Source organism: Pseudonocardia kunmingensis, from assembly GCF_006716445.1.
In the GTDB taxonomy this organism is placed as follows: Bacteria; Actinomycetota; Actinomycetes; order Mycobacteriales; family Pseudonocardiaceae; genus Pseudonocardia; species Pseudonocardia kunmingensis.
The window spans coordinates 911,255-1,140,302 of record NZ_VFPA01000003.1 but is presented as its reverse complement, the minus strand read 5'-3'; the positions used below and the strand labels follow the sequence as shown (position 1 = coordinate 1,140,302).

The following is a 229,048-nucleotide window of genomic DNA, read 5'->3' as shown; positions in this document are numbered from 1 at the left end:
TGCAGGTCGAGGCAGAACGCACACGCGTTGAGCTGCGACGCGCGGACCTTGATCAGCTCGCCCTCCTGCGCCGAGAGGCCCCGTGCCGACGCCGCGTCCCGGATCGCCGCCGAGAACGCCTGCGCGGCCTGCCAGGCGTCGGGCATCACCTTGTCCAGCGCAGGTCTCATACCTCGCCCCGTGTCGCGCGCGCCACCACCGCGAGATCGTCGCGGATCGGGCGGCGGAACGCACCCCCGGCGGCGACGAACTCGTCGCCGTGGGCCTTCAGGTGCCGGGCGAACAGCGGGCACACGGGCACCACGGTGAGCTTCCTGCGGATGCTGTCCGCGAGCGCCTCCCGCAGCAGCAGGCCGGCCAGGCCGCGGCCGCCGTACTCCTCGTCGACCTCGGTGTGGAAGAAGATCCGCTCGCCTGCCGCGCCGGGTGGATCGACGAACTGGGCCCTGCCGACCGGCGGCCCGTCGCCGAGCCGGACGACGTAGGCGCCCACCGGGGTCGTCTCCTCGAGCCCGATCGTCACAGCGGCGCCGGTCCTGTCGGTCGCGTCCCGACTCACGAGCTCAACACCATGGACGGCGACGCTACGAAGGGTCGGGTCCGGGCGAATCGGACACCCAATCGGTCACCCGCGGAGGCGGAGCGCCGCACGTGATGGGCAGATCGGGCTATAGCCTCGGAATCGCCGCACCATTGCGGCCTCGCGAGACGTTCTGGGGTGGGGCATGGAGCTGTTCGGGCGGCGCGCCGAGACGGCGGCCCTCGACGGGCTGCTGGACCGGGCGGCACACGGCGCGGGTGCCGCGCTCGTGCTGTGGGGTGAGCCGGGCATCGGCAAGACCGCCCTGGTCGAACACGCCGTCGCGGCGGCGTCCGACGCGACCGTGCTGCGGTGCCGGGGCACCCGGATGGAGTCGGGGCTCGCCTTCGCGGCGCTGCACGAGCTGCTGTGGCCGGTGGTGGACCGGCTGGAGACGCTCGCCGCCCCGCAGGCCGCGGCGCTGCGCGGCGCGCTGGGGATCAGCCGTGACACGACCAACCGGTTCCTCATCGGCGCGGCCGTGCTGTCGCTGGTCAGCGGTCTCGCCCGGGAGCGACCGGTGCTCGTCGTGGTGGACGACGCGCAGTGGGTCGACGAGGCGACCGCGCACTGCCTGGGCTTCGTCGCGCGCCGGGTGGCGACGGAGCCGGTCGTGGTGCTGCTCACCGGACACGAGGATCCCACCTCGGGGCCGTGGGAGGGGTTGCCGGCGATGGAGGTCGTGGGCCTGGCCGACGACGACGCACGCCGGCTGGTCGACGCCGTCGTGCCGGATGCCGACGGGGCGCTGGTCGACCACGCGGTCCGGGCGGCGGGGGGCAACCCGTTGGCGCTGCACGAACTGCCGACCCTCGACCGCGAGACCGAGGGCGATGCGCCCCTCCTGCCGTCCGGGGGGCCGGTGCCGGTCGGGCCGCGGTTGCAGCGGGCGTTCTGCGCGCGGGTCGAGGCCCTGAAGCCGTCGGCCCGGGCGTTGCTGCTGCTGGCCGCCGCCGAGGACCGGGGCGACCGGCACGTCCTGCACCGTGCCGGGTCCGGATGGGGCGTCGACACGTCCGCCTGGGAAGAGGCCGCGCGCTCCGGCCTGGTCCGCGCCTCGGGGGCCCGGCTGGAGTTCCGGCACCCGCTGGTCCGCGCGGCGGTCTACGACGGTGCCCCCTTCCTGGAGAGGCAGGCCGCGCACCGCGCGCTGGCCGCTGCCCTGCCGGCGGACGCCACCGCGGAGCGGGCCTGGCACCTGGCCGCGGCGGCCGACGGCCCGGACGAGGGTGTCGCGGCCCTGCTGGAGCAGGCCGCCGAGCAGTGCCTGCAACGCAGCGCGGGGCCGATGGCGGCCCGCACGCTGCGGCGGGCGGCCGAGCTCTCGCCTGCGCCGGACGCGGCGGGGCGGCGACTGGCCGCGGCCGCCCGTGCCGCGTGGGACGCCGGCCAGGCCGAGGTGGCGCGGCACCTGCTCGACGACGCCGAGCGCCTGTGCGGCGAGCTTCCCGCCGCACGGATGAGCGGCGGCCTGCGCGGCATCCTCGAGTTCGCCCACGGCGTGCCCGAGCGGGCCCACCGCTACCTGGTCTGCGACATGACCGTGGTTCCCGAGACGTGGCGCGCGGTGGAGCTGGGCACGGTGGCGGTCCGCGCCGCGTGGTCGGCCGGCCGGTCCGATCTGCAGCAGGAGGCGCTGCAGCAGGTGCGGGCCGTGGACACCGACGGCGACCCGGCGCTGTCGGAGCTGGCGCCCGTGCTGCGCAACTGGTGGTCCTGCTACGACGAGACCGGCGAGGTCACCCCGGCCCCTCTGGACCTGGACAGCGGCACGGTCGCCCGGCTCGGTGCGGCCGCATGGGGGCTGCTCCCGCCCGTGCCGCTCGTCCAGGCCTGGGGCGTCGAGGGCGGGCTGCTCGACGTGCTGCGCGTGCAGGCAGTACAGCTGCGGCGGCGGCACGAGCTCACCGCGCTGGCGGTGGTGCTGGCCCAGGAGGCGATCCTCGACACGACCGCGGGCCGGTGGGATGCCGCGGTTGCGGCGGCGGCCGAGGGGCTGCGGCTGGCCGAGGAGATCGGGGCCGATCACGTGGCCACCCAGAGCCGCGGCTCCCTCGGGCTGCTGGCCGCCGCCCGCGGCGAGCACCGCAGCGTCGACGAGCACACCACCCGGATCCTGCAGGTCTCGGCCCCGCGCGGGGTGCGGGCGCTCAGCGCGTCGACGTACTGGATCCGCGGACGGGCGGCGCTGTTCGACGGTCGTCCCCAGGAGGCGCTGAGCGACCTGCTGTCTCTCACCCAGCCCGGCCACGAGGCCGCGCACCCCACGATCGCGTTGCTCGCCGCCGTGGACACCGCGGAGGCGGCGGTGCAGGTCGGCAGCATCGACGTCGTCGAGGCCCAGGTCGTCCTGGTGGAGGAGTGGGCGCAGCGCACGGGGGCGACCTGGGCCCGCACGGCGGGCCACCGCCTGCGCGCCCTTGTCCAGGACGGGGCGGCGGCCGAGACGTCGTTCCGGGCCGCGCTGGACGTCGCGGGGGCGGGGGCGAACCCGCTCGAGTACGCCCGCACCCGGCTGCTGTACGGAGAGTGGCTGCGGCGCGCGCGCCGCCGGGCCGACGCCCGGATCCAGCTCGCCGGGGCGGCCGAGGTCTTCGAGCGCCTCGGCGCGGAACCGCTGCGGGTGCGGGCGCTGCGCGAGCAGGCACTGACCGAGCGGCCGGCCGCCCCCCGCGTGTCCGATGCCGCGACCGCGGCCGGGCTGACCGCGCAGGAGCTGCGGGTCGCGCGGCTGGCTGCGGACCGCCTGACCAACCGGGAGATCGCGGCCCAGCTGTTGATCAGCCCTCGCACGGTCGGCCACCACCTGGCCAGCGTCTACCCCAAGCTGGGCATCACCTCCCGTGCCGAGCTGGCCCGGATCGACTTCGCAGGCGACCTGCGACTCGGCGCAGCCGGCGACTGAGCCGGCTGTGTGTCGCTGACCGATTGCGTGCCCGATCCGGACGGATGCGGATCCGCCTAGCGTTGCCGTATGAAGATCACCGTTGTTGGCCGCGGCAACGTCGGAGGTGGCCTCGCCGCGCTGTGGACCGCGGCCGGGCACACCGTCACCGTTCTGGGCCGCGACGGCGGCGACGGCACCGACGCCGACGTCCTCGTGGTCGCCGTCCCCGGCGACCGGGTCGCCGACGCCCTCGGCCGGGTCACCGGCATCGCCGGCAAGCCCGCGGTCGACGCCACCAACGTCTACGGCCTGCGCGCTCCCGGCCATGAGTCGAACGCGCACCTCGTCCGGTCCCTCACCGGCGGTCCGGTGGCGAAGTCGTTCAGCGCCAACTTCGCCTCGGAGTACAACAAGGTTGCGGGGCAGGCGACGCCCCCGGGCAACCTGGTGGCCGCGGAGCCGGAGATCCGCGAGCTCGTCGACCGGCTCAACCGGGACGCCGGGTTCGAACCGATCCACGTCGGCGGGCTGGAGATGGCACGCCAGGTCGAGGACCTCGCTCCGCTGCTGATCGGGATCGCCCAGAACGGTGCCGGCCCGTACTTCTACCGGGTGTCACCGACCGTCGCGTAGCCGCTCCACCGGATCAGCCGTCCGCCGGGGCAGCCGCTATGACGAACCGATGGAGCGCGCGGGGGCGTCGAGTCACCCCCCACCGTCGCCGGGGTCAGCGTTCCTCGCGCAGGTGAGCCGCAACGTGGCGTGGTCCACTCGCCGTGAATTTGTGCGCCCGCGTTCCGCGGAACGCAGCTGGAGTGCCGCCGTGTTCCTCGCATTTCCCACGCGTACCGGTCACGCTCGCTCAGATCAGCTGGAGACCTTCTCCGGCCCGGCCCGCGCGTTCCGCGGAACGCCACTCGGCAGGGTCAGGCTGCGGTTCGGGTTCTCCTGGGCAGCAGTGCGCCCAGGATGGGATCCACGTCGAGTCGTTCGCCGAACCACTGCGGCGACAGGGTTTTGCGGTCGATCCGCAACTGATCCCAGGTGTGCATTTCGATCAGGCTTTCCGCGCGGCCGCTCAACACCATCGGCTCGGGGATCGGGGTGCCGTCCGGGCGGAGGAACTCCCACCGTCCCGGCCGCCGGTGAATGCGATAGCCGTGGTCATGGATCGCGAGATGATGAAACGAGCAGATCAGAACCAGGTTGTCGATATCCGTAGGCCCACCGTGGAGCCAATGCCGCACATGATGCGCCTGAAGATAGCGGGTGTGAGTACACCCAGGGAATTGACACCGTTCGCCGTCCCGGGCCATGAGTGCGGTGATCTGGGCCGGGGTGGCCAGGCGCCGGGACCGGCCCAGGTACATCCGGTTTCCCTCGCGGTCGTCGAGTAGTAGTTGCACCCGGGCGTCGCAGGCGAGTCGTTCCGCGGTCGGGGCCGCGATCTCCGGGCCGCCGGCGATCCGGGCCGTCCCGGAGTTGACATCGAGGTGCACGACCACCTGGCTGTTGCCCCGCTCCACCACCGGCTCCACCACCGGCTCCGCCTCGCCGCCGCGGACGGCGCCGGTGCCGGCGGTCGTGGTGCTGGCAGTGCGGGTGACCAGGGCCAGGAGTGCGTCGGCGCGGTGGGCCGCCATCCGGTCCACCACCGGCCCGGGTTCCTGTTCCCGCGATCGCTCGTCCAGGTCTTCCGGTGCGGGGGCGTCCGAGTAGCGGGGCGGGATCTTGGGCGGGACCAAAGCTTCGATCGCGCCGATGAACGCGGCGCCCGCGTCGGGAGTGAACCGGACGAGGACCAGCAGGGATCCGTCGTCGTCGGTGCGCCAGGTCACCGACCGGCGGGCCGCGGTGTCCTGCGGTGGGGTGTGCAGGCGGCGGACCGCCGCGACCACGGTTTCGATGTGGCTGGCGGTGCCGCACAGGGCCACGTTCAGCAGGACCCGTTCCGCGGCTTCGGGGTCCGCGACCCGGGTGTGGCGCCATTTCGGGTCGCCGGCGGCGATGGCGGCGCCGATCTGGGTGAGGGTGTCGGTGTCGGTGCCGGTGACCCGGCTGATGGCCCGCACTTTGGAGTAGGAGATCTTCCCGGCGCCGAACGCCTCCCGGATCTTCGGTAGCTGTTGCAGGGCGTGGGCGACCCGGACGCGCTCGGTGGCGGTGCGCAGGTTCATCCCGGCTCGCCAGGACAGCCAGTGGGCACAGGAGCGGATCCCGTCGCCGCACCAGCCGCCGCGGTCGTCGAACTCGGCGAGCAGCTGGAGGAAGTGGCATTCGGCGGCGGCGATGTGCCCGGCCAAGGTCAACAGTTCCGACTCGAGATCATCGGTGCTCATGCGCTGCATCAGGCCTGCCACGGAGCCGGGCAACTCGGGAGGCGGCGATCCAGGCGGCGACCCGGGCAACCGGGTGGGCGCCGATGTGGGCAGCGCAGTGGGCCGGGGGTGGGTCGGGAAATCACGGCAGTGGGCATAGGAGGGCCTCCTGATAGCGGGCTGGTGTTCGCTTCCAGGATGGCAGTGGGGTCTGACATTTTCGGGGTGTTTCGGTGCGTTCCGCGGAACGCGGAACGCGGTGGTCCGCAGGTTTCCGTTGGCGGGTGTGAGGGGGTGGCGGATCGGGACAACCGGATAGTCGCGTAGGCACCCGGCGGTGACGGTCTCGTCGAAATACAGGCGTGCCCCCACGCCGGGAACGGCCGCCAACGCCACCACGGTATTCGGTAATGAACCCAACCCGACCACGCCGGCACGCAAGGGGCGTAGGCGAACGGAGCGACTGCACCCGACACCCCCAGCGGGGAGGCCGAGCGGCAGGCTACGAGGGTGACCAAGGCCCGCCCACGAGAGCCGAACTACGAGGCCGTACCCCCAGGAACAGGGCCACCGCGTTCCGCGGAACGCTCACGCGGAGCGGCGCCGACCAGTTCGGTGAGTTCGGCCACGATCCACCACCGGAGGCGTGACCCGTCGAAGGACGCGGTTCTACCGCAACGCAACGGGGACGCCCGCTCAGCGGGAGTATCGGCCACGGCCTCGCACCAGCGGGCGTCTGCCGTCGCCGAGGTCCGGATCGGGGAGGACGGTGTCGGGGTCGACGAGTGCGGTGGTGTGGCCGTCGAGCGTCAGGCGGCGCAGTGCTTCGAGGACCATGCGGCGGCCGACGTCGCTGAACCGGTCGACGCGTGTCAGGTCAAGGGTGACCGTGGGCGTGCTGATCGCATCGCCGGACAGGCGGTCGAGGATCGCCTCGGCACCGGGGAAGTGGATGACCCCCTGGATCTCGTAGACGGTGGTGCCGCCCTCGACCGATACCCCCCGGACGGCGGTGATCCCGTGGGGTTCGGCGTCCATCAGGTGCATCCCCATGTCGCGGGAGAGACGTTCGCAGATCGCGACCCCGCGCACGCTGTTCCCGTGCGTGTCCAGGCGGGGCGAGACCGTGCCGAGACCGAGCTCGCCCGGCAGTGCTCCCATCAGGCCCCCGGCCACGCCGCTCTTGGCGGGGATGCCGACCCGGACCAGCCAGTCGCCTGCGGCGTCGTACATGCCGCAGCCGGCCATCACCGCCAGCGTCCGGCGCGCGACGGCGGCGGGAACGACCCGGTTCCCGGTGACGGGCTGGACGCCGGCGTTGGCCAGTGTCGCGCCCATGACGGCGAGGTCCCGGACGGTGACCCGCACCGCGCACTGCCGCGTGTAGCCGTCCACGACGGCGTGTGCGCTGCCGGCGACGACCCCGTAGTTGCGCAGCATGTGCACGATCGCGAGGTTGCGGTCGGCGGTCTCGATCTCGGAGCGGTAGACGTCCTCGTCCACGGTCAGGACGCGGCCGGCGAGCTCGGAGAGGAACTCGACGATGCGGGTCACCCGGTCCTGGCTCGTGGCGTCGTCGCCGGCCAGGAGGTGGTGGACCGCGAGCGCACCCGCATTGATCATCGGGTTCTTCGGGCGGTGGGTGCCGCCTTCCAACGACAGCTCGTCGAACGCCTCACCGGAGGGCTCGACGCCCACGGTCGCGTCGACGGCGTCGGCGCCGCGGTCGATCAGCGCTGCCGCGTAGGCGAACGGTTTCGAGATCGACTGGATGGAGAACTCGACCCGGTCGTCGCCCACCGAGTAGGTCCGCCCGTTCGGGATCGCCAGCGCGACGCCCAGGACGTCCGGGTCGGCGTCGGCGAGCTGCGGGATGTAGTCGGCGACGGTGCCGGCCCGGTCGTCGCGCAGGCTGTCGAGGATCTCGTGCAGGTAGTCGGGAACGGGGTTGCGCACGCCTCGGTCAGCTCGCCAGCCGGCCGGCGACGGTCACGACGCGGGTGGCGAGGTGGTGCAGGGCGGCGATGTCGGCGTCGGCGAGCGGGGCGTTGTCCGCGCCGGTGACGTGCGAGGCGCCGTAGGGGTTGCCGTCGACGAACTTCAGCGGGTCGGTGTAGCCGGGTGCGACGACGATTCCGCCGAAGTGGTGGATCGTGTTGTACAGCGCGAGGAGCGTCGACTCCTGGCCGCCGTGCGACGTCTGGCTGGCGGTGAAGCCTGCGTAGACCTTGTCGGCGAGCAGGCCCTGGCCCCACTGCGGGCCGAGGGAGTCGATGAAGGTCTTGAGCTGCCCCGCGATGTTGCCGTAGCGGGTGGGGGAGCCGAACAGGACGGCGTCCGCCCACACGATGTCGTCGGGCTCGGCGGCCGGGGTCTGCGCCGCGGCCTCGGCGTGCGCGGCCTGGGCGTCGGTGGCCTCGCGCTCACCGGTGGTTGCCGGGCGGGCGACCCGGCGCAGCCGGACCTCGGCGCCGGCCTTCTCCGCGCCGTCGGCGGCGTGGTGCGCCATCGCGTCGAGGGTGCCGGTCGCGGAGTAGTAGACGATCGCGAGCTTGACGGTGCTCATGGGTTCCTCCTGGGGAGCGTTCTCGCGCTGGGGTGTGGTGCGGGTCCGTCGCCGTGGTGGTCACGCCCACCGGCGGGGGTCGTCCTCCAGCGCCGGGCGGTCCCACTTCCCGAGGTCGGCGGCGGCTGCGTAGGTGCTGTGGAGGAACTCGGCGACCGCGCGGTCGGGGTCGGGTGCGGCGCGGGCGACTTCGTAGGGCAGCAGGAACTGCTGGAGCTGGGTGCTGAAGTACGCGCCGTCGGGGCCGACCGGCTGGTCGGCGAACCCGTCGGGTGCGGGGTAGGCGTAGGAGTAGAAGGCGCCCTCCTCCCCACCGCCGGGCCAGAACCCGCAGCTGGACAGCTCCCGGGAGTAGCCCTCGACCATGACCCAGTCCCCGCAGTTGGGCACGCCGCCGGGGTGCGGCGGGGCCGGGCGCCCGGAGAAGCGGGTGCAGGCCAGGTCGAACGAGCCCCAGAAGAAGTGCACCGGGCTGACCTTGCCGACGAAGTGCGACCGGAACTCGCCGATCACCCGGTTCGCCTGCAGCAGTTGCCGCCAGAACAGGGCGGCCGCCTCGCCGTCGTAGGAGGCGTGCTCGTGGTCCTCGGTGAAGGGGATCGCCGGGTCGACCTCGTTGGGGTGCCGTCGGATCGGTGCCTCGATCCCGAGCCGGTCCAGCTCGGCCATGATCTGCGCGTAGAACTCGGCGACCGGCATCGGCTGCAGCGGGAAGCCCTGCGTGCCGCCGTCGCTGCTGCGGACCTCGAGCCGGTGGCCGAGGAAGTCGAACTCGATCTCGAAGGCTCCCGTGCGGTACGGGATGGCCGAGGTCGTCAGCCCGCGCGGGCTGACGTAGAGGGGCACCTGCCACCAGTGGTTGAGCAGCGGGGCGTGGGCCATGCGGATCTTGCCCACGATCTGGGTCCACATGTGCAGGGTGTCGCGGGTGTCGGTCCAGTCCGCGACCCGCAGGCTCGGCCAGCTCGTCGTCGACGGTGCTGTCATCGGTCTCATGTCCTTCGCGTGGGTGGGGAGCGCAGTCAGTCCGTGACCGTGCTGGCGGCCCGGTACTCGAGGTGGGCGAGTTCCGGGTGGCGCGCCAGCCAGCCGGCGATGAACGGGCACACCGCGAGCACTCGGAGCCCTTCCGCCTGCGCCGAGGCGATGCCTTCGCGGGCCAGCGACGAGCCGACGCCACGCCCTTCGAAGGCGGGATCGACTTCGGTGTGCACGAACGCGATGAGCTCCGACGTGCGTGCGTACTGGGCGAAACCGGCCACGGTCTCACCGTCGCGAGCCTCGAACCGGTTCGCAGAACGATTGTCGGTCACGGCGATCATGTGACGTCCTCCTCGTGGTCGGCTGTCACGCCCGGTCATCGGTACTCCGGGTTGGCGTGGTCGGGGTGCGTGCCGGCGTCCCAGGCCGTGCGCTGGTTGCCGTAGGCCGGGAACCCGCCCGCTCGGCGGATCATGGACGCGGTGTGGAGCAGGTTGTAGGTCATGAACGCGACGTTGCGGTTGGTGAAGTCGTTCTCCGGGCCGCCGGAGCCCTCGTCGAGGTAGGAGGGGCCGGGCCCGACCTCGCCGAGCCAGCCCGCGTCGGACTGCGGCGGGACGGTGAACCCGATGTGCTGCAGGATGAACAGGATGCTCGACGCGCAATGCTTGAGCCCGTCCTCGTTGCCGGTGAGCAGGCAGCCGCCGACGCGCCCGTAGTAGGCGTACTGGCCGTGGGAGTTGAGCACGCCGGAGTACCCGTAGAGCCGCTCGATCACCCGGCGGGTCACCGAGCTGTTGTCGCCGAGCCAGATCGGCCCGGCGATGACCAGGATGTCGGCGGCCAGGACCCGGGTCAGCAGCGCCGGCCATTCGTCGGTGTCCCACCCGTGCTCGGTCATGTCCGGGCGGACGCCGGTGGCGATGTCGTGATCGACCGCGCGGAACTGGTCCACGCCGACCCCGTTCGCCTCCATGATCGCGACGCTGCGGTCGATCACGCCCTGCGTGTGGCTGCGCTCGGGGAAACGGTTGAGGGTGCAGTTGATGTACGTCGCGTGCAGCCCGGTGAAGTCGGGCTTCTCCGAGACCTCGTCCGGTCCGGCGGATCCTCGACCTCGTGCGGAGTGGCTCACGCGCCGAGTCTGAGACGCCGCGGCCCCTGCCACATCGGCCGGTCAATCGGTCGGCCGGCGGAGGACTTCCTGCTGGACGCCGGTGAGGCCGCAGAGTTCGACACCCGCGTCCCGCACGCGAGCTGATCCCAGGGCAGCCTTTGCGGTTCGGCAAGTTTTGCATCAGGTCAGGCAGCGATCGGTTTGAGCTTCCACGAGCCCGGCGGACGTCCGGTGCCGCGAGGAGTGAGATCGACATGGTGCAACCGACTGCCCGCGCGACCGACCCGTCTGCGCTCGGCCCGCCGCGACGGCACTACGCATCGGTGCTGGTGCTGACCCTGATGCAGGTGACGCTGGTGATCGACAACAGCGTGGTGAACGTCGCCCTGCCCGTGATCCGGGACGAGCTCGGCTTCTCCGCGGCGGGCCTGTCGTGGGTGGTGACGTCCTACGCGCTGGCGTTCGGCGGGCTGGTCCTGCTGAGCGGCCGGGTGGGCGCGATCATCGGCTCCCGGCGGGCGCTGCTGGTCGGGATCTCCGTCTTCGTCGCCGCGTCCGCCCTCGGCGGGCTGGCCCTCACACCGGGGATGCTGATCGCGGCACGTGTCCTGCAGGGCGTCGGCGCGGCCCTCGCGGCACCCAGCACGCTGGTGCTGCTGATGGCGATCACGCAGCCGGGGGTGCAGCGGGCGAGGGCGATGTCGCTGTTCGTCCTGTCGATCGGGCTCGGTGCCGGTCTCGGGCTGTCCCTGGGCGGTGCGCTGACCTCCGGCCTCGGGTGGGAGTGGGTGATGTTCGTCAACGTTCCGATCGGAGCGTTGGTGTTCTTCGGCGTCCGCGCGCTGATCCCCGAGACCGACCGCCACCGGGGGCGACTCGACGTCGGTGGGGCGGTGTTCTCCACGATCGGCATGCTGGCGCTGGTCCACGGCCTGACGTCGGCCGCCGAACAGGGCTGGGCGAGCGCGCCGGTGATCGCGTCGTTCGTGGTGGCCGGAGCCGGCCTGGTGGCGCTGGTGCTGACCGAGCGGCGTCACGGGGCGCCGGTGGTGCCGCTGACGTTCTTCACGAGCATGTCCGGCGCCGCTCCGCTGCTGGCGATGATGCTGATCCCGGCGGGCCAGTTCGGGTTCCTCTACTTCGCCGCGCTCTACACCCAGGGCGTCCTGGGGTTCAGCCCGCTGCAGACCGGTCTGTCGGTGCTGCCGTTCACGGTAGGCCTGCTGACCACCAACCTGACGGTCAGCAGGTTGGTGACCCGCTACGGGGAACGCGTGGTCGGGGCCGCCGGCATGGTCGGTCTCCTGGCCGGCCTGGTGTGGATGTCGCGCCTGACGCCCGACAGCGGCTACCTCGACGGGTTGTTCGGCCCGTTCCTGCTGCTGGGTCTGGGCGCAGGTCTCACGATCGCCCCGCTCACCGCGGTGATCATGCACAGCGCGCCGCGCGAGCACGTCGGGGCCGCCTCCAGCCTGAACCAGGCGATGCAACAGCTGGGCGGGGCCGCGGGGCTCGCGGTCCTGTCGACCGTGTTCGCCGGCACCGCCGCCGGGTCCGGCACGGCGATCGGCATCTCCACCGCGCTCACCGTCGCCACCGCCTTCCCGCTGCTCGCACTGGTGCTGTTCGCGGTCTGGGCACGGCCGACCGCCGCCCGCTGAGCGCCACCTCGTCCGACCTCGCACGTCCGGGAATGGAGTACGGGAGCAGTGGCTCGCACAGCCCCACAACTGGCTGTCCGCCGTGGCCGTGAACTGGCTCGATGACACACCACGCCGGTTCGACGGAACGCCCGGCCTGTGGTGGCAGGACGGCGACCAGGTGGCATGACGGTACCCCCTACGAGCTGCAGGTCATCGTGTCCGCAGGACGGCACACCACCGTCGGCGCGAACAGACAGCGGCACCGGACTGATAGCAGTCCGGTGCCGCTGGTCAGACGGGGCTCACTTCTTCCCGGTGAGGCCCTTCGGGTTGAGGTGGCCGATGTTGCCGGACTCGGAGCCGTCCGCCGGGTCGATGATGCAGTCGATCAGAGCGGGCTTGCCCTCCGCGAGCGCCTTCCGCAGCATCTCGCTGACCTGGTCGGGGGTCGTGGCCTGGTAGCCCGTGCCGCCGAACGCCTGCATGAGGACGTCGTGCCGCGCACTCAGGTACGTCGGCGCCGGGTCGCCCGACGGGGACGCCTCGTCACCGCGGTACACGCCGCTGTTGTTGAGCACCAGTGTGATCACCGGCAGGTCGTAGCGGGCGATGACCTCGGCCTCCATGGCGGAGAAACCGAAGGCCGAGTCGCCCTCGATGGCGATCACCGGCTGCCCGGTCTCCACAGCGGCCGCGATGGCGTAACCCATGCCGATGCCCATCACGCCCCAGGTACCGGAGTCCAGCCGGTGCCGCGGTACGGACATCGGGATGGTGTTGCGCGTGAGGTCGAGGGCGTTGGCGCCCTCGTTCACGAGGTACACGTCCGGGTGCTCGGCGTACACGTCGCGGATGGCCTGGAGCGCGCCCAGGAACTTCATCGGCTCCGCGGTCTTCGCCGCCTCCAGCCGCTTGGCCATCTTCGCCACGTTCGCCGCGGACTTCTCGGCCAGCGCATCCCGCCACCCGGAGGGCGCCGCGATCTGCCCGGGCTTCGTCCGCTCCACCAGCGCGTCCATCACCGAGCCGATGTCGCCGACCAGCGGGGCGGCGATCGGCTGATTGGAGTCCATCTCGTTCGCCGCGATGTCGACCTGGATGAACTTCGCGTCCGGGTTCCACTGCGGCGCGTCCCCGTGCCCCAGCAGCCAGTTCAGTCGCGCCCCGACCAGCAGCACGACGTCGGCCTGCTTCAATGCCAGCGACCGCGCGGTGGCCACCGACTGCGGATGATCGTCCGGCAGCAGCCCCTTGGCCATCGACATGGGGACGTACGGGATCCCGCTCGACTCCACGAACTGGCGGACCGCGTCGTCGGCCCGCGCGTACGCCGCTCCCTTCCCGAGCACGATCAGCGGGCGCTGCGCCCCTGCCAGCAGCTCGATGGCCCGGTCGACGGCCGCGGCGTCGGGGATCTGCTTCGGCGCCGGGTCCACGACCTCCCAGAGGGACTTCGCGCCCTTGTCCTTGTCGATGACCTCACCCAGCACCGCCGCCGGGATGTCCAGGTACACCCCACCGGGCCGGCCGCTCACCGCCGTGCGGATCGCCCGCGCGATGCCCCGTCCGATGTCCTCGGCCCGCGATACCCGATACGCCGCCTTGCAGAGCTGCCTGGCGACCGAGAGCTGGTCCATCTCCTCGTAGTCACCGCGCTGCAGGTCCACGATGTGCCGCTCGCTGGAGCCGGAGATCTGCACCATCGGGAAGCAGTTGGTGGTGGCGTTCGCGAGACCGACCAGGCCATTGAGGAAGCCCGGCGCGGAGACGGTCAGGCAGATGCCCGCCCTCTGCGTCAGGAACCCGGCCGCCGCGGCGGCGTGCGCCGCGTCGCTCTCGTGCCGGAAGCCGATGTAGCGGATCCCGGACGCCTGGGCCAGGCGCGCCAGGTCCGTGATGGGGATGCCAACGACACCGTAGATCGTCTCGACCCTGTTCAGCTTCAGCGCGTCGACGACCAGGTGGATCCCGTCCGTCAGGGCGGGCTCGTCACCGCCTCGCGCTTCCGCGGCCTCCGCGACCGTGTCTGTCATGGTCGAGTCCTCCCAAGATGTGCCGTTGGCTTCGTTGCACTGCGACCTCAACTCGCTGTGATTGTATGCAGTACACCGTCTTCGCGGTGGGCGCCAGGGGGAGATGTCTGACACGCCGGGGAGCTGCGGCGATCCGCAGCCTGCCCGCGCCGCCCGTCTCCAGGGCGGCGACTGGTGGCACGGGCAGTCAGGTGAGCCGTGGCCCAGGACGTTCGGGCGACGTGGGCAGCAACGCCACGATCCTCGTGATGCTGGCGGACCTGCACGTCATCCACCCCGGCCGCTCTCGGCGCTCCTGACACGCCGCGGCGCCGCTTCGCTCGCGTTGCGTCTGCTTCGACTGTTGCGGATAATGCGAGTACGGGGCCGGCGCGTGGAGGTGGTGACAGTGACGATCGCACTTGATCAGATGCAGCCTGACCGAGACGATGTGAGGGCGGCGGTGGAGGTGTTGCCGCAGGTCAGGGACTACCTGGCTCGCCATCCAGATCAGGATGCGGTGCGTCTGGTTGTCGACGACGAGCACGGCGAAGAGGCGCTGACTGTGCCCCGGGCTGCGGTCGAGTTGCTGGCGCGGATCCTGGCGCACATGGCAGCAGGCCGGGGGGTGTCGGTGGTGCCCGCTCATGCTGAGCTGACCACCCAGCAGGCCGCCGACCTACTCAGTGTGTCCCGCCCGTTCCTGATCGGTCTGCTCGAAGCGGGGGAGATCACCTACCGCAGAGTCGGCAAGCATCGGCGAGTTCAGGCGGCGTCGCTACTGGAGTACCGACGCCGGGATGACCAGCAACGCCGCGAGGCCGCGGATGAGCTGACCGCCCTTACCCAGGACATGGGTCTGGGGTAGGCCAGTGGCGTTCGTCGTGGTCTACGACGCTAACGTGCTGTATCCGAACACGCTGCGTGATTTACTGATCCGAATCTCTCAGGCCGGGCTGGTCCAGGCTAAATGGACTAACCAGATCCTCGATGAGGTGTTCACTGACATCTACCAGAATCGACCCGACCTCGACCCTGCTGCCCTGGCGCGCACCCGGCAGCTGATGCTCCGGGCCGTGCGGGACTGTCTGGTGCTCGGCTACGAGCCGCTCATCGTTCTCGGCAGGCTCGACCGCGACGGCCTGGTCGAATCTGTCGCCGCCCTCCGGGCCTGACCTCGCATGCCAAGGGGTGTTCCGAAGCCTGTGATGCGCTTGACCGGTCGGTGGCGGATCGTGCAGATGAACGGGTGGGATCGCGACGCAATCGATCTGGTTGAACCCGGCTTCGTCGAGTTCGCCGCGGACGGGACCGGTGAGTTCGGTTTCATCGCCGTCCGCGGTTGGCTGGACTGCCGCCCGGTCGAGCGGGACGGCCGTATCGGTGTCGAGTTCACCTGGAGCGGAGTCGACGAGGGCGATCAGGTCGGCGGTCGTGGCTGGGCGGCTCTTGTCGATGACGGGGCGATCGAAGGGCACTTGTTCTTCCACATGGGAGACGACTCGAGTTTCCGGGCAGAACCCTTTACTTCCGCCGATTGAGTGGATGGGTAGTGAGTGAGTACCAGCACTACGATTTTCTGGCGATCGACCGGCCGCTGGGCGACGACGAGCAGGCCGAGGTGCGGTCGCTGTCGACCCGGGCGAGGATGACGACCACGAGCTTCGCGAACGACTACCACTGGGGCAACTTCCGCGGTGATCCGAACCGAGCACTGGGTGCATGGTCGGCCCGGGTATCGCTGCCCCCATGGTTTCAACAGTGCGATGTCACGTCCGGTGGATGCGGCCCGCAACCTCTACGTCCGTGAGGACGAGATGCTGGGCAGGCTCGCCACGCGCATCCCCTCGAGCGGCGTGGCGTCGAGGTGGGCGTTGTGCCGCCGCTGGAGCCCGTCGGCCATCTGCGGTCGAACGCCCTGGTGGTTGTCTACGGTCCAGATGGATGGAACCTCGCGGGACGCGGCTGAGGACGCATACTCCGGCCGGCGCTCCCGCGAAGACCTGGACTTCGTGGGGTACTTCTGTGTCCGAGGGGGACTCGAACACCTCTATGTTGCACCCTCGCGACTGGCGGGGGTTCATGGGGCATGACGTCAGCGCGAAGCGGCATGGCCACGGACTGCGGCGGGACGTTCTGTGGAAACGAGAGTGCTCGGGCGCCCTTGCGGTAGGGCGAGGTTTCACCTCGACTCCGTGGCGGCGTGAACGAGGCAGTGTGTGGACGACTCGCGCAACGTGGATCGTCAGGCGGCATCGGCCCCACTCCGAGAGCCGGAACCTACGGGAGTCCGTCCGCGGCGGCGCCGTTCAGCGTCCTCACAGCGCTGGGCGTGCACACTCGCTGGTCGACAAGGTGTGCTCAGCGACGGGAGCGAGGAGGCGAGGCGCATGGCCGATTCGTCTCGTGCTCCGCGCCGCGCCGGGATGCTCAGCGATTTCGACAGCCGGCTGTCGCTCGTGGTCGGTGCGACGGTGACGGTCGTCGTCGCGGTCCTGTTCGATGTGCTCGCCGGCGAGCACCCGACGCACACTCTCGTACTAGCGTTGGTGGTGCTCGTCGTGGCGGGCCTGCGCCTGTGGCTCGGCGGGCGCCGTGAGGGTCTTCTCTCGGTCGTGTCGGGCGCCGTCGTGGCGCAGCCGGCACTGCATGCGACGGCGAAGCTCGACTCGAGCGCGACGCACCACGTCTCGGGCGGGTTGCTCCACATCGTCGTGGCGGACGGCCCAGGGGCCGCGATGCAGCTCGCCGTGTCCGCCGCCGTCGTCATCGCGGTCGCGACCAGCGGACGCATCGCTCAGCTACTCCTGACGGCGTTGCGCCGGCCGGTGCGGTTGCTCGTCTCCGGACCCCCGCCGCCAGCGCTTGTGCGTTCACCGGCTTGCCTGTGCGTCCGGCCTCACGGATCGATGTTGCACTGGTGTGGATGGAGTATCCAGGCGGCGCGGCGAGGTCCGCCCCGCCCGTCGTTCGCCTGACACCTCCTCCTCGCTGAACGGCCGATGACGTCGCCGTGCGCACGTGCGCGGGGGAGTCCCCACTCGCCCTGCGCACGCCGTGCACCGCGTGCCCGCCACGTCGTGCTTCTTGCGTGCGTCCTGTTCACAGGGACGACGACAATGACTTTCCAGGGAACCACCGAGACCTGCGCCGACCCGTCAGCCGGCGCATCGGAGCTGTCATCCGATCATCGGCTGCGACGAGCCACCGTGCTGGTCACCGGTGCTCGCGGCTTCATCGGCCGGCATCTTGTCCGCCGCCTGCTCATGGAGGGTGCGTTGATCCACGCCACCACTCGCGCCGCACCAGTGGAGCAACGTGGCGTTCGGTGGTGGCAGCTGGACCTCTCCGATGCTGAACGGACCGCGGACGTCGTCCGCCAGGTCCGCCCCGATGTGATCATCCATCTCGCGAGCCGTGCTCAGGGTACTCGCAGTCTCGAGCTGGTGCTGCCGATGATCAACGACAATCTGCTCAGCGCAGTCAACGTGATGAACGCTGCGGCAACGGTTCCTGGCTGCCGGGTCGTCCTCGCCGGCTCCCTGGAGGAGCACGGGGACATCGGCGCCGATACCGCCGGAGGATCGCCCTACGCGGCCTCGAAGGTCGCCGCGTCCGCCTTCGCCGCCCTGTTCCGTGATCTCTCGGACCTCCCGGTGGTCGTGCTCCGGCTCGCGATGGTGTACGGGCCTGACGATCCCCACCGGCATCGGCTGGTGCCTTACGTCGTCGACAGCCTGCTGCGGGGCGTCGGCCCGCAGTTGAGCAGCGGATGTCGCCGGATCGATTGGGTCTACGTCGATGACGTTGTCGATGCCGTGCTGGCGGCGGCGACCGTTCCGGCGGCGCTCGGGCGGGTGCTGGACGTCGGGTCCGGTGTCTCGGTGTCGATCCGCTGGGCCGTATCGCTGATCGTCGAGGCGACCGGCACCAGCGCAGTGCCGGTCTTCGGTGCGTTGCCGGACCGGATCGGTGACCGCGATCTGGTCAGCGACCCCACGCCGGCATCCCGGCACCTCGGGTGGAAAGCCAAGACGGGGCTGCGGACCGGGATCGAGCACACCGTTGCCTGGCACGCCGAGCACCGTGCCTTCTCGTCGTCGGCCGGGTGAGCCGCGTGGCGAAGCGAACTACCTGGGTAGATGCCGTGCGAACGACAGCCTACGGAGGCGTGCTCCGAGCACTGCAGACCGTCGGTGTCCGTCGGTCGGACGCGGCGCTCGAGGAGGAGGCGCAGCGCTACTGGACGGAGTCCCACCAGGGACGTGGCTCGCACTGGCGAAGTACCAGCAGGTTCGCCGAAGGCGAGCTGTGGACGCAGATCGGCCTGCGCCATCTCGGCATGTTGCGCCGGGCGGCCAGGACGCTGGATGCCGGGCCGGACCTGGAGAGGGTCGTGGAATGGGGCTGCGGCGGTGGCGCGAACGCGGTGCAGATCGCGCCGCTGGCCCGGGAGTTCGTCGGCGTCGACGTGTCGGTCGACAGCCTGGAGGAATGCGCCCGCCAGGTCGCCGCTCGGTGCGATACGCCGTTCCGGCCGGTGCTCGTGGACGTGCGGGATCCCGAGTCGGCGCTGCGCCAGATCGAGGGTCGCTGCGATGTGTTCCTGTGCGTCTACGTCTTCGAGCTCATCCCGAACCCCGCCTATGGTGAGCGCCTCCTGCGCATCGCACACGACACCCTCGCCCCAGGTGGACTGGCGCTCGTCCAGATCAAGTACGACACCGGGTCGTGGCGGACCCGCCCGCGTCGGCTGTCCTACCGGTTCAGCCCGGGCAACACGACCACCTATCCCATCCACACCTTCTGGGAGCTGGCCGCGCGGTGCGGGTTCGAGCCGCGGTACGTCGAACTGGTTCCCCGGGACGAGCTGGACGAGCGCTACGCCTACTTCGTCCTGGTGAAGCCGGTCGCCCCGGCCGGCCCGTCATGACCATGGCCGGCGCGTTCAGCGTCCTGCCGACCGGGCTCACGGGCATGCGGAGCTGTGATGTCCGCAGCGCCGGACTTCGGCTGCCCCCGTGGGCAGCCGCGCGGGTGCGCGTTCGGTAGCGCGCACCAGCCGGCGACCGGTCCGCGGCCCCCTCCCGCGCGACCGGTCGCCGGCCCCTGGATGGACGTCAGTGAACGGGCTGGGTCATCGACGCCTGGCGTCGCCCGGGAATCAGCGCGCCGGCGATGAGCGCCGAGAGCACCGCGGCGACGGCGGCGACGATGAACGCGGTGACGTAGCCGCCCTCGGCCCGGGTGGCGAGGCTGGCCGCTGCGATGCTGGAGATCACCGCGGCGCCGATGGAGGCCCCGAACTCGTGAAAGGTGGAGATGATCCCTGAGGCGATACCGGCCTCGTGTGGGGCGACCTCCCCGAGTGCGGTGGCGGAAGCGACCACGAACAGGGTGCCGATCCCGGCCGACGCGACGCTGACGCCCAGGACCACGCCGACGGTGGTGGGCCAGACCGCAGGGATCGTGAGGCCTGCTGCGGCGATGACGAGGCCGATGATGGCCAGGCCCTGCCCGCCGGACCTGCCGATGACCCGACCGCCGAGCTGAGCGCCGATCATGGTGGCGATCGCCACCGGGAGGAACATGAGCCCGGTGACCAGAGGTCCGAGCCCAGCGTGGTTCTGCAGGTAGAACGAGCCGAGGAAGAACACCGCCACCATCAGCGCGGTCGCGATGGCGATCAGGAAGGTGCCCGCCACGATCGGGCGCCGGAACAGCAGCTCGAGGCTCATCAACGGCGCCGCCGCCACCCGCTGCCGCCAGGCGAACATCAGGTAGAGCCCGATGCCGATCCCGAAGGTGAGCAGCGTCTGCGGTGCGAGCCATCCGGCCTCCCCGGCGTCGATCATCGCGTAGATCACCGACCCGGTCGCCGCGGTCACCAGCAGGGCCCCGAGCACATCCGCGCCGCGCCGCTGATCGCGTCCAACCGGCCGGAGCGTCGGCAACAGGCGGGTCAGGACAATGAAAATGATCACGCCGACCGGCACGTTGATGTAGAAGACCCAAGGCCAGCCGGGACCGGCCGCGAGCAGGCCGCCGACGAGCACGCCGACTGCGGCGCCGCCGCCGCCGAGTGCGGACCAGATTCCGAGGGCCTTGTTCCTCTCGTCGCCGTCGAACATCCGCACCACGGCCGACAGCGCCGACGGTGACAGCATGGCCGCGCCGAGGCCCTGGCCGACCCGGCCGGCGAGCACCATGGCGCCGTCCTGGGCCGCTCCGGTGATCAGGGATGCGACGGTGAAGACGGCCAGGCCGAGCAGCACCATCGTCTTCGGACCGATCATGTCGGCGATCCGCCCGCCCAGCAGCATCAGGCCGCCGAAGGTGAGCGTGTAGGCGCTGACCACCCAGGTCACCGTCTGTCGGTCAAGGCCCAGGTCGGTGCCCATCAGTGGCAGCGAGATCGCCACCACGGTCACATCCAGGATCAACATGAACTGCGCGATCCCGAGCAACGCCAGCGTCTGCCAGCGTCTGGGGTAGCTGCTCACGGCTCCTCCTCCGGTGTAAGTCAAGCAGGTAGGTACGAGATGTAACCGCTACACTAACTCAAGCATTCCCGTACGAGTTGTGAGGTGTGGTGCAGCGATGAATGCCGGTGCGGCCAACGGCGGCGCTCGACGTCCTCCCGCAGGCGGGCGCAAGGCGGCGAACGTGCGGGCCGACGCGCAGCGGAACCGGGCGGCGATCCTGCTGGCCACCGTGGATGCGCTGCGGAAAGATCCCGACGCGTCGGTTGCGCAGATCGCCGCCGAGGCCGGAGTGGGCCGGATGACTCTCTACGGCCACTTCCGGACACGATCCGAGCTGATCGAGGCCGCACTCGTCGACCGCCTCGATCATGGCGAGGCCGTCTTGCAGGGTGTGGATTTGGACGGAGACGTGCGCCAGGCGTTCAGCCGCCTGGTCGCCTCGAGCTGGGTGCTCGTCGATCAGTCTCGTGCGCTGCTCGCCGCGGCGCAGGAGGAGCTACCCCGGGGCCGCATTCGCGAACTGCACCAGAAGGCCGAAGCCCGCGTCCGTGGTCTGCTGGAACGGGGGCAGCGAGAGGGCGTGTTCCGCACCGATCTCCCACTGAGCTGGCTGCTCGCCACGACCCACATGGTGATGCACGGCGCGGCGGACGAGATCGCGGCGGGCCGCCTGACGGCCGGTGACGCACCGTGCGTCATCGACGCGACCCTGCAAGCCGCGTTCACCGGTCCCACGCAGGGCTGACCGAGCTGGTGCGATCAGCAGGAGGGCAGGGTTGCGCTGCCGGTGCGGGCGTGGAACGAGACGTGGACGTGGCCCACATGATTCGCGGTGGCTGAGCCACGGTCCTCCATGGGCTCCCAGCCGTTGCCGTGGTTGATGCGTTGTCTCCAGATCACGTACTTGATCGAGTACGCCCTCATGTTGTCCACGGCGCACTGCGCGAGCGCGTCGCCGGTCGCGCGGTCGGTCTTGAAATCCACGGCGAGGCCCCGGGGATGGTCCGACGCGCTGGCGCGCTGGGCGACGCCGCCGACGGTGGCGATGTCGAACTCGCAGCGGAGGAGGCCGCCGGCTCGAGCCACCCAGGGCTTGACGGGGCCGAACTCCGCCACATCGGAGCGGCATCGTGCGGTCTCCCTGGCCGCTGCCTCCTGCTCGGCGCGGACCTCGGCCAGGCCGGCCGCTTTGATGAGGGCGGCGGCGTCGACGACATCCGGATCCGCGACGACCGGCTCGACGCTCGCCCGCAGCGCTTCGATCCCCGGTAGCGACTGCTCGTCGGCCGCACCGCCCACGGTCAGCCAGTTGTCAGGAGTGGTCGGCGTCGACTCGACCGGCGATTCGACGATGAGCGCGCCGACTGTAGCGACGGCGGTGGCCGCGGCGGCTCCGCTGAGCACGTGCAGGCGAGCGGATCGCTGCCGTTCGACGGGTTCGGCCGTGTGAGGGCGCGCCCGGTCCAACGGGTGCGGGCGGCGGCCACGGTGGGCATGGTGCCGTGCCACGGTCAACCTCTCGAGATGATGCCCGACGTCGGACGGGCCCGGGAACGGAAGGGCCCCGACGGCGAGCGTTGCGATGATGACGAGAAGTGCGGACACCGCACATGCGGGTGCCCCTCGTGGACGCGCCGGAACGGTCGGGGAAACGATCACCGCTCCCCGACCGCCGGCTCTGTCGACGCTCGGCTCAGGAGGCCGGCAGCAGCTGGCTCATCTGCACGATCTCGGCGGTCTGGGCATCGATGATCTGCGCCGCCAGTTCCTTCGCCTGCGGGTTGACGCCCTCGGCCAGCTCACGCTCGGCGTCCGTCACCGCGCCCTGGTGGTGGACGATCATCATCTCGAGGAACATCGTGTCGAAGTCGGCGCCGGTGGCGCTCCGCAGCTGGTCCATCTGTTCGGGCGTCATCATGCCGCTCATCCCGGACATCTCGCCCGTGCCGGAGTGGTCCATGCCGGAGTGGTCCATGCCGGTCATGCCGCCTTCGGCGGGAACCTCCGCACCCCATGTCTCCAGGAAGCCGGTCATGGTCTCGATCTCGGGGTCCTGCGCCGAGCGGATCTGCTCGGCGAGGGCCTTGACCTCCGGGTTGTCGGCGCGTTCGGCGGCGATCTGCGCCATCTCGATGGCCTGGCGGTGGTGCGGGATCATCATCTGGGCGAAGCGGATGTCGGCGTCGTTGTGTTCCTCGCTGGCGGCTGCCGGTGCTGAGGTGGTCGGTGCGCCTGCGGCGGAGGTCGTGGCGGCGGGCGGGGCGCTCTCGCCGCAAGCTGTCAGGGCCAGTGACAGGGACAGGGCGAGGGCGCCGCTGGTCAGGGCGGCACGGGTCGTCGTGCGGATGGTGGGCATGGGTGTTCCCCTCTGCGGGAGGATCGGTGATAGGCGCAGCTGCCCGGCCGGTGCCGGGCGCGCTTCTACAGCCGGAACACGCAGAGGGTGAGGAATACAGGTCTGGGCGGCGGCCGCGGGGGGCCTCGACCTTGCCGGTCGGATGCTTGCGCGACCGGTGTCGTTCTGCGGACGGGGATGCCGAGCGCGTACATCATCACGCCCGCGATGACGGTGAGCAGCACGAAGAGGCAGGCGGCCATGTCGTCGTGCTCGTGGCTGCCGTGCCCCGGCAGCGGTGCCGACGCGGTCGTCGCTGCAGCTCGGTCGTCGTGAGCGTGGGCCACCGCCGGCGCACCGTGAGACGCCGTCAGTGGCGCGTCCATCGGGCTGAGGTGTCCGGCGACGGGGTCAGTGGCCGCGATGCCGTGCATGGCCAGGAATCCGGCCGCGGCGAGGGTGAGCAGGACGAGTCGGACCACGCCGACGGCGGAGCCTTTCGTCACGATGGTCCGGATGTCCACTGCCCCCCATGATGCCGCAGCGACGCCGACCCGGTCAGCCGGGTCGGCGTCGCCTCCGTGGCTCACCGAGCTCAGCGGGCGGTTGCGAGTGACTCCCGCTGCGGGCGGTGCTCGGCCGTTGCGACAGCGGCAGGCTGCTCGTCGGCCCGGGACCGGAACCGGCGCAGGCGCAGGCTGTTGGCCACGACGAACACCGAGCTGAACGCCATCGCCGCGCCGGCGAGCATCGGGTTGAGCAGCCCGGTCGCGGCCAGGGGCAGTGCCGCGACGTTGTAGGCGAACGCCCAGAACAGGTTGCCCTTGATCGTGGCGAGCGTGCGGCGGGAGAGCCGGATGGCGTCGGCCGCCGCCCGCAGGTCGCCGCGGACCAGGGTGATGTCGCTGGCCTCGATCGCGACGTCGGTGCCGGTGCCCATGGCCAGACCGAGGTCGGCCTGGGCGAGCGCGGCGGCGTCGTTGACCCCGTCGCCCACCATCGCGACGATCTTCCCCTCGCCCTGGAGCCGCTTGACGACGTCGACCTTGTCGGCCGGCAGCACCTCCGCCACGACCTCGTGGATGCCCACCTCGGCGGCGACGGCGTGCGCTGCCGCGGTGTTGTCGCCCGTGAGCAGCACCGGGGTGAGCCCGAGCGCACGCAGCTGAGCGATGGCTCGGGCGGAGGTGGGCTTCACGGTGTCCGCGACCACGAGCACCGCTCGCGCCGCGCCGTCCCATGCGACGGCGATCGCGGTGCGGCCCTCGGCCTCGGCCCGCTCCTTGGCCCCGGCGAGGTCACCGGAGATCGGCTGGCTCCATTGCTCCAGCAGCGCCGAACGCCCGACGAGAACGGCGTGCCCGTCGACGACACCCTGCACGCCGAGCCCTTCGAGGTTGGAGAACTCCTCGACGGCGGGGAGAGACCCGAGGCGGGTGCGAGCTCCGCGGCTGATCGCCGCGGCGATCGGGTGCTCGGAGGCGTTCTCGAGGGCGCCGGCGAGCCGCAGGACCTCGTCCTCGTCGGTGCCGTCCGTCACGTGCACGCCGACGAGGCTCATCTGGCCGGTCGTAACGGTGCCGGTCTTGTCCAGCACGACCGTGTCGACGCGCCGGGTGGACTCCAGCACCTCCGGACCCTTGATCAGGATGCCCAGCTGGGCACCCCGCCCGGTGCCGACCAGCAGCGCCGTCGGCGTCGCGAGGCCCAGCGCGCAGGGGCAGGCGATGATCAGCACCGCGACCGCGGCGGTGAACGCTGCGGCGGCCCCGGCCCCGGTGCCCAGCCAGAACCCGAGCGTGCCGGCAGCGAGCGCGATGACGATCGGCACGAACACCCCGGAGATCCGGTCGGCGAGCCGCTGCACGGCGGCCTTGCCGGTCTGGGCGTCCTCGACGAGCTTGGCCATCTGCGCGAGCTGGGTGTCGGCACCGATCCGGGTGGCGCGCACGACCAGCCGGCCACCCGCGTTGACGGTGGCCCCGACCACCGCGTCCCCCGGCCCGACCTCGACCGGCACCGACTCGCCGGTCAGCATCGAGGCGTCCACGGCCGACGTGCCTTCGTCGACCACACCGTCCGTGGCGATCTTCTCGCCGGGGCGCACGACGAAGCGGTCGCCCACGGCGAGCTGATCGGTGGGGATGCGGACCTCGTCGCCGTCCCGTAGCACGGCGACGTCCTTCGCGCCCAGCTCCAGCAGGGCGCGCAGGGCCGCCCCGGCGCGGCGCTTGGACCGCGCCTCGAAGTAGCGACCGGCGAGGATGAAGGTGGTGACGCCGGCGGCGACCTCCAGGTAGATGTTCGCGGCGCCGTCGCTGGGTGCGATGGTCAGCTCGAAGGGGTGTGTCATGCCGGGCACTCCCGCCGTGCCGAACAGCAGCGCGTAGAGCGACCAGGCGAAGGCGGCGATCACGCCCATCGAGATGAGGGTGTCCATCGTGGCGGCGCCGTGGCGCAGGTTGGCCCACGCGGCCCGGTGGAACGGCCAGGCGGCCCAGGTGACCACGGGAGCGGCCAGGGTGAGGGAGATCCACTGCCAGTAGGTGAACTGCAGCGCCGGGATCATCGCGAGCGCGACGACCGGTACCGCGAGAACCGCGCTGGTGATCAGCCGGTTGCGCAGCGGCCGGGTGGCGTCGTCCTCGGTGTCCTCGACACCGCCGTCACCGCCGGCGTCGGGAGCGGCGGCGGGACGGGGCAGCGCCGCGGTGTAGCCGGCCGCCTCGACCTGGGCGATCAGGGTGGCCGGGTCGACACCCTCCGGTGCCTCGACCTTCGCCTTCTCGGTGGCGTAGTTGACGGTCGCGGTCACGCCGTCGAGCTTGTTGAGCTTGCGCTCGATCCGGTTGGCGCACGAGGCGCAGGTCATGCCGCCGATCGCCAGCTCGACCGCGGTGACGGGAGCGCCCGTGGGCGCGGTGGTGGTACTCATCGTCCAGCCTCCTTCGCGAGCAGCGGTGATCAGTGGCCGTGGCCGTCGTCGGCGTGCCCCGGCGCCACAGGGGCGTCGGCGACGGCCGGCCCGGTGGGCACGGTGAACTCCGCGGTGCGCACGACCCCGCCGTGCTGGAAGTCCAGGAACAGCCGGTAGCTGCCCGCGCTGGGCACCTCGGCGACGAACTCGATCTGCGGTCCGGCCGGGGTGATCCCGTCGCCGGGCGCCCCCTCGGGGTGCACGTGCAGGTAGGCGAGGTCGCCTTCGCGCAGCGCGACGAGGTGGCCGTAGGCGGCCAGGTAAGGCTGCAGGTCCGTGACCGGTTGGCCGTCCTTGCTCACCGTCAGGGTGACGGGGGAGCCCTGCCCGGGTACGAGGTCGCCCGCGAGCTCGACGGTGTAACCGCCGACCTGGGCGGTGCGGCTCGGCGCGTGCTCGACGGGTTCGAACGGGCCGGGTGCGGCGATGTCGACGCCGAGCGTGGTGCCGGTGCCGCCGGTCGGGGCGAAGTCGGCGAAGGCGCGGTACGAGCCGCCCGCCGGCAATGTCAGCGGGACGCTCCACGTGCCGTCGGGCGCCATCTCGGGGTGCACGTGCTGGAAGCCGGTGGTGTCGCGGCGCACGATGATGAGGTGCATCCGCTTGTCGTGCTCGACGTCGAAGGCCGTGACGGCCGCGCCGTCCGGACCGGTGATGCGGAAGGAGAAGGATCCGTCGGTGGGCGTCGGGTCGGTGGGCGTGAGGGTGTAGCCGCCCCTGCTCGACGCCAGCCCGCTCGGCTGGTCGGTTGCGGCCTCCGCGACGGTGCCGCTGTGTGTGCCCCCGTGACCGGCGGCCTCAGCGCCGGTCGCACCGTTGCCGCCCTCGGCGGCGGTGCTGGAGAGGGGACCGACAGCGGTGCCGACGGCGTACGCCCCTGTGACGAGCAGGGCGAGCGCCGCACCGTAGGCGGAGAGCTTCGCGCTCACGTTCATGTCACTTCCTTCTGGAAGATGTCGCCATCAGCCGGCGAGCTGGTACCCGGCTTCCTCGACCGCCTCGCGAACGTCCGCGGCGTCGAGCGGCTTGCTGCTGGTGACGGTGACGGCGCCGGTGGGCAGGTCCACTGCCACGCCGGTGACCCCGTCGATCTCGTTGATCTCCTCGGTGACCGATGCGACGCAGTGCCCGCAGGTCATGCCGGTGACGGTGTAGGTGGTCTCACTCATCGGTTGCTTCCTCCTGGACTCTCGGGCTTCTTCCAGTACGTGCTCAGGACTTGACGAGGCGGGCGATGGCGGCACTGGCCTCGGCGACCTTCTGGTCGGCCAGCGATCCGCCTTCGGCGGCGGCCTGGGCGACGCAGTGCCGCAGGTGCTCGTCGAGCAGGCCCAGCGCCACCGCTTCGAGGGCCTTGGTGGCGGCCGAGACCTGGGTGAGGACATCGATGCAGTACTTGTCGTCGTCGATCATCTTCGCGATGCCGCGGACCTGTCCCTCGATCCGGCGCATCCGCTTCAGGTAGGCGTCCTTGTCCTCGGCGTATCCGTTCATGTCTCCTCCTGTTGACCCGACCGAACATACCATAGGGGGGTACCCTAGGCGGTGCGAGGTGGATCACTCCATAAACATACCCCTTAGGCCTATAGGGTAGAAAGCTGCTCACGGGCCGAATGCAGTGAAGGAGTGAGCGCGTGGTCGAATGTCAGCGGGCCGTCGTGGTCGGAGTCGATGTCGCAGGCAGGGCGGCGTTCGTCCTCGACGCGGAGCGCCGCGTCGTCACCGCGGTCGGGGTCGCCGCTGCCGACCGGTCGTGGGCTCACGTCGCGCGACGCGCCGGTCTCACCGGGGTCGACCCGGCACCGCGGACCGCCGCGTGACCGCCGCGAGGATCCGCCTCACCGGCGAGCGGCGGATCGGACGGTGGCGCGTCGTGCTCGAGGTCCTCGTCGACGTCGCCCGGCGCTGTGCGCGGAAGGGATCGCGCTGATCCAGGGGTTCGTCAGGACTTGACGAGGCGGGCGATCGCCGCGCTGGCCTCGGTGAGCTTCTGGTCCGAGATCTGTCCGCCTTCGGCGGCGGCCTGCACGACGCAGTGCCGGAGGTGTTCGTCGAGCAATCCGAGTGCCACGGCTTCGAGGGCCTTGGTGGCGGCCGAGACCTGGGTGAGGACGTCGATGCAGTACTTGTCGTCGTCGATCATCTTGGCGATGCCCCGGACCTGACCCTCGACCCGTCGAAGGCGCTTGAGATAGGCGTCCTTGTCCTGGGTGTATCCGTGCATCCGTCCTCCTCGGTACGGGGCCGATACTATGCCCCCGTACCAGGGAAGCCTGCTGCCACCGGCGGGTCGGCCATGGGCGCGCCGGTCAGGTCGCCTGCGGGCCGGCATCGGCTAGAGCCTGTTTGATAAGTCGCGGAGCCATGTGTCGATGGTGGCGACGTGGACGGTGGCTTGGTAGCGGACGGCGAGTTTGTCGTAGCGGCTGGCCACAGCGCGGTGCTGTTTGTACTGGTTGATGCCGCACTCCACGGCGTGGCGCTGCTTGTAGGTCTCAGCACAGAACGTCGGTGGGCGGCCACCGGCGCGGCCACGTCGGCGCCGGTTGCGGATCTGGTCTGACGGTTCCGGGATGGTCGCGGCGATGCCACGTCGTCGCAGGTAAGCGCGGTTGGCGCGGGAGCTGTAAGCCTTGTCGGCCAGGACGCGATCTGGCCGGGTGCGAGGCCTGCCGGGGCCGGTGCGGGCGACGCGGATGGCGTCGAGCACGGCGGTGAACTGCGGGCTGTCCCCGGCTTGCCCGGCCGACAGCACCACCGACAGCGGTTTGCGGCCCTGCTCGCACGCAAGATGGAGCTTCGTGGACAGCCCGCCGCGGGAACGCCCCAGCCCGTGATCGGCCGGCTCCGGACCGGGCGGTTCGCATTGCCGGTCCGGCTCATGGCGGGCACCGGCGGCGTGCTGGTGGGCGCGCACCACGGTGGAGTCGACCGACACATCCCAGGTGATCAATCCGGCCGCGTCGCCGAGCTCCTGCAGCCTGGACCAGACCCGGGCCCAGGTGCCGTCGCGCTGCCAGCGCCGAAACAGCCCATAGATGGACTGCCAGGAGCCGTAGCGTTCGGGCACGTCGCGCCACGGGGCGCCGGTGCGGATCCGCCAGCGGATCCCGTTGATCAGTTGGCGTCGGGTCCAGATCGGGGGCCGGCCGAGCACGCTTGTCGCTGGCAGGAGTGGTTCCAGCAGCTGCCACTGCGCGTCGGTGAGGTCCTTGCGTCCGCCCGCGGGTAGGTTCCCCACGAGGTCTCCGGTGTGATGGTCGGCTTGGTCGTTGATCCATCTACCGGAGACCTCACTTGTCTCCGCTCACCGACACGCAGGCGAAGATCGACTTTCCAAACAGTCTCTAGGACTGCGGGTTCGAGTCCGGCGACGAGGTTGAACGCGCCGGTGAGCTGGTTGAGCGCGACGAGGGCGATGACCCGGTCCTTCCAGCCGTGCCGGCGCAGCTCGTCCACGTCGGCGTCGGTGAGCGAGCTCGGCTCGGTGAGCACGCGGACGGCGTAGGTGATGAGCGCCGCCTCGCGGGCGTCGCTGGCGGTGGCCTGGCGCGCCAGTGCGATGTCCGCATCGGAGACGCCGACGGTGCGTGCCGCGGCGGTGTGGGCGGCCAGGCAGAGCGCGCAGCCGATCCACTCCTGCAGGGCGAGGGAGATCTTCTCGCTGAGCGGGCGCGGGATGGCGGTGCGTCTCATCGCCCGGGAGAGTTCGAGGTAGCCCTGCAGCAAGGCGGGGGAGTGGGCCATCGTGCGCACCATGGGTCCGGCGTCGCCGTTGCGGTCGATGATGTCGGCGAGCAGGGTGCGGGCGACGGACGGTGCGTGGTCCGGATCGAGCGGTTGCATGCGGGGCATGGCGGGATCCTTCGGTCAGCGGATGGAAGAGCTCGCCGCGCCGGTGCCTGTGGCAACCGGCGCGGCGAGCCGTTCGGGGCGGCGCAGTCCTGGACGGGCTGCCGCTGGACGGGGCTGGGCTGGACGGGGCTGCGCCGGACGCGTCACCTGGCCGCGTCGGCAGGCTCCGTCCTCTCGGCTGCCGGCCGTGCACTGCGAAGGGTGACGGCGGCGAGCACCGCGCCGGCGAGTGCGATGACGGCGGCGCCGACGAACGCGGCCGAGTAGCCGCCGGTCAGCCGGACCGGGTCACCGAGTGCGTCGGCCCCCTGCATGGTGGCTAGTGCAGTGATGGCCGCCAGCCCGAGTGCGGATCCGACCTGGTAGCTGGTGTTGACGATGCCGGAGGCGAGCCCGCCCTCCTCGGGACGGGCCGCCGACAGCGCGGTGCCGAGGGTGGGGATGAAGGCCAGCGACATGCCCAGTGCCGCCACGATCGAGGCGGGCAGGACGTCCACCCAGAAGCTGCCGTCGGCCCGGACGAGCGCCAGCCACCCCATGCCGGCCGCCAGCAGGACCAGCCCGCTCACGGTGAGGGCCTTCGGTCCGAAGCGGCCGATCAACCGTGGGGCCAGGGCGATCATGCCGATCATGATCACGATGGTCATCGGCAGCAGCGCCGCGCCGCTGGGGAACGCGGTGTAGCCGAGCACCTGCTGCAGGTAGAGGTTGAGGAAGAACCACATCGGGATCCACGCGGCGCCCAGCAGCAGCTGCGCGATGTTGGCTGCGGCCAGGTTCGGGGTGCGGAAGATCCCCAGCCGCACGAGCGGCTCCCGGCGACGGGCCTGGATCGCCACGAACGCGGCGAGCAGCACGATCGCGGCGCCGAGGGCGAGCAGCGTCTCGGGGGCGGACCATCCGGCCTCCGGGGCGCGGACGATGCCGTAGACGGCCAGTGCGAGACCCGCGGTGACCGTGATCGCTCCGAGTGCGTCCACGGATCCGCGACGCTGACCGCCGGCGGGCATGACCGTCGGGATGACGGCGAGGATCAGCAGCGCGATCGGCACGTTGAGGTAGAACACCCACGGCCAGCTGAGGTACTCGGTGATCACGCCGCCGAGGAACACCCCGGCGGTGCCGCCTGCCGGCGCCGCGGCGCCGTACAGGGCGAGCGCCTTGGTGAGCTCCTTCGGGTCGGAGCCGAAGAGCATCATCAGCAGCGTCAGCGCGGCGGGGGCGATGAGCGCGGCGCCGGCACCCTGCACGGCGCGCCCCGCGAGCTCCCAGGCCGCAGTGCCCGCGGCCCCCGCGAGCACGGATCCGACCAGCAGGACGACCCAGCCGATGCCGAACAGGCGGCGGGCCCCGAACAGGTCGGCGAGCCGCCCGCCGAGTAGCAGCAGTCCGCCGAAGGCCACGACGTAGGCGTTGAAGACCCAGGACAGGCCTTCGGGGGAGAAGCCGAGGTCGGCCTGCATCTTCGGCAGGGCGACTCCGATGATCGATGTATCCATGATGACCATGAACTGGGCTGCGGCGATGACCAGCAGCCCGAGCCGGCGGCGCGAGGTCGCCGGTGCGGTGGTGGACATTGGAAACTCCTTACCCGTAGGGGGTATCGCGAAGCGGAAGGTAGGCCTCCCCGGCGCTCTCGCGCAAGTGTCACGACTGTGACCAATGCCCTACGGGGGTAGGGGATCTGAGGGGTGGCGGCGCGATCGGCTGACGGAGCGGTCGCTTCATCGGGCGCGGCCCCGGAGGGGCGGGCATCATCCCCTGGCGTGCGTCCGGGTCGTCGCACGTGAGACCGCTGGAGAAGGGCGGCTCGACCGAGCTGGCGGGCGACTCGTACGGTGTGGCAGTTCGTTGCTCCGGTCGCCCGTGCACGGTGGGGCTGCCGCGCGAGCTGTATCCGGCCGCACCCCGTACCCGTATCGAGGAGGTCAGGTTGACGGAGTTCGTCCCGCTGCTCGTGCTGCTCACCGTGGCCGTCGTCCTGGTGCTGGCCGGTTACGCGGCCTCCGCGCTGCTGGCGGTCCGGAGTGCGATGGATGCCGCACCGCCGTTCTCGGGCGGGTTGCCACCGCAGGAGCACGCGGTGTCCCGGTTCCACGTGCGCTGGTACCCGGTGACCATGGTCTTCCTGGCCTTCGACATGGAGATGCTGTTCATGTACCCGTGGACGCTGGTGGTCTCGCGGGTCGGGCCGGCGTCCGTCGTCGAGATGTTCCTGTTCCTCGGGATCCTGCTGGCGGGTGTGCTCTACGCGTGGCGCGAGGGGGCACTGCGATGGGCGTGACGGCGGTGGACCTGACGTCGGTGCTGCTCCGGGTCGCCGCCCGCCGCCCGCACGTGCTCGTGGTGGCCGTGCCCGGCGCGGTCGCCGTGCGGCTCGCGCTCGAGGCCGCGCTCGTCCGGAGAGGATGGCCCGCGGCCACCGGACCGGCGGACGCCGACGTGCTCGCCGTCGCCGGCTCGCCCGGGCCCGAGCTCGCCGCCGTCGTCGCGCAGGTCTGGCGGCAGATCCCGGCGCCGCGTGCCCGGGTCGACGTGCGGGAGCCGGCGGACGCGGACGCGCAGCTGGACGCTGTGGCTGCGGTGCTGAGCGATCGTGACCAGCAGCGCAGCGCGCCGCCGGACCTCGCGGCCGACCCCGGTGACCGACCCGGCAGCGGGCGGCAACCCCACGGAGAACACGCGGATCACCGCGAGCACAGCAACGACAGTGAGCACAGCGACCACGGCGAGCACAGCGACCACGGCGAGCACAGCGACCACACCGACCACGGGGCGCGCGGCGATCACGGGAGCGACGGCGGCCACGGGCACCAAGGCGAGCAGGCCGGGCACGGGGGCGACGCAGACCATGGCGAGCACGGGGAGCCGGGCGGGCACGGCGGTGGGCACCACGGGCACCACGGGCACGGCGGCGGAATGGAGATGCCGGGCGGGCTGCCGATGGCCGATCTGGGGGAGGACCGCGACGGGTTGACCCTGGACCGGCTGCACGTGCCGCTCGGCCCGGTGCTGCCGGACTGGCCCGCCGGGCTGGTGGTGCGGGTGACGCTGCAGGGCGACGTGATCCAGGAGGCTGCGGCGGAGGTGCTGGACCCCGCGACCGGCGATCTGCCGGCGTGGCGGAGCGAGGACGCCACGGCGCGCGAGCTGGACGGGTTGTCGAGGTTCCTCGGCGTCGCGGGATGGCCCGACGCCGCCGCGCGCGCCCGCGCCCAGCGCGACGCCCTGCTCGCCGGCGCGTCGGCTGAGCGGATCGACGGGCCGCTGGCCGCCCTGGTGCGCCGGGTCCGCCGCTCCCGCACGCTGCGCTGGTCGATCCGCCGGATCCCGGCCGGGACGACCGATGTCCTCGCACTGCTCGAGGCGAGGCTGTCGGCGATCGAGACCCGCGCCGGCGACGTGCCCCCGGCGCGGCGGCCCGCGGTCGACGAGCTCGCGAGCCTCCTGGTGGGCGCCGAGCTCGCCGCAGCGCGGCTGATCATCGCTGCGGTCGACCCGGACACCGACCGCGGCCCCGCCCACGAGGAGGCGCGACATGGGTGAGATGCCCGCAGCGGTGGTGACGCAGGCCCTTCCGTGGTGGTGGGCGCTGCTGCTGCCCGTGCTGCTCGGGGTCGCCCTGTGGGCGACGCTGGCCTGGGACGCGGCGCTGACCGCCCGCGCCGCCGGGGGACCGGCCGGTGTCGGGCAGGCGATCGGGATGCCGGGGCGCGCGGCGGCCCGGTTGCTCGTCGGGCAGCGCAGGCGCACGGTCGCGGCCGATGCGGTGCTGGGTCGCGTCGGCGGCGCCGCGCTCCCGGTGGCCGCACTGCTCGCAGCCGCGGTGCTGCCGCTGGGGGAACGGCCGGTGGCCGACCTGTCGGTGGGCGTCGTGTGGTTCAACGCCATGGAGGTGGTGGCGTGGGCCGCGGTGTGGATGGTCGGCTGGGGTTCGAACAGCGTGTTGGGCCTGGTCGGGGGGTACCGGTTCGTCGCGCAGGGTCTGGCCTACGAGCTGCCGCACATGTTCGCGATCATCACCGCCGCGCTGGGGGCGGAGAGCCTGCGGCTGACGACGATCGTCGACGCCCAGGCGGACCTGTGGTTCGTCGTGATCATGCCGGTGGCGTTCGTGGTGTATCTGATGTCGGCGGCGGCGATGGCGTTCTGGGGACCGTTCGACGCCCCGGTGGCGCGGGACGTGGCCGGGGGCGCGGCCGCCGAGCTGTCGGGGGTGGACCGGCTGGTCTTCGCCGGGGGGCGGTGGCTGCTGCTGGTGGTGGCGGCGGCCATGGCGGTGCCGTTGTTCCTCGGCGGGGGCCACGGGCCGCTGCTGCCGCCGTGGGCCTGGGTCGCGGTGAAGACGGTGGCGGTGCTCGGGCTGCTCGTGTGGTTGCGGCGCCGGTTCCCGACCGTGCGGATGGACCGCTACACGGAGTTCGCGTGGGTCGTGCTGATCCCGCTGACGATCGCGCAGGCGCTGGTCGTGGCGATCGTCGTGCTCCAGCGAGGGGGGATGTAGATGCTCTCGATCATCCTGTTCTGGGTGTTGGCCGCCGCCGCGCTGGTGTTCGGTCTGCTGGTGTTCCGGTTGGACTCGATGGCGCAGGTGACGTTCGCGCTGCTCGCGTCGTTCCTCGCGGTGGCCGGGCTGGTGCTGCTGCTCGGGTTGGGCTACCTCGGCCTGGTGATCGCGCTGATGATGGTCATCGAGATGGTGATCATGGCCGTGTTCATGATCATGTACATGATGAACCCGGCCGGGTTGATGCCGATGTCGATGTTCCACAACAAGGCCGGTTCCATGACGATCGCGGTGGGCACGTTCGTGGTGCTGGCGGCCGGGATCCTGCTCGTCGACTGGCCGGCGCGCGAGGGCGAGCCCCCGCCCGACCCGACGTTCGCGCTCGGCGAGGCGCTGATGGGCGGGCAGATGCTCACGATGATGACGCTGGGCGTGGGCCTGTTCGCCACCATCGTCGCCACGGTGGTGCTGTCCACCGACCGGGGCCGCTACGACCGCCTGGGTGACGACCTGCGGGCCGCGCGCGCCGACGACCCGGCCGGCGGGGGTGTCGGTCGATGAACCTGGAACTGTTCCTGCTGCTCGCGGCCGGGCTCTTCGCGATCGGGCTCTACGGCGCGCTCTCGCAGCAGTCGATCGTGATGCTGATGATGGGCCTGGAGCTGATGCTCAACGGGGTCATCGTCGCCACGGCCGCGTTCTGGTACTTCGTCGCGCCGGGCGGCACCGACGGTCAGGTGCTCATCGTCGTGATCATCACCGCGATGGCCGTCGAGATGGCGGCGGGGTTCGCCGTGGTCACCGCGATCTACCGGGCGCGGCAGGTCGACATGACCGACGACGCCGCGGATCTGAAGGGCTGAGGCCACCCCATGTCGTTGTGGTTCCTGGTCGCGGTGCCGATCCTGGCCGGCGCGCTGCTCGCCGTCGCCGGGCGGCGCGCGGACGCGCTCGCCCCGGTGGCGGGCGTGCTCGTGGCGGTGGCCGTGCTGGTCATGGCTGCCGCGGCAGCCGTCGCGCGCCCGGCGGTCGACGCGCCGCTGGTGGCCGGGGTCCGGGCCGGGCTCGCCGTCGACGGGCTGTCGGCGCTGATGGTCGTCACGGTCGCGGTCGCCACCCTGGCGGTGCTGGTGTTCGCGGCGGGCGAGGCGGAGCTGCGCACCGCGCGGTTCGTCGGGTTCGTGCTGCTGTTCGCCGGCGCGATGCTGGTGACCGTCACCGCGACGACGCTGGCCGTGCTGCTGATGGCGTGGGAGGTGATGGGCGCGATGAGCTGGGCGCTCATCGCGTACCACTGGCGGGAGCCGGACTCGGTGCGCGCCGGGCACACCGCGTTCCTCACCACCCGGCTCGCCGACCTCGGGCTCTACGTCGCGGCCGGGGCCGCGCTGGCGGGCGGCGTCGGGTCGCTGGCCCTCGCCGACCTGCCCGCCGCGGGCGGGGCCTGGCTGCACGTCGCCACGGCCGGCCTCGTCCTCGCGGCGCTGGGCAAGTCGGCGCAGCTGCCGTTCAGCTTCTGGCTGTCGCAGGCGATGCGCGGGCCGAGCCCGGTGTCGGCGCTGCTGCACTCGGCGACGATGGTCGCGGCCGGCGCGTACCTGCTGCTGCGGCTGATCCCCTTGCTGGGGATCACCGGCTGGGCGGGACCGGTGGTGGCCTGGGCCGGGGCGGCGACGGCGGTGCTGCTGGGCCTGGTCGCGGTCGGGCAGTCCGACCTCAAGCAGCTGCTCGCCGCATCCACGTGCGCGCAGATCGGGTTCATGGTCCTGGCCGCGGGCGTCGGCGGTGTCGCGGGCGGGGCGTTGCAGCTGGTCGCGCACGCGGCGACCAAGAGCCTGCTGTTCCTCGCCGCCGGGGCGTGGTTGGTGGCGCTGGGCACCAAGCAGCTCGGTGAGCTGCGTGGAGCGGCGCGGCGGTTCCCGCTGGTCGGGGTCGCCTTCACCGTCGGGGCGGCGTCGCTGGCCGGGCTGCCGCCGCTGTCGTTGTGGGTGTCCAAGGACGCGGTGCTCGCCGCCGCGCTCGAACACGGCGGGGTGGCGTTGTACGCGGCCGGCCTGGTCGCAGCGGTGGTGTCGGCGGTCTACAGCGCGAAGGCCGTCTGGTACGTGTGGCAGCCCGCGCCGTCCGCCCCAGCGGCCGTCGAGGGCGAGCCGACCGGCCGGGTGAACGCCGCGATGCGGCTCCCGCTGGTGGTGCTCGCCGCGCTCGCCGCCGCCCTCGGGCTGCTCCCGCTGCTGACGACCGGGTCGCTCGCGGTGGCGCCCGGGCCGAAGGTGTGGGAGTTGGTGCTGTCCGCTCTGCTCGCCGTCGCGGCGGTCGCGGTGACGTGGCGGAGCGCCGCGCGGATCGGGGCGCCGCGCGCGCTGGGGTCGTGGCTCGGGGTGGAGAGCGCCGCGCACGCGGTGTTCGTCCGCCCGACCCTCGCGCTGGCCCACCTGCTCGCCCGCTTCGACGACCGCGTCCTGGACCGGTCGGTCGAGGGCGCCGCCCGTGCCACCGCAGCGGTGGCACGGGTCCTGGACCGCCGTGGCGAGCCGTCGGTCGACGGCGCCGTCCGCGCGGTCGCCACCGGTGCCGGCCGGCTGGGCCGGCTCGCCCGGAGGCCGCAGACCGGGCAGATCCACCAGTACTACGCCCAGGCCGCCGCGGTGCTGGCGGTGCTGGCCCTCTTCGTGATCGTCGTGAGGTGAACGTCGTGTTGTCGGTGATCGTGTTCCTGCCCGCGGTGGCGGCCGCGGTGCTGCTGCTGGTGCCGGCCACCGCTCCCCGGAAGGTGTTCACCGGCACCTGGGTCGCGGTCAGCGCGGTCGACCTGGCGCTGGTGGTGGCGGTGTGGCTCCGGCTGGCGCCCGGGGGCGGGTTCCAGTTCGAGGAGCGGGCCGCGTGGATGCCCACCGTCGGGATCTCCTACCACGTCGGTGTGGACGGCCTGTCGCTACCGCTGGTCGCGCTGACGGCGGTGCTCTTCCTCGCCTGTGCGGTGTTCGCGCTGCGGGAGACCCGCCGGGTCAAGGCCTACGTGGCGCTGTTCCTCGGCCTGCAGGCCGTCTGCCTCGGCCTGTTCGTGGCGCTCGACCTGATCCTGTTCTTCCTGTTCTTCGACCTGTCGATCGTGTTCATGTACTTCATCATCGCCGGCTGGGGGCACGGTGAACGGGCCCGCGCGGCCGCGTTGAAGTTCTTCCTCTACACGTTCCTCGGGTCGCTGGCGCTGCTGCTCGGGTTCATCCTGCTGTACCTCGCGGCGCAGCCGCACACGTTCGACATCGTCGAGCTGATCGCCGCGAACCCGCTGGCGGGCGGCGGGATGTACGCGGCGCTCGCGCTGCTCGCGATCGGTGTCGGCCTGGCCGTGAAGACGCCGACGGTGCCGTTCCACACCTGGCTGCCCCCGGCACACACCGAGGCTCCCGCGACGGGTTCGGCGATCCTCGCCGCGATCCTGCTGAAGATGGGCACCTACGGGTTCGTCCGGATCGCGATGCCGATCCTGCCCGACACCTGGCGCCAGTACGCGGTGGTCGCGGTCGTCGTCGGCGTCGTGTCGGTGCTCTACGGGGCGCTGGTGGCGCTGGCGCAGACCGACCTCAAGCGGATGATCGCCTACACCTCGGTGAACCACATGGGGTACGTGGTCCTCGGGGTGGGAGCGGCCGGGATCCTCGCCGGCACCGACGAGCAGGCGCGGCAGCTGGCCACGACCGGCGCGGTGACTCAGATGGTCGCCCACGGACTGATCACCGGTGCGCTGTTCCTGCTCAGCGGCGTGCTCTACGACCGGGGGCGCACCTACGAGATGGCCGCCTACTCCGGGCTCGCGGCGCGCACGCCCGTGTTCGCCGGGGTGTTCGCCGTGGCCGCGTTCGCCTCGCTGGGGCTGCCGGGGTTCGCCGGGTTCATCGCGGAGTTCCAGATCTTCACCGGCGCCCTGTCGGCCGCGCCGGTGCCCACCGCGCTCGCCGTGCTCGGCATCCTGATCACCGCCGGACTCTTCCTGCTGGCCCTGCAGCGGCTGTTCCTCGGCCCGCTGCGCGTCCCGGACGCGCCCGGCAGCCCACGCCCGTTCGCCGACCTGTACCGCAGTGAGCTCGCCGCGATCGTCCCGCTGCTGGCGCTGGCCACGGTGATCGGGGTGCTGCCCCGGTTCCTGCTCGACGTCATCGAGCCGGCCTCGCGCGCGCTCGTGGAGCTCGTCGCGCGATGACCGGAATGAACGAGAACCCCGGGGCACTGGTCCCGGAGCTGCTGCTGCTCGGCGCCGCGGTGTTCGGGCTGCTGCTCGGCGCGTGGCTGCCGCGGCACCGCCAGTGGCTGGTGCGGGCGCTGGCCGCCGCGGCAGCGCTCGCCGGGCTGGCCGCCACCGCCGCCGCGGCCACGCGCCCCGACGAGGTCGTGTTCGGCACCAGCTACGCCGTCGACACCCTCACCCACGCGACGCGCGCCATCGTGCTCGTCGCGGTGCTGGTGGCGCTCGCCCTGTCCGTCGACGCCACGGCCGGGCACCGCCGCGAGACCGAGTTCGTGGTCCTGCTGCAGCTCGGCGCCCTGGGCACGGTCCTGCTCGGCGGCGCGAACGACCTGTTGTTGCTGTTCGCCGCGTTCCTGCTCGCCAGCATCCCGTTCTACGCCCTCGCCGGCTGGGACAAGCGCGCGCTGAGCACCGAAGCGGCGATGAAGTACTACCTGTCCGGGGCGTTCCTCGGTGTCGCCATGCTCACCGGCACCGCGATCCTCTACGGCGTCGGCCGCTCCACCGCCTACGGCCCGCTGCGCGAGGGCCTCACCACCGCGCCGGTGGCCGCGGCCGGTGTGGGGCTGGTCGCCGTGCTCGCGGGGTTGCTGTTCAAGATCGGTGCCGTTCCGGGGCACTTCTGGGTGCCCGACGTCACCGACGGGACGCCGCCCGCGGTCGCCGCGATCGTCACGACGATCCCGAAGATCGGTGGCCTCGTCGCCGCGTACCGGTTGTTGCTCGTCGCGATCCCGGCCGACGCGCTCGACTGGCCGTTGCTCGTGGCGGTCCTCGCCGCCGTGTCGATGACGCTGGGCAACCTGGCGGCGTTCTTCCAGACCACGGTGCAGCGGCTGCTCGCGTACTCGACGATCAGCCAGGTCGGCTACCTGCTCATGGTCGTCGCCGTGGCGGGTCGCGCGGAGCTGGCCCAGCCGGCCCTGCTGTTCTACCTCGCCGGGTACGCCGTCACGAACCTCGGAGCGTTCGCCGTGGTCGCCGAGCTGCCGCGGGCCCGCGCCCTCGACGACTACCGCGGAATGGCAGGGCGCCGGCCCGCACTCGCGGCGGCGCTGGTCGTCTGCCTGCTCGGGCTGATCGGCACCCCGCCGACCGCGGTGTTCCTCGGCAAGCTCACCGTCTTCACCGCCGCCATCGACGGCGGGTTCGCGTGGCTCGCGGTCCTGGCCGTCGTCAACACGGTGGCCAGCGTCTTCTACTACCTGCGCTGGGTCGCCCCCGCCTTCCGCACCGCCCAGGACCAGGCGTCGCCCGCGGCTCTGCAGCCCGCGGGTGCGTGGCCGGCCGGGACCGCCTACGTCTGCGCGGCCGCCGCCGTGCTGCTCGGCATCGCCGGCGGGTCCATCCTGCCGCTGCTCTCGGGCGGCGCGGCCTCCTGATCATCCGGCCGACCCGGTGGGTCAGACGTCCAGGCCGCGGCGTCTGAGCCAGGTGGCGGGGTCCACCTTGGTTCCGGAGCGGTCCCAGATCTCGAGGTGCAGGTGCGGGCCGGTGGAGAAGCCGCGGTTGCCGACCTCGGCGATCTGTTCGCCGGCGGAGACGCGTTCCCCGACGCGGACGAAGGTCTGGTTGATGTGGCCGTAGACCAACTTCGTCCCGTCGTCGTGGCGGATGACGACCCACAGCCCGAAGCCCGACGCCGGCCCGGACTCCACCACGACGCCGTCGGTGACGGCGAAGACCGGCGTGCCGATCCTGTTGGCGATGTCGAGGCCGTTGTGGCTCCTGCCCCAGCGCGGTCCGACGGCCGAGGTCAGGCGACCCGCCACCGGGCGCACCACTGCGGTGTCGCCGACGAGCGCGGCCTGCGGAGCTCCGTCGGCGAGTGCGGCGTTGATGATCGCTGCGCGGCGGGCGAGCCGTTCCCCGATCTCGACCGCCTTGACGAGGTTCTGGACCTCGACCTGCATCCCGGGGTCCAGGTCGGCGCGGGCTGCGAACGCCGACGACGGGCGGCTTCCGTCGGCGTTCGCGGGGGCTTCCGAGGTCGTCGGCTGCGCGGTTGCCACTGGGAGGAGAGCACTGGTCAGGACCGGGGCTGCGGGCGCGTCCGGGCCGGGGAGGAGCGACTCTCCTGCTGCGATGGCGGCTCCGATCGCCACTGCCGCCACGGTCGCGCGGTTGCGTGCCATCGCGTCCGGGGAGGGCAGCGGCGGCGCCGTTGCGGGCCGGGAAGGTGGCGCGGGTTGCGGCCGTGCTGCTCCGCGTCCTGGGGGTGCCGGTCGGGATGCCGGGTCGCCGGCAACGGCGGGGCGCCGCGGCGCGGGCCGGGGTGCAGTGCGGGGGTGGGCGACGCGCGGGCTCTGCTCGTGGTGGAGCACGCGACCCGGACGAGCTGGAGGTGCCGGCTGCGGGGGCGGGTGGACGTGCGGGCGGTAGCCGCGGTGCGCCTGCGGGGTCGTCGCCTGCCGCGGTGGGCGGCGCCGCGTGCGGTGGGTCTCGACGGTGGCGGCGTGGCGGATGCCGGTCTCACCTCGGTGGTGCACGCCGACGGCTTCGGCGGAATGCCGCCCACGGCTCACCCGAGGAGCCCGGTCCAGTAGGGCCAGAAGCGGGCGGCGATCAGCGCGACGACCACGAGGAGCCACGACGTCACGAGCAGACCGTGGTACGTGGCGAGCCCGGATGTGGCGCGCCGCCACGCGGGGGGCACCGGCAGCCGGCCCGACCGCAGGTTGTGCAGGGTCGTGTAGCAGAACACCGCGATCGTGACCACCCAGACCGCCATGCAGTACGGGCACAAGGTGCCGATCACGTACAGGCTCTGGGCGATGAGCCAGTGCACGAACACGAGCCCGCCGAGGGTGCCGGCCTGCATGCCCAACCACACCCATCGAGGCACGGCGCCACCGGCGAGCGTGACCACGCCGATCGTCGTCACGACCGGGAACGCGACGAGCCCGATCAGCGGGTTGGGGAACCCGAACGCCTCGGCCTGGGGTGAGGTCATCACCGACCCGCACGACAGGAGCGGGCTGATGTTGCAGCTCGGGATGAACGCGGGATCCTCGAGCAGCGCGATGCGGTCGAGGATGAGCGCGAAGGCGGCTGCGGTGCCGACGCCGCCACCGACCGTCAGCACCCATCCGGTGACGCGGGTCAGGAACGTGGTGAACAGGTCGGCCGTCTCGCGTGGGCCGGGCGCAGGGGCGGCCCGAGTGCGGGTGCGTGTCACGGCTGCTCCTCGCCGTCTACCGGGCGAGGGCCGTGTCCAGCGCAGCCCTCAGGTCGTCCACGGAACGGGGCTGGAGGCGCTCGCCGTCGAGGAAGAACGTCGGCGTGCCCTGGACCCCGGCCGCCTGGCCGTCGCGCTGGTCGGAGCGGACCCGCTCGAGCGTGGCCGGGTCGGCGACGGCACGGTCGTAGGCGTCCATGTCGAGGCCGAGGTCGGCCGCGAACTGCCGGAACAGCGGTGCGTGGGACACCTGCTGCTCACCCCAGCCGGTCTGGGTCTCGAACATGCGCTGGTACATCTGCTCGAACTGCCCCTGCTGAGCGGCGGCCTCCACCGCCACCGCGGCGTTCTCCGCGTTGAAATGGCCGGCGACCGGGAAGTACCGCGCGACGAACGTGACGCGGCCCGCGTACTCGCTGCGCAGCTGCTCCACGGCGGGGTAGGCCGCCCGGCACGCCTCGCACTCGAAGTCGAGGAACTCGACGAACGTCACCCGGCCGTCGGGGGCGGTCGACAGGCGGTGGCTGTCGTCGCGGACGAGCAGCTCGGCCGGAACGGCTGCTGCGTCGACGGGCACTGCGCGGTCGGACGCTTCGGGTGCGTCCGGTCGGTTGAGGAACAGCAGGAGGATCAGCGTGGCGGCGGCGACGAGCACGGCGGTGATCGTGGCCTTGAGGTTCCTGGACATGATGCCTCTCGGGGGTTCTCGGGCAGCGGCAGCGTCGAGGGGCGTGCCGCGTCCTGGGGCAGGCGGACAGGACGGAGCCGGGCCGCGGGGCGGCCCGGGTGCCGGAGAACGATCAGATGCGGCTGACGCCGATGGCGACGAGCTGGTCCTGCCCGGTGACGAGTCGACGAGGGGCCCACGGCGGCGGCCCGATGCGCAGGGCGAACATCGCGGCCAACCGCAGCGTCACGAGGGTTCCCGCGGTGAGCGCCAAGGCGGCGAGGACGGGCCCGAGCACGTCGCGCAGGTCGTCGCAGCGCGCCTGGCGCACGCTCTGCGGAGCCGCCGCGGGGATGCCCTGTGCGCAGAGCACGTCGTGTCCCGGCTGCCCGTGGCAGGACGCTGCAGCGACGGGAGCCGGTTCGTGATGAGTGGCCGCTGATGTGGCCGCGGCGTGGCACGCGATGGCCGGCAGCGCGACGAGCAGCGCGAGGACGGTCCACACACCCCACCGCTGCGCCGCGAGGCGCACGCGGTGAGCAGCTGGGAGACGCCTCACGAGCCGGGACGATACAGCTGGAGTCCGAGCCCCCTGCACCTCGCCTCGGACCGCGGTCGCGCCCGACCGGGAGCAACGCAGCGGAGACGCGGCGCCCCGGCGTCACGCCGTCCACGGGAGTGCCGGGCTGGTCCGGTCGGTGCGACGTGTTGCCCGCTGCGGAACCCCGGTACCGAGGAGCCGGTCGAGGGCTGCGGGTGGGTGCAGCGGAGGCGTGTTCACGTGCACTTGAGCACTTGCACGTGGGAAGTAGCAGGGATGCTACGCGGTGGTGTCCGAGGGGGGATCGAACACCTCCGTGTAGCACCCTCGCGACTGGCGGGGGTTCATAGGGAAGGACGATAGCACGAAGCGGCAGGCCACGGACTACTACAGAGTGCTGATGTGGAAATCATGTCGCTGTCGCGGGAGAATGCCGACTTGGTGTCGCGGCTGAGCGATGCGCGTGCCCGTGGTCAGGAGATCGCGGTGGCTCGCGGCGGTGCGGAGGTCACGCCGACCGAGGCGGCCGCGTTGCTGGGCATGTCACGCCCCCGGTTCGGAAGTTGATGGTTCGGCATTTGTACCTGCCAGGTTCTCGAAGAGGTCACCCAGCATCTCATGGTGAACGTGCGAAGACCTCCTTCTACGGAGATCTTGCCGCGTTCGATCACAAACCCTCCTGCGCAGCATCGGTGACCTGCTGCAGCACGAGCAGCGGGTCAGGATGCGATGCCGCCGCGGTCGATCCAGCCTCTGCCTTCGGCAGCGATCGCCTCTAGGACATGCAGGGCATGGAAGAATCCAGCCGCATCGAGATCGAGTTCGGTGGAGTCGTCCGCGCCGTCTGATTCGTCCGCGGAGCCAGGGGATGGGTCGGCGATGCGAAAGGTGCGGGCGGGCCCGTTTGTCAAAGTGAGCTCCAAGACGTGGCGTGCCTGGCTGTCGATCGTGACCCGTACGGAGGAGACCGCGTCGAACCTGAAGTTGTTGCGATCCTGACCGTGGGTCGTCGCCTCCAGGAAGTTGAGCTCGGCACCGACCTCGCGGACCCCGTAACGTGTGATCAGGAACAGGTGAAAGTCGTACTTCGAATATCGCCACGGACCGTTGTTCTCCCGCGCCCGCCGGTACGGCCTCGCCGGACCCTCCAGCAACGCATGGGCGATGATGTCCCGCCAGGCCAGCTGGTACATGCCCAGTGCGGCATCGAGGAAGAGCTTCCGGTCGCAGTCGAGCCAGCGCTCCATCTCCTCCTCCGACGGGCGCGTCTGCTTCACCTTCTCCTGCCAGCGCCGGTGCTCCGCTCTGCGCGCCGCGAGGGCCTCGGTGTGTTCCTGATTGTTTTCCGCGAGGCGACGGCGTCGGTTGACGAGTTTCAGCACGGCTGCGCCGGCTGCCCACCCGCTTACCAGAGCAAGCGGCGCGGCGAGCGCCGAGAAAAACGGATCGACGTGTACCGCGGTGATCACGACGGTGATCCCGGCGGGGATAAGCGCGGCAGCCGAGACCAAGCAGGACGCGATGACCGAGCCGGACGTGCGGTACTGCTCGCGGTACTCGTGCAGCGTCCCGTTCTTCCACTTGTCGCGAATGTCCCTGATGAGATACCGGGTTAGCCAGTCGACCTCGGTGACCCGGTCAACTCCCTGATAGAGGTCGGCGATCTCGTCGCGCAGCGTGCTGCGTATGCCGGCGGTCTCGGTGAGCCAGCGCTCGAGATCGGGTTCCGGCGGTGCGTACTTGTGGGAGTAGTGCTGGAACCGGTGCTCGACCCGCCGCGCGAACCCTTGCTCCGGTGCACGCACGCTGCGCGCGTTCGCGTGCTCCCACTCCTTCTCGGCGAGCCGTGCGGAATGGTGGCACCACACTGAGCCGGCGTAAACGCCGATGACACCTGCCGCCACCACCAGCAGCAGGGAGAGCATCGGCAGCGGCGACGAGTCAGCGAGCACCACGTAGCCGAGCCGGCTGAACGCGACCGCGAACACCGCGACTGCGACGACGGCTCGACACCATTCGCCGAGCGTGAGCGGGTCGTCGTCGGGCACGCGCGCCCTCGGCGACGCCGGCGTCGGCTGGAAGTACGCCCACACCCGCCCGGAACGGTCGTGGTCCAGCCGGCTGTGCTCGGCCGCCCCGCGCGCTTCGACCCACAGGCGGTCCTTCAGGACGCCGGTGAGCATGAGATCGAGATGCCGGAGGATCTTCCCGTGCTGGACGGGCGGCAGCGCGGCGAGTTCTGCGAGCACCGGATCCGGATCGACCTGCGGGGCGCGCATGTGGTTCAGCAGGTCGCGGATCACTGCCAAGGCGTTCGCCCATTCGTCGACCTCGGCGTGCGATGGCCGATTCGACATCAGGGCAACCCGCTCGCGATCCTCGTCCGTGAGGTCGCGCTCCGAGCGCTTGCTGAGCAGGGCCAGCACCAGGTGGAACCGCACTTCGCTGGTGTCGTAGCCGCTCGCGATGGCTTCGTCGATCAATCGGCGGGCCTCTCCTGGCACCCCGCCGTTCAGGTAGTTGACGCCGACCACGTACTTGCGTTGTGGGGTGGCGTCCGGCGGCACGATGTAGATGTTCGAGTTGTGTACGTTCTCGGCCTGGATCCCGACCGTTGCCCCGCTCTCGGCGGTATTCGTCGTACTGGCCCCGCCTCGCGGCCCGGGCTCCGGATCCGCTTCGTTCACGTCAGTTCGTTCGCTGTCGTAATCAGGCCCGCGATGTTCGAGGCGAGACCGTTCAGGTCAGCGGTCAGGCCACTCAGCTTCTTCAGCGCCAGTACGAACCGACTCCGCCCCTCCTGCGTCCCGGCCTCCATCAGCGCCTCGTCGGCGTGATCGAGCTCGACCCGCGCCGCATGATAGGTCGGCTCGTCGAGAGCACCGGTCGATCGCTCGCGGGCGAGCTGCTCCCGGAGAGCGGCCAGCTCGATTGCCAGGTCGGCCGGCGCTGCGGAGGGCAGGGTGGCGCCCATCCAGACGTTGCTGTTGGCGACGTGCGCGGCCTGGATGCCGACGGTTCCGGAGGAGGTGTTGTGGGCGATCGCACTGGCGTGGCCCATTGTTACGTCGTCCGACACGCTGCGCTCCCGTTCGGTGATCAGTTGTTCGGCCAGTCGCGCGGCGAACGCCGCCGCATTCGCCGCCGCCTTCGGCTGCCAGTCGCGATCCGCGTCGCTGGTCTTGGTTCCGTCGGCCCGGTCGCTGATACCCCGCACGACGACGACGGGCGAGCCGCCCAGGTGGCCGGCCTGCGCCACTCCGGCGCCCTCCATCTCCACCGCCAGCGCGTCGTTGTACCCGTCTCTGAGTAGCCGTGCCTCGTAGGAAACTAGGGAGTTGTGCACCACCTCGCCGGCCGCGATGGGCCCGAAATGCACCCTCGGTGCATGGCCCGTGGGGGTCGGAGTGCCGGCCCACTCCACGTCGCGGGCCACGTGCGCGGCGATCTGAGCGACGCCGTGGTCGAGCTCCCACACCCGCGGGCGAGCCTTGAGCACATCGCCCTCGCTGGTGCCACCGTGATAGGCGTAGACGTGAGTGCCGACGACGACGTCGCCCAGCTCTGTGGCATCCCACAACGCGCCGGCCACGCCCACGAACAGCACCACTAGAGGGGAGTAGCGCCGGATCGCCCGCTCGGCGAGGATCCCGGCGGCATGGTTGCCCTTCCCAGTAAGGCCGAGCGCGACCCGGCACTGCGTGCCGCGCAGGTTGCCGACCTCGAACCGGGTACCCCGCTCGTGCTCCGCCCGCAGGTCGACCAGCCTCCGCCGGACCGCCTGGTACTCAGTGTTGAACGCGGTCAGCATTACCACCTGATCGCCAGTCATCGGCTCTCCTCGCTCGCCTGAGGTGGATCGGGACGGGTCAGCGGCGGGTTCAGCACGGTCGTAGGGCCGGCCCGGAACAGCCGCGCCGGGCGCCCGCCCGTGGTCCGGCGATCCGATCCGGCCGCGGCGATGAAGCCCCGCACTCCCTGCACCTTGCGGTAGAAGTTGCGGGGGTCCAGGCGCACGCCCCACACAGCCTCGTAAACCAGTTGCAGCTCAGAGATGCTGAACCTCTCGGCGCAGAACGCGGTCGCAAGTGCCGAACTTTCGAGCTTCGAGCGGGCCCGCTCGACCCCGTCGGCGACGATCGCCGCGTGATCGAAGGCTAACCTCGTCCGCCCGGCCAGGACCCCGTCAACCGGCATCCAACAGGCGCCGACCGCATCCGTACCGGCAACCGGCTCAGGCAGCCCGGGCGCGATCGCCAGATAGGCGACGGAAATGACCCGACCGCGTGAATCCCGATCTGGAGTCCCGTAGGCGCCCAGCTGCTCGAGGTGCAGGCGGGCGGCGTCCAGGTCGGCCTCCTCGCGCAACTCGCGCCGGGCGGCGGTCAACAGACCCTCTCCGGAATGTTGCAGGAAGCCCCCCGGCAGCGCGAGCTCTCCCTGATGCGGCTCTACGCCGCGTTGCACCAGCAGCACGTGCAGCGCTGATGCACGCAACGTGAGGATCACCAGGTCCACCGCCACCAGGACCGCTGGCGGCTCCCATGGCTCTTCGCGCATAGCACCGTACGGTAGGTTCTTGTCTGATCGACAACAAGGTGCGCGCTCGGACTGAACCCGGACGGCCGCAGTCCACTGGCCACCAGTACTGCGATCGGGCGCAGGGGGGAGTCGCATTCGGCGGGCCGTCGAGCTGGGCGGCCATCGAACTGGGCGCGTTCGCCATAGACGGATCCCAAGGGACGGTCGACGGTGTCCCGGGCAGCTCGCAGCTTGTGACGGTGCTGTTACTTGTCGCAGCTGAAGGGGTCATAGGGAGGATGGGAGACCTGGAGGCCCACGAGGCGGACGTCGCAGATGCGGTCCGACCGCTCAGCGCGTTGTTGCGCCCGCCGAGGTCAGCGCCAATCGGTCGCGCGGCCTACCAACGCTCTCGGACAGCAGCGTGCTGAAGGGGCTGTGGCTGGAAGCTGATCGGCGACGCCCAGCGGCTGCGGATCCAGGCCGGGCGATGCTCTGGCGACGGCGCTGCCTGCGGCTCCCCGCTGGGCGGCGACGGGTGGCTGTCTTCGAGCCGGTCACGGCCACATCTTGTTGATGCGGCCTCCTGGGTGGACGTGCCAGAACCCCACGTTCGTCCGGTGTGCGGCCCGGTGGATGGCCGGCATGGCTTCCAGGAAGCGCTGGGCGATGATGTCGAGGGTTGCGTTGCCGTCGGCGAGGCAGAACAGGTGGCCGTCGGTGAGGGCGGCGAGTTCGTCGGTGCGGTAGCGGATGCGGCGATCCTTCGTCAGCAGTGCCCAGCCGCGGCGGCAGCCCTCGGCGATCCATTCGGAATCACCGATCTGTTGGGCGTCGTCGGAATAGAAGTCGGCGATGAGGTGGACGGTGTGTCCCGCGTCGCGCAGTCGGTGTGCCGAGATCTTTCCCAGGCTGCGGTCGAAGAAGAACTCAAGCGGCCTGTCGGAGGACGTCCTCGACGACGTTCTCGGCAAGGTTGTACTCCTCGGCGACGGTGGTGATCGGCTCGCCGGTGCGCCAGAGGGCGACGACGTCTTCGACCTTCACCTTGTTCTCGGCCAGTACAGGGGTGCCCCAGCCGAATCGTGGGTCGATGATGACCTCGGCGCCGGCTGGGTAGTCGGGTAGCCGGAGCCGGATCGGGGTTCCGGTCTCGTCCCAGTCGACGTGGCGGAGGTAGTCCTCGAGGACTTCTTTGATCGCGTGCTGGTGGTCGCGGGCGCGGACCAAGCTCCTGTCGGCGAGGCGGACGAAGACTGCGACGCCGTCGGTGGCGATGCGTCGTGTAGCCAGGGCGTAGGGGTCGTTGAACTCGTTGCGGACGAGTGTTGCGGCGTCGCGGATGTCGTTCATCGGCATGCCCGATTCGCGCAGCGCACGCAGCATGTGGGCTTCGACGATGCCGACGAAGGGGACGCGTGGCCAGCCCCGTCGTTCGGGGTGAACGGCGTGTACGAGGGGTTCGTCGGCTGGTGAGCCGAGCCAGACATTGAGGGTGCTCTCGGGCATCCCGAGGTACCGCGCGGTCTCCCGCGCCGTCAACAGCGGTGTTCGGTACGGATCGATCGCCATGGTCCACCTCCTCCCGACGAGGTCCTGAGACTACCCCTGCACAAGATCGTGGTGGCGCATGACGCGGTGACGGTTCATGACTGTCTCCGAGCGCAACAGAGGCGACCTGGCCCATGACCACGACGAGTTCGCCCGCCGTGCTGACAACGTCGGTCGCCGGTTGGAGGCTCAGATGGCGCGGTGGATGCACTTTTCGAGATCGATGATCGGGATGTTCTTGGCGGATGGACCGGACGGTGGGGGCGTCGCCGCGCCGCCTCCCTGTCAGCCCCGACGACGCAAGGCCTCCGGTTCGGCTTCTACGGGCGGACGTCGACGGCGGAGTTTCAGGATCCGGTGACGTCGCGGGCATGGCAGCGGGAGATGGCCGAGGCAGTGATCGCCGAGCATGGGGTGATCAGGGCGGAGTTCTTCGACGTCGGCTGCTCGCGGCGGGTGCCGTGGGATCAGCGGAGGGAAGCAGCGGCGCTGCTGGAGCAGGCGCGGTCGGCTGACCGTCCGTTCGACGCGGTCGTGGTGGGGGGGGAGTTCGAACGGGCGTTCACCGATCGCCAGTTCGACCAGGTCGCCGGGATGCTGCGGCGGTTCGGGGTGCGAGTGTGGTTGCCGGAGGCGGGTGGTCCGGTCGAGCTGGACGATCCGGCGCATCGGGTGTTGATGAGGGTGTTGGCGGCGCAGTCGCAGCGGGAGGTGGTGCGGGCGCGGCATCGGACGTTGGCAGCGATGACGGCGCAGACCGTGGAGCAGGGCCGGTTCCTGGGCGGTCGTCCGCCGTACGGATACAGGTTGGCTGATGCTGGCCCGCATCCGAATCGGGCACATGCGCAGTGGGGTCGGCGATTGCATCGGCTGGATCCGGACCCGGTGGCGGCGCCGCATGTGCGGTGGATTTTCGCGCAGCGGCTGGCCGGGTGCAGTGTCGCGGGGATCGCGCGGGAGTTGAACGAGCGTGGTGTGCCGTGTCCGTCGGCTGCGGATCCGGGACGGAACCGGCATCGCAGCGGGGCTGGTTGGAACCTGCGGTCGGTGGCGGTGATCTTGGCCAATCCTCGCTACACGGGACGTCAGGTGTGGAGTCGGCAACGTAGCCGGCCCGACGGGGGCGGTCGACGGTCGCGGGTGAGTGGGTGGTGTCCCACGTCGTGTCCCACCTCGCGCTGGTGAGCGAGGAGGACTTCGTCGCGGTGCAGGGGCTTCGTGCGATGCGCGAGTGTGAGGACGGCGCGACCCGGAGCTACGTGCTGGCGGGTGTGGTCCAGTGCCGGTTGTGCGGGCGGCGGATGGACTCGCACTGGGTCAACGGCCGTGCCGGGTATCGGTGCCGCCACGGCTACAGCAGCTCCCGGCCCCGCCCGCCGGACGCTCTCCGCAACCTGTACGTGCGCGAGGACGTTCTCCTGTCCCGGCTCGTTCGACACTTCGCCCCGGACCAGTGTCGATCTCGGGCCGACGTCGAGCCAAGGGTGATGAAGGAGGTGGTTGATCGTCTACGGGCAGAGTCGAAGGTGATCATTTGCGGGAGGTCCGACTGGACGATCGCCTGACGGAGTAATCACGCGGCACTCCCAGCCGGTGTTCGCGCAGGAGGAGCCCGCCCCCTATGGGGTAATACTGTGTCCGAGGGGGGACTTGAACCCTTCCCCCACGCCGTCGCGCTGGTAAACGACCTCGTCGTGGGCGGACCGAGCTGATCAGCGTCGCCCGAAATCGCTCCGATCAGGGCCGCTTCGCCCTCATCCTGAGGCATCGCTGTCGTCCACCTGACGGTTGTCCTCCACGACAGGACCAACCCTGGTACCGCTGCCCGCAGGTCAACGTGCCCCGGACGTAATCGAGTGCCTCAGCCGGCGGAAACGCGATCATGGTCGCGCAGTTGCGGGCTCGCTGATGACGTGCCCGCCGCCGCGGCTGGTTCTATTACGTCGGGTCGCTACCCTCTTGAGCGCGAACGCTGCCCCTTCGCCTTGCATCCCGTTGCTGAAATAACTGACGTGGCCATCGATCGTCGAGTCCGGGCCACACTGGCAGGCGAGGTCATTCCGCGCGCAGAAGTCGCGCATCCGGTCTGCGTAGTCGGCAAGTGCGGCAGCTGGTCGAGGGTTGGCGCCTTCGAGGCCTGGGTCGAACAGGCCGATGTTGAAGGGCTGTTCTGCGGTGAATCGGGGATTGCCGTAGAGGACGACGGCTGCGATCCGGGAAGCCGCCGCCGGGCTGAGAGCGGGGGAGTCCCCGGCCGCGAGCCGGTGCGCGGGTTCGTCGAGTGCGTCGCCGATGACCTGAGCTCCCTGGGACCAGCCCAGCAGCACCACATCCTGTTCCGGGCGGTGCCGAGCGTTGTCTTCGAGCAGGGTCAGTAGTGCCGTGACGCCGAGGCGCGGGCTGTCGCCGAGGTTGAAGCGAGCGGGGTATCCGGCGTCGAAGTCGATGTAGGTGGCCGGGTAGTGCAGCTCGGTCCAGGCAACGGGTATGCGCGCCCGCGTCGCGATCGCCTGAGCGACGGGTTGGAGCAGCCGGCTGCCGCTCTGCGGCTCGGTGCTACCTCGTACCGAGACGACGTGTACGTGCGCGGTATGGAGGTCGACGAACACGTCGTGTGCCGGGCTGTCGATCACGGTTCCTCCAGGTAATTTCATCGAAATCGGGATGCCATCACCCGGCTTGTCCCGGTCGAGGACGAATGCGCAGCTCTAAGGGCGTTGAGGTGGCATGGCAGGCGCGTTTCGCGGTGCCGGGAATCCGCTCCTTGGCGGGAGGAAGAGTCAACTCAGGGGATCCGGCCGCGGTGAGGCACCGAGTTGGCGCTCAGAGGTCATCGTTGCGGCGGCGTTCGAGGAAGACGGTGTCGCGCCAGACTCCGTGGTGGCGCCCGATGCGTTCCCGCATGCCGAGGGTGCGGAAGCCGGCGGACTGGTGCAGGGCGATGCTCGCGCGGTTCTCCGGGAAGATCGAGGTCTGCAGGGTCCACAGTCCGGCGTCGTCGGCTGCGGTGACCTGGCGGTGGATCAGGGCTTTGCCCACGCCCCGCCCGCGGAACCCGTCGCCGACGTAGACCGAGGTCTCGGCCACACCCGCGTACACGGGCCGGTTCGAGGCGGCCTTCGCAGCCGCCCAGCCGACCACGCGGCCGTCGATCTCGGCGACCCACCGGTGTCCGGGTAGCCATGTGTGGTCCAGCGAGCGGCGGTCGGGGGCCTCGGTCTCGAAGGTCGCGTGTCCGGTCGCGATGCCATCGGCGTAGATCCGTCGCACGTCCGCCCAGTCGCCCGCCTCGAGAGCCCGGACAGTGACGTCGCCCGGCAGGTCCTGTGGGCAGCACGGGCGCGGGCCGAGCATGCCCATCACCGCGTCCGCGGCCTGCGGCAGCCCCGTGCAGCACGTCGGGTTCACCGACACCAGGGTGGCCGTGCCCTCCTTGCGCAGTCGCACGAAGCCGACATCGGCGAGCTTGCGCAGGTGGTGAAAGCAGGTCGACTGGCTGATCCCCAGCTGCTCGGTCGGCATCCCGACCGTCACATCACGCCCGGCGACCGCGACCGCGTGCAGGAGCCGGACCCGCATCGGCTCAGCCAGGCAGGCGAACCACTCCGCATACGTCGTGGCGTCCTGACCGGCCAGCTGGGCGGGCTGGTGCGACGGTACGACGGGCAGGGGCAGCGACGCGCTCATGGCGATGAGTATCGACAGGTATCGATGGTTGCGTCAATCGAGCCAGGTCGATACAGTCCGCCCCGGTGGATCGACTGGCATCGATGGAGGGTGTGTCGTGGTTGACGAGGGAGTGATCGGCTCGAGCGCGGAGCCGGTCGTCGTGGTGGGGGCGGGCCCGGCCGGGCTGGCCGCCGCGGCGCATCTGATCGAGCGTGGCCTGACCCCGCTGGTGCTGGAGGCGGGGTCGGCAGCCGGCGCGGCGGTGCGTGAGTGGCACCACGTGCGGTTGTTCTCGCGCTGGTCCGAGCTGGTCGACAGGGCGGCAGAGAAGCTGTTGGCTCCGACCGGCTGGCAGATGCCCGATCCGGACTCCTATCCGACCGGAGCGGACTGGGCGACTCAGTACCTGCAGCCGCTGGCCGACGTTCTCGGGGAACGAGTTCGCTACGGCGCTCGTGTCGTGGGGGTCGCCCGTCGTGGCTGGGACCGTGTCGTCGACGCCGCCCGCGGTTCCGAGCCGCTGACAGTGCGGGTGCAGACTGCGGATGGCGAGGAACGGATCGCAGCGCGAGCGGTGATCGACGCGTCCGGGACGTGGGGGCTGCCCAACCCGCTGGGTGGGGACGGGCTTCCTGCGCTGGGTGAGCAGGCCGCCGCGGACCGGATCAGCTACCGGGTGCCGAACCTGGCCGACCCTGCCGAGCGGGCCCGCTACGCGGGCAAGCGGATCGCGGTCGCCGGCAGCGGGCATTCCGCGTTGACCGCGCTGGTCGCGTTCGCCGAGTTGGCCGAGAGTGCGCCTGGCACCCGCGTGGAGTGGTTGCTGCGGCGCGGCGAGGTGGGCGACACCTTCGGCGGTGGCGACGCCGATCAGCTGCCCGCCCGCGGCGCCCTCGGGCAGCGTGCGGCGCAGGCCGTGGCCGCGGGTCACATCGCCACCGTGACCGGGTTCCGCACCAGCGCCGTGCAGCGCGCCGAGGGTGGCCAACTGCTCCTGGAGTCCTTCGGCGGAGCGCTGGTGGGGCCGGTCGACGAGGTCGTCGTGCTCACCGGGTTCCGTCCGGATCTGAGTTTCCTGTCCGAGGTTCGCCTCGACCTGGACCCGGTGCTGCAGGCGCCCCGGGCGCTGGCGCCGCTGATCGACCCCAACGTCCACTCCTGCGGCACCGTCTACCCGCATGGGGCCACCGAGCTCGCTCAGCCCGAACCCGAGGTCTATCTGGTGGGCATGAAGTCCTACGGCCGGGCGCCGACGTTCCTGTCGCTGACCGGTTACGAGCAGGTCCGGTCGGTGGTCGCGGCGATCGCCGGCGACCGGGAAGCCGCGGAGCGCGTCGAGCTCGTGCTGCCCGAGACCGGGGTCTGCAGCGGCGGCGGTCTGCTCGACGAGACAGACGGCCAGACCGAGGAGGTCGCGGGGACCGGCGGGCGCTGCGGGCCGGTTGCGCCGGCGGCGCTGACCCTGGCCGCTCCGGCTCACGCGCAGCGGTAGATCTGTGCAACATGACTCGATAAGTACGGCCGAGCCCGCCGCGTTGACTCGCGGCGGGCTCCGCCGTGTGCTTGCCGTCCTCTGCGTCACCGAGATCACCAGCTGGGGCGTGCTCTACTACGCCTTCCCGGTGCTCGCCCCGGCCATGGCCGCAGACACCGGCTGGTCGATCGGCACGATCACCGCCGCGTTCTCCCTCGGCCTCGTCGTCTCCGCGCTCGTCGGCATTCCGGCGGGGCGCTGGCTCGACCGGTACGGACCGCGACTGGTCATGACCATCGGCTCGGTGCTCGCGGTGCCGGCTGTGCTCGGCATCGCGTTCGCGCCTGGCCTGCCGTGGTTCTTCGCCTCCTGGGTGGTGGCCGGGGTGGCGATGGCCGGAGTGCTCTACCAGCCTGCGTTCGCCGCGCTGACCCGCTGGTGGGGTCCGCGGCGGGTCACTGCGCTCACGGCGGTCACGCTGCTGGCCGGGCTGGCCAGCACCGTCTTCGCCCCGCTGACCGCGGCCCTGAGCGAGAACCTGAGCTGGCGTCAGACCTATCTCGTCCTCGCCGCCGTCCTGGCCGTCGTCACGATCCCCGCGCACCTGTTCGGCTTGCGGGGGCACTGGCCGCAACCGGATCCGGCCGAGCACCCGGAGCACGCCCACCACGATCCGGGCACGGTGTCGCGCAGCCGCCCCTTCATCCTGCTGGTCGCCGCGATCGCCGTCGGGACATTCTCCGCATTCGCCGTGATCGTCAACCAGATCCCCCTCCTCATCGAACGCGGGTTGTCCCTCACCACCGCCGCCTGGGCGCTCGGCCTGGGCGGGCTCGGGCAGGTGCTCGGCCGGCTCGGCTACGCCACGCTCACCGCACACACCAGCGTGCGCATCCGCAGCGTGGTCATCCTCGCTGCATCCGCCGTTGCCACGGCGTTGCTGGCCGTATTGCCCGGCCCGGCTGTACTGCTCATCGGCGCGGCCATGCTCGCCGGCGCCGCCCGCGGGGTGTTCACCCTGCTGCAGGCCACCGCGATCAGCGACCGCTGGGGCGCGGCGCACTACGGGCGGCTCAACGGGTTGCTCTCCGCGCCCGCCATGATCGCCACTGCGCTCGCTCCGTGGGCAGGCGCCGCGCTCGCCACAGCCCTCGGTGGGTACTCCACCGTGTTCGCCGTGCTCGCCGGCCTGGCCGCCCTCGCCGCCGTACTCGCCATCGGTTCGGTTCCCGCCGACAGGGCCGAGGCCGAGCGGTAGCCGAGCCGGGTCATCAGTACCAGCGCTCTTGACCCCTCAAACTCACTCAGCCATAATTGACTCAATGAAAGCTGATGAGAACGCGCTGGGCCGGCGGGCGGCAGTGCACGCAGCGCTGGGGGACCCCGGTCGGTTGGCGATCGTCGACGCCCTGGTCCTCGGCGAGGCGTCGCCGTCGGAGCTGCAGAAGCTGCTCGGCATGCCCTCGAACCTGATGGCCCACCACGTTCGCGTACTGGAGAAGGTCGGCGTCCTCGAGCGGCACCGCTCCGAGGGCGACCGACGCCGGACCTACCTGGCGCTCGCACCGGGAGCGCTCACCACATTGCGGCCCACCGCCGTCCGCGGCGCGGTGCGGGTGGTGTTCGTGTGCACCCAGAACTCGGCCCGGTCGCAGCTCGCGGCGGCACTGTGGTCGAGGGAGAGTCCCGTTCCCGTGGCGTCGGCAGGCACGCACCCAGCCTCGGCGGTCCACCCCGGCGCGGTGGCCGCCGCACGCCGTCACCGGATTCCGCTGGATCCCACGGTTCCGCGCCACGTCGAGGACGTCCTCCGCCCCGACGATGTCGTGATCACCGTGTGCGACGCCGCCCACGAGGACCTCGGAACCGGCCCCGACCGGCTGCACTGGTCGGTTCCGGACCCCGCCCGCAGCGGCGAGGACGCCGCCTTCGACCACGCCGTCGACGAGCTCGCCGGCCGCATCACCCGGATCGCACCCGCGATCCGGCCTGCACTCTGAGGAGGTCCCATGCCGGTCACCGCCCGCCGCCCCGACCTGTCCATCGACCAGCAGCTCGCCTTGCGCACCGCCGCCTCGAACCTCGCCCGTGCGTTCGACGGCACCTACGGTTCCGAGACGATCGAGCGGTTCCTGCACACCTCCTACGACGAGTTCGCCGACCGCGCGGTCGTCATCAACTACCTGCCACTGCTCGCCGAACGCTTCGCCCGCCAGCGGCTGCGCGCCCTCGCCAAGGTCGAGGGCAAGAGCGTCACGGGGACGCCGGTGGCCCTGTTCCTCTGCACGCACAACGCCGGGCGGTCACAGATGGCGATGGGCCTGTTCACCCACCTCGCCGGCGACCGGGCGATCGCCTGGTCCGGCGGCTCCGAGCCGGACACGCGGATCAACTCCGCTGCGGTCGAGGCGATGGCAGAGCGCGGCATCGACATCTCCGGCGAGTACCCCAAGCCGTGGACCGACGAGGTCGTCCGCGCCGCGGATGTCGTCATCACCATGGGCTGCGGCGACGCCTGTCCGGTCTTCCCAGGTCGCCGGTACGAAAACTGGCCGGTGGCCGATCCTGCAGGCCTGGACGTGCCCGCCGTGCGGGTGATCCGCGACGACCTCGAACGTCGCGTCCGCGCCCTGCTCGCCGAGCTCGCCGTCCCGCACGACTAGCGCCACCCCCCTCCGCTGGGCCGATCAGCCGCACTCGCGCATCCACTGAATCGAACTTCGCCGATCCAGGGGTCCGAGTTCGATCCCTGTTTACCTGTCGTTTGGATTGAAAATGTTCGATCCAACCGTCTTCGTGGAGACGCGAGGTTTCAGACGCACCTCCGCACACCCCTTCAGGGAAGGATCTTCGTGAGCATTCGGTGGGTACGCCCTGCACGTGCTGGGCTCACCGTCGTCGCCGCCGGCCTGGTACTGGCGGCCTGCGGTGGCGGTGGCGATGCGAGCGGCGGGGCCGGGACCGGTGAGGACGCGGCCCTGTCCGGGCCGGTCGTGATCGACGGGTCGAGCACCGTCGAGCCGCTGTCCTCGGCTGCCGCCGAGCTGTTCCAGGGAGAGCAGCCCGACGTCAACGTCACGGTCGGTACTTCCGGGACCGGTGGTGGGTTCCAGAAGTTCTGCGCCGGCGAGACCGACATCTCGAACGCCTCGCGGCCGATCTCCGACGAGGAGCGGGCTCAGTGCGCGGCCAACGGCATCTCGTTCGAGGAGTTGCAGGTGGCCAACGACGCACTGACCGTCGTGGTGAACAAGGAGAACACCTGGGCGAACTGCCTCACCGTGGACCAGCTCAAGGCGATGTGGGAGCCCGGGTCCACGGTCAACAACTAGAACCAGGTGGACCCGAGCTTCCCGGACGAGCCGCTCACGCTGTTCGGTGCGGGCGCGGACTCGGGCACCTTCGACTACTTCACCGGTGAGATCGTCGGTGAGGAGGGCGAGTCCCGCACCGACTACAGCCCGACCGAGGACGACAACGTGACGGTGCAGGGCGTGCAGGGGTCGAAGGGTGCGCTCGGCTACTTCGGCTTCTCCTACTTCGAGGAGAACGCGGACAACCTCAAGGCCGTGCAGGTGGACGGCGGCCAGGGTTGCGTGTCGCCCTCGTCGCAGGCCGCGCAGGACGGCAGCTACACGCCGTTGGCGCGCCCGCTGTTCATCTACCCCTCCAACGCAGGCTTGGCGAAGGCGCAGGTCGAGGCCTTCGTCGAGTTCTACCTGCAGCAGAACGACTCGATCGTCGAGGCCGCGCGTTTCGTGCCCCTCACGCCGGAGCAGAAGCAGGAGTCGACGTCCGAGCTGGAAGCGCTGCGCCGAATCGCGGGTGGTTCCTGAGCATGGTGGTCTCCACCGCCCCTGCGGCCTCCCCGGGCTCCGGCCCGGGGAGGCCCGTCGGGGCCCTCACCAAGAGCTCTGCCAGGGTGGGCGAGCGCGTCATCGAGGGTCTGCTGGCCGCCGCCGGCGGCCTCTCGGTGGTGGTGACGATCGGCATCGTGCTGGCGCTCGTCGTGCCGCTGTTCACCTTCTTCGCCCACGTCTCGCCGATCGAGTTCCTCACCGGAACCACCTGGACCGCGTCGTTCGGTGACAAGTTCTCCTGGGACAAGGACTGGGGCGTGCTGCCGCTGGTCTCGGCGACGTTCACCGCCACCGCGATCGCGCTGCTCGTCGCGGTGCCGCTCGGCCTGGGCATCGCGATGTTCCTGGCCGAGTACGCCTCCCAGCGTGCACGCAAGGTCGTCAAGCCGGTCCTGGAGCTGCTGGCCGGGATCCCGACCGTGGTCTACGGGTTCCTCGCGCTGACCGCCATCACCCCGGTGCTGCAACCGCTGCTGGGCATCCCGAACATCTTCAGCATCCTGACCGCCGGCCTGGTCATGGGCTTCATGATCGTCCCCACGGTGGCGTCGTTATCCGAGGACGCGATGACCGCGGTCCCGCTGTCACTGCGGCAGGGCTCCTACGCGTTGGGGGCGAACAATCGGATCACCACCTTGCGGGTGGTGTTCCCCGCGGCGCTGTCGGGCATCATCGCCGCGATCGTGCTCGGCCTGTCCCGCGCGGTCGGCGAGACCATGATCCTAGCCGTGGCCGGTGGCAACATCGCGCAGCTCACCGGGGATCCCCGCGACCAGGCCCAGACGATGACGGCGTTCATCGCCCAGATCGCCAGCGGCGATGCCCCCCAAGGTAGCCCCGTCTACTACTCGCTGTTCGCGGTCGGCGCGCTGCTGTTCGCGATCACCCTGATCATCAACCTGATCAGCATCCGGCTGGTCCGCAGATTCCGGCAGGCCTACTGATGAGCATCACGAGTCCGGCAACGAGCAGTCCGGCCGGCGCCGCGGCTCCGCTGCGCGCGGGGCGTCGACGCGACACGATCTCCGCGGTGTTCCTCGGCGTGCTGTGGCTGTGCCTCGCGCTGGCGTCGCTGTTCCTGCTGTTCGTCATGATCGAGATCGTGCGTCGCGGCCTCGCCCGGCTCGACCTGCAACTGCTCACCGCGCCACCCTCGCGGATCCGGCCGGAAAACGGCGGCGTGCGCCCGGCCATCCTGGGCACCGTGCTGGTGGTCGGCACCACCGCGCTGCTCGCGCTGCCGACCGGTGTCGGCGCCGCCGTCTATCTCGAGGAGTACGCCGACCGCACGCGCTGGTGGAACCGGATGATCGAGCTCAACATCCAGAACCTGGCAGCGGTGCCCTCGGTGATCTTCGGCATCCTGGTGCTCGCGTTCGTCGTGCGGGCCCCGCTGAACATCGGCGCGGTGGCCCTGTCCGGATCCATCGCGCTCGCCCTGCTGATCCTCCCGGTCATCATCATCTCTACGCGGGAGGCCTTGCGCGCGGTGCCGGGGGAGATCCGGGACGGCTCCCTCGCGCTCGGCGCTACCCGATGGCAGACCGTGTGGCGCCAGCTGCTGCCCGCCGCGGTCCCCGGGATCGCGACCGGCTCGATCCTGGCGCTCTCGCGCGCCATCGGCGAGGCGGCCCCACTGATCCTGGTCGGCGCCACCACATTCGTCACCTTCAGCCCCGATGGGTGGCTGTCGCGCTACACGGTGATGCCGGTGCAGATCTACACCCTGGTGCCACAACCCGACCAGGCCTCAAAGGACCTCGCCTACGGCGCGATCCTGCTGCTCATCGTCATCCTCGTCGCGATGAACGCGCTCGCGATCTACCTGCGCAACCGGTTCCAGCGTCGCTGGTGACCCGTCCGCCCCGAGCACCGGAAGGAACGACCATCAGCATGAGCGACACGGAGCGGACCGCCGTGACCAGCACCGCCGCCGCCGATATCGGGCGCCACCGCAATGTCCACCTGGACGTGGGCGGTCACGCCGAACACAAGCCCGGCGGCGCCGACGCTGTCATGGCGGTACGGGATCTGCACGTCTACTACGGCGACTTCCTCGCCGTGCGCGATGTCGACCTGCAGTTCGGCGAGGGCGAGATCACCGCCATGATCGGACCGTCCGGCTGCGGCAAGTCGACCGTGCTGCGCTGCCTCAACCGGATGAACGACCTCATCCCGGGGGCCCGGGTGGCGGGCGAGGTCACCTACCACGGCACCGACATCTACGGACCCGACGTGGACGACATCGAGGTCCGCCGCCGCATCGGCATGGTGTTCCAGAAACCCAACCCCTTCCCCAAGTCGATCTACGACAACATCGCCTACGGCCCCAGGGTCACAGGTATGAAGGTCAACCTCGAGCAGACCGTCGAGAAGGCGCTGCGTAGCGCCGCGCTGTGGGACGAGGTGAAGGACAAGCTCAAGCAGAACGCCTACGGGCTGTCCGGCGGGCAGCAGCAGCGCCTGTGCATCGCCCGCGCGATCGCCACCCAGCCGGATGTGATCCTGATGGATGAGCCCTGCTCCGCTCTCGACCCGATCGCCACCGCGAAGATCGAAGACCTGATGGTCGAACTGGCCACGGACTACTCGATCATCATCGTCACCCACAACATGCAGCAGGCCGCCCGCGTCTCGCACCGCACCGCCTTCTTCACCGCGGAGGTCGACGAGGCCGGCAAGCGCGTCGGCGCCCTCGTCGAGTTCGACGACACCAAGGTCATCTTCGGTGGGCCGAACGACAAGCGCACCGAGGACTACATCTCCGGGAGGTTCGGCTGAGCCGAGCAGCCGTGTCGGTCACCGCATGGGAGAACGACAACTCCCAGTTCCACGCCCGCCGGCGGGCCTGCCTCACGGGCCGCGCGTCGGCGTCCGACCGCGCGGCCGTCCTGGTGATCGACACGGGGGAGTTCGCCGCCCAGCTGCGTGACGCCCTGGTCGGGCAACCGGTCGAGATCGCGGCCACCGACGACCCCGCCACCGGCCTGCTCCTGGTAGGCCGAACCTGCCCCGATGTCGTGCTGCTCGGCCCGGTGCGCGGACGGCTCACCGCTGCGGCATTCCTGGAGGCGATCAGGGAGGTGGAGCCGGAGTTGCCGATCGTGGTCGGGGTCAGCCCGGACGACCCCGCCCTCGCCGGTCACGCCGCGGTCCTCGGTGCCGCAGTCCTCGCCCACCCCTACAGGCCCGAACAGCTGTTGCGCCTGCTCTCCTCGCTCACCGCGAACCGCCACCCGCTCGAGATCCGGCCGCTGCGTCTGGAACTGGGGCGGCTGATCATCGACGGAGCAGCACCCCGGATGTGGCTCGACGGCACAGAGACGCGCTTGCCGATGCGTGAGTACCTGTTGCTGCGTTATCTCGCCGAGCGGGTGGGCGCCGTCGTCTCCCGCGGCGAGATCGTCCGGGCGATCTGGGGTGTCGAGGGTGTCCGCGGCAGCAACACGCTGTCCGTGCACGTCATGCGGCTCCGCAAGCGGCTGGGCGATGAGGACGACGGCCCGCAGTGGATCCAGGTGATACGCGGTGTCGGCTACCAGTTCACCGTTCCTTCACCTTCTCAGGGAGGCGGCGACACATAGGGTGGAGGTGTGCCGTCCCTGCCCGCGCCCGCCGACGACGTCGCTCACACCGACCCCGTCACCCCGGAGCGGGCCGCCACGGTGTTCAAGGCACTCTCCGACCCGCTGCGGATCGAACTCGTTGCCATGGCGCGTTCCGCGCCCGACGGCGCCGTGTGCTTCTGCGACATCGCCGCGCGCATCGACATGCCGCAGTCCTCCCTGAGTCACCACATGCGCGTGCTCGTCGACGCGGGGATCCTGCACCGGGAACGCCGTGGTACCTGGAGCTGGTACCGGCTACGCGACGAACCGTTCCAGATCTTGCAGGACGCCCTTCGTCCGGGCGGCGTCCTGCTCGCCCCGTCGAGCATCTGCAGCTCGGGGAATGCAGACGGGATGGGCGACGACGAGAGCCGCCACCGGCATTCCGCCTGACGAGGCCCGTCCCCGTCAGGGGCCGTGGTGGCCCTCACCTTGCAGACTGGTTCGATGTCCCTGAAGATAGACGTATGTCAAAGCAGGAGCTGCCGCTCGTCGACGCCTGCGAACCGACGTCACTCAGTCGTCCCGCGCTGAGCCCGGACGAGGCCACCGAGCTCGCGGCCCGGTTCAAGGCGGTCGCCGACCCCACCCGGCTGCGCCTGCTGAGCCTGATCACCGCGCACGCATCGGGTGAGGCCTGCGTCTGCGACCTGACCCCTGACTTCGACCTGTCGGGGCCCACGATCAGCCACCACCTCAAGGTGCTGCGCGAGGCCGGGCTGATCACGGGCGAGCGCCGCGGCACCTGGATCTACTACCGCGTGGTGCCCGGCACGCTGGCCGCCCTCGCGCAGGCGCTCTCGCCCACCCCACACGACCTGGAAGTGAACGCATGAGCACCACCCCTGAACTCGAGGCGCCGGTCGCCGCCCGGCTCTCGACGCTGGACCGGTTCCTCCCGGCGTGGATCCTCGCCGCAATGGCGCTGGGCCTGGTCGCGGGCCGACTGATCCCCGGGCTCGGCGCCGCGCTCGACACCATCGCGATCCAGAGCATCTCGCTCCCGATCGCGCTCGGTCTGCTGATCATGATGTACCCGGTGCTGGCGAAGGTGCGCTACGACCGCCTCGACACCGTGACCGGCGACCGTCGGCTGCTGGTGTCGTCGCTGGTGCTGAACTGGGTGTTCGGGCCTGCGCTGATGTTCGCCCTGGCCTGGCTGCTGCTGCCGGACCTGCCCGAGTACCGCACCGGGCTGATCATCGTCGGGCTCGCCCGGTGTATCGCCATGGTGATCATCTGGAACGACCTCGCCTGTGGCGACCGCGAGGCCGCCGCCGTCCTGGTCGCGCTGAACTCGGTGTTCCAGCTGATCGCCTTCGCCGCGCTCGGCTGGTTCTACCTCGACCTGCTGCCCGGGTGGCTCGGCCTGCCCCAGACCGCCCTCGACGTCTCCCCCTGGGAGATCGCCCTCAACGTCCTGATCTTCCTCGGTATCCCGCTGGCCGCCGGCTACCTGACCCGCCGCTTCGGCGAGCGCGCGAAGGGACGGGAGTGGTACGAGACCCGGCTCCTGCCCCGCATCGGGCCGTTCGCCCTCTACGGGCTCCTGTTCACCATCGTCATCCTGTTCGCCCTGCAGGGCGACGCGATCCTGGGGCAGCCGCTCGACGTCGCGCGCATCGCGTTGCCGCTGCTGGCCTACTTCGCAATCATGTGGGCCGGCTCCTACGCCCTCGGGCGCGCGATCGGCCTGAACTACGAGCGGACCACCACGCTGGCGTTCACGGCGGCGGGCAACAACTTCGAGCTCGCCATCGCCGTCGCGATCGCCACCTTCGGCGTCACCTCCGGCCAGGCGCTCGCCGGTGTGGTCGGCCCCCTGATCGAGGTTCCCGTGCTCGTCGCACTCGTCTACGTCTCGCTCGCCGCCCGCCGCCGCTGGCACGGCGGAACGCCGACGACGGCCACCCCGGCCGCCAAGGAGTCCTGATGACCGAGAACCCCGCACCGATCCCGACGGTCCTGTTCGTCTGCGTGCACAACGCGGGCCGCTCGCAGATGGCGGCTGCCCTGCTCGCTCACCACGCCCGCGGCGCCGTCGAGGTCCGCTCCGCGGGCTCCGAGCCCGCGGACGCGGTCAACCCGGCCGTCCGCGAGGTGATGGCCGAGCTGGGTATCGACCTGTCCGCGGAGAAGCCCAAGAAGCTCACCGTCGATGCCGTCGAGGCCTCCGACGTCGTCATCACCATGGGCTGCGGTGACGCCTGTCCGGTCTTCCCGGGCAAGCGCTACCTCGACTGGGAGCTGACCGATCCGGCCGGCAAGGCGGCCGGGGAGATCCGCCCGATCCGCGATGACATCGACGCCCGTGTGCGCGCGCTGCTCGCCGAGCTGGGGGTCACCCCGTCGACGGAGAGCGCAACCCGGTGACCCCGCAGGTGCTGTTCGTCTGCGTCCGCAACGGCGGCAAGTCCCAGATGGCCGCCGGGCTCATGCGCAAGGCCGCCGCGGGTCGGGTCGTCGCGCACTCGGCCGGCACGAACCCGGGCGCGTCGATCAACGCCATGTCGGCCGAGGTGCTCGCCGAGGTGGGCGCGGACATGTCCGGTGAGACGCCCAAGCCGATCGATCAGGATCTGCTCCGCAGCGTCGACCTCGTCGTCACCCTCGGCCGGGAAGCCCACGTCGAGGCCCCCGATGGGGTTGACCTGCGCAACTGGGACACCGACGAGCCGTCCGAGCGCGGCATCGAGGGCATCGAGCGGATGCGCCTGATCCGCGACGACATCGATGCCCGGGTGCACGGGCTGCTCCACGAGCTCTCACCGACGGCGTGACCGCCCTGCGGGACGCCGCTCGGCACAGCGCCGATGTGGTGGTGATCGGAGGCGGCCAGGCCGGCCTCGCCGCGGGCTACTTCCTGCGCCGAGCGAAGGCCGATTTCGCGATACTGGACGCTCAGACCGGGCCCGGAGGGGCCTGGCGGCACGGCTGGGAGTCGCTGCGGCTGTTCTCACCGGCCCGCTACAGCCCGCTCCCGGGCTGGTGGATGCCCGAGCAGGCGGGGGAACCCTTCCCCACGGCCGGGCACGTACGCGGCTACCTGGCCGACTACGAATCCCGCCACGACCTGCCGGTGCACCACAACGTCGCGGTCGAGCAGGTCGTCGCGCGAGGCGAGCAGTTCGAGGTCCGGGCGCCACAGCAGACGTGGCGTGCACGCGCGGTCATCAGCGCCACCGGTTCCTGGCGGTGCCCGCACCTGCCGCGTTACCCGGGTTGGGACCTCTTTGGTGGCCGCCAGCTCCACACCGTGTCCTACCGGGGGCCTGCGCCGTTCGCCGGCCAGCGGGTCGTGGTCGTCGGGGGCGGCAACTCCGCCGCCCAGATCCTGGCCGAGGTCTCCACCGTGGCCGACACGACCTGGGCGACGGCCCGGCCGCCGCGGTTCCTGCCCGACGACGTCGACGGCCGCGTGCTGTTCGATCTCGCCACGCAACGCGCCCTCGCCGCGCGCCACGGCGAGCCCTCTGCCGGGGTGGCCGGCCTCGGCGACATCGTCATGGTCCCGCCCGTGCTCGCGGCACGCGGGCGGGGCGTCCTGCGAGCCGAGCCGATGTTCCAGCGGCTCACGCCCGAGGGCATCGCCTGGAGCGACGGGCGGGTCCAGCGGGCCGACGCGATCATCTGGTGCACCGGCTTCCGGCCCGACCTGCGCCACCTCGACACGCTCCAGCTCAGCATCGCCGCCACCGGCGTTCCCCGCACCGAGGGCACCCGTTCCATCGACCACCCTCGGCTGCACCTGCTCAGCTACGGCGACTGGACCGGCACCGCGTCCGCAACGCTCATCGGCGCCGGCCGCACGGCCAAGGCAGCGATCACCCAGGTCCTCAGCGACCTCCACACCATGACCGACGCACGCTCAGCGAACTGATCCCGCGAGGAGCGAGACCGCGAGACATGTCGGAACAACGGAAGCTGATCGGCATCGAAGGACACCTGCGCCGGGAGGAACCGGCGCTCGCGCGCATGCTCGAGGAGTTCCGCTGCCCGGATCCGCTGCCGCGAGCCATCGCCCTGTCACTCGTCGCGGTCGCGGCGGCGATGCTGCTGGGGTCGTTGTTCACGACGGCAGACGGCTTGCTCACCGGCGCCGGACTCGTCCTCGCCTCGACCCCGGTCGCCTGGCTCGTCAAGGTGGCTCGACGCACCTCCGACCGATGACCGCCAGGCGCCCGAGCCGCCGGACACGACTGGCTCGGGGCCCGAGTGGCCGCGGTCAGGCGACGGCGGTGTAGGCGCCGCGGACGTGCGCGCTGAGCGGTCCCAGGACGTGCGCAGCGTCGCGGCTCACCCCGCGCAAGGTGTTGGAGGCGAACGAGCGCTGGAGCTCGAGCCCCGTGTAGGCGAGCCCCGGGTGCGTGGTGGAGATGCCGCCGACGTGCACCGGCATGCCGTTCTGCAACGCGCTGAGTGGTTCCAGATAATCCAGGTTGGGGCGGTAGCCGGTGGCGAAGACGACCGTGTCGACGTGCTCGCGCGACCCGTCCGGCCACACGACCGTGTCGGCGTCGAACGCGGTGAACATCGGGCGGCGGTCCATCACACCCGTGTTCAGCGCCGCGCCGTACTTCCCTGGATCGAGCACGAGAGTGCTGGTCAGCAGCGGCGCCAGCCATTCCAGGGGGAAGTCGTCGAAGCCGGCGGTGAGGCGGTGGTGGATGTCGCGGCCGTCGGGCTGCTGCGCGACGAGCTGCAGAGGGCTGCGGGACGCGATCGTCGTGGTCGCGACGGCAGCGAGGTCATAGGCGATCTGGACGGCCGAGTTGCCACCCCCGACCACGACCACGCGTTCGCCGACATGGGCTGCGGGGGAGCGGAAGTCGGCCGCATGCAGGATGCGGCCCTGGAACTGGTCCTGTCCGGCCAGCAACGGCAGGTAGGGGTTGTCGAACGACCCCGATGCGGCAACCACTCCCGCCGTCTCGATCTCGTCGCCCCCGACGGTGGAGACGAGGAAGCCGCCGCCCGGTCTCGCGCTCACCGCGGCCACCCGCACGGAGGTGCGGATCTCGACGTCGAGGCGGTCGGCGTAGCTGGTCAGGTACTCGGTGACCTCGTCGCGGCTGGGGTAGTGGTCGGGATCCCCCGGGAACGTGGCGTCGGGCATCGCGCTGAAACGGGCCGGCGAGAACAGCCGCAGGCTGTCGTAGTAGTCCGGCCAGGAGCCGCTGGGCCGGTCGCGAGCCTCCAGTACCAGCGGGCGGACGCCTCGCCGCTGGGCTTCGCGGGCGGCGGCCAGCCCCGACTGACCACCGCCGATGATCACCAAAGGGTGAGAGATCGTCGTCATGACCGCATCATATCGTCATTTCGCGAGATGACGAGAAGAATCTCTGGGACACTGGACACATGAGCGTGGATGGCGGCAGGAGCGAGGCGGCGCGCCGGCCGCGGGCAGAGGCGCTCGACCCGCTGCCGGTCGAGCTGAGCGCGACCACCCGGGAGTTCCTGAAGGCTCTGAGCAGCCCGAACCGGCAGCGGATCATGCTGCTGTTCGCCCGGGGTGCCGAGCTGTCGGTGGGTGAGGTGGCCGAGCAGATCGGCATCGGCCAGTCGACCGCATCGGAGCAGCTGTCGGTCCTGCGTCGCGCCGGCATCGTCACGTCCCGTCGCGACGGCAAGATCGTGCTGTACCAGTCGGACCGGGCCGGCGCCATGAGCGTCCTCGCCGACCTGCAGGCCTATCTGCAGACGTGCTGTTAGACGCCGGCGGATCCGCGCAAGCGGACGGGTTGCACGACGTGCACCGTGTGCACCACTCCGAGCTCCGCGGGGCCCGATCGTCCGGGCGCACCCGCCGGGAAAGGGTGATGGCGCCGGCGCTGAGCCGGTGTCTTGATGCCTGAGGCGAGTCGGCGTGGTGTCGGACCCGATCTTGGGCCCCTTGACCACTCCGGTCCGTAGCAGAGGCGTCTACGAGCGGAGGGCGCGACGGCGAATCCGGCCGTCGTGCTGACTTCATCGGAGGGAACGGTCAACCCTGCCCCTTCACCTTGCATGCCGTTGCTGAAGTAGCGGGCGGGGGAGCCCCTGGCAGCGAGCCGGTGGGCAGGGTCGTCGAGAGCGTCCTCAATGACCTGAGCTCCCTGAGGCCAGCCCACCAGCACCACATCCTGTTCCGGGCGGTGCCGCGCGTTGTTTCGAGCAGGGTCAGTAGTGCGGTGACGCCGAGGCGCGAGTCGCCGAGGTAGAAGCGAGCGGGGTACGTCGAAGTCGATGGGCTTGCTCGCTGGTGACGGTCGTTTCGCCCCTGTCGCGTTCGGGTGTACAGGCAGCACGACAGCGGGCCTCAAAGGTGTCGAAGCAGGGGGGTGTGGTCGGTGTCGGTGGCGATGATCGTCCACATGGACCTGCCGCGGGTGAGCGCGACGTAAAACAGGTTGCGGCCCTCTAGGTCCTCCGGGTAGGAGCGGTGTGTGGCGTCGGCGATGATGACGGCGTCGAACTCCTTGCCCTTGGACTGATGGGCGGTCATGACGTATAAGCCGTCCACTTCGCGAGGCGGACGTTGGGCCGCGGCTCGCAGCCGGCCCGAGGCTGCGACGATGTCGGTGTCGAGACAGCCGGTCGTAGTCGTGGCGGTGTCGCGGATGGCCCTGACCATGTCGGAGGGCGGGACATGATGCCCGGCCTTCTCGCACGCGTCGAGGACCTGTACGAAGACCGGGAAGTACACGGCGGTGCCGTCGCGGTAGAGCACATTAAGAGCGTTCAGAATGGGTTCCGCATCAGGGCTGCACCGCTTGAGGTCCACGCCGTCAGGCTTCAGTCGCTTCTCGATCTGCTTCGCCAGACCGTTCGGGAAATCCGGTACGATCTCGGCTACCGCGGTCGCGAGGTGGTGCGCCATGTCATGCGGGCCGCTCAGGGTGGCGAGGTCCTCGAGGTGGGCGCGCGCGTCCTCGAAGTCGGTCCCGCCGGTGCGAGCACGCGGGTGACACCCTTCCCGGGTCAGGTAGCTGCGGATGCGTCCGGCGTCGGCGTTGTTCCTGGTGAGGACGGCGACTCTCTTGTGGCCCGCGTTGAACGCGGCGCTGACGGCGTACTTGGTGGGTGCGAGCATGCCGGAGGTGCCGTACTTGGCGGGTCGTCGCGTGATCTGTGCGCCCCCCAGCCGTGCCGCTGGCGCGGCCCGGCCGTCGAGCCGTTCGCGGACGGCGAGTAGCCATTCCCCGGCGTGCTGATGGTCATGCCAGCGGTGCGGGGTGCACAAAGTGAACTGGGCGTCGCAGTCTTGGAGGTGGGCGTCGAGGCGCTCGGCGCGGGCTCCGCGGAAACCGTGGATGAGCTGCATGGGGTCGGCGAGTACAACGAGCGTGGCGGGGTTCAGGCGGCGGATGACGGCGTCCTGGAGGGCGGAGGCGTCCTGGTGCTCGTCGGCGACGATGATCGGGTATCTGGCGCGGTAGGCGGCCTCCAGCGCGGGGAAGTGGTCCAGAAGCTGCCAGAACAAGGCGCCGAAGTCGTCGAAGACGAGGCGCCCGGCCTTGTGCTCCGCCTCGACCGCAGCAAGTAGGCGCGCGGTGAGGCTGGCATCCGGGGTGCGGTCGTCGCGGAAGACGGGGAACCTCTGCTCGGCGAATGCGTCGAGCAGACCCGGCAGCTTGTTCAGTCGCTTGACCGCGGTGGGGTCGACGGCCGTGAGCGCCTGTAGCCGGCGCTTGGCGCTGACCACCTCCAGCTCAGGAGGGAGGCCGAGCGCGGTGCGATGCGCGCGGACTGCCGTCCAGAACAGGCTGTGGTAATTGCTGACGACGACCCGGCGGCGGACACCGCCGCTGAGCTGTTGTGCGGCTGCTCGCGCTAGCTGGGCGGTGGCCTGGTTGGAGAAGGTCAACAACAGCACTCGCGCCCCGACGGTGGTGTCCGGCACTGGTGGGGAGGGTAGGTGCGGGATGAGCGATCCGGCTAGGCGTGCCGCGAGGTGGGTCTTGCCGGTTCCGGGTGGTGCGACCACGACCCGGCGGGCGGCGCTGCTGGCACACACCGCGTCGTGGTCGGGATCGTGTCGGCTCACGCCGATCCCTGAGGGGGCGCCGCGGAGTTGGAGTGAGGGTCTGCGACAGGGACGGGGGCGGTGAGGGTGATCTCGTGGCCGTGCGGTTGGCACCCGGCGCGGATCCAGGCCTGGAGTTCCATGAACGCCGCTCTGAAGGCGTGTGGTACCCCGGCGGTCTTGACGAGCGCCTCGGCGAAGACCCGACCCTGGCGGGCGCCCTTCATCTCGAACGGCGTGATCGTCTTTTTGCCCTTCGGGGCGAGGGTCTTCGCGACGAGGGCGCGCGCCTGAGGCTCGGGCATCGCGGCGAGGAACTCCTCGATGGTCGTGGCAGCCTCGGTCGCAGCCTGGGCGTCCTCGGGAAGGCTGTTGCGGCGGGCCTTCAGATCGCCGTGCTGGGAGGTCCAGTCGTAGCCACGATCCTCGGCGAGCGCCTTGAGTGCGGCTGCCAGCGCCGTGAGCGGCGCGCCGGTGGCGAGGGACTCCTCGAGGTTCTGCCGCCCCTCATGCGGGTCGTGCACGATCAGGGCGGCGCAATAGCCCTCCGAGCGGTGGGTGGCCAGTTCGTCCGGGCGGTCCTGCTCGGCGAGCACGACAACCTGCTTGCCGCTCTCGTTCAAGACGCGGGCGATCTGTGGCTGGTTGCCCACGCCCTCACAGTTGATCAGGTCGATGCCGAGGGAGTTCATCGACTTCACTTCGCCGGTTTTGGCCATCGCGGCCCAGAAGGTCTGCAGCACCGGTACGTCGCTCGGGCCCTCCACCAGCAGCGGGATCGGCGCGAACAGGCCGCGCGCGGCGGGCCCGTCCAGCCGGCGTTCGTAGCCCTGCTTTGCCTGCGCGGACATGTCTCGCAGTGCCTTCGCCGGTCGTCGATCTTCGCTGAGGATGACGACGTCTTCGGGGGTGAAGCCGCGGATGATGTCGGGGGAGTGGGTGGTGAGGAACAGCTGCCCGCCGGTGTCCGGGATGTCGTGCAGCATCTCCACCAGCTGGGCTTGACGTAGCGGCTCGAGTGCCTGTTCGGGCTCGTCCAACGCGACGATCGGCTCCAGCCCTGCCTTGCGGGAAAGTCGGAGTAGCACGGTCACCAGCAGCAGCCGCTGGGCGCCCCGTCCTTGCCGGAGGAGCGGGATCGTCACCCCGTCCGCGCCCGGGATGGCAAGCCGCAGGGTCTGCAGGAGCTCGCGGTGCGACAGTGCGCCGATCTCGAAGAGGGGGTGGTCCTTGTCGTGGCCAAGGCCCCAGTCGCGCAGGTCGCCGCCGAGCTGCTGCAGGACGGGCTTGACGGCTCTGTGGGAGTTGAACGCGTCCGCGCCCCCGCGCAGAGCGGAGCGGAGCGTGTCGACGGGTTCGGTCAGCTCCGCTTTCTCGAACAGGCGATCCAGCGCTCCGCCCTGGTAGAAGGCCAGCTCGCGGGCGGGGTCGCGGCTGCGACCGTCGTAGAACCAGCCGACCCGGCGGCGCAACCCGATCCCGAACCGTGCGCCGTTGGACTCGGTCTTGGCGAAGGTGTGCTCGAGATCGAACTCTGAGGAGCCGGTGACCCGGACCCGGATGATCGGCTCCACGCCGTCACCGCCAGGTTCGGACACGACCGCCTTGTCGTGGTCGCGCCACCCCTCCAGATGATCGATCACATCGGCCGAGACATCTGCCGGCAGGTTGGCCAGCACGGCCTCGATCTCGAAACCGTCTTGGATGTCCCGGGCGTAGTAGTCCAGCTCGGACAACGGCTGACGGCCCCGGCCGACGCCGTCGTGCAGCAGAAGGTCGAGGGCCTCGAGCACGGTGGACTTGCCTGTGTTGCTCGGGCCGATCAGCACCGTGCATAGGCCGGGATGCAGCACCAGCTGCTCAAGGCCCCGGTACCGCGTGACGGTCAGCCGCCGGATCCGCATCAAAGATCAACTCTCGGGGGAGCGCGGCTCTCGTCCGGGTGTCGCTGCCGGTGACGCCACGGCCGCGGTGCGTGGACGCCGAGTGAGAGTAAAGCAGTATCGAAGTGGTCTCAGCACGTCACTAAACAACAGCGGTGTCGTTTACGCGCCCAGCGGACGGGACGGAAGAGACGAGCGGGCGATTCGTCGTCTGGTGCGGCATCAAGACCGCGGGCTGGACGGGGCAGGATGCCGAACGCGCACGGCGACAGGGTGCCGTACACCCGGTGGGCGGCCACCGTCGTCCCCGACGGCGTCTTGTTGCGTGGGCTCGGCCTGCCATATCGCGCCGTACGGTCCACGGCCCCTCCTGAAGCTGGGGCCTGAGGCCACAACCAGCGATCAGGTCGCGCATCAAGTCGAGCGCGCCTGAGTGCACGTGTGCAAGTGGCTGCGCCCGCCTTCCGTCCCCTAATATGTCGCACCTCCAACCAGCGCGCACGCCGCCGCCGACGAGATCAGCGCTGCGTCCGGCTCGACGGGAAGTTGCGCTCGACCTCTTCGTTGCCACCGCACAGTCGATCCCGTGTCTTCCGGTCCGAACGTCAAGGCCCTCTGCGTCAGTCGCTCAGCACGTCGCCCTCGCGGTTGCCGAAGACCTCGTTGTCGCCGGAGGGGTCCAGCGGCGAGCCCTTGAGCATGACCCCTGCGCGGCTACCGAAGATCGTGTTGTCGGCGATGTCGACACCGCCGTCCACGTCGACGTAGATGCCGTATCTCTCGTTCTCGCCGATGACGTTGTCGCGAACGGCCGTCCGCATCGACTCGCTGACCAGCCGGATGCCGTCTTGCTGGTTGCCTCGGATCTGGTTGCGCTCCACGACGTTGCCCTGCGCGGTCTGCCCGACCCCGATCCCGGACTCGTCGTTGTCGTAGACGCGGTTGCTGCGGACCGTGTTGTCGGAGGACTCGTTGATGTTGATTCCTTGTGCGGCGTTGCCGAGCGAATCGTTGTTCTCGATCAGGTTTCGATCCGATCGCAGGTAGAGCACGATCCCGTGGTGCTTGTTCGCGTAGACGACGTTGTTGCGGACCACGCTGTCCGTGACGTCCTCGGCGAGGATGATCCCATGCTTACCGTTGTTGTAGACGGTGTTGCGCTCGATGACCAGGTTGCGTGATCCGGTGTGGGGGTCGACGCCGTACAGCACGTTGTCGTGGAACTCGTTGTCCGCCACGACCAGGCCGCTGACCTCGTAGCTGTAGAGGCCGAAGTAGTTGTGAGACACGACGCTGTTGGCGATCGTTCCGCTGGTTCCGTCGGTGCGCCACGACAGCCCGTAGGATTCAACCTCTGCGCTACCGAGGAAGCGCAGCTCGGCGCGGTCGATCGTCATCTGCCCACCGTCGCGCGCGAGCAGGTAGCCCCGACCGTCGGTGTACTCGGTGTCGGCGCGGCTTTGTGCCATGTCCCAGGAGGTGATGCAGCTGCCGTTGATGTTGAGAGATCCACCGAGTGCTTTGAGGGATGCGGTACGACTACCCTCGCTAGACAACCTGAGCCATCTCACGGTCGGAGCGGTGATCAATAGGGTTGCTCCCGGCATGATGACGAGGTCGGCGTCGAGCAGCCACTCGCCCGGGGCGACCTCGCGGAGTGCGGCCGGGTCCCGTACGGCTTCGGCCACCGCCGGGAGCGTCGCATCATCCCCGGCGACGAGTTCGATGGTGTTTGTCGCGCGGTCGAATCGGGCGGCGACGCCGGAGGGTGCAGTATCTGCCGGCCCTTGCGCAGGCCCCTGCCGACTGCACGGCCGCGCTGGGTCGACGGGGTCGGCGGTAGCGACCTCGCGTCGGGCGAGTGGCTCTGGGGCGGGGGCCGAGCAGGCGGCGGCCGCGAGGGAGAGGGCGACTGCCAGAGCGATGAGGGTCGCCCCACGAAGCGCGCCGGGGACGGATGCGCCCGTATATCGAGATTTCATGATCTCCCGTTCGAATTGCTCGTTCACACGAGGACCGGAGGGCAGGGATTGGGGATGTCCGGCTGGATCCGGTTCTCGACGAAGATCCCGTGCCAGATCAGGAATACGAGCAGCGTCCAGATCCGACGGCTGTGATCGATGCGCCCCTCCTTGTGGAGGTCGAGCAGGCGCTGGACCTGACCGAGGTCGACGAGGTGGTCGGCCTGAGAGCTACGGACCAAGCCGCGCGCCCAGCCGTACATCTCGCCGCGCAGCCAGTGCCGGATGGGGACAGGGAAGCCGAGCTTCGGACGATGCAGCACGTGCGGCGGGACGATTCCGTCGAGCGCTTTGCGCAGGCCGTACTTGGTCGTCCCGTGGGCGAGCTTTAGGTCGGGCGGGAGCCCGGAGGCCACGGCGAACACCTCGGGGTCGAGGAACGGCACGCGCAGCTCAAGCGAGTTTGCCATCGTCATCTTGTCGGCCTTGACGAGGATGTCGCCTCGCAGCCAGGTGAAGAGGTCCACGTGCTGCATCCGCGCTACGGGATCCCAACCCGTCGACTCCTCGTAGTAGCCGCCAGTCACGTCGATGTGCGAAAGCCGTGAGTCGTGCTGGCGCAGCACGCCGCCGAGCTCGTCGTCACGGAAGATCCTTGCATTGCCGTAGTAGCGTTGCTCGATCGAAAGGGCGCCACGGCGGAGGAGATCCTTACCGCGCATCCCGTCCGGCAGGCGGGTGGCAGTGCGGCCGACCAACCTCCGCAGTGCCCCTGGGAGCCTCTCGAAGGGTGCGAGCGACCGGGGCTCGCGGTATATCGCGTAGCCGCCGAACAGCTCGTCCGCACCCTCCCCGGAGAGCACGACCTTGACGTGCTTGCGCGCTTCGCGGGCGAGGAACCACAGTGGCACGAGCGCCGGGTCGGCGAGCGGGTCGTCGAGGTACCAGACGATCCGCGGCAACTCGTTCATCACCTCGTCCGCAGTCACGGTGCGCACCACGTGCCTGACGCCGATCGCTGCCGCCGTCTCGGCGGCGACATCGACCTCCGAGTACCCCGTCTGCTCGAACCCCGTGGTGAACGTGATCAGGTCCGGGTTGTGCTGCTTGGCGAGCACGGCGATCACGGTGGAGTCGATGCCACCCGAGAGGAATGCACCCACGGTGACGTCGGCTCGCATGTGCTTGGCGACGGAGTCGCGCAATACATCGGCGATGCGAGTCGCAGCAGCTGCCGGCGTGCCGCTTTCGCGGCGGAACACCGGCCGGAAGTAGCGCTCGTGCTCGACCGGGCCGCCAGGGCGGACGGTGATGTGGGTTCCGGACTCAACCCGACGGATGGCGCGGTGCATCGTGGCCGGCTCGGGGACGTACTGGAGGAGCAGGTAGTGCTGCAGTGCCACCGGGTCGAGGTCGGTGATCGGGCCTGCCGTGCCCAGCGCGGACGCGATCTCGAGCAGGCTCTTCTTCTCGCTCGCGAACGCCACTCCCGCTTGACCAGTGGCGACGTACAGCGGCTTGATCCCGAACGGGTCGCGCGCCCCGAACAGGACGCGCTCCTGTGCGTCCCAGATCAGGAACGCGAACATGCCGCGCAGCCGGCCGACGGCCGCGGCGCCCCAGTAGTGGTAGGCAGCAACGACGGCCTCGGTGTCGCCGTCGGTGGTGAACGTGGCGCCGTCCCGTGCTGCTAGCTCGGCGCGCAACTCGAGGTAGTTGTAGATCTCGCCGTTGAAGACGATCGTGTAGCGGCCCGGTTGGTCAGGTGGACCGTACCGCAGCGGCTGGTGCGAGTGCTCGAGATCGATGATCGAGAGTCGATTGAACCCGAACGCAACATCGGCGTCGTGCCAGGTGCCGCTTTCGTCGGGCCCGCGGTGGTACGCACATCTCATCGCGTCGGAGATCGTTGATGCATGTGTCGCGGCATCTGCCGCGGCGGTAAGCAATCCGACTAGTCCACACATGGGACCAATCCCTTCGAGGGTGAATGCGGCCGCTCGGGTTGGTGGCGTCAGCGCATGGAGCCGGCTGGACGTGATCGCAGGCGTGCGTGATCGCGACCGCTCGACGGCCTGTTGAATCGCAGGGAAGCGGCGTGCCCGCCGGATGCAGCGCTCGGAGCGCTAGTTATCGCGGGCTACGCCGAGACGTGAGTCGAGGCCGAGGAGTCGAAGTAGGACCGTCGCGAAACTGCACAAGGTCAACTACGCTGGAGTGCCGCGTTGGCCACCCGCGGTCGGGTGGCGCTCGCCGTACTCCACGGCGGCGTCAAGACCTGCCGCGCTCGTCCCGGTTCAGCCGGCGACTCGTGAAGGGAACGGTGGTCCCCGCCGTAGAACTTGTGGTGCCGGAGACCAGCAGACGGCGAGGCCCTTCGGACACGTGGTTCCTACTCGGACCGGCGACGGAGGGTCGATCGACGACGTGAGTAGTCGGAGCCAGCGTGTGAACGGCTGCAGTGCGGCGAGCAGGAGGAACGCCTGCTCGGCTCCTACCAGTGCGGCAACGAGGAGCGCCGTGAGCAGTAGGTGGACGCCACTGATCGAGACATCGGTCGCCGCATGGCCCAGATCCGGGCCGTGTGCGGCGGATTCGGCGGGAAGGAGTCGGGAGACAGCGTGCAACGTGGGCTGAGCGACAACCGCACTGCTGAGGCAGGAGAGGACGAGTCCCTGCTGGCCCGCGGAACGCACGCGCACCACACCTATGAGGGCGACGACGATGGCGAGGGTTACGAATCGCACTGGGTCATCGCCGGTCACCAGGTGGGCGACAACGGCGACGGCACCTGTGGCACCGGCGGCGAAGGCTGCGGCCGCGTGCTCGGACCGTGCGGGGCTGGGCCGGTGGAGCATCCAGCACCTCCTCCCGCCGGACAGGCAACGGAAACCGACCCTACCGGACAGGATCTGCATGGGGTGTCCCCTGCGACAGGGGGTGGATGTGCCCCAGCGCTGCTGCATCCAGCTCCTTCCAGTTGGCCCACATCCACCGGCTGACGCTGCTCCCGAACGCGCACCTGGCGATCGCCGACGACGCAGGCTCGTCGCCGCCGAGCCGGACCAGGCATCTCGACCGGGGCTGCGGCGTCGGACAGCTGCCTCATCGCCGCGCGCTTCTTCTCAGCGCCGCTTCAACTACGTACCTGCATAGTAGGTCTACATCTCGGGCGGCTGGCGCTCTGAGACTCTGAGTACTGGGGGGGTATGAAGTCCGTGACTGAGTCCGCCGCCCCTTCCCACAGCGGTTCCCCCTTGCGACGGGCCTTCGGACTCTTCCGCGGCTGGCGGACCCCACAGCATCGGGACGGTCTGGCCCTCATCCTCAGCACTGGCCTCACGTCCGGCCTCGGCTTGGTGTTCTGGATCCTGGCTGCTCGGCTGTACGACCCGGCCACCGTCGGCCTGAACAGCACGCTCCTGTCGTCGATGACGCTGCTGGGCGCGGCTGCGCAGCTCAACCTGGGCAACGCAATGCTGCGCTTCGTCCCTGTGGCGGGCGGTCGCACCAGGGGATTGGTCGTCGCGTGTTACGCGGTTGCGATCGCGGCAGCCGCCGTCGCGGGTGCCGTGTTCGCTCTCGGTTCCTCGTGGTGGTCTCCGGTGCTGCACGCGGCGTTCGGAGAGTCCCACGGTGAGTCCCAGCTGCTCGCGTTCTTCGTGGTGAGCACACCGGTCTGGACGATGTTCGTGCTTCAGGACTACGTCCTGCCGGCGATCAAACGTGCCACCGTCGTGCCGCTGGAGAACCTCGTCTTCTCGGTGCTGAAGATCCTCTTCCTCGGTGGGGCGGCCGTACTGGGGATGAGGAGCGGGATCGTCGTCGCCTGGGTCGGCGCGACCGCGCTGATCGTCCTGGTCACCACCGCCTGGCTGGCGCGCGTCCTCCCGCGCCGTTCGGCGGCCGACCCCGTGCCGCCGCCCTTCGCGGTGCGAGACATCACCTCGTTCATCCGGGCCGACTACGCGGGCTCTGTGTTCCTTCAGGCCGCGGTGTTCGGTCTGCCGCTCGTCGTGCTGGCCCGGCTCGGGCCGGAGGCGGCCGCCGTGTACGGCATCACGTGGCAGATCGCGTACGCGTTCTACCTCGTCGTCGACGGCATGGGTCAGTCACTGGTCGCGCACATCGCCGCCGATCCGGACCGGTTGGAGGCGGCTCGCCGCAGCATGATCAGCAAGGCGATGCTGCTGCTCGTCCCGGGCGTGCTCGTGTGTGCGGTGGTGGCGTACCCGGTGCTGTCACTGTTCGGCCCGCTGTACGCAGACGAGGGCGGCCTGCTGCTCGTGCTGCTGGCGCTGTCGGCCATTCCCAACGTCATCACGTGGTCGACGGTGTGGGCCGCCCGTGTGCACCGCGACGGACGCATCCTGTTCTGGCTACCCGCCGCGATCACTACCGCGGTCTTCGGTGCTAGCTGGTTCCTCATGCCCGTGTTGGGCATCATCGGCACCGGGGTGGCGTGGCTCGGCGTGCAGAGCGTCGCTGCCGCCGGCGTCCTGGTTGTGTCCGCGTTTCGCTCACGAGGCCGGCGAGCGCTGTCTGCGTGATGCCGGCCCCCCGGACCAACGCGGCTCACGCCTGGGTCTGATCGCGCGTAGATCCCCACCGGCCGCTCCCACCGCGCTCAGTCGTACGCGTCGGCAGGGGGCCCTCGACCGCCGCGCCGCGCGGCGAGCCCGCCGACCGAGAGGGCGTCTCCTCAACGTCGCCGAGTTCGCGATCGCGATCGGCCTGCTGTTCGGGATCGCCACCCAGCTGGCCGCGCTGGGCGCGCTGGCGTTGATCGGCCCGATCTGGCTGATGCTGCTCGACGAGGGCCCGTATCTGTGGTCCTACCCGGTGGAGCTGGTCCCGTTGCTGATCCTGGCGATCGTGCCCGCCGGCCGCGTCCTCGGCGTGGATCGCCGTCTCGCCGTCCGCTTCGGTGGCCGCTGGCCGTTCTGACCCGCCGACGGCGAGGCAGGCTCGCGTGGTCAGCTGGCCGCCATGTCCGCCGACGTCGCCCGGCGCAACCTCGCCGCGCTGATCCCCGACGGCCCCTGGCTGGGGTGGGCAGCCCAGCTGATCCCGGCACTCACCATCGAAGCCGTCATCGCCTGGTTGGACGCCGGTCAACCCGACCCCGACCACGCCCCCGACAGGATCGGGCGGGCCGTCCACGGCGTCATCCAGGCCGCCCAGCCCGCCGCCTCAGCAGCGGCAAGACCGCCGGAGTAGCGCGAGAGAACCGCTGGAAGGTGTGAGCCAGACCGCACTGCATCCGTGATCGTCGGGGTCGGCCGTAGCGTCTGCCGGCGTGACCGACCTCCCGGTGCTCACCGCCGTTTCACTGCCGGCGCTCGTCGAGGACGGGGGCGGCCGGCTCGCGCGGTTGGTCGTCGCGTGGCTACTGGGCTATGGCTCGCCGCACACCCGCCGCGCCTACGCTCGCGACCTCACCGGCTGGGCGACGTGGTGCGCCCGTCTCGACGTCGACCCGCTCGTCGCCGACCGCGTCCACGTCGACACCTGGGTCCGGTACCTCGCCGAGGGCGTCGCCTTCGCGCCGGCCACCGTCGCCTGCCGGCTCGCCGCGGTGTCGGCGCGCACTTCAAGGTGGCTGTAGCCACCGAGACGGACCTGGCGGCGGTCCTGGCCCGCGGCCTGGAGGCCGAGGTGATCGTCGCTGACATATCCGGCAGGCAGAGGCGGCCGCCGTCGAGCGGGAGAACAATCGCCACCTCCGCGGCCCGCTCCAGGATCGCGCCGAACTGGGCCTGCTGGTCGGCCAGCACCCGCTGGGTCTGACCGGCGGTCTCCTCGAACCGCGCGAGCAGCGCCCCGAACGACGCCCGTCCGTCGGTCTGCAGGCGGCTGGCTTGCCTACGCAGACACTGACGCTGGGCGATCGCAGCGGCTACGCCTGGCCGCAGGTCGCGGTGACGCGGCGGTGCTCGGAGTCGTGCTGCTCGTGCCGACCCAGCCATCGCAGTGGCCGCTGCGGCCACGCTGTCGAGCGTGGGCTTACCTGGTCGTCCAGATCGGGGCGACTGTCTGCATCGCCCTGACCCAGTGCGGACGCACCGCGACTCTGATGGTGATGCACGCGCAAGAGCGTGCTCGTCGACGGCCTGGAGCGTGACGAGGGATCATATGCGGCGGGCGCTGGTGAACGTTCTGCTCGACACCTTCTGGTACTTCACCACGTCCCCGGTCTGTGGGGCGGCGAGCATCTTTCCGTCACCGACGTAGATCCCCACATGGCTGATCGGCTGGTAGGAGAAAACGAGGTCGCCAGGACGAAGATCGGCCATCGGCACAGAGCGGCCGACGTTGGCCTGCTGGCTACTCGAGCGCGGGAGAGTGATCCCCGCCCGTTTGAAGGCCCACGATGTGAGCCCGGAGCAGTCGAAGCTGTTCGGCCCCTCCGCCCCCCACTTGTAGGGCTTGCCGAGCTGGGTCTGGGCCGCCCGCAGCGCCTCGACGCCCGCCCCGCTACCCACGATCGGGCCGCTGGGCCCGGTCTCGACCGGACCGGTGCGCTCGCGCCGCTGCTGGGGCGTGAGCCTTTCGAGGAGCCGCTCTGCTTCGTCGATGCGAATCTCAGCGTCGCGTTTGCGCGCTGACACTTCCTGTTCGGCGCTCGCAGCCTGATCGGCTGCCGCTTGCGCACGGTGCGCTGCGACGTCGGCCGCCGCTTGCGCACGAGTCGTCTGGTCGACGACAACAACGAGCTGGTCGAGCACCTCACGGTAGTCGGAGGCGATGGTCTCCAGCGCCGACATCTGCTCGATGAACTCCTGCGGCGAGCCGCTGGAAAGGAGCGCGTTCAACTGGTCGAGCTTGCCGCTCTCAAAAGCCGACATGGTCACGGCGTCGACCTGTTGGCGGAACTGCTCCTCGTCCGCCTTTGCCGCATCCGCCGCAGCACGGGTCGGCGTGACGGCTTCCTGGAGCGCGGCCAGTTCGGACTGCCGTGCGTCGAGAGCGTCGGTGGCTGCGTGCCATTCCTCGGTGAGAGCCTCTGCCTCCCGCTGCACCTGTTTCAGCTGCTCGGCAGCCTCCGCGGCGTTACCAGGCGGTTGCGGCTGAGCTACGGCCGGGGCGAACCCGGCGAACAGTGCGAGGAGCACGGCGACAGCGGTCGCCATGGTGTAGCGCCCGACCAGCGTACCCCGGGTCACGTTTCGAACCGACCAGCTTCCGCAGATCGAGTCGTCGGGGGTGGGCGGGCCAGGCCGAGGTGGCTTCACGCGACCGGGTCTCCTCTCGCAATCTCGCGAACACTCTGACCGAGGGCGTGCGGGTCGGGCCGTACCGGTCGAAGCAATGCGCGGGGACCGAGCGTCGCCACTCGCGTCGAATGACTGAAATGTCGCAAGGTCTCGCAGAGATTAGGGCGCCGTGCCAGAGCGATCCAGCCCCCGTCGGTCGCTCATGGCGGCGGTGGACGGTCGCCCACGGGCCGCACGAGGCGTCCAGTAGCTCGGTCAAGTGAGCGATCTGACCCTATGTGCTTGCGCGTATGCTTACCGTCAGCGCTCGTGGCCGCTGGGCGCTTGTAACTGGCCGCCAGTCGTTCTTCCGACCTGGACGCTTGATCTGCGGGCCTGGCGTGGCGAGGGCTGGGCCTTGCGTCGAGTTGCGCGATCGCCGCGCTGGACGGCAGATGAGCTGTCTTCGCCGCCTTCGGTGTGGTCTCGAACTGCGACCAGCCGCGCCGACGGTGGGTCGGCGATCCCGTCGGGGAGCGACGATGCCAAGGACGGCCACGATATCGATCAAGAGTTCACCGAGGGCATGAGGCCTACCCGTGCGCCGCATTTCCGCTCGCCCGTGAAACGGAGGTGGCGGCAGATTCAGCCAGTCGAAGCATTCGCCTCGACGAGTTCGGTGAATAACTCGGAGGGCTTCTTCCAGTTGTGAATCTTACGGGGTCTGTCGTTGATGTCGGAAGCCACCATCGCCAAGTATGTCGGATCGGAGGTGATTGTCACACCTTTGGGGAAGTACTCGCGCACGATGCGGTTGAGGTTCTCGTTGCTGCCGCGCTCCCACGGGCTGTGCGGATGGGCGAAGTACACCGGCAGCCCGGTCGCGGTGATCGTGGCGTGTCGGGCCATCTCCGAGCCGCAGTCCCAGGTCAGCGAGCGACGGATCTGGTCGGGCAGGCCGTGGGTGGCGGCGATGACCGCGTCACCCACGGTCAACGAGTCACGCCCGGTTAAGGGCACCAGGATGAGGAACCGGGAGGTGCGCTCGACCAGCGTCGCGACCGCGGTCTTGCCGCCCTTGCCGATCACGAGGTCCCCCTCCCAATGCCCGGGCACCTGACGGCCCTCGACCTCGGCCGGGCGGTCGTCGATGTAAACCGGCTCCCGGATCCGCGGCGCCGGCTCGGGGCGCCGCCCGCCCTTGCGGGCCTTACGGCCGGTGCGCAGGCTGATCAGTTCGCTGGCCAGGGTGGACACCGGCTGGGCGTAGACCCACTGGTAGATCGCCTCGTGAGACACCCGGCAAGCCTGGTCGCTGGCGTACTCGACCGGCAACCGGCCCGCGATCGAGGCCGGGGACCACCCGTCGCGCAGCTGCTGACACACCACTGCCCGCAGCCGGGGTGAGCGCTCCACGGCGAACCGCTTCGGCCGCTCGCGCGCGGCGCACGCCGTGGTGTCCGCGACCACCGCCCGATACCCGCCACGGCCGCCGTGACGGGCCACCTCGCGCGAGATCACCGACGCATCGCGCCCGAGCCGCAACCCGATCTCGGTGAACTGCAGGCCCTCGGCCAGGCCACGGGAGATCTCCTCACGATCCGACAACATCAACATCACGCGCACGGCGGGCATCCTGTCCCACCGAACTCCCAAGATCAAATGCTACGACCGGCTGAGCCCAAGGGCTACTGCCGAAAACTGACGTGGAGGTGGTCGAAGTGCCCTCCGGTCGCTTCTTCGGGGTCGTAGACGCCGCCGCCCGTGTAGGGCCTGCCCCAACCGGTGGCCGTATCTGCGCTGCCTGCTGTCCAGATGCGTCCCTGCCAGATGACGTAGGAGACCTCCAGCGGGTCGGCATGGGTGCGGAACCAATCGGCTAGTTGCCAGCCCGCCTCCAGTTCGTCGCCTGCGGCGAAGCGCCCGGCTGTACCGGGGAAGAAGTCACAGGCCCGTCCCTTGGGGTGGTCGCTGCTGGGATTCCACTGGTGGGGGTCCCAGCAGCCGGTAGCTCGGATCAGAGATCCGCCGCGGTAGCCGCCGAACACGCGGTTGACTTCGTCGAGTGCGTGTCGGGTGGCCCCGGTGAGACATCCGCCGGAGGTGGGATCGTCGTTCACACAGCCTGAGGAGGGGCCACTGTACGGTGCGGGCGCAGGGCCGCGCGCACCACCGCGCGGCGCACAGACATCGGTCGTCGCGAGCGAGGCCTCGCCATCGACGTCGGCCAGCAGCTTGGCTGCGTGTTGCTCCCACTTGCTGTACGCGGTGGGGAATGCCGAACGTTGAACGGTCTGCGCAGCCCTCCAGAGCGGCATCTCGGTCCAGCCTGGTACGGCGAGTAGCCGACGGTAGAACTGCACCGCAGCGTACGTCGGGTCCGTGACCTGAGCGGGGGAGCCCCAGCCCTGTGACGGACGCTGCTGGAACAGTCCGAGCGAGTCCCGGTCCCCGTAGTTGATGTTCCGCAGCCCGGACTCTTGCATCGCCGTCGCAAGCGCGATCCACTGGCCGCGCACGGGAACTTGCATCTGCCGGCCGACCTTCACAATGATGGCAGCGTTCGTTCGCTGCTCGGCGGTCGCCTCCGACGCCGTGCCTCCGGTGAGAGGGGATATCTCGTCGGAGACGCCACAGCCGGCACGGTTGGCGAAGTGCCCGGCATTGCTGGAAATCCACAGAACGGTGTGGAAGGCGATCAAGCCGACCAGCCCGATGAGGGCGAGAACGAGCCCGACGACCGCGAGGCGGACTGCGCCTCGGCGCAGAGCAACGCCGGCGAACTCGAGGGAGTTCACTGACCACCTGCTGCTGTGACGACGAGCGGAGCGTCAGGAGGACGGGACCGGCGTGCCACGCCGGTGCACGCTAGCTCGGCGAGGTACCGCTCGTCATGCCGCCGAAGGAGGTACGGCGGCGGTGCAGCCCCCAGTCCGCTCTCGGCGCGATGCGCGCCATGTCGGCGTCACCTGTACGGCCTCGAACATGTGGGTCGGCGCATCGGCGTCACGTCAATGGTGGCGCTAAGCATCTTCAAGGCAGAACGCCTCCTCGTGCGAGGACACGAGGGCGGAGTCCTCCGGACGGATCTCGCCTGGCCGTGGCCCGTCGCGGCCTTCTGCGCGATGCTGCACGCCGCTGCCGACGAGGTCAGTGCCGCCGGCTCGACACCTCTGAAACATCTGACGTACTGGTCGCGACGTTGCTGTCGATGCTGCACCAGCATGCTGGACTCTGAGCGTCGAGTACGAAGTGCTGCTGGAGGCCGCTCACGCCGCAGTGATCCCTGCGGCGAGGGTCGCCGCTGCCTGCTCGAACCGAGCTGTGCCGGACCCGGTGAGCGCCCAGCGCCTCCTCGCCTGCGCCCGGGCGGCCGAAACCGAACTTGCCGGACACCGGTGGCGCGAGCTGGCCTGCCCTCAGCGGCAGCTGTTCCTTGCCCGTCTTGTGTCGTTCCGTAACTACTTCACCACGGCACGTCACCTACCAGGGTTCCCCGCCGTTGAAGTGTCGAGAGCACAGGAGGGAGATGCGGGTGGGTAGGCACGTCTGGCGGAGGCCTCGCAGTGAGCGGACGCGGCAGGCACGGTGGCCTGCGCGGGCCGTAGCGGGGCTGGTGGTTGCGGGACTCGCAACGGGCGGTGTGGCGGTCGCCGCGCCCGGCGACCCGAGCGCCACGCTCGTCGCCGACGACGCCGTGCCGGGCACACCCTGCTCGACCGCGGCCGAAGCCTGCGTGGACCTCGGGACCCACACCGCGTGGTTGATCCGAGACGGGAAGGTCATCCGTGGCCCAGTGCCGTTCGCCGACGGCGATGTCGAGGATCCCACACCGCGCGGCAGCTTCCGGGTGGAGTGGAAGGCGGAGCAATGGACCAGCCGGGAGTACCTCACCCCGATGCCGTGGTCAGTGTTCTTCGCCCCCGGCGGGATCGCCTTCCATGAAGGGAGCCAGGAGACGGCGTCGGCCGGCTGCGTGAAGCTTGGCCCGGAGGAGGCGCATGCGTGGTTCGACTACCTGCAGGTGGGTGACGACGTCGAGGTCCGCTGACAGCTGACGCCGAGCGGTAATTGAGCAGCCGGGGGGTCCCCACTGGGCGGGTCGGGCGGCTGCTGCGGCGCGGCGCATCTATCCCGGCGGGCTGCTCATGGGGCTCGGATTCGGCAGCCCACCCAGGTCGCCCTGCTGGTACTCGCTGCGGGCTCCGCGGCGTTCGCCCTGCCGCGGTACGCGATCCTGGTGCTGCTCGCCCCGGTCCGCAGGGTTCTACTACAACCTCACCGTCGCGGTCATGTCGGTCGTCGTGGCGCTCGTCATCGGTACCGTCGTGCGGGTCGGCTCCTGGCCGAGGAGTTGGGCGTCGAGTCCGGGCCTGCTCGCACGGGTCGGCTCGCTCAACATCGATTACATCGGCTTCACGATGGTCGGGCTCTTCGTCCTCACCTGGCTGATCGCAGTTGACACGTGGAGGTTCGGCCGGATCGAGGAAGAGCGCTGGACCCGGCGTACGGCTGATTCTGCGGAGGGCGAGAGGTAGCCGTAGCGCCCCGAACGCGCCAGGTGGAGTGCCAACGCATCCACTGTCTACGCCGCGATGCCGCTCAGCTCGGTTCTCGGCCTGTGACTCTCTGCTAGGGGCGTCTCACCTCGGTGTTGATGTCGTCGTCCAGTGCGGCAGCGATCTCGGCCACTCGGGAGTGGTCGTGCAGGCGCCGGGTGACGTAGGCGACCGCGTGCCCGTGGCGCAGCGACCACCAGGCGGCCGACCCGCCGAGTCCGCCGAGACCGATGATCGCATCGGTGCGCAGCGGGCCCAGTGTCCATGCCAGCGTGCGGCCTACGGTGTCGTCCGTGCCGCAAACCTGGGTGGTGAGGTATTCGTCATGGAGTTCGTGTCCGAGGAGTCGCCGAACCGGGCCGTCGGGGCTGGTCAGGCTGCCATAGAAGGCGGCAAGGGCTGACGCGGAGGCGTGGAGGTTGATCGCGCCGAACACTGCGCGACGCCAGCCGACGGAGTTGAGTCGACTGGGGTCGAGCGCGCCCGTCGGCGCTGCAAGGACTCGGCCATAGGACGGATAGACCTCAGCGAGGATCTGTTCGGCCGCGCCCGGGAGGGCGTGCTCGACGTCGGCGACGCGATCCAGGTCGCGTTCGGGCACGCCGAACCACGCGTCGATGTTCAACGCGGGTCGAACGACATCGGCGTACACCTCGCCCAGCGAGCGGCCGGTACCCGCACGCAGAACACCGTCGATCAGGTGACCGTAGGTCAGGGCGTGCTCGGCAACCCTCGAGCCCGGCTCCCACTTTGCGGGTGCCGCGGCCAGTGATCGAAGCAGGCCGTCCTGGTCGAGCAGGTCCAGCGTCGCAGCCGAAGGTGGGAACGCGGGGAGCCCGGCCCGGTGGGTGAGGATCTGTCGGAGCGTGGTGGCGTTCTTTCCCCCTGTGCCGTACTCGGCCCAGTACGCACTCACCGGCTCGTCCAGGCGCAGTGTCCCGTCCGCTACTGCCGTCAGCGCGGCGAGCGAGGCGAAGGGCTTCGAGACGGAGTAGGTGTGGACCAGGGTGTCGTGGCGCCATGGCCGGGAGCGCGCGCTGTCGGCCCACCCGCCCGTGAGTCCTACGACCTCCGTGCCGTCCGCCCACACCGACAGGGCGGCGCCGGTCTCCCGGCCGTCCGCGACGAGTCGCGTGAAGACGTCGCGCAGCTGCTCGTATCCCCTGGCGACGAACCCGCTGATGTGCATGGTGCCTCCTGATGGGTTGCGTGTTGAGAAAAACGGTACGGGGGTAGGGTAGTGAAGTGGGTATCGTCTCCGCGACCGCGATGCATCAGGAGGCGTAGGGGTCGTGTCAGGAGGAGCGATGTGGTGTTGGTCGTCAGCGGAGGTCCGATGAGCCAGGACCATGCTGAGCTGGGGCGCAGGGTGGTGCAGCGCCGTCTTCGAGTCGCCCTCGTCGTTGTCGGCGTTGTCTTCGTCTTCGGGGTCTACCCGTTGATCCACCTGTGGCCGTCGGGTTTCCGCTGGCAGCCGCAACAGGACGAGTACGAGCAGATGATCGCCGCCGTCTACGCGGTCCTGGGGGTCTTCCTGATCCGCGCCGCCCGCGACCCGCACGGACACCTCTCCCTGATCTGGTTCACCGTGTGGTCCAGCCTGGTGCACGCTGCAGTCATGGCGTTCCATGCGGTCGCCGACGCGGCCGAACGAGTGCATCTCGTAGGTGATGTGCCGGCGCTGCTGGTCGTGGCCGCCGTCCTTGCGGTGCTCACGCCGCGCCGCTCGGCCTCGTCGACACCGCCCTCTGCTCCTTCCGCAGGCCGATGATCTGCTGTCCTCTCTGGTGGTCGGGGCAGCGAATCCACGACGTCGCAACCAGGCCGCGGCCGCCCGTCGGCGAGAGCAGACGCAGCAACGAGCCCGCGGTGCGCTGCGCCGGCTCGCCTCCCGGCACGGGTGACGGCACGTCGTGAACCAGCCCGACAACGGTCGGGTCCGGCTGCGGGCAGTATTCGCCCAGCCGGGCTACCGGCGGCTGTGGTCGGCCCGGACCGCATCGCGATGGGGCGACGTCTTCGCGACAGTCGCGCTGAGCCTGCTCGTGCTCGACCTGACCGGCTCGGCGCTCGGGGTCAGCGCGGTCGTCGCAGTCGAGATCATTCCGGTGCTGCTGCTCGCACCGTTCGCAGGGACACTCGTCGACCGGCTGCCCCGGGTCCGGGTCATGGTCGCCGCCGACCTGCTCCGCGCGGTGCTCGCCGTCGCGCTGATCTTCGCCGGGGGGAACGTCGCGGTGGTCTACGCCGTCGCGTTCGGCCTGTCGGCCGGCGCGGTGCTGTTCAACCCCGCCGCGAACAGCACCCTGCCGGCTCTGGTCAAGGACAACGAGCTGGTCGCTGCGAACAGCGGCATCTGGACCGCGGCCGTGCTCGGCCAGATCGCGCTCGCCCCGCTGGCCGGCATCCTCTACACCGTCCTCGGTGCCGGCCCGGCGTTCGCGATCAACGCCGCGAGCTTCCTGGTCAGCGCCGCGGTCCTGGCCGGACTTCGTCTCCCCGCCGCACCCATGCCAACCCGGCGACCGGGGCTCTTCGCCGACGCGGGGCTGGGATGAAGCTGCTCGCCACCGACCGCCTCCTCGGTGCGCTCGCGGCGGGCAACTGCTCGCCGCGCTGTCCGCCGGGCCGACCAGCGCGCTGCTGGTCGTCCTCGCCCGCGACCACCTCGCGCTTCCGCCGGGTGGCTACGGGCTGCTGCTCGGCGCCATCGGGGTCGGTGCCGTGCTCGGCCCGTTCCTGCTCACCCGCCTGGTCAGCGACCCGAGACGCCCTGCGTTCGTTTTCGGCCCCTACGTGCTGCGCGGCCTGATCGACCTCGTCCTGGCCTCCTTCACCGCTCTGCCCGTCGCGTTGGCTGCCCTGGCCGTTTACGGCTTGGGCACCTCGAGCGGCGCGGTCACCTTTAACTCGCTCCTCCAAGCCCACACCCCGGAGCACGCCCGGGGCCGCGTCTTCGCCGGTTTCGACATGCTCTGGCAGCTCGGGCGCCTTGCCTCGCTGCTGGTCGGCGGCCTGCTCGCCGCGGCGATCGGCATCCAAGCCGTCTACTACCTCGGCGGAGCATTGCTCCTTCTCGCCGCCGCCGTTGGCCGGCACGGCCTACGCAATCGACGTGGGAACACCCCGCCGAGCTGACCACCCGGTTCTTGAGCCGCCCTCGTCACTGGACGATGTCTCGAGCGCAACCGCCTCTGCCGTGCCTCGGGCAGGCTGGTGAACGAACACCCCGACCGGGCTCACCGGCCTGGCGCCCGGCCGCACTCGCCGCCCGGTTCCGGCGGCGTGTAGGGGTTGTTGCGCAACGCCTGGACGAACTGCTCGAACCTCGGGTCCTCCGGAGTGTCGAGTGTCAGCCGGTGACCCCACGCCTGGAGGGAGAGCGGTGCGTCGAGCCCGGGGTAGGGCGACAGCAGCAGGTACGGATCCCCGGTGACGCGGGCGGTGGGGGCCCGGAGCACCACGGCCGGCGTGCGCGCAGGATCGTCGGTGATCCAGACCGCGCCGTGCTCGAGTGAGTGGACGGCCTCGGCATCGCTCACCGGGTCCAGGTACGCCGCGCCGGAGCAGGCCGCCCATCGGGTCCCGTGCGGCCCACCCACCGGGGGTCGCGTCTCGTAGCCGGGATCATCGGCCGTGTCGTGTTCACCACCGCGGAACTCCTGGACACGGACCCCGGAGATCGCGGTGGCGGGGTCCGGTCGCTCCGCCGACGGGGTGAAGGCCGCGAGTTCGCGCTCGGCGTCCGGCGGCAGGAGCGTGTCCAGGGCGACGCTGCCGTACGTCACGGCGGCGATCACGAGGACCAGGACACCGCTCACGGCTCCGAGACGTCCTCGGCGCCGCGGTTCTGGCTCGGGCGACGGCGGAGTGGGCGCCGTACTGTCGTCGTCACTGCTGGTCATCGCGCTCCGCCTGCGGCGCTCGCCGGCGCCGCACCTCGCCCGCGAGCGCCGGCGCCAGGAGGGCGAAGCCGGCGAGCGCGAGGAACGGCAGGTCGCCGAGCCGCGCGTAGGGGGTGAGCCCGGTGGACAGCGGCACGGTCCCGCGGAGCAGGCCGGGTGCGCCGAGCTCGGTCTGCGCCACCACCCGCCCGTCCGGGAGGACGACGGCGGAGTAGCCGGTGGGAGCCGACTGCAGGACGGTCCGTCCGAACTCGCGGGCGCGCAGGCGCGCCGCCGCGACCTCGATCGCCGGGACCTCCTCGGTGACGTAGGAGGCGGCGTTGGTCGGAACGAGGACGATCTGGCCACCGGCGAGGACGGCTTCGCGCACGCGGTCGGCGAAGAGCACCTCGTAGGAGATGACCACGCCGAGCGGGCCGACCGGGGAGTCGAGGAGTGCCTCGCCCTCGCCAACGATCGCATCGCAGGGGACGAGCGCGGTCAGGTCGGTGACGCGCTCGAGCAACGCGCGGCCGGGGATGTACTCGCCGAAGGGGACGCGGTGCTCCTTCTCGTACCGGTCGAGGAGCGCATAGTCGGGCCCGTACAGGACCGCGACGTTGCGGAATCCGGCGTCCTGCGACTCGGCGACTCCGACGACGACCGGGGCGTCGAGCGCGCGGGCCAGGTCGGCGACCCGCCGTTCGGCGGCGGAGCCGGCGATGGAGCCGGGAACGCTGATCACGGCCTCCGGGAACAGGACGAGGTCGGGGAATCCGGTGATCTGCTCCGCCACCGCGAACTGCCGGTCGGTGGTGTCCTGCGGGTTCGTGAAGACCGCGCGCACCCCGCGGGGGCCTCCGCCCTGCACGACGGCGGCGTCGAGGCTGCCAGTCGGTGTGGTCGTGACGGCCGCCCCGGCGGCGAGCGGGGCGCCGGCGACGACGACGGCGATCCCGACGGCCGGCAGTCGTTGCCTGCCGCGGGTGAGGTACAGGGCCGCGAGCCCGACACCTGCGGTCGCCGCGAGCGCGGTCACCAGCAGCGATCCGCCCAGCGGCGCGGCGAGGGCGAACGGCCCGTCGAGTTGGCTGAGCACGAGCGCGGGCAGCGGAAAGCCGCCGAAGGGGAACCGGGTCTGGGTGGCGTCGAGGAACACCAGAGCCACCGGCAGGCCCCACCAGCCGCCGGACCACCGCCCGGTGCGGGCGGTCGGGACCAGCGCGACGGCGACGGCGAGCATGACTGCCTCGAGCACTGCGACGGCGACGTAGCCCGGCACGGCGAACCCGGCCAACCACACCAGAGTGGAGGCGTACAGGACGAGGCCGGTGAGCCCGCCGAGCACCAGCCGGGTCCGCAGCCGTCTGCCGTGCAGCGCGATCGTCAGCGCGGCGACCCCGGCCGGCAGCAGCGGCCACCAGCCCCGCGGCGGTGCGGCGAGCGCCCACGCGGCACCTGCTGCCACCGCGAGAGCGAGTGCAGCGCGAAGCGGTGCGGCGGGCCCGGCGACGCGTCGGTCTGGTCTCTCCTGAGGTGCAGCGTCGCCGCCGGTCGCGACGTCGGTCACCGGTTATTCTCCCTGCTGTGGATGTCCGTCTCCGCACGCGTCCGGTGGTCGCCCCGTCCGTCGACCGTCGCTGATCGGCGCGCCTCCTCGGAGCTGGGTCTATTCGCGCTGGGCGCGGCACGGCTCGCTATCTCGAGAGGCGTGATCACGGGGCGGCCAGGTAGCGCTGCACCGTCTGTGCGACCTCGTCGGGACCGGCGAACACGACGGGCGGGTTCACCCGCCGGACCGACCCATCGGCTCGCACCACGTACGTGGTCGGGACGGCGAGGGGCACCTGCAGCGCCGCCCACAGCTCCCCGTCGGTGTCGACCACTGACGGGAAGGTCGCGCCGAGCTCGGCGAGCAGGGCCAGGGCGGCGGTGGCGTCGTCGCGGACGTCGATGCCGATCACGGGTACCGCGTCCGGCCGGGCGGCGTAGGCGTCGAGGACCGGGATCTCCTCGCGGCAGGGCTTGCACCAGGAGGCCCAGATGTTGAGCAGTGCGGGTCGGCCGGCCAGCGCCGCGGCGAGATCCACCTCGACGGGGGAGCCGAGGCAGGGGACCGTGATCCCGACCAGTGGCCCCGCGGCCGGGGGTGCGCCGGGCGCCGGCGCGGGGCAGGGGGCGAGCCCGGCCCGGGCCCGCAGCGGGGCCAGCTCCTCGTCCGACGGCATGGTCATGACCGCGCCGCCGGCGTCGACCGACCACGGGAGGACCCGTCCGCCCGGCTCCGCCTCCTGACCGCTCCGGGGCCAGAGCGCGAGCACACCGGCGACGGCGAGCACCGCGACGACCACCGTCCAACGCGCCTCCGACGAGCGCATCATGCTGCGCATCAGCTGCTCCCGACCAGGGGTGCGCCGGGCGCGGGTTGCACTCCGACATCCGTGCGGGACTCCGGCCGCTGACCGGCGAGCACGGCGTCGAGCGCACCGGCCAGGAGTGGGTAGGTCGACGGCCCCGTGATCTTGGCCACGACCGTGCCCGAGCGGTCCAGGACGAACGTCTCGGGCACTCCGAACAGGCCGAACTCGAGGGCGGCGCGGGAGCCGACGTCGCTGGCGTACAGGTAGTTGTCCCCGCCGCGACCCAGCTCGTCGAGGAACGCCGCCGCAGAGGCCGTGCCGTCCTGGTAGTCGATCCCGACGACGGTGACCTCGGCGTCGCGGTACTGCTTCGCGGCCGCGAGCAGCGCCGCGTGTTCCTCACGGCACGCGACGCACCACGACGCCCAGAAGTTGACCACGACGATCCGGCCGCGCAGGGCGGCGAGCGAGACCTCTTCCGGCCCCTCGAGCTCCGGGAGCACGACATCTGGGGCTGGTTGGCCGATCAGCGGACTGTCGACCAGCGTCGGGTCGGTCTCCAGCCGCATCCCGAACACCGCCCCGATCCCGATCGCGATGAACGCGACCACGACGGCGACCAGCTTCGCCGCCCGGCGTCTCCGCGGTGGACTGGGGTGCAATGAGTCGCTCATCCCGAACCTCCTGCGCGTTGCTCGGCGACGGTGGAGAGCTGGTCGACCTGCGTTCGGTCCTCCGGGGTCAGATCGCGCCGCGCCAGCTCCTGCAAGGTGGCGCGCGCACCCGTCGGGTCGTCGACGCCGTGGAGCTGGATGTTCGCCTTGGACCACAGCGCCCGGATGTGGGCGGGATCGATGGAGAGGGCCTCGTTCGCGGCCGTCAAGGCTTCCTGCGGCTGGCCGACCTGCAGGAGCAGCCAGCTCAGCCCGGCGAGCCCCTCGACGTTGCGGGGCTCGCGGCGCAGTGCCTCCAGGTAGTGGCGCACCGCGCGGTCGTACTCGCCCTGTCCGGCGTAGCGGTCGGCCAGCGCCAGGCGCATTCCGACCACTTCCGGGTTGGCGTCGACGACCTGTTCGAGTTGCTCGTCGGTGACGGCGGCCGAGGGATCGAGCGGCGGAGCGACCCCCTGGACGGCTTCGTTCCCGGTGACAAAGCCCCCGGCCGGGCGCTGCAGCACCGAGGTGGGCAGCAGGACCACCGCGGCCATCAGCGCGACGACCCCGGCCATCACATAGGCAAGGGTCCAGCCACGTGGGCGGGGGCGCGTCTCCGCCGCCGCATCGCCCTCGGGGCCGAGCGCGTCCACCGCCTGCAGCGCGCGGCCGGCCGTGGTCTCGTAGCGGTGCCGCAGGGGGCGGGCGCCGGCCTCGGTGATCTCGCCGGCGGCGACCTGTGCCTCAAGTTCGACGATGTCGCGAACGGCTTGGTCGGCCAGCTGGCGCAGCTGCGCCTGTCGGCCGGTCACGGTTCGTCCTCCTCGCCGGGCCCGGCCGCCCGAGCACGGGCCACGGCATCCTCGACCCGATTGCGCGCGCTCTCGGCGAGCTCGACCGCCGGCGCGTCGCGCCGGCGCACCCGGGCCAGCACCACGGCGACGCCGAGCGCGGTCGCCGCGAGCGGCACCAGCCAGAGCGGGAGGGTGCTGCCGCGTCTCGGCGGGTCGAGGAGCACCCAGTCGCCGTAGCGGCCGCGGAAGAAGTCGACGATCTCGCGGTCGGTGCGCCCGGCCACCACCTGTTCGGCGACGACCTGCCGCATCGCGGTTGCCATCTCGGACGGCGAATCGGCGATGGACACGCTCTTGCACACCGGGCAGCGCAGCCGCTCCGAAAGCTCCTGGGCGCGATCCGGTGCCGGCCGCGCCGCTGTCGCCAGCGTGACCACGGTGACCGCGAGCAGACCCAGGATCGCGAGCGCGACGGCGAGGGAACCGACCCGCCGCCGGCCGGCCTCACCCACCGGAACCCACCTCCACCAACGGCTCCTCCCGGGGCGGGGCCGCCTCCAGCCGCCGCCGGGGGGTGCCGAGCGCCCAGAACCCCCCGGCGGCGACGAGCGCTCCCGCGACCCACAGCCACATCATCAAGGGGTAGCGGAAGAGGTTGATCGTCACGCGCTCCGGGTCAAGGGCGGCCAGGGCGACGTAGACGTCCTGGCCTGGGGTCGACCACACGGACGGGTTGCCCACTGCCTGCGTCTGACCGGGGAAGGAGTTGAGCCCGGGCTCCGCCACCCAGACGACCTCGCTCCCGGAGCGCAGCACGATGTGGGCGTCGGTGACGAGCCGATCGGGCTGCTGGTGTTCCTCCGTGCGCTCGAACGTCACGGAGTAGCCGGCGAAGTCGGTGGACTCGCCGAGCTCGAGGGTGACCGTGGCGCGCTCGGCGAGGGCGCCGGAGACGGCGATGACCACGGCGGTGAGCGCTACCCCGAGGTGGGCCAGCTGCCCACCCCAGTAACCGCGGTGCCCGCGCAGCAACCGCCACACCCCGGCCGGCGTGCGAACGGGTGCTGTGACCAGCAGCTGGCGCACGGTGGACGCGGCCACGCCGGCCGCGATGCCGACGACCGCGACCACGCCCGGTGACAGCACACCGGCGGACACGACCGCAGCGGCGGCCGCACTGGCCACCAGCAACGGGATCCGCATCCGGGCCCACAGCACCGCCGCATTCGCCCGGCGGTAGGGGGTGACCGGTCCGACACCCATGGCGAGCAGCAGGGCGAAGCTCAGCGGCACGGCCATCCGATCGAAGAACGGGCGCCCGACCGAGACCTGCTGTCCCGTCAGGGCCTCGACGAAGATCGGGTAGGTCGTGCCCAGCAGCACCACGAACGCGAACAGGCTCAGCAGCAGGTTGTTGACCAGAAAAACGCCCTCCCGGCTGGCGAGCGACTCGGGCCGGGACAGCGAGGCGACCCGCTCGGCGCGCAGCACGATCAGGGTGAAGCCGGCGAGGACGACGAGGACGAAGAAAGTGAGCAGTGCCGGTCCGACCGCGGACTGGCTGAAGCTGTGCACCGAGACGACCACCGAGGAGCGTGTGAGGAACGTCCCGAGGATCGTCAGGGAGAAGGTGGCCAGCGCCAGCACGAAGTTCCAGGCCTGGAGCATCCCGCGGCGGACCTGCACGACCGCGGAGTGGATGAACGCCGTGGCGACCAGCCACGGGATGAGCGCGGCGTTCTCCACGGGGTCCCAGGCCCAGTACCCGCCCCAGCCGAGCACCTCGTAGGACCACCAGGCGCCGAGCACGAGACCGCCGGTGAGGAAGCTCCAGGCCACCAGGTTCGCCCGCCGGGTGCGGCGCAGCCACTCGACGCCGCCCTCGCGCAGCAGCAGCGCCGACATCGCGAACGCGAACGGCACGGTGAAACCGACGTAGCCCAGGTAGAGCATCGGCGGGTGGAACGCGACCATCAGGTGGTCGCGCAGGATCGGGTTCGCACCCGGCCCGTCCGCCGGGGGGTTGGCGAGGATCTCGAACGGGTTGGCGGCGAGCACGACCATCCCGAAGAAGAACGCGGCGACCAGCCCGAGCACGCCCAGCGCGCCGGTGCCCAGCCGGTCGGCGGTCCCGGGCACCTGCCGCATCACCACCGCGGTGAAACCGGCCAGTACCAGCACCCAGAGCACCATGCTGCCCTCGAGCGCCGCCCACGCGCTGGTGATCGTGAAGAACAGCGGCGTGGCCCGCGAGTGGGTCTCGGCGACGTAGGAGACCGCGAAGTTGTCGGTGAGCAGCGCCACCTCCAGCGCGGTCATCGCGAGCGCCGCGCCGCCGAGCATGCACCAGACCGCGGCCTGCAGCTGGCGGCGGCGCACGGCGTCGGGCCGTCGCTGGGCGTATAGGCCGAGCACGGCGAGCACGATCGAGCCGGCGAGGCCGAGCATCGCGCCCGACCAGCCGGCGGCCGGCACTGCGGTGATCACGGCGCCTCATCCTCGGGAGGGCGGTAGTTCTCGTCGTGCTTGACCTTCATCGTGTCCGAGACGAACTCGCTGCCGCGCCAGGAGCCCTCCAGCACGACCCCGATCCCGCCTCCGAACAGCTGGGCCGGGGCGCCGCGGTGCTCCACCGGGATCGTCGTGCCGCCGTGCCCGGATGCCGAGGTGACCACGAACCGCACCCCGTCCGCCGTCGGCGTGACGGTGCCCTCCTCGACGAGCCCGCCGAGCTGGAACCGGCGACCGTCGGCGTACTCGACGCGCTGCGTCACCGCCTCGGCCGGCTCGAGGTAGTAGACCAGGTTGCGGTTGAGGTTGCCGAACGTCAGCAGCCCGACGAGCACGGCCACCACACCCAGGACCGCGGCCGCGAGCATCCGGTACCGGGTGAGCGTCCGCGGGGTCGCCTGGCTCACTGCGACTCCTCCGCCCGCCGTCGCAGCACCGTCATCCGGTGCACCAGCACCGTGACGTAGCCGGCCAGCGCCGTGGCCGTCGTCGCGTAGCCGAGGATCACCCACGCCCACTCAGACATCCCATCCCTCCCGTCGCGGGGCGGTCACCGCAGCACCGGCCACCGGGCGGGGCAGGCGCTCGTCAGCTGCATCGAGCGCGTCCGCCGCGGCCTGCAGTCGGGCGCGGGCCCGCACGAGCATGGCGAACAGCAGCGTGAACGCCACGACACTGAGCAGCAGGACGGCGAGCATCGTGTGGTCGATGCTCGGATCGCCCGGCTTGAGCACGGTGGGTGGCTGGTGCAAGGTGCGCCACCACACCACCGAGAAGTGCACCAGCGGCACCTGCGCGAACGCCACCACCCCGAACACGGCCGAGCGGCGGGCACGCAACTGCGGGTCTGGTGTGGCTCGCCGCAGGGCCAGGTAGCCGAGGTAGACGAAGAACAACAGGGCGGTCGTGACGAGCCGCGCGTCCCATGTCCACCACACCCCCCAGGTGGGCTTGCCCCAGATCGAGCCGAGCGCGATCGCGAGGCCGGTGAAGAACACCCCGACCTCCGCGCTCGCCGCGGCGAGGCGGTCGAGGCCGGGTCTGCGCCGCCACAGCCAGCCGATGCTCGTGGCGAGCGTGACCGCGTACCCGAGGTAGGCCGTCCACGCCGCCGGGACGTGGACGTACATCAGCCGGACCAGCTCGCCCTGCAGGTAGTCGGGCGGTGAAAGCATCGCGGCCGCCAGGCCGACGGCGCCGGCCAGCCCGGCGACGACCGGGAGTCGGCGCCCGAATACGGTCCCGGGCGAGACCCGCACATCGGTCCCTCTCATGTCAGGTCCTCCAGGTAACGGACACACGACGCGGCGAGCAGCGCGGCGACGAGGACGACGGTGACGACGAGCACCAGCCACGGCCACGGCGCCTGCCCGTGCTGTGCGGCCCGCTGGACGCTCGTCGCGCCGATCAGGAGTGGAACCGCGACCGGCGCCACCAGCAGCGGTCCGAGCGTGGTGCGCCCGGCGAGCCCCACGGCGAGCGCGTCGACCAGGGCGCCGAGCACCGCCAACCCGGCGGCGACGAGCACGAACACCGGCAGCAGCCAGGGCCAGCCCGCCGGGTCCGGGTCGTAGAGCACCACCGCGACGGGGGCCAGCAGGAGCTGGAACCCGAGCAGAAGGACGCCGTTCGCCATCGCACGTCCGGCCAGCCGCACCCGTGGGCCGACCCCGGCCAGCCGCAGCACAGCCAGCTGCGCCGGGGTGTCCACGGCGCTCGCGCGAAGCGTCACCAGCACCCCGAACAACAGCACGACCAGCCAGTACAGCGCCGGCCCGAGCGCGCGGAGCAACGGCGTGTCGACCTCGACGGCGAGCGGGGCCAGCAACAGCGCGACCGCGCCGAACGGAGCGATCACCAGCAGCGCCTCTCCCGCCCGCAACTCCAATTGCAGGTCTTTGCGGGCGAGTGCGAAGGCCTGCGTGAGCGGCGGCGCCGCGGCGGCCGTCACGACGGCGCGCCCCTCTGGTTCGCTCCGGCCACGGGCTCCGCGCGTCCGTCGCTGATCCGCACCATGCCGTCGACGACGCGGGTCAGCCGGTCGGGTTCGTGGGAGACGAGCACGCACGCGCCGCCGCGGCCGCGGACCCCCGCCACGACGTGGTCCACCAGACCGACGGCGTCGCGGTCCAGGCCTGCGTGGATCTCGTCGAGCAGCAGCAGGGACGGTTGTGTCAGCAGCACCCGCGCCAGTTCCGCCCGCCGCTGCATGCCCTGTGAGCAGCGCTCTGCCCGCCGGTGGGCGGCGCCCCCGAGCCCGACGGCATTCAGCGCCCGGTCGGCCGCGCGGTTCTCGCGCCCGGTGAGCCGGGCGACGAACCGGAGGTTCTCGGCCAACGAGAGCTGCGGGTACAGCGCGGGCAGGTGACCGACCAAGCCGATCGCGGGCCGTGTCTCCCCGGCATCAGGGCTTCCGAGCTCCCGGCCCAGTACCTCGCCGCGCCCCGCCGCCGGTGTGACCAGCGTGGCCAGCAGGTGCAGAAGGGTGGTCTTCCCCGACCCGTTCGCCCCCAGCACCCCGAGCGCCTCGCCGGCACCGACCCGCAGGTCGAGATCGCGTAGCACCGGCGTGCGGCCCAGAGTCACCGCGACCCGGTCCAGGCGGACAAGGCACGCGCTGGATTCGCCGACGGCGCTGTCGAGGTCCGCGGCCCGACGGGTGGGCACCCCACTCTGCGGCATGTCGTTCCCCGCTCTTCGGTCGCGGCCACTCGCTCGTACTGCGTATCTAAGTACTGTCTAGCTCAGTACTATGCGCTGTAGAAGATCCCGGTCCGCACGCGGGGTCCCATCGACACCGAACGCCGGAAGGGCGGGTCGTGGAGCTGTTCGCCCTGATGTCGCTCGCCGTCGTGGCGGGTGCGGTGTCGTTCAGCTCTCCGTGCGTGCTGCCGCTGCTCCCCGGTTACGTGTGCTACGTCTCCGGCCTGGGCGACGCACGCCGTGCAGGCGGCGCTGTGGCCGCGCGGCGTCAGGTGGCGCTCGGGTCCGGGCTGTTCGTCGCCGGGTTCGCGGTCGTCTTCACCGCACTGGGCGCCACTGCGTCGGCCGTGGGCCTGCTGCTGCGCCGGCACATCGACGTCATCAACCTCGTCGGCGGCGCCGTCGTGATCGCGCTGGGCCTGACCCTGATCGGGCTGCTCCGGATCCCCGTGCTGCAGCGGCAGGTACGTGTCGACCTCTCCCGCATCGGGGCAGGCCCGGGCAGTGCGTTCCCCCTCGGGGTCGCGTTCGCGTTCGGCTGGACGCCGTGCGTGGGCCCGGTGCTGGCCTCCATCCTCACCACCGCGGCGAGTGCGGCGAACGTTGGGCGCGGTGCCCTGCTGCTACTGGCCTACGCCCTCGGCCTCGGGGCACCGTTCCTGGTTCTGGCCCGCGCCGTGGCCCGCGGACAGGATCGCCTCGGCTGGTTGCGGCGCAACGCCCGGCGGCTCGAGATCGCCGGGGGAGTGGCGTTGGTCGCCACCGGGGTGCTGATGATGACCGGAGGCTGGACCGTGCTGATGAGCGGGCTGCTCGCGTTCTACGCCCGGCTGGGGTGGCCGCCGATCTGACGGATGCGTTCGGCGATCCAGTCCCAGGCCCGCCTCCTTCGCGCGAAGGATCATCGCGATGCGGACGAGGGTGCCTCGGCCACCAGCCCGTGACGATCCGCCGGGGTGCGACACTCCGGACACCACCGGCAGGAGCACCGCAGTCATGTCCGATCCGTCATCCACAGCGCGCGTCTCGCCTCCGTCCGGGCGCAGCTTGCATTCGGTCCTGGTCCTCGCGCCCATCGGGTGCTGGTCGTCCGGCCTGGCTTTCGACGTCGCGTCGCTGTTCAGCGGCGACCCGGCCTTCCTGGTCCGCGTCGGGACCTGGCTGACCGGCGCCGGTCTGGTCGCCGCGGTCGTCGCCGGGATCGCCGGGATGGTCGCGGCAGGCCCGATCCCCGACGGCACCGCGGCCCAGCGCCGGATGCTCGCGCACATGGGCCTGGTCATGACCTTGCTCGTGCTCTACGCCTTCGGGCTGATCCTGAGGCTGGCGGTCCAGCTGGGTGGGCCTGCGGTGCCCTCGACATTGGCGATCTCTGCGACCGGCGTGCTGCTCGTAGGCATAACCGGCTGGACGGGGAGAGCGGTGCGGCGCAGCCGGCCGATCGGTGGGGGTGGGCGGCGTCTTGAGGCGGCGGGGATGGAATCCGGGGAAGGTTCTCAGCGTAGGGACAGCAACCGTCGGGCAGATTCGGACTCGTGAACGCGTCGTCCCGCACGGTCGCCGGCGGTTCCACTGCGCCGCGGAGGTCCCGGGCTCGCATAGTTGCCGCCGCAGGCGCGCTCGTCGTCCTCGCAGCGGTGATGTTGCCCGACCTGTTGTTCGGTCTTGGCGGTGTCGTCCCGTTCGTGCAGCTCGTGGCGTTCCGCCCACAGATCCTCGCGGTGGCGGCGGCCCTGGCCGTCGTGCTCCTGGCCGCGGCGGTGCGGCGACGGTACGCGCGGCCGTTCGCCGCGGGCCTGCTCGCGATCGTGCTGGTCGCCGGCTGGATGGTGCTGCCTCGCGCCGTCGCGGACCCGTCCCCTGCGGCGGCGGGCCGGCCCCTGACCGTGCTGACGCTCAACACCTATGAGGGCGACGCGGATGTGGCCGCGGTGGCCGCGGTGATCCGGTCGGAGCGTCCCGATCTCGTGTCGCTGGTCGAGGCGGGCGCCGCCTACCACTCGCGTCTCGCACCACTGGTCGAGCCACTCGGATACCGCCTCACCAGCACGACCGGGCCCGAACGCGCCGATGTGTGGGGCATCACCGTGGCCGTCACCGGCCGGCTCGGCGCGGTCGGGACCCGGGTCGACACGACGACGCCGTTCCCGATGATCGAGGTCAGCGGTGGTGGACTCGGCGCCCTGCGCTTCGTCGGGTTCCACTCGATGGCCCCCACGGAACCGCACGAGCTCCCCGAGTGGACCCGGGACCTCGAACAGGTCAAGCGCTGGTGCTCGGGTTCGACTCCCGCCGTTGTCACCGGCGACTTCAACGCCACGCTCGATCACTCCTTGCTGCGTTCGGTGATCGCGGGCTGCGATGACGCCACCGCGGCACGTGGGCAGGGGCTCGTCGCCACGTGGCCGGCATGGGTGCCCCGCTGGCTCGGAGCGCAGATCGATCACGTGTTCGTGACCGAGGGGATCGGTGTCGTGTCCGCCGCCGTGCGGGACGTGCCCGGCACCGACCACCGTGCGATCCTCACCCGGCTGGTACTCCCGGCTGCGGGGTGAGTGTCGGACGGAGACGGTGGTGACGACGGCTGCCGCCGGCGTCCGCAGCCATGTGCGAGGACGCGCGTTGATGGTGTCGCCAGTGATCGACCCGACGAGCGCGAGCGGCATCCCGAGGAACACGAGCAGGGCTTGGGTCGTGCTCATCCCGAGCGACCTGGCGGTACGGCCGGCTGCTCGGTCGGGGTGATCCCCAGGTGGAAGTGGTCCTGGTGGACGTCGTCGCTGAAGTAGCCCCGCCCGCTGGGCACGATCGGACCGCCTACCTCGGTCGCCCCGGCGCGTCCCGCCGCAATCATGAACTCGGAAAGCAGCGGATCATCCCGCGGGATGCTGCTGACCGGCCGGCCGTCGACCGCCCGAACATCGACGGCCCGGCCGACTGCGTGGTTGGACAGGTGTGTGCTCGGAAAGACGGTGCCGGGGTGGCCGGAGACGATCACCTGCACGTCCAGCGTGTAGGTGTCGGCGAGCCGGGCGAGAACTGCGAGGATCGGGTCGTTCGCACGACGGTCGGTGATGTCGGCACGACCCGGCTCGGGTATGAGGACGGCAGGGTCCTCCAGGATCGTGCGACCCAGCGGGCTCGGGCCTCCGGCACGTGGCGCCGCGATCTGCGGGCGGGCCGGATCGATGGTCGGAGTCACCTGCCATGTCCCGTCGGCCGTCCGCGCCATCCGCACGTCGAGCAGCACGTCCCGGACGCGGTCACGGCTGTCGATGTGCAGTTCCTGGCGGGCGAGCACCATGACGCTGGCGGCGCGGTCGGTGAGGCCGCCGTACTGGGGGTAGATGAGGGTGGTCGTGGCCTCGTGCGCCGCGGAGTCCAGCAGCGGCGCGGCCGTCGCCATCAGCTCGGCCGGGTATCCGGCGGCCGTCAGCCGGGCGGACGGGGCGTCCGGCTCGGAGGATCGCCAGGTTCCGACCCGCTCGACGAAGTCCGCGGCGGCCTGCTTGGCCTGGGCTTGGACGTCGTACCGGCCAGGTGTGAAGCTGCTGCTCGATGGGGTCAGGGCCGAACGGGCGGGGCCCATCGGCACCGGCTCACGGCTCGATGGCGCGGCTGAGCCGGCTGAAGCCGCCGCCGATTCGGGCCGGAGGGAACCGTGTCCGGGGGGCGAGCCCGAGGCCGCCGGCGCGGCGACCAGCGCGACGACCAGCGCGGCGAAGCCCGTGGCAACGGCGGCTATGGCGACCGCCAACCTGAGGACAGTGCGCATCAGTCTTCAGCCGTCTCGGCTGTCAGGCGGCGGAACCGCTGGACCTGAACGCCGTCGCGGGTGACGAGTCCTCCCATGTCCATCCAGCCGGTGCGGGCGTAGAAGCCTGCGGCACCAGAGGATCCGGACGCGGTCACGAGCTCGGCGGCCGACGCACCCGCAGCCGCACATCGGCGGAGGAACTCCGCCACGAGAGCGCTGCCGGCGCCGGAACCGCGCAGGGGCGGCACGATCACGATCGCGGCCAGATCGGCGATTCGGGCGCCCTGTTCCTGAGTCGAGCTCCTCTCTGCGTTCCGGAGCCGGCGCAAATAGGGGCGGATCCTCGTCCGCGCGAACCGGGCGAGCACGCCTGGCCGCAGCGCCAGTGCGAGTGCGCCGCGGACGAGCAGAGCGTTGCGGTGCCGGGTGACCAGCTCCCGCAGGAACGCCGCTCGATCGGTGGCGCCGATCAGGAAGCCGACAACCTCTTCGCCGCCGTCTCCGTCGCGCCGGACTGCCGACAGCGCTACGGCATCCGCGCTCTCCTGATACGCGCGATGCCAGCGTCCGACGAACCACGGGCCCAATCGGGGGAACAGGCCCATCTGCAGCTCGCCGATGTGGAGGCGGGCGGTGACCGGGAGGTCGCCGACCCGCGAGTCGCGGATGATGTACCGCGGCGGATTCGGGGGCGTCGGGATCGGTGGGGGTTGAGCGTGCCCGGTCGCTGAGCCGGTATCGGAAGGGACCGGGACGGTCGCGTGACCTCCAGCTGGATGGTCAGGTACGGGTGCGTGAGGTGAGGACATCGATGCCTCCGGAGGGGGCCCGGGAACGCGCGACTGGACGACGGATGAGACGACGGCAGGCTGCTGGAGCGACCCAGCCAGCCCCGAGTGGGCGTTGGCCGACATGCTCGATGGCGGGCAGCCATGGCCTGCGTCTGTATGTCGGATTAGACGAGGCTGGCTCGCGGCTCCACCGGAGGACCCCGCCGAGGAGCAGGCGTCAGGTGCGGCCGCCGGGTCGGCGGTGCAGGGTGCGGCTCCGCAAACGGAGCAGGCGGTTGCGGGCGGGCGCCCGACCACATGAGGCGCAGCCAGCGCGTGAACGGATGCGATGTGGCGACCGCGAGGAACAACCGCTCGGCTCCGGCTACCGCCGCGACGATCACTGCGGCGACCAGGACGTGCAGCGCAGTCGTCGACGACTCCGCGGTGACGTGACCGACCAGGCTCACGTCGGGGTCCGGTGGAACCGGTAGGAGCTTCGTTGCGGCGTGCAGCGCGGGCTGGGCGACGACGGCACCGCGGATCGTGGCGAACAGGCCGCCGTGCCGGCCGGCCAGCAGCAGCCGAAGCCCCGCGACCGCCAGCGCGACGAGACCAAGCGTCATCGTGTGCAGTGGGCGTCCGCCTGCGGCGACGTCGGAGACCACCGCGACCACGAAGGTGACGCACGCACCGAAGGTGGCGGCCCCGCGGAACGAGTAGGCACCAGGATCGCAGGTCATCCGGTACCTCCTCCCCGGTCATGCGGCTGGGCGCGAGCGACGCTTCCGCCGACGGTAGCGCCGATCGGCGTCAGCCTGCACGTCCTCCCATACGACCTAGGGTGCGTTCTCCGGTACCGGGTGATCGGGTTGTCCGTGCGGGTAGGTGGCGATGCTCATCGTGCCGGCTTCGACGCGGGAGCATCGATCAGAAGAGGGGGAACGGGCAGAGGTGCGGCAGGAGGGTCACCAGCCCCGCCACCGCGACAGGACCGACCAGCAACACGAGCGCCGAGGCCATGAGGGCGAACCGGACTGGGGTGGCCAGGCGGGGATCGGGTGGGGCCAGGAGTCGCTCCACCCGATCGATGAGCCCGACGCTGCTCGCACCGAGGGCGGCACCGGGAACCGGCTCGACGCCCGACAGGGTCAGCAGCGCCGAGACGAGGGTGGAGCCCGGGTGGCGGCGTACGGCCACATCGTCTGCTCGCATCTCGATGAGCCGTCCGATTGCCGCCGCGCCGGCCGGGAACACCCGCAGGTGGGGTAGCACTGTGGCGACAGCGCGGCTTGACGCGATCAATAGGTGGTGTCGGCCGGACAGGTGTGCGCGCTCATGCGCGAGCACCGCGGCGAGCTGGGCGTCGTCGAGCGCTTCCAGCGCTCCTCGGGTGATGACGATCGTCGGCGGGCGCCCCGCGACGCAGTAGACGGTCCGCTCGGCGGTGTCCAATACCACCGAACCCTCGGGTCCGCTGCCGCGGTCGGCCACCAGTCGTGCGGTGCGACAATGCTGGTGCGTACGCATCCTGGCCCGGCCCAACGCCACCGCGAGGCGACCGATCAGCACGGCGACCGCCGCGACGGACAGTGTCGCCAGCACGAGGAGAGCCATCTGGAGCACCGCGCCGTGGCTGCCCATTGCCATGCGTCCGATCGTGTCGAAGCAGTCGATCAGCACGTCGTGCATGTCGCGGTCGGTGAGCAGGACCGAGCGACCGATGAGGGCTGCGGCCAGTACCCAGGCGAGTAGCACACCGCCGGTTGCGCCGGCCCACGCGGTGATGGCCAGGCGGGGAGCGGTCCCCTCGCGGGTGATCCGGTCGAGCACTGGGGGTGCGAGTACGGCGACGGTCAGGCTGTAGAGCACCAGCAGGATCGCGAGCGTCACAGTTCTCGCCGGCCGTCCGCGGTGCGCTGCAGCACCGCCTGAAGCCGCTGCCGCTCGTCCTCCGAGAGCTGACCGACGAAGTGTGTGAGAACGGCTTCGTGATCGGTCTCGGTGCCGAGCGCCTGCTGCATCAGCTCCGCCCGGTATGCCGCTCGACTGTTCAGCGTCCGATACCGGTAGGCGCGGCCGTCCCGCTCGCGATCGAGGAAGCCCTTCCGGTACAGGTTGTCCATCGTGCTCATGACGGTCGTGTAAGCGATGTGTCGCTCCTGCTGGAGCTGCTCGAACACGTCGCGCACGGTCGCGCTGTCGTCGATCGCCCACAGCCGGTCCATGATGACCGCTTCGAGCTCACCCAAACGTCGCACCGCGCCTCCGCCTCCTGTGACCGCCCAGGGTAGAGCCTTGGGATCGCGGACGTTGCAGTTCGGCGACAGCCAGGAGGGCAAAGTGCGCTCCGACCTAGTACTGTGCACGTACGTAGATCGTGTTGAGGCGCATCGGTTCTCAAGCGGATGCTTGACGGCGTCGTCGCGAGAGCCGTCCCGAACTGGGGCCGCTGCAGCGAGAATCCCCCGCTCGCTGCAGCGGCCCCACCCGCCGCGGCGGCGGTCGGTGGCGCAGTCCTCTTGTCCATTTCCCTGGCCAGAATGAATCGTCAGTTCCCCACCTGTCGCGGCTCGGCGGCCGTCGCTTCCTCGTCGGCGTCTCCGGATGCGGACGAGTGACGCTGCACCGGGATTCGGGCCGCGGTTCCCCGTTGCCGGGGAAGGTGCTCGTCCAGCGGGAGAGCTCCCGCGGCGAGTGCTGCTGCGGTCGCCGCGACCTTCCGCGCTTGTTCCGGGCTGAGGCCCCACGACAGGGCGAGTTGCTCGATGCTGCCAGGACTGCGGTCATCGGTGCCGGACATGCTGATCATCCTCACGACGTGCTGCTTGGCGGATGCGGAGTCGGCGCGCCGGGCTGCTCAAGTCTTGGGGACGTACAGGTGCAGTTCGAACCCGGCGGTCTTCCCGCTATGTGCGCAGCACGCAGAGGATGTGTGGGCGGGGACCGCGGAGATGCGGGGAGTCGGCACGGACGAGTGTGGAGAACGTGTCGGCGTCGGGATTCAGCCCGCTCCCGAAGCCGGGCGTCTTTGCGACAGCGGGGGGAACCGGGACGTGCGGCGCCGCCGACGAGCGCTCGTGCTCGCAGGAGTGTTCACCACCGCCCTCGCCCTCGCCCTCGCCATTTGCGGTCGGAGCGCCCCAGCCGTCAGACGCACCGACCGACGCGGATGAGGAGGTGTGCGCGTTATGTCCGTCGTGCCCGGAGCCGCTCGGCACGCTCGCCCCGAGGGCGCATAGCGCCGAAAGGAGCAGGACGACGGCGAGAACCTGGCCGGTCCGAGGAGCGAACGACCGGATCAGCCCCGCGAGGGTCGACGGCGGCCGCATCAGGTCTCGTCTTTCCGGTAGGCGTGCCTCGACCTCCCGGCCCTGGCCGTCCCAGGCGCCCTCGCAGGCGAGCACCCTCGGCCTTCCGGCACCTCAGTGTGGTGTCGGAGGCGGGAAGGGACGAGCGGCATGAAAGAGACAGTACCGGCGATCGGCTGAAGGCCGCTGAGCTGGAGATCAGCAGGACGCCGGTCCGGTGCCACTGGGGCGGCTGTCGAACGAGATGTGGACATGACCCATGTGGTTGCCCGTGGGGGAGCCCCGGTCCTCCATGGGCTCCCAGCCTTCGCCGTAGTTGATCCGTTGCCGCCAGATGACGTACTTGACCGAGAGGGCTCGCATGTTGTCCAGCGCGCATTCGGCGAGCGCGTCCCCTGTTGCGCGATCGGCCCTGAAATCCATGGCCAGACCGCGGGGGTGATCAGATGCGCTGGCACGCTGGGCGACACCGCCGACCGTGGCGATGTCGAACTCGCAGCGCAGAAGCCCCCCGGCCTGCGCGACCCACGGCTTGACCGCTCCGAAACCGGCCCTGTCGGCCTGGCATCGGGCTCGTTCCGCAGCGGCCTCCCGCGCACGTGCCTCGCGCTCGGCTCGAGCGTGCTCGAAGCTGACCGCCTTGACCAGCGCAGCAGGGTCGAACGGCTCCGGATCCGGGGCTACCGGTTCGACACTCGCGCGCAGCCCCGAGAGCCCGAGTGCCGCGTCCTCGGGTGCTGAGCTCGCGGCCAACAGGTTCTCGTGGAAGGTGGGAATCACATCGCCGTGCACGACGGTGAGCGTGCCGGCGGTGGCGACGGTGGTCGCCACCGCCGCGTGGCCGAGCAGGAGGACGTGGACGGCCGACCGCCGCGCCGAGCGGATACCTGGCCCGCGCGGATGCGTGGACGGGAGCGGCTGCCGGTTGCGGTCACGGGGGGAGTGGTGCCGTGCCACGTCCTGCCTCTCGAGTGAGGGCCGCCGCGCAGACATCGGGGAACGCGTTCACGGCGCCGAGCCTCTACGGCCCGCCCGGACTGTAAGGGCAGAAGCTCGCCCTTCGTAGCCGCCGCCGTTCCGCCTGAGACCGATGTGCTGATCAGGGCGACGAGCGGGAGCCGAAGGAGGTGGCGGCGCCGGCCGGAACAAGGGCGCGACGCTGTACGACCTCAGTGGCTCCGTGGCCGGCTCGTGCCCGACAGGAGTGGGGGACGGCGGCTGAACAGCAGCGGTCCCGGCAGTCACGCGTGCAGGGCGGTCCCTGCGCCGCCGGCCGGGCGAGCGGTGCCGACCTCCCGCGCGCTTCGTCTCGGGCTCGGCAGGCAGTAGTCCCCGGCGCCGCAACGACCGGAGTGCGGCGGCGCAGATCAGGCCGAGGACGAGGAGAGCGAGCCACGGAACGGCCGGAAGGCCGCGGGCCGCCGCGAGATCCATCGCCCAGCCCGTGCCCAGGTTGCCGAGCATGATCCCCACGCCGCACACGGTGTTGTAGAGCCCGTAGTGCGTGGCGACCAACCGGTCGCCGGACAGCGAGACGATGGTGTCCATCTCGAAGGGGAAGACGATCGCGGTGCCCAGCGCGAGCACCGCCGAGGCCATGATCAACGCGACCAGCCCGACCACGACGGCTGCGGCGCCGGTCGGCTCGACGGGCACGAGCTCGGCGACCAGCAACGGGACGAAGGCCGCGCCCATCGTGGCGAGTCCGATGCCCATGGAGCGGCCTGGTCCGAGGCGCTGACGGCACCAGGCCGTCACGCGTAGCTGACCGAGAATCGTCACCAGGCCGGAGACGGCGAACACCGCTGCGACGGCCCCACTCGCCCCCAGCTCCGAGCGCATGATCAGGTTCGCCTGCAGGGGCAGGGCCAGGTACACCTGGAAGGAGAGCACGTAGGAGCCGATCATCGCCACGGCGAAGAGCACGAACGACCGGTTGCTCGCCACGGCACGCCAGGTCGACAGCATCGACTCCCTGGCGGTGTCCGCGGCGCCGGATCGTTGCGGCAGGGCTCGGATCTGCAACACGGTCAGCAGCGCGAACACCGCCGCAGCGACGGCGCAGGTGAGGGAGAACGCGACCCCGGTGAGGGCGAGCCCGATCAGCGGCCCGAGCAGGATGCCGGCCTGGTAGAACACGCTGAACAGGGCGAACGCCTCCACGCGGCGCTCCCCGGCGTCCTGTGCGAGATAGGCCCGCACGGCCGGGTTGAACAGGGCGCCTGCGAACCCGGTCGCCGCCGAGGCCGCGATCAGTGCAGGAACGGAGTCGACGACCCCGAGCAGTCCGAACCCGATCGTGCGCAGGGCGCAGCCCGCGACGATGAGTGGCTTGTACCCGAAGCGGTCCGCGAGACTGCCGCCCAGCAGGAACATCCCCTGCTGGGCGAAGTTGCGTACGCCCAGGACGAGCCCCACCAACCACGTCGCCAGACCCAGCTCGCCGGACAGGTGCGCGGCGAGGTAGGGCACGAGCATGTAGAACCCGACGTTGATGGTGAGCTGGTTGAGCAGCAACAGCTGCACCGGCCGCGGGAACGACCGGTACTGGGCGAATGCCCGCATCAGCCGAACCCCGGCGTGGCGCGGGGGTCGATCACACTGGCGCACCGCGTCCAGCGCTCCACGTTGCGGTGCGCCGGGTGCACCAGGAGCTCGGGTTCGCGGGCCGGTCGCACCCCCAGCAGGCCGTGCGTGTGGCAGTAGTCGTCGTTGTAGACGGTGTCGAAGTAGCGCTGGGGCCCGTCCGGGAAGATCGCCACGATCCGGGTGCCAGATGGAAGCGTCCGGGCCGCCCAGCCCGCCACGAGCCCGACTGCGCCGACACTCCATCCGCCGCTCGTGTAGCTGCTGGCTGCCAGCGCCCGGCACGCCCAGACGGCCTCGGCGGGGGCCACCCAGTGCACCTCGTCGAACGCGCCGTAGTCCACGTTCCGGGGGTAGATGCTCGAGCCGAGACCCCGCATGAGCCGAGGGCGGGCCTGCTGCCCGAAGATCGTCGAGCCTGTGGCGTCGACGCCCACGAGCCGCAGTTCGGACTGGTGCCGGCGGAGCTCCGCGGCGATGCCGGCGGAGTGTCCGCCGGTTCCGACCGAACAGACGAGGACGTCGATCCGCCCAACCTGGGACAGGAGCTCTCGGGCCAGGGGGCCGTACGCCGCCACGTTGTCCGGGTTGTTGTACTGGTCGGGGCAGTAGGCATCGGGGTCCCGGGCCAGCAGACCTCTCACGTGCTCGCGGCGCGCTTCCTGCCAGCCGCCGTGCGGGGAGGGCAGGTCGACGACGTCGACCTGCGCCCCGTAGGCGCGCAGCATCCGGACCATCATGGGCTCCATGCCCGGGTCGCTGACCAGGGTCACCGGGTGCCCGTAGGCGATGCCGGCCAGTGCCAGGCCGAGGCCCAGGGTGCCGCTGGTCGACTCCACGATGCGGGCCCCCGGTCGGAGGTCGCCGCGTTCACGGGCACGTCGGATCATGTGGAGGGCGGGGCGATCCTTGATGCCACCCGGGTTGGCGCCCTCGAGCTTCGCCCAGTACCCGCGGCCGCGCGGGGTGAACGGCTCGTCGATGAACATGACAGGGGTGTCGCCAACGGCGGCGCAGAGGCGAGTGGTGACGTCGACGGCCGGGGAGCGTTGTTCCAGGGTTGTTTCCACTGCGTGTCGTCCTCATCGGAATCGCGCGCACCAGATCAGCGCGCAGGGCGGGGAGCGGTCGCGGGGGCGGAAGCGGGGGCATGTTCCCCCGCAGTTCCGCGGCGGCTCCTCACGTCCTTGCGATCTCCAGCAGGAGCAACAGGCCCTGGCCGTGTGGCTGCCTGGGATGACCACGGACAGCACTGGGCAGGTACGAACGTGCCGGCGCCATCTCGGGAACGGACGGCACTCGGTTGACGACGTCCGCATCTCCGCGCGGCGCTTCGGCACTCCGGGCGCTCGTGGTGATGCTCTCGACGGCCGTTGTACAGGTGCCATCCTCTCCGCCGGTCGCAGCAGGGCCAACGGTGGCGGTCGTGACCGGCCCGGTCTTGGCTTCTGGCAGGTGCAGGCACGGTGCGGAGAAGATGACCAGGAGCAGGGCGGCGAGGACGAGGAGCGCAGCACAGGGCGTCAGGTGCCGTGCACCAGCATCCGCTCGTCTGCCGCTCACAGTGACGACAAGGTAACAGTGAGCGATGAGTGAGTGCCGCCCACCCGTGTGCACGATCGGGCGACACCGCGGGGATCGACGTTGGGTCCGCCTCTGTGCGTGACGTGCCCGGCACCGATCGCCGTGCCGTCCTCACGCGGCTGTTCCTGCCGATCGGCACGTGAAGTCGGGTTCGCAGCTCGCCCGAGTTTCGCGGGCGGTGACCGCGATCATGAGTGGCGGTTCCGGAGCAGTGTGGCGATGACAGCGGCACCGAGCGCCAGAAGGGCGGCAGCGACGGAGAGCGCGAACGAGAAACCCTCCGTCGCGGCGACCATCGGCCCGGTCGATCCGGCCAGGGAGTCGCTGCGGTGTGCGGCCAGCGTGACCAGTACCGCCACCCCCACGGCGCCGCCGACCTGCTGGACGCAGCTCAGGACGGCCGAGCCGAGACCGGCATTCTCCCCGGTGGTGTCCGTGACCGCCGCGACGGTCAGGGCGGGCAGGCTCAGGCCGCATCCGAGGCTCGTGACGAGCATGCCGGGAAGCACGCCGGACGCGTAGCCGTCGCCCGGCGCCGCGCCGGACAGCAGGAGCAACCCCGCCGAGCTGATCAGGAACGACACGACCAGGGCCCATCGCATCCCGAGTCTGATCACCGCGCGGGAGGACAGCCACATGCCGGCGAGGATTCCGGCGCCGTAGGGCAGGTAGGCGAGGCCCGCCTCGAGCGGGCCGTAGCCGAGCACGGTCTGCAGGTGGATCATCAGCAGGAAGGCCATCGCGTAGAAGGCGGCGGAGAACAGCAGGGTCGTGCTGGTGGCGACGGCGCGGGCCCGGTGGGCCAGGAACGACAGCGGCACCAGTGGCTCGGTTGTGCGCGACTCGACAGCGAGGAACGCGACGATCAGGACGATTGAGAGGAGCAGGGGCCCGACGACGGCGACGTCGTCCCCACCTGACTCCCCGGCACGGAGCAGGCCGTAGACCAGGGACAGGACTGCGCCGGTGCCCAGGACTGCACCGGGTACGTCCAGGCGCGCCTTGCGGGTGGCGCGGCTCTCGGCGACCAGGCGCGGCAGCAGGGCGACGGCCAGCACAGCCACGGGCAGGTTGATCAGGAAGATCCAGCGCCATGAGGCGAGGCCCGTCAGTGCCCCGGAGATCACCAGGCCCAGGGTGCCGCCGAGACCCGCGATGCCGCCCCAGATGCCGAGGGCCTTGGCACGCTCCTCGGTGCCGGGGTACAGGAGTGTGATCAGTGACAGCGCGGCCGGGCTGGCCATGGCTGCGCCCGCCCCCTGAGCGAACCGTCCGGCCACGAGTTGCCAGGGTTCCTGGGCGAGACCGCAGACGAGGCTCGCCGCACCGAACAGTGCCACGCCGCCGAGGAAGACGCGGCGGCGGCCCAGCAGGTCGGCCGCGCGACCGAACAGCAACAGCAGGCCTCCGAAGGCGAGGAAGTAGGCATTGACGACCCAGGCCAAGCCGGATGCGCCGAAGCCGAGATCGTCCCGGACGCTGGGAAGGGCGACGCTGACCACGGTGTCGTCCAGGACGAGCATGAACTGCACGAGGCAGAGCACGATCAGCGTCCATCGCCGGCGGCGGAACGTTGTGGCGACTGTTGCTGTCACGCCGGGCGACCTGGGGACGTGGCACGGCGGTAGCGCCGGTGGATCGGAGGGTTGATCGACATGCGACGACGGTAAGTACGCAGCGGGATGGCCTCAATCCGCGACCGGGCCACATCATGTCGTGTTGAGGACATACGCTCGGACCATGACCGAGGCCTTCGTCGGTGCCGTCCCACTCGGAGTGGGGGCGATCGTCGTGGGCAACTTCCCGTTGGCGTCGGGGCAGTGGATCCCGCCGCACAGCCACCCGCAGCACCAGTTGGCCTGGACTCGTCGGGGCGTGCTCGGCGTCGCCGTCGCCGACACGTACTGGGTCCTGCCGCCTACGCGGGCACTGTGGTTGCCCGCGGGGGTCGTTCACCGGACCGGTGCCACGCGGGACGCGGTGCTGTGCAGCCTCTACCTCGAGCCGGGCCGATGCGATCTGGACTGGGCGGAGCCCACGCCGGTCGGCGTCGACGGGCTGCTGGCCCACCTGATCGGCCATCTCGGTCGCGACGACCTCGCCGAGGACGCAAGGCTGCGGGCCGAGGCGGTCGTCCTGGACCTGCTGCACCCGTTGCCGACCCTGCCCATCGATGTGCCGCATCCTGCGGACGAACGCGTGTGCGCCGTGGCCGACGCGCTGCTCGCCGAGCCCGCTGACCGTCGGAGCCTCGAGGCGCACGCACGGGCCGTCGGAGTGAGTCGACGCACCCTGACCCGACTGTTCGTCCACGATACGGGTATGAGCTTCGATCGCTGGCGCACCCATGTGCGGCTGCGGGCCGCCCTGCCCCTCCTCGCAGAAGGCCAACCCGTGTCCCGGGTCGCACACGCCGTGGGATACGCAACGCCGAGCGCGTTCCTCGCCGCCTTCCGCCGAACCGTCGGCACCTCGCCGCGGCGCTACCTCGGTGGCGACGTCGTAGACGCGGCAGTCGACCCGTCGACCGGAGGCGTCAGCGACGTCGCAGTGCCACGAGGATCGCGCTGAGGCGGTCTCGCCCATGGCGACCCTCGGTCGACCCGGGATGAAGCGTGGGTCAACCTCCTCCTCGCCGCAGGTCGTGCATCCCGTGGCCACCGGCGGGGAGCGGCGGTGGCGCCCAGAAAAGGGCCCCTCCGGCGAAGCGCAGGAACGCCGAACTCGGCAGGAGCCCGGCGATGGTGTCGCGAACCCAGGCCAGTGCCGTGTTGCGGACCTGCAGGTTCTGACCGAGGGTGCCGGAGGTCCGGACCAGCCGCTCCGCTCGAGCGCGGCGGCGAGCACGACAGCGTCCTCGATCGACAGGCACGCGCCCTGCCCGACGTCGGGTGTGACAGCGTGGGCGGCATCGCCCAGCAGTACTGGTGGACCGACCTCAGCCGGTCGGGGCGATGATCCTGCTCCAGGTGCGGCCTGCGTCATCCGACGTGAATACGCCCTCGGTCGTGGCCGCGGCGTAGCGGCCGCCGGCGAGGACTGTGAACGCCTGCGGTGCACCGGAGAGGGTGCCGGTCTGGCTCCATCCCCGGTCGCTGAACTCCCAGACGCCTCCGGCCTCGTCGACTCCGGCGAGGATCGGCTCGGTCTCGGAGCCGTCCTCCTCGGTGTGGTCGACGACCGCGAGCAATCGTGGTGGTTGCTCGCTCGAGGCAATGAACGTCAACCCGCCGTCGGTGCTCTCCAACAGTCCGTCCGGTGCGGTCGCGAGCACTCGCAGGGGATCCTTCGGATCAGCCTCGAGGTATGCCATCCCGAGCTCGGCGCCGCGCTGCCAGTTCTCACCGTCATCGTCGCTGCGCATGACGAGCCCGTCGGTGGAGTTCAACCCGTAGATCGTCGCTCCGGTAACGGTGAGGGAGTGGAAGTCGGCCTCGCCGGCCAGAGAGACGCTCGTCCACGTCTGCGCCCGGTCGGTGCTCCGGATGAGTCCCAGGTGTGGGGGCCCCGGCTCGCGGAGGTCGGGGTGACCGCTGGCGAGGAACAGGTCCGGGCCGGCCACGACGAAGCCCATCGTGTCCTGATAGCGGTCGGCGATCCGCCTCGGACCGTCCGGACCCAGTCGGAAGACGCCGTTGTGGGCGGCGACGTAGATCAGTCCGTCCGCCGGGTTCAGATCGATGCCGTGGACGTGGCCGAACCCGGGGTCGGAACCGGCATCAGCGCGAGCGGCACCGGTGCCGGGCGAGGGTCCGGGAGCAGCGCAGCCCGCGACAGCGGCTGCTGCGACGAGGGGCAAGAGGATGCGAACGATGCGCACAGCGACTCCTCGGGAGGCGGAGACGGCCGGGGGAGCGCGCAGTGCTCCCCCGGCCGGAAGGTGAACCGGACTGCGTCAGCTCGCCTGCAGCATCTGCCGCATCTGGGCGATCTCCGCGTTCTGCGCCTCGATGATCTGCGCCGCGAGGTCCTTGGCCTGGGGGTTCACGCCCTCCGCCAGCTCACGCTCGGAGTCGCGGACGGCACTCTCGTGGTGGATGATCATCATCTCCAAGAACATCCTGTCGAACGCTGCACCGGTAGCGCCTTGCAGCTGTTCCATCTGCTCCGGCGTCGTCATTCCGTCCATGCCGGACATGCCCGGGTCTGTCATCCCCGGCATGTCCGAGTGGTCCATGCCGGCCATACCGCCGTCGTCGGGGACCTCGGCACCCCAGGTCTCGAGGAAGCCGGTCATGGTGGCGATCTCCGGGTCCTGAGCCGCCTGGATCTGCTCGGCGAGGGCCTTCACATCGGGGTTCTCCGCGCGCTCGACGGCCATCTCGGCCATCTCCACGGCCTGGCGGTGGTGCGGGATCATCATCTGGGCGAAGCGGATGTCTGCCTCGTTGTGCTCCGCGCTGACCCCTTCCGGGGCCGTAGCGCTCGGGGTCGCCTCGGCGGCCGTGCTCGGAGGGGCGCCGGCAGGCGTCGATGCACCGCCACAGGCGGACAGGGTCAGGGACAGCGCGAGTGCGCCGCCGGCCAGGCAGGCGCGCGTGGACATACGGACCTTGGACATGCGAAATCTCCTCTGCGGAGGGTGACTGTGCGGGACGAGTACCCCGGTCAGCGCCGGGTCGCTGTCTCTACAGCCGGAACACACAGAGGGACAGGAAGATCGGGTGTGGTGGTGCACGGGGACGCTGCCGCTCGTGCGCGGTGATCCGGAGGAGGGTCGGCGGCGTGCCGTCGACCCCGCCGAACAGCGCGCGGAGCGCGACGCCGGCGAGCGCGCTGATCAACACGAACACACACGCAGCCATCATCGCGTGTCCGTCCTCGCCGCCGCGAGGATCCGACGTGTGTGCGGCGGCGGTGGGAGCAGTGCGGTCGCCCCCGGCCATGTGCTCCATCGTGGCGGCCTCAGTCGTCGGCCCCGCCGTGGTGATCGGAGTGTGGTGCGCGCCGAGCGGGTCGGTCGCCGCCAGCCCGTGCATGGCCAGGAAACCGACAGCGGCGAGGAGGAGCAGGACGAGCCGGGCCACGCCAACGGCATGGCCGCGCGTCACGACTTCCTGCGGGTCCACTGGCTCCCATCATGCCGGAGACGCGGACGTGCACGGCTCTTGGGGGAAGAGCAGCGCAGTAGCCGGGACACACGGGACGTCGCCGACCCGGTGCCGGGCCGGCGACGCCTTCGCACAAGGATCAACTCGCGATCGCCGCGACCTCAGGCCGGCGGTGGTCCTCGGCGGTGAGTGCGCTGGGCTGCTCGTCGGCCCGCGAGGCGAACCGGCGTAGCCGCAGGCTGTTGGCCACCACGAACGCCGAGCTGAACGCCATCGCCGCACCGGCGATCATCGGGTTCAGCAGGCCGGAAGCGGCCAACGGCAGGGCGGCGACGTTGTAGGCGAACGCCCAGAACAGGTTGCCCTTGATCGTGGCGAGCGTGCGGCGGGAGAGCCGGATCGCGTCGCCGGCGGCTCGCAGGTCGCCGCGGACGAGGGTGATGTCGCTGGCCTCGATGGCGACGTCGGTGCCGGTGCCCATGGCCAGGCCCAGGTCGGCCTGAGCGAGGGCGGCGGCGTCGTTCACCCCGTCGCCGACCATCGCGACGACCTTCCCATCGGCCTGGAGACGCTTGACGACATCGACCTTGTCGGCCGGAAGCACCTCGGCGACGACCTCGTCGATCCCCACCTCGGCGGCGACCGCGTGCGCAACGGCGGTGTTGTCCCCGGTGAGCAACACCGGGGTGAGGCCGAGATCGCGGAGCTGGGCGATGGCCTGCGCCGACGTCTGCTTGATGGTGTCCGACACGACCAGCACCGCGCGGGCAGCGCCGTCCCAGGCGACGGCGATCGCCGTGCGGCCCTCGGCCTCGGCCGCTGCCTTCGCAGCGGCGAGAGCGGGCGTCAGCGGCTGGCTCCACTGCTCCAGCAGCGCCGTCCGCCCGACGAGCACCGCGTGTCCGTCGACCACGCCCTGCACCCCGAGCCCCTCGACGTTGGTGAACTCCTCGACCTCGGGGAGGGCGCCGAGCCGGTCCTGCGCTCCACGCGCGACCGCGGCCGCGATGGGGTGCTCAGAGGCGTTCTCCAGTGCCCCGGCCAGCCGCAGCACCTCGGACTCGTCGGCGCCGTCTGTGGTGTCGACGTGCACGCCCACCAGGCTCATCTGACCGGTGGTGACGGTTCCGGTCTTGTCGAGGACCACGGTGTCGACGCGGCGGGTGGACTCGAGCACCTCCGGCCCCTTGATCAGGATCCCCAGCTGCGCGCCGCGCCCGGTACCGACGAGCAGCGCGGTGGGCGTCGCCAGGCCCAATGCGCAGGGGCAGGCGATGATCAGCACCGCCACCGCGGCGGTGAAGGCGGCCGCGGCACCGGCGCCGGTGCCGAGCCAGAACCCGAGCGTGCCGGCAGCCAGGGCGATGACGATCGGCACGAACACGCCGGAGATGCGGTCGGCGAGCCGCTGCACAGCGGCCTTGCCGTTCTGGGCGTCCTCGACGAGCTTGGCCATCTGCGCGAGCTGTGTGTCGGAACCGACGCGGGTGGCGCGCACGACCAGTCGGCCACCCGCGTTGACCGTCGCGCCGACGACGGAATCGCCGGGTGCGACCTCCACGGGGACGGATTCGCCGGTGAGCATCGAGGCGTCGACTGCCGAGGACCCGTCCTCGACCACGCCGTCGGTGGCGATCTTCTCGCCCGGCCGGACCACGAACCGGTCTCCGACCGCGAGCTGGTCGATGGGGATCCGGACCTCGTTGGCCGTTCCGGCTGGGTCGTCACGCAGAACGGCGACCTCCTTCGCGCCGAGCTCGAGCAGCGCACGGAGGGCTGCGCCTGCCCGCCGCTTGGAGCGGGCCTCGAAGTACCGCCCGGCCAGGATGAACGTCGTGACGGCGGTCGCGACCTCCAGGTAAATGTTCCCCGCGCCGTCGCTCGGTGCGATGGTGAGCTCGAACGGGTGGGTCATCCCCGGCACGCCTGCGGTCCCGAGCAGCAGGGCGTAGAGCGACCATGCGAACGCCGCGAGCACGCCCATCGAGATCAGCGTGTCCATGGTCGCGGCGCCGTGGCGCAGGTTCGCCCAGGCTGCGCGGTGGAACGGCCACGCCGCCCAGACGACGACCGGCCCGGCGAGGGCAAGGGAGATCCACTGCCAGTAGGTGAACTGGAGCGCAGGGACCATTGCCACCGCGATCACAGGGACCGACAGGACGATGCTCGTGACCAGGCGGTTGCGCAGCGCGATCGTCGGGTCAGAATCCTCAGCCTGCTCTTCGCCGTCGTGCGAGGCCGGGGGCCGCGGCAGCGTGGCCGTGTAGCCGGCCGCCTCGACCTGCGCCACGAGAGTGGCGGGGTCCACCCCCTCCGGTGCGCTGACGCGCGCCTTCTCGGTGGCGTAGTTGACGGTGGCGGTGACGCCGTCGAGCTTGTTGAGCTTGCGCTCGATCCGGTTGGCGCAGGACGCGCACGTCATGCCGCCGATGGCCAGTTCGATGTCGGTGACAGCGGCACCCGAGGGTGCCGTCGTGGTGGTGCTCATGATCCGAGTCCTTTCCCGCTCAGTGGCCATCGCCGTGTTCACCGGAGGCGCCCGCATTCGCGGCAGGGGTCGACCCGCTCGCGGCGTCGGTGAACTCCGCCGTGCGGACGACGCCGTTGTGCTGGAAGTCCAGGAACAACCTGTAGCTGCCGGCGCTGGGCACCTCGGCGATGAACCGGATCTCCGGTCCGGCCGGGGTGCGGCCGTCGCCCGGCGTGCCCTCGGGGTGCACGTGCAGGTAAGCCAGGTCGCCCTCACGAAGCGCGACGAGGTGTCCGTAGGCGGCGAGGTAGGGCTGCAGGTCGGTCACCGGCTGCCCGTCCTTGCGGACGGTCAGGGTGAGTGGGGACGCCTGCCCGGCGACCAGTTCGCCGCTGAGCTGCACCTCGTAGCCGTCCACTACCGCGGTGCGGGTGGGCTGGTGGGTGACCGGCTCGAACGCGCCCGGAGCAGCCACGTCGACGCCGAGCGTGGTGCCCTCGCCACCGGTCGGTGTGAAGTCGGCGAACGCCCGGTAGGAGCCCGCGGCGGGCAGGGTGAGGGGGACCGCCCAGGTCCCGTCGGCGGCCATCTCGGGGTGGACGTGCTGGAAGCCGGTGGTGTCGCGGCGTACGACGATGAGGTGCATCCGCTTGTCGTGCTCGACGTCGAAGGCCGTGACCGGTGCGCCGTCCGGTCCGATGATGCGGAAGGTGAAGTCCTCTGAGGTTCCCGGGGTCAGCGTCGGGTCGGTGGGCGTGAGGGTGTAGCCGCCCCTGCTCGACGCCAGCCCGGCGGGCTGGTCGGCGGCCTCCGCGACGGTGCCGCTGTGGGTGTCCCCGTGCCCGGCGTCCCCATCACCCGAGGGTGCTGCGCCGGACATAGCGCCGTGTGCGCCGGAATCGGCGGTGGCGGTGTAGAGGGGACCGACAGCGGTGCCGGTGGCGTACGCACCCGTGACTACCAGGGCGAGCGCCGCACCGTAGGCGGAGAGCTTCGCTGCGGTGTTCATGTCCCGTTCTCTCTGTGTGTGTTCTCTCTACGTGACAGCCCTGCGGCTGATGGCCGGCGTCATCCGGCGAGCTGGTAGCCGGCTTCCTCGACGGCCGCGCGGATGCGCGCCTCGTCGACGGGCCGGGTGCTGGTGACGCGGACGGCCCCGGCGGCCAGATCCACCGCGACGTCGTTGACGCCGTCGATCTCGCTGATCTCCTCGGTGACCGAGGCGACGCAGTGCTCGCAGGTCATGCCCGTGACGGTGTAGGTGCTCTCGCTCATCTCTCGATTCCTTCTCGGCGGGGCGTTCAGCTCTTGACGAGCCGCGCGATCGCGGCGCTCGCCTCGGCGACCTTCTCGTCGGCCAACGTGCCGCCCTCGGCCGCAGCCTGGGTGACGCAGTGCTTGAGGTGCTCGTCCAGCAGCCCCAGGGCGACGGCCTCGAGGGCCTTGGTGGCCGCGGAGACCTGGGTGAGCACGTCGATGCAGTACTTGTCGTCCTCGATCATCTTGGCGATTCCGCGGACCTGGCCCTCGATGCGGCGCATCCGCTTGAGGTAGGCGTCCTTGTCCTGGGCGTAGCCGTTCATCTCTCCTCCTCCTCCGTACTCGGTCAACATACCATAGGGGGGTACCCTAGAGGGGGTAGGGAGGTGTGGCCCGTCACCTTGGAGGTGATCGTCAGGCGTCGGGAGTAATCGAGGCCCCGATCATCGATTGCGGTCGCGCAGGATCCGGCACAGCAGGTCCAGGTCCGCGTCGGCGTTGTAGTAGTGGACCGAGGCCCTCACCAGCTCCTCGAGTCCCCGAGCCTCCATGTCGAGACGGGTGGAGGGAGTGCGTGTGACGCTGACGTTGACGCCGTGTCCGGCCAGCAGCTCCTTCACCTGGAGCGGCGGCATGCCCGCGGCCGTGAAGGTGACGATGCCGCACCGTTCCCGGCCGATATCGTGGACGCGAATCCCTGGCAGGTCCGACAGCCGCTCGCGCAGATCCTCGCCGAGCTGGTAAACGCGGTCGCGGATCGCCGCCAGGCCCCAACCCATGGCGTAGTCCAGCGCGGCGCCGAGTCCGAGTCCTGCGGCGATGTTGCTCTCCCAGGTCTCGAACCGGCGCGCGTCCGGCCGCACCTCGTAGCGGTCGCGGGCGACCCACGTCGCCGAGTGCAGGTCCAGCATCGGCGGTGAAAGGTCGTCGAGGACCTCGCGGCGCACGTACAGCAGTCCCGTCCCCCGAGGTCCCCGCAGGTACTTGCGTCCGGTGATGGAGAGCAGATCGCAGCCGATCGCCTCGACGTCCAGTGGGAGCTGGCCGGCGGACTGGCATGCATCGAGCAGGTACAGCACCCCCGCTTCGCGTGCCACTTGGCCGACCTCGGCGGCGGGGTTGACCAGACCGCCGTTGGTCGGGATGTGGGTCAGGGAGATCAGCCGGACCCGATCGTCGATGAGCTCCCGCAGGGCGAGCACGGACAACTGCCCCGACTCGTCATTGGGTACGACCTCGACGCTCAGGTCGTAGCGCTGAGCCAACTGCAGGTAGGCGATGAAGTTGCTGGCGTACTCGGCGGAGCTCGTGAGGATCCGGTCGCCGGGTCGGAAAGGAATGGCGTAGAACGCCGTCATCCATGCCCGCGTCGCGCTGTCGACGAGAGCGATCTCGCCCGGGTCGCAGCCGAGCATCCGGGCGGCGGAGCTGTACACGGCTTCGATGGCGGCTGCTTCGCGGGCTGCTGCTTCGTAGCCACCGATCCGAGCCTCCAGGCGCAGATGGGAGACGACGCGGTCGAGCACGGGGGCCGGCATGAGCGCTGCACCGGCGTTGTTGAGGTGCACGACCTCGGCGCAGCCGGGGGTCTCGCGCCGGGCGCGTGCGGCGTCGATGGCGCTGATGCGCTCGGGTGCACTGGTGCTCATGCGCCCTCCGAGTGGTGGACGACCTCGGTGTGCACCGCCGCTGGTGGAGGTGGCTGGTGTTCGACGAGCCGGAGGAACGAGCGTGCGCGCACATTCGTGGGCCGGGTGAAGAAGACCTCGGGCGCGGACTGCTCGACGATGACCCCACCGTCCATGAAGACGACGCGGTCTGCCACGTCACGGGCGAACTGCGTCTCGTGGGTCACGATCACCATCGTCATGCCGTCGGCGGCCAGCTCGCGAATCACGCTGAGCACCTCGTCGTGCAGCTCGGGGTCGAGCGCTGAGGTGGGCTCGTCGAACAGGACGACTTCTGGTTCCATCGCGAGCGCGCGTGCGATCGCGACCCGCTGCTTCTGCCCGCCGGACAGGCGGGCAGGGTGCTCGTCGCGCTTCGCGGCCAACCCGACGCGGTCGAGCAGGCGTTCCCCCAGCGGGACGGCCTGGACGCGGGGCAGGCCACGCGCGTGGCAGGCGCCCTCGATGACGTTGTCGAGCGCGGTCAGGTGTGGAAACAAGTTGAACTGCTGGAACACCATCCCGGTGCGCTGGCGCGCGAGCTGCACCTGCTGGCGGTGCTTGCGCCCGCGAACGCGGCGGCCGCACTGCACCACGCAGCCGCAGATGCTCACCGTGCCCTCGTCGGGTTCCTCGAGGAGGTTCATGCAGCGCAGGAGGGTCGTCTTGCCCGAGCCGGACGAGCCCATGATGACGACGACCTCGCCGCGCTGGACACTCAGGTCCACGCCGGCCAGCACCTCCGTTCGACCGAACCTCTTGCGGATCCCCTCGACCTGCACCGGCGTGCTGTTCATGTTGCGTACGCCCTTCCCATTCGGCGTTCCAGCACACCCTGTCCGATCGAGAGCAGAGTGTTGATCAGCCAGTAGATGGCCCCGACGAGGAAGAACGCCTCCATGTAGCGGAAGGTCGAACTCCCGATGCTCTCGGCGACCCGGGTCAGCTCGACGACGGTGACGACCGACGCCAGCGACGTGTCCTTCATCAATGCGATGAAGCGGCTCCCGACGGCAGGTGTGGCCACTCTGATCGCCTGCGGGAACACGATGCGGCGGAACGTTCGCCAGTAGGGCATCCCCATCGAGTTCGCCGCTTCCCACTGCCCGATGTCGACGCCGAGGATCCCGCCGCGAAAATTCTCACTGAGGTAGGCCGCCGCGAACAACGTGAGTGCGAGGATGGCCGAGGGGATCGGTTCGAGCTGGATGCCGATCTGCGGCAGGCCGAAGTAGATGATGAGGATCTGGATCAGTAGCGGGGTTCCACGGAAGATCGAGACATAGCTGATCGCCAGTGCACGGAGAAACCGCACGTCGGATATCCGGGCAAGCGCGATCAGTGCTCCGAGAGCGGAGCCGAGCACGAAGGACACGACGCCGAGGGACAGGGTGATGGCCAGCCCCTGCAGTAGTTGGGGGAAGGAGTTGGTGAGCAGGTCCACGACGGTCTCCGTTCGCCTTCTGCGGCTCAGCGGTTCTGGTCGGCCGGCAGTTTCGCGAGCTCGGCCGCCATGTCCAGGCCGCCGAGCCAGCGCTCCGAGAGCCTGGTGAGCGTGCCGTCCTCGATCATCGCCGCCAGTGCTTCGTCGACGGCCTGCTTGAACCGTGGCGAGTCCTTCTGGAACGTCATGGCGTTGACCTCGCGCTCCAGCAGTTCACCCGCCGGCTCCACGGGCAGATCGTTCTGCTCGGCGAGGAACGTGCCCTGGAAGCGGGACACCAGCATGGCGTCCACGCCGCCCCGGCTCAGGTCCGTCAGTGCGAGGGTGGCGTTCTGGTAGGTCCGCACGTCGGCGTCGTCGATCTGCTCGCGAGCCATCTTCTCCTGTGTGGTGCCGGCCGAGACGCCTACGCTCCGTCCGGCGAGATCGGCCAGTGTGGCGATCGAGCTCTCGCCGGCCTGGACGAAGATCGAGACCCCGTTCACCTGGTACGGCCGCGAGAAGTCGACCTGCTCGCGGCGTTCGTCTGTGATCGTTTGGCCCGAGATGACCATGTCGAAGCGGTCCGCGCGGACGCCCTCGATGAAGCTCTGGAAGTTCGAAGGGATGAACTCCACCTCGGCCACGCCGAGCCGGCGCGCCAACTCGTTGGCGACGTCGACGTCGTAACCCACAGGTTGAGAGGCCTCGTCGAGAAAGTTCCACGGCGGGTTGGCCTGTGTGTTGGCCACCCGGAGCGTGCCCGACTCCCGCACCCGATCGAGCAGGTCGCCGGAGCCCTGTGCGCCGGTGGAGCAGGCAGTGGTGCCAGCCACCAGCGCGATGAGGCCAGAGAGTAGGGGTAGGAGTCGTCGGATCGAGCGGGACCGTTGGAACTTGGCCATGTCGCCTCCTCAGGCGCACACGCCCGGGTGCCGGTGCTGCGATGGATCACAGTCGCCGTGATCCGACGGAGCTGACTGCTGGTGACCCTGCGTGTGAATCGGCTGGAGCGTCCCCCGAACAGTGAGACGAACCCTATGCGGGGGTAGGGTATGTGTCAAACTTCGCGTGACACCGAGGTGTCCGACCGAGGACGTCATGTACTCGATCGGGTGTCTGCCTGCACGGGGGAGACACTGGTGAGAGGCCGCCGCTCTGGATGGCGGAGACGTAGAAGGTGGGCTACCGGTGCCACCGGTTTCACGCAGGTGCCGTAGGGGGGCGATCAGCGGGTTCAGTCCTGACGCCTGCCGGGACGTCGCCATCGGTGGCGGGAGCAAGCGGAACCCAGGACGCCTCGCGGGCGCGACGCATGACCGAAGAACAACAGCTCGAGCCCGGGAGAGGACGGGGGTAGCGTGGGGCGATCTCCATGGCGTGGAAGGAAACTGCCCCCGACAACGCGCCTCGACCCCGAGGTTGGCGCTATCCCTGCGCGGCGACGAGGAACATCGGTACCGCGACGAAGATTCGGTTCGTGCGGGCGCGCTCGGCCTGCTCGGCGAGCCAGCTCTGCTCGTCGGTGATCCTCTGCAGCATGGCGAGCGCGGTGTCGTCGGTGAACACGATGGTGTGCACCTCGACGACCGGGTCGGTGAATCCGGCGTCCAGCAGCAGGTTGCGGTACCTGCGGGCGACGCGCGGCGACGGGAGCGAGTCCGCCTTCGCGTGGACCAGCCGACGGGTGGTCTCCGGCTCGTCCGAGTCGATGGCGAGCGTGTCCCAGTCCTGGCCGAGCAGCACGGCCCGCCCACCCGGCGCGAGCACCCGGCGGGCCTCGGCCACAGCTCGGACCGGGTCGTCGAGCGTGTGCAGCACCTTGTCCGCGCGGTAGCCGGCAACCGACCCGGTCTCCAGCGGCAGCTCGTAGGCGTCGCCGACGTGGAACTCGCCTGCCGGCCAGCGCTCGCGGGCCACGGCGATCATCTCGGCGTCGCGGTCGACGCCGACCGCGCGGGCACCGCGCTCGGCCAACTCAGCGGCCGCGCGACCACCGCCGCAGCCGGCATCGACCACGGTCCGGTCGGTGAGGTCGCCGAGCAACTCGTAGGAGCGTGCACGCAGCGTGACGGCGGCGGGCTGTGCGTCGGCGGCATCGAGGATAGCAAGCAGGCTGGACATGCCCGCCATACTCGGACTTAATGCCGACATGAAGTCAAGCCCGATGACGATCGGCCAGGTGGCCGACCACTTCGGCCTGCCGGCACACGTGCTGCGCCACTGGGAGTCGGTGGGCCTGCTCTCCCCGGCCCGCGTCGAGGCCGGCCGCCGCCGCTACACCCGCGACGACCTGTTCCAGGTGGCGTCGATCATGATCATGAAGCAGGCCGGCCTTCCGTTGTCGGACATCCGGGACTTCCTCGCCTCGAGCCACACGCCCGCGCGCAAGGACATGCTGCGCCGCAACTACCGCGCGTTGCAGGTCAGGATGGCGACCCTGCGGTCAGCTCTCGATCTCCTCGAGGCCGGGCTGAACTGCCCACACGAGGACATCGCGACATGCCCGAACGCCCGGGCCCACCTCGCGAAGCTGGTGGACGTTCAGGGCTCGGTATAGACCGCCGCCGCGGCGTCCGCCTGCTTGACCACGCCGCAGTTCGCCATCCTCGCGTCAAGGAACCGCAACGAGTCCAGATCGACCCTTCCAGACCCACATCGGGACGTTGGGAAGGGCGCCCTAGCGGTGTCGCCACCCGGCCCTGCTGCCGGGTGGCGACACGGGTCACGCCGGAACGATCGTGTATCCGGCCTCCTCGACGGCCTCTTCGACGACGGAAGCCGGGACGGGCTCGTCGCTGACGATCGTGAGTCGGCCGGCCTTGACGTCGACCGAGATGTCGGTGACGCCGGGGATCTTCGTGACTTCGGAGCTCACGGAGCCTGCACAGTGGTCGCACGTCATGCCTTCGACGGTGTATGTACTGCTGGTCATCCTGTGCGTTCCTCTCGTCGCGGTGGAGCGCCCGTTGTGGGGCTCGGCCGAACATACCCCCTAGCCCTATGTGGTACAACAAGTACCCCAGGGCCGTATATCGACGAGGGGTGGACTGCATGGTCGGGCGGCAGCGGGTGGTCGTCGTTGGAGCTGGAGCGGCAGGTAGCGCCGCGGCCGCGGCACTGGTGCAGGTCCTTCCCCAGCTTGAGGTCGTCGTGACGGGGAGGGAGGACCGGTTGCCGTACAACCGCACGACGGTGAACAAGGGCTTGCTCACTGGGGCGGTGGATGACCAGGATGTCGTGCTGCCCGGTCTGCGGGGCCTCGCTGTCACATGGCAGCTCGGTCAGCCAGCCCGCTCGGTCGATGCGGCCGCCCGCATCGTCGAGCTCGCGAGTGGGTCTTCTATTGCGGCAGACGCGGTCGTCCTGGCGACAGGCGCGGACCCTTGCCCGCTTCCCGCTGCGATCGAACCTGCTGCAGCCTCGCGGGTCCTTGAGATGCGCACCGCTTCGGATTCCTTTCGCTTGCTTGAAGCACTTCGACACGGTGCCGGCCACATCCTGTTGGCCGACGCCGGCCTGCTGGGCGCCGAGACCGCCGGTTCCCTGCGCGCTCTGGGGGTGAACGTGACCCTCGTGGATCCCGCGGACCGCCCGCTCTCCACTCACCTCGGCGCAACTGCCGCGAGTTGGGTGCAGGATCAGCACGTGCGTGCGGGCGTCGATCTCCGCACCGGGACCGCCGTCGTTGCCGTGGAGACCGCTGGTGGTGGGGTGGCCGTCACACTGGACGACGGAAGCATGATGCGGGCGGATGCCGTTGTGGCGAGCCTCGGCGTCACGCCGGCCATCGACTGGCTGCGTGACAGCGGCATTTCCTTGTCGAACGGCGTGCCGGTCGGCTCCGGCATGCGGGTGCTCGATCACCCGGGGATCTACGCCGCAGGCGACCTCGCTGCCGTTCCAGGGCCAGGAGGTATCCTCCTGCGTACGGAGCATTGGGGAGTCGCGCTCACTCAGGGGCGCACCGCCGCGGCCAGCGTGCTCGCGGATCTCGGCCTCGCCGATGCTTCCGACGGTGCTGCGTCCGCCGAACCGCCGGGCTACAGCATGTACGTCCACGGAACAAAGCTGACGATCGTCGGCTGGACGCACGACGCGATCGACGAGGCAGTCGTGCACGGTGCGGTAGGGGAGCAGCGGTTCACGATGGCCTTGGTGGACCGCCAGGGGCGCATCAGCGCCGCCGTCGGGGTCGGTGGTGCACGGGTCGCCAACCGGTTGCGCGGGTTGATCGCGCGACGCGGCGAGATCGGCGAGATCGGCCAGGTGCTGGAGAAGACGGCATGAGCTGGGCGAAGATCAGCGTCACGGGGCAGCGGCGGATCGGTCCGTGGCGGATCGCGCTCAACGTCCTGGTCGACCTCGCCCGGTGCTGCGGGCGCTGCCGGCCGCGCTAAGGCCGGGCAACCGTCGGGCAGGCCGGCCCCAGCAATCTAGCTGCCAGCGCCCAGCACGTCCTGTAGTCGCCGCGCCCGGATCCTGGCCGCGATGGCGGTCTCCCGTGACCTGATCGGGCTCGGCCCATGACCTTGGCTTCTTCGCTGGTCAACCTGCACCTACCTCGGCACGTCGAGGGCCAGCGTGATCCCGCGCCGTACCGGCGTGTCCAGGTGCGGATGCTTCATACTTGCCAGACCATCAAGCGGTTCCCGTCGCACACCTTCGGCTCGAAGGCAGAGGCTCGAGAAACGGATTCCCCATCGACCGTCACCGGTGCCGCCCGCCGCGTCCGCGTCGTCCGGGCGACGAGTTCACCTGCGAATGCGGCACACGATTCGTGGCAGTGCGACAGCGCTGGTGGGTCGGGGTGCGCTGGCAGCAGTGCCTGTTCGAGCTACCGCCGGACGGTCCAGAGCGTTCCTCCTCTTGACGCTGGCCCGCTCCGCCAACCGCGTTGCCAGTCACTTTCTGCGGCCGCTTCGGCGTAACGGACGCCCGCACCTTCGCGACGAGTGCGATACGACCGCGACGCTCGGGGCGTGATCTCCAGAACTCGGGATCATGGCGTCGCAGGTCATAGCCGTCCGGAACGTTAGAGACCATCGATTCGCCGGTATGGGCCGCGGGATCTGAGGGGACTGCCGATGTGGTTGGACGTCGTCGCCGCGGGTGAGCACCTCGCCAGCTCACCGGCTGGCCGACTGGTCCTGGACGCACCCCCGGTCGAGAGCCGGCTATCCGTGATCGTCCCGACCTTCAACGAAGCGGGCAACATCGCCGAGCTGCTGCGGCAGGTGGCCGACGTACTGCCGCCGGACCTGCCCATCGAGGTGGTGTTCGTCGATGACAGCACCGACGACACGGCGGAGGTGATCGCCGCAGCGGCCGACGACTGCCCCTTCCGGGTCGTCCTCATGAAGCGCCCTCGGCCGATCGGTGGTTTGGGTGGCGCGGTTGTCGAGGGGCTGCGCGTGGCCCGGGCGCCGTGGGCCGTGGTGATGGACGCGGACCTGCAACACCCGCCCTCGCTGATCCCGACCCTGCTCGGCGTGGCCGAGACCTCCGAGGTCGACCTGGTGGTCGCCACCCGCTACGGCGAAGGCGGCAGCCGCACCGGGCTCGGCAGCGCCTACCGGCGGATCGTCTCGTCCGCGTCCACCGCGCTCTCCATCGCGGCGCTCGGCGAGCCAGCCGCGCAGCTCAGCGACCCCATGAGCGGCTACTTCGCGGTACGGAAGGCGGCGCTGCGCCTCGACGGGGCACGACCGATCGGCTACAAGGTGCTTCTGGAGCTCGTCCTCCGCTCGCGGCTCACTCGGGTCGCCCACGTCCCGTTCACCTTTCGCGCCCGGCACGCCGGCCGGTCGAAGTCCACGCCGCGCGAAGGCGTGCGGTTCCTGCGCCACCTGCTTGCCCTGCGGCAGCTCCAGCGCCGAGAGGCCGCCGCGTCCGACGCGACCGGCACCCGAAGCCCCATCGGACGGTTGCGCCCCGCACGCTCGGTGCCCCCGGGTGGGGGAAGAGCGCAGAGCGACAACCCGGGCCAGGACGTCCAGGAGAGCCTGAACATCCTGGTCCTCACCAGCGAGGCGCCGCCGATCGTCTCCGGGATCTCCCGCTGCGTGGACCGGCTCACGCACGGGTTGCGGGCGCGGGGGCACCGCGTGGACGTGCTGTCGTCGGTGCAGATCCCGCGCGTGGCGCTCGGCGAGTGGCGGTTCAGCGCGCTCGCGCTGTGGTGGCCTGCGCTCGCGCGCCGGCTCCGCGACTACGACGTGATCAACCTCCATGGCCCGGTGCCGACGATGAGCGACGTCTTCCTCGCCCTCGCCGGCACCCACCGCCGCGTGCCGATCGTCTACACCCACCACAGCGCCCTCGCCATCCGCGGCCTGGAGCGGCTGTGCGCGGTCTACAACCGGCTGCACCGCAGGCTCGCGACCCGCTCGGACCTCGTCCTGGCCACCTCGCAGCACTACGCCGCCAGCGAGCAGGTCCCGGGCGGCCCACCCACCCGGGTCGTGCCGTGGGGGGTCGACATCCGCCCGCTCGTCGAGCGCCCGGCGCGCCCCGGCCCGCTGCGCGTGCTGTTCGTCGGGCAGATGCGCACGTACAAGGGCCTGGAGTTCCTGCTGCCTGCGGTGGCCGGCTGCCCGGACCTGGTGCTCACCCTCGTCGGCGACGGGCCGCGGCGCCGCACCTACGAGGAGACGACCGCCCGCCTCGGCGCCGACAACGTGCGGTTCCTCGGTCGCGTGCCCGACGACGTCCTACATGCGGAGTACGACGCCAGTGACGTGGTCGTGCTGCCGTCCGTGACCCAGGCGGAGGCGTTCGGTCTGGTCGTGCTGGAGGGGATGGCGGCCGGTTGCGTGCCTGTCGTGTCGGACCTGCCGGGCGTCCGGGACGTGGTGGCCGATGCGGGCGTCGTGGTCGCTCCGCGCGACGCCGCCGCGCTGCGCGCCGCTCTCGTGGCGCTCGCAACCGATGGCGACCACCGCGAGCACCTCGGCCGGCTGGCCCGCAAGCGCGCCGAGTCCCTGAGCTGGGACGCCTGCGTGGACGCCTACGAAGACGCGCTGCTCGAGATCACCCGACACCAGACCCCGGCCCTGCAACGGCCGGGCAGGAAGGCGCATCGGCGTGGTTGACCTGCGGGTCGAGCGTTCGGCGACAACAGGCGGTTTCGTCCTCGTCGCAGCCGTCGGGGCGGCATCGGTTCTCAACTACGGGTTCGGGGTCGCCCTGGCCTGGCTGCTCCCCCAGGACGAGTTCGGCGTCGTCGGGGTGCTGTTCAACCTGTTGTCCCTGGCGGCGTTCGTGCTGACGGCCGGGTTCCCGTGGGCCGTCGCGCGCTCGGTGGCGCACGCAGGCGTGGCCGGCCGGAGCGCCGCCACCGACATTGCGGTCCGGGGAGGGGTGCTGGGCAACCTGGGGCTCGGCCTCACCCTCGCCACCGGGTTCGTCGTCGTCCAGTCGAGCACCGGCCGGCTGCTGCCGGGGGCCGGCTGGGGCTGGACCGCAGCGATCGCGGTGGCACTGGTCCTGTTGTCTCTCAGCAACGTGGTCTGCGGTGCGCTGCAGGGCGCGCGGCGGTTCGACGCCATCGCCATCACCAGCGTCGCCGAGATCCTGGTGAAGGTCGTCCTGGGGCTCGCGTTCGTCGCCCTCCTAGGCTGGGGCGTCTCCGGCGTGGTCGTGGCCGTGCTGCTCGGCGTCGTCGTCGCGGTGGTGGTCTCCTACCGCTCGGGTCAGGACAAGCTGCCTGGTCCTGGCCCGGTTGCCGGCGGCACAGCGCTGGCGCAGGGGCTGCCGATGGCGATCGGCACGGTCAGCTTCGGCATGCTCGCCACGCTGGACGTGCTGCTGCTCAACGCGCTCGGCCACGGCCACGGGGTCACCGTGGCGACGGTGGCGGTCTACCAGGCCGCGTCCATCCTGGCCCGGGCGCCGTACTTCCTCTCCGACGCGATCTCCGACGCGATGTTCCCGTTCGTCGCCGGCGGCCGCACAGCCCGCGACGCCCACAACGCGTTCATGACGGCGTTCCAGTGGGTGCCACTCGTCTTCGTTCCGCTGCTGCTCGTCCTCGTGATCACGCCGGGCTCGGTCGTCGACCTGGTCTTCCCCGGTGAGTACGGCGGCGCCGCCGACGTGGCCCGGGTCATCGCGCTCGGCACCATCGGCCTGATTGTGACCGACATGCTGCAGAAGGCGCTGTTCGCCCGCGGCTTCGCGCGCGCCGTCGCCATCCGGCTCCCGTGCGCGGCGGTCCTACAGGTGCTCACGCTGGTCGTGCTGGTGCCACGGCTGGGCGCGATCGGCGCGGCGGTCGGGTTCGCCGTGGGCACATGGGGCGCCGCGGCCCTGGTCGGGGTCCTGTACCTGCGCCACCACCGCCCCGGCCGACCGCGTCTCGACACGATCGCCCAGTGGGTCAGTAGCCTCGTGCTCCTCGGGCTCGTACTCGCGGGTGCTGCGCTGGCGTCTCGCCCGCTCGACCTCGCGCTCATCGCCGCCGGGCTCACCGGCTACGCGGCCCTCGCCGTGCGCCTCGGGTTGCTGCCCGATGCCGTGCTACGCCGCGTGAAGGTCCCTCGCCCGCCTGCCCCGCCACGGGCCGAGCCGCCGACAACGCCGATTCGGTCTGTGCGGCGCCGGCGCTGGTGGCGACTGGATCCCGCAACCGTCCCTGCGTTCTGTGCCGCGCTGGCGTTCGTTCCGTTCTGGTGGAATCTCGGGGCCGGCCCGGACACGATGTACGACGAGGTCTCCTACGTCATCGCGGCGCAGAACGTGGCACAGGGCTGGAGCCTGACGTGGACTGCGCAGCCGGTGTTCGTGCACCCGCCTCTGGCGTTCCTCGCCGAGGCCGGCTGGCTCGGCGCGCTCGGCTTCCGAGATGCGCCCGTCGAGGACGCCGTGCACGTTGCGCGGATCCTCGCGAGCACGATGTCAGTGCTCGCCGTCCTGCTCCTCGCCCTGATCACCACGCGGCTCGCAGCGGCGGCCGGCCAGCGCCGTCGCATCGTGCTGGCCGGCGTCGTCCTCGCGTTGGCGGCCACCGATCCGATCCTGCTGCGGTACCTGCGCCTGGTGCTCATCGAGCCGTTCGCGCTGTTCGCCTCCTTGCTCGCGCTTCTGCTGGCGATCTGGCTGCGCAACCAGCCGGCAGTGCTCTACGTTCCCGTGGTCGGGCTGGCCACCGGCATCGCGCTGCTGACCAAGGAGATGTCGGTCGTGCTGGTCGCCGTCCCGGTCCTTCACGCCGTGCTTGGCCGCAACGGTCGGGCGTTCGCTCGGTCGGCGGGTGCGCTGGGCGCCGGGGTGCTGCTCTGGCTGGCGTTCCCGCTGTGGGCGATGCAGCTCGGGCTCTGGCCGCAGTTCAGTGCCGAGAAGTTCCTGCTGGTCGAGCGGCTGTTCGGGCTCGTGCAGACCACGGGGTGGAACCGTCCGGGCTTCTCGTTCGCGTCGTTCCTCGATGCCGTGCTCGCGGCGGGCTCGGAGTACGCCAGCTCCTACGTCCTGCTCGCGGGCGGGTTGGGGGCGCTCGCGTGGCTGGTGCTGCACCGCGTGTCGGAGGTGTCGCGCTGGTTGCTCGCGTGGCTGCTGCTCAGTTACGCGTACGCCTGCTACACGGTCCTGCTCGGCAGTCTCAACGAGCACCTGTTCGTGTTCGTCCTGCCCGCGGCCATCGTCGGCACCGTCCTCGTCACCGACGCGGTCGTCTCGCGGCGGGTGGCAGCGTTCCGGGCGCTCGGGCGGGGCCGGGGGCGGCGGCTGCTGGTGGTGCCGGTGGTGGCGCTGGTGGGGATGCTCGCGTTCGCGTCGGCGAGCTGGGTGCGCTCCTACGTGCCCGACGGCGACGGCGTGATGCGCTCCGCGGCCTACGTCCGGGACGCCGAGGAGAGCTGTGCGGTCAACGCGATCGGTGACAGCGGGAAGTGGGCGCCCTTCATGCCCGATCAGCTCGTCACCGACTACGCCACCGGGTCGGCGGCACGCAGCCACGGCATACAGCTCTACTTCCTGAGCGGCAAGGACGCGGCCACCGGCAACGCGCTGCCCGAGCTGTCCGCGTGGGTCATGGCGAAGGGCACGCTGGAAGCGTCGTTCCCGAGCGTCACGTACCGGGGGATCGAGGTGTGGCGGGTTCCCCGCGACCCGTACGACCCGCTTGCCGACCTTGAGCCCGTGGAGAACGGGTTCTACGTGACGACCGAGGGGTCGCGGTGCGCCGGGTACTACGTCGCCGACACGCCCGTGGGTGCGCTGTCCTCGACGTGGCGTGACCTCGGTGGGAAGGCCGTCGTCGGCCCACCCGCCACGGGGCAGTGGACCGAGGGGACACGGGCCGTGCAGGTGTTCGACGGCGCGGTCCTCATTGCGGAGGGACCCCAGCTCGGGGCGGCGCGACCCATCGTCGCGGACCTCGCGAACCGGGCCCCCACCGCGTACCGCGCAGCGCAGCTCCCGCCGCTCACACAGGCCGCCCGCACCGACGACGACACGCTCGCGCTGCTCACCGATCCCACCATCACGGCGGCCTACGCGGGCGTGAACCCGACCCCCGAGGCGTTGGACGCGGCGCGCGTCCGGTTGGGGGTACCGCTGGGTCCGGTCAAGGAGATGCCCGATGGCGCCGTGCGGCAGGCATTTGCGGGCGGTGTGCTGGAGCGGGAAGCCGGCGCAACACACGCGCGGCTGGCCCCGGTCGGCAAGCTCGCGCTCGACGTCGGTCTCCTCCGACCGCCGGACGAGGCGCGTAGTGCAGAGCCGCCCCCACCTCTCCTGGCGGAGGAGGCAGAGGAGCCGGAGCCGACCTCGGTCGAGCCGTTCGTACAGACGCTGGGCGTGCTCGTCGCCGGGTTCCTCGCGCTGTCCGCGGTCGGCGGCGTTGTGCGGCTGCGACGGCGCCGGTTCCGCCCCGACCTGGTGGAGGTGACGCGGTGATCGCGTCCGGCCCCCGTCGCACTACCCGATTTCTCGCGGTGACGCCGGCGATCGGCCCGGTACCTCTGATCGATCGGCGCGCCGTGCTGGTTCGGATCACCGCTGTGGTGTGTCTGCTCGCGCTGTGCGTGCTCGTGCGCAACACCGGTGGCGTGCGCGCCGACGTCGAGGACAGCCGCGTGCCTCCGATGCCCGGCGCCGCCCTCGTCCTGCCTGCGGTTTTGCGTGGCGGTGCCCCGAGCGACACCGAGCTCGCGCAGCTGCACAGCACGTTCGACGTGCAGGCGATCGTCGCTATCGGCGGCGCGAGTGTCGAGGAGCGGGCGGTGGCGCGCGACCTGGACATGCAGTTGCTGGAGTTCGACCTAGGAGCCGAGGCGCCGCCCTCCCCCGCACAGCTGCGCGAGCTCATCGGGTTCGTCCGGGCCACAACAGAGACCCCCGGGCGGGCCGTCTACATGCACGACGCGACCGGTTCGGGGCCAGAGCTCGTCGTCACCGCGGTGATGCTCCAGGTCGTCGAGGACCCCTCTGGCCGGGTGGGCGTCCTGGACCGGCTCGACCCCGCCGACCGGGCCGTCCTCGGCGACGCGCACGTCACCGCTGTCGACGCCCTGGTGGACGTCGCGGAGCGCGGCGAGGTTCCCGACAACCCCTACTCGCCCCTGGAAGAGGTGGCCCGATGACGATGCGCCCGACGACGGTGTGGATGCCCACGGCGCGGTCGACGGTCACGGGCGGCGGGGTGCAGGTGGTCAGTCCCGCTCCCCGCGCTGCATGGGAGCGGCTTTACGCAGCCGACCCCGACGCCATCGCGACACAGAGCCCGGCGTGGTTCGACAGCGTCCGCGCGGCGCGCGGGTACGCCGACGCGAGCCGGCTGTACCGGATGCCTGACGGGCGTGAGCTGGTACTCCCGCTCGCAGCACAGAGGCTGGGAATAACGCTGATCGAGGAGTCGTGGCCGCACGGCTGGGGGTACGGCGGTCTGCTCGCCGAGGGCGGTACCACCGACCGCGACGCCGCGGTCGTGCTGGCCGACCTCGTCCGCCGGCCCACCGTCCGCACGGCTGTTACCCCCATGCCGCTACAGATCGCCGGCTGGGAAGCCGCGGCGCCGGCGCAGGCACTGCGGGTCCCCTTCACCTCGCGCGTGATCGACCTGCGGCCCGGGTTCGACGCCGTGTGGCGGGGCTACCGCAAGTCGGCGCGCAGAGGCGTACGCACGGCGGAGCGGCTCGGGGTCGAGGTCCAGCGTGCGAGCGGCGTCGACGCCGACGCCGTGCTGGTCACGTTCACGCGCCTGTACGGCGCCGCGATCAAGCGGTGGGCCGCGCAGCGAGGCCAGCCCCTCAGGGTCGCGCGGCTCCTGGCGCGGCTGCGGAACGTGCCCGCTCAGGCCGCCGCCGTGGCGTCTGCAATGGGCGAGGACTGCGTCATCTGGTCTGCGAGCATCGACGGCCGGCCCATCGCGGTCGACGTCATGCTCCAGAGCCCGGGCCACCACATGTCGTGGCTGGGCGCGATGGACGCGGACCTCGCCCGCGACACCGCCGGTACCTACCTGCTCCAGAGCCGCATCATCGAGGATGCCTGTAGGCGCGGCGTGCGGCACTTCCACCTCGGCGAGTCCGACCCCGGTTCGGGCGTCGACGCGTTCAAGGCGGGGTTCGGTGCCGCCGCGGTCTCGTCCATCGCGCTGCGGTTCGAGCGGCTACCGGTCACAGCCACCGAACGACGGCTGCGGGCGGGGTTCGCCATGGTCTCGGAGTGGAACAACCGCAGGGCGGGTCGGTGAATCGCCCGCAAGTCGTGCTCTCGATCTACGACCACGTCGCCAATCCGCACTACGGCGGTGGTGGAGCGGTGGTCGTACAGCAGATCGCCGAGCGGCTGGCGCGCCAGTTCACCGTCACCGTCTTCTGCGGCTCCTACCGCGGAAGCCGAAACCGCACCGAGGCTGGGGTCCGTTATGTGTTCCTTCCGGTCGGCTGGGCGGGGCCGCGCGCGGGCCAACTCCTGTTCACGCTGCTGCTTCCGCTCGTGGCGCTCGTCCGCCGCCCGGCGGTCTGGTTCGAGAGCCTCACCCCGCCGTTCTCGGTGAGCCTGCTGCCGTTGCTCTCACGCGCCCCGGTCGTCGCGCTCGTCCAGATGCTCTGCGGCGCGGACATGCGCCGTCGCTACGGCTTGCCGTTCGACGTCGTCGAACGCCACGGGTTGCGGTTCTATCGCCGCTTCGTGGTGCTCAACGAGGCCGACGAGGCAGCCGCGCGGAAGGCGAACCCTGCCGCGACGATCGAGCGGATCCCCAACGGTGTGGATTTGCCCCCGGACGCGGAGGCAGGCCCCGGGCGCGACGAGCACATCCTGTTCCTCGGACGGATCGACGTCTCGCAGAAGGGCCTCGACCTGCTCCTGGAGGCGGCAGGGTCTGCCCCACCGCTCCCGGTGCTCATCGCGGGTTCCGGCACTCGCCAGGAGGAGGAGCGGCTGCGCCGGCTCCTCCCGGCCGGGGACCGCGTGCGGTTCGTCGGCCGGGTGATTGGCGCCGAGAAGGCTCGAGTGCTGCGCGACTGCGCGTTCATGGTGGTGCCGTCGCGGTACGAGACCTTTTGCCTCAGCGCACTCGAGGCGATGGCGTATGGCAAGCCGGTAGTGCGGTTCGACCTCGAACGGCTGGGGTGGATCGACCGTGCCTGCGGGCCGGCCGTCGCGCCGTTCGACGTGGACGCTCTTCGCGCGGCGGTCGACACTCTCGCCGTCAATCCCGTGCGTCGCCATGAGATGGGTCGAGCGGCTCGGGCGTGCAGCACCGAGTTCGGCTGGGACGCGGCCGCCGAGCGATATGCCGCCGTCGTGCACTCCATCGCAGGTTCCGCCGACCCGGTGGGGAACGTCCGGATTCCGTGATCGATCGCGCTTCGCTGGTAGCGTGCTCACCGTCCGCGCGTCCAGATCGGGGTTCGATGACGGTGGCCCGGTTCCTCTCGCCCCGCCCGTTGGTCCTTCTCCTGACTGCGCTGTCGGTGGCGTGCTCGTCGACTGCCCCTGCGGCCCCGTCCACCACTCCTGCCACCGACATCGCCTTTGGCACCTTGATCTCCGACGTCGAGCGCACTGAGGTCGAAGCCCGCAACGGGGTCTCGGTGGCGATGGTCGAGCTGTCGTGGGAGCAGGGCGAACCGGCCCAGGACGAGTTCGACGAGGAGTACCTGAGCGCCGTGCGCGAGGACGTCGACGCGCACCGGGCCGCCGGCCGGTCCGTGACGCTCGGCCTGGGCCTGCACATGCCCCCGCCGTGGGTGTTCGACCTGCCCGACAGCCGCTTCGTCGACGAGACGGGCGAGGAGTCGGAGGCACCCAACCTCGTGTTCAACCAGCGCCTGCGCGAGCGGGCCGAGGCCTACCTCGCCGAGGTGGCCGCGGAGGTGGACCTGCAGCGGGTCGACACGGTGCGGTTGACGTCCGGCGGCATGGCGGAGGTCCTCTACCCCGACGGCGGGTACTGGGCGTTCGACCGCAACGCCCTGAACGGCCCGGACCTGCCGCCGACGATGGAGCCGAACCCGGCGCCCGGGCAGCGGCCGGGCGCGCCCTGGGACGACGAGGCGCAGGCGCTCGCGTGGGCGCAGTGGTACGTGGACGCCCTCGTCGACGTGGTCGAGTGGCAGCTCACCATCTTCGCCGATCTCGGTTTCCGCGGTCGCTACGAGGTGCTCACGCCGGGCGTCGGCGTGCAGCCGCGGGAGTTCGACGACGCAGTCGCGGACGGGTTACCGCCCGGCGTTCTCGGGGCCGGGGCAGCATGGGACCTGTTCTACAGCCGCCTCCCCGAGCGCGGGGACCTGGTGGCCTACGTCAGCTCGGTCGCCGACGGTTCCGGCGGCGACGACGGGTGCGCACCGAACGACGACGCGGTCGCGCTCGACTCGGACGAGGTCGAGGACTGGTCCGCCACGCGCTGGATCGCCCGCGTCGCCCGCGAGTACGGCCTCCCCCTCAGCGGCGAGAACGCCGGGTGGCAGCAGGACTACTCGCCCGACGCGTTCTACCGGGACGACAGCGACGAGGGGATGATGGCCGTGGCCCTGCGGCAGGCCCGCAGCTGTGGGTTCGACACCTTCTACTGGGCACACGACGCACAGCTGTGGGACGGCACGGTGTCGTTCGACTCCTACGCCGCCCGCATCGCCGCCGGCTCGTAGTAGAGCTCCGGCACCTCGGCGATCTCCCCGCTCGGGAACAGCGCGTCCACCTGCGTGCGGTAGCGGCGGATCAGCCCCTGCTTCGCCGCGATCCCCCGCTGCCACGTCCAGGGCCGCAGGTCATGCCGGTCGAGGAAGGCCTGGTCGGGACCGAGCGCGAGGTTGTAGGGGAAGTCCGAGTAGTAAACCGCGCCGATCGGTTGCCGCACGGCGACGGAGCGGGTGATCAGGTGATCGACGTGGCGCCCCACCCCCACCGGGGCGAAGACCACCCGTGCCGCCGTCCGCTCGATCAGCCCGCTCACCCGCGCCACGAGGGCATCGATCATCGCTCGGTCGCCGCGCGCGACGCGGCCCTTGGCGATGTCGTAGCGGTAGGTCGGGTACCTGTGCGCGAGTTCGGGCAGCAGCCGGCCCACCCGCGAGCCGAGCCGCGACCCGCTCCGGCGGCGGAACAGGGCGTCCGTCTCACCGAAGTGGACGTGTTCCGCCTCCATCTCCCGCAGCACGTCCTCGTCCTCGGCCTGCCGCGCGGCGAAGAGCACGGCCGCGTCGGCCGAACTGCACTGCCGCAGGAAAGACCGTGCGGCGAGGGTGTGCGGCGGACAGGTCGCCGCGGTGAACAGGGTCGCGACGGTGACCGGGCAGGTCGGCCGGAGCGCCTCGATCAGCGCGCCGCACGAGAGCACCGCGTCATCGAGGTGGGCGGAGAGGAACAGGACAGGGCTGCCGTCCGATCGTGCGTCGTCCAGCAACACCGAGCCCGTTCCGGTCACGCTGTTCCTCCAGCCTGGCTTGTCTGTCTCTGTCGAGTCGGCGTTCCGCGGAACGTCGTTACGGGTCGGGCAAGTCCGCTCGCCACTCGGGTATTCGTTCGCTGGCTCCACTTTCCCGCTGCGAGAATGCGGTAGCGGATCGAACCTGGCGCGCGGACTACCGCCTCGAGCCGGAAGCCTGCGCCGATGCGAAGGATTTCGCGACAACAGACTGCAACCTGCGCGGGTCGTCGACGCAGGTGTTCACCGGGCGCGGCGATGGGAAGCTCGAGGCCTGATGCGCCAGCTCTCGATCGCCTGCCTCGTCAGGACTTGACCAAGCGTGCGATCGCGGCGCTCGCTTCGGCGATCTTCTGGTCAGCGATCTGGCCTCCGTCAGCGGCGGCTTGCGCCACGCAGTGCTTGAGGTGCTCGTCGAGCAGTCCGAGCGCGACGGCCTCGAGGGCCTTGGTGGCGGCGGAGACCTGGGTGAGCACGTCGATGCAGTACTTGTCGTCCTCGATCATCTTGGCGATGCCGCGGACCTGGCCTTCGACACGCCGTAGGCGCTTGAGGTAGGCGTCCTTGTCCTGCGTGTAACCGTGCATCCGGACCTCCTCAACGGGTTCCCATACTATGCGGCCCCACTGTGACGGCGTCGCATGGCATGGTCCTCACCCAGCAGGGTGCAGGCACTGGCGGTGGACGAGCACAGGGGTCGCACATCGGGGTCGGAGCCAGCAAGCGGACTGCCGGCGAGGCGCCGCTGCCGCCGACCGTCCGGCTGCGGCTCGCCCTCGCGGTCCGATGCGCTGCGCGCGCCCGCGTTCGTCCCGCGCAAACGCCCGGGTTACGAGCGGGAAGGCGATCAGGACGAAGACACGACCGGCTCCAAGCCGGCGACCAGGTTGAACGCACCAGTGAGCTGGTTGAGCGCGACCAGGCCGACGACGTCGGCGAGGACGCGGTCGCTCCAGCCGTGCCTTCGGAGCTCGTCGACGTCGGCGGCGCTGATCGTGTTCGGTTCGGTGAGTATCCGCGCGGCGTAGGTGATCAGGGCGGCGTCTCGGGCGTCGGTGGCCGTGCCCCCGCGGGCCAGCGAGATGTCGGTGTCGGTGAGCCCGACGGAACGGCCGGCAGCGGTGTGCGCCTCGAGGCAGAGCGCGCAACCCAGCCACTCCTGCACGGCCAGGGAGATCTTCTCACTGAGCGGGCGGGGGATGGCGGCCCGCTTCATGGCCCGGGACAGCTCGAGGTAGCCCTGCAGCAGTGCAGGGGAGTGGGCCATCGTGCGCACCATCGGGCCGGCGTCGCCGTGCCGATCGATGATCCCGGCGAGTAGGGCGCTGGACGTCGAAGGGGTGTTGTCAGGGCCAAGGGCGGTGAGGCGTGGCATCGAGACTCCTTCAGGGGTGACGGGGGATGCCCACCGCGTCGGCGGCTCGGGAGGAGATCCGTAGCCGCCGACGGGGCGAGCGCGTTCATTCCGCTGGCCGTGCGCTCATGCTGCTGTGCCAGCTGCCTGCGTCTGCTGGTCGGCACCGCCTGGTGCGCGGCCGAGGGTGAAGGCGGCGAGCACGGCGGCGCTGAGGGCGACGACCGCGGCTCCGACGAACGCGGCCGAGTAGCCCGCGGTGAGCCGGACCGGATCCCCCAGTGCTCCCGCGCCCTGCACTGCGGCCAGCGCGGTGACCGCGGCGAGACCGAGGGCCGACCCCACCTGGTAGCTGGTGTTGACGATGCCGGAGGCCAGTCCGCCCTCCTCCGGCCGGGCGGCCGAGAGCGCCGTGCCGAGGGTGGGGATGAAGGCCAGCGACATGCCCAGCGCGGCCACGATCGAGGCGGGCAGGACGTCCACCCAGAAGCTGCCGTCGGCCCGGACGAGCGCCAGCCACCCCATGCCGGCCGCCAGCAGGGCCAGCCCGCTCACGGTGAGGGCCTTCGGCCCGAAGCGGCCGATCAGCCGTGGGGCCAGGGCGATCATGCCGATCATGATCACGATGGTCATCGGCAGGAGCGCCGCGCCGCTGGGGAACGCGGTGTAGCCGAGCACCTGCTGCAGGTAGAGGTTGAGGAAGAACCACATCGGGATCCATGCGGCGCCGAGCAGCAGTTGGGCGACGTTGGCCGCGGCGAGATCGGGCGCGCGGAAGATCCCGAGCCGCACCAGCGGATCGTGGCGACGGGCCTGGATCATCACGAATGCCGCGAGCAGCGCGATCGCGGCGCCGAGCGCGAGCAGCGTCTCGGCTGCGCGCCAGCCGGCCTCGGGGGCGCGGACGATGCCGTACACAGCGAGCGCCAGCCCGGCGGTCACGGTGATCGCTCCGAGCGTGTCCACCGCGCCGCGGCGTCGACCACCGGCGGGCATGACGGTCGGGATGGCCGCGAGGATCAGCAGCGCGATCGGCACGTTGAGGTAGAACACCCATGGCCAGCTGAGGTACTCGGTGATCACGCCACCGAGGAACACCCCGGCGGTGCCGCCCGCGGGCGCGGCGGCGCCGTAGAGCGCCAGTGCCTTGGTCAGCTCCCTGGGCTCGGATCCGAACAGCATCATCAGCAGTGTCAGTGCGGCGGGGGCGATGAGCGCAGCCCCGGCGCCTTGTACTGCGCGTCCGGTCAGTTCCCACACCGGGTTGCCGGCTGCACCGGCGAGCACGGATCCGGCGAGCAGGACGGTCCAGCCGATGCCGAACAGGCGGCGGGCGCCGAACAGGTCCGAGAGCCGGCCGCCGAGCAGCAGCAGCCCGCCGAAGGCGACGACGTAGGCGTTGAAGACCCAGGACAGGCCTTCGGGGGAGAAGCCGAGGTCGGCCTGCATCTTCGGTAGGGCGACTCCGATGATCGAGGTGTCCATGATGACCATGAACTGGGCAGCGGCGATGACCAGCAGTCCGAGCCGCCGTCGTGCGGCGCCTGGTGCCGTGACAGGCATTTTTACTCCTTACCCGTAGGGGGTATATGTGCAGTGGGGCGGAGGCTAGCACCGTCTCGCGCGAGTGGGCCGGAAGATCACTCGAGCGGCCTAATACCCCTCCAGGGTAGTGGGACCGGGCATCTGCTGATGCCGCCCTGGTGACACCCATGTCGAGCTTCTCGACCCCACCTCCTTCGGCTGATCAGTCGTCCGCCTACGGTGTGACTCCCCATGCGGACCGGCTCGTTCGCCTGGACAGGTAGCGCCGCCTCGGCGAGGATGCGACACCCCATACGGGTACGACAGGAGGTGGATCTCGTGGTGGAGTTCGTGCCGGTGCTCGCGGTGCTCGCAGTAGCCGTCGCCCTCGTGCTGGTGGGCTACGCGGCCTCCTCGCTGTTCGCGGTCGAGCGCCCGCGCATCGACGTCCCCACCTTCTCCGGAGGACTGCCGCCGACGGAGCACGCGGTGTCCCGCTTCCACGTGCGCTGGTATCCGGTGACGATGGTCTTCCTGGCCTTCGACATGGAGATGCTGTTCATGTACCCGTGGACGCTCGTCGTGTCCCGGGTCGGGGTGGCGTCCGTGATCGAGATGTTCCTGTTCCTCGGCATCCTGCTCGCCGGGGTGCTCTACGCGTGGCGCGAAGGAGCCCTCCGGTGGACGTGACGTCGTGGCTGCTCAGGGTTGCGAAGCGACGCCCTCACGTGCTTGTCGTTGCCGTGCCCGGCAACCCACCCACCCGACTCGCGCTCGAGGCCGCGATCGCCCGGCGCGGATGGCCGGAAGCCAATGCTCCGGCCGACGCCGACATCGTGGCCATTGCCGGCGCGGCCGGCCCCGAACTCGCCGCCGTTGTCGATCGGATCTGGACGCTGGTCCCGGCCCCGCGGGCCCGCATCGCCGTCATCGAGCCTGCTGCTGTGGATGTGGAGCTCGACCGAGCCGCCACCGAACTGGGCGACCGGCATCACCAGTGCCGCGAGGAACCCGCCACCCTCGACCGGCCGGGGGAGGCGAGTGCCCCGGCCCACGTTGACCACGAGAGCGTGGCGGACCACAGCGACGCCGAGCACCGGACCGAGCACGACGGTGGTGCCGGCCGTAGTGATCGAGCGGCGCACGGACACGACAAGCTCGGAGACCACGCCGCGGGCCACGGCCCGCAGGTGAGCGAGGATGGCCACGGGGAACACCTCGCCGAGGACCACGGCAGAGGTGTCAGAAAGTACGTCGACGGCGGGACCGACGGTGCGGATCACGCGGGCCACCGAGCTGAGGACGCGCATGGTGAGCACCGCGGCGGGCATGCGTGCGGCCAGGACGACGACAGTCACGAGGGGCGCCACGGCCAGGAACACCACGGAGCAGATGCCGGCGATGAAGACGAGGCCCACGCCGAGCACGGCGGGAGCCACGGCGGTCATGAAGGCCACGGGGGACATGCGGGTCACCACGGGCATGGCGGCGGAATGGAGATGCCGGGTGGCCTCCCGATGGCGGACCTGGGCGAGGACCGCGACGGGCTGACCCTGGACCGGCTGCACATCCCGCTCGGGCCGGTGCTGCCGGACTGGCCTGCGGGGTTGGTCGTGCGGGTGACCTTGCAGGGCGACGTGATCCAGGAGGCCACGGCTGCGGTCCTTGACGCCGGTCATGCCCGGCTGGTTCCGTGGCCGAGCGGTGGCGGAATTGCGCGGGAGCTGGACGGGCTCGGTCGCTTCCTCGCCGTCGCGGGCTGGACCGACGCAGCCGCTCGAGCGCGTGGGCTCCGCGACGCGCGGCTGGCCGACGGTGCCAGCGAGCAACCCGATGGGCCGGTGTTCGACCTGGTGCGGCGGGTTCGCCGCTCCCGGACACTGCGATGGCTGATCCGCGGGATCCCCACAGGCGGGTCCGATGTCGCGGCACTGCTCGAGACACGCCTCGGCGTGATCGAGGCGATGCTGACCGCTACGCACGCGTCCCCCGTGTCGCGGCCCGCCGTCGGCGAGCTGCCCGAGCTGCTGGTGGGGGCGGAGTTCGCCGCGGCTCGCCTGATCGTCGCCGCGGTCGATCCTGAGACCGACCGCTCTCCCGTTCCCCAGGAGGCGCCGCATGGATGAGATGCCCGCCGTAGCGATCCCGGCAATGCTGCCGTGGTGGTCGGCGCTGCTGCTGCCGGTGCTGCTCGGGGTGGCGACCTGGCTCGCGGTCGCCTGGGACGCTGCGTTGACCGGTCGCGCCTCGGGGAGCCCGGGCGGTCTCGGCTCTGCGTTGGCGATGCCGGGGTGGGAGAGCGCCCGCCTGCTCGTCGGGCAGCGGCGCCGGACGACCGCGGCTGACACCGTACTCGGACGGCTGGGTGGTGCCGCGCTGCCGGTGGCCGCGCTGCTCGCGGCCGCGGTGCTACCGCTGGGGGAGCGGCCGGTGGCCGACCTGTCGGTGGGCGTCGTGTGGTTCAACGCCATGGAGGTGGTGGCGTGGGCCGCGGTGTGGATGGTCGGCTGGGGCTCCAACAGCGCGCTGGGCCTGGTCGGCGGCTACCGGTTCGTCGCGCAGGGGCTGGCCTACGAGCTGCCGCACATGTTCGCCATCATCACCGCCGCGCTGGGCGCGGAGAGCCTGCGCCTCACCACGATCGTCGACGCCCAGGCGGACCTGTGGTTCGTCGTGATCATGCCGGCCGCGTTCGTCGTGTACCTGATGTCCGCGGCGGCCATGGCCTTCTGGGGACCGTTCGACGCACCGGTGGCGCGGGACGTGGCAGGCGGTGCCGCCGCGGAGCTGTCGGGTGTGGACCGGTTGGTGTTCGCCGGCGGCCGGTGGCTGCTGCTCGTGGTGGCCGCGGCGATGGCCGTGCCGCTGTTCCTCGGCGGCGGCGCCGGGCCGCTGCTCCCGGCCTGGGCGTGGGTGGCCGTGAAGACCGCGGGCGTGCTCGCTCTCCTGGTGTGGCTGCGCCACCGGTTCCCGGTGCTGCGGATGGACCGCTACACCGAGTTCGCCTGGGTCGTGCTGATCCCGCTGACGATCGCCCAGGCGCTCGTCGTCGCGATCGTCGTGCTCCAGCGAGGGGGGATGTAGATGGTGCCGATCATCCTGTTCTGGGTGCTGGCCGCCGCTGCGCTGGTGTTCGGGTTCCTGGTGTTCCGGCTGGACTCGATGGCGCAGGTGACCTTCGCGCTGCTCGCGTCGTTCCTCGCGGTGGCCGGGCTGGTGCTGCTGCTCGGGTTGGGCTACCTCGGCGTGGTGATCGCCCTGATGATGGTCATCGAGATGGTGATCATGGCTGTTTTCATGATCATGTACATGATGAACCCGGCCGGGTTGATGCCGATGTCGATGTTCCACAACAAGGCCGGGTCCATGACGATCGCGGTGGGCACGTTCGCGGTGCTGGCGGCCGGGATCCTGCTCGTCGACTGGCCGACGCGCGAGGGCGAGCCCCCGCCCGACCCGACGTTCGCGCTCGGCGAGGCGCTGATGGGCGGGCAGATGCTCACGATGATGACGCTGGGCGTGGGCCTGTTCGCCACCATCGTCGCCACGGTGGTGCTGTCCACCGACCGCGGCCGCTACGACCGCCTGGGCGACGACCTGCGGGCCGCGCGCGCCGACGACCCGGCCGGCGGGGGTATCGGTCGATGAACCTGGAACTGTTCCTGCTGCTCGCGGCCGGGCTCTTCGCGATCGGGCTCTACGGCGCGCTCTCGCAGCAGTCGATCGTGATGCTGATGATGGGCCTGGAGCTGATGCTCAACGGAGTCATCGTCGCCACGGCCGCGTTCTGGTACTACGTCGCGCCGGGCGGCACCGACGGTCAGGTGCTCATCGTCGTGATCATCACCGCGATGGCCGTCGAGATGGCGGCGGGGTTCGCCGTGGTCACCGCGATCTACCGGGCGCGGCAGGTCGACATGACCGACGACGCCGCCGATCTGAAGGGCTGAGCGGAGCGTGCGGAGCGAACAGGCAGCGGTGGCGCCGTTGCTGCTGTGGTCCCTGGTCGCGGTGCCGTTGCTCGCGGGCGGGCTGCTCGCGGCGACCGGGCGGCGCGCGGACCGGGCCGCTCCCGCCGTCGGTGTCCTCGTCGCCGCCGGCGTGCTGGCACTCGCGATCGCCGCGGCGTTCGCACGCCCGGTCGTCGAGGCGCCGCTGGTGGCCGGGATCCGTGCCGGGCTGGCCGTCGACGACCTGTCGGCGCTGATGGTCGTCACGGTCGCGGGCGCGACGCTGGCCGTACTCGTCTTCGCGGCGGGCGAGGCGGAGCTGCGCACCGCGCGGTTCGTCGGGTTCGTGCTGCTGTTCGCCGGCGCGATGCTGGTGACCGTCACCGCGACGACGCTGGCCGTGCTGCTCATGGCGTGGGAGGTGATGGGCGCGATGAGCTGGGCGCTCATCGCGTACCACTGGCGGGAGCCGGACTCGGTGCGTGCGGGGCACACCGCGTTCCTCACCACCCGGCTCGCCGACGTCGGGCTCTACGTCGCTGCCGGGGCCGCGCTCGCCGGAGGGGTCGGGTCGCTGGCGCTCGCCGAGCTGCCCGCTGCCGGTGGGCCGTGGCTGCACGTCGTCACGGCCGGGGTGGTGCTCGCGGCCCTGGGCAAGTCGGCGCAGCTGCCGTTCAGCTTCTGGCTGTCGCAGGCGATGCGCGGGCCGAGCCCGGTGTCGGCGCTGCTGCACTCGGCGACGATGGTGGCGGCCGGGGCGTACCTGCTGCTCCGCCTGGTACCGCTGCTGGAGGTGAGCGGCTGGGCCGGCCCGCTCGTGGCGTGGATCGGAGCAGCGACGGCGTTGCTGCTGGGTCTGGTCGCGGTCGCGCAGACCGACCTCAAGCAGCTGCTCGCCGCCTCGACCTGTGCCCAGATCGGGTTCATGGTGCTTGCCGCGGGTGTCGGTGGCGTCGCGGGCGGCGCGCTGCAGCTGGTCGCCCACGCGGCCACCAAGAGCCTGCTCTTCCTCGCCGCCGGAGCGTGGCTCGTGGCGCTCGGCACGAAACGGTTGGACGGGCTGCGGGGTGCCGCGCGGCGGTTCCCGCTGGTCGGGGTCGCGTTCACGGTCGGCGCGGCGTCGCTGGCCGGTCTGCCGCCGCTGAGCCTGTGGCTGACCAAGGACGCGGTGCTCGCCGCGGTGCTCGAGCACGGCGGGGTCGTCCTGTACGTGGCAGGGCTCGCCGGAGCGGTCGTGTCGGCGGTGTACAGCGCGAAGGCGGTGTGGTTCGTCTGGCGGCCGGTACCGACCGGCTCTCCGGCCGTCGAGTCGGAGCCGGCGGGCCGGGTGAGCCTCCCGATGCGGATCCCGCTCGTCGCGCTGGCGGCGCTCGCCGCCACTCTCGGGTTGCTCCCACTGCTGACGAGCGGGGCGATCGCGGTGACGCCGCCGGCGGTGTGGGAGCTCGCCCTTTCCGCGGTGCTCGCCGTCGCCGCCGTGGCGCTCACGTGGCGGCTGACCACGCGCATCGGGGCCCCGCCTGCGCTGGCGTCGTGGCTCGGCGTGGAGCGCGCCGCGCACGCGGTGCTCGTCCGCCCCACCCTCGCTCTGGCCCACCTCCTCGCCCGCTTCGACGACCGCGTTCTGGACCGCTCCGTCGAGGGGGCGGCACGAGCAACCGGGACGGTGGCCCGAGCACTGGACCGTCGCGGAGAGCCGTCGATCGACGGCACGGTCCGCGCGATCGCCGTCGGTGCCCGGTCCTTGGGCCGCCTCGCCCGGCGCCCGCAGACCGGGCAGATCCACCAGTACTACGCCCAGGCCGCCGCAGTGCTGGCAGTGCTGGCGCTGTTCCTGATCGTCGTGAGGTGAACGTCGTGTTGTCGGTGATCGTGTTCCTGCCCGCGGCGCTCGCCGCGGTGCTGCTGGTGGTGCCGGCCACAGCGCCGCGCCGGGTCTTCACCGGGGCGTGGGTCGCGGTCAGCGCGGTGGACCTGGCGCTGGTGCTCGCCGTCTGGCTGGGTCTCGACCCCGGCGGCGGAATGCAGTTCGCGCAGCAGGTGCCGTGGATCCCCAGTGCCGGGATCTCCTACCACGTCGGCGTCGACGGGCTGTCGCTCCCGCTGGTCGCGCTGACCGCGGTGCTCTTCATGGCGTGCGCGGTGTTCGCGTTGCGCGAGACCCGCCGGGTGAAGTCCTACGTCACGCTGTTCCTCGGGCTGCAGAGCGTCTGCCTCGGGCTGTTCGTCGCGCTGGACCTGATCCTGTTCTTCCTGTTCTTCGACCTGTCGATCGTGTTCATGTACTTCGTCATCGCCGGCTGGGGGCACGGGGAGCGGGCGCGGGCGGCGGCGCTCAAGTTCTTCCTCTACACGTTCCTCGGGTCGCTGGCGCTGTTGCTCGGGTTCATCCTGCTCTACCTCGCCGCCGAGCCGCACACGTTCGACATCGTCGAGCTCACGGCGGCGAACCCGCTGGCCGGCGGGGGCGTCTACGCGGCGCTGACGTTGCTCGCGATCGGCGTCGGGCTCGCGGTGAAGACACCCACGGTGCCGTTCCACACCTGGCTCCCCCCGGCGCACACCGAGGCGCCCGCCACCGGGTCGGCGATCCTCGCCGGGATCCTGCTGAAGATGGGCACGTACGGTTTCGTGCGGATCGCGATGCCGATCCTTCCTGAGACCTGGCGGCAGTACGCCATGGTCGCGGTGGTGGTCGGCGTGGTGTCCGTGGTGTACGGCGCGCTCGTCGCGCTGGCCCAGAGCGATCTCAAGCGCATGGTCGCCTACACCTCGGTCAATCACATGGGGTACGTGGTCCTCGGGGTGGGTGCGGCCGGGATCCTGGCCGGCACCGACGAGCAGGCCCGCCAGCTGGCCACCACGGGCGCGGTGACGCAGATGGTCGCCCACGGGCTGATCACCGGCGCGCTGTTCCTGCTCAGCGGCGTCCTCTACGACCGCGGCCGCACCTACGACATGAGCGCCTACTCCGGGCTCGCTGCTCGGACACCGGTGTTCGCGGCCGTGTTCGCGGTTGCCGCGTTCGCCTCACTGGGGCTGCCCGGGTTCGCCGGGTTCATCGCCGAGTTCCAGATCTTCACCGGAGCGCTGTCGTCCGCGCCGGTACCCACCGCGATCGCGGTGACCGGCATCCTGATCACCGCGGGGCTGTTCCTCCTGGCGCTGCAGCGGCTGTTCCTGGGCCCGCTGCGTACCCCCGACGCCCCCGGAACTCCCCGGCCGTTCGCGGACCTGCATGCGAGCGAGATCGTCGCGATCGTCCCGCTGCTCGCGCTCGCCACCGTCATCGGCGTGCTGCCCCGGTTCCTGCTCGACGTCATCGAACCGGCGTCCCGGGCGCTGGTGGAGCTCGTCGCGCGATGACCGGCATGCAGATGATGAACGAGAATCCCGGGGCGCTGGTCCCGGAGCTGCTGCTGCTCGGCGGTGCGGTGTTCGGGCTGCTGCTCGGCGCATGGCTGCCCCGGCACCGGCAGTGGCTCGTGCGTCTGCTGGCCGCCGTGGCGGCGCTCGCCGGACTCGCCGCCACCGCCGCCGCGGCGACCCGGCCCGACGAGATCGTGTTCGGCACCAGCTACGCCGTGGACACCCTCACCCACGCGACGCGGGCCATCGTGCTCGTCGCGGTGCTGGTGGCGCTCGCACTGTCGGTCGACGCCACGGCCGGGCACCGCCGCGAGACCGAGTTCGTGGTCCTGCTGCAGCTCGGCGCCCTGGGCACGGTCTTGCTCGGCGGCGCGAACGACCTGTTGCTGCTGTTCGCCGCGTTCCTGCTGGCCAGCATCCCGTTCTACGCCCTCGCCGGCTGGGACAAGCGCGCGCTGAGCACCGAAGCGGCGATGAAGTACTACCTGTCCGGGGCGTTCCTCGGCGTCGCCATGCTCACCGGCACCGCGATCCTCTACGGCGTCGGCCGCTCCACCGCCTACGGCCCCCTGCGCGAGGGCCTCGCGGTCGCCCCGGTGGCGGCAGCGGGCGTGGGCTTGGTCGCCGTGCTCGCCGGGCTGCTGTTCAAGGTCGGCGCCGTCCCGGGCCACTTCTGGGTACCGGACGTCACTGACGGCACCCCGGCACCCGTGGCCGCGATCGTCACCACGATCCCCAAGATCGGCGGACTCGTCGCGATCTACCGGCTGCTGCTCGTCGCCGTCCCCGCGGATGCGCTGGACTGGCCGCTGCTGGTCGCCGTCCTCGCCGCGGTGTCGATGACGCTGGGCAACCTCGCCGCGTTCTTCCAGACCACCGTGCAACGCCTGCTCGCCTACTCGACGATCAGCCAGGTCGGCTACCTGCTGGTGGTCGTCGCCGTCGCAGGTCGGGCCGAGCTCGCGCAACCGGCCCTGCTATTCTACCTCGCCGGCTACGCCATCACGAACCTCGGCGCGTTCGCCGTGGTCGCCGAGCTCCCCCACGCTCGCAGGCTCGAGGACTACCGGGGTATGGCCCGACGCCATCCCGGGCTCGCCGTCGCTCTCGCCGTCTGCCTCTTCGGGCTGATCGGGACACCGCCCACCGCGGTGTTCGTCGGCAAGCTGACGGCGTTCACCGCCGCGGTCGACGGTGGGTTCGCCTGGCTCGCGGTCCTCGCCATCGTCAACACGGTCGCCAGCGTCTTCTACTACCTGCGCTGGATCGCGCCGGTGTTCCGGCGAGCGGACGAGTCGGCACCGGCGTCGCTCCTGGAACCGGCCGGAATGTGGTCGGCCATCGGCGCCTACGTCTGCGCGGGCCTCACCGTGCTGCTCGGCGTACTGGCGGGTGTCGTTCTGCCGCTGCTGGAGGGACCGCCGACGTCGTGAACGTCGCACTGTCTACCGCGTCCATCCAGCAGCAGTCGACTCGCGGCGGTCCTCCATCCTGTGCTGGAGCGCGAGCGGGCCCCTCATGTCGCAGGCATCGGCGGTCGGACGACGAGATCCATGACCGGCGCCGCTGTGGGCGCGCTGGTGATCGCTCGAATCACAACGCGGCCGCAGTCTCGCCCTGATTGCGCGGCGAAGCCCGAGTACGAGCGCCGAGGCGGGCAACGGCGCGAACCCGGCGACACGCGGCGTACTCGATCGGTGCTTGATCAGCTAATAGCCCCGTTGGCGCGAACACGAGCTTCTCCCATGCCACCGGACAGCGTGGTGATGGCGCCGGGATCGAGCGCGGTGGGGTGGTGGGCGAGCACGGCGTGGGGGTCGAGGTCGCTGCTCGCGTGCGGGCTGACGTGGACCGTGGCGGCGACGAGTTTGGGTACCTCGTGGAGCAGCTTGTGCTGGGTGACCGTGGCGATGTCGTGGGCGGCGACGACGTCGAGCGCGGGGTCGACGGCGATGGCGACCTCGGCGCGCACGCGGTGCCCGGTCCAGCGCAGCCGCAGTGCCTCGACGGCGAGCACGCCGGGGACGGCGCGGACGCTCGCTTCGGCGGTGTCGACGAGGTCCGGGTCGACGGCGTCCATGAGGCGGCGGTAGATGTCGGTGGCCGCGCCGCGGAGGACCACGAGGATCGCCACGGTGATCAGCAGACCGACGATCGGGTCGGCCAGCGGGAACCCGGCCATGACCCCGATCGCGGCGGCGACCACGGCGAGGGAGGTGAACCCGTCGGTGCGGGCGTGCAGGCCGTCGGCGACGAGCGCGGCCGATCCGATCCGGCGCCCCACCCGGATGCGGTAGACCGCGACGAGCTCGTTGCCGGCGAACCCGATCAGGCCGGCGGCGAGTACGACGCCCGGGCTGCTGATCGGTTGCGGGTCGAGGAGGCGTCTGATCGACTCGTAGCCGGCGACGACCGCGGACAGGGCGATCATCGCGACGATGAACACGCCGGCCAGGTCCTCGGCGCGCCCGTAACCGTAGGTGTAGCGGCGGGTGGCCGCCCGGCGTCCGAGGACGAAGGCGATCCACAGCGGCACGGCGGTGAGCGCGTCGGAGAAGTTGTGGATGGTGTCGGCGAGCAGCGCCGTCGAGCCGGACAGGATCACCACGACCAGCTGGGCGAGTGCGGTCACCGCGAGCACGACGAGGCTGATCTTCAGTGCCCGGATGCCTTCCGTGCTGGCGGCCAGCTCCGGGTCCACCGAGTCGGCGGCGTCGTGGCTGTGCGGCCGCAGTACATGTCGGACCCGCCCCCAGAGGGACCGCTCCTGGTTATGGCCGTGGCCGTGGCGTGGCGGCGTCGTGGTCATGCGCGGTCTCCGCTCGGTCGTTGTCGCCGGCCCCGCTTCCGCGCGGGATCCACACCTGGCACCATACGTGCTTATGTACGCACGCGACGACAGTGCAAGTGCGCACCACTGGCAGGAGCTGCCGGGCGAGGATCACGTCGCGGTGGCCGCGCAGGCGTTCCGGCTGCTGGCCGACCCGACGCGGCTGAGGGTGCTGTGGTTGCTGTGCGGGGGCGACAGCGATGTCAGCACTCTCGCCCGGCGGGTCGAGGTCGCTCGGCCCGCGGTGTCCCAGCACCTGGCCAAGCTCCGCTTGGCAGGGCTGGTCGCGACCCGGCGCGACGGGCGGCGCGTGGTCTACCGGGCGCGGGGCGGACACGTGCGGCGGTTGCTCGGAGAGGCGATCGAGGCGGCCGACCACCATCTGACCGGGGTGCCCGATCACCACTGACCGGCAGGTGCGCGACTTGTCGGTTGCCCCTGCCAGGATCGGCCGCATGAGCGAGGCAGCTGTGATCTCCGCCTACTGGGACGCCGCCGCGCCCGGCTTCGACGACGAGCCGGACCACGGTCTGCGCGACCAGAAGACTCGCGAGGCGTGGTCGGCTCTGCTGGACGCATGGCTGCCGCCCGCTCCCGCGGCTGTGCTGGATGTGGGCTGCGGCACGGGGTCGCTGTCGGCGCTCCTGGCCGAGGCGGGGCATCGTGTCACCGGCGTCGACCTGTCCCCGCGAATGGTCGAGCAGGCCCGGGCGAAGCTCGCGGCCCGTGATCTTCCCGGCCGTTTCCTCGTCGGCGACGCCGCGGCGCCACCCACCGGGAACGAGCGGTTCGACGTCCTGCTCGCCCGCCACCTGCTGTGGACGCTGCCCGACCCGCCGGCCGCACTGCGCGAATGGGTCACCCGCGTCCGCCCGACCGGCACCCTCGTCCTGGTCGAGGGGCGCTGGCGCGAGGCCGGCCAGACCGGCGTGCCGTACGTCGCGGGCGCGGAGACGCTGCCCTGGCACCAGGGGATCGCCGCCGAGGACCTCGCGGCGGTCGTACGCCCCCTCGTCACCGAGCTGCGCACCGTTCCCCTCGACAACGCCGCCTTGTGGGGCAAGCATGTCACCGACGAACGCTTCGCCCTCCTCGCTCGGACCTGATACCCGAGATGCTCTCAGCCCTCTCACAGGGCCGCGGGCGCACCATCTCGCGGGTATGCGGCCCATCGATGGCGGAAGGAGGCCCCGTGCCAGGTAGCGCACCTCGGACGGTCGGGCTCCCGCTGCTGGCCGTCGCCGCGGCCGGCACGGTCGTCGCGGCTGTGGCGATGGACCTGCTCGCCGACGAGCACCCCTCGCACACCGCAGCGGTCGGGCTGGTCGCCGTCGTCGTGGCCGTCCTGCGGTTGACCCTCGCCGACCGCTACGAAGGCGTGTTCTCCGCGGTGAGTGGCGCACTGGTCGCGCAACCAGCGCTGCACGCGACGTCGAAGATCGGCAGCGGCGGCGGGGACCACCACCCCGCCGGGCTCCTCCACGTGATCGCCAGCGACGGCCCGGCCACCGCGATGCAGGTCCTCGTGCCGGCGCTCATCGTCATCGCAGTCACCTTCTCCACGCAGTTCCTGAAGCTGATCGGCGGTGCACTGCGCCGTCCGCTCCGACTGCTCCCCACCTCCCCTCCGGCTGATCAGCGCGCCGTCCGGATCAGCGTCCGAAGCCAGCCACGAGGTGTGGCGCTGAGATCGTGTGGATGGGCGATACGGGCGGCCCGGCGCGGGCCGCCGCCGCTGACGGCACCCGCACACGCGTAGCCGCGCGACCTTCCCGGTTCGCTGCGCCGCGAGTTCCGCGGGCGCCACTCCTGCACATCCCACCCCACCTGCCGCAGCTTCCGCCTCCGCTCGCACTCCGAGGCAGGGGCGGTCGGCAGCCAGTCGGCGCTCCGCACTGCGGATTCGCCGCATGAGGAGTTCAGCGTGTCCGTGAACGAAGTCGACACCCGTCCACTGGCGATGGTCACCGGCGCCTCTCGAGGCATCGGCCAGGCCATCGCCACCGAACTGTCCACCGATCACGACGTCCTGCTCGGCGGACGCGACCGCGAGGCCCTGTCGAGGACGGCCGCCGGCTGCGGCGGCCGCGCGTGGCCGGTCGATCTGACCGATCAACAAGCTCTGCGAGCCGCGACCCGCGACATCCACCGGCTGGACGTCCTGGTGCACAACGCGGCCATCTGGTCCGCGGGCCCGGTGGCCGACACGGCGACGAACGCCTGGCGGGAGATGTTCGAGGTGAACGTGTTCGCCGTGGTGGAACTGACTCGGCTCCTCCTTCCGGCACTGCGGGTCGCCCAGGGTCACGTGGTGCTCATCAACTCCACAGTGAATGCGAGCATGGCCGCGGGACAGGGCGCTTACGCGGCGTCGAAATCCGCGCTCCACGCCTTCGGGGACGTGTTGCGCAGCGAAGAGCAGCAGCACGGTCTGCGGGTCACATCGATCCAACTCGGGCGCACGGACACCGACCTGCAGCGCGCCGTGCGCGCCACCGAGACCGGCCCCTACGAGCCGCACCGGTACTTGCGGACCGCCGACGTCGCCGACGTCATCCGAGCGATCATCAATGCGCCGACGAGGGCGCCGATCTTCGATCTCGTCGTCCGACCGTCCATGCCTGCGACGTAGCGGACCACGACCGATCGACACGGGCACAGCGAGCACCTCGGACGTCTGCGACTTGTAGTGCGACGTCTTGTAGAAGTTGATGGAGGAGGTGGGTATGCGCGCTGTGCTGGCGCCGTGCGCTCCACCCCGTCGGATGCTGTTTCCTGAGGGGCCGAACCGGGACTGGCCGGGTCGGCCGGATGCGGCTCGACCACCCGCGCCCACACCGCCTCGTAGTGCGGCGGAAGGTTGACCGGCCGGCTCATCCGGCGGCCAGCTCGCGCACGGTGCGGACGCTCCAGTCGATCGGGTCGGCCGGGATCTGGGCGGCATGGGTGATGAAACTCGACCGTGCCGAGCGGGGCGGGCAGCGGCAGGTTGAGGCTGCCCCGGTGCGCGGACATTTTCTGCAGCGCCCGGGCGACCCGGGCTGGTCGTCCGCCAGAGCGACGGGCCGCTAGACCCGGCCCTGCTGCGGCGGGCGACGGCCGACGTCACCCGGCGGCACGACATCCTGCGGATCTCCGTCCGGACCGCCGGCTCGGACGCGGTGCTCAACGTCCATACCGACCTCGAGCCGGACGTCCGAGTCGCCGACCTGATTGGTTGCCCGCAGGCCGAGCAAGACGCGTACGTCTCCGGACTGGTGTCCGGCGAGCGGCGGCGAGCGTACCGGCGGGCCGAGCCGCCGCTGTGGAGCGCGCACCTGGTCCGGCTCTCACCGGTCCGCTACCTGCTTATCCTCGGCGTCTGCCACCTGCTGCTGACGGATGGTCGGCCAACGTGTTGTTCGAGGAGATGTTTCGGTGCGTACGCGGCCCGGTCCGGCGGCCCGTGCTGCCGACCGTGCCAATGGACCTGCCGGTGGTGACCGCGGCGCAGCGAGCCGACCTGCGCCGCTTCGCGCACCGGGTCGACCTTCGGCAGGCGGTACCGGGTCCATTTTCCGGTACCGAACCGGGTCTCGCACTCGCCGGGCTAGCCGTAGGCGGGGTCGGTCAGGTAGAGACGGTAGAGACAGCCGAACGACTGGCTGGCGATGTGCGGCGCTACGGCTCAAAGTGACATCATCACCCGCACCAACATCGCGTCGCCGCTGCTCAGGTCAGGTTCTGACTCGACGCTGAGAATTGCGCAGCAGGCCGTATCAAAATTCGCATCTGATCAATTACGCGCCACTTACAGCGAGATATGCCAGAAGCGATGCTTCTGGCGCCGCGCCGCTGGCGTCTTTGTGCGGAACGGGGGCGTTCCTTGGCAGCGCGTGAGTGGCGGGGGGCGGCTGAGATCGCCGATGCTTTCGATCACGGCAACGGTGAGCTGATCAAAGAGGGTAATCGTTGACCACGGATCGGCAGCGCGGGCGTGGTCGCATCTCGCACTGTGAAGCGTGGCGCGGAGGATCGACCGAGTCGCCGGCGCCGGGTACGGAGCGAAGTGCCTCGTCAGCGGCAAGTCGTGGTGCGGTTCTCCGAATCGGAGTTGCTGGTGGTTCGGGAGCGGGCGGCACTGGCGGGTCTCGCGGTGGGCGCGTGGATCGGAGAGACGGTGCTCGACGTCGCGCGGCGCGGCGAGGTCTCATCTGTCGAGCTTCCGGATTTGCTGCGGTTGCACGCGGACGCGGTCCTCGTGCAGCAGACCGCAACGGGGGATGTGCGTGCCGATGAGGAGGTTCGCCGTCTCCTTGCGCGGTTGGACGCGGTCGTCGATGTGGTGGTCGCGCAGTTCGAGCGAGGCCGCCTGTGATCACCAAAGTGGTGCACGGGTGGCGCGTCGGCGGGCTGGTCGCCTATCTGATGGGGCCGGGGCGGGCGCAGGAGCACGTGCGCCCGCGGATCGTGGCTAGTTGGGACGGGCGGGACTCGGGGTGGCAGCCGCAGCAGAACGGGGCCAGCGAGTTCGATCTGGAGCTGGGCCCGCTCATCCGGGCTCTGCGGGCGCCGGCTGTCGCCGCTGGGTTGCCCGAGAGCGACGGGGAAGGCAAACGCGGGTACGTGTGGCACTGCTCGGCGCGGGTGGCAGCGGGGGACCGGGAGCTGTCGGACGCGCAGTGGGCGTCGATCGCGCGTGAGCTGCTCGATGGAGCCGGGGTCGCGGCGCGCGGGGATGCGGGTGGGCCGCGGTGGGTGGCGATCCGACATGCCGATGCCCACATCCACATCGCGGTCGTGCTGGTGCGGCAGGACACGTGCCGCCGGTTCTGGCCGTCGCGGGACTATCCGCGGTTGCGGGAGGCGGCGCAGCGGATCGAGCGGCGGCTGGGGCTGACTCTGACGGCGTCGGCGGACGGGACGGCGGCGCGGGCGCCGGGGCGTGGGGAGCTGGAGAAGGCGCGCCGGCAGGGGCGAGAACCGGCGCGGGTCGAGCTGGCGCGCGTGGTCCGCAGCGCCGCGGTGGCATCCAATGGCGCCGAGGAGTTCATCTCGGCATTGCAGGAGGCCGGGTATCTGGTGGAGCTGCGGCGAGCGCCGTCGGGTGACCCGCTGGGTTACAAGGTCGCGCGCGGCGGAGATGTGACGGCGTCGGGCGCCCCGGTGTTCTACAGCGGGAGCAAGCTCGCGCCGGACCTGTCGTTGCCGCGGTTGATGCGGGCGTGGGACGAATCGGCGAAGGGGTCGGACTCGGCTGCGCCTGTGGAGGCCGCGCGGCGGCGAGTGGAGGGTGCCCGGGCTGCAGTAGGCGCGGCGCGACGGGGGCAGGGCGGCGAGGACGTCGACGGCATCGCGCATGCGACGCGAGACGTGCTGACCGCGATGACGGGCTGGTCGGGCGAGCTGGATGCAGCGGCGGAGGCGTTCGATCGGGCTGCGCGGCCGCCCCGGGGCAGCACGGCAGCGTCAGGTCCGTCGGCGGTGGGGCTGCGTCGAGTTGCGAGGCAGTTGGTGCGGCAGCGGCGGATGCTCGGGGTCTCGCACGAGCCGGGCGCGGCGGCGGTGGCTTTGGCGGTGGCGTTGACGGCGTTGCTGCGCGAGATCGCTGCCTGGCAGCGTGAACGCGGCCGTGAGCATCAGTCGTCGGCGGCTCGGACGGCCGCCGACACTCTCGGCCGATGGACGGCCATGGCGGCGCCCTCGACGAGTGGCTCGTTGCTCGACCACGGATTCGCAGCACCTCGACCACAGCTCGACCGTCCGGGCCGGCGACGCTCTGACCAGCCGCGCGGCTGACGGTCGCGCTCGGGCCGGTCGGAGGCGGAGAGGATGCAGCGAAATCGCCAGGCCGTCAGCGTGATCGTCTCGCTGGTGGGTCTGCAGGACACGAGGGTGGCCGCGCACCGGCCGGGTACCGACGGTGCCGCGGTCAGCGTGCGCGTCGGTGGGGCGCTGGTCTACATGCACGACGCTGCCACGGTGTCGCTCGTGGCCCGGACGTGGAACGACATGGACCGCCAGGCGCTTCTGCTGCCTCGCGAAGGCGACACCAGACGGGTCACGCCGGTCCGGGGCGTGGCCGAACCTGCAGTGATGGTCGAGATGGCCAGCTGTCCACCGGTGTTCGCCCGCCTGGAACGCCCGGTGGGGAAGAACAGCTATCTGCGCGTCTCGACGGGGCGGGTGCTGTTCGATGTGCGCGACCTGCCCGCCTTTCGGTCGACGCTGCTGGCGTTTCGCCGAGCCGAGGAGGTCGCGGCCACCACGTTCCTGCCCAGGCCGACCCAAACCGCTCGTGAGCGGGCCGCGAGCACGGCCGCGCGGGCGTTCACCGCACCGGCCGGGCCGCGGCGCCGCACAGCTTCGGCTGGCCGATCCGCGGGGGTGACGACTCCGGCGGGGCCCAGGACAGCGACATCTGCAGAAAGGGCCATGTGATGACCGCCCCTGACTACCCGCTGCTGACGATGGGCAGCTACGAGACTTACCAGCTGGCCCACATCGCCACCTACATCGCCGAGCGGCTCGCCCGGCACCGGGCAAGCCGCCGCGGGCGCGAGGGCCGCGCGACGCGGGCTAGCGCGGTGCGTGACCTGGCTGCGGCAGCCACAGCCCTGGACGCCGCGGTCGGTGCGACCGTCCCAACGGCAGTCGGCCAACTGCCCCGTCCGCTCGACATGGCCGCGTACTCGACGGCCCGCGGGCTGATCAGCTCCGGGCCGCGATCGGCTGACGTCGTGTCGATGGCCGGCGCTGGGGGAGAGAGCTGGGCAGTGGTCGGACAGGTGCCGGGGATCGGCCCGGTGGGTGCCGCGGTCGGGACCCGGGAGCTGGCCGACGCATTGCGCGTGCACATGCTGACGAGGCCGGCGGCGGAGCTCACGCCGTGGGCTGTGAACGAAGAGCGCGTCACGGTCCCGACGCTGCCCCGACAGGTCGACCTGGCCGCATTCGTGGAACATCTCGACCCCGACCAGGCCGACGACCGCGCGATCGCCCGGGCGTTGCGGGGCGTGAACCGCCGCACCGATGCCGCGATCCGAGGCCGCTTCCGCGGCATCGACCTCGATGCACCACCCATCGTTCAGCCTCCAGCGCCGGCCCAGCCGACGGCCTCGGCTCCGGTCCCCAGGCCGACCCGATCGGCGGCGCGGTCGGCGCCGCGCCGGTCGACACGCCTATGGGGCATTCAGAAGCCCGCGGCCGCGCCGACGGTGCCGAACACCAGCGCCGGACCGTAGGGAACGACCGCGCCTCGAGTACCGGTGCCGACGATGACGGCTGTGACACCTATCAGGAGCACCACCTGCGACAACCCGCCGAGGAGAGCGCCCTGGTGGCCGAGCACGATGGTGAGTGTGGGGATGAGCTTGATGTCGCCCCACCCGAGGGCGTTGCCGGCCACCACTATCACCGCCGCGGCGAGGCCGGCGGCTATGACTGCGATGGCGATGGCGCGCATACCGATGCCTCCTGACGCGGCCGCTGCCAACGCAGTCGCGCCCAGCAGCGGTCCAGTGAGGTGGTCGGGTAGCCGGCCCTCGTAGGCGTCGACGACGGCGGCGGACGGGCCGAGGACCAGGAGCGGTAGCAGGACCAGTGGCGGCGACTCGTGCAGGACGAGCGCGGCGAGGACGCCGATGGCGGTGGTGACCGCCGCGGTATCGCCGCAGCGGGGCCGCCACCGGGTGCGCATCGTGTGCGCGGCCAGAAGGAGTGTGAACGGGCCCATGACCGCGGCGATGGTCGCCGCAGTGATCGGGTCGCTCGTCATGGCCGGGGTCGTCTCGGTCCGGCGGGGAGCAACTCGTTGAGGACGGCGAAGCTGTCGGGCGCGAGTTCTTCGGGGACGTCGAAGCCGCGGGCATCGAGCAGGACGGCCGCGTACAGCTCGAGTTCGGACCGGTTGTCCTCGGCGTGGGCGATGCGCATCAGGTCGGTGAGTGGGCGGTCGAAGGCGACGTCGATGTCGAGCGTCCGCGCCTGCTCGGCGGCACGGCGGGCCAGACCGGTGTCGCCGGTGGCGAGGGCGATGTCGACGAGTTCGTGGGCGGTGTCGATGATGAAGCCGGGGATCTGCAGGTCGTGGCGCTGGTCGTGGTTGTTGAGCCAGGCGTATCCACCGGGTCGCAGGGCAGCGAGCACCGGGCCGCGGATCAGGCCGAGGGCCGCTTCGTAGTCGGCGACCGCGTCGGGGTGACCAGCCTCGTGGCGGGCCTGCCCGCGTTTGCGGAGTCGCCGGAACAGGTCCCAGTCCAACAGGTGCCCACGTAGCCGGTAGGTGCTGTCGTTCTGCATGTCGCTGACGAACGGGGTGTCCGGGTTTCCGCCGAGCCCGCGGCCGGCCCAACGGCGAGCGCCGTAGAAGGCGTGCCGGACGGTTGCTGGACTGATCCGATGCCCGTCGGGCCACAGGTCGGTGGCGGCCTTCGCGGCAGTGACTCCGGCAGGATGCAGGCTCAGGTAGACCAGCACTTCCGCGAACCAGCTCGGCCGTGCCCGCGGGACCGTGCCGGGTGCACGGACGGTGGGCTCGCCGAGGATCGCGATCATCGGTACGGCCGGTGGCTCCGTGTTGTGCCAGGCGGCGAGGTCGTCGTCGAGGCGCGGGTCCTGGTGATCGACGATGGCGAGCCGGCGAACTGCCTCCGCGTCCACCTGCTGCTCGCGACGATGCGGGTCCACGAGCTCGGGCAGGGCGTCGTCCTCGTCGTCACCCTCTATCTCGTCGTCGTGGGCACCAGCTGCCGCCTCCGGACCGAGCGAACCGTCCTCGTCCATCCCCACAGCCCACGACTCCGTGCCCGCGGCCGGGCCGGCGGGGACGGGCGGGTCGGTGGTTGCGCCGAGCACGGCGGCCAGATGAGTGCCGGCGTTCTCGGTGAGCTGCACGGCCTGCCAAGGGCCATCGTTGACATCGGGGAGCTCGAGCAGACCGTCGTCACCGATGCGCAACTCCGAGTTGAGCGTGTCGAGGACGACGACGGCGACAGCGGCAACGCCGGGCTCCGCGTCGGCGAGGGCCTCGAGGCGTCTCCGGTCCTGTTCGGTGGGTTCGTGCCCGACCAGCAGCACGGTGGGAAGCCAGGAGTCCGCGGCGACGTTGCGCAGCCTCCCCTCGACGGCCGAGGCGACTTCCAGCCGCTCCAGTGCGGCGCGGGTGCTTGCGATGTGGTGCTCCATCTCGATGAGCGCGGTGTCCAGGTCGGGCAGCACGCGCAGTTGTTCCGGGTTGAGTGCAGGCAGCTCCTCGCCGAGCCCGACGAGCAGGACCTCGGTGTCCTCAGCGGTGCGGCTGGTGGCCAGCTCCGCAGCGATGTGGCGCAGCAATGCGACACAGCGTCCGCGGTGCCCGTTGATGCGCAGGACACCGCGCTGCTCGAGGTCGATCATCAGGGTGCGGTCGTCGTCCGTCGCCACCGACACCAGCGTCGGGAACGGCGCACAGCAGCCCTTCGCCTCCTCGGCGGGAACGGGGAGAGGGTCGTCGGCGTCCAGACCCCATTCGCCAGGTGCGCCGACGGCCACGAACGGGGCGGGGAGCGATGTCGAGCCCAGGAGCGTGACAAGCGCATCGGTGGACGTCAGACGCACCGAACGCAAGGCAGGAACGGTCATGCCCTCCCGTTCGGGATGGGTGAGCGATCGCAGCGCGAGGTCGAGGTGATGGGTCGTCGTAGTCGGCTCGGCCCGGGCTGCGGACCATTCGACGCGGCCGGATTCGTCGGCGGGGACGGCGATGCGGTGGCGGAATGGCCTGTGGCGCAGCTGGCGGCGTCGCCGCACAGCAAGCGCCGCGAGCACCCCGCCGAGGACCAAGGAAGACACAGCCATCGCAGCGATCGTCAGCTCTGGCCCGGCCTCACTCGCGTCGTCGGACCCAACAGGTGCTGCCGAGCCGGGCATGGGCGGTGGTGTGCTGGGGCTCGCCGTCGGGGCGGTGCCCGGTCGATCACCATTGGCGCCCGGCGTTACCGATGCCGGAAGTGGCGGTGCGCTCGTGCCTGCGGCCGGAGGCGGAGGCGTAGTTGGCGGGGAGGGTGGGGCAGCGTGCGCCGGAGGCTCGGGGAGAGCAAGAGCCCAGCCTGGGCGGAGAAGGTCGGGGTCGGTGAGCGCCTCACCGCCCGGTTGCCGGAGCGTGGCGTTGGCCTCGAAGAGCTCATGGGCACGGGCTGGGTCGCCGAGGTGCTCGGCGGCAAGCCCAGTCAGGGTGTCGTCCGGTTCAACCCGAACGACCTCGCGGGCATCGGCGGGCATGAGGAGCCGCCACCCGACGCCGAGCAATGACGCCTCGCTGAGGCGGTTGCCATCCGGCTGCACACGGCCGACGTTGAGGTCGTAGATCTCTCGCCATCGGAGTGGATCGCCCAGGGCTGTCTCGGCAATTCGCCACAGCGTGTCACGGGGTGCGACGACGTACTCCGGGCCGGACGGCTGCGAATCGACCGTGACCGGCGCGACCGCGGGGAGACCCGTCGGGACGTGATCGGATGCGACCGGATGAGGCGCAACGGTCGCGAGGGCTGCGCTCGGGGCGGCGATGGCCGTGCCGGATCCGAGCAACGCGGCGACAAGGGCGGCCGCGATGCTGCGGCCGAGGCGAAAGCCGGGAAGGTTGATCCGCGGTACCGGCCGATGGGTGATCGCGGTGGCCAGCTCCCCGATGATCGACACGGCCAGAACGAGCCACGCACAGGCGGCCACCAGCGCCAGGAAGCCCATGAGCAGGGTGCCATCATCCGGACGCAGGAGGAGGTCGGCGAGAGACGGATCCGCCGCCAGCACATGAGCGACCACCGGCTCGGTGAGCATCCAGAGTGCGATGGGAAGACCGACCAGGATTGCGGCCATGGCCGCTGCCGCGGCGATCGCGGACGTGACCCGGAAGAAAATTCTCATGTTGGCTCCCCGGCTGGTGGCACCGCGATCAGCACAGCTTCCGCAGCTCCTGTACTGGTGATCTCGGTGAGCCCGACGAGCCCGAGCAGAACCGTCGGGCGAGTGATCCGTGCCTCTACTCGGATCCGTTGGGCTGCCAGAACGGTCACCTGACCGGCTGCCCCGGCCGCGGCGAGGTGATCCTGAGCTGCGACGACAGCCGCACCACGGTCGACCATCGCCGTGCCACGCCGCAGCTGCCCTCTGTCCAGGGCCTGCCCAGCCGCCCGGGCCGCTTCTTCTGCGACGGCGTCGGCGGTCGCGAGGCCCTGCGCGGCCCGTACCCCGTCGACGCCCAGCCCGACGGCGACGAGCATCGCGATCAGTGCAACGGCCATCGGTGCGCTGATCGCTCCGCCACCCTGCTCGCCTGCGTATGGCCGGGTCATGGCCGCTCCCGCCACTGATCGATGGGGCTGACAGAGGTCGCCTCCACGACGCGGGTGCCAGGTGCACCCGGGAGGCCGAGATCGGCCCACCTGACCTCGCACCGCACGGTGGCCGTCACGGATGCGGACGCGCCGAGCGGGCGGGCGAACCCGCTGGTGTCGATCACGATGTCGAGTGCGGCGCAGCGGACGCCCTGCTGCGTCAGGCCGAGCTGGGCGGAGTCGTGGGCGGCCCTGTCCGCGGAGGCTGCGTCGCGCTGGAGGGACGCCGCACGTGCTGCCGATCGAGCGCTGTGGTCGGCAGCGGCTTCTGCGGCGACGAGCCGTCCGCCGGCGAGGGCGAACGCGATGAGCAGGCCGACGACGACGGCCAGCACGGCGGCCTCGACAGACGGGCTGCCGCCACGCTCGTCGGCGTTGATCGCAATCACGGTGTGATCCGTTCCAGCCGACCGACCGCATCCCGGGAGATCGCCAGCGGGACGCCGGGGATGAGCGAGAGCGCGGTTCCGGTGACGCGGACCCGCAGCACGCCGTCGTCGACGGTGGCGGTGACGGCGACATCGGTCAGGGTGCTGCCGCCGGCGCGGGCGAGGAACTCCTCCGCGTCGCGCCGAGCGGCATCGATCACTGGTTCGGCGGCGTAGTAGCGACCCGACCGCAGGCCGTCCTGCGCGGCGGTCAGGGCGAGCTGGCCGGCATAGAACAGTAGGGCGATCTGTACGACTGCAAGAATCAGCACCGTCAGGACGGTCCACAGCAACGCCATCTCGACGCTCGTGGCGCCACCCCGCTCGTCCACGGTCGGCTTCCTATTCCAGGGCGCCGAGCTTCTTGGCGATGTACGCCGTCACGCCGGCGGCGATCGTGCCGGCGATCACCGCGCCGGCCGAAATGTGGAAGCCCTCGTCGGTGTTGCGGCCGCCGCCGCGCTCGTCAACGGCATCAAGCCGGAGGCGGACCGCCCAAGCGCAGCGGTGCAGCCGGTAGCGCGCGCCGGTCGTGAATTCCTGGAGCATGTTCATTCCTCCGGTGTCAGACGCTGGCGAGCAGCGCGGTTCCTGCGGGAAACAGCACCCACGCGGCGATGAGGAAGACCTGCAGCGCCCCGGGGGTACTCATCTGGCCGCTCGCCCGGTGGGCGTCGGCGTGCTCGTCGGACAGCAGCTCGTCGCTCAGGCTCTCCGCACGCGCAAGCAGGGTGCCGACCACGGCGGCACCGTCCTGGCCCGCGGTGGCGGCGATGGCCGACAGGTCGGCCAGCTCGTCGATCTCGATCCGCTCGCCGAAGCGGCGTAGGCCCTCCCACGGCATCTCCCCGGCGCGTTGGGCGAGCTCGAGCTCGTCCCGCAGGCGGCGCATCGCCCAGCTGTCGGTGAGCAACTGCGCCGGAAGTGTGAGAGCGGTCGAGACCCCCGCGCCGCCGCGGCGCAGCAGGCTGACCTGCTGCAGATAGGTCACCAGCGCCATCCGCAGCTGGTCGCGGGCGTGGTCGGCGCGTTCGCGGATCTGGCGGGCGTGGCCGCTCCAGCCCACGAGCAGCCCGGCTGCGGAGATGCCAGTGGGTACGACGACAGGCAGGCTGGAGTCGAGCACGGCGAGCAGGCCGGCAAGTACTGGCCCGGCGCCGGCGAGGGCCGCGGCAGACGAGGCAGCGCCGATGAGGAAGCGGTCGCGTCCGAGGCCGAGGAGCTCCAGATCGCTGTCGGGGACGGCAACCGGCAGGCGGCGCAGGATCGGGAGCAGCAACCGCGCCCGCGACTTCTGCGTCCCGAGCGCGGCGGAGCGGGCTGTGCGCTCGTCGAGGGCGGCTAGCGCGTCGGCGAGCACCGGGTGGCGTCGGCTGCTCGCGGCGAGGACCAGAGCCACCGCGACTCCGAGCAGCGCCCCGGCGAGCAGAACGATTTCCAGCCCGCCCGTCACGGTGCACCCGCCCGATTGCCGTCCACCGCTCCGAAGAACCGGGCGGTCGGTCGTCCGAGGGACAGACGGCGCATCCAGACCAGCAGCGCACCGGTGCCGGTGAGCAGGACCGCCATCACCACCTGCCCGACCGGGGTGCCGTAGGGCGCGGCGAACGTCGGGACCACCGCGAGAAGGACGAGCAACCCTGCCTGGATGATCAGCAGGATGCGGATCGACTGCCGGGACTCCGCGCGGGCCGCCTCGATCTCGCGGCGGGCGCGGACGTCTCGGGCAACGCCGTCGGCGAGCTGCCGCAGGACGTGCGCGATTCCGGTGCTCTGCTGGTGCAGGGCGAGCAGCAGCGCGGCGGCGACCGCGTCTCCGGTGCGGGCGTTGACGGTGTCGGCGAACTCGCGCAACGCCGTCGTCGGATGTCGTTGCTCGGTTTGCACGCGGCGGGCGAGGGTCTGCACAGCGACGGAGATCGGCTCGTCGACGCGCGGGGCCGTCGTCGCGATCGCCTGAGCGAGTCCGATCGCACCGCCGCCGGCGAGCGTGTCGGCCATTCGGCGACACCAGCTCTCCAGTGCCTCCAGCGTGGCGATCCGTTCGCGCACCACTCGCGCTGAGCCCAGCAGCCAGGGCAGCCACAGCCCGACCGCGATCGTTGCGAGGCCCGCCACCGGCCACCCGGAAACGACCCACACGACGATCCCGGTCGCCACGCAGCCCAAAGCCCGGCGTCGTCGTCCGGCTGCGGACGATGTCTCACGGCCCACCGCGGTCCAGGCGCGTCGGGTCGCTCGCAGCCAGGGCGGCGCAGGAGTTGCGGCCAGTCGTGGGTCCTCGGGTCGTGGGCGGAGTCCGACGACGATTAGCAGCAGCGCGAGCGCCAGGCACCCGCCTGCCGTCATGGCCGCAAGTCCTGGGATCGTCACCTGACCCACCCGCCCGAATCCTGGAGGAAGCCGAGGTCGACACCGGCCTCCCGGAAGGGCCGCCGGTTCTGGGGGAGCAACTGGAACACCGCACGTGGGTCGTCGTCCGACGTCGGCCCGAAGACGCGGTTCATCGCCACGCTGCCGTTCTCACCGACTGAGGCCACCTCGGCGACCTCCGACACGAACCGCGCCTGCAGCCCGCTGGGCAGAGTGGTGTGGCGCAGTTGCACCACGTAGTCGATGCCCTGCGCCGCGAGCCGGGTGACGAACGCGTCGGACCACCCGGATCCAGCGCCTTTCATCGTCGCTGTGATCAGTCGCTCGATCGCCTCGGCCGCGGACCCGGCGTGCAGCGTGCACATCGAGCCGGGCATGCCAGCGTTCATTGCCTCCAGCATCGGCAGCGCCTCGGCGCCTCGGACCTCCCCGACGATCACCCGCGTCACAGACATCCGCAGGGTCTGGTGCAGCAGGTCCGACAAAGTCATCTCGCCAGCCGGCCGGCCGGTCGCCGGATCTCGCTCCGTCGAGCCAGCTCGGCACTCCGCGGCGTACAGCAGCGGGGGGCTGTTCGGCAGGCGGTGCAGGTTGAGCTCGAACTCGGTCTCCAGGGTGGCGAAGCGCTCGCGCGGGTTGATCTCGCGGGCCAGGGCGCGCAGCAGGGTCGTCTTCCCACAGGCAGGCATGCCGGTGACGAGGATGTTCTGGCGTGCGGTCACCAGGCCGGCGAGGAACCGTGCAAGCTGTGGCGAGACGGTGCCGAGGCGGACCATGTCGCGCAACTGGACGTCGACCAGCCTGTGCTTGCGGATCGTCACGACCGGGCGCGGCACGACCTCGCGCATCGCGGCGAGCCGGGAGCCGTCGGGCAGCTGCATGTTCAGGCAGGGTTGGGCGGGGGAGAAGGCTCGTTCCGAGCTGCCGTGGTGGGCGGCGATGTATTGCAGCTGCTGGACCAGGTCAGCATCGGTGTCGGCGATCGGACCGCCCGCCCTGCGGATCGAACCATCGGTCATCCGGAGGACGGGAGCCTCGCAACCCGTGATGTGGATGTCCTCGACGTCGGGGACGTCGAGCAGCGCCTGGATACGGCCCAACCCCCACAGCGCGTTCTCCACGGCGCGGACGACAGAGCGCTCAACGCCCTGGTCGAGCTGCGGCGCGCCGTCGGCGATGCGCCGCCGCGCTTCGAGGTCGAGCTCAGCCTGGATCCAGGCCAGCACGAGCTGTCGCTGATCGGCCGGACTGAGCCGATCGCGTCCGGACTCGTCGGCGAGTCGCGCAAGTACGGCGGAATGGACTCTGCGTGCCAGATCGTCGTCCGTGCCCACGCTCACCGCGCCGGGGCGGAGGGACCCGTTGACAGAACGTGTCATGCCGATCTCCGACCGCGCGTGCCGAGGCTTGCGAGCTTCGTGGCAAGCCGGCGCGCCTCTCGTTGGAGAGGGCTGCGCGGGAAGGCCCTCCACGTCGGGTCTCCATCACTCCACACCCCGGCAGCTCGCCGATCGTCCGGCAGTTCACCGAGCGGTGGCAGCCGGCACCCCTGTGCGATCTCGGCGACCGAGTAAGGACAGTCCGCGCCGATCACGAGCACCATCACGTGTGGGTCGTCCGGTGCGACGGCCAGCTCGGCCTGAAGTTGGGGTGCGATCCGTGCCGCGGCACGTACCGCTCGCAACGACGAATTCGTGACGAGGACCAGCGCGTCGCAGACCTGCAGCAGTGGCGCGACACCGTCGGCGGGGGTGAACCGACCGCAGTCCGCGACCACATCGGCGCCCGCTAACCGGGCCAGCTCCGCGCCCAGGCGTGACCACGGCACGCTCGGGGCCTGCCCGACGCAGCCCAGACCGGCGAGCACCGGCGGGGCGTAGGGAGCCGGCCGGTGCACTCGCTGGTTCAACGCCTCGTGGATGTCAATCGACCGCAGGTCGACGACCACCTCCGCCAACCCGGCGGACAACGGCCACTCGCCTCGCCCCAGGCCCGCGCGAACGTCCCCACCGAACGGATCTGCTTCCAGCAGCAGCGCCGTTCGCGGCCAGGAGGACGCCAGCGCGAGCGCGGCCGTCGTGACGCCCGGGCTGCCCTTCGCCGACACCAGACCGACGAGCACGCGTCACCCCCGACCCACGAGAACGATCGCCACGCGGTTCTCCATCGAGGCCAGTGCTAGCTCCTCGGCGTCCGCCTGCGGCACCAGGACGTCGATGCTGCGGCGGCCACTGACATCGACTTCGCCGGCATGCACGACCGACGCGCGCCGCGGCGGGCTCCCGCTTCCAACGATCACGAGCACGTCGTCCCGCGGGGCGAGCGGCGTCGCTGGCACCTGGCCGGCATCGACGGACAAACCAACCACCGCCTGGCCGGGAGCGGGGCTCCGCTGGCTGGTCACCGACTCGGGCGTCAGGGTCTGCCCGACGTGCAGGTCGGTCGCTGTGAACGAGCCGATGACGGAGTTAACGTCCCGCCATGCCACCGTGGCGAGCCCGGTGTCCGGCGGGAGCTGCACCTCGCGAAGGTCGGTGAGCTGGATGACGGCGCCGAACGGCAGCGGGCGCGCCACCGCCACCACGCCCTCTCGGCTGACCGCGCCACGGTAGGCGTAGACACCCAGCAGCGCGCCGACCACGGCGAGCACCACGGCCAGCAGGAGTAGGCGGGAGGAGCGCCGGCGGCGCAGGGGACGCGGTCCTGCGTCCGTGCGGTCGACGGGGCGAGGCAGAGTTGCAGTCATCGGCCGCCACCGCCGACCAGGACTTGAACCTCACCGACGGCCAGTGATGTCCCGGCCGACAAGCGCACGGTCTGTTGCCCGCCGACCGGGGCGCCGCCGCTCATCCCCGACCACGTCACCGTCCACACGCTCGTCGCGGTGACCGTCCATCGACCCGTTCCCTCGGTGCGTTCGGGAAGGGAGCGCTGCTCGTAGACGTACCCGCAGTCGGGCGACTGTCCGTCCTGGCCTGTCCATGGTGTGCCTGGTCCCGAGCACCGGACCGTGTCCCCTGGCGGCCCCATCGACCATTCGACGGCGGAGAGAACGCCGGTCGCGGTGACGCTCGCCGTTCCAGCCGTCGCGGTGGCCGACACCGGGCCGGCCGAGGCGGCGCCGTCGTCGTCGATCCACAGCCAGATCGGAACCCCGACGAACCCGCTTTCTCCGGTCGACATCCGCGGGACCGGCGGGGCCAGAGTCAGCTGCTCGAACGCCTGCCGAGCCAGCACCTGCGCCAACACGGCCGGATCGAGCGCCGCGGGTTCGGCGCCGCGCAGGATATCGAAGTAGTCGCCCGGCTCGGGTGCTTCGCCGAGCACCCAGCCGTCGTCGCCAAGCGGCAACGAGGCGAGTGGTGGTGGAGGTGGGGGCGGGGGCGGAACGGGGGCGGCAGCTCTGTCGCCCGACGCTTCCTGTCGCGGTCGAGGCCGAGCAGGCCTTTCGTCGCCGCGGCCCGAGTCTCGAGGGCCACCCGGACGGCCGGGGTCAACGGCCGCGACGACGCATCGGCCGATGCTGTCGACCACCACACACCCTGACGGTTCGGAGTTCGCGGACAGCGCCATCAGGACTGCCGGCAGAGCGAGCGTGAGGCTCGCCGAGGTCAACACGGCTCGCCCAGCGCTGGCGCCGTCCGCTCGACGACCCAGCGACCATCGACCTCCACCAGCTCGGCGCGGAACCGGTACCGCTGCACCCGGTTCGTCAGATCGTCCAGCACCTCCCCGGTCGTGTCCGAGATCAGCCGGGAGGCGCCGAGGTCGACGCAGTCGACGACTTGAATGCGCTCGTCCGTGACCCGTCCCACGACCGGTGCACGCGTCACCGCGCCCTCCGTGTGCGCCGGAACACTGGCGTAGTTCACGACATCGGCCTGGAGCGCTTGCCTCGCCTGCCCGGTGGCGACCTCCTCGATCCGTGGTGTCCAGTCCCGCAACGCCGGTGCGGCGAGGGCCATGTCGGTGACCGTCCAGAACTCCTCGTACGCAGCCATTGCCAGCTGCTCCGAAGTGGTCCGCGAAGGCGGCTCCGGTCCGGTCGGTGCCGGTTGCGGCGCGTCGATCGGCTCCGACGAGCACCCCGCCGCCACGATGCCGACGAGCAGCAGCAACGCCCCCAACCGCTGTGGTGTGGTCACCTCGTTCCCCCTCTCGAACTGGCGTTGCCGATCGTGCAGCCATGCGTGGTCACGGCGTGGTTCCTGCGTGGTTGCGCGTGGTCGGCGGCCCTCCTTGCGGCGATCACAGGCGTACCACCGTGGTCATCGCGCCGGAGGCGAACGGACACACATAGCTCGAACGGAGCAACACCGAGTCACGGATCGATCGCGCTCCTGTCGCACCGTGCGGTTGCTCAGCTGGTCATCGAGGCGAGGAGGAGCGGCGTGGCTCACCACTCTCTGATGCGGGCCGCGCTGTATCTCGCCGCGCGCGGGATGCGGGTCTTCCCGCTGAACCCCGGCACGAAGGTGCCGGGCGTGCGCCGCGACTGGGAGGGGTGCGCCACCACGGACGCCGAGCAGATCGAGCGTTGGTGGGCAAGTTCACCGCAGAACATCGGGATCGCGACGGGGCCGTCGCGTCTGCTCGTGGTCGACCTCGACGCGCCGAAGATGTCATCCGCCCAGCGGATCCCGCACGGCCGGCAGGTGCTCGCCGGCATCGCCCGTGAGGCCGGGGAGGTGATCCCGCGCGACACGCTGACCGTCGCGACCGCAGGCGGAGGTCAGCATCTCTACTTCCGCGTACCTCCCGACCTCAGCCTCACCAACACCGTCGGTCGGCTCGGGCGGCACATCGACACCCGCGCACGGGGCGGATACGTGGTCGGCCCGGGATCAATCGTGCGCGGGCGGCGTTATCGGATGGTCTGTGCCGCCGAGCCCGCAACCGTCCCCGCCTGGATCGTGCGGGCGCTCCGGCCCACGATGCCGCGCCTGCCGGCGCCCACGGCGAAGGCGCACCCCGCGTACGTGCGAGCCGCGCTCGATGGCGAAGCACGGCGGGTCGCCGACGCGCCCGTGGGACAGCGCAACGTGACCCTGTACCAGGCGGCGGCCAGGCTCGGACGATTCGTCCGCGAGGGCCGGCTCAGGGCCGACGACGTGCGATCTGTGCTCGGCGGGGCAGCCGCACGGCATCTCGGAGTCGAGGGGTTCGGCACCCACGAAGCCCACCGGGCGATCGAATCCGGGTTGCGCCGAAGCTTCACGGCGCCGGCGAGGCTACCGAGCAGCTCTGACCTATTGCGCAGGCGAGATCACAACTGACGCCTCTCGGGCGAGCGGCGTCACGGGGCCGGACGTGGCGAGTACAGAGATGAGTCAACCGTCGTCGTCTTCGGCTGCTTGGCGGAGCACGCCAGCGATTCTCGGGAACTCGTCCTGAAGGCGCTCGGCCGCAGCCGTGAGCTGCTCGGTGCTGGCGACCCTTCGAAGCAGCGAGGTTGTCGAACCGTCGCTCCAGCCGTCGCGGATGAACGTGTGGTGGTGTGGCCACGGCTGCTGGACCTTCGCTACGTCTGCGAGGATCGCGTCGACCTCGGGCCGCTCGGTGAGCGCCCGGGCCAAGTCGCGGCGCTGATCGAGAATCATCAGACGGGTATGCGCCCGTATGTCACCGATCTTGATTCGCCTGGCGGAGACCAGCTGGCTGAGCATGGGTCGGCTGATCCCGATGGTATCGGCGAGGCGAGCCTGACTGATGCCGTAATCCTCAGTCAGCTGGTTGACGAGAGCGCGGAGGGTGGTGCCATAAAGGTCCCGCTGACGCTCGCGGATCATGGCCCGTCGGGCGGCAGGGGTCGCGACGACCGAATCGGCTGCCATGCGCATATCGTCGCAGGTGCGCCCTGTTCTCGTCGCCGAATGGGATGACTTCGTCGTCGCTGATGACGGCGCCGCAGCGCAGCGGTGACTGGACGTGGCGCGCGCTTCAGGCGTCGTCCGTCGCCCTTCACCGCACTTGTCCACCGACATTCGGGTGATACGCGGGCTTGGCCGGCAGCGCGGACGACCATCGCGACATGCATGAACGCTCCTGCGACCACGCGGCAGCCACGGGGTCGGTCGGCGGCGACCGGAGGCGACACGTCCAGTGGCCACGGGGTGATGCACGCGCCTCGGTAGGACCGGCAGTACCTGCTGTGGGATGTGGAGGTCGCGATGGACGCTGCGGAGCAGAAGCTCGAGGTGATCCGCAAACTGCTGGCGAAGGCGGAGCGGGCGGCGACGCCAGGGGAGGCGGACGCGTACAACACGAAGGCTGCCGAGCTGATGGCTCGACACGGCGTCGATTCCGCAATGCTGGCGGCCGCCGGTGGAAACGTCGCGGACCGGATCGGGGAGCGGCGCATCGCGTTGACGGACCCGTACTCGACGGAGAAGGCCGGGCTGGCCGGGAGCATCGCCGGGGCGATGGGGTGCCGGGCCGTACGTCACCTCGGGAGGGGGCGGGGCCAGACCGCCGCGGTGACGGTCATGGGATTCGAGTCCGACCTGTCGAGGGTCGAGCTCGTGTTCACGTCGCTGCTGTTGCAGGCGAGCCGTGCGGTCGTGCGCCAGCGGCCGCCAGCGTGGACGGGCGAATCGACCGCGGCGTTTCGCCGGACGTGGTTGGCGGGGTTCACCGTAGAGGTATCGCGTCGTCTCGAAGATGCGCAGAAGGGTGCCGTGGCGCAGCACGACGCTGCTGCGGCCTCCGGGACGGCGTCTGCCGCGCTGGTCCTGGCGGATCGGCGGACACTGGTCGAGCACGCGTTCCAGGAGCGCTTTGCGAATCTGCGCGCCGGACGCTCGCGACGGTTGTCGGGCAGCGGGTACAGCGCGGGTGTGGAAGCGGGCCGGCGCGCCGACGTCGGGCAGCCGCGGATGAGCGGGGCCCGTCGGGCTCTCGACCGCTGAGGCTCTTGTCGCTTGCACTGATCGTCGCCGGCCTCTTGATGGCGGTCGGCTGTGGAAGTGCGAGTCATCAACGTGCTGCGGTGGCCGAGAGCTCCGGGTGTCGAGGCGTCCTGGTCGAGCTCATTGCGCACGCCGGCGGCGTCGCGCTGATCGTGAGTGCGCAGGACTGCGTGGAACGGGATGGCGCCCGAGCGTCAGCCCAGCCCGCGATCACCCGGCTCGCCGAAGCTGTCTGGCGCACCGAGTGGCCGAGGTTCGATGCCGTGCACGCGACGGTCTACCGGTACGCGGAGCTGCCCGGTCAGGAGCGCGCCTACGGGCAGGTGCTCACGAGAGCCGAGCTCGAAAGGCGCTGGGGGGCGCGTCCGATCGGACTCGACCAGGAAGTCGCAGACCTGCCCGGTGCCAGCCTGTTCCCCTGGATCCTGCTGCCGGTGTCGATGCTGGTCGGACTGAGCCTCGCGGTGTGGACGGGAGTCGCGGCGGCGCGCACGGGCGCGATCTGGATCGTGTTCCGGAGATGGTGAGGCAGACCGAGGCGGCCACATGTCCGCCCGTCTACCGATTCATCTCCGCTCGGTGGACCGCCGTGTGCTGCTCACTCGCAGAGGCGAGGTAGAGGCACGCGCAGACGCCGCACACCCGCACCCGCGCCACCCGCAGCGGCAGCACGACCAGTCGCAACACCCTGTGTCGACCGCGCCCCGGGTGGCCGTGCCCGACCCTGCTCACGAGTGGTTCGTTCGCTTCCGAGCGATCAAAGCCATCGTGGCCAACCGGTGCAGCGTGCACGGGTGGACGGCCGCCGGGTATCCGGTGCCGGGGCGGGTGCAGCCCCGGCACCTGCCGCTGCTGTCACTCGTGTGATCGGCGAGTAGCCGGGCGATCACGTCGGGCATCAACGCCAACACGTCGGCCAGGCGTTCGAACCTGGTTGGGCTTTCGCTGGATATGGTCCCCATGGGTCCACTCCTCTGCAGTGGATCAAGGCCCCGGCTGGGTGTTCGCGCACCTGGTCGGGGCCGCCTCTGTGCTGGAGGCGTCTCTCACTGTAGAGCAAAGTGAGACAGTCGGGCGAGATCGGTATCTCGCGCTGTACCGGTATGTTGAGCATCTTCGGCAGCAACAGTCAGTCGGGTCACAAGCGCAGGCTCGCGCTGGTTGGGCCACTTAGGTTGGCTGACGTGCCCGAACCCGCCGAGTTGCTGACCACCGCGCAGGCCGCGCGGTGGCTCGGCGTGAGCCGGCGGACCCTCGCGCGGTACGCCGAGCTCGGCTGGCTGGTTCCTACGGTCACGCTGCCCAGCGGTCACCACCGGTGGGAGCTGGAAGGGCTCCGTCGTCAGATCCGCGAGCTGCGTCGGCAGCCCCCCGCCGACGACGAGTGAAGCGCATCGGTGATCTCATGAATCAGGCGCTTCCGACGCTGATATGCACGTGATCGAAGTGGCCTCCGGTGGCGTCGCGGACGTCATAGACGCCGCCGCCCGTGTAGGGGCGGCCCCAGCCGCCGTCGTCGGGGGTGCCCGGTGACCAGTAGCGGCCCTGCCATATCACGTACTTGATCTTGAGCGCGACGGCGTGTGTGCGGAGCCAGGTCGCGAGTCGCCACCCGTTCCGGAGTTCTGCGCCCTGGGCGAACTCTCCAGGAGCGCCGGGGAAGTAGTCGCACGCGCGGCCGCGAGAGTGGTCGCTGGCGGGATTCCAGGCGTGCTCGTCCCAACAGCCGGCAGCTCGGATCGGTGCGCCGGCTCCGGCGGTGCCGAACACGCGGGCGATCTCGTCGTGGACGTGGCGGGTGGCGGGGGTCAGGCAGCTGCCGCCGGTGGGGTCAGGGGCGGTGCAGGCCGCGTCGGTTCCTCGGAAGGGCGTCGGTGCGGGGAGATCGTCAACGGTCACGGGGCCGCCGGTGGAGCTGTACTGCGCGACGAGATCGTGGACCCGGTCGAGGTAGCCGGCGACGAGCTCGGCGCAGCGACGATCACAGCCGGCCTCACCGGCGACGGGGATACCGGTCGCGGAGGCGGTGAGGCGGCTGCATCCGGCGATGTGGCAGACCAGCATCCCATCGAGTGCGGGCGTCGGTTTGCCGGTGTCCTGCAGATGCTTGGCGGCGGTGCGCAGGTTGGCACAGACCCAGGGGATGGCTCGGCGCAGGTGCTCGTCGGGCTGGAGCACGTCGGCGTCGGCAGGGGGCGGGGTCGCCGCCCAGTCGTCGCCGCCCGCGTCGCGCCAGTTCGCCTCGTTGAGTTGGTAGAGCCCGGCAGCGCCACCGTTGCGGTCACGACTGAACGCCGCCGGATTCCAGCTGGACTCGGCGTCGATGTGGGCGATGACCCAGACGGGCGGGAGCTCGGGGCATTCCGCGGCAGTGACGGCGGTGATGGTGGCGAGGTGCTGGGCGGCGGTGGCGGGGATGGCTGCCATGTTCAGCGTGCTCGTCGGCGCGGTCGTAGCAAGGCTGCCGAGAAGCGTGGCGATCAGCAGCAGGGGGGCAAGCAGGACGGCGACCAGGCCGCCACCGGCGATGAGGGCTGCACGCACGCCGTCACTCGGGTGCCCGTGTCGGCAAGGTTGAGAGTGGCGTGTGCCCGTTGAGAGCTCGGTAGCGCTCGTTGTGGGTGCAGTCGGCGAACGGGCCGAGCGGGCTCAGCAGTTCGCGTAGGCAGGGGTCGAGGTGGTCGCGGATCCAGATCGACATGGCCGCGCCGGGTTCGGGGGCGAGTTCGGTCCAGGCGCGCCGGAGCGCCTCGAGTCGGAACACGGCTTCCGGGTGCTCCCACCAGAGCGGGCACCAGACGAGTTCGCCCCGCAGGGGGCGGGCGATCATCGAGGTGATCGTGTCGTGCACCCAGACGATGAGGGCGTCGACGTCCAGTTCGGTGTTGTCATCTCCGTCGTCGGGGGGTGCCTCGTGGACGGACTCAAGTGCCGGGACTCCGTTGAGCAGTTCGTCGAGCAGGTCGGACTGGTGGGTCCGCCAGGCCTCGAGGGCTTGGACGCGGGCGCACAGCTCGGCGATCAACTGCCGGTCGGTCGTCTGCCCGTCTCCCTGAGCGTCGGTCGTCTCGGACGTCATCTTCGAGCTCCTGTCGGGTGAGGTGGCGGGTCGTTGTCATCGCTTGTCGACCGGTTCGGGCCGGTTGATCGGGTTCTCCGGGCCGAGCGCGTCGGCAGCGGCTCGGCGGAGCTCGGCGAGTGCGGTCTCGGCGTAATCGCCGATGTCGGCGTGGTCGCGCTCGCGGTACCAGGGATGCAGGCGTCCGAGCCCGACCCGACGTCCGGTGGACAGCAGGACGGCACGATCACGCGGGATCGCGCGGAGGGCCGCCGCCGGCATGATCGGTTCGCGGGCCTGGGAGTACTGGCGTGAAGTCCGGGTGCGCTCGACGCTCGTGGAGAGGCGCTCGACGTAGTGGTCGCCGATGAGCCCGGAGAGCTTCTGCAGGAAGGCGTGGTCGTCGACGCCGGCGCCGACGAGCTTGATCGTGGCGGCCGACCACAGGGCCTGCATGCCCTGTTCGCCCCACACACCGACGCCCTGCTGGTAGCTCTGCAGCATGGTGAGGACCTGGATGCCGCGCGAGCCGTAATGGCTGTAGAGCTGGGGGAGGGCACGGATCGGACAGATGTTCGCGGCCTCGTCGAGAACGGCGACGACCGGCGGTTCGAGGCGGCCGCCAGAGGCTTGGGCGAGAAGTTCGGCGATCTCCAGGATGCGGTCGACAAGGGCGGTGACAACGGGCGCCGCAGTGCCGGCGCCTTCCTTCGAGAGCAGGTGCATGGTCGCGCGGCCCTGGCGGGCACGTGCGAGCAGATCCCAGAGGTCCAGTTCGGCCGGTGGTTCCTGGGCAGGTGGGTCGCGCCAGGTATAGGGCGGCGTGACCCAGCGCATCAGCCGTTCAGAGGTCAGCGCCTTGGTAGCGGTGCGGGCGGTTTGATAGATGCCTTTGGTAGTGACGTCGGCTCCCATCAGGGTCGCTTCGAGGTCGGCTGCCTCGATGAAGGCGCCTGCCTCGTCCAGGGCCGTGATGGCGTCACGGCGCCCCGGTTGCAGCCACGTGACGACGTCACGCATGGTGCCGCCGCTCAGCGCGGCGGCGAGCAAGGTGGCGGTGAGGACCTGTTCCGCGGCGGCGTGGAAGAACGGGTCTCGCCGATCCCCACCGATGGTGCCGACGAAGTGCCCGGCCAGCCGGGCCGCAGCTTCGACGCGTTCGGCCGGGTCGGCGTCGGCGATGCTGCGCAACGGGTCCCACCACCAGGTCTGCTCGACGTGGGCGATGTGCTGAGGGTCGAACGTCCAGACCGGACCCGCGTTGCCGCGCATACCGGAGGTGAGGGCCCACAGGTCGGCCTTGTTGGACGTGGCGACGGCGAGTCCCGGCGCGGTGAGCACGGTCGGGACGGCGATGGCGCTGGTTTTGTTCGACCGCGGTCCCATGATGACCAGTGCGACGTCCTCCCAGGACATCCACACCTCGCGCCGGTCGATCGAGAGCAATCGCAACCCATGGTCGCCGAGTCCGAGCTGACCGGCGCCCGGACGGAGCTGCTGAGCTCGCCTGATGGCGGCAGGTCCGTTCAGATCGCCCAGCTCGCGAGGACGCAGGAGGGACCGACGCGGGTCGTCCGGCTTCCGCCGACCGAAGAGCAGCAGCCCTACGGCCATCACCATCCCCACCTCGGTAATCACGATCACGACGGCAATGACGGTGAACAGCGGTGTGCTGGCTCCGGGGGAGAGGATCGCGGTGGTGCCGCCGCGGAGCAGGTCGACCAGCAGCGCGGGCTCGGCCGGTGGCGCGGTCCAGGTTCCGGTTCCGGCGAGCGCCGCGGCTCCGGCGGCGATCCACAGGTCACCGATCAGCAGCGCGACAGCTGCGATGGCGCCGAGGAGCAGCAACGGTGCGGTCGCCTCGCGAAGCAGCCCGGGGTTCACCGAGCGCTCCGTGCCGCATCGAGGCCTGTGCACTGTGAAGGTGACGGGCCAGCGGCCCTCCGCCAGTCGTTGCTCACGGCGCATCCCGGCGGAAGGCGTGGTCGGTGTCGTGCAGTGCGACCTCGGTCGGGGTGAGCGTCAATGCGACCGGCAATCCGACGCGCTGCCCCGACTTGATCAGGTACTTGCCGCGCCCGGGGTGGACGCGGCCGGCGTGCCAAGTCGGTGGGGCCGCCCAGGAGGTGATCAGCGCGGCTTCGCCCTGGCTGAGGGAGGTGATGTGGCGCAGGCCCTCGAGCTCCTTCTCCGCCATGCCTCCGAGCAGCAGGACTCCGTTGCGGGAGGCCATGCCGCGCGCCTTGGCGCGGTCGGCCTCGGTGGGGAGCGCTTCGAGGTCGTCGAGGGAGTGGGTGACCTGGAAGGAGACGACACCGCGGTGTCGGCCGAGGCGGGTGATGCGGTCGGAGCGCTCGACGAGGCCGGGCGCGACGCGCAGCGCGCGCCACAGCTCGTCCTGTACCTGCACGACGTTGCGGCGCCGCTGTCCGTACGCGGCGGCGTCGGCCAGGGCGGCCGACCACGCCCAGGAGCAGAGCATCGCGGCGGCGACGACGTGGTCGTCGTCGTCGTCCAATGCGCTGATGTCCAGGGACAAGGCGGGGGTGTCGGGGTCGAAACGGACGCTGCTAGAGCGGTCGAAGATGCCGCGGATTGCGCCTTCGCAGAGCAGACCGAGCGCGTTGGTCAGGGACCGCGTGGTGCGGCGGTACTCGGTGTCGTCGGCACTCGCCGCGATCGCCATGAGCGGCGATGCGGCGGACTGCAGTGCAGACAGGACATCGGGGATCAGCGGCTCGCGGTCGCGTGCCCCGCCGTCGACCGCGTCTACTGCGAGGTCGAGGGAGGCACCGAGGAGTCGGCGTTCCGTGACGTCCGGCTCGTCACGGCCGACGATGGTGATCAGCGCCTCGAGCAGGGACAGCCGGCGGGCCCGCAATGTCTCCAGCAGCCGGGTGCGTTCTGCCGTGGGCGCTGCGGTGAGCGCGGCGCGCAGGGGCCCGGCGTCGAGGGGGTTGAGTGCGTGCAACCCTCGACCGAGGTGCCATACGGCTCCGCCGAGCGCCTGGACGAGCGGCGTGTACTCGCCCTTGACGTCGCCGGGGACGACAGCGCGCATGCCGAACCCGACCAGGCCGGCGAGCATGCGTTTGGTGATCGAGGACTTCCCGATTCCAGGCTGGCCCTGCACCCACACACCGGTGTTGGACACCAGACCGGTGCGCAGCCAGTGCGCGGGATCGAGCCCGATCGGTTCGGCGGTGTGCAGGTGCCGGCCGACGGGGACGCCGCGCACGTCGGACCCCGATGGCGTGGCGAAGGGAAACAGTCCGCACACCTGGCTGGTCGTGCCGGAGAATCGGTTCCCGGCTTCCACATGACCGGCCCGGCCGCCGCCGGGAAGCGGCCATCCCCACGCTCGAGGAATGGGTTCGCTGTGATCCATCGTGGTCTCCCTCATCGGTTGCGGCGATGGGTGAGCAGGTCGGCGGGGTCGATCCCGATTCCGAGGCCGGCGGCGAAACCTGCTGCTTGAGCGCCGCGAAGTCGGCGCAGCCGCAGCTTCGACTGGCCGGCCCGCTGTTCGACGTCGGCGACGGCGGCGGGCAGGTCGTCGTCGTGCAGCACGGTGGTGGTGACGTAAAGGGTGAACCGGCCCACGCCGGCGCCCTGGGCTTCCTCGCGGGCGGACTGCAGCGCGCGCGCCCGGTCATCGCGCTCGCGCTGGGTCTCGTCGCGGCGGGTGCGTTCGGCCCAGGCGCGGCGCACCTGCCCGGACGTCACCTCGTTCTCGACCTTCGTGGCCGCCTGCTCGGCCGGGTAGGGCTGGTAGAGCCAGGTGGTGCGCCGAGGGAACGGGCCCGGTGCGAGGAGCGGCGCGAGCACACCCGCATCGGTCGCCTGCCGGGGTGCTTCTCGCAGCGCCCAGGTGACCGACAGGCCGCCTTCGTGGCGGTAGCTGTCCCACCGTTCGCTGGCGGCGACCGGGCCGGCGTCGCGCCAGCTGAGAAGCGAGTCCGACTCGCTCAGGCGGGCGATGTCGGGGCGCAGTTGCGGGTCGAACGCCGTCCGGATGCGGCCGGTGAGCCAGCCGGTCGTGGCGCGGCAGAGGACGGCGACACCGCAGGCCGCCAAGTTGTTCTCGATCGCGGGCAGACGACGGCCGATCTCGACCGCGGCGGCGAGCAGATCTGCAGGGCGAGGGTGTGCCCGTGCCGGGTCGAGGCAGATAGCCACACGTGTATCTGCCTCCGCGCTGGTGGCAGGCGTCAGTTCGGCCAGCTCGTCGAGGATGCGTCGGGACAGGGCGGGTGCCGCCGGGTCGAGCGCCGCGGCGATGTGGTCGCGGACCGTCGTACCGCCGGCCGGGGCAGTGTCGACGGTGACCGCGATGTGCTTCGTCAGCGGCAAGTAGCCGAGGTCGGCCAGCAAGGCGCCCCACGCTGCAACCCAGGCGTCTGCGCGGTCCGGGTCGGCGAGGTCGAGACCGATGGGGGAGCAGCGGAGGACCGCGGTGAGCGTGCCGGTGCGACGGTGCCACAGCAGAGCGTGCCGACCGCCACGGCCGTCATCGACGTCGAGAGGACGCAGTGGCGCCAGCACCCCGGGGAGGTCGGCGCCGCGTGGGTGCTCGGTGAGGACGCCGCCCGACAGCTCCGTCCACCCGGCGGCCTGGGCGCGGTGGAAGCGCGCGCGTCGGACGACGACGTCGGTCAGACTGACCCCGCCGACCCGGACCACTGTCGCGGCAACGACGACGGCTGAGACACCCAACAGGGGGATCGTCGCGGCCGGGAACGCCGATACCGCGAGCAGCGGAGCCAGCACGGCGAGGAACAGGCCGATCGTCGCCGCCGTCGACAGTGACCCGACACCCCAGCCGCGTTCGGCGCGCCAGTTCCCGTACAGCCGTGGCCCGCGGTCCGCGGTGCGCGGTTCGGTGGCGCTCACCGCTGTTCACCGGCTTTGGGATCGCCGGTCATTCCGCGCGTCGTGGCGCGCACGGCGGCTGCGCCGGCGACACCGGCGGCCGCTGCGGCACCGCCTGCCGCTCCCGCGCTTGCCGCGCCCGACCCTGCGGATCGGCCCGATGCGGTTGCCGGAGCAGCGCCGGGCGGGGGCGGATGGCTGCCGAAGGTCGCATAGGAACCAGGTCCACCGGCCTCCATCGCAGCGGCACGGTCAACCGCGCCGCTCCCGTGGCCCCGCGACATCACGACCGCGCCCACCGCGCCGAGGAACCCGGACCCGCCGCCACTTCCGCCGCCGATCTGGGTGCCGGACCAGGCGAAGAACTTCAGCAGCACCGGCATCGCGATCACGGCCAGCAGCAGCACCATGATCCCGGTCATCATCGTGCCGACCTCTCCGGCCTCGTTGGCGGCCGGTGAGGACAAGTAGGAGAACCCGATGTAGTAGATGAAAGCTGCGGCAGGCTTGTAGGCGACCATCGCGATCAGCCACACGATCAGCTTGTCCAACCAGCCGCGGGTGGAGCGCGTCAGTGAGCCGGACGCAGCCAGCGGGAGCATCGCGGCCAGTACCAGCAGCCCGGCCTGGCGCATCGCCATGAGCACCCACTGCACGAGCGAGAGCACCGCGGCGATCAGCGAGACCAGCAGCACCAGGAAGGTGCCGCCGCCGTTGACGAGGACGTCCTGCATCAGCAACGCGAAGTTGCTCGCGGCGCCGTCGAGCAGCTGGGTCGCGAGCGCGTCCCCGGCCCGAAGCGCGGTCTGCAGTACGACGAGACCGAGTGCGGACACCACGGCGTAGCGGAGGAGCCCGGTGACGACCATAACCAGGGGCTCGCCCTTGCGGGACAGGATGAGCCGGATCGCCTGCACCAGCACCGAGCCGACGAGGATGATCAGGATCAGGTGACGGGTGACGCCCTGAGCGGCGATCACGGCGGGATCGGTGGGATCGATGCTGTCGGTCTCGACCCACCACGTGGAGGTGGTCACCACCAGATCGGCGGCGCCGCGGGCGACCTCGGCGACGATCGCCTGGAACGCGGATCCGATAGCCTCCCCGGCTTGGCACTTGAGGTCGAATGCGCCGCATTGCTGCGCCGGTTGCGTCAAGGCGGTCATGATGCCGTGCCGACCGGGATCCAGGAGGCATGCGACGTAGCGCGCATTGCGCCCTGAGACGGGGTAGGCGTGAGGAGGGGTTTCATATCTGGAACGCCCCGACGAGCAGCGCGGCCACGGATGCAAGTGCAAGCCCGCCGATCACCCACGCGGATCCGACGAGGCCTTCATACGCAGTTGCGGATCGGTTGCGTCGTCCAATGATCAGCATCAGCGCGCAGATGAAGATCCCGAGCACACCGGAAACGATGACGCCCCACTTGAGCCAGCCGAGCAGCTCACCGGCGAGCTCACCCAGCCCGGGCGGCGCGATGGGATCGGGGTTCGGCACGTCGGATATGTGAATCTTCATCGGTTGCTCCCGAGGGTTGGAGGAGTAGAGGCCCGCCCGGGAATCGGGCGGGCCGGGGCGGGAGAGCGGCCGTCGATCAGGTCGCGCAAGTCCTGCGCGGCGCGGGCGTAGCGGCGCAGGCTGCGGGGCAGTTCGGTGCGCGGTACAGCCAGCAGGCCGCGAACCTCGTCCAGCGGGACGGCGAGTTCGCGCCAGCGGCGTACGAACGGCAGCACGATTACTGCAGTGGCATGCGGTTCCAGCAATCGCAGCCGCGCGGTCATCGGGCGGCTCGGCCCCGACGCGTCCGCCGCGGTCACGGCGAGCACCGGCTTGCGGCCGCCCGATGCGGCGACGAGCTGAGCAGCGCGTCCGGCGCGGACCAGCGAGTCGCCGGTCGCCCGGCACACCAGGACGTCGACCGGACGACCGACGAACACCCCACGATCGATGGCGCCGATCGCGGTGGCGACCGTGGTCGCACCAACCCCACCCGCGACCCCTGCGACCGACAACCGGCCTCGCCGCGACGCAGACGGTCCGCGTCGCGCCGCCCACGCCCGGGCTGCCCCTGCACCGTCCGTCGTCACCGTCGCACCTCCCTTCGTCACGGGGGGAGCGTCCGAGCCAGGCGCTACCGATGCGTGGCTCCCGCGTGGTCAACCAGGAATGGCGAGATGACCACGCGGCGCGGCACGGCCCGGCCACGCCCGCGGAGCACGGTCGGCGCCGGTCAATCGAGGAGGCCTTCGTGACGATCCGCCGCGTGGTGATTCCCGGTCCGTCCGGTCGTGAGGAGCGCCGGTGGCAGCCCGTGGAGAACCTGTGCTGCCCGGTCTGCCGGCGTCCGGTGCGAGCCGAGCCCCCGGGCTACTGGCGGGTCGCCGACGGTCCGCTTCCCAACTGGTCGCACCGCGATGGCCGTGCGTTGTGCCGAATCCGCGCCGACGGTGGCACGCGGATCACCGATCCCGTGCCTCGATCCACAGCAGCCCGCACCCACCGCATCGAGCGTCGCGGCGGTGCGAGCGGACCGCAGCTCACCTGAGGGGTAGGAGCTCCGTCGCGCTCGAGCTCCTGAACGAGCCTCAGGCGCGTCGCGGACGTCGGCAGCGGACCTGCCTCCGCGCGGATGGCTCAGAGTGAGTGCCAGCCTCCCAATTCCACCAATCGCCAACGAGATGGGTGGTCACTGTGCCACTCTCCGTCGGTGTTCAAGCGAGACCCGCAGCTGGGCACGAATGGCGAGCCGCGCATCGCGGTCGCAGCTGACGCCCTTGGTTGACGAGCTGCACATGGATGAACCACCTCGCTCAGGTTGGTCACCGTGGCAAAGCGCCGCTCCTCCTGGGCAGGGCCTTTCTCGACGAGGTAGGAGGGAATTAATGCGAGTTGTTCCGGCAGCGGCGTCGTCCACACGCTGGCTGCGAGTCGCGAGTATCGCCCTGATCACCATCTGCCTGGGAGTGAGCATCTCCGGCGCATCGGCGGCCGCCGTGCCACCGCCGCCCGTGACGCCCTCACCCAACACCGGGCAGTCCGAGCCAGGGGCAGCGAGTCCATCGGAAACCGCGGCGCCGTCGGCCACATCGGCACCTGGTCCTGCGGCGATCCAACCCCCGCCGGCCGCGCTGAACACATTCATCGACTCGGCGCAGCTGGAGTCGCTCCAGCAGTCGATCGTGGGGCTCGTCACGATCTGGGAAGAGCCGATCGACCCGTTCGCAATCCCTGTCGTCACAGAGCCCCAGGACCCGGCGGCACCGCCCGAGCTTCCGGTCATGTCGATCTGCACCGGCTGGTTCGACACGCCGACCACGATCGTCACCGCCGGACACTGCGTCGATACGAAGGAAGGCCGGCTGGCCATGCACATGCAGGACGGCCCGGTCGACCCGGAGACCGGATGGCCGCTTCCGCTGGATCCCGGACTCCCCGAACCGCAGCGCACCGTGTGGGCGTTCCAACCGCGGGAGCTTCCGGGCGCGGTCCTCACCTCGCCGGTCATCGTGCGGGTGCACAGCTTCCGGTCCGCCGAAGAGGGCGACACCGCCAAGCTCGAGGTGCACGGCCTGCCACCGGCCAAGCCCCTCGCGATCGCGCCGAATGCGCCCCAGCTCGGTGAGCCGGTGACCTCCATAGGATTCCCGGGCCTGAACATCAGCGAGACCGACGGCATCGACATCCCCGGTCTGCTGAGTGGCGGCAAGGCCCCGGCGGACGTCCTGCAAGACTCCCGGCTCCAGCCGGCGAGCACCAGCGGCACGATCATCGCCCGGCAGTTCCGGCAGGGCGTCGCCGTGCACCAGGTCAGCGCGGACTTCGACCAGGGCATGTCCGGCGGGCCCACCGTGAACTCCCGCGGAGAGGTCTACGGGATCAATAGCCAGATGACCATCCCGTTCTTCGGGCAGAACTTCAACGTCATCACCGACACCGGCATGCTGCGCGAGTTCCTCGGACAAGAAGCGCCATTCGAGGCGCCGCAACCGGAAGCGGCACGGCCCGAGGCGGCGCCATCGAGCGCGCCCGCCGCATCCACGGGACGGGTCACCGCGGCGGTTGTGCCCACCGACAGGGCGGCGCCGGGAACGTTGGCCGGTTGGCCCTGGCCCTATCTCCTCTCGGGCCTCGGAGGAGTCGCCCTCGGCGGCGGCTTGGTCGGGTGGGTCCTCAAGCGCTCCACGCGCGCGACGACCAACGAAGGGAGGGCGGCGGCGGGCGCCTGACACCTCCATCGACTGGATGCACGATCCGGCTGGTCAAGGCGCCGTCAGGTACCTTGGCCAGTCGGACGCGGCAGGTCCCCGCACGGTCGTGGTCTTCGCGCCCCACGAGAGGACGCCCGTTACTCGAATAAGGCTCTCGCGCGAACCTGGACGTACAGCTCCACATCGGGAAGCACTGGGCTGATGCTGTCCCGAACCCGGTCGCACGCCTCTGGAAGCGACCCGGCACTCCGCCCCCAGTACGCTGTTTGCCGCGCTCCCGCTCTTCTGATCAGCTCGGTCAGATCGAGAGCGAGTGCGAGGTGCTGATCCTCGCGAATCTGCGATCCGATGTGCGCGCCCCCGCGATCGAACCGAATCGATGCCAGCGGCGCCAGCAGCCCCGGATCATTGTGGAGCAGCTTGCTCCACTTGCTGTTCTTGCTCTGCGCTCGGCCCCCGTGCACAGCCTTGACCAGGGCTCCCGGCGACAACGGCCGCGCACCCTCTCCGCTTGCCAGCATGGGAGTGCCGTTGTCGTCCACACCCACGGTCAGACCCGCGGTTTCGATGATGTCCGTCCAGTGGCCCGGCGACGACCACAGCGCGAAGCGCGCCGCCCGTTGAACCCGCTCGGCCCGACCCGGTCCGGGATCGAGTAGCCAGCCGACCAGCGCGGTGCCCTCGGCGATGGCGCGAGCAGGCGCGTATACGGCGGCGTGCGGCCACCGGTGCGCCTCGGGCCCACCGTCCGGCACCTCGGGATCGGAACCATAGGCCCTCGTCAGAATGCCGATGTGCTGCCGAACTGCTTGACCGGAGAGCACGGCGGCGTTCTCACCGAAAGAGATGATGGTGTCACCAGGCCCACCCATGTCGGTCAGCTCGCGGCAGGTGTTCCAGGGAGCGTCATCGGCGCATTCCTGCACGGCCAGTGCGTCCCGCCAGGCTTGGCCCAATAGACCGTAGGACTCGATCAGCAGCCCGAGGATGGACTCGTGGACGTCGGGTGCCTCTGGTTCGCTACCCACGTCCGGGCCGGGCACCTCCTCTTCCTGGAGACTCACGCCGGCTGCCTCCCAGCATTGCCCGGCGGACGGAACCAAAACCCGCAGTAAGAACTCGATGCGCGCAGAGTGTGGCACCCAGTCACCGCATGGTCACCTTGCTTGCGAGCGTGAGCAGGCGCTTCACCGAATCGGCGGAGACGTTGCCCAAGCCGAACTGGTAGCTCGCCACGTACTTGGCGTCGAGGTCGGGGGCTGCGGCCTGCAGTTCGTGGAGCAGCCGTTCGGCGTCGCGCTTGCCGGGCCCGTCGGACCAGCCGTTGTTCCCGGCAAAGTGCAGATGGTCGAGCAGAACCACTACGTCGTCGGCGGGCTGCGGAGTGACCTCGCCGGTCACAAGATTCAGCGCGCCGCGCGCCGCCGCCCACCCCACCAGCGGCACGTCCGGCCACTCGGTCGCGCACAGCGACGAGCCGCGAGCCAGGTGTTCGGCGTAGTCGAGATCGTCGAGCAACAAGCTGTGCGCCAGCACCGGCCCTGGCGCCATGCGGCGAGGGGCGCTGCCACGTCGACTCGTGCCCTCGTGACGTGTCGCGAACTTCTGGATCGGCTGCGGGTAGTCGCTGATCGGCTTCCTCGGCACGATCAGCACGCCGCGCGTTCCCTGCGCGGCGCATTCCTGCTCGATCCAGTGGACGGCGAGCTCGAGCAACGCCGGGGTCTGGCCGTTGTCGGGATCGAAGGGCACCCACGCGGCCCTGTAGTCGACGCGCACGGGCGCCTCCCTATTCGTGACGATGACCACGAAGCGTGGCAGACACCCCTGACAGTTCCGACCTGTCACCGATTGGCGACTGCGGACAGGCGCCGTCCGTCACCGGCAAGGCAGCGCTATCGGCTGGTTGTCGAGCAGCTCGCCATGCGCGCCGTGTGCGCGGTCCAGCCTGTCACCGCGGGCAGAAGATCATGCCAGCACGGCTCGTCCGTGATGGAAGGGCGGACGAGGTCACGACCATGTGCTTCGGAGTGCTGCTTCACGACTGGGCCGCGGGCAGATCCAGCGATCAGGAGTCCTTGCGGTTCCGGGGTCCGTTGCGGCTACGGCGCGACCACCAAGCAGTCGATCCGTCGACCGACGCCACGACCACGGCGAACCGCCCGGTGCGGAGGGACAGCAGGGCGGGAGGCCTGACCGCGACCACGCACCCTGACCACGCCGCCTACCAGCGGCGCTGCTCGTGCGTGGCCGTCTTCGCGGCGGCCGCGTGGCTCGATGCGGACCACGTCTCCGTCGTCCACTCCGCTCACCGTCACGCCTTACGTGACGACGAGGAGGCGGGGGCATGGGGCGAGCATCGAGAGACCGCGACATCTCGGCGGGCTGTCCACAGCACTCGCCGGATTGCGACGCCGCGGCTCGACCGCCCGCTACTGTCGCAGAGGCTTCTGCCCGCGGCGGTGCGGGGATCCGAGTCGACGTTCCGGCTGACCCTCCCGTACTGACGCCCGGCGCGGCTCGAGCGCTCCTCGCGCTCCTGCGGAAGCTGCACCAGACGTGCGAGCGAGCGGGGTGAGGCGATGCCGGTCAGGTTCGCGTTCTACGGGCGGGTGTCGACCGAGGACAACCAGGATCCGGAGGCGTCGCGGAACTGGCAGCTGAGCCGCGCCCGAGCGCTGGTCGACAAGCAAGGTGTCATCACCGAGCAGTTCTTCGACATCGGCCAGTCTCGCTCGATCCCGTGGAAGCGCAGGCCTGAGGCCACTCGGCTGCTCGCGGCGATCAAAGCCGGTCCGGATTTCGAGGCCGTTGTCATCGGCGAGCCGCAGCGCGCGTTCTGCGGCAACCAGTTCGGCCTCACCTTCCCCGTCCTGCAGCACTACGGCATCACGTTGTGGGTTCCGGAGGTAGGTGGCGCTATCGACCCGGATTCCGAGGCCCATGACTTGGTCATGTCGGTGTTCGCCGGTATGTCGAAGGGTGAGCGTAATCGGATCAAGATTCGCGTTCGCGCGGCGATGCGATCGCAGGCAGAGATCGAAGGCCGGTTCCTCGGTGGCCGCCCGCCGTACGGCTATCGGCTCAAGGACTGCGGGCCGCACCCCAACCCGGCGAAGGCGGCCGAGGGTCGACAGCTGCGGCAGCTCGACCCCGATCCGGAGACGGCACCCGTCGTCCGCAGGATCTTTGCGGAGTACATCTCCGGCGTGGGCTACTACGCGATTGCCGAGGGTCTGACTCGGGACGGGATCAAGTCACCGTCTGCCCGAGACCCCGGACGCAACGCCCATCGTTGCGGCGTCGCGTGGGCGAAGTCTGCCGTGCGAGCGATCATCATCAACCCGCGCTACACGGGGCGGCAGGTCTGGAACAAGCAGCGCAAGGATGAGGTCCTGCTCGATGTCGACGACGTCGGCCTGGGTCACGTCACGAAGATGCGTTGGAACGAGCCGGGGTCATGGGTGTGGTCGGCCGAGACGACGCATGAAGCGATCGTTGACGTCGCGACCTTCGAACGCGCGCAGCAGATTTTCGCTGCGGCGGGTCGGGGTCGGAGCCGGCAGCTGATCAACGTCTCGCGGTCGTACGTGCTGCGCGGACTGGTGTTCTGCGGAGTGTGCGGGCGTCGGATGCAAGGACAGTGGAACCACGGCCACGCCCACTACCGGTGCCGGTTTCCCGACGAGTACGCGCTTGCCAACCGGGTGACGCACCCGCGCAACGTCTACCTCCGTGAGCGGGATGTCCTGCCGCCGCTTGACGAGTGGCTGATGCTTGCGTTCGCTCCGCATCGGCTGACTGAGTCCATCGAGGCGATGTACGACGCGCAGCCTGCCGGCGACCTCGACCGGGCCCGGGCGTCTGCGGCCGGCATTATCGCCGATTGTGATCGAAAGATCGCGCGGTACCGCGACGCGTTGGATGCGGGGACGGACCCCGTCCTGGTCGCCGGGTGGATCGCCGAGGTTCAGGCTCGGCGCGCCGAGGCAGAGGCAGAGACGCAGCAGCGCCGTCCTGAGCGAACGTCCGGGCGGCTGTCGCGTCAGCAGATCCGCGATCTCGCTGAGTCCGTCAGCGGGATCCGCGGCGTGCTTGCTCGGGCCGACCCCGCGGACAAGGCTGAGGTCTACAAGCAGCTCGGGCTACGGCTCACGTACCGACCCGGCCCTCGGATCGTGAGAGCTGAAGCATCCCTCGACCACGTGGGGCAAGGGTTTGTGTCCGAGGGGGGACTTGAACCCCCACCCCCTACTCGGGGACTAGCACCTCAAGCTAGCGCGTCTGCCATTCCGCCACTCGGACATCCGCGGCCGCTCGGACCGCGTGCAGATGAGGATAGACCACGCGCTCCAGCCCCCCGCGACCGGACCTCCGATGGTAGGAAGATCCGCGTGAGCACGCCACGAGCAGCCGAGGACGAGGTCGTCGAACTGACCTCAGAGCTCATCCGGATCGACACGACGAACACGGGTGATCTCGAGACCACGACCGGGGAGCGGGAGGCCGCCGAGTACGTGGCGGGGAAGCTCACGGAGGTCGGGTACGAGGTGGAGGTGCTCGAGTCGGGGGCACCCGGGCGGTCGAACGTCGTCTGCCGGCTGGCCGGGGCCGACCCGTCACGCGGGGCGCTGCTGGTGCACGGCCACCTCGACGTGGTGCCGGCCGACGCGTCGGAGTGGTCGGTGCACCCGTTCTCCGGGGCGGTGCAGGACGGCTACGTGTGGGGCCGCGGCGCGGTCGACATGAAGGACATGGTCGGCATGACGCTGGCCGTCGCCCGGCAGTTCAAGCGCGACGGGGTGGTGCCGCCGCGGGACATCGTGTTCGCCTTCGTCGCCGACGAGGAGGCGGGTGGCTCCTACGGCGCGCAGTGGCTGGTGAAGCACCGCCCTGACCTGTTCGAGGGCTGCACCGAGGCCGTCGGGGAGGTGGGCGGCTTCTCGCTCACCTTCGGCGAGGACCAGCGGGTCTACCTCATCGAGGCCGCCGAGAAGGGGATCGCGTGGATGCGGCTGCGGGCCCGCGGCCGGCCGGGACACGGCTCGATGCTCCACGACGACAACGCCGTCACCCACATGGCCGAGGCGGTCGCCAGGCTGGGCAACCATACGTTCCCGCTGGTGCTCACCGACACCGTGCGCGCCTTCCTCGAGCAGATGTCCGCGCTGACCGGGCTGGAGTTCCCCGAGGACGACCTGGAGGGCTCGATCGCGAAGCTCGGGCCGCTCTCCAAGATCGTCGGGGCCACGGTCCGCGACACCGCCAACCCGACGATGCTCTCCGCCGGGTACAAGGCCAACGTCATCCCGTCGACGGCCGAGGCCGTGGTGGACTGCCGCGTGCTGCCGGGCCGGGAGGAGGCGTTCCTGCGGGAGGTCGACGAGCTGCTCGGCCCGGACGTCACGCGCGAGTGGGTGCAGAACCTGCCGGCTGTCGAGACGCCGTTCGAGGGCGCGCTGACCGAGGCGATGGCCGCGGCGCTGCGGGAGGAGGACCCGGGCGCGAAGACCGTGCCGTACATGCTCTCCGGCGGCACCGACGCCAAGTCGTTCCATGACCTCGGGATGCAGTGCTACGGCTTCGCCCCGCTGCGCCTGCCCCCGGACCTGGACTTCGCGTCGCTCTTCCACGGCATCGACGAGCGCGTGCCGGTGGACGCGCTGCAGTTCGGCGCCCGGGTGCTCGACCGGTTCCTGCGGACCTGCTGATGGACCTCACGGGCAAGGGCGCCCTGGTCACGGGCGGGGCATCGGGCATCGGGGCCGCGGCGGCACGGCGCCTCGCGGGGGCGGGGGCGCGGGTCGCCGTCGCCGATCGGGACGAGGCCGCGGCCGCCGCGCTCGTCGAGGAGCTGGGCGGGCTCGCGCTGGGCGGCGACGTCGCCGACCCGGAGCGGATGCCCGCGCACGTCGCCGCCGCGGAGGAGGCGTTCGGCCGGCTGGACGTCGTGCTGCTCAACGCGGGCGTCACCGGCGGGCAGTCCGGGGTGGAGGAGCTCGATCTCGCGGCCTACCGGCGCATCGTCGGCGTGAACGTCGACCACGTCGTCTTCGGGCTCACCGCCGCCGTCCCCGCGCTGCGGCGGGCGGGTGGCGGCACCGTGATCGCGACGGCCTCGCTGGCGGGTCTGGTCGCGATGCCCGGCGACGCGCTGTACACGATGACCAAGCACGCCGTGGTCGGCTACGTCCGGTCCGCGGCGCCGACGCTGGCGCCGGAGGGGATCCGCGTCAACGCCGTCTGCCCCGGGTTCGCCGACACCCCGCTCCTCGCCCGGGCCAAGGACCGGTTCGCCGGCTTCCCGCTGCTCACCGCCGAGGACGTGGCCGACGCGATCGACGCGGTGCTCGAGCGCGGCGAGCCGGGGGAGTGCTGGTTCGTGCAGCCCGGGCGGGAGCCGGCGCCCTACGGTTTCCGAGGCGTGCCGGGTCCGGCGGGCGCGCCGCGTCCGCCCGACGTCGATTGGTCTGATCACTAGACGGCGGCCACGGGCGTGCGGCCACCGGCGCGCTCGCCCGCGCACCCCTTCGCCTGCGACGCACCCCGTCGACGGGCGCGTGGGCCGAACCGGGGTGCGTGAGCACGCCCCCGCTCCTCGTTCCTGACGGGCGGGTTGCGGTGGGCGCGCTGTTCCCGGCTCGAGACCAGCTGCCCCACCCGCGCCCAGCCCTCACCCGCAGTCGGCCCGTCGCCGCGTCCGCCTCCGTGTCGAGGTGGCTCGGTTGGCAGAACTACCGGGTGACGTGGTCGTCCGGGCGGCCGTCCCGACCTGGCCCCGGCCGGTCCACGACGAGACCGTCGTGCCGTTCCCCAACCCCCTTCGAACCGCCTTGATCAGCGAAGCAGGGACCTGAGCCGCACCCGTGCAGCGCATGTCCCGTTTCCGCCGATCAAGAGCGCCTGGACGGCCTCGGACCGGTCCGATGATCACCAGGACCGGGTGGAACGGGACCACCGCCAGGTGCGCACCCACCCAGCAGCGACGTTCTCGTCCGGAACAGGCCTGGGCCATGTCGGGGACGGCCGCCCGGCCGACCACAACATTCGGTAGTTGAGCCAACCCGGCCATCTCGCGGACGGGCGGGGGCGGGGAACCGGTCGACTGCGCCGAGGACGGAGCCGGGGCGGGCGGCGGTGGCCTCGAGCCGGGAACGGCCCGCCCACAGGAGCTCTCACGACCACATCGACACCATGGGTCTGACCACGCGGGCCGAAGACCCATGACGTCGACCGGGTCGTGCACGGGCGCGTTCCGCGGAACGCGCCCAGCCATGATCAGCAGGCGATCACCTCGGCGAGGAGCACGTGCGCAGGATCTTGGTGCTGCTAGCGCCCGATCGTGTCGAGCTCCGCGATCGCGTCGGCGGGCAGCGCGAGCCCGGCGCCCGCGACGTTCTCGCGCAGGTGCGTCACCGACGACGTCCCGGGGATCAGCAGGATGTTCTCCGACCGCTGCAGCAGCCAGGCGAGCGCGACCGCCATCGGCGTCGCGTCGAGCCGCTTCGCGACGGCCTCCAGTGCGTCCGACTGCAGCGGCGAGAAGCCGCCGAGCGGGAAGTACGGGACGAACGCGATCCCCTGCCGCGCGGTGAGGTCCACGAGGGCGTCGTCGTCGCGGCGGGCGATGTTGTAGAGGTTCTGCACGCAGACGACGGGTGCGATCGACTGCGCTTCGGCCAGCTGCTCCGCGGAGACCGTGCTGAGGCCGAGGTGGCGGATCAGACCCTGCCGCTGCAGCTCGGCGAGGGCCTCGAACTGCTCCGCGATCGAGCCGGGTTCGGGTGCCTCGAGGCCGCCGACGCGCAGGTTCACCACGTCCAGGACGTCCAGCCCCAGGTTCCGCAGGTTGTCGTGGACCTGGTCGCGCAGCTCGGCGGGCGTGCGGGCGTGCGGCCAGCCGCCGTTCTCGTCGCGGCGGGCGCCGACCTTCGTGACGATGTGCAGGTCGTCCGGGTACGGGGAGAGCGCGTCGCGGATGATCTCGTTGGTGACGTGCGGACCGTAGAAGTCGGCGGTGTCGATGTGGGTGATTCCCCGCTCGACGGCCTCGCGCAGGACGGCGACCGCGGCGTCGCGGTCCTTCGGCGGCCCGAAGACGCCGGGCCCGGCGAGCTGCATGGCCCCGTAGCCGACGCGGGTGAGGTCGAGGTCGGCGACGCGGTAGCGGCCGCCGGGGAGTTCCTGAGGTGCCATGGCTCCATCATTCGGCGCGCGGCCCCGCAACGGGTACGCCGTGGTGATCCTGGGGGTGGCGGGACCAGGATCCGAGCCTGCGCGCGACCTAGGATGGACCGGTGACCAGGCCGAACGTGCTGGGTGAGTACCTGCGGGCCCGCCGGGAGCTCGTGGACCCCGCCGACGTGGGGCTCAGCGTCACCGGCGTGCGGCGGACGCCGGGCCTGCGCCGCGAGGAGGTCGCGACCCTCGCCGGCATCAGCGCGGACTACTACCTGCGGCTCGAGCAGGGACGCGACCGCAACCCCTCGTCGCAGGTGCTCGAGGCGCTGGCGCGCGTGCTCGGGCTCGACGCCACCGCCACCCGGTACCTGCTGGGCCTCTCCGCCGCCCGGCCCGGGCGGGCACGTCGGCCGCGTCGCGAGGTGGTGCCCACGGGGATCCGGCAGCTGCTCGACGTGCTCGGGCTGCCGGCGTTCGTCGAGAGCCGGATGTTCGACGTGCTCGCCGCGAACCGGCTCGCGACGGCGCTCTCGCCGCGGATCCGGCCCGGGGAGAACCGGCTGCGGTCGATGATCCTCGACGCCGACGAGCAGGACCTGCACCCCGGCTGGGAGCAGTACATCGGCGGCATGGTCGCCGCGTTCCGCACCTCGCTCGGCACCGATGTGGACGACCCGCGGCTCGCGCAGCTGGTGGGCGAGCTGTCACTGGGGAGCGAGCTGTTCCGCCGGCTGTGGGCGCGCCACGACGTCAAGCCGCTCGCGGGCGGGCTGACGCGGATGCGGCACCCGGAGGTCGGGGTGCTGGAACTGCGCCGCGAGAAGCTCCCGATCGGTGACTCGGGTGGCCAGCTCCTGGTGATCTACCACGCGGAGCCGGGCTCCGAGACCGCCGCGTCGCTGGCGCTCCTCGGCTCGCTCGCCGCGGTCGAGGAGCCCGAGCCGCGCGCGTCGTCGGACCGGTGACGGCTCAGACGGACAGCTCCGGCAGCATCCGTGAGGTGCGCCGCCTGCGCAGCACGACCTTGCGGACCCCTCCCGGGTAGAGCCGCACGCGCGACAGCTCCCAGCCGCCGAACTCGGCCTGGATCGCCAGTCGTACCGCCGCGGTCATCCGGGACACGTCCCCCGGAAGCTGGACCGGGCGGTACTCCCAATCCCCGTCGACCGAATCCTCCTCGACACCGCCGGTCGGCCTGCTCCGCGCCACCGGCTCACCTCCTCGCACCTCGCGACCACCGGGCGGCGGCGTCGGACGCCGGCATCTGACGCCGTGGTGAACGCCGGGTGGAATGCCACCCACGATAGGTGCGGCGGCAGCGGGGTGCCAGGGGTCAGCCCGGCCCGCTGACGTCGTCGAGGGCGGCCCTGATCTCGGCCGGGAGGTCCACCGCGTCCGCCGCCATCGACGCCGTGAGCTGGGCGGCGTCCCGCGCACCGACGATCGCCGCGCCGACGCCGGGCCGGTCGCGCACCCACGCGAGCGCGACGGACAGCGGGGAGGTGCCCAGGCCGTCGGCTGCGGTGAGGACTGCCTGCACGATGCGCGCGGAACGCTCGTTGCGGCGGGCCTCGACGTAGGAGGCGAAGTCGGCGGACGCCGCCCGGGAGTCCGCCGGCGTGCCGTCGGCGTACTTGCCGGTCAGCACGCCGCGGCCCAGCGGCGCCCAGGCCAGCAGCCCGATGCCGTGGTAGGTGGCCGCCGGGAGGAGATCGCGCTCCGGGTCGCGGCACACCAGCGAGTACTCGACCTGCGCCGACACCGGCACCGTGAGGCTGCCGATCGCGCGCCCCCGCTCGGCGAGCGTGGCGAGCTGCCAGCCGGCAGGCGCGACCAGTCCCGCGTAGCGGGCCTTGCCGGCCAGCACCGCCACCTGCACGGCCGAGAGCGTCTCCTCGAGCGGGACGGTCGCGTCGAAGCCGGGCAGCTGCCAGAGGTCGAGGTGGTCGGTGCCGAGGCGGGCGAGGGTGGCGTCCAGCCCGGCGAGCAGGGCGCCGCGGGCCGCGCCGTCGCCGAGCGGACCACCGGGCAGCATGCCCCGGCCGGCGAGCACGAGGTCCTCGCGCGGGACGGCCGAGGCCAGCACCTGCCCGAGGACCTCCTGGGCGGCCCCGTCGCTGTAGCCGTCGGCCGTCTCGACCAGCGTGCCGCCTGCGTCGACGAATGCGGTGAGCTGCTCGGTCGCCCCGTCGACGTCGGTGCCGGAACCCCAGGTCATGGTGCCCAGCCCGATCTGCGAGACCTCCAGCCCGCTGCTCCCGACCCGTCCCCGCCGCACGCGGCAAGCCTATGTGGGGGCGTCCGGGCGGCCTCGGTACGGTCCGCGCCGTGACGTGGCTGGAAGTGATCGTTCTCGGAGTCGTGCAGGGGTTGACGGAGTTCCTGCCGATCTCCTCGTCGGCGCACCTGCGGATCGTGTCGGAGGTGTTCTTCGGGCGCGACGCGGGTGCCGCGTTCACCGCGGTCACGCAGCTGGGCACCGAGGCCGCGGTGATCGTCTACTTCGCACGTGACATCGGCCACCTGTTCATGACCTGGCTGCGGGGTTTCCGCTCCGCGGCCGTGCGCGCCACGCCGGACTACCGGATCGCGTGGCTGGTGATCATCGGCACGATCCCGATCGGCGTCCTCGGCCTGCTGTTCGAGGACCAGATCCAGACCGCCGCCCGCAACCTGTGGCTGATCGCGACCACGCTGGTGGTGTTCGGCCTGCTCCTCGGGCTGGCCGAGCGGATGGGCAGCCAGCGGGTCGAGCTGCAGCAGATGAAGCCCGCCGACGGCATCCTGCTCGGCCTCGCGCAGGCCATGGCGCTCATCCCGGGCGTCTCCCGCTCCGGCGGCACGATCACCGCCGGGCTGTTCCTCGGCTTCACCCGCCCCGCGGCCGTGCGCTACTCGTTCCTGCTGGCGATCCCCGCGGTCGTGGCGTCGGGCATCTTCCAGCTCCCCGACGTGTTCGCGGGCGACGGGCCGACCGGGGCGCAGATGGTGGTGGCCACGGTCATCGCGTTCGCCATCGGGTTCGCCGCGATCGCCTGGCTGCTGCGCTACGTCGAGCGCCACAGCGTCTACCTGTTCGTCTGGTACCGGGTGGCGCTGGGCGCGCTGCTGTTCGTGGCGCTCGGGGCGGGGTGGCTCAGCGCGACCTGATCACCGGAAGGCGGCGGCGTTGCGCGCGGCCCAGCCGGCGAAACCGCGCGGCGGCCGACCGAGCACGCGCTCGACGTCCGGGCTGACCTGCTGCTCCAGCGGTGTGGGCGTGCCGAGGACGTCGAGGGTCGTCCGGGCCACCGGCTCCGGCATGAACCGCAGCATCGCGGTGAGTGCCTGGTCCCGGGTCAGCTCGACGAACGCGACGGGTTCGCCGAGCGCGTCGCCGATGGCCGCGGCCTGCTCGCGGGGCGTGCAGCGGGCGGGTCCGGTCAGCACGTAGGCCCGCCCGAGGTGCTCGTCGCCGGTCAGCGCGGCGGCGGCGACCTCGGCGACGTCGGCGGGGTCGACCGTGGGCAGGCCGACGTCGCCGAAGGGGGCCGCGACCGTCCGGTGGGTGCGCACCGCTCCGACCCAGGCGAGCGCGTTGGAGTCGAATCCGCCGGGGCGCAGGATCGTCCAGCCCGTGCCCGACCCGCGGACGGCCTCCTCGAGGGAGCGGAGCACCACACCGTGGGACTCCGACTCCGGCCGCGTGAGCACACCCTGCGAGGACAGCAGCACGACCTGCCGGACGCCGGCGGACTTCGCGACGTCGAGCGCGTCGTGCGTACGCAGCAGGTCGCCGGCTCCCCCGTCGTGCAGGAACAGGGCGTCGGCGCCGTCGAGGACGCCGCGCAGCGCGTCGGGGTCGGTGAGGTCGACCCGGCGGTGCCGGACGCCGTCGGGCAGCGGTGCCTCCGGCGCCCTCCGCGACACGGCCGTCACCTGCTCGCCCGCCGCCGCGAGCGCCGCCACCAGCGGCCGTCCGACGTTCCCGGTGGCCCCGGTCACCACGATCATGTTCGTCTCCCTCTCGGTGGGTACCCGCAGGAAGCTACTGTCGTGGATGCAGTAGGTACCTAGAGGAAAGCAACGGCGGGGAGGCGAACGGTGATCGACGACACAGCGGGGCCCGAGGCCGCCTGCCCGATCGCGCCGGTGGTCGACATCGTCTTCAGCCGCTGGACCACGCCCATCCTCTGGACCCTGCACGAGCGCGGGCGGCAGCGGTTCGTGGAGCTCGAGCGGCGCATCGCCACGATCAGCCCGAAGGTGCTGACCCAGCGGTTGCGGCAGCTGGAGCGGGACGGTCTCGTCCTGCGCACCTACCACCCGGAGGTACCGCCCCGGGTCGAGTACGAGATCAGCGAGCTCGGGCGCAGCCTGGCACCGGTGTTCGCGTCGCTGGGGGAGTGGTCCGCGGCCCACCTCGGCGAGGTCGAACGGGCCCGGCGGGTCCACGACGAGCAGCGTGCGACGTCCGGCACGGGACGGGTCGGTCCGTAGGCTCGATGGTGTGACGACCCTGATCCTGCTCCGCCACGGCCGGTCGGCGGCGAACGCGACCGGCGTGCTCGCCGGCCGCACCCCGGGCGTCGAACTCGACGACACCGGGCGGGCGCAGGCCGACAAGCTGGTCGGCCGGCTGGCGGGTGTCCCGATCGCGGAGATCGTCTGCTCTCCGATGCTGCGCTGCGAGCAGACGGTGGCGCCGCTGGCCGCCGATCGCGGGCTCGCCCCGGTCGGCGAGCCCGAGCTCGCCGAGGTCGACTACGGCTCGTGGACGGGCAGCGAGCTCAAGGCGCTGGTCAAGGAGCCGCTGTGGAAGGTGGTGCAGGCGCACCCCTCGGCCGCGGTGTTCCCGGACGGCGAGGGGCTCGCCGGCATGCAGGCCCGTGCGGTGGCCGCGGTCCGCAGGCACAGCGCGCGGATCGCCGAGGCGCACGGTCCGGCCGCGGTCTGGCTGGCCTGCAGCCACGGCGACGTGATCAAGTCGGTGCTGGCCGACGCGCTGGCCACCCACCTGGACAACTTCCAGCGCATCGTCGTCGACCCGGGCTCGATCAGCGTGGTGCACTACACCGAGACCCGCCCGTTCGTGGCGCGGGTCAACGACCTGGGCGGCGACGTCGCGGGGCTGATCCCGCCGCCTCCGAAGAAGCGCCGTCGCAAGACCGCTCCCCGCAGTTCCGACGCCGTCCTGGGCGGCGACGCCGGTACCTGACACCGGGGCGTCACGGCACTGACGTGCCGAGTGCGCCGCGGCGGACTACTCTCGGAAGTGCCATGCCACGCGTCATCCACGTCTTCCGTCAGCCCGAGCGCTTCGTCGCCGGGACCGTCGGCGAGCCCGGCGACCGCTCCTTCTACCTCCAGGCCATCGAGTCGGCGCGCACCGTGAGCGTGCTGCTGGAGAAGCAACAGGTCTCGGTGCTGGCCGACCGGATCAGCGCGCTGCTCCAGGAGGTCGCGCGCCGGTTCGGCTCCGAGGTGTCCGACGAGGAGCCCGGCACCGATCTCGACCCGCTGGCCGTGCCGCTCGAGGAGGAGTTCCGGGTCGGCACGATGGGGCTGGGCTGGGATGCCGACTCGAGCTCCGTCGTCGTCGAGCTGCTCGCGGTCACCGAGGAGGAGGTCGACGAGTCGATCGTGCTCGACGACGCCGAGGAGGGCCCCGACGCGCTGCGCGTCTTCCTCTCCCCGGTGCAGGCGAAGGCGTTCGCCGACCGCGCCGAGCGCGTGGTCTCCGCGGGACGGCCGCCGTGCCCGCTGTGCGCCGAGCCGCTCGACCCCGAGGGCCACGTGTGCGTGCGGCTCAACGGGTACCACCAGCGGTCACCGGTCGAGGACTGACGCGAGCGCGGTGTTGGACCCTCGCGACCCGGCCGTGCCGGGACTGCTGCGGCACGGCCGCATCGAGATCACCGGACGGCTGGTCGACGCCTCCAACGCCACGCTCTTCGGCGCCATCACCCTCGACGGGCTCGAGGCGCAGTGCGTCTACAAGCCGGTGCGCGGGGAGCGCCCGCTCTGGGACTTCCCCGACGGCACCCTCGCGGGTCGTGAGGTGGGCGCCTACCTGATCTCCGAGGCGGCCGGGTTCCACGTCGTGCCGCCCACGCTGCTGCGCGACGGGCCGTTCGGCCCGGGCATGGTGCAGGTGTGGGTGGACACGGACGAGGATCGCGAGCTCGTGGACGTCTGCTCACCCGCGGACGTGCCGCCGGGGTGGATCGGGGTGCTGCGCGCCCGCGGCGAGCGCGGCGAGGCCGCCGTGCTCGTGCACGCCGACGTCCCGGAGCTGCAGGCCATGGCCGCGTTCGACGTGGTCGCGAACAACGCCGACCGCAAGGGCGGGCACGTCCTCGCAGGCGTCGACGGCAACGTCTACGGCGTGGACCACGGCTTGTGCCTGCACACCGAGGACAAGCTGCGCACCGTCCTGTGGGGTTGGGTCGGCAAGCCGCTGCCCCGTCCCGTGGTCGAGAACCTGGAACGGCTGCGCGCCGCGCTCGGTGGCACGCTCGGCGACGAGCTGGGCGAGCACATCACCCGGCGGGAGCTGCGGACGCTGGCCCGGCGCGTGGAGCACCTGCTGGACACGTCCTGCTACCCCGAGCCGTCGGGCTACGGCCCGGCGATCCCGTGGCCGGCCTTCTGAGACTCACTCGCCGACCGCGCCGTCGGCGAGCTCCCGCAGGACGTCGAGGTGGCCGACGTGCCGGGCCGTCTCCTGCCGGATGGCGCTGCGCCTGCAGCGCCCCGCGCACGATCGCCTCCTTGTACAGCGCGGCGAGGCGGCCGGTCAGCACGGCCTCGCGGGGCTCGTCGTCGGCGCGGACGAACTGGATGAGCCCGTCCCGGCGGCCGAGGCTGATGCACTGGTTGACGTAGCGGAAGCGCAGGGGGCGCGGTTCCTTGCCCACCAGCCGGTGGCTGATCGCTCCGACGGCCCGCAACGCGGCCGGCACCCCGGTGGCGCAGGCCATCCGCAGCTCCTGCCCGCCGGCGCGGTGGGCGGCCGCCGCGTCGCTGGCGCCATAGTCCTCCGGGTGCGAGACCGAACGCAGGGTCGCGTCGACCAGCATCCGCCCCGTCCGGTCGACGGCGAACCCGGCCCCCGCCGCGAGCGGGGGCACCCGCGTGGTCCTGGACGTCGACGCCGAGGCGGGCGAACGCGCGCTGCAGGTGGCGTCGCCCGCGCTGCGACAGGGCGCCGCCGAGGAGCCCGCCGGTGACCAGCCGGACCTTCAGCTCCGGCCGGGTCTCGGCCAGCTCGGCGGCGGTCTCGATGCCGGTCAGGCCGCCCCCGACCACCGCGACGACCGACGCGTCGCGCAGCCGGCCCACCCAGACGGTCCGGCGGCGCGCTCGCACACCGACTCCTGCCTCGGCACACCGACTGCAGTCGGTGTGCGAGCGCGGAAGTCGGTGTGTGAAGCGGTTGGCGTCACGGAGCTGCGTCGGCCATCGCCGCGATGCCGCGCTCGATCCGGTCGGTCGTCACGGCGCCGTAGCCGACGACCAGGCCGGGCCGCGGCCCGACGGCCTGCGTGTACGCCGCGAGCGGGGTGGCGCGCAGCCCGCCGGGGGCGTGGGCCATGGCGTCGAGCGCGGCGGCGGGCAGCGGCCGTGCCGGCACCAGGACCGCGTGCAGGCCTGCGGCGACGCCCGTGACGGCCCAGCCGGGCAGGTGCCGGGCGACGGCGGCCAGGAGCGCGCGCCGCCGGGCCGCGTACAGGCTCGCCATCCGGCGGATGTGGCGGTCGAGCGCGCCGCTCTCGATGAAGACCGCGAGCGCGACCTGGTCCAGCACCGGCTCGGCGATGTCGGCCCAGTGCTTGACCTCGGTGAGCGTCGCGGCCAGCCAGGCGGGCGCGACGAGCCAGCCGAGCCGCAGGCCGGGGGCGAGGGTCTTCGAGATGCTGCCGCCGTAGACGACGCGGTCCGGCGCCAGGCCCTGCAGCGCGCCGACGGGGGAGCGGTCGTAGCGGTACTCGGCGTCGTAGTCGTCCTCGAACACCACCGCGTCGCGCTCCGCGGCCCAGTCGAGCAGCGCGGTCCGCCGGGCGGGGGCCAGCACCGCGCCCGTCGGGAACTGGTGCGCGGGTGTCACCGCCACCGCGCGCAGGTCGGTGGCGGCGAGGGCGGCGACGTCGATCCCGTGCTCGTCCACCGGTACCGGGGTGGTGGCGAGCCCGCCGATGCGCAGCGTCTCGATCACCCCGACCGAGCCGGGGTCCTCGACCCCGACGGCCGGCACGCCGTGGCGCACGAGCGCCTCGGCCGCGAGCCGGGCCGCCTGCGCGTAGCCCCCGGTGACGACGATCCGGTCCAGCGGCGCCACGACGGCGCGGGTGCGGCCCAGGTAGGCGGCCAGCGCGCGGCGCAGGCGGGGATGGCCGCGCGGGTCGCCGTAGCCCAGCTCGGCGTCGGGCAGGGAGCGCATCGCCGTCTCCAGCGCCCGCATCCACTCCGCGCGCGGGAACGAGCCCAGCGCCGGCACGCCGGGGTTGCCCGGGTCGAACGGCCGCACCGGTGGCGGCGCCCCGCCCGCCGCCGCGTGGACCTCGCTGACCACCGTGCCCCGTCCGGTGTGCGCGTGCAGGTAGCCCTCGGCGACCAGCTGCTCGTAGGCCCGGACCACCACGCCCCGCGACACCCCGAGGTCCGCGGCCAGGCCCCGGGACGCCGGCAGCCGGGTGCCCGCGGGCAGCCTCCCGCCGCGCACGGCCTGCCGCAGCGCCTCGGCGAGGCTGCCGGTCAGATCGCGGGCGCCCTGGGCCCGGACGTCGGCGAGCTCGATGCGCAACCCGGAATTGGTCCCGTCGATTCCGGCTCCGGTGGTCTCCGTCACGGGACCAGTCTGGTCCTACCGTCGGCGGCGCCCACCGGAGACAGGAGATCCCGCACGTGTTCCGTTACGACCGCGCCGTCCTCGAGCGGTACCCGGCGATCCACGCCGGCATCCTCCACCTCGAAGGCCTCCCGGACGCCGCCGCACCGGCCGCGCTGGGCGAGCAGTACCGCGCCGCGCAGGCGGAGGTCGCGCAGCGCCTCGCGACCACGCCGATCGCCGCGCTGCCCTCGATCGCGGCCTGGCGCCGGGCCTTCGCCGGCTTCGGGGCGAAGCCGACGCAGTACCGCTGCGCCGCGGAGGCGCTGCTGCGGCGGCTGGCCCGCCAGAGCGAGCTGCCGTCCGTGAACGCCCTCGTCGACATCGGCAACCTCGTCTCGATCCGCTACGCGCTGCCGGTCGCCGTGGTGGACCTCGCCGGCGTCGCCGCCCCGGTCACCGTCCGGTTCGCCACCGGCGACGAGCCGTTCACCGACCTCGGTGGCGGCCCGGCCGGCACGCCGGAGCCCGGCGAGGTGGTGTTCGTCGACCGCGAGGGGGTGGCCTGCGCGCGCCGCTGGTGCTGGCGGCAGAGCGCGCAGAGCGCGACCCGACCCGGCACCAGCGAGGCGCTGGTGATCGTCGAGGGGCTGCACGACGGCGCCGAGGACGACGTCGCGGCGGCCCGCGCCGAGCTGGTCGCGCTGCTGGCGCGGTTCCGGCCCGCCGCGCGCGTCACCACGTACGTGTTGTCGGCGCGGCAGCCGGCTGCGACCGGGGTGATCCTGGGATCGACAGGGCCAGGCTGACGGCCCCCCCGCCCCTGTCGGCGGGGCTAGCGTCGAAGGCGCACCCGACCTACCAGCAGGCACGGAGGAACACCAGTGGACATCGGTCTGCACATCGCCGACTTCACCTTCCCGGCGGGTCCGGCCCGGCTCGCCGAGGACCTGACGCGGGTCGCCGTCGCCGCCGAGGACGCCGGGTTCACGCGCGTGAGCGTCATGGACCACGTGTGGCAGATCGGCGTGCTCGGCCCGCCCGAGCACGAGATGCTCGAGGCGTACACGACGCTCGGCTACCTCGCCGCCCGCACCTCCCGCGTCGAGCTGCTCGCCTGGGTCACGGCCGTGAGCTACCGGGAGCCCGGGATGCTCGCCAAGCTCGTGAGCACGCTGGACGTCCTGTCCGGCGGGCGCGCGATGCTCGGGATCGGGGCGGCGTGGAACGGCGACGAGGCCCGCGGGCTCGGGTTGCCCTTCCCGTCCACCGCCGAGCGGTTCGAGCGGCTCGAGGAGACCCTGCAGATCGTGCGGCAGATGTGGAGCGAGAGCGAGGAGCCCTACGAGGGCACGCACTACCGGCTCGAGCGCACGCTCAACCGGCCCCAGCCGCTGCGCACCCCGCCGATCCTCATCGGCGGCGGTGGTGAGCGCAAGACGCTGCGGCTGGTGGCGCAGTACGCGCAGGCCTGCAACCTGTTCGGCGGCCCGGACGTCGAGCGCAAGCTGGACGTGCTGCGTGGGCACTGCGAAGCCGTCGGGCGCGACTACGACGAGATCGAGAAGACCGTCATGGTGCCGCTGGACCCCGGGGAGAAGGGGGAGAAGGTCGACGAGCTGCTGGCGCAGCTGCAGGGGCTGGCGAAGCTGGGCGTCCAGGAGGCGCACGGCTGGGTGCCGAGGGTCTCGGAGATCACCCCGCTGGAGCTGCTGGGCCGAGAGGTGATCCCCGCAGCGAAGGCCTTCTGACCCCCCGGCCCCACCCCACCTTGGAGCCGTACTGCTGATTTCTGGCGCTCAGAACAGCAGTAAGGCTCCAACGTGCTTCGGGGGACCCGGAACACGCGGGGGAGGGTGGGGGTTGGCGGTAGCGTGCGCCCGACGGAGCGCCCCACCGACGAGGGAGAACGATCACCGTGGCAGACGGCAAGAGCCGTATCGGCGTGACCGGGCTGGCCGTGATGGGGGCCAACCTGGCCCGCAACATCGCCCGGCGCGGCACCCCGGTCGCCGTGCACAACCGCACGGCGGCCCGCACGCGCGAGTTCATGCAGGCCTACGGCTCCGAGGGCGCGTTCACGGCCGCCGAGAGCATCGAGGGCTTCGTGGAGGCGCTCGAGCGGCCGCGGCGGATCGTCGTCATGGTCAAGGCCGGCGCCCCGGTCGACGGCGTGATCGAGGAGCTCGCGCCGCTGCTCGACGAGGGCGACATCATCATCGACGCCGGCAACTCGCACTTCCCGGACACCAAGCGCCGCACCGAGGAGTGCGCCGCGCGGGGCCTGCGGTTCATGGGCGTCGGCGTGTCCGGCGGCGAGGAGGGCGCGCTGCTCGGGCCGAGCATCATGCCCGGCGGCGACAGGGACGCCTACGCCGAGGTCGAGGAGATCCTCACCGGCATCGCGGCGAACGTCGACGGCACCCCCTGCTGCGTGCACGTCGGGCCGGACGGCGCGGGCCACTACGTGAAGATGGTCCACAACGGCATCGAGTACGCCGACATCCAGCTCATCGCCGAGGCCTACGACCTGCTCACCCACGTGGCCGGCATGGACGCCCCGGCCATCGGCAAGATCTTCGAGGAGTGGAACTCCGGCGACCTGGAGAGCTTCCTCATCGAGATCACCGCGAAGGTCCTGCAGAAGACCGACGAGAGGACCGGCGGGCCGCTGGTCGACGTGATCGTCGACGAGGCCCAGCAGAAGGGCACCGGCACCTGGACGGCCGTCGACGCGCTCGGCCTCGGCGTCCCGCTCACCGGCATCACCGAGGCGGTCTTCGCCCGCGGGCTGTCGGCGCTGCGCGACGAGCGGAAGGCCGCGTCCACCACCCTCGGCGGGCCGACGCCGGGTGCGGGGGAGGACCGGGGCGACCTCGTCGAGGACATCCGCCAGGCCCTCTACGCGAGCAAGGTCGTGGCGTACGCGCAGGGCTTCGCGCAGATGCGGGCCGCGTCGAAGGCCAACGACTGGGATCTCGACCTCGGCGCGATGGCCACGATCTGGCGGGGCGGCTGCATCATCCGCGCGCAGTTCCTCAACCGCATCCGCGACGCCTACGCCGAGCACGGCGACATCGAGAACCTGCTGATGGTCCCGTACTTCACCGAGGCCGTGGCGAACGCGCAGGACGCGTGGCGGCGCGTGGTGGTGACCGCCACGGAGCAGGGTGTGGCGATCCCGGCGTTCGCGAGCTCGCTGTCCTACTACGACGGCTACCGGCGCGAACGCGGCCCGGCGAACCTCATCCAGGGCCTGCGCGACTTCTTCGGCGCGCACACCTACCGGCGCACCGACACCGACGGGGTGTTCCACACCCGGTGGGCGCAGGACGGCACCGAGGTGCGCACGGACGGCTGATCAGCCCAGCGCCGTGAGATCGACCCGGACCGGGAACGGGACCTCGCTCGCGAAGGTGCCCGTGACCGGTCCGGCGTCGGCGTAGCCGAACTCCCCGGCGAGGTGGCAGGCCGTCAGGCTCGGGCCGCCGAGCAGGTCGACCATCCAGTAGTGGCCGATCCCGGCGTCGGCGTACTCGCCGTGCTTGACCACGCTGTCGGTGCGCCGCGACCCGGCGGAGAGGATCTCGACGGCGAGCACGACGTCGGCGGCGCACAGCAGGCCGCCCTCGATCCGCACCCGGTCGAACGACGCCCGGGTGACGACCACCAGGTCCGGCGCCCGCACCGTGCCCGGGTGGCCGGGCGGGCCAGCTGCAGGTCGACGTCCACCTGCGGCAGGACCTTGAGGTCCCGGGGTGCCAGCGGCCGGAGCTGCATGAAGAGCTCGCCGAGGCAGTCCTGGTGGCTCAGCGGCGGTCGCGCCTGCATCACCAGCGCGCCTTCCTGCAGCTCGCGGGCCTCCGCGTCCTCGGGCAGCGCGGCGTACCGGTCGGCCGTCATCGGCAGCGGCCCAGGCGGCACGGGCAGGGCGGTCATCGCGGCAAGTGTGGCACGCGACACCGACGGCCCCGGGGCGAGCGGAGCCGGCCGTGACCGGTCAGTCGCCGCCCACCGCCGGTGGCGGCGACGGCGTGCGCAGGCGGGCGGGTGCGGCGAAGCACAGCACGGCGGCCAGCCCGATCAGCAGCGCCGCGGCGGGCAGCAGGAGCGACTGCGCCATCGCGGCGCTGTAGCCCGCGTGCAGCTCCGGCGGCAGCGGGCCGGTGCCGGAGTCCGCGTGCTCGGCGGCGCCCGGCGCGAGCGCGGCGAGCCGCATCTGCATGATCGCGGCGATGCCCGCGCTGCCGAGCACCGCGCCGACCTGGCGCGTCGTGTTGTAGACGCCGCTGCCCGCTCCGGCCTGGGCCATCGGCAGGTTGCGGGTGGCGGTGCTGCCGATCGGGGCCCACAGGAACGGGTTGGCCACGCCGTTCAGCGCGATCGGCAGCAGCAGCCACCACACCGGTGTGTCAGGCCGCAGCACCGCGGCGAGCCACAGCAGCGAGACCGGCATGAGGACCATGCCGGTGCCCGCGATCCACCGCGGGTCGGCGCGGTCGGCCAGGCGCCCGACGTAGGGCGCGAGCACGCCGGACAACACGGCCGACGGCGCGAGCAGCAGCGCCGCCCCGGTGGGGCCGAGCCCGCGCACGTCCTGGGCGTAGAGCATCAGCGGGAACCCGAGCGAGGTGACCGACAGGCCGACGGTGGCGATCGCGACGGCGGCGAGTGAGAAGTTGCGCTCGCGGAACAGCGTGAGCGGCACGAGCGGCTCGTCGCGGTTGCGCGCCTGCCACAGCACGAACAGGGCGAGCACGACGACACCCGCGACGATGAGCGCCCACACCGGGACGGGCCCGACGATCGGGCCCCACTCGAACGTCTGCCCCTCCTGGATGCCGAACACCAGCAGGAACATGCCCACGGCGGAGAGCAGCACGCCGAGCAGGTCGAACCGGTGCACGTGCGTGGGCAGGGCGGGGACCAGCCGCAGGGCCAGCACGAACCCGACCACGCCGACGGGCACGTTGACGAAGAAGATCCACTCCCACCCGAGCGTGTCGACGAGCACGCCGCCCAGGACCGGGCCGACCAGGGTGGCCACGCCCGCGACGGCGCCCCAGAGGCTCATCGCCCGGCCCCGCTGGTCGGCGGGGAACATGCGGGTGATCACGGCCATCGTCTGCGGGGTCATCAGCGCGGCGCCCAGGCCCTGGAACACCCGGGCCACGACGAGCTGGGTGACGGTGCCGGTGAGCCCGCACCACAGGGACGCGACGGTGAACACGGCGAGTCCGGCGAGGTAGACGTGCTTGGGCCCGAACCGGTCGCCCAGCCGGCCCGTGATCAGCAGCGGCACGGCGTAGGCCAGCAGGTAGGCGCTGGTGACCCAGATGACCGCGTTGACGTCGGCGCCCAGCTCCCGCATCAGCGCGGGCGTGGCGACCTGCACGATCGTGGCGTCCACGAGGATCATGAAGAAGCCCAGGACCAACGCCCAGAGCGCCGGCCACGCGCCGACGGGCGCCGCCGCTCGTGCTCCGGTGGTCACCACGAGATCCTCGCCCGGTCCCGCACCGGGCGCTCGTGGATCATCCCGGCCGGGAGCCGGGAGTGCGCGGTCATGGACGCGAGTCTGGCACGCACCCCCGACGGTGCCGGCCGGCCCGGCCCCGGCAGCCGTGATCGTTCCGAACCGCACGTCACAGCGGTGCGGACGACCGCCAGGTGCGGCTGAGAACGATCACCGGCAGTTGATCGGTGCGAGTCGCACGAGATTGGGGCCGCGGCCGCGCTGCGGCACGAGTGGGAACGATCACCCCTGCGGGCGCAGTACCGGCGAGAGGCGCCGGACTCAGGCCAGCCGGTCGAGGTCCAGCCGCACCGGGAAGGGCGCGTCCGTGGTGAACACCCCGGTGACGGCCGGCGCGTCCGCGTAGCCGAACTCGCCGGCGCGGTGGCAGGCGGTGAGCGCGGGGCGGTCGTCGATGTCGAGGATCCAGTAGTGGGGGATTCCGGCGTCGGCGTACTCGTCGTGCTTGATGGTGCGGTCGGTGCGCCGCGAGCCGTCGGAGAGGATCTCGACGGCCAGCACGACTTCGTCGGCCCGCAGGAGCCCGCCCTCGTGGCGGCGCCGCTGCAGGCCGGAGCGCGTGACGACGACGAGGTCCGGGATGCGCACGAAACCGGGCCGTTCCGCCGGCACCAGCCCGAGGTCGACGTCGACCTCGGGGACGGTGCGGAGGTGACCAGGCAGTTGATCGCGGAGCTGGTACTGCAGCTCCTGAAGGCACAGCTGGTGCTCCGGCATCGGGCTCGGCGACATCACGACCCTGCCCTCCTGGAGCTCGTACCGCCCGTCCGTGGCTTCGGGCAGCGCGGCGAACTCGGCGACCGTGAGCAAACGGGGGCGCTCGAGGGGCAATGCCGTCATGGGCTCAGTGTGGCACGCGACACCGACGGTTCCGGGCAGAACGGCGGGTCACGCCGCGGCCGGTTCCCGCAGCAGCGCCAGCACCTCCCGGGCCGCCGCCCGCCCCGCCCGGTTCGCACCGATCGTGCTGGCGCTCGGGCCGTAGCCGACCAGGTGGATGCGGGGGTCGGAGCGCACCCGGGTGCCCTCCAGCGCGACGCCGCCGCCGGGGCCGCGCAGCCGCAGCGGGGTGAGGTGACCGAGCGCCGGCCGCCAGCCGGTGGCCCAGAGGATCACGTCGGCGGGGGTGGAGCTGCCGTCGGCCCACTCCACGCCGTCCGGGGTGATCCGCGCGAACATCGGCCTCCGGTCCAGCACACCTGCGGCCTGCGCCGCCCGCACCTCGGGGGTGAGCGCGAGCCCCGTGGCGCTCACGACGCTCTGCGGCGGCAGCCCGGCCCGCACCCGCTCCTCGACGCGGGCGACGACCGCGCGGCCCCACTCGTCGTCGAAGGGCTCCTCGTGGAACTCCGGCGGCCGGCGCGTGACCCAGGTCGTCCCGGCCGCGGAGGGGGCGATCTCCATCAGCAGCTGCACCGCGGACGTCCCACCGCCGACGACGACCACCCGTTTCCCGGCGAACTCCTCCGGGCCGGTGTAGTCGGCCGTGTGCAGCTGCCGTCCGCGGAAGGAGGCCGCGCCGGGGTAGCGAGGGCGGAACGGGTGGGTCCACGTGCCGGTGGCGTTGATCAGGGCGCGGGCGCGCCAGGTGCCGGCGTCGGTGTCGACCAGCAGGTCGGGCCCGTCCGAGCGGACGGTGGTCACGCGGACGGGGCGGCGCACCTGCAGGTCGAACACCCGCTCGTAGGCGTCGAAGTACGCCGGGACGATCTCCGCGGCGGGCCGCGTGGTGTCGGCGGGCTCGAACGGCAGCCCGGGAAGGCTCGCGATGCGGTGGGCGCGGTCGACGCGCAGCGTCCGCCAGCGGTGCCGCCACGCGCCGCCGGGCCCGTCCTCGCCGTCGAGCACGACGAACCCGGGACCCGGCGCGAGCCCGGCCCGGCGCAGCCCGTACCCGGCCGACAGCCCCGCCTGCCCGGCCCCGATCACCACGACCCGCGTCTCCACGCCAGGCACAACGCGGGCAGGCGGTCGGGCAGTCCCGCCGGCGCGGGGTCAGCCCACCGGCACCCGCGCCGGGAACGGCGTCGCCGCGAACCGCTGGACCCACCCCGCGACGTCGGTGGCGGTCACGTTCCCGCCGCACAGCACCAGCCCGAGCCGCGCGTCCGGTCCGACGCGATCGAGGACCTGGTGCGCGGCAGGCACGAGGCAGCCCGCGGCGGGCTCGGCCCACACCTTCGCCTCCTCGGCGAGGGTGAGGCTGCCGCGCACGGCGTCGCCGTCGGGGACGACGATGACGTCCTCCACCAGCTCGGCGACGTGCGCGAGGGTGAGCTCGGAGACCCGTGGGGCGCTGAGCGTCGTGACGATCGAGCTCGGGGTGGTCGGCACCGGCGCACCCGCGGCGAGCGCCCGCGACATCGCGTCGGCGCCCTCGGTCTCGACGCCCCACACGCGCACGTCCGGGCGGCAGGCGCGCACGGCCGCGGCGACACCCGCGATCAGCCCGCCGCCGCCGATGCTGACCAGCACGTCGGTGACGTCGGGGGCGTCGGCGGCCAGCTCCAGCCCGACCGTGCCCTGCCCGGCGATCACGACCGGGTCGTCGAACGGGTGCACGAGCGTGCGGCCGGCGGCCACCAGCTCGTCGAGCAGGGCGAAGGCACCGGCCATGTCCGGGGTGAGCCGCACCTCGGCACCCGCCGCCCGGGCGGCCGCGACCGACCGCTGCGGCGCGGCCTCGGGCATGACGATCGTGGCGGCGACACCCAGGGTGCTCGCGGCGTCGGCGAGCGCGACGCCGTGGTTGCCGCCGCTGACACCCACCACGCCCGCCGCGCGCTCGGCGTCGGTGAGGCCGAGCAGCTTGTGCACCGCGCCGCGCGGCTTGAACGAGCCGGTGCGCTGCAGCAGTTCCAGCTTGCAGGTCACGGGCACGCCGAGGTGCGCGCCGAGGCCGGGACTGGGCACGGTCGGGGTGTGCAGCACGTGGCCGGCGATGCGGTCGGCCGCCGCGGCGATGTGGTCGAGGGAGATCAGGTCCGGCACCACACCACGCTAACCCCCTCTGGCGGTCGGCCCGGCGGGGTGGTGGGCTGATCGGGTGCTGAGGGCATCGCGGACCGGGCTGCTGAGCACCCGGTACGACATCACGTGCGACGACGCGCCGGTCTGCACGTGGAAGCCGTCGGCGTTCATCGGTGGGGGGACCTTCGAGCTGGACGGGCACCGCTACGACGTGGCCCGCGGCGGCTGGACGGGCCGGCGGTACCGCCTGCGCGACGAGACCGGCGCCCTCGTGGCGCTCGCCGACGGCGTGGGCCGGCTGGCCTGGACGCTCGAGACCGGCGGGGTGACCCACACCTTCGAGCGCCCCTCGCCGTTCCGCCGCGACCAGGTGCTGGTGCGCGACGGCGAGCCGGTCGGGGCGGTGCGGCGCACCAGCGCCTGGTTCGGCGAGGCGGAGGCCGACCTGCCCGGCCTCCCGCGCGAGGTGGCGGTCTTCGTGCTGGTCAGCCTGCTGGCGGTGTGGGACGAGGACTGAGCTCCCGGTGTAACCGGAGCAGGCCGGTGAACGCGAGACCCGCGGTCACGCCGCTCATCGCCAGGCGCAGCCGGTGGCCGGTCTCGAACTCGACAGCGGTCCGGCGGAGGAACTCGACGGAGTGCACCGCCGGCCCCTCGGAGAACATGATGTCGTTGCGCGGCCAGAAGTAGAGCGCGGAGAACAGGAACTCGCCGAGCACCAGGGACGCGAGGCTCGCCGCGATCCACCACCGGGCGGCGCGGTGCCGCCGCACCAGCACCAGCGTGGCGACGGCGGCGGCCACCGTGAGCGCGCCCAGTGGCGGGAACAGGTCGGCGGGGCCGGTCACGACGAAGAACTCCATCGACTCCACGAGCGATGCCGGGGCGTCGTGGAAGACGTTGGGGTAGATGACGACGGTCTCGACGAGGATGCCGCCGAACCCGACCACCGCGATCCAGGCGTAGACCGTCGACACCGTGAGCGCGACCCGATGCGTGAGCATGCCCGGGACGCTAGGAGCCGCGCGCGGCGCGCGGATCCGTCCGCCCGCTCGAGGAGTGTGCGCGTCTCGACGTACTCGAGCGCGGCCCGAGTACGTCCCACGGCGTGTCGGAACGCGACTTTCGCCCTGTCCGAACGGGAGACTCGCGCTGTCGGGACGGGAGACTCGCGGGTGGGGGTCAGACCACGGGCACGACCTCCGGGGCGCCCATCCGGGCGGAGTCGGCGGTCTCGTCGTCGGGCATCTTCTGGCTCTCCCGCTCGGCCTCCACGCGCTTGCGGTAGTGCTCCACCTCCCGCTCGACCTGCTCGTCGCTCCAGCCCAGCACCGGCGCGACCAGGCGCGCGACCTCCTCCACGGCGCCGATACCCCGGTCGAACGTCTCGATCGAGATGCGGGTGCGGCGGGCGAGGACGTCGTCGAGGTGCCGCGCGCCCTCGTGGGAGGCGGCGTAGACGACCTCGGCGCGCAGGTGGTCCGGCGCGCCCGTCAGCGGCTCGCCGAGACCCGGGTCCTCGACGACCAGCGCCAGCACCTCGTGGATCAGCGACCCGTAACGGCCCAGCAGGTTGAGGATGCGCTGCTCGTGCAGGCCGTAGCGGTCGGCGAGCAGCGGTGCGGAGTTCTTCAGCGCCTCGAAGCCCTCCGCGCCGAGCAGCGGCACGTTCTCCGTGACCGAGGGCGGCACCTTGATGTGCAGGCCGTGCACCGCGGCGTCCACGGCGTCCTTGGCCATCACCCGGTACGTCGTGTACTTCCCACCGGCCACGACCACCAGGCCCGGCACGGTGTGCGCCACGGCGTGCTCGCGCGAGAGCTTGGAGGTCGACTCCGACTCGCCCGACAGCAGGGGCCGCAGCCCGGCGTAGACGCCCTCGACGTCCTCGTGGGTGAGCGGCTGCTCGAGGACCTGGTTGACGTGGTCGAGCAGGTACTCGATGTCGGCCGCGCTGGCCGCCGGGTGGGCGAGCCCCAGCTTCCAGTCGGTGTCGGTGGTGCCGATGATCCAGTGCCGGCCCCACGGGATGACGAACAGCACCGACTTCTCGGTGCGCAGGATCATCCCGGCGTCCCCGCGGATCCGGTCGCGCGGGACGACCAGGTGGATCCCCTTGCTCGCCCGGACGTGGAACTGGCCGCGCTCGCCGACCAGGCCCTGGGTCTCGTCGGTCCACACGCCGGTGGCGTTGATGACCTGGCGCGCGCGGACGTCGAACGTCCGCCCGGACTCGAGGTCGTGGACCTGCGCCCCGGTGACCCGCTCGCCCTCGCGCAGCAGCCCGACGACCCGCGCCCGGGACGCCACGTGGGCGCCGTAGGCGGCGGCCGTGCGCGCGATGAACATCGTGTGCCGGGCGTCGTCGACCTGCGCGTCGAAGTAGAGCAGCGCTCCGACCAGGGCGTCCTTGCGCAGCGACGGCACGACCCTGCGGGCGCCCCTGCGGGAGAGGTGCCGGTGCGCCGGCACCCCGCGGGACCGCCCGGAGAGCAGGCCCAGCGTGTCGTAGAGGGCGAGTCCGGTGCCCGCGTAGAACCGCTCCCACCAGCGGTGGGTGAGCGGGTAGAGGAACGGCACCGGCTTCACCAGGTGCGGCGCGAGGGTCTGGATCAGCAGGCCGCGCTCCTGGAGGGCCTCGGCGACGAGCCGGAAGTCCAGCATCTCCAGGTAGCGCAGGCCGCCGTGGATCAGCTTGCTGGAGCGGCTCGAGGTGCCGGAGGCGAAGTCGCGGGCCTCGACGAGCCCGACGGTGAGGCCGCGGGTGGCGGCGTCGAGGGCGGCTCCGCTGCCCACGACCCCGCCCCCGACGACCAGCACGTCGAGTTCGGTCGAGCCCATGGCCTCCAATGCGGCCTCACGGGCCTCGGGGGAGAGCGCGACCGATCTCATGGTGGTTCCTTCCTTCGAAACGACGTCGGGACTTCGGGCCTCAGTCGACGTCTACCCAGTCCAACGTCCTGGTCACGGCCTTCTTCCAGCGCTCGTACCCGGTCGTGCGCTGCTCGTCACTCCACTGCGGCTCCCAGCGCTTCGACTCGTTCCAGTTCGTGCGCAGCTCGTCGGTGTTCTTCCAGAACCCGACCGCGAGCCCGGCCGCGTACGCCGCGCCGAGCGCCGTGGTCTCCGCGACGACGGGCCGGCTCACCGGCACCCCGAGCACGTCGGCCTGGATCTGCATGCAGAGCTCGTTCTCCGTGACACCGCCGTCGACCCGGAGCACGTCCAGCGCCACACCGGAGTCGGACTCCATGGCCTCGGCGACGTCGCGGCTCTGGTAGCAGATCGCCTCGAGCGTGGCCCGGGCCAGGTGGGCGTTGGTGTTGTAGCGCGAGAGCCCGACGATCGCGCCGCGGGCGTCCGAGCGCCAGTACGGGGCGAAGAGCCCGGAGAACGCCGGCACGAAGTAGACGCCGCCGTTGTCCTCCACCTGGCGGGCCAGCGACTCGCTCTGCGCGGCGCCGGAGATGATCCCCAGCTGGTCGCGCAGCCACTGCACCGCCGAGCCGGTGACCGCGATCGAGCCTTCCAGCGCGTACACCACCGGCTCGTCGCCGAACTTGTAGCAGACGGTGGACAGCAGCCCGGCGTTCGAGCGCACCAGCTCGGTGCCGGTGTTGAGCAGCATGAAGTTGCCGGTGCCGTAGGTGTTCTTCGCCTCGCCGGGGGCGAAGCACACCTGCCCGACGGTGGCGGCCTGCTGGTCGCCGAGGTCGCCGGTGATCAGCAGCTCGCCCCCCAGCGGACCGCTGCTGCGCGTGGTGCCGTAGCCGGCCGGGTTCGAGCTGGGCTGGATCTCGGGCAGCATCGAGCGCGGGATGCCGAAGAAGCCCAGCAGCTCGTCGTCCCAGTCGAGGGTCTCGAGGTCCATCAGCATCGTGCGGCTGGCGTTGGTCGGGTCGGTGACGTGCACGCCGCCGTCCCGGCCGCCGGTGAGGTTCCACAGCAGCCACGTGTCGGTGTTGCCGAAGATCGCGTCACCGCGCTCGGCCGCCTCGCGGGCCCCGTCGACGTTCTCGAGGATCCACTGGATCTTGCCGCCGGAGAAGTAGGTGGCCGGGGGCAGGCCGGCCTTGCGGCGGATGACGTCGCCCTTGCCCTCGCGCTCCAGCGCCGAGGCGATGCGGTCGGTGCGGGTGTCCTGCCAGACGATGGCGTTGTAGAGCGGGCGCCCGGTCCTGCGGTCCCACACCACGGTGGTCTCGCGCTGGTTGGTGATGCCCAGCGCGCACAGGTCGGATGCCGAGAGGTTCGTGCGGTTGAGCGCGCTCTGGACCACCGACGTGGTGCGCTCCCAGATCTCGACCGGGTTGTGCTCCACCCAGCCGGCCTGCGGGAGGATCTGCTCGTGCTCCAGCTGGTGGCGGCCCACCTCGTTGCCGGAGTGGTCGAAGATCATGAATCGGGTACTGGTCGTGCCCTGGTCGATGGCACCGACGAACTCGGCCACGGATGTCTCCCTCGACGTCTGTTGGCGGATCTACTGGGGGATGTCGCGGCCGACGGGCTGGGGTGCCGTCTCGTCCGCGGGGAGGTAGGGGGCGATGAGGTACTTGAACAGGGCGGTGCCGATCAGGCCGCCGATGATCGGCGCGACGATGGGTAGCCAGAAGTAGACGACGCCGTTCTGGTCCAGCCACGCGGTCTCGTAGCCGGTGATGAACGACGCGAGCCGCGGCCCGAAGTCGCGGGCCGGGTTGATCGCGTAGCCCGCGTTCGCGCCCCAGGCCATGCCGATGCCGACGACGAGCAGGCCGATCACCACCGGCGCCAGGTTCGACAGCGGCGGGTTGTTGCGCACGTGGACGAGGGCGCAGACGACGAAGAGCAGGATCGCCGTGCCGACGATCTGGTCGAGGAACGCGGTGGGGATCCCGACGCCGTCCACGCCGTTGCCCGGCAGCGTGGAGAAGATGCCCTGCGAGTCGATGGTGTGCTGCGGGTCGACCTTGGCGATCAGGTCGGCGTAGGTGAAGCGCACGATCAGCGCGGCGACGAACGCGCCCGCGGTCTGCGCGAGGATGTAGGGCCCGACCTTGCGCCACGGGAACCCCTGGAACACGGCGAACGCGATCGTCACGGCCGGGTTGATGTGCCCGCCGGACAGGCGTCCCGAGACGTAGATGCCGAGGATCACGCCGATACCCCAGGCCCACGCGATCGAGTCGTGGTCGCCCAGGCTTCCGTCCGGTGTGGTGACGACCTGCGCCACCACGCCGACGCCGAACAAGATGAGGATCATGGTGCCGAAGAACTCGGCCCAGAGCTCCCCGACGTACGAGTTCTTCGCCATCGAAGTCCTCCCTGTGTGCCCCGCTGTGCAGCGGATACCGCGGACGCTAGGAAGGAGGAGCGGCGTGGTCAACGCTCGTCGTTCGGCATTGTCGAACCGCCGGTCGGACGCACCTCACATACGCCGTAGAGTCCACGGCGTGCCGGGCTCCATCCAGTCGATCGAACGGGCGGCGGCGATGCTTCGGCTGCTGGGCAGCGTCGACCGCCCGCTGGGGCTGAACGAGATCGCCGCGGCGTTGGGACTGCCGCGGCCCACCGCGCACGGGATCGTGCGCACGCTGCGCGACGTCGGGTTCGTCGACCAGGACCTCGCCTCGGCCCGCTACCGGCTCGGCTCCGCACTGCGCGAGCTGGGCAGCGGCGGCTGGGACCGGCACGACCTGCGCGGTCGCGCCATGAACTGGGCCGACTCGCTCGCCGGCAGCAGCGGGCTCGCCGTGCACCTCGGCGTCGCCGCGGCGGGCGCGGTCCGGCTGGTGCACCACGTGTTCCGGCCCGACGGTTCGCACCAGCGGATCCGCACCGGCGAGGAGCAGCCGCTGCACGCCACCGCGCTCGGCAAGTGCCTGCTCGCGTTCGCGCCGGTCGCCACGCCACCGGCGCGCGACCTGGACCTGCAGGGCTGGACCGGCCGCACCTGCGTCACGGTCGCCGCGCTGGAGGCGCAGCTGGCCCTGGCCCGGAGGAGGGGCTGGGCGAGCGAGACGGGGGAGTACGAGCCCGGCACGGGGGCCGCGGCCGCGCCGCTGCGGGCCAGCGGCGGCATCGTCGTCGGGGCCCTCGGGGTGGTCGGGCCGGTCGAGGAGCTCTACGGCCTCGGCGGCGAGCTGCGCCCGTGGCTGGCCGAGCAGCTGGTGGGGGCGGCGCGGGAGATCTCGGCGGCGCTGGTGGCGAGCCCGTGAGGACCCCGTTGTTGCAAGGGCGGGGGCCGCGGGCATGAGTGAGCGGGTCGTCGCCGCCATCGACCAGGGCACCACCTCCACCCGGTGCCTGCTGTTCAACCGGTCCGGGCGGATGCTCGCCGTGGCCCAGCGCGAGCACCGCCAGCACTACCCGCGGCCCGGGCTCGTCGAGCACGACGCCGCGGAGATCTGGCGCAACGTCACGCGCGTCGTCCCGGCCGCGCTGCGCAGCGCCGGGCTCGGTCCGGAGCACCTCGTCGCGCTCGGCATCGCCAACCAGCGCGAGACCACCGTCATCTGGAACCGCCACACGGGCGTGCCGCTCGCGCGCGCGATCACCTGGCAGGACACCCGCACCGACGGCATCGTGTCCCGGCTGGTGGAGGACGGGCACGCGCCGTTGATCAAGGAGGTGTGCGGCCTGCCGCCGGCCACCTACTTCGCCGGGCCACGGCTGCGCTGGCTGCTCGACCACGTGCCCGGCGCGCGCGAGGGCGCGGAGGCGGGCGACGTCCTGTTCGGCACCATGGAGAGCTGGCTGATCTGGCGGTTGACCGGCCGCCACGTCACCGACGTCACCAACGCGAGCCGCACGATGCTGATGGACGTCCGCACCCTCGAGTGGTCGGACGCGCTGCTCGAGGTGCTGGCGGTCCCGCGCCGGATGCTGCCCGAGATCCGCCCCAACGCCGAGGTCTACGGCACCTGCACCACCGTGCTCCCGGGCGTGCCGGTGGCGGGGGCGCTCGGGGACCAGCAGGCCGCGCTCGTCGGGCAGGCCTGCTTCTCGCCCGGCGAGATCAAGTGCACCTACGGCACCGGCGCCTTCCTGCTGATGAACACCGGCCCGCAGCTCGCCGAGTCGACGCACGGGCTCATCCCGACCGTGGGTTACGTGCTCGGCGACTCGCCGGTGTACGCGCTGGAGGGCGCGATCGCGGTGACCGGCTCGCTCGTGCAGTGGTTCCGCGACTCGCTGGGGATGATCGGCACGGCCGCGCAGATCGAGACCCTCGCGAGCACCGTCGCCGACAACGGTGGCTGCTACATCGTGCCGGCGTTCTCCGGGCTGTACTCGCCGCGCTGGCACCCCGACGCGCGCGGCGTGATGGTCGGGCTCACGTCCTTCATCAACCGGGGCCACCTCGCCCGCGCGGTGCTGGAGGCCACCGGCTGGCAGACCCGCGAGGTCGTCGACGCGATGAACGCCGACTCCGGCGTCCCGGTCACCCGGCTCAAGGTCGACGGCGGCATGACCGCCAACCACCTGCTCATGCAGTTCGTCGCCGACGTCCTGGACGTGCCGGTCGAGCGGCCCCTCGGTTCCGAGGCGGTGTCGCTCGGGGCGGCCTACGCCGCGGGCCTCGCGGTCGGGCACTGGCCCGACCTGGAGGTGCTGCGCGCCAACTGGCACCGCGCCGCGGCCTGGGAGCCCAGGATGGACGAGGCCCTGCGCCGCCGCGAGCACGAGAACTGGGGCCGGGCCGTCGACCGCAGCTACGGGTGGGTGCAGAGCCCCGCCGACTGAGGGTCACGCGTCCCAGGTGACCGGGAGGCTCTTCACGCCGACGATGTCCGCGGTCTCCGGGCGCAGGGCGACCTCGTCGGCCGGCACGGCCAGGCGCAGCGTGGGGAAGCGGTTGACGAGCGCGGGGAACGCGACCCGCATCTCGACGCGGGCCAGCTGCTGGCCCAGGCACTGGTGAATGCCGTGGCCGAAGGCCAGGTGCCCGCCGTCCCGCCGGGCGAGGTCGAGCACGTGCGGGTCGGAGAAGCGCTCGGGGTCGCGGTTGGCGGTGTTCAGCGACAGGATGACGGCGGTACCGGCCGTGATGGTCTGGCCGCCGAGCTCCACGTCCTCCAGCGCCACTCGCAGGAACGTCTTGGCGACGCTCAGGTACCGCAGCAGCTCCTCCACGGCCCCGTCCGCGAGCGCGGGATCGCCCCGCAGGGCGGCCAGCTGCGCGGGGTTGCGCAGGAGCGCGAAGGTGCCCAAGGCCAGCATGTTCGCGGTGGTGTCGAGCCCGGCCGCCAGCAGGATCAGGCTCATCCCCCGCAGCTCCTCGTCGGTGAGGTCGCTGTCGGTGAGGTCGCTGAGGACGTCGTCGGTGGGGTGCGCGCGCTTGGCGGCCACCAGCTCCGCGAGGTACTGCTGGACCGCGGTGTAGGCCGCGATCAGGTCCTCGTCGCTGGTCTCGCCGCTCATGAACGACCCGACCTGCTCCTGGAAGGCGTCCCGGTCCGCGTACGGGACGCCGAGCAGCTCGCAGATCATGATGGCGGGGATGGGCGTGGCGTACGCGGTCACCAGGTCCGCGGGCGGCCCGGCCTCCTCCATGGCGTCCAGGTGCTCGGTGGTGATCTGCTCGACGCGCTCGGTGAGCTGTCGCATCCGCCGCACGGTGAACCTGCCGACCAGCGGCTTCCGGTAGCGGCTGTGCTGCGGCTCGTCCATGAGGAGGAACTCGCCGGGCGGCGCCGGAGGGACCTCGGCTCCGGTGTAGTCGATGAGCGGGTGGTGGAGCATGAACTCCTTGCGCGAGCTGAACCGCGGGTCCGACAGGACCGCCCGGACCAGGTCGTACCCGGTGACCAGCCATCCCTGGTGGCCGTCGGGGAAGGGGTAGCGGCTGAGCGGGCCGTGCTCGCGGGCGTCGAGCAGTTCGGCGGGCGGGTCGAAGGGGCAGCCGGCCTGACGTGCCGCCGGCATCGCGGTGAGGGTGTGCAGGGGCCCAGCGGCCGTCGCGTCCATGTGAGCCAGAATGGCACCACGATGATGCCGCGTCAAGCACAGTTGGCACCGGTGGTGCCAAGCATGGCGTCACGGCACCCGTCCGACCCGCGTGGGGGCCCGTCGCAGCCGGTCGAGTCGGTCCCCCTTCCCCATTACCCTGCCCGCATGAGCGCGCTCGGGGTCGATCCCGCGGTGGCGGCCGGGCGGCCGACCACGCTGCACGACCGCGTCCTCGACGTGCTGGGTCCGGCCATCGCCGCGGGCGACCTCCCACCGGGCGCCGTGCTCACCCTCGACCGGATCGAGGCCCGCTTCGAGGTCTCGCGCACGGTGGCGCGGGAGGCGGTGCGGGTGCTGGAGTCGATGGGGCTCGCCACCGGCAGGCGCCGGGTCGGCATCAGGGTCCAGCCCCGCGAGCAGTGGAACGTGTTCGACCCACGGGTGGTCCGCTGGCGGCTGGCCGGTCGTGGCCGGCAGGAGCAGCTGCATTCGCTCACCGCGCTGCGCGCCGCGGTGGAGCCGCCCGCGTCGGCGGCCGCCGCCCATCACGCCACATCCGAGCAGCGCGAGCGACTCGCCGACCTGGCCGCCGCGATGACGATCTCCGGCGAGGCCGGCGACCTCGACACGTTCCTCGAGCAGGACATCGCGTTCCACGGGCTGGTGCTGCGCGGCTCGGGCAACGAGATGTTCGCCGCCCTCGCCGACGTCGTCGCCGAGGTGCTCACCGGGCGCACCGTGAACCGCCTCATGCCGGCGCGGCCCCGCCCGGAGGCGCTGCAGGGGCACCGGGCAGTGGCCGCGGCCGTCGTCGCGGGCGACGCCGACGCCGCCCGCGACGCGATGCAGGGGATCGTCGCCGAGGTGCTGTCCCGGCGGGGACTCCCCGACCGGGACCCCCTGCCCCCGGTGAAGCTCAGACGACGAGGCTGACGACGAACGAGAGCGCGAACCCGATCACGCCGATGAGCGTGACCATGACCGTCCAGGTCTTGAGGGTCGTCTTCTCGTCCATCCCGAGGAAGCGGCCGACGAGCCAGAACCCCGAGTCGTTGACGTGGGACAGCGCGGTGGACCCGGACGCGATCGCGATCACGACGAGCGCGAGGTCGAGCGAGGACAGCCCGCTCTGCGCGACGACCGGGGCGATGAGCCCGGCCGTGGTGGTCAGGGCGACCGTGGCCGAGCCCTGCGCGATCCGCAGGCACAGCGCGATGATGAACGCGGCGACGATCACCGGCAGCCCGATGGCGCTCAGGCTGTCGGCGAGCGCGGTGCCGATCCCGCTGGCCCGGAGCACGCCGCCGAACATGCCGCCCGCCCCGGTGACGAGGATGATCGCGCAGACCGGGCCGAGGGAGGAGTTGACGATCGACTCGACCTCGGACCGGCTGAACCGCTCACGGCCGAGCACGACCATCGCGACGATCGTGGTGATGAGCAGCGCGATCGAGGTCTGGCCGAGCAGGCGCAGCGCGGCGACCGTGCCGGCGTCACCGTCCACGATGCCCTCGACGGCCAGGGTGTTGAGCCCGGTGTTGAGCAGGATCAACACCAGCGGCAGCAGCAGGAGGACCAGTACGGTGCTGAACTTCGGCGTGGCGGTGGTCGTCCGGGTGACGCTGCCGCCGGTACCGCCCGCGGGGCGGTCGGTCTCCTCGTCGCGGTCCTCCTCGGCGCCGAACGCGTCCGGCACGGGCAGGTGGATGCGCCGCCCGGCCCACAGCCCGAACAGGTAGGACGCGACGAACCACGTCGGCACACCGATGAGCAGGCCCATGATGAGGACGAGCCCGGTGTTGGCCTCCAGGATGCCCGCGGCCCCGACCGGGCCGGGGTGCGGCGGGACGAACGCGTGCATGGTGGCGAACGCGCCGGCCGAGGGCAGGGCGTAGAGCAGGACCGAACCGCCGAACCGCTTCGCGACGCTCAGGATGATCGGCAGGAACACGACGAACCCGGCGTCGAAGAAGATCGGGAAGCCGAAGAGGAGCGAGGCGATGCCCAGTGCGAGCGGGGCTCGCTTCTCCCCGAACCGGTTGATCAGGGTCTCGGCGAGGACGCCGGCGCCGCCGGTGACCTCGAGCAGCTTCCCGATCATCGCACCGAGCCCGACGAGCAGCGCGACGCTGGCGAGCGTCGAGCCGAACCCGTCCAACAGGGTGTCGACCACCTCGTTCACCGGGATGCGGGTCGCGAGCGCGGTGAGCGCGCTGACCAGCACCAGCGCGACGAACGCGTGCAGGCGCAGCACGATGATCAGCAACAGCAGCAGGGCCACCGCCGCGACGGCGATCAGCAGTAGTGGCACGGTCCCGAGTGCGGGAACCACGTCGTCCACGACAGAACTCCTGGGGTCGGCTCGAATGAGGCGTGCCGACCCTATGTTCAATGGTGATATCAATGCCGGGCGGGTCGGTCACTCCGCCCGGGGCGGGTCAGCGCAGGGCCGTGCGGCGGCGGATCGTCACCAGGGCGACCAGGCTCAGGACCGCCGTGGTCATCACCCAGAAGCTGGGGGCGAGGTCGCTGCCGGTGGTCGCGATCAGCCAGGTGGCGATGAACGGGGTGAACCCGCCGAACACGGCCACGCCGATGTTGTAGCCGACCGCCATGCCGGTGGCCCGGGTCTCGGCCGGGAACAGGTTGGCCATGAGCGCGCCCATCGGGCCGTAGTAGAAGGACTTGAACAGGCAGAGCAGGACCAGCATGCCGAGCAGCACGCCCAGCCCCGGGAACGCGACGAGCAGCACGAACAGCGGGTAGATCAGCACCAGGATCAGCACCGCGGCCGGCACCATGAGCGTGATCTGCCCGAACCGGTCGGAGAGGTGCCCTGCCAGCGGCGTGGCGATCAGCAGCACGACCCCGCCGATCAGCACGCCCGCGAACCCGGTCGAGGCGGGCAGCCCGAGGTTGTTGATCGCGAACGTCGGCATGTAGCTGATGAGGTAGTTGAGGCAGGTCGTCGCGGCGAGCACGCCGATCGTGAGCAGCACGCGCCCCTTCTGCTCGCGCAGGACGACGCGACCGGGGGAGTGGCCCGGGTCGGTCGCGCGGGAGCGGGCGAACTCGGGTGCCTCCGGCACGTGCCGCCGGATGTACCAGCCCACCGGCCCGACCAGGAGGCCGATCGCGAACGGGATCCGGAAGCCCCACGACAGCAGCTGCTCCTCGGTCAGCGCGGAGGTCAGCACGGTGCCGAGCGTCGCGGCCAGCAGCGTGGCCGCGGCCTGGCTGGCGAACTGCCAGCTGGCCGCGTAGCCGCGCCTGCCGGGCAGGTGCTCGACCATCAGGGCGGTGGCGCTGCCGAACTCGCCGCCCGCGGAGAACCCCTGGATGAGCCGCGCGACGAGGATCCCGAGCGGCGCGATCAGCCCGACCGTCTCGTAGGAGGGCATCACGACGATGAGCAGCGTGCCGAGCACCATCAGCAGGATCGACAGGGCGAGCGCGGGCTTGCGGCCCGCCCGGTCGGCGTAGGAGCCGAGGACGACCGCGCCGAGCGGCCGGATCAGGAACGACACGGCGAACGTCCCGAGCGCGAGCAGCAGCGCGCTGGTCGGGTCGCCCGAGGGGAAGAACACCTTCGCGACGTACACGGCGAAGTAGCTGTAGACGGCGATGTCGTACCACTCGAGGGCGTTGCCCACGCATGCCGCCGTGATGATCCGCGCAGCGCTCGGCTGCTTCGTCATCTGCACCGACTCTGGAGCATCCGACATCCGGGCGTCCCTTCCGCTGTCGTCAGGCGGGCGGGCCGTCGGGCCCGGACTCGCCGAGGTCCCAGAACAGCCCGGCCATGATCTGCGCGCCCTCGCGCGCGATCGGGGCGAGCAGGTGCTCGTCGGGCCCGTGCTGCGCGCACGCCGGGTAGGAGTGCGGCACCCAGACCGTGGGCACCCCGATGACGTCGGTGAAGACGTCGTTGGGCAGTGAGCCGCCGAGGTTGGGCAGCACGGCGGGCGGTGCGCCGGTGGTGCGCGCGATCGACGCCACCGACCAGCGCACCCACGGGTGGTCCGGGTCGACGCGCGTGGCCGCCATGGCGAAGTCGACCTCGACCTCGACCATGTCGAAGCCGTGGGCGTCGAGGTGCTCGCGCACGATCCGCGCCAGGTCGTGGGCGGGTGTGCCGACGACGAACCTCAGCTGGCAGTGCGCCCGCGCGGTGGCCGGGATGGCGTTGACGGGCGCGTCCGGGGTGCCGGTGGTGAACGCGAGCACCTCGAGCGCGTTGGCGCCCAGGAGGCGTTCGGCCGGGCTCAGCCCCGGCTCGCCCCAGCCGTCGTCGATCGCGGGGTCGTCCGGGCCGCCGCCGGGGGTGATGTCGGCCAGCGCGCGCCGCACCGGCTCGGGCATATCGGGGGCCCGCAGCTCGGGCACGCGGATCAGCCCCCGCCCGTCCACGAGCGACGCGATCGCGTTCGCGAGGACGGTGCCGGGGTTGCGCAGCAGCCCGCCCCAGTTGCCCGAGTGGTAGGTGCCGTGGCGCAGATCGAGGCGCAGCGTGAACCCGACCGCGCCGCGCGAGCCCAGGAACACCGTCGGCCGCTCGGCCGCCAGCCGCGGGCCGTCGGAGGCGATCAGCACGTCGGCCGCGAGCTCGTCGGCGTGGGCGGCGGCCATCTCGCGCAGCCCGGCCGAGCCGGCCTCCTCGCCCGTCTCGACGAGGACCTTGAGGTTGAAGCCCAGCCGCCCGCCCCTCGCCGCGAGCACCTGCTCCAGCGCCGCGAGGTTGAGGGTGTGCTGGCCCTTGTTGTCGGCCGTGCCGCGCCCGTACCAGCGCTCGCCCTCGACGGTGACGGTCCAGGGCGACAGCCCGTCGCGCCACCGCTCGGGCTGGCCCAGCACGACGTCACCGTGCCCGTAGACGAGCACGGTGGGCCGCGCCGGGTCCTCGTCCCGGTGCCCGACGAGGAACGGACCGCCGCCGGGGAGCGGGTTCTCGACGACGCGCCAGCGCGCGCCGATGCGGTCCAGCGACGGGCCGATCTCGGCGGTCAGGTAGCGGTGCAGCTCCGGGAGCGCGGCCGGGTCCTGGCTCTCGGTGCGCAGTGCGACCCGCCGGCTCAGCTCGGTGCGGAACGCGCCCGAGTCGACGTACCCGGCGGCCCGCGCGATGGCGTCGGTACGCGACATCCTCGACGCTGCTCCTTCGCTGCTCGGTGACGATTGCGCGGAAGCGTATGGGCGCAGGTCGGGGCGCGACCATCACCGATTCGGCAACGACCGTTGCCGTGCCGGCACGGCGACGGGTCAGGGTGACCGGACGCGCTCGACCAGGTGGGCCACGAACTCCTGCACGACGGGCGGGAGGGTGCGCCCGGCCGTCGACTGGATCTGCAGGTAGCGCCGGTGCATCTCGCGGTCGCTGACGGGCACCGCGACGAGGCCTTCGGCCGCGAGTCGTCGCCGCGCGGGCAGCCGCCCGGCCAGGGTGACGGCGTCGGCGAGCTTGGCGAACGTGTAGAGCGCCCCGGAGTAGTCGGTCTCCAGCACCGGGTCGAAGGTGAGCCCGCCCGCGCTGCAGCAGATGTCGAACAGCTGCCGCACGGTCGTCGAGTCGTCGACGATCGCGAGCGCGTACGGGCGCAGCTCGGCGAGCGACACAGCCGGCCGCGAGGCGACGGGGTGCGTGGCGTTCACGATGGCGTGCATGTACTCGCGCTGGGAGTACTCGACCCGCACGTCCCGGGCGGGAGTGAGGCTGAAGGTGACGGCGAGGTCGGCGGTGGCGTCGCGCACCGCCTCGGTGGCGGCGGCCGACGACGTGACGTGCAGGCCGAAGGCGACTCCCGCGTGGGCGCGGTGGAACGAGGCGATCGCCTCCGGCAGCAGGTCCCACGCGAAGCCCTCCGCGCTGGCCACCCGGATCCGGGTGCGGTGCCCGCCGCCGGAGCGGCGGATCTCGCCGACGACCTGCTCGAGGTCGGCGACGTTGCGGCGGACGAACGCGGCCAGCCGCACCCCCGCGTCGGACAGCACCATGCCCCGGGGATGGCGCTCGAACAGCGGCACGCCGATCTCGTGCTCGAGGCGGGCGATCTGGCGGCTGATCGCCGAAGCCGCCACGTGCAGTTCCGAGGAGGCCTCGGCGATGGAGCCGGCCTGCGCGACGGCGAGGAAGTAGCGCAGCCCCGCGTCGAGGAACGGGCTCGCGGCCCGCCCCTGGTCGTCCTCGCGGGTCAGGCGGCGTCCCGGGGCCGGGCCGTCGACCAGACGTGGTCGCCGCGCAGTGCCGCGGCCAGCTCGTCGAGGTCGGACACGACGAGCCGGGCGCCGGCCAGTTCGCCGGGCTCGGCGTAGCCCCAGGCGACCCCGATCGTGGGGACGCCGTGGGCGGCACCGCCCTCGACGTCGTGGTGCCGGTCGCCGACCAGCACCACCGGGTCGCGGGCGGGGTCGAGGTGCAGCCGGTCCAGCACCGACCGGACGACGGCGGCCTTGCCCACCCGCCCCGCCACGTGGTCGGCCCCGCCGACGAGGTCGAGGTGCCCGGCGAGCCCGACCCCGGCGACGATCTTGCGGGCCAGCTCCTCGGGCTTCGAGGTGGCCGTGGCCAGCCGCAGGCCGTCCTCGCGCAGCCGCTCCAGCAGGGCGGGCACGCCGGGGTAGACCGGGGTGACGGTGGCCGCGACCGCGTCGTAGGAGCTGCGGTAGGCGACGATCGCCGCCGCCGTCTGCTCCTCGGTCAGGCCGAGCTCGGGTAGGGCCGTCTCGAACGGCGGGCCGACGAGGCGGCGCAGGCGCGCGGCGTCGGGGACCGGGAATCCCACCTCGGCGATGGCGGCCGCGAGGTGTTCGACGATCGTGGGGGCGGAGTCGACGAGGGTGCCGTCGACGTCCAGCAGGACGGTGCGCACTGAGCGCATCCTACGGTGGGGCCCCGCGGTGGCTCCGACCACGGCGGTGCGGTAGGCCTTCCACGTGCTGGAGTCTGTCCGCGCGGTCGTGCGCACGCTGGTCGTCCGGGTGGCGATGGTCGTCGAGAGCCTCCTGCAGGCGGGGGTGCTGCTCGTGCTGCGGGTCCGAGGCCGGCACCTGCCGATGATCGTGCCGTTCATCGGGCACGGCAGCACGCGGCGCGTGCGGGTCGGCGGGCGCGTCGTGCTCGGGCGGCCGGAGGCGGCGGCGCCCGCCGTCGGGGTGCCGGAGGCGCCGGAGCCGACCCTGCGGTCACGGCGAGCCGTGCTGCGCGCGACCATCGCGCGCTTCCTCACCGTGGAGGTGCCGGGCGCGGTCGTGCGGGTCAGCGGCCCCGGTGTGGACGCGCAGGTGCGCGCCGACCGGGACGGGTACGTCGACGCCGTCCTCGACGTGTCCGGCGACGCGCTGGCGCCCGGCTGGCACGAGTTCGCGCTGCGACTGGACGACGAGGCCGAGGCGTCCGCGCAGGTGCTGGTCGTGGACCCGGAGACGCGGGTCGGCGTGGTCAGCGACGTGGACGACACGATCCTGGAGACCGGGCTGACCCGGGGCATCGAGTTCCTGCGGGCCACGCTGCTCACGCCGGTGCGGGACCGCACGCCGCTGACGGGGGCGGCGGCGCTCTACCGGGCGTTCACCGCGCCCGTGGACGGCGTGACGCGCCCGATCTTCTACGTCTCGACGAGCCCGTGGAACCTGCACGAGATGCTGCTGGAGTTCATTGCGATCCGGCGCTTCCCGCTCGGGCCGCTGCTGCTGACCGACTGGGGACCGTCGCGCAGCGGCCTGTTCCGCATCGGCGCGCAGGAGCACAAGGTCGGGCTTGTCGAGCGGATGCTCCAGGAGCACCCGCAGCTGGGGCTCGTGCTGGTCGGCGACAGCGGGCAGCACGACCCGGAGATCTACGCGACGCTGGCCCGCGCCCACCCCGACCGGATCCGGGCGGTCTACATCCGCCGCACGCGCCACGCCCTGCCCGGCCGGATCGCGGCGGTGGACGCGCTGGCCGCCGAGATCACGGCCGCGGGCGTCCCGATGCTCGCCGTCGACGACAGCCTGCAGATCGCCGCGCACGCCGCGGACCTCGGGCTCCTCGACGCCTCGGCGCTGGCCGAGGTGCGGGCGGACTGACCCCGGATCACGCCCGGGACGCCGGCACGAGCACGCCTTCCCGCAGCAGGCGGCGCACCAGCACCAGCTGGTCGGGCCCGTCCATGCCGGGCAGGTCCCCCACCCGGCACGGCTCGCCGGCGAGCAGCGCGCGCAGCGGCCCCGCGCACGCGTCGGGGAGCTCCAGCTGCCGGTCGGGGAGCTCCAGCAGCACCCGGTCCCCGCGGGGCACGAGGCGGTGGCGCAGCCCGGCGCGGAGCCGGACGGCGTCGCCGGCGGCCAGCCCGTCGGTGAACGCGGCCGCGGTCAGCGGCCCGACCGGTTCGGGTCGCGCGCCCCGCCAGACCCTGCCGCGCACCCGCCGGGCGACGTCCTCGGCGTCGACGCCGCCGAGCGCGTCGACGAGGGCCTCGCGCACGGCGTCCAGGTGCGGGGCGAGCTGGGCGGGGTCGGCCACGTCGACGCCCAGCGGCAGCGACGCCCGCAGTCGCGGGTCCCGCGCGACGAGCGCGGTGAGCGCCTCGACCAGCGCGAACCGGGTGACGACGTGCACCCCAACGGTCAGGTGCGCCGACACCCCGCCCAGCGCCGTGGCCGCGTGCAGCCAGCCGCGGGGGAGGTAGAGCGCGTCGCCGGGCTCGAGCACCGTGTCCAGGGCCGGGTCGTCCTCGCGCGCGCGGGCGGCGACCTCCTCGGCGTGGTCGTTCCACGGCTGGTCGCGCAGCGGGTCGGGGTGGACGGGGGTGTGCACCGTCCAGTGCTTGCGGCCGGCGAGCTGCAGCACGAACACGTCGTGCACGTCGTAGTGGGCCGAGAACCCCCGCGACGACGCGGGCGTCACGTACGCGTTGGCCTGCACCGGGTGCCCGAGCTCCGCGCCCAGCGCGGTGGCGAGGTCGGCGACGGCGGGCCAGGTGCGGTGCAGTGCCTGCAGCACGACCGTGGTGCCGTCGGCGAACAGCGCGGCCACGGCGTCGTCGCGCACCTGGTCGGCGATCTCCGCGCCGACCCCGCCCGTGCCGGTGAACGAGCGGGAGTCCACCACCGCCCCGTTGCGGGCGAGCCGCAGGAACGGGGTGCGCAGCCCGCGCCGCGAGAGCAGCTCGTCGACGCCGTCGAGGTCGAGCAGGTCGCGGAAGCCGTCGGCGTCGCAGCCCCGGACCAGCAGCGGAGCCCGGCCCCAGTGCGTCGAGCTGAACTCCTGCGCGGCGGGCCCGGTGACCCGGGCGAGCGCGGTGGCCGGGCGGGCGGCCCGCCCGGCCACCTCCGCGACACCGGCCTCAGCGGGCACCGCTGTCGGCTCCGCCGTCCTCGGTGCCGGGGGTGCCACCGCCCGCGCCGGCGTCGGCCGGTCCTTCGGCGCCGCCGTCGGCCCCGCCGTCCTCGGTGCCGGGGGTGCCACCGCCCGCGCCGGAGTCGGCCGGTCCCTCGGCCCCGCCGTCGGCCCCGCCGTCCTCGACACCCGGGGTGCCGCCCTCCGCGCCGGAGTCGGCCGGTCCGTCGGTCCCGCCACCCGATGTCGTCGTCATGTCGTCGTCGTCGAGCGCCATGGTCTCCTCCTCGTTCGGTGGTCGATCGCCTCCCGGGCTACCCGCGTCGCGGGCGGTCAAGCGCGGCCGGATCGTCGTTCCCCCGGTAGCGTCCGGCGGGTGGACCCGCATGAGAGTGGCCGGCTCGCGCGCCGGCTCGAGCCGCTGCACGCGATGACCTACTTCGCCCCCGAGACCGAGCAGCACCTCACCGCGGCGGGCCTGCGTCCGGGGCGGATGTGCTACTTCGCCGGCCGGTCGGCCGCGATGGGGGCCGTCGGCGCGCCCGCCGTGGCGGCGACGTTCTACAACTTCAACCCCGCCCTTGTGGCCCGCCACGTCCCGCAGGCCTGGTCGCTCGCCGCGCCGTCCGCCGTGCTGGAGGCCCGGTTCGCGGCCGTCGACGCCGCGCTGCGGCGGATGCTGGGCGACGACGTCGTGACCTCGCCGGAGGTCGCCGAGGCCGCGGGGCTCGCCCGCCGGGCGGCCGAGGCCTGCTCCGGTGCGGGCCGCGCGCTCGCCGCCGCGCACCTGGGTCTGGACTGGCCCGACGCGCCGCACCTCGTGCTCTGGCACGCCCTCACGGTCCTGCGCGAGCACCGCGGCGACGGGCACATCGCGCTGCTGCTGGCCGCGGAGCTCTCCGGGGTGCAGGCGCTGGTGAGCTACACCGCCACCGGCCGCGGGTTCGTGCGCGAGTTCGCCCAGGCGAGCCGGGGCTGGTCGGCGCTGGAGTGGGCCGACGCCGAGCGGGAGCTCGCCGGGCGCGGGCTGCTGGACGACCGCGGCGCGCTCACCCCGGACGGCGTGGCGCTGCGCGAGCGGATCGAGGCGGACACCGACCGGCTCGGTGCCGAGCCGTGGTCGGCCCTCGGGGCCGAGGGCGCCGCCCGGCTGGGTGAGATCGGCTCCGGGCTGGTGCGCGCCCTCTTGGCGGCGGGCTGCTTCCCGGACAACGTGTTCGCGGGCAGGGGCGGGAGT

227 protein-coding genes, 1 tRNA gene and 3 pseudogenes (2 of these 231 cut by a window edge) are annotated in these 229,048 nt (G+C 71.5%); 101 read left to right on the top strand and 130 right to left on the bottom strand.

Annotated elements, in window-relative coordinates:
- A protein-coding gene (locus tag FB558_RS28325; RefSeq protein ID WP_142058475.1) for a carboxymuconolactone decarboxylase family protein crosses the window boundary here: on the bottom strand, positions 1-170 show its start. 304 nt of this gene lie to the left of the window's left edge; only the first 170 of its 474 coding nucleotides appear in the window; it begins with the start codon at positions 168-170; its stop codon lies off the left edge, out of view.
- Positions 167-559: an N-acetyltransferase gene (locus FB558_RS28320; RefSeq protein WP_142058473.1), complete on the bottom strand. Its 393-nt coding sequence runs from the start codon at positions 557-559 to the stop codon at positions 167-169. Before FB558_RS28320 ends, FB558_RS28325 begins: the two co-directional genes overlap by 4 nt.
- A 166-nt stretch (positions 560-725) precedes the next feature.
- On the opposite strand from FB558_RS28320, the gene FB558_RS28315 reads away from it, so the two are divergent.
- Both FB558_RS28315 and FB558_RS43465 read left to right on the top strand, forming a co-directional pair.
- Positions 726-3,485 carry a helix-turn-helix transcriptional regulator gene (locus tag FB558_RS28315; protein WP_142058471.1) on the top strand — a complete coding sequence of 920 codons (2,760 nt, stop codon included), beginning with the start codon at positions 726-728 and terminating at the stop codon, positions 3,483-3,485.
- A 69-nt stretch (positions 3,486-3,554) separates the two neighbouring features.
- Positions 3,555-4,100: an NAD(P)-binding domain-containing protein gene (locus tag FB558_RS43465; protein ID WP_170231562.1), complete on the top strand. Its 546-nt coding sequence runs from the start codon at positions 3,555-3,557 to the stop codon at positions 4,098-4,100.
- A 293-nt stretch (positions 4,101-4,393) separates the two neighbouring features.
- Here FB558_RS43465 and FB558_RS28305 read toward each other — a convergent pair whose 3' ends face one another.
- From FB558_RS28305 to FB558_RS28280, 6 genes are all read right to left on the bottom strand, one after another.
- A complete protein-coding gene (locus FB558_RS28305; protein ID WP_211366888.1) occupies positions 4,394-5,806 on the bottom strand; it encodes an HNH endonuclease signature motif containing protein in 1,413 nt (470 codons plus the stop codon).
- A gap of 675 nt (positions 5,807-6,481) precedes the next feature.
- Positions 6,482-7,741, bottom strand: coding sequence for a glutaminase (locus tag FB558_RS28300; RefSeq protein ID WP_142058466.1), 1,260 nt, complete (start codon positions 7,739-7,741; stop codon positions 6,482-6,484).
- Positions 7,742-7,748: 7 nt separating this feature from the next.
- Positions 7,749-8,351: an NAD(P)H:quinone oxidoreductase gene (wrbA, locus tag FB558_RS28295; protein ID WP_142058464.1), complete on the bottom strand. Its 603-nt coding sequence runs from the start codon at positions 8,349-8,351 to the stop codon at positions 7,749-7,751.
- 60 nt (positions 8,352-8,411) lie between these two features.
- A complete protein-coding gene (locus tag FB558_RS28290; RefSeq protein ID WP_142058462.1) occupies positions 8,412-9,338 on the bottom strand; it encodes a DUF5996 family protein in 927 nt (308 codons plus the stop codon).
- Positions 9,339-9,373: 35 nt separating this feature from the next.
- On the bottom strand, positions 9,374-9,673 hold the full coding sequence (locus tag FB558_RS28285) for a GNAT family N-acetyltransferase (RefSeq protein WP_142058461.1): 300 nt from the start codon (positions 9,671-9,673) through the stop codon (positions 9,374-9,376).
- Between the two features lie 35 nt (positions 9,674-9,708).
- On the bottom strand, positions 9,709-10,395 hold the full coding sequence (locus tag FB558_RS28280) for a flavodoxin family protein (RefSeq protein ID WP_211366954.1): 687 nt from the start codon (positions 10,393-10,395) through the stop codon (positions 9,709-9,711).
- A gap of 308 nt (positions 10,396-10,703) precedes the next feature.
- On the opposite strand from FB558_RS28280, the gene FB558_RS28275 reads away from it, so the two are divergent.
- A complete protein-coding gene (locus FB558_RS28275) occupies positions 10,704-12,110 on the top strand; it encodes an MFS transporter (RefSeq protein ID WP_142058457.1) in 1,407 nt (468 codons plus the stop codon).
- A 284-nt stretch (positions 12,111-12,394) separates the two neighbouring features.
- On the opposite strand, the gene oxc is transcribed toward FB558_RS28275, so the two are convergent.
- Entirely contained in the window at positions 12,395-14,125 is a 1,731-nt protein-coding gene (oxc, locus tag FB558_RS28270) for an oxalyl-CoA decarboxylase (RefSeq protein WP_142058455.1), read from the bottom strand.
- Positions 14,126-14,513: 388 nt separating this feature from the next.
- Between oxc and FB558_RS28265 the strand changes: the two genes are divergently transcribed.
- The 7 genes from FB558_RS28265 (at position 14,514) to FB558_RS28235 (ending at position 19,037) form a co-directional block, all read left to right on the top strand.
- Positions 14,514-14,972, top strand: coding sequence for a helix-turn-helix domain-containing protein (locus FB558_RS28265; protein WP_246106797.1), 459 nt, complete (start codon positions 14,514-14,516; stop codon positions 14,970-14,972).
- A 4-nt stretch (positions 14,973-14,976) separates the two neighbouring features.
- Positions 14,977-15,279, top strand: coding sequence for a hypothetical protein (locus tag FB558_RS28260; protein ID WP_246106796.1), 303 nt, complete (start codon positions 14,977-14,979; stop codon positions 15,277-15,279).
- 66 nt (positions 15,280-15,345) lie between these two features.
- A complete protein-coding gene (locus FB558_RS28255) occupies positions 15,346-15,645 on the top strand; it encodes a hypothetical protein (protein ID WP_142059214.1) in 300 nt (99 codons plus the stop codon).
- An 11-nt stretch (positions 15,646-15,656) separates the two neighbouring features.
- Entirely contained in the window at positions 15,657-15,914 is a 258-nt protein-coding gene (locus FB558_RS28250) for a hypothetical protein (protein ID WP_142058453.1), read from the top strand.
- Between the two features lie 580 nt (positions 15,915-16,494).
- Positions 16,495-17,082, top strand: a complete 588-nt coding sequence (locus FB558_RS28245; protein WP_142058451.1) for a hypothetical protein — start codon at positions 16,495-16,497, stop codon at positions 17,080-17,082.
- A gap of 141 nt (positions 17,083-17,223) precedes the next feature.
- Positions 17,224-18,216 carry an NAD-dependent epimerase/dehydratase family protein gene (locus tag FB558_RS28240; protein ID WP_170231561.1) on the top strand — a complete coding sequence of 331 codons (993 nt, stop codon included), beginning with the start codon at positions 17,224-17,226 and terminating at the stop codon, positions 18,214-18,216.
- A 59-nt stretch (positions 18,217-18,275) separates the two neighbouring features.
- Positions 18,276-19,037, top strand: a complete 762-nt coding sequence (locus tag FB558_RS28235) for a class I SAM-dependent methyltransferase (RefSeq protein ID WP_246106795.1) — start codon at positions 18,276-18,278, stop codon at positions 19,035-19,037.
- Between the two features lie 187 nt (positions 19,038-19,224).
- Here FB558_RS28235 and FB558_RS28230 read toward each other — a convergent pair whose 3' ends face one another.
- On the bottom strand, positions 19,225-20,607 hold the full coding sequence (locus FB558_RS28230; protein WP_246106794.1) for an MFS transporter: 1,383 nt from the start codon (positions 20,605-20,607) through the stop codon (positions 19,225-19,227).
- Positions 20,608-20,704: 97 nt separating this feature from the next.
- Between FB558_RS28230 and FB558_RS28225 the strand changes: the two genes are divergently transcribed.
- The gene (locus FB558_RS28225) at positions 20,705-21,334 is read left to right on the top strand and encodes a TetR/AcrR family transcriptional regulator (protein ID WP_142058447.1); all 630 of its coding nucleotides are present in this window, start codon (positions 20,705-20,707) and stop codon (positions 21,332-21,334) included.
- Positions 21,335-21,348: 14 nt separating this feature from the next.
- Here the strand turns inward: FB558_RS28225 and FB558_RS44825 are convergent, their stop codons facing one another.
- From FB558_RS44825 to FB558_RS28190, 7 genes are all read right to left on the bottom strand, one after another.
- Positions 21,349-22,056, bottom strand: a complete 708-nt coding sequence (locus tag FB558_RS44825) for a VldE C-terminal domain-containing protein (protein WP_246106793.1) — start codon at positions 22,054-22,056, stop codon at positions 21,349-21,351.
- Positions 22,057-22,282: 226 nt separating this feature from the next.
- Positions 22,283-22,945, bottom strand: coding sequence for a DUF305 domain-containing protein (locus FB558_RS28215; protein WP_142058446.1), 663 nt, complete (start codon positions 22,943-22,945; stop codon positions 22,283-22,285).
- 65 nt (positions 22,946-23,010) lie between these two features.
- A complete protein-coding gene (locus tag FB558_RS28210) occupies positions 23,011-23,448 on the bottom strand; it encodes a hypothetical protein (RefSeq protein ID WP_142058445.1) in 438 nt (145 codons plus the stop codon).
- Between the two features lie 71 nt (positions 23,449-23,519).
- Complete coding sequence (locus FB558_RS28205; RefSeq protein ID WP_142058443.1) at positions 23,520-25,859, bottom strand: heavy metal translocating P-type ATPase; 2,340 nt, start codon at positions 25,857-25,859, stop codon at positions 23,520-23,522.
- 29 nt (positions 25,860-25,888) lie between these two features.
- Positions 25,889-26,836, bottom strand: a complete 948-nt coding sequence (locus tag FB558_RS28200) for a hypothetical protein (protein ID WP_142058441.1) — start codon at positions 26,834-26,836, stop codon at positions 25,889-25,891.
- Positions 26,837-26,863: 27 nt separating this feature from the next.
- The gene (locus FB558_RS28195; RefSeq protein ID WP_142058439.1) at positions 26,864-27,070 is read right to left on the bottom strand and encodes a heavy-metal-associated domain-containing protein; all 207 of its coding nucleotides are present in this window, start codon (positions 27,068-27,070) and stop codon (positions 26,864-26,866) included.
- 43 nt (positions 27,071-27,113) lie between these two features.
- The gene (locus FB558_RS28190) at positions 27,114-27,395 is read right to left on the bottom strand and encodes a metal-sensitive transcriptional regulator (protein ID WP_142058437.1); all 282 of its coding nucleotides are present in this window, start codon (positions 27,393-27,395) and stop codon (positions 27,114-27,116) included.
- A 140-nt stretch (positions 27,396-27,535) separates the two neighbouring features.
- Here FB558_RS28190 and FB558_RS28185 point away from each other — a divergent pair, with 140 nt between their 5' ends.
- The gene (locus FB558_RS28185) at positions 27,536-27,721 is read left to right on the top strand and encodes a hypothetical protein (RefSeq protein ID WP_142058435.1); all 186 of its coding nucleotides are present in this window, start codon (positions 27,536-27,538) and stop codon (positions 27,719-27,721) included.
- Between the two features lie 122 nt (positions 27,722-27,843).
- On the opposite strand, the gene FB558_RS28180 is transcribed toward FB558_RS28185, so the two are convergent.
- From FB558_RS28180 to FB558_RS28165, 4 genes are all read right to left on the bottom strand, one after another.
- Entirely contained in the window at positions 27,844-28,125 is a 282-nt protein-coding gene (locus tag FB558_RS28180) for a metal-sensitive transcriptional regulator (RefSeq protein ID WP_142058433.1), read from the bottom strand.
- A 111-nt stretch (positions 28,126-28,236) separates the two neighbouring features.
- Positions 28,237-29,088 carry an IS5 family transposase gene (locus tag FB558_RS28175; protein ID WP_246106850.1) on the bottom strand — a complete coding sequence of 284 codons (852 nt, stop codon included), beginning with the start codon at positions 29,086-29,088 and terminating at the stop codon, positions 28,237-28,239.
- Complete coding sequence (locus FB558_RS28170; RefSeq protein WP_246106792.1) at positions 29,019-29,756, bottom strand: carboxymuconolactone decarboxylase family protein; 738 nt, start codon at positions 29,754-29,756, stop codon at positions 29,019-29,021. The genes FB558_RS28175 and FB558_RS28170 overlap by 70 nt, the downstream gene beginning before the upstream one ends.
- A 143-nt stretch (positions 29,757-29,899) precedes the next feature.
- The gene (locus FB558_RS28165) at positions 29,900-31,333 is read right to left on the bottom strand and encodes a DHA2 family efflux MFS transporter permease subunit (protein ID WP_142058431.1); all 1,434 of its coding nucleotides are present in this window, start codon (positions 31,331-31,333) and stop codon (positions 29,900-29,902) included.
- Between the two features lie 356 nt (positions 31,334-31,689).
- On the opposite strand from FB558_RS28165, the gene FB558_RS28160 reads away from it, so the two are divergent.
- The 8 genes from FB558_RS28160 to FB558_RS28125 are packed head-to-tail and all read left to right on the top strand — an operon-like array spanning position 31,690 to position 39,894.
- Positions 31,690-32,040 carry an NADH-quinone oxidoreductase subunit A gene (locus tag FB558_RS28160; protein ID WP_211366887.1) on the top strand — a complete coding sequence of 117 codons (351 nt, stop codon included), beginning with the start codon at positions 31,690-31,692 and terminating at the stop codon, positions 32,038-32,040.
- Positions 32,031-33,302, top strand: a complete 1,272-nt coding sequence (locus FB558_RS28155) for a hypothetical protein (protein WP_211366886.1) — start codon at positions 32,031-32,033, stop codon at positions 33,300-33,302. The genes FB558_RS28160 and FB558_RS28155 overlap by 10 nt, the downstream gene beginning before the upstream one ends.
- Positions 33,295-34,260, top strand: a complete 966-nt coding sequence (locus FB558_RS28150) for a complex I subunit 1 family protein (RefSeq protein WP_246106791.1) — start codon at positions 33,295-33,297, stop codon at positions 34,258-34,260. Before FB558_RS28155 ends, FB558_RS28150 begins: the two co-directional genes overlap by 8 nt.
- Positions 34,261-34,824 (top strand): NADH-quinone oxidoreductase subunit J, encoded by a 564-nt coding sequence (locus FB558_RS28145; protein ID WP_142058429.1) that lies wholly within the window; start codon positions 34,261-34,263, stop codon positions 34,822-34,824.
- Positions 34,821-35,126: an NADH-quinone oxidoreductase subunit NuoK gene (gene nuoK / locus FB558_RS28140; RefSeq protein ID WP_094927317.1), complete on the top strand. Its 306-nt coding sequence runs from the start codon at positions 34,821-34,823 to the stop codon at positions 35,124-35,126. The genes FB558_RS28145 and nuoK (FB558_RS28140) overlap by 4 nt, the downstream gene beginning before the upstream one ends.
- Positions 35,127-35,135: 9 nt before the next feature.
- Positions 35,136-36,953 carry an NADH-quinone oxidoreductase subunit 5 family protein gene (locus FB558_RS28135; RefSeq protein ID WP_142058427.1) on the top strand — a complete coding sequence of 606 codons (1,818 nt, stop codon included), beginning with the start codon at positions 35,136-35,138 and terminating at the stop codon, positions 36,951-36,953.
- A gap of 5 nt (positions 36,954-36,958) precedes the next feature.
- A complete protein-coding gene (locus FB558_RS28130) occupies positions 36,959-38,467 on the top strand; it encodes a complex I subunit 4 family protein (protein WP_211366952.1) in 1,509 nt (502 codons plus the stop codon).
- A complete protein-coding gene (locus tag FB558_RS28125; RefSeq protein ID WP_142058423.1) occupies positions 38,464-39,894 on the top strand; it encodes an NADH-quinone oxidoreductase subunit N in 1,431 nt (476 codons plus the stop codon). Before FB558_RS28130 ends, FB558_RS28125 begins: the two co-directional genes overlap by 4 nt.
- Before the next feature lie 21 nt (positions 39,895-39,915).
- Here the strand turns inward: FB558_RS28125 and FB558_RS28120 are convergent, their stop codons facing one another.
- The 4 genes from FB558_RS28120 to FB558_RS28105 form a co-directional block, all read right to left on the bottom strand.
- Positions 39,916-40,524 (bottom strand): M23 family metallopeptidase, encoded by a 609-nt coding sequence (locus FB558_RS28120; RefSeq protein ID WP_246106790.1) that lies wholly within the window; start codon positions 40,522-40,524, stop codon positions 39,916-39,918.
- Positions 40,525-41,033: 509 nt separating this feature from the next.
- The gene (locus tag FB558_RS28115; RefSeq protein ID WP_246106789.1) at positions 41,034-41,690 is read right to left on the bottom strand and encodes a vitamin K epoxide reductase family protein; all 657 of its coding nucleotides are present in this window, start codon (positions 41,688-41,690) and stop codon (positions 41,034-41,036) included.
- Positions 41,691-41,706: 16 nt separating this feature from the next.
- Positions 41,707-42,378 carry a DsbA family protein gene (locus FB558_RS28110; RefSeq protein ID WP_142058419.1) on the bottom strand — a complete coding sequence of 224 codons (672 nt, stop codon included), beginning with the start codon at positions 42,376-42,378 and terminating at the stop codon, positions 41,707-41,709.
- A gap of 112 nt (positions 42,379-42,490) precedes the next feature.
- Positions 42,491-42,916, bottom strand: a complete 426-nt coding sequence (locus FB558_RS28105; RefSeq protein ID WP_142058417.1) for a hypothetical protein — start codon at positions 42,914-42,916, stop codon at positions 42,491-42,493.
- Between the two features lie 384 nt (positions 42,917-43,300).
- Here FB558_RS28105 and FB558_RS43460 point away from each other — a divergent pair, with 384 nt between their 5' ends.
- Positions 43,301-43,465 (top strand): hypothetical protein, encoded by a 165-nt coding sequence (locus tag FB558_RS43460; RefSeq protein ID WP_170231560.1) that lies wholly within the window; start codon positions 43,301-43,303, stop codon positions 43,463-43,465.
- Between the two features lie 152 nt (positions 43,466-43,617).
- Here the strand turns inward: FB558_RS43460 and FB558_RS28100 are convergent, their stop codons facing one another.
- The 5 genes from FB558_RS28100 to FB558_RS28080 all read right to left on the bottom strand — a co-directional run bounded on the left by FB558_RS28100 (position 43,618) and on the right by FB558_RS28080 (position 48,991).
- Entirely contained in the window at positions 43,618-45,585 is a 1,968-nt protein-coding gene (locus FB558_RS28100; protein ID WP_142058415.1) for a hypothetical protein, read from the bottom strand.
- Positions 45,582-46,730 (bottom strand): 5'-methylthioadenosine/S-adenosylhomocysteine nucleosidase family protein, encoded by a 1,149-nt coding sequence (locus FB558_RS28095; RefSeq protein ID WP_142058413.1) that lies wholly within the window; start codon positions 46,728-46,730, stop codon positions 45,582-45,584. The genes FB558_RS28100 and FB558_RS28095 overlap by 4 nt, the downstream gene beginning before the upstream one ends.
- Positions 46,727-47,458 (bottom strand): NUDIX hydrolase, encoded by a 732-nt coding sequence (locus tag FB558_RS28090; RefSeq protein ID WP_142058411.1) that lies wholly within the window; start codon positions 47,456-47,458, stop codon positions 46,727-46,729. The genes FB558_RS28095 and FB558_RS28090 overlap by 4 nt, the downstream gene beginning before the upstream one ends.
- Positions 47,459-47,976: 518 nt before the next feature.
- Positions 47,977-48,393: a PIN-like domain-containing protein gene (locus FB558_RS28085; RefSeq protein ID WP_142058409.1), complete on the bottom strand. Its 417-nt coding sequence runs from the start codon at positions 48,391-48,393 to the stop codon at positions 47,977-47,979.
- Complete coding sequence (locus tag FB558_RS28080) at positions 48,350-48,991, bottom strand: DUF433 domain-containing protein (protein ID WP_142058407.1); 642 nt, start codon at positions 48,989-48,991, stop codon at positions 48,350-48,352. Before FB558_RS28080 ends, FB558_RS28085 begins: the two co-directional genes overlap by 44 nt.
- 180 nt (positions 48,992-49,171) lie before the next feature.
- Here FB558_RS28080 and FB558_RS44820 point away from each other — a divergent pair, with 180 nt between their 5' ends.
- Both FB558_RS44820 and FB558_RS44815 read left to right on the top strand, forming a co-directional pair.
- Positions 49,172-50,155, top strand: coding sequence for a recombinase family protein (locus tag FB558_RS44820; protein WP_246106788.1), 984 nt, complete (start codon positions 49,172-49,174; stop codon positions 50,153-50,155).
- Positions 50,152-50,535 carry a recombinase zinc beta ribbon domain-containing protein gene (locus tag FB558_RS44815; protein WP_246106787.1) on the top strand — a complete coding sequence of 128 codons (384 nt, stop codon included), beginning with the start codon at positions 50,152-50,154 and terminating at the stop codon, positions 50,533-50,535. The genes FB558_RS44820 and FB558_RS44815 overlap by 4 nt, the downstream gene beginning before the upstream one ends.
- Before the next feature lie 315 nt (positions 50,536-50,850).
- On the opposite strand, the gene FB558_RS28070 is transcribed toward FB558_RS44815, so the two are convergent.
- Together FB558_RS28070 and FB558_RS28065 are read right to left on the bottom strand one after the other, a co-directional pair.
- The gene (locus FB558_RS28070) at positions 50,851-51,603 is read right to left on the bottom strand and encodes a cutinase family protein (RefSeq protein ID WP_170231559.1); all 753 of its coding nucleotides are present in this window, start codon (positions 51,601-51,603) and stop codon (positions 50,851-50,853) included.
- Between the two features lie 190 nt (positions 51,604-51,793).
- The gene (locus tag FB558_RS28065) at positions 51,794-52,657 is read right to left on the bottom strand and encodes a helix-turn-helix domain-containing GNAT family N-acetyltransferase (protein ID WP_142058403.1); all 864 of its coding nucleotides are present in this window, start codon (positions 52,655-52,657) and stop codon (positions 51,794-51,796) included.
- A gap of 97 nt (positions 52,658-52,754) precedes the next feature.
- Between FB558_RS28065 and FB558_RS28060 the strand changes: the two genes are divergently transcribed.
- The 16 genes and pseudogenes from FB558_RS28060 to FB558_RS27985 all read left to right on the top strand — a co-directional run bounded on the left by FB558_RS28060 (position 52,755) and on the right by FB558_RS27985 (position 65,751).
- Positions 52,755-54,131: an NAD(P)-binding domain-containing protein gene (locus FB558_RS28060; protein ID WP_246106786.1), complete on the top strand. Its 1,377-nt coding sequence runs from the start codon at positions 52,755-52,757 to the stop codon at positions 54,129-54,131.
- Positions 54,132-54,198: 67 nt separating this feature from the next.
- The gene (locus FB558_RS28055; protein WP_142058399.1) at positions 54,199-55,371 is read left to right on the top strand and encodes an MFS transporter; all 1,173 of its coding nucleotides are present in this window, start codon (positions 54,199-54,201) and stop codon (positions 55,369-55,371) included.
- 64 nt (positions 55,372-55,435) lie between these two features.
- Positions 55,436-56,113, top strand: coding sequence for an arsenate reductase/protein-tyrosine-phosphatase family protein (locus FB558_RS28050; protein ID WP_142058397.1), 678 nt, complete (start codon positions 55,436-55,438; stop codon positions 56,111-56,113).
- A gap of 9 nt (positions 56,114-56,122) precedes the next feature.
- Positions 56,123-56,776 carry an arsenate reductase ArsC gene (locus tag FB558_RS28045; protein ID WP_142058395.1) on the top strand — a complete coding sequence of 218 codons (654 nt, stop codon included), beginning with the start codon at positions 56,123-56,125 and terminating at the stop codon, positions 56,774-56,776.
- Between the two features lie 189 nt (positions 56,777-56,965).
- Positions 56,966-57,949: pseudogene (locus FB558_RS44810) on the top strand (PstS family phosphate ABC transporter substrate-binding protein).
- 2 nt (positions 57,950-57,951) lie between these two features.
- Positions 57,952-58,917 carry a phosphate ABC transporter permease subunit PstC gene (pstC, locus tag FB558_RS28035; RefSeq protein WP_142058393.1) on the top strand — a complete coding sequence of 322 codons (966 nt, stop codon included), beginning with the start codon at positions 57,952-57,954 and terminating at the stop codon, positions 58,915-58,917.
- Positions 58,917-59,828 carry a phosphate ABC transporter permease PstA gene (pstA, locus tag FB558_RS28030; RefSeq protein WP_142058391.1) on the top strand — a complete coding sequence of 304 codons (912 nt, stop codon included), beginning with the start codon at positions 58,917-58,919 and terminating at the stop codon, positions 59,826-59,828. The genes pstC and pstA overlap by 1 nt, the downstream gene beginning before the upstream one ends.
- A 161-nt stretch (positions 59,829-59,989) precedes the next feature.
- The gene (gene pstB / locus FB558_RS28025; protein ID WP_211366949.1) at positions 59,990-60,754 is read left to right on the top strand and encodes a phosphate ABC transporter ATP-binding protein PstB; all 765 of its coding nucleotides are present in this window, start codon (positions 59,990-59,992) and stop codon (positions 60,752-60,754) included.
- 11 nt (positions 60,755-60,765) lie between these two features.
- Positions 60,766-61,557 carry a winged helix-turn-helix transcriptional regulator gene (locus FB558_RS28020; protein WP_142058387.1) on the top strand — a complete coding sequence of 264 codons (792 nt, stop codon included), beginning with the start codon at positions 60,766-60,768 and terminating at the stop codon, positions 61,555-61,557.
- 9 nt (positions 61,558-61,566) lie between these two features.
- A complete protein-coding gene (locus tag FB558_RS28015; protein ID WP_142058385.1) occupies positions 61,567-61,974 on the top strand; it encodes an ArsR/SmtB family transcription factor in 408 nt (135 codons plus the stop codon).
- A gap of 74 nt (positions 61,975-62,048) precedes the next feature.
- On the top strand, positions 62,049-62,417 hold the full coding sequence (locus FB558_RS28010; RefSeq protein WP_142058383.1) for an ArsR/SmtB family transcription factor: 369 nt from the start codon (positions 62,049-62,051) through the stop codon (positions 62,415-62,417).
- Positions 62,414-63,514, top strand: a complete 1,101-nt coding sequence (gene arsB, locus FB558_RS28005; protein WP_142058381.1) for an ACR3 family arsenite efflux transporter — start codon at positions 62,414-62,416, stop codon at positions 63,512-63,514. The genes FB558_RS28010 and arsB overlap by 4 nt, the downstream gene beginning before the upstream one ends.
- Positions 63,514-63,954: an arsenate reductase ArsC gene (locus FB558_RS28000; RefSeq protein ID WP_142058379.1), complete on the top strand. Its 441-nt coding sequence runs from the start codon at positions 63,514-63,516 to the stop codon at positions 63,952-63,954. The genes arsB and FB558_RS28000 overlap by 1 nt, the downstream gene beginning before the upstream one ends.
- Positions 63,951-64,361: an arsenate-mycothiol transferase ArsC gene (locus tag FB558_RS27995; protein WP_211366883.1), complete on the top strand. Its 411-nt coding sequence runs from the start codon at positions 63,951-63,953 to the stop codon at positions 64,359-64,361. The genes FB558_RS28000 and FB558_RS27995 overlap by 4 nt, the downstream gene beginning before the upstream one ends.
- Positions 64,358-65,461: an ArsO family NAD(P)H-dependent flavin-containing monooxygenase gene (locus FB558_RS27990; RefSeq protein ID WP_142058377.1), complete on the top strand. Its 1,104-nt coding sequence runs from the start codon at positions 64,358-64,360 to the stop codon at positions 65,459-65,461. The genes FB558_RS27995 and FB558_RS27990 overlap by 4 nt, the downstream gene beginning before the upstream one ends.
- Positions 65,462-65,487: 26 nt before the next feature.
- Positions 65,488-65,751, top strand: coding sequence for a DUF3040 domain-containing protein (locus FB558_RS27985; protein WP_142058375.1), 264 nt, complete (start codon positions 65,488-65,490; stop codon positions 65,749-65,751).
- A gap of 55 nt (positions 65,752-65,806) precedes the next feature.
- On the opposite strand, the gene FB558_RS27980 is transcribed toward FB558_RS27985, so the two are convergent.
- Positions 65,807-66,880 (bottom strand): flavin-containing monooxygenase, encoded by a 1,074-nt coding sequence (locus FB558_RS27980; protein ID WP_142058373.1) that lies wholly within the window; start codon positions 66,878-66,880, stop codon positions 65,807-65,809.
- 59 nt (positions 66,881-66,939) lie between these two features.
- On the opposite strand from FB558_RS27980, the gene FB558_RS27975 reads away from it, so the two are divergent.
- Positions 66,940-67,293: an ArsR/SmtB family transcription factor gene (locus FB558_RS27975; protein WP_142058371.1), complete on the top strand. Its 354-nt coding sequence runs from the start codon at positions 66,940-66,942 to the stop codon at positions 67,291-67,293.
- A 586-nt stretch (positions 67,294-67,879) separates the two neighbouring features.
- On the opposite strand, the gene FB558_RS27970 is transcribed toward FB558_RS27975, so the two are convergent.
- The 4 genes from FB558_RS27970 to asnB form a co-directional block, all read right to left on the bottom strand.
- Entirely contained in the window at positions 67,880-69,577 is a 1,698-nt protein-coding gene (locus FB558_RS27970; protein ID WP_281288698.1) for a UvrD-helicase domain-containing protein, read from the bottom strand.
- Between the two features lie 26 nt (positions 69,578-69,603).
- Positions 69,604-71,490 carry an ATP-dependent nuclease gene (locus FB558_RS27965; RefSeq protein ID WP_142058367.1) on the bottom strand — a complete coding sequence of 629 codons (1,887 nt, stop codon included), beginning with the start codon at positions 71,488-71,490 and terminating at the stop codon, positions 69,604-69,606.
- A 599-nt stretch (positions 71,491-72,089) separates the two neighbouring features.
- Positions 72,090-73,478: a right-handed parallel beta-helix repeat-containing protein gene (locus FB558_RS27960; protein WP_142058365.1), complete on the bottom strand. Its 1,389-nt coding sequence runs from the start codon at positions 73,476-73,478 to the stop codon at positions 72,090-72,092.
- Positions 73,475-75,397 (bottom strand): asparagine synthase (glutamine-hydrolyzing), encoded by a 1,923-nt coding sequence (gene asnB / locus FB558_RS27955; RefSeq protein ID WP_142058363.1) that lies wholly within the window; start codon positions 75,395-75,397, stop codon positions 73,475-73,477. The genes FB558_RS27960 and asnB overlap by 4 nt, the downstream gene beginning before the upstream one ends.
- Before the next feature lie 1,392 nt (positions 75,398-76,789).
- On the opposite strand from asnB, the gene FB558_RS27950 reads away from it, so the two are divergent.
- The 4 genes from FB558_RS27950 (at position 76,790) to FB558_RS27935 (ending at position 79,038) form a co-directional block, all read left to right on the top strand.
- Positions 76,790-77,980 (top strand): lipopolysaccharide biosynthesis protein, encoded by a 1,191-nt coding sequence (locus FB558_RS27950; protein ID WP_142058361.1) that lies wholly within the window; start codon positions 76,790-76,792, stop codon positions 77,978-77,980.
- Positions 77,934-78,377: a hypothetical protein gene (locus tag FB558_RS27945; protein ID WP_142058359.1), complete on the top strand. Its 444-nt coding sequence runs from the start codon at positions 77,934-77,936 to the stop codon at positions 78,375-78,377. Before FB558_RS27950 ends, FB558_RS27945 begins: the two co-directional genes overlap by 47 nt.
- Before the next feature lie 42 nt (positions 78,378-78,419).
- A complete protein-coding gene (locus FB558_RS27940; RefSeq protein ID WP_211366882.1) occupies positions 78,420-78,650 on the top strand; it encodes a hypothetical protein in 231 nt (76 codons plus the stop codon).
- A gap of 79 nt (positions 78,651-78,729) precedes the next feature.
- Entirely contained in the window at positions 78,730-79,038 is a 309-nt protein-coding gene (locus FB558_RS27935) for a site-specific integrase (RefSeq protein WP_142058357.1), read from the top strand.
- 523 nt (positions 79,039-79,561) lie between these two features.
- Here the strand turns inward: FB558_RS27935 and FB558_RS27930 are convergent.
- From FB558_RS27930 to FB558_RS27920, 3 genes are all read right to left on the bottom strand, one after another.
- Positions 79,562-80,596: an NlpC/P60 family protein gene (locus FB558_RS27930; RefSeq protein WP_142058355.1), complete on the bottom strand. Its 1,035-nt coding sequence runs from the start codon at positions 80,594-80,596 to the stop codon at positions 79,562-79,564.
- 675 nt (positions 80,597-81,271) lie between these two features.
- Positions 81,272-82,243, bottom strand: a complete 972-nt coding sequence (locus FB558_RS27925; protein WP_246106683.1) for an IS30 family transposase — start codon at positions 82,241-82,243, stop codon at positions 81,272-81,274.
- 71 nt (positions 82,244-82,314) lie between these two features.
- Positions 82,315-83,424, bottom strand: coding sequence for a VldE C-terminal domain-containing protein (locus FB558_RS27920; protein WP_142058353.1), 1,110 nt, complete (start codon positions 83,422-83,424; stop codon positions 82,315-82,317).
- Positions 83,425-84,269: 845 nt separating this feature from the next.
- On the opposite strand from FB558_RS27920, the gene FB558_RS27915 reads away from it, so the two are divergent.
- Both FB558_RS27915 and FB558_RS45315 read left to right on the top strand, forming a co-directional pair.
- Positions 84,270-84,677, top strand: a complete 408-nt coding sequence (locus FB558_RS27915; protein ID WP_246106785.1) for a L,D-transpeptidase — start codon at positions 84,270-84,272, stop codon at positions 84,675-84,677.
- A gap of 97 nt (positions 84,678-84,774) precedes the next feature.
- Complete coding sequence (locus FB558_RS45315; RefSeq protein WP_281288690.1) at positions 84,775-85,164, top strand: HoxN/HupN/NixA family nickel/cobalt transporter; 390 nt, start codon at positions 84,775-84,777, stop codon at positions 85,162-85,164.
- A gap of 94 nt (positions 85,165-85,258) precedes the next feature.
- On the opposite strand, the gene FB558_RS27905 is transcribed toward FB558_RS45315, so the two are convergent.
- Positions 85,259-86,374 carry a serine hydrolase domain-containing protein gene (locus FB558_RS27905; RefSeq protein WP_142058349.1) on the bottom strand — a complete coding sequence of 372 codons (1,116 nt, stop codon included), beginning with the start codon at positions 86,372-86,374 and terminating at the stop codon, positions 85,259-85,261.
- 147 nt (positions 86,375-86,521) lie between these two features.
- Between FB558_RS27905 and FB558_RS27900 the strand changes: the two genes are divergently transcribed.
- From FB558_RS27900 to FB558_RS45305, 3 genes are all read left to right on the top strand, one after another.
- Positions 86,522-86,956: a DUF6632 domain-containing protein gene (locus tag FB558_RS27900; protein ID WP_142058347.1), complete on the top strand. Its 435-nt coding sequence runs from the start codon at positions 86,522-86,524 to the stop codon at positions 86,954-86,956.
- Positions 86,957-87,098: 142 nt separating this feature from the next.
- A complete protein-coding gene (locus FB558_RS45310) occupies positions 87,099-87,743 on the top strand; it encodes an MFS transporter (protein WP_211366880.1) in 645 nt (214 codons plus the stop codon).
- 46 nt (positions 87,744-87,789) lie between these two features.
- Positions 87,790-88,323, top strand: coding sequence for an MFS transporter (locus tag FB558_RS45305; RefSeq protein WP_281288697.1), 534 nt, complete (start codon positions 87,790-87,792; stop codon positions 88,321-88,323).
- Between the two features lie 101 nt (positions 88,324-88,424).
- Here the strand turns inward: FB558_RS45305 and FB558_RS27890 are convergent, their stop codons facing one another.
- From FB558_RS27890 to ccmA, 12 genes are all read right to left on the bottom strand, one after another.
- Positions 88,425-89,006, bottom strand: a complete 582-nt coding sequence (locus FB558_RS27890; RefSeq protein ID WP_170231557.1) for a thioredoxin-like domain-containing protein — start codon at positions 89,004-89,006, stop codon at positions 88,425-88,427.
- A 70-nt stretch (positions 89,007-89,076) separates the two neighbouring features.
- Positions 89,077-90,537, bottom strand: coding sequence for an apolipoprotein N-acyltransferase (lnt, locus tag FB558_RS27885; protein ID WP_142058343.1), 1,461 nt, complete (start codon positions 90,535-90,537; stop codon positions 89,077-89,079).
- 247 nt (positions 90,538-90,784) lie between these two features.
- Positions 90,785-91,459, bottom strand: a complete 675-nt coding sequence (locus tag FB558_RS27880) for a TlpA family protein disulfide reductase (RefSeq protein ID WP_246106784.1) — start codon at positions 91,457-91,459, stop codon at positions 90,785-90,787.
- Complete coding sequence (locus FB558_RS27875; protein ID WP_142058341.1) at positions 91,459-92,103, bottom strand: TlpA family protein disulfide reductase; 645 nt, start codon at positions 92,101-92,103, stop codon at positions 91,459-91,461. The genes FB558_RS27880 and FB558_RS27875 overlap by 1 nt, the downstream gene beginning before the upstream one ends.
- On the bottom strand, positions 92,100-92,894 hold the full coding sequence (locus tag FB558_RS27870) for a tetratricopeptide repeat protein (RefSeq protein WP_142058339.1): 795 nt from the start codon (positions 92,892-92,894) through the stop codon (positions 92,100-92,102). Before FB558_RS27870 ends, FB558_RS27875 begins: the two co-directional genes overlap by 4 nt.
- A complete protein-coding gene (locus tag FB558_RS27865) occupies positions 92,891-93,388 on the bottom strand; it encodes a cytochrome c-type biogenesis protein (RefSeq protein ID WP_142058336.1) in 498 nt (165 codons plus the stop codon). Before FB558_RS27865 ends, FB558_RS27870 begins: the two co-directional genes overlap by 4 nt.
- Entirely contained in the window at positions 93,381-95,363 is a 1,983-nt protein-coding gene (locus tag FB558_RS27860; protein WP_246106783.1) for a heme lyase CcmF/NrfE family subunit, read from the bottom strand. The genes FB558_RS27865 and FB558_RS27860 overlap by 8 nt, the downstream gene beginning before the upstream one ends.
- Positions 95,360-95,794, bottom strand: a complete 435-nt coding sequence (locus FB558_RS27855; protein ID WP_246106782.1) for a cytochrome c maturation protein CcmE — start codon at positions 95,792-95,794, stop codon at positions 95,360-95,362. The genes FB558_RS27860 and FB558_RS27855 overlap by 4 nt, the downstream gene beginning before the upstream one ends.
- Positions 95,791-95,913, bottom strand: coding sequence for a hypothetical protein (locus tag FB558_RS45300; RefSeq protein ID WP_281288689.1), 123 nt, complete (start codon positions 95,911-95,913; stop codon positions 95,791-95,793). Before FB558_RS45300 ends, FB558_RS27855 begins: the two co-directional genes overlap by 4 nt.
- The gene (gene ccsA, locus FB558_RS27850) at positions 95,906-96,661 is read right to left on the bottom strand and encodes a cytochrome c biogenesis protein CcsA (protein WP_142058334.1); all 756 of its coding nucleotides are present in this window, start codon (positions 96,659-96,661) and stop codon (positions 95,906-95,908) included. The genes FB558_RS45300 and ccsA overlap by 8 nt, the downstream gene beginning before the upstream one ends.
- Complete coding sequence (locus FB558_RS27845; RefSeq protein ID WP_142058332.1) at positions 96,658-97,338, bottom strand: heme exporter protein CcmB; 681 nt, start codon at positions 97,336-97,338, stop codon at positions 96,658-96,660. The genes ccsA and FB558_RS27845 overlap by 4 nt, the downstream gene beginning before the upstream one ends.
- Positions 97,335-98,069 carry a heme ABC exporter ATP-binding protein CcmA gene (gene ccmA, locus FB558_RS27840; RefSeq protein ID WP_142058330.1) on the bottom strand — a complete coding sequence of 245 codons (735 nt, stop codon included), beginning with the start codon at positions 98,067-98,069 and terminating at the stop codon, positions 97,335-97,337. Before ccmA ends, FB558_RS27845 begins: the two co-directional genes overlap by 4 nt.
- Before the next feature lie 137 nt (positions 98,070-98,206).
- On the opposite strand from ccmA, the gene FB558_RS27835 reads away from it, so the two are divergent.
- The 3 genes from FB558_RS27835 (at position 98,207) to FB558_RS27825 (ending at position 100,645) form a co-directional block, all read left to right on the top strand.
- Positions 98,207-98,941 (top strand): cytochrome c biogenesis CcdA family protein, encoded by a 735-nt coding sequence (locus FB558_RS27835; protein WP_142058328.1) that lies wholly within the window; start codon positions 98,207-98,209, stop codon positions 98,939-98,941.
- Positions 98,942-99,086: 145 nt separating this feature from the next.
- Entirely contained in the window at positions 99,087-99,629 is a 543-nt protein-coding gene (locus FB558_RS27830; protein ID WP_170231556.1) for a DUF2231 domain-containing protein, read from the top strand.
- Positions 99,626-100,645, top strand: a complete 1,020-nt coding sequence (locus FB558_RS27825) for an endonuclease/exonuclease/phosphatase family protein (RefSeq protein ID WP_142058324.1) — start codon at positions 99,626-99,628, stop codon at positions 100,643-100,645. The genes FB558_RS27830 and FB558_RS27825 overlap by 4 nt, the downstream gene beginning before the upstream one ends.
- Positions 100,646-100,788: 143 nt before the next feature.
- Here FB558_RS27825 and FB558_RS27820 read toward each other — a convergent pair whose 3' ends face one another.
- The 10 genes from FB558_RS27820 to FB558_RS27785 all read right to left on the bottom strand — a co-directional run bounded on the left by FB558_RS27820 (position 100,789) and on the right by FB558_RS27785 (position 111,693).
- Positions 100,789-101,679, bottom strand: coding sequence for an extensin family protein (locus tag FB558_RS27820; RefSeq protein WP_142058322.1), 891 nt, complete (start codon positions 101,677-101,679; stop codon positions 100,789-100,791).
- 185 nt (positions 101,680-101,864) lie between these two features.
- The gene (locus FB558_RS43455) at positions 101,865-102,452 is read right to left on the bottom strand and encodes a GNAT family N-acetyltransferase (protein WP_170231555.1); all 588 of its coding nucleotides are present in this window, start codon (positions 102,450-102,452) and stop codon (positions 101,865-101,867) included.
- Positions 102,453-102,802: 350 nt separating this feature from the next.
- Positions 102,803-103,360 carry a hypothetical protein gene (locus FB558_RS43450; protein ID WP_170231554.1) on the bottom strand — a complete coding sequence of 186 codons (558 nt, stop codon included), beginning with the start codon at positions 103,358-103,360 and terminating at the stop codon, positions 102,803-102,805.
- A gap of 187 nt (positions 103,361-103,547) precedes the next feature.
- A complete protein-coding gene (locus FB558_RS27810; RefSeq protein WP_142058318.1) occupies positions 103,548-104,510 on the bottom strand; it encodes a M56 family metallopeptidase in 963 nt (320 codons plus the stop codon).
- Positions 104,507-104,878, bottom strand: coding sequence for a BlaI/MecI/CopY family transcriptional regulator (locus FB558_RS27805; RefSeq protein WP_211366879.1), 372 nt, complete (start codon positions 104,876-104,878; stop codon positions 104,507-104,509). Before FB558_RS27805 ends, FB558_RS27810 begins: the two co-directional genes overlap by 4 nt.
- Positions 104,879-105,168: 290 nt before the next feature.
- Positions 105,169-105,420 (bottom strand): hypothetical protein, encoded by a 252-nt coding sequence (locus FB558_RS43445; protein ID WP_170231552.1) that lies wholly within the window; start codon positions 105,418-105,420, stop codon positions 105,169-105,171.
- 706 nt (positions 105,421-106,126) lie between these two features.
- Positions 106,127-106,759 (bottom strand): VldE C-terminal domain-containing protein, encoded by a 633-nt coding sequence (locus FB558_RS44060; protein WP_211366878.1) that lies wholly within the window; start codon positions 106,757-106,759, stop codon positions 106,127-106,129.
- A gap of 174 nt (positions 106,760-106,933) precedes the next feature.
- Complete coding sequence (locus FB558_RS27795) at positions 106,934-108,493, bottom strand: MDR family MFS transporter (RefSeq protein WP_142058316.1); 1,560 nt, start codon at positions 108,491-108,493, stop codon at positions 106,934-106,936.
- Positions 108,493-109,503, bottom strand: a complete 1,011-nt coding sequence (locus FB558_RS27790) for a PLP-dependent cysteine synthase family protein (protein WP_142058314.1) — start codon at positions 109,501-109,503, stop codon at positions 108,493-108,495. Before FB558_RS27790 ends, FB558_RS27795 begins: the two co-directional genes overlap by 1 nt.
- 783 nt (positions 109,504-110,286) lie before the next feature.
- The gene (locus FB558_RS27785; RefSeq protein WP_142058312.1) at positions 110,287-111,693 is read right to left on the bottom strand and encodes an MFS transporter; all 1,407 of its coding nucleotides are present in this window, start codon (positions 111,691-111,693) and stop codon (positions 110,287-110,289) included.
- Positions 111,694-111,889: 196 nt separating this feature from the next.
- On the opposite strand from FB558_RS27785, the gene FB558_RS27780 reads away from it, so the two are divergent.
- Complete coding sequence (locus tag FB558_RS27780) at positions 111,890-112,669, top strand: helix-turn-helix transcriptional regulator (protein ID WP_342787520.1); 780 nt, start codon at positions 111,890-111,892, stop codon at positions 112,667-112,669.
- Between the two features lie 312 nt (positions 112,670-112,981).
- Here FB558_RS27780 and FB558_RS45805 read toward each other — a convergent pair.
- The 13 genes and pseudogenes from FB558_RS45805 to FB558_RS27720 form a co-directional block, all read right to left on the bottom strand.
- Positions 112,982-113,083 (bottom strand): annotated as a pseudogene (locus FB558_RS45805) (hypothetical protein); the annotation flags it as partial.
- Positions 113,037-113,918 carry a F510_1955 family glycosylhydrolase gene (locus tag FB558_RS27775; RefSeq protein WP_142058308.1) on the bottom strand — a complete coding sequence of 294 codons (882 nt, stop codon included), beginning with the start codon at positions 113,916-113,918 and terminating at the stop codon, positions 113,037-113,039. The gene FB558_RS27775 and the pseudogene FB558_RS45805, both read right to left, overlap by 47 nt.
- A 75-nt stretch (positions 113,919-113,993) precedes the next feature.
- Positions 113,994-114,644, bottom strand: coding sequence for a DUF305 domain-containing protein (locus FB558_RS27770; RefSeq protein WP_142058306.1), 651 nt, complete (start codon positions 114,642-114,644; stop codon positions 113,994-113,996).
- An 82-nt stretch (positions 114,645-114,726) separates the two neighbouring features.
- Entirely contained in the window at positions 114,727-115,167 is a 441-nt protein-coding gene (locus tag FB558_RS27765) for a DUF6153 family protein (RefSeq protein WP_142058304.1), read from the bottom strand.
- Positions 115,168-115,288: 121 nt separating this feature from the next.
- On the bottom strand, positions 115,289-117,637 hold the full coding sequence (locus FB558_RS27760; RefSeq protein ID WP_142058302.1) for a heavy metal translocating P-type ATPase: 2,349 nt from the start codon (positions 117,635-117,637) through the stop codon (positions 115,289-115,291).
- Positions 117,638-117,656: 19 nt separating this feature from the next.
- Entirely contained in the window at positions 117,657-118,628 is a 972-nt protein-coding gene (locus FB558_RS27755) for a hypothetical protein (protein WP_142058300.1), read from the bottom strand.
- Between the two features lie 59 nt (positions 118,629-118,687).
- Positions 118,688-118,894: a heavy-metal-associated domain-containing protein gene (locus tag FB558_RS27750; RefSeq protein WP_142058299.1), complete on the bottom strand. Its 207-nt coding sequence runs from the start codon at positions 118,892-118,894 to the stop codon at positions 118,688-118,690.
- A gap of 26 nt (positions 118,895-118,920) precedes the next feature.
- Positions 118,921-119,202, bottom strand: coding sequence for a metal-sensitive transcriptional regulator (locus FB558_RS27745; protein WP_142058297.1), 282 nt, complete (start codon positions 119,200-119,202; stop codon positions 118,921-118,923).
- A gap of 120 nt (positions 119,203-119,322) precedes the next feature.
- On the bottom strand, positions 119,323-120,528 hold the full coding sequence (locus FB558_RS27740; protein WP_142058295.1) for an aminotransferase class V-fold PLP-dependent enzyme: 1,206 nt from the start codon (positions 120,526-120,528) through the stop codon (positions 119,323-119,325).
- Positions 120,525-121,343 carry an amino acid ABC transporter ATP-binding protein gene (locus FB558_RS27735; RefSeq protein ID WP_142058293.1) on the bottom strand — a complete coding sequence of 273 codons (819 nt, stop codon included), beginning with the start codon at positions 121,341-121,343 and terminating at the stop codon, positions 120,525-120,527. Before FB558_RS27735 ends, FB558_RS27740 begins: the two co-directional genes overlap by 4 nt.
- Positions 121,340-121,990 carry an amino acid ABC transporter permease gene (locus FB558_RS27730; protein WP_142058291.1) on the bottom strand — a complete coding sequence of 217 codons (651 nt, stop codon included), beginning with the start codon at positions 121,988-121,990 and terminating at the stop codon, positions 121,340-121,342. The genes FB558_RS27735 and FB558_RS27730 overlap by 4 nt, the downstream gene beginning before the upstream one ends.
- Positions 121,991-122,016: 26 nt before the next feature.
- Positions 122,017-122,874, bottom strand: a complete 858-nt coding sequence (locus FB558_RS27725) for a transporter substrate-binding domain-containing protein (RefSeq protein ID WP_142058289.1) — start codon at positions 122,872-122,874, stop codon at positions 122,017-122,019.
- Between the two features lie 523 nt (positions 122,875-123,397).
- On the bottom strand, positions 123,398-124,093 hold the full coding sequence (locus FB558_RS27720) for a methyltransferase domain-containing protein (protein WP_142058287.1): 696 nt from the start codon (positions 124,091-124,093) through the stop codon (positions 123,398-123,400).
- On the opposite strand from FB558_RS27720, the gene FB558_RS27715 reads away from it, so the two are divergent.
- Positions 124,092-124,529, top strand: coding sequence for a MerR family transcriptional regulator (locus FB558_RS27715; protein ID WP_246106781.1), 438 nt, complete (start codon positions 124,092-124,094; stop codon positions 124,527-124,529). The genes FB558_RS27720 and FB558_RS27715 overlap by 2 nt on opposite strands.
- A gap of 165 nt (positions 124,530-124,694) precedes the next feature.
- Here the strand turns inward: FB558_RS27715 and FB558_RS27710 are convergent, their stop codons facing one another.
- On the bottom strand, positions 124,695-124,904 hold the full coding sequence (locus FB558_RS27710; protein WP_142058285.1) for a heavy-metal-associated domain-containing protein: 210 nt from the start codon (positions 124,902-124,904) through the stop codon (positions 124,695-124,697).
- 119 nt (positions 124,905-125,023) lie between these two features.
- Between FB558_RS27710 and FB558_RS27705 the strand changes: the two genes are divergently transcribed.
- The 7 genes from FB558_RS27705 to FB558_RS27675 all read left to right on the top strand — a co-directional run bounded on the left by FB558_RS27705 (position 125,024) and on the right by FB558_RS27675 (position 137,070).
- The gene (locus tag FB558_RS27705; RefSeq protein ID WP_170231551.1) at positions 125,024-126,259 is read left to right on the top strand and encodes an NAD(P)/FAD-dependent oxidoreductase; all 1,236 of its coding nucleotides are present in this window, start codon (positions 125,024-125,026) and stop codon (positions 126,257-126,259) included.
- Positions 126,260-127,056: 797 nt separating this feature from the next.
- On the top strand, positions 127,057-129,063 hold the full coding sequence (locus FB558_RS27700; RefSeq protein WP_142058282.1) for a glycosyltransferase: 2,007 nt from the start codon (positions 127,057-127,059) through the stop codon (positions 129,061-129,063).
- The gene (locus FB558_RS27695; protein ID WP_142058280.1) at positions 129,056-132,865 is read left to right on the top strand and encodes an oligosaccharide flippase family protein; all 3,810 of its coding nucleotides are present in this window, start codon (positions 129,056-129,058) and stop codon (positions 132,863-132,865) included. The genes FB558_RS27700 and FB558_RS27695 overlap by 8 nt, the downstream gene beginning before the upstream one ends.
- 104 nt (positions 132,866-132,969) lie before the next feature.
- The gene (locus tag FB558_RS27690) at positions 132,970-133,551 is read left to right on the top strand and encodes a hypothetical protein (RefSeq protein ID WP_142058278.1); all 582 of its coding nucleotides are present in this window, start codon (positions 132,970-132,972) and stop codon (positions 133,549-133,551) included.
- The gene (locus FB558_RS27685) at positions 133,548-134,663 is read left to right on the top strand and encodes a GNAT family N-acetyltransferase (RefSeq protein ID WP_142058276.1); all 1,116 of its coding nucleotides are present in this window, start codon (positions 133,548-133,550) and stop codon (positions 134,661-134,663) included. The genes FB558_RS27690 and FB558_RS27685 overlap by 4 nt, the downstream gene beginning before the upstream one ends.
- On the top strand, positions 134,636-135,775 hold the full coding sequence (locus tag FB558_RS27680; RefSeq protein WP_142058274.1) for a glycosyltransferase family 4 protein: 1,140 nt from the start codon (positions 134,636-134,638) through the stop codon (positions 135,773-135,775). Before FB558_RS27685 ends, FB558_RS27680 begins: the two co-directional genes overlap by 28 nt.
- Before the next feature lie 185 nt (positions 135,776-135,960).
- Positions 135,961-137,070 carry a hypothetical protein gene (locus FB558_RS27675; RefSeq protein WP_142058272.1) on the top strand — a complete coding sequence of 370 codons (1,110 nt, stop codon included), beginning with the start codon at positions 135,961-135,963 and terminating at the stop codon, positions 137,068-137,070.
- On the opposite strand, the gene FB558_RS27670 is transcribed toward FB558_RS27675, so the two are convergent.
- From FB558_RS27670 to FB558_RS27655, 4 genes are all read right to left on the bottom strand, one after another.
- The gene (locus FB558_RS27670) at positions 137,040-137,846 is read right to left on the bottom strand and encodes a PIG-L deacetylase family protein (RefSeq protein WP_211366876.1); all 807 of its coding nucleotides are present in this window, start codon (positions 137,844-137,846) and stop codon (positions 137,040-137,042) included. The genes FB558_RS27675 and FB558_RS27670 overlap by 31 nt on opposite strands.
- Before the next feature lie 305 nt (positions 137,847-138,151).
- Complete coding sequence (locus tag FB558_RS27665) at positions 138,152-138,433, bottom strand: metal-sensitive transcriptional regulator (RefSeq protein WP_094927309.1); 282 nt, start codon at positions 138,431-138,433, stop codon at positions 138,152-138,154.
- Between the two features lie 260 nt (positions 138,434-138,693).
- A complete protein-coding gene (locus FB558_RS27660; RefSeq protein WP_142058270.1) occupies positions 138,694-139,221 on the bottom strand; it encodes a carboxymuconolactone decarboxylase family protein in 528 nt (175 codons plus the stop codon).
- A 105-nt stretch (positions 139,222-139,326) separates the two neighbouring features.
- Complete coding sequence (locus tag FB558_RS27655) at positions 139,327-140,763, bottom strand: MFS transporter (protein ID WP_142058268.1); 1,437 nt, start codon at positions 140,761-140,763, stop codon at positions 139,327-139,329.
- A 300-nt stretch (positions 140,764-141,063) separates the two neighbouring features.
- Here FB558_RS27655 and FB558_RS27650 point away from each other — a divergent pair, with 300 nt between their 5' ends.
- Genes FB558_RS27650 through FB558_RS27615 form a run of 8 tightly spaced genes read left to right on the top strand, consistent with a single transcriptional unit; the run spans position 141,064 to position 149,476 of the window.
- On the top strand, positions 141,064-141,414 hold the full coding sequence (locus FB558_RS27650) for an NADH-quinone oxidoreductase subunit A (protein WP_246106780.1): 351 nt from the start codon (positions 141,064-141,066) through the stop codon (positions 141,412-141,414).
- Positions 141,405-142,850 (top strand): hypothetical protein, encoded by a 1,446-nt coding sequence (locus tag FB558_RS27645; RefSeq protein WP_142058264.1) that lies wholly within the window; start codon positions 141,405-141,407, stop codon positions 142,848-142,850. Before FB558_RS27650 ends, FB558_RS27645 begins: the two co-directional genes overlap by 10 nt.
- Positions 142,843-143,808 (top strand): complex I subunit 1 family protein, encoded by a 966-nt coding sequence (locus tag FB558_RS27640; protein WP_246106779.1) that lies wholly within the window; start codon positions 142,843-142,845, stop codon positions 143,806-143,808. The genes FB558_RS27645 and FB558_RS27640 overlap by 8 nt, the downstream gene beginning before the upstream one ends.
- Entirely contained in the window at positions 143,809-144,372 is a 564-nt protein-coding gene (locus tag FB558_RS27635) for an NADH-quinone oxidoreductase subunit J (protein WP_142058263.1), read from the top strand.
- Complete coding sequence (gene nuoK / locus FB558_RS27630) at positions 144,369-144,674, top strand: NADH-quinone oxidoreductase subunit NuoK (protein WP_142058261.1); 306 nt, start codon at positions 144,369-144,371, stop codon at positions 144,672-144,674. The genes FB558_RS27635 and nuoK (FB558_RS27630) overlap by 4 nt, the downstream gene beginning before the upstream one ends.
- 7 nt (positions 144,675-144,681) lie before the next feature.
- The gene (locus FB558_RS27625; RefSeq protein ID WP_246106778.1) at positions 144,682-146,526 is read left to right on the top strand and encodes an NADH-quinone oxidoreductase subunit 5 family protein; all 1,845 of its coding nucleotides are present in this window, start codon (positions 144,682-144,684) and stop codon (positions 146,524-146,526) included.
- Positions 146,527-146,531: 5 nt separating this feature from the next.
- Entirely contained in the window at positions 146,532-148,040 is a 1,509-nt protein-coding gene (locus FB558_RS27620) for a complex I subunit 4 family protein (protein WP_211366946.1), read from the top strand.
- Positions 148,037-149,476 carry an NADH-quinone oxidoreductase subunit N gene (locus FB558_RS27615; protein ID WP_246106777.1) on the top strand — a complete coding sequence of 480 codons (1,440 nt, stop codon included), beginning with the start codon at positions 148,037-148,039 and terminating at the stop codon, positions 149,474-149,476. Before FB558_RS27620 ends, FB558_RS27615 begins: the two co-directional genes overlap by 4 nt.
- Before the next feature lie 272 nt (positions 149,477-149,748).
- On the opposite strand, the gene FB558_RS27610 is transcribed toward FB558_RS27615, so the two are convergent.
- Positions 149,749-150,852, bottom strand: a complete 1,104-nt coding sequence (locus FB558_RS27610; protein WP_142058257.1) for a cation diffusion facilitator family transporter — start codon at positions 150,850-150,852, stop codon at positions 149,749-149,751.
- A 73-nt stretch (positions 150,853-150,925) separates the two neighbouring features.
- Between FB558_RS27610 and FB558_RS27605 the strand changes: the two genes are divergently transcribed.
- The 9 genes from FB558_RS27605 to FB558_RS27565 all read left to right on the top strand — a co-directional run bounded on the left by FB558_RS27605 (position 150,926) and on the right by FB558_RS27565 (position 158,096).
- Positions 150,926-151,282 carry an ArsR/SmtB family transcription factor gene (locus FB558_RS27605; protein ID WP_142058254.1) on the top strand — a complete coding sequence of 119 codons (357 nt, stop codon included), beginning with the start codon at positions 150,926-150,928 and terminating at the stop codon, positions 151,280-151,282.
- Between the two features lie 46 nt (positions 151,283-151,328).
- Complete coding sequence (locus tag FB558_RS27600) at positions 151,329-151,979, top strand: class I SAM-dependent methyltransferase (protein ID WP_142058252.1); 651 nt, start codon at positions 151,329-151,331, stop codon at positions 151,977-151,979.
- 86 nt (positions 151,980-152,065) lie between these two features.
- Positions 152,066-152,632 (top strand): hypothetical protein, encoded by a 567-nt coding sequence (locus tag FB558_RS27595; RefSeq protein ID WP_142058250.1) that lies wholly within the window; start codon positions 152,066-152,068, stop codon positions 152,630-152,632.
- A gap of 171 nt (positions 152,633-152,803) precedes the next feature.
- Positions 152,804-153,505, top strand: coding sequence for an SDR family oxidoreductase (locus FB558_RS27590; RefSeq protein WP_246106776.1), 702 nt, complete (start codon positions 152,804-152,806; stop codon positions 153,503-153,505).
- A 409-nt stretch (positions 153,506-153,914) separates the two neighbouring features.
- On the top strand, positions 153,915-154,355 hold the full coding sequence (locus FB558_RS45800; RefSeq protein ID WP_142059176.1) for a condensation domain-containing protein: 441 nt from the start codon (positions 153,915-153,917) through the stop codon (positions 154,353-154,355).
- 587 nt (positions 154,356-154,942) lie between these two features.
- The gene (locus FB558_RS27580; RefSeq protein WP_142058248.1) at positions 154,943-155,230 is read left to right on the top strand and encodes a hypothetical protein; all 288 of its coding nucleotides are present in this window, start codon (positions 154,943-154,945) and stop codon (positions 155,228-155,230) included.
- Positions 155,227-156,651 carry a relaxase/mobilization nuclease domain-containing protein gene (locus FB558_RS27575; RefSeq protein ID WP_142058246.1) on the top strand — a complete coding sequence of 475 codons (1,425 nt, stop codon included), beginning with the start codon at positions 155,227-155,229 and terminating at the stop codon, positions 156,649-156,651. Before FB558_RS27580 ends, FB558_RS27575 begins: the two co-directional genes overlap by 4 nt.
- A gap of 60 nt (positions 156,652-156,711) precedes the next feature.
- A complete protein-coding gene (locus FB558_RS27570; protein ID WP_142058244.1) occupies positions 156,712-157,293 on the top strand; it encodes a hypothetical protein in 582 nt (193 codons plus the stop codon).
- A complete protein-coding gene (locus FB558_RS27565) occupies positions 157,293-158,096 on the top strand; it encodes a hypothetical protein (protein ID WP_142058242.1) in 804 nt (267 codons plus the stop codon). The genes FB558_RS27570 and FB558_RS27565 overlap by 1 nt, the downstream gene beginning before the upstream one ends.
- On the opposite strand, the gene FB558_RS27560 is transcribed toward FB558_RS27565, so the two are convergent.
- From FB558_RS27560 to FB558_RS27500, 13 genes are all read right to left on the bottom strand, one after another.
- Positions 158,045-158,629 (bottom strand): prepilin peptidase, encoded by a 585-nt coding sequence (locus tag FB558_RS27560; RefSeq protein WP_142058240.1) that lies wholly within the window; start codon positions 158,627-158,629, stop codon positions 158,045-158,047. The two genes, FB558_RS27565 and FB558_RS27560, sit on opposite strands and share 52 nt — an antisense overlap.
- Positions 158,626-161,754, bottom strand: a complete 3,129-nt coding sequence (locus FB558_RS27555) for a BTAD domain-containing putative transcriptional regulator (protein WP_142058238.1) — start codon at positions 161,752-161,754, stop codon at positions 158,626-158,628. The genes FB558_RS27560 and FB558_RS27555 overlap by 4 nt, the downstream gene beginning before the upstream one ends.
- Positions 161,751-162,182 carry a hypothetical protein gene (locus FB558_RS27550; RefSeq protein WP_142058236.1) on the bottom strand — a complete coding sequence of 144 codons (432 nt, stop codon included), beginning with the start codon at positions 162,180-162,182 and terminating at the stop codon, positions 161,751-161,753. Before FB558_RS27550 ends, FB558_RS27555 begins: the two co-directional genes overlap by 4 nt.
- A complete protein-coding gene (locus FB558_RS27545; protein WP_211366875.1) occupies positions 162,179-162,613 on the bottom strand; it encodes a hypothetical protein in 435 nt (144 codons plus the stop codon). Before FB558_RS27545 ends, FB558_RS27550 begins: the two co-directional genes overlap by 4 nt.
- Positions 162,610-162,984, bottom strand: coding sequence for a TadE family protein (locus FB558_RS27540; RefSeq protein ID WP_142058234.1), 375 nt, complete (start codon positions 162,982-162,984; stop codon positions 162,610-162,612). Before FB558_RS27540 ends, FB558_RS27545 begins: the two co-directional genes overlap by 4 nt.
- 10 nt (positions 162,985-162,994) lie before the next feature.
- Complete coding sequence (locus FB558_RS27535; RefSeq protein ID WP_142058232.1) at positions 162,995-163,201, bottom strand: hypothetical protein; 207 nt, start codon at positions 163,199-163,201, stop codon at positions 162,995-162,997.
- A gap of 16 nt (positions 163,202-163,217) precedes the next feature.
- A complete protein-coding gene (locus FB558_RS27530; protein WP_142058230.1) occupies positions 163,218-164,105 on the bottom strand; it encodes a hypothetical protein in 888 nt (295 codons plus the stop codon).
- Positions 164,102-164,770, bottom strand: coding sequence for a type II secretion system F family protein (locus FB558_RS27525; RefSeq protein WP_170231550.1), 669 nt, complete (start codon positions 164,768-164,770; stop codon positions 164,102-164,104). The genes FB558_RS27530 and FB558_RS27525 overlap by 4 nt, the downstream gene beginning before the upstream one ends.
- A 251-nt stretch (positions 164,771-165,021) precedes the next feature.
- Complete coding sequence (locus FB558_RS27520; protein ID WP_170231549.1) at positions 165,022-166,359, bottom strand: TadA family conjugal transfer-associated ATPase; 1,338 nt, start codon at positions 166,357-166,359, stop codon at positions 165,022-165,024.
- 41 nt (positions 166,360-166,400) lie between these two features.
- Positions 166,401-167,147: a CpaE/TadZ family protein gene (locus tag FB558_RS27515; protein ID WP_142058224.1), complete on the bottom strand. Its 747-nt coding sequence runs from the start codon at positions 167,145-167,147 to the stop codon at positions 166,401-166,403.
- Between the two features lie 3 nt (positions 167,148-167,150).
- Positions 167,151-167,678, bottom strand: a complete 528-nt coding sequence (locus tag FB558_RS27510; protein ID WP_170231548.1) for an SAF domain-containing protein — start codon at positions 167,676-167,678, stop codon at positions 167,151-167,153.
- Positions 167,679-167,767: 89 nt separating this feature from the next.
- Positions 167,768-168,376: an ATP/GTP-binding protein gene (locus FB558_RS27505; RefSeq protein WP_142058220.1), complete on the bottom strand. Its 609-nt coding sequence runs from the start codon at positions 168,374-168,376 to the stop codon at positions 167,768-167,770.
- Between the two features lie 260 nt (positions 168,377-168,636).
- Positions 168,637-169,170: a hypothetical protein gene (locus FB558_RS27500; protein ID WP_142058218.1), complete on the bottom strand. Its 534-nt coding sequence runs from the start codon at positions 169,168-169,170 to the stop codon at positions 168,637-168,639.
- 264 nt (positions 169,171-169,434) lie between these two features.
- Here FB558_RS27500 and FB558_RS27495 point away from each other — a divergent pair, with 264 nt between their 5' ends.
- Positions 169,435-170,301, top strand: a complete 867-nt coding sequence (locus FB558_RS27495; RefSeq protein WP_142058216.1) for a bifunctional DNA primase/polymerase — start codon at positions 169,435-169,437, stop codon at positions 170,299-170,301.
- A 54-nt stretch (positions 170,302-170,355) separates the two neighbouring features.
- Here FB558_RS27495 and FB558_RS27490 read toward each other — a convergent pair whose 3' ends face one another.
- Positions 170,356-170,859 carry a hypothetical protein gene (locus FB558_RS27490; RefSeq protein ID WP_142058214.1) on the bottom strand — a complete coding sequence of 168 codons (504 nt, stop codon included), beginning with the start codon at positions 170,857-170,859 and terminating at the stop codon, positions 170,356-170,358.
- 336 nt (positions 170,860-171,195) lie between these two features.
- On the opposite strand from FB558_RS27490, the gene FB558_RS27485 reads away from it, so the two are divergent.
- The 3 genes from FB558_RS27485 to FB558_RS27475 all read left to right on the top strand — a co-directional run bounded on the left by FB558_RS27485 (position 171,196) and on the right by FB558_RS27475 (position 173,321).
- Positions 171,196-171,933, top strand: a complete 738-nt coding sequence (locus FB558_RS27485) for a DUF2786 domain-containing protein (protein WP_142058212.1) — start codon at positions 171,196-171,198, stop codon at positions 171,931-171,933.
- 80 nt (positions 171,934-172,013) lie between these two features.
- Complete coding sequence (locus FB558_RS27480) at positions 172,014-172,460, top strand: hypothetical protein (RefSeq protein WP_142058210.1); 447 nt, start codon at positions 172,014-172,016, stop codon at positions 172,458-172,460.
- A gap of 657 nt (positions 172,461-173,117) precedes the next feature.
- Entirely contained in the window at positions 173,118-173,321 is a 204-nt protein-coding gene (locus FB558_RS27475; protein ID WP_142058208.1) for a MerR family transcriptional regulator, read from the top strand.
- 22 nt (positions 173,322-173,343) lie between these two features.
- Here FB558_RS27475 and FB558_RS27470 read toward each other — a convergent pair whose 3' ends face one another.
- From FB558_RS27470 to FB558_RS27435, 8 genes are all read right to left on the bottom strand, one after another.
- On the bottom strand, positions 173,344-174,477 hold the full coding sequence (locus FB558_RS27470; protein ID WP_142058206.1) for a VldE C-terminal domain-containing protein: 1,134 nt from the start codon (positions 174,475-174,477) through the stop codon (positions 173,344-173,346).
- Positions 174,478-174,481: 4 nt separating this feature from the next.
- A complete protein-coding gene (locus FB558_RS27465; RefSeq protein ID WP_211366874.1) occupies positions 174,482-174,958 on the bottom strand; it encodes a DUF4913 domain-containing protein in 477 nt (158 codons plus the stop codon).
- 90 nt (positions 174,959-175,048) lie between these two features.
- On the bottom strand, positions 175,049-176,875 hold the full coding sequence (locus FB558_RS27460; RefSeq protein WP_170231546.1) for a type IV secretory system conjugative DNA transfer family protein: 1,827 nt from the start codon (positions 176,873-176,875) through the stop codon (positions 175,049-175,051).
- A gap of 73 nt (positions 176,876-176,948) precedes the next feature.
- Positions 176,949-178,229 carry an ATP-binding protein gene (locus FB558_RS27455; RefSeq protein WP_142058201.1) on the bottom strand — a complete coding sequence of 427 codons (1,281 nt, stop codon included), beginning with the start codon at positions 178,227-178,229 and terminating at the stop codon, positions 176,949-176,951.
- A gap of 161 nt (positions 178,230-178,390) precedes the next feature.
- Entirely contained in the window at positions 178,391-179,884 is a 1,494-nt protein-coding gene (locus FB558_RS27450) for an SCO6880 family protein (protein WP_142058199.1), read from the bottom strand.
- Entirely contained in the window at positions 179,881-181,161 is a 1,281-nt protein-coding gene (locus FB558_RS27445; protein WP_142058197.1) for a hypothetical protein, read from the bottom strand. Before FB558_RS27445 ends, FB558_RS27450 begins: the two co-directional genes overlap by 4 nt.
- Positions 181,112-181,381, bottom strand: a complete 270-nt coding sequence (locus FB558_RS27440; RefSeq protein WP_142058195.1) for a hypothetical protein — start codon at positions 181,379-181,381, stop codon at positions 181,112-181,114. Before FB558_RS27440 ends, FB558_RS27445 begins: the two co-directional genes overlap by 50 nt.
- On the bottom strand, positions 181,378-181,875 hold the full coding sequence (locus tag FB558_RS27435; protein WP_142058193.1) for a hypothetical protein: 498 nt from the start codon (positions 181,873-181,875) through the stop codon (positions 181,378-181,380). Before FB558_RS27435 ends, FB558_RS27440 begins: the two co-directional genes overlap by 4 nt.
- A gap of 951 nt (positions 181,876-182,826) precedes the next feature.
- Here FB558_RS27435 and FB558_RS27430 point away from each other — a divergent pair.
- Entirely contained in the window at positions 182,827-184,089 is a 1,263-nt protein-coding gene (locus FB558_RS27430; protein ID WP_170231544.1) for a trypsin-like peptidase domain-containing protein, read from the top strand.
- A gap of 119 nt (positions 184,090-184,208) precedes the next feature.
- Here the strand turns inward: FB558_RS27430 and FB558_RS27425 are convergent, their stop codons facing one another.
- The gene (locus FB558_RS27425; RefSeq protein ID WP_142058189.1) at positions 184,209-185,135 is read right to left on the bottom strand and encodes a hypothetical protein; all 927 of its coding nucleotides are present in this window, start codon (positions 185,133-185,135) and stop codon (positions 184,209-184,211) included.
- 82 nt (positions 185,136-185,217) lie between these two features.
- A complete protein-coding gene (locus tag FB558_RS27420; RefSeq protein WP_142058188.1) occupies positions 185,218-185,850 on the bottom strand; it encodes a hypothetical protein in 633 nt (210 codons plus the stop codon).
- A gap of 803 nt (positions 185,851-186,653) precedes the next feature.
- Between FB558_RS27420 and FB558_RS45795 the strand changes: the two are divergent.
- Positions 186,654-187,772: pseudogene (locus tag FB558_RS45795) on the top strand (recombinase family protein); the annotation flags it as partial.
- Positions 187,773-188,292: 520 nt separating this feature from the next.
- On the opposite strand, the gene FB558_RS27410 reads toward FB558_RS45795, so the two are convergent.
- Positions 188,293-188,376 (bottom strand) — tRNA-Leu (locus tag FB558_RS27410).
- Positions 188,377-188,465: 89 nt separating this feature from the next.
- On the opposite strand from FB558_RS27410, the gene FB558_RS27405 reads away from it, so the two are divergent.
- Together FB558_RS27405 and FB558_RS27400 are read left to right on the top strand one after the other, a co-directional pair.
- Positions 188,466-189,782, top strand: coding sequence for a M20/M25/M40 family metallo-hydrolase (locus FB558_RS27405; protein ID WP_142058186.1), 1,317 nt, complete (start codon positions 188,466-188,468; stop codon positions 189,780-189,782).
- Positions 189,782-190,552, top strand: a complete 771-nt coding sequence (locus FB558_RS27400) for an SDR family oxidoreductase (protein WP_142058184.1) — start codon at positions 189,782-189,784, stop codon at positions 190,550-190,552. The genes FB558_RS27405 and FB558_RS27400 overlap by 1 nt, the downstream gene beginning before the upstream one ends.
- Before the next feature lie 848 nt (positions 190,553-191,400).
- Here FB558_RS27400 and FB558_RS27395 read toward each other — a convergent pair.
- Positions 191,401-192,267 (bottom strand): aldo/keto reductase family oxidoreductase, encoded by an 867-nt coding sequence (locus FB558_RS27395; protein ID WP_142058182.1) that lies wholly within the window; start codon positions 192,265-192,267, stop codon positions 191,401-191,403.
- 101 nt (positions 192,268-192,368) lie between these two features.
- On the opposite strand from FB558_RS27395, the gene FB558_RS27390 reads away from it, so the two are divergent.
- A complete protein-coding gene (locus FB558_RS27390; protein WP_142058180.1) occupies positions 192,369-193,217 on the top strand; it encodes a helix-turn-helix domain-containing protein in 849 nt (282 codons plus the stop codon).
- A gap of 4 nt (positions 193,218-193,221) precedes the next feature.
- Here FB558_RS27390 and FB558_RS27385 read toward each other — a convergent pair whose 3' ends face one another.
- A complete protein-coding gene (locus tag FB558_RS27385; RefSeq protein ID WP_142058179.1) occupies positions 193,222-193,461 on the bottom strand; it encodes a DUF5703 family protein in 240 nt (79 codons plus the stop codon).
- A 124-nt stretch (positions 193,462-193,585) separates the two neighbouring features.
- Positions 193,586-194,530 (bottom strand): aldo/keto reductase, encoded by a 945-nt coding sequence (locus tag FB558_RS27380; protein ID WP_142058177.1) that lies wholly within the window; start codon positions 194,528-194,530, stop codon positions 193,586-193,588.
- Between the two features lie 50 nt (positions 194,531-194,580).
- Between FB558_RS27380 and FB558_RS27375 the strand changes: the two genes are divergently transcribed.
- On the top strand, positions 194,581-195,402 hold the full coding sequence (locus tag FB558_RS27375; protein ID WP_211366872.1) for an undecaprenyl-diphosphate phosphatase: 822 nt from the start codon (positions 194,581-194,583) through the stop codon (positions 195,400-195,402).
- Here the strand turns inward: FB558_RS27375 and FB558_RS27370 are convergent, their stop codons facing one another.
- Positions 195,403-196,245, bottom strand: a complete 843-nt coding sequence (locus FB558_RS27370) for an NAD(P)H-binding protein (protein ID WP_142058173.1) — start codon at positions 196,243-196,245, stop codon at positions 195,403-195,405.
- Between the two features lie 90 nt (positions 196,246-196,335).
- On the opposite strand from FB558_RS27370, the gene FB558_RS27365 reads away from it, so the two are divergent.
- The 4 genes from FB558_RS27365 to FB558_RS27350 all read left to right on the top strand — a co-directional run bounded on the left by FB558_RS27365 (position 196,336) and on the right by FB558_RS27350 (position 198,886).
- Positions 196,336-196,731, top strand: a complete 396-nt coding sequence (locus FB558_RS27365) for a winged helix-turn-helix transcriptional regulator (protein ID WP_425468083.1) — start codon at positions 196,336-196,338, stop codon at positions 196,729-196,731.
- A 10-nt stretch (positions 196,732-196,741) separates the two neighbouring features.
- Positions 196,742-197,449 carry a histidine phosphatase family protein gene (locus FB558_RS27360; protein ID WP_142058172.1) on the top strand — a complete coding sequence of 236 codons (708 nt, stop codon included), beginning with the start codon at positions 196,742-196,744 and terminating at the stop codon, positions 197,447-197,449.
- 62 nt (positions 197,450-197,511) lie between these two features.
- On the top strand, positions 197,512-198,078 hold the full coding sequence (locus FB558_RS27355) for a DUF3090 domain-containing protein (RefSeq protein WP_142058170.1): 567 nt from the start codon (positions 197,512-197,514) through the stop codon (positions 198,076-198,078).
- 13 nt (positions 198,079-198,091) lie between these two features.
- Complete coding sequence (locus tag FB558_RS27350; RefSeq protein ID WP_142059170.1) at positions 198,092-198,886, top strand: SCO1664 family protein; 795 nt, start codon at positions 198,092-198,094, stop codon at positions 198,884-198,886.
- A gap of 3 nt (positions 198,887-198,889) precedes the next feature.
- On the opposite strand, the gene FB558_RS45790 is transcribed toward FB558_RS27350, so the two are convergent.
- Positions 198,890-198,967, bottom strand: coding sequence for a mycothiol transferase (locus FB558_RS45790; RefSeq protein WP_246106846.1), 78 nt, complete (start codon positions 198,965-198,967; stop codon positions 198,890-198,892).
- A gap of 708 nt (positions 198,968-199,675) precedes the next feature.
- The gene (gene pdxR, locus FB558_RS27335; protein WP_246106775.1) at positions 199,676-201,082 is read right to left on the bottom strand and encodes a MocR-like pyridoxine biosynthesis transcription factor PdxR; all 1,407 of its coding nucleotides are present in this window, start codon (positions 201,080-201,082) and stop codon (positions 199,676-199,678) included.
- Positions 201,083-201,138: 56 nt separating this feature from the next.
- Between pdxR and FB558_RS27330 the strand changes: the two genes are divergently transcribed.
- The 3 genes from FB558_RS27330 to gndA all read left to right on the top strand — a co-directional run bounded on the left by FB558_RS27330 (position 201,139) and on the right by gndA (position 204,422).
- The gene (locus FB558_RS27330; RefSeq protein ID WP_170231543.1) at positions 201,139-201,870 is read left to right on the top strand and encodes a B3/B4 domain-containing protein; all 732 of its coding nucleotides are present in this window, start codon (positions 201,139-201,141) and stop codon (positions 201,868-201,870) included.
- Positions 201,871-201,945: 75 nt separating this feature from the next.
- A complete protein-coding gene (locus FB558_RS27325; protein WP_142058167.1) occupies positions 201,946-202,812 on the top strand; it encodes an LLM class F420-dependent oxidoreductase in 867 nt (288 codons plus the stop codon).
- A 161-nt stretch (positions 202,813-202,973) separates the two neighbouring features.
- Positions 202,974-204,422: an NADP-dependent phosphogluconate dehydrogenase gene (gene gndA, locus FB558_RS27320; protein WP_425468096.1), complete on the top strand. Its 1,449-nt coding sequence runs from the start codon at positions 202,974-202,976 to the stop codon at positions 204,420-204,422.
- Here gndA and FB558_RS44800 read toward each other — a convergent pair whose 3' ends face one another.
- From FB558_RS44800 to FB558_RS27295, 5 genes are all read right to left on the bottom strand, one after another.
- On the bottom strand, positions 204,423-204,749 hold the full coding sequence (locus tag FB558_RS44800; protein ID WP_246106774.1) for a Uma2 family endonuclease: 327 nt from the start codon (positions 204,747-204,749) through the stop codon (positions 204,423-204,425). It abuts the gene before it with no gap.
- A 312-nt stretch (positions 204,750-205,061) separates the two neighbouring features.
- Entirely contained in the window at positions 205,062-206,555 is a 1,494-nt protein-coding gene (locus tag FB558_RS27310; protein WP_246106773.1) for a DHA2 family efflux MFS transporter permease subunit, read from the bottom strand.
- A 303-nt stretch (positions 206,556-206,858) separates the two neighbouring features.
- Complete coding sequence (locus FB558_RS27305; protein ID WP_142058164.1) at positions 206,859-207,437, bottom strand: Uma2 family endonuclease; 579 nt, start codon at positions 207,435-207,437, stop codon at positions 206,859-206,861.
- A 48-nt stretch (positions 207,438-207,485) separates the two neighbouring features.
- On the bottom strand, positions 207,486-208,544 hold the full coding sequence (locus FB558_RS27300) for an NAD(P)-binding domain-containing protein (RefSeq protein WP_342787513.1): 1,059 nt from the start codon (positions 208,542-208,544) through the stop codon (positions 207,486-207,488).
- Between the two features lie 48 nt (positions 208,545-208,592).
- Entirely contained in the window at positions 208,593-209,588 is a 996-nt protein-coding gene (locus FB558_RS27295; RefSeq protein ID WP_246106772.1) for a threonine ammonia-lyase, read from the bottom strand.
- A gap of 55 nt (positions 209,589-209,643) precedes the next feature.
- On the opposite strand from FB558_RS27295, the gene FB558_RS27290 reads away from it, so the two are divergent.
- Complete coding sequence (locus FB558_RS27290; protein ID WP_142058160.1) at positions 209,644-210,084, top strand: hypothetical protein; 441 nt, start codon at positions 209,644-209,646, stop codon at positions 210,082-210,084.
- On the opposite strand, the gene FB558_RS27285 is transcribed toward FB558_RS27290, so the two are convergent.
- The 4 genes from FB558_RS27285 to FB558_RS27270 form a co-directional block, all read right to left on the bottom strand.
- Positions 210,053-210,571, bottom strand: coding sequence for an anthrone oxygenase family protein (locus FB558_RS27285; protein ID WP_142058158.1), 519 nt, complete (start codon positions 210,569-210,571; stop codon positions 210,053-210,055). The two genes, FB558_RS27290 and FB558_RS27285, sit on opposite strands and share 32 nt — an antisense overlap.
- A 178-nt stretch (positions 210,572-210,749) precedes the next feature.
- Complete coding sequence (locus FB558_RS27280; RefSeq protein WP_142058156.1) at positions 210,750-212,459, bottom strand: glycerol-3-phosphate dehydrogenase/oxidase; 1,710 nt, start codon at positions 212,457-212,459, stop codon at positions 210,750-210,752.
- 40 nt (positions 212,460-212,499) lie between these two features.
- Positions 212,500-214,017, bottom strand: coding sequence for a glycerol kinase GlpK (glpK, locus tag FB558_RS27275; protein ID WP_142058154.1), 1,518 nt, complete (start codon positions 214,015-214,017; stop codon positions 212,500-212,502).
- 30 nt (positions 214,018-214,047) lie between these two features.
- Positions 214,048-214,860: an MIP/aquaporin family protein gene (locus FB558_RS27270; protein ID WP_142058152.1), complete on the bottom strand. Its 813-nt coding sequence runs from the start codon at positions 214,858-214,860 to the stop codon at positions 214,048-214,050.
- Between the two features lie 139 nt (positions 214,861-214,999).
- Between FB558_RS27270 and FB558_RS27265 the strand changes: the two genes are divergently transcribed.
- Positions 215,000-215,764, top strand: coding sequence for an IclR family transcriptional regulator (locus FB558_RS27265; RefSeq protein WP_211366871.1), 765 nt, complete (start codon positions 215,000-215,002; stop codon positions 215,762-215,764).
- 34 nt (positions 215,765-215,798) lie between these two features.
- A complete protein-coding gene (gene glpK, locus FB558_RS27260; protein WP_142058148.1) occupies positions 215,799-217,292 on the top strand; it encodes a glycerol kinase GlpK in 1,494 nt (497 codons plus the stop codon).
- A 3-nt stretch (positions 217,293-217,295) separates the two neighbouring features.
- On the opposite strand, the gene FB558_RS27255 is transcribed toward glpK (FB558_RS27260), so the two are convergent.
- Positions 217,296-218,516, bottom strand: coding sequence for a cytochrome P450 (locus FB558_RS27255; protein WP_142058146.1), 1,221 nt, complete (start codon positions 218,514-218,516; stop codon positions 217,296-217,298).
- A gap of 147 nt (positions 218,517-218,663) precedes the next feature.
- Here FB558_RS27255 and FB558_RS27250 point away from each other — a divergent pair, with 147 nt between their 5' ends.
- Positions 218,664-219,431, top strand: a complete 768-nt coding sequence (locus FB558_RS27250; protein WP_142058144.1) for a FadR/GntR family transcriptional regulator — start codon at positions 218,664-218,666, stop codon at positions 219,429-219,431.
- Here FB558_RS27250 and FB558_RS27245 read toward each other — a convergent pair.
- The 5 genes from FB558_RS27245 to FB558_RS27225 form a co-directional block, all read right to left on the bottom strand.
- On the bottom strand, positions 219,415-220,839 hold the full coding sequence (locus FB558_RS27245; protein ID WP_142058142.1) for a GntP family permease: 1,425 nt from the start codon (positions 220,837-220,839) through the stop codon (positions 219,415-219,417). The two genes, FB558_RS27250 and FB558_RS27245, sit on opposite strands and share 17 nt — an antisense overlap.
- A gap of 97 nt (positions 220,840-220,936) precedes the next feature.
- On the bottom strand, positions 220,937-222,196 hold the full coding sequence (locus FB558_RS27240) for an MFS transporter (RefSeq protein ID WP_142058140.1): 1,260 nt from the start codon (positions 222,194-222,196) through the stop codon (positions 220,937-220,939).
- Between the two features lie 49 nt (positions 222,197-222,245).
- Positions 222,246-223,640, bottom strand: a complete 1,395-nt coding sequence (locus tag FB558_RS27235) for a M20 family metallopeptidase (protein WP_142058138.1) — start codon at positions 223,638-223,640, stop codon at positions 222,246-222,248.
- A 117-nt stretch (positions 223,641-223,757) separates the two neighbouring features.
- Positions 223,758-224,636 (bottom strand): LysR family transcriptional regulator, encoded by an 879-nt coding sequence (locus FB558_RS27230; protein ID WP_142058136.1) that lies wholly within the window; start codon positions 224,634-224,636, stop codon positions 223,758-223,760.
- Positions 224,637-224,686: 50 nt separating this feature from the next.
- Positions 224,687-225,364: an HAD hydrolase-like protein gene (locus tag FB558_RS27225; protein WP_246106771.1), complete on the bottom strand. Its 678-nt coding sequence runs from the start codon at positions 225,362-225,364 to the stop codon at positions 224,687-224,689.
- 64 nt (positions 225,365-225,428) lie between these two features.
- On the opposite strand from FB558_RS27225, the gene FB558_RS27220 reads away from it, so the two are divergent.
- Positions 225,429-226,559, top strand: coding sequence for an App1 family protein phosphatidate phosphatase (locus FB558_RS27220; RefSeq protein ID WP_142058132.1), 1,131 nt, complete (start codon positions 225,429-225,431; stop codon positions 226,557-226,559).
- A gap of 7 nt (positions 226,560-226,566) precedes the next feature.
- On the opposite strand, the gene FB558_RS27215 is transcribed toward FB558_RS27220, so the two are convergent.
- Positions 226,567-227,829, bottom strand: coding sequence for a cupin domain-containing protein (locus FB558_RS27215; RefSeq protein ID WP_246106770.1), 1,263 nt, complete (start codon positions 227,827-227,829; stop codon positions 226,567-226,569).
- Positions 227,819-228,088 carry a hypothetical protein gene (locus FB558_RS27210; protein ID WP_142058130.1) on the bottom strand — a complete coding sequence of 90 codons (270 nt, stop codon included), beginning with the start codon at positions 228,086-228,088 and terminating at the stop codon, positions 227,819-227,821. Before FB558_RS27210 ends, FB558_RS27215 begins: the two co-directional genes overlap by 11 nt.
- Positions 228,089-228,187: 99 nt before the next feature.
- On the opposite strand from FB558_RS27210, the gene FB558_RS27205 reads away from it, so the two are divergent.
- Positions 228,188-229,048: the 5' portion of an SCO6745 family protein gene (locus FB558_RS27205; protein ID WP_425468082.1), read on the top strand. It continues 21 nt past the right edge of the window; the window shows 861 of its 882 coding nt (coding positions 1-861); it begins with the start codon at positions 228,188-228,190; the stop codon falls past the right edge of the window.

Coding starts and splice junctions, on each gene's coding strand:
- FB558_RS27735 (WP_142058293.1), bottom strand. CDS start 121,343: ATGAACAGCACGCCGGTGCAGGTCGAGGGGATCCGCAAGAGGTTCGGT.
- FB558_RS27700 (WP_142058282.1), top strand. CDS start 127,057: ATGTGGTTGGACGTCGTCGCCGCGGGTGAGCACCTCGCCAGCTCACCG.
- FB558_RS27565 (WP_142058242.1), top strand. CDS start 157,293: ATGACCGCCCCTGACTACCCGCTGCTGACGATGGGCAGCTACGAGACT.
- wrbA (WP_142058464.1), bottom strand. CDS start 8,351: ATGAGCACCGTCAAGCTCGCGATCGTCTACTACTCCGCGACCGGCACC.
- FB558_RS28190 (WP_142058437.1), bottom strand. CDS start 27,395: ATGAACGGATACGCCGAGGACAAGGACGCCTACCTGAAGCGGATGCGC.
- FB558_RS27270 (WP_142058152.1), bottom strand. CDS start 214,860: ATGGCGAAGAACTCGTACGTCGGGGAGCTCTGGGCCGAGTTCTTCGGC.
- FB558_RS27535 (WP_142058232.1), bottom strand. CDS start 163,201: ATGCTCCAGGAATTCACGACCGGCGCGCGCTACCGGCTGCACCGCTGC.
- FB558_RS27750 (WP_142058299.1), bottom strand. CDS start 118,894: ATGAGCGAGAGCACCTACACCGTCACGGGCATGACCTGCGAGCACTGC.
- asnB (WP_142058363.1), bottom strand. CDS start 75,397: ATGTGTGGACTAGTCGGATTGCTTACCGCCGCGGCAGATGCCGCGACA.
- FB558_RS28065 (WP_142058403.1), bottom strand. CDS start 52,657: ATGAGCGCGTCGCTGCCCCTGCCCGTCGTACCGTCGCACCAGCCCGCC.
- oxc (WP_142058455.1), bottom strand. CDS start 14,125: ATGACAGACACGGTCGCGGAGGCCGCGGAAGCGCGAGGCGGTGACGAG.
- nuoK (WP_142058261.1), top strand. CDS start 144,369: ATGAACCTGGAACTGTTCCTGCTGCTCGCGGCCGGGCTCTTCGCGATC.
- FB558_RS28180 (WP_142058433.1), bottom strand. CDS start 28,125: ATGCACGGATACACCCAGGACAAGGACGCCTATCTCAAGCGCCTTCGA.
- FB558_RS28215 (WP_142058446.1), bottom strand. CDS start 22,945: ATGCCCACCATCCGCACGACGACCCGTGCCGCCCTGACCAGCGGCGCC.
- FB558_RS27710 (WP_142058285.1), bottom strand. CDS start 124,904: ATGACCAGCAGTACATACACCGTCGAAGGCATGACGTGCGACCACTGT.
- FB558_RS27250 (WP_142058144.1), top strand. CDS start 218,664: ATGAGCGCGCTCGGGGTCGATCCCGCGGTGGCGGCCGGGCGGCCGACC.
- FB558_RS27980 (WP_142058373.1), bottom strand. CDS start 66,880: ATGACGACGATCTCTCACCCTTTGGTGATCATCGGCGGTGGTCAGTCG.
- FB558_RS27830 (WP_170231556.1), top strand. CDS start 99,087: ATGTCCGATCCGTCATCCACAGCGCGCGTCTCGCCTCCGTCCGGGCGC.
- FB558_RS27640 (WP_246106779.1), top strand. CDS start 142,843: ATGGATGAGATGCCCGCCGTAGCGATCCCGGCAATGCTGCCGTGGTGG.
- FB558_RS28315 (WP_142058471.1), top strand. CDS start 726: ATGGAGCTGTTCGGGCGGCGCGCCGAGACGGCGGCCCTCGACGGGCTG.
- FB558_RS28245 (WP_142058451.1), top strand. CDS start 16,495: ATGGCCGATTCGTCTCGTGCTCCGCGCCGCGCCGGGATGCTCAGCGAT.
- FB558_RS28125 (WP_142058423.1), top strand. CDS start 38,464: ATGACCGGAATGAACGAGAACCCCGGGGCACTGGTCCCGGAGCTGCTG.
- FB558_RS27305 (WP_142058164.1), bottom strand. CDS start 207,437: ATGACGGCATTGCCCCTCGAGCGCCCCCGTTTGCTCACGGTCGCCGAG.
- FB558_RS28240 (WP_170231561.1), top strand. CDS start 17,224: ATGACTTTCCAGGGAACCACCGAGACCTGCGCCGACCCGTCAGCCGGC.
- FB558_RS27495 (WP_142058216.1), top strand. CDS start 169,435: ATGCGGGCCGCGCTGTATCTCGCCGCGCGCGGGATGCGGGTCTTCCCG.
- glpK (WP_142058148.1), top strand. CDS start 215,799: ATGAGTGAGCGGGTCGTCGCCGCCATCGACCAGGGCACCACCTCCACC.
- FB558_RS27550 (WP_142058236.1), bottom strand. CDS start 162,182: ATGACCCGGCCATACGCAGGCGAGCAGGGTGGCGGAGCGATCAGCGCA.
- FB558_RS27255 (WP_142058146.1), bottom strand. CDS start 218,516: ATGGACGCGACGGCCGCTGGGCCCCTGCACACCCTCACCGCGATGCCG.
- FB558_RS27490 (WP_142058214.1), bottom strand. CDS start 170,859: ATGGCAGCCGATTCGGTCGTCGCGACCCCTGCCGCCCGACGGGCCATG.
- FB558_RS28110 (WP_142058419.1), bottom strand. CDS start 42,378: ATGTCCAGGAACCTCAAGGCCACGATCACCGCCGTGCTCGTCGCCGCC.
- FB558_RS45315 (WP_281288690.1), top strand. CDS start 84,775: ATGGGGCTCGGATTCGGCAGCCCACCCAGGTCGCCCTGCTGGTACTCG.
- FB558_RS27715 (WP_246106781.1), top strand. CDS start 124,092: ATGCCCGCCATACTCGGACTTAATGCCGACATGAAGTCAAGCCCGATG.
- FB558_RS43450 (WP_170231554.1), bottom strand. CDS start 103,360: ATGACCTGCGATCCTGGTGCCTACTCGTTCCGCGGGGCCGCCACCTTC.
- FB558_RS27745 (WP_142058297.1), bottom strand. CDS start 119,202: ATGAACGGCTACGCCCAGGACAAGGACGCCTACCTCAAGCGGATGCGC.
- FB558_RS27560 (WP_142058240.1), bottom strand. CDS start 158,629: ATGACGAGCGACCCGATCACTGCGGCGACCATCGCCGCGGTCATGGGC.
- FB558_RS28225 (WP_142058447.1), top strand. CDS start 20,705: ATGAATGCCGGTGCGGCCAACGGCGGCGCTCGACGTCCTCCCGCAGGC.
- FB558_RS27965 (WP_142058367.1), bottom strand. CDS start 71,490: ATGCGGATCCGGCGGCTGACCGTCACGCGGTACCGGGGCCTTGAGCAG.
- FB558_RS27880 (WP_246106784.1), bottom strand. CDS start 91,459: ATGCGCAGCATGATGCGCTCGTCGGAGGCGCGTTGGACGGTGGTCGTC.
- arsB (WP_142058381.1), top strand. CDS start 62,414: ATGAGCACCACCCCTGAACTCGAGGCGCCGGTCGCCGCCCGGCTCTCG.
- FB558_RS27790 (WP_142058314.1), bottom strand. CDS start 109,503: ATGTTCATCGACGAGCCGTTCACCCCGCGCGGCCGCGGGTACTGGGCG.
- FB558_RS28200 (WP_142058441.1), bottom strand. CDS start 26,836: ATGAACGTGAGCGCGAAGCTCTCCGCCTACGGTGCGGCGCTCGCCCTG.
- pstC (WP_142058393.1), top strand. CDS start 57,952: ATGGTGGTCTCCACCGCCCCTGCGGCCTCCCCGGGCTCCGGCCCGGGG.
- FB558_RS27755 (WP_142058300.1), bottom strand. CDS start 118,628: ATGAACACCGCAGCGAAGCTCTCCGCCTACGGTGCGGCGCTCGCCCTG.
- FB558_RS28095 (WP_142058413.1), bottom strand. CDS start 46,730: ATGACTGGCGATCAGGTGGTAATGCTGACCGCGTTCAACACTGAGTAC.
- FB558_RS28000 (WP_142058379.1), top strand. CDS start 63,514: ATGACCGAGAACCCCGCACCGATCCCGACGGTCCTGTTCGTCTGCGTG.
- FB558_RS27905 (WP_142058349.1), bottom strand. CDS start 86,374: ATGCACATCAGCGGGTTCGTCGCCAGGGGATACGAGCAGCTGCGCGAC.
- pstB (WP_211366949.1), top strand. CDS start 59,990: ATGGCGGTACGGGATCTGCACGTCTACTACGGCGACTTCCTCGCCGTG.
- FB558_RS27900 (WP_142058347.1), top strand. CDS start 86,522: ATGAGCCAGGACCATGCTGAGCTGGGGCGCAGGGTGGTGCAGCGCCGT.
- FB558_RS27240 (WP_142058140.1), bottom strand. CDS start 222,196: ATGACGAAGCAGCCGAGCGCTGCGCGGATCATCACGGCGGCATGCGTG.
- nuoK (WP_094927317.1), top strand. CDS start 34,821: ATGAACCTGGAACTGTTCCTGCTGCTCGCGGCCGGGCTCTTCGCGATC.
- FB558_RS28050 (WP_142058397.1), top strand. CDS start 55,436: ATGAAAGCTGATGAGAACGCGCTGGGCCGGCGGGCGGCAGTGCACGCA.
- FB558_RS27635 (WP_142058263.1), top strand. CDS start 143,809: ATGGTGCCGATCATCCTGTTCTGGGTGCTGGCCGCCGCTGCGCTGGTG.
- FB558_RS27280 (WP_142058156.1), bottom strand. CDS start 212,459: ATGAGATCGGTCGCGCTCTCCCCCGAGGCCCGTGAGGCCGCATTGGAG.
- FB558_RS28080 (WP_142058407.1), bottom strand. CDS start 48,991: ATGGCGATCGATCCGTACCGAACACCGCTGTTGACGGCGCGGGAGACC.
- FB558_RS27370 (WP_142058173.1), bottom strand. CDS start 196,245: ATGATCGTGGTGACCGGGGCCACCGGGAACGTCGGACGGCCGCTGGTG.
- FB558_RS28150 (WP_246106791.1), top strand. CDS start 33,295: ATGGGTGAGATGCCCGCAGCGGTGGTGACGCAGGCCCTTCCGTGGTGG.
- FB558_RS28195 (WP_142058439.1), bottom strand. CDS start 27,070: ATGAGTGAGACCACCTACACCGTCACCGGCATGACCTGCGGGCACTGC.
- FB558_RS27720 (WP_142058287.1), bottom strand. CDS start 124,093: ATGTCCAGCCTGCTTGCTATCCTCGATGCCGCCGACGCACAGCCCGCC.
- FB558_RS28010 (WP_142058383.1), top strand. CDS start 62,049: ATGTCAAAGCAGGAGCTGCCGCTCGTCGACGCCTGCGAACCGACGTCA.
- FB558_RS27875 (WP_142058341.1), bottom strand. CDS start 92,103: ATGAGCGACTCATTGCACCCCAGTCCACCGCGGAGACGCCGGGCGGCG.
- FB558_RS27610 (WP_142058257.1), bottom strand. CDS start 150,852: ATGACCACGACGCCGCCACGCCACGGCCACGGCCATAACCAGGAGCGG.
- FB558_RS27725 (WP_142058289.1), bottom strand. CDS start 122,874: ATGGCCAAGTTCCAACGGTCCCGCTCGATCCGACGACTCCTACCCCTA.
- FB558_RS27760 (WP_142058302.1), bottom strand. CDS start 117,637: ATGAGCACCACCACGACGGCACCCTCGGGTGCCGCTGTCACCGACATC.
- FB558_RS27485 (WP_142058212.1), top strand. CDS start 171,196: ATGGACGCTGCGGAGCAGAAGCTCGAGGTGATCCGCAAACTGCTGGCG.
- FB558_RS28255 (WP_142059214.1), top strand. CDS start 15,346: ATGAACGGGTGGGATCGCGACGCAATCGATCTGGTTGAACCCGGCTTC.
- FB558_RS27665 (WP_094927309.1), bottom strand. CDS start 138,433: ATGCACGGTTACACGCAGGACAAGGACGCCTACCTCAAGCGCCTACGG.
- FB558_RS28045 (WP_142058395.1), top strand. CDS start 56,123: ATGCCGGTCACCGCCCGCCGCCCCGACCTGTCCATCGACCAGCAGCTC.
- FB558_RS43455 (WP_170231555.1), bottom strand. CDS start 102,452: ATGGGCCTGTTCCCCCGATTGGGCCCGTGGTTCGTCGGACGCTGGCAT.
- pstA (WP_142058391.1), top strand. CDS start 58,917: ATGAGCATCACGAGTCCGGCAACGAGCAGTCCGGCCGGCGCCGCGGCT.
- FB558_RS27985 (WP_142058375.1), top strand. CDS start 65,488: ATGTCGGAACAACGGAAGCTGATCGGCATCGAAGGACACCTGCGCCGG.
- FB558_RS27605 (WP_142058254.1), top strand. CDS start 150,926: ATGTACGCACGCGACGACAGTGCAAGTGCGCACCACTGGCAGGAGCTG.
- ccmA (WP_142058330.1), bottom strand. CDS start 98,069: ATGCCGCAGAGTGGGGTGCCCACCCGTCGGGCCGCGGACCTCGACAGC.
- FB558_RS27660 (WP_142058270.1), bottom strand. CDS start 139,221: ATGCCACGCCTCACCGCCCTTGGCCCTGACAACACCCCTTCGACGTCC.
- FB558_RS27705 (WP_170231551.1), top strand. CDS start 125,024: ATGGTCGGGCGGCAGCGGGTGGTCGTCGTTGGAGCTGGAGCGGCAGGT.
- FB558_RS27440 (WP_142058195.1), bottom strand. CDS start 181,381: ATGAAGATTCACATATCCGACGTGCCGAACCCCGATCCCATCGCGCCG.
- FB558_RS28285 (WP_142058461.1), bottom strand. CDS start 9,673: ATGATCGCCGTGACCGACAATCGTTCTGCGAACCGGTTCGAGGCTCGC.
- FB558_RS27795 (WP_142058316.1), bottom strand. CDS start 108,493: ATGCGGGCATTCGCCCAGTACCGGTCGTTCCCGCGGCCGGTGCAGCTG.
- FB558_RS27740 (WP_142058295.1), bottom strand. CDS start 120,528: ATGAGCACCAGTGCACCCGAGCGCATCAGCGCCATCGACGCCGCACGC.
- FB558_RS28170 (WP_246106792.1), bottom strand. CDS start 29,756: ATGCCCCGCATGCAACCGCTCGATCCGGACCACGCACCGTCCGTCGCC.
- FB558_RS28290 (WP_142058462.1), bottom strand. CDS start 9,338: ATGACAGCACCGTCGACGACGAGCTGGCCGAGCCTGCGGGTCGCGGAC.
- ccsA (WP_142058334.1), bottom strand. CDS start 96,661: ATGAGAGGGACCGATGTGCGGGTCTCGCCCGGGACCGTATTCGGGCGC.
- FB558_RS27925 (WP_246106683.1), bottom strand. CDS start 82,243: ATGTTGATGTTGTCGGATCGTGAGGAGATCTCCCGTGGCCTGGCCGAG.
- FB558_RS27975 (WP_142058371.1), top strand. CDS start 66,940: ATGAGCGTGGATGGCGGCAGGAGCGAGGCGGCGCGCCGGCCGCGGGCA.
- FB558_RS43445 (WP_170231552.1), bottom strand. CDS start 105,420: ATGTCCGGCACCGATGACCGCAGTCCTGGCAGCATCGAGCAACTCGCC.
- FB558_RS27820 (WP_142058322.1), bottom strand. CDS start 101,679: ATGGGCCCCGCCCGTTCGGCCCTGACCCCATCGAGCAGCAGCTTCACA.
- FB558_RS43465 (WP_170231562.1), top strand. CDS start 3,555: ATGAAGATCACCGTTGTTGGCCGCGGCAACGTCGGAGGTGGCCTCGCC.
- FB558_RS27395 (WP_142058182.1), bottom strand. CDS start 192,267: ATGGCACCTCAGGAACTCCCCGGCGGCCGCTACCGCGTCGCCGACCTC.
- FB558_RS28135 (WP_142058427.1), top strand. CDS start 35,136: ATGTCGTTGTGGTTCCTGGTCGCGGTGCCGATCCTGGCCGGCGCGCTG.
- FB558_RS28205 (WP_142058443.1), bottom strand. CDS start 25,859: ATGAGTACCACCACCGCGCCCACGGGCGCTCCCGTCACCGCGGTCGAG.
- FB558_RS27210 (WP_142058130.1), bottom strand. CDS start 228,088: ATGGCGCTCGACGACGACGACATGACGACGACATCGGGTGGCGGGACC.
- FB558_RS28145 (WP_142058429.1), top strand. CDS start 34,261: ATGCTCTCGATCATCCTGTTCTGGGTGTTGGCCGCCGCCGCGCTGGTG.
- FB558_RS27770 (WP_142058306.1), bottom strand. CDS start 114,644: ATGTCCACGCGCGCCTGCCTGGCCGGCGGCGCACTCGCGCTGTCCCTG.
- FB558_RS27655 (WP_142058268.1), bottom strand. CDS start 140,763: ATGCCTGTCACGGCACCAGGCGCCGCACGACGGCGGCTCGGACTGCTG.
- FB558_RS28090 (WP_142058411.1), bottom strand. CDS start 47,458: ATGCGCGAAGAGCCATGGGAGCCGCCAGCGGTCCTGGTGGCGGTGGAC.
- FB558_RS27555 (WP_142058238.1), bottom strand. CDS start 161,754: ATGAGAATTTTCTTCCGGGTCACGTCCGCGATCGCCGCGGCAGCGGCC.
- FB558_RS28275 (WP_142058457.1), top strand. CDS start 10,704: ATGGTGCAACCGACTGCCCGCGCGACCGACCCGTCTGCGCTCGGCCCG.
- FB558_RS27600 (WP_142058252.1), top strand. CDS start 151,329: ATGAGCGAGGCAGCTGTGATCTCCGCCTACTGGGACGCCGCCGCGCCC.
- FB558_RS27355 (WP_142058170.1), top strand. CDS start 197,512: ATGCCACGCGTCATCCACGTCTTCCGTCAGCCCGAGCGCTTCGTCGCC.
- FB558_RS27285 (WP_142058158.1), bottom strand. CDS start 210,571: ATGCTCACGCATCGGGTCGCGCTCACGGTGTCGACGGTCTACGCCTGG.
- FB558_RS28155 (WP_211366886.1), top strand. CDS start 32,031: ATGGGCGTGACGGCGGTGGACCTGACGTCGGTGCTGCTCCGGGTCGCC.
- FB558_RS27615 (WP_246106777.1), top strand. CDS start 148,037: ATGACCGGCATGCAGATGATGAACGAGAATCCCGGGGCGCTGGTCCCG.
- FB558_RS45300 (WP_281288689.1), bottom strand. CDS start 95,913: ATGTCTGAGTGGGCGTGGGTGATCCTCGGCTACGCGACGACGGCCACG.
- FB558_RS27685 (WP_142058276.1), top strand. CDS start 133,548: ATGACGATGCGCCCGACGACGGTGTGGATGCCCACGGCGCGGTCGACG.
- FB558_RS27940 (WP_211366882.1), top strand. CDS start 78,420: ATGTCCGCCGACGTCGCCCGGCGCAACCTCGCCGCGCTGATCCCCGAC.
- FB558_RS27235 (WP_142058138.1), bottom strand. CDS start 223,640: ATGTCGCGTACCGACGCCATCGCGCGGGCCGCCGGGTACGTCGACTCG.
- FB558_RS28305 (WP_211366888.1), bottom strand. CDS start 5,806: ATGAGCACCGATGATCTCGAGTCGGAACTGTTGACCTTGGCCGGGCAC.
- FB558_RS28165 (WP_142058431.1), bottom strand. CDS start 31,333: ATGTCCACCACCGCACCGGCGACCTCGCGCCGCCGGCTCGGGCTGCTG.
- FB558_RS27400 (WP_142058184.1), top strand. CDS start 189,782: ATGGACCTCACGGGCAAGGGCGCCCTGGTCACGGGCGGGGCATCGGGC.